At 38.8% G+C, this 230,686-nt stretch carries 211 protein-coding genes, 1 tRNA gene, 1 other RNA gene and 1 other annotated feature (2 of these 214 only partly in view); of the genes, 123 read left to right on the top strand and 90 right to left on the bottom strand.

All coding sequences use genetic code 11. The annotated features are described in order from the left end of the window. From QL995_RS06450 to QL995_RS06440, 3 genes are all read left to right on the top strand, one after another. On the top strand, positions 1–9 hold the 3' end of the coding sequence (locus QL995_RS06450; protein WP_024610943.1) for a hypothetical protein. It extends 522 nt beyond the left edge of the window; the window shows 9 of its 531 coding nt (coding positions 523–531); its start codon lies beyond the left edge, outside the window; its stop codon occupies positions 7–9. Beyond that, positions 9–1,454: an ATP-binding protein gene (locus QL995_RS06445; protein ID WP_197153127.1), complete on the top strand. Its 1,446-nt coding sequence runs from the start codon at positions 9–11 to the stop codon at positions 1,452–1,454. Before QL995_RS06450 ends, QL995_RS06445 begins: the two co-directional genes overlap by 1 nt. A gap of 93 nt (positions 1,455–1,547) precedes the next feature. Then, a complete protein-coding gene (locus QL995_RS06440) occupies positions 1,548–2,222 on the top strand; it encodes a response regulator (RefSeq protein ID WP_101217776.1) in 675 nt (224 codons plus the stop codon). Positions 2,223–2,249: 27 nt separating this feature from the next. Here the strand turns inward: QL995_RS06440 and QL995_RS06435 are convergent, their stop codons facing one another. After that, positions 2,250–3,107 (bottom strand): PA4780 family RIO1-like protein kinase, encoded by an 858-nt coding sequence (locus QL995_RS06435; RefSeq protein WP_007581277.1) that lies wholly within the window; start codon positions 3,105–3,107, stop codon positions 2,250–2,252. Positions 3,108–3,418: 311 nt separating this feature from the next. Between QL995_RS06435 and QL995_RS06430 the strand changes: the two genes are divergently transcribed. Together QL995_RS06430 and QL995_RS06425 are read left to right on the top strand one after the other, a co-directional pair. Continuing rightward, positions 3,419–3,694, top strand: coding sequence for an EF-hand domain-containing protein (locus QL995_RS06430; RefSeq protein WP_007581281.1), 276 nt, complete (start codon positions 3,419–3,421; stop codon positions 3,692–3,694). Between the two features lie 12 nt (positions 3,695–3,706). Next, positions 3,707–4,162 (top strand): hypothetical protein, encoded by a 456-nt coding sequence (locus tag QL995_RS06425; protein ID WP_290293774.1) that lies wholly within the window; start codon positions 3,707–3,709, stop codon positions 4,160–4,162. A gap of 88 nt (positions 4,163–4,250) precedes the next feature. Here QL995_RS06425 and QL995_RS06420 read toward each other — a convergent pair whose 3' ends face one another. The 5 genes from QL995_RS06420 to QL995_RS06400 all read right to left on the bottom strand — a co-directional run bounded on the left by QL995_RS06420 (position 4,251) and on the right by QL995_RS06400 (position 10,657). Beyond that, positions 4,251–5,630, bottom strand: a complete 1,380-nt coding sequence (locus QL995_RS06420) for a VCBS repeat-containing protein (RefSeq protein ID WP_010555359.1) — start codon at positions 5,628–5,630, stop codon at positions 4,251–4,253. A gap of 520 nt (positions 5,631–6,150) precedes the next feature. Continuing rightward, a complete protein-coding gene (locus QL995_RS06415; protein WP_165729026.1) occupies positions 6,151–8,091 on the bottom strand; it encodes an EAL domain-containing protein in 1,941 nt (646 codons plus the stop codon). A 261-nt stretch (positions 8,092–8,352) separates the two neighbouring features. Continuing rightward, positions 8,353–9,198, bottom strand: a complete 846-nt coding sequence (yghU, locus tag QL995_RS06410) for a glutathione-dependent disulfide-bond oxidoreductase (RefSeq protein WP_290293773.1) — start codon at positions 9,196–9,198, stop codon at positions 8,353–8,355. Positions 9,199–9,275: 77 nt separating this feature from the next. Continuing rightward, entirely contained in the window at positions 9,276–9,857 is a 582-nt protein-coding gene (locus QL995_RS06405) for a rhomboid family intramembrane serine protease (RefSeq protein WP_010555361.1), read from the bottom strand. A gap of 116 nt (positions 9,858–9,973) precedes the next feature. After that, positions 9,974–10,657 (bottom strand): type 1 glutamine amidotransferase domain-containing protein, encoded by a 684-nt coding sequence (locus QL995_RS06400; RefSeq protein ID WP_290293770.1) that lies wholly within the window; start codon positions 10,655–10,657, stop codon positions 9,974–9,976. 157 nt (positions 10,658–10,814) lie between these two features. On the opposite strand from QL995_RS06400, the gene QL995_RS06395 reads away from it, so the two are divergent. Then, positions 10,815–11,738, top strand: coding sequence for a LysR family transcriptional regulator (locus QL995_RS06395; RefSeq protein ID WP_101164168.1), 924 nt, complete (start codon positions 10,815–10,817; stop codon positions 11,736–11,738). A 43-nt stretch (positions 11,739–11,781) separates the two neighbouring features. Here the strand turns inward: QL995_RS06395 and QL995_RS06390 are convergent, their stop codons facing one another. The 5 genes from QL995_RS06390 to QL995_RS06370 all read right to left on the bottom strand — a co-directional run bounded on the left by QL995_RS06390 (position 11,782) and on the right by QL995_RS06370 (position 17,683). Beyond that, positions 11,782–12,516 carry a dienelactone hydrolase family protein gene (locus QL995_RS06390; protein ID WP_290293768.1) on the bottom strand — a complete coding sequence of 245 codons (735 nt, stop codon included), beginning with the start codon at positions 12,514–12,516 and terminating at the stop codon, positions 11,782–11,784. A gap of 243 nt (positions 12,517–12,759) precedes the next feature. Further along, on the bottom strand, positions 12,760–14,091 hold the full coding sequence (locus QL995_RS06385; protein ID WP_290293766.1) for a glycerophosphodiester phosphodiesterase family protein: 1,332 nt from the start codon (positions 14,089–14,091) through the stop codon (positions 12,760–12,762). A gap of 69 nt (positions 14,092–14,160) precedes the next feature. Continuing rightward, positions 14,161–15,012 carry a carboxylate/amino acid/amine transporter gene (locus tag QL995_RS06380; RefSeq protein ID WP_024590277.1) on the bottom strand — a complete coding sequence of 284 codons (852 nt, stop codon included), beginning with the start codon at positions 15,010–15,012 and terminating at the stop codon, positions 14,161–14,163. 117 nt (positions 15,013–15,129) lie between these two features. Continuing rightward, positions 15,130–17,265, bottom strand: a complete 2,136-nt coding sequence (locus QL995_RS06375) for a M3 family metallopeptidase (protein ID WP_007581300.1) — start codon at positions 17,263–17,265, stop codon at positions 15,130–15,132. Positions 17,266–17,473: 208 nt separating this feature from the next. Then, positions 17,474–17,683, bottom strand: a complete 210-nt coding sequence (locus QL995_RS06370) for a hypothetical protein (protein ID WP_024590275.1) — start codon at positions 17,681–17,683, stop codon at positions 17,474–17,476. Between the two features lie 201 nt (positions 17,684–17,884). On the opposite strand from QL995_RS06370, the gene QL995_RS06365 reads away from it, so the two are divergent. From QL995_RS06365 to yegD, 6 genes are all read left to right on the top strand, one after another. Continuing rightward, positions 17,885–18,745, top strand: a complete 861-nt coding sequence (locus QL995_RS06365; protein ID WP_007581304.1) for a mechanosensitive ion channel domain-containing protein — start codon at positions 17,885–17,887, stop codon at positions 18,743–18,745. A 420-nt stretch (positions 18,746–19,165) separates the two neighbouring features. Then, a complete protein-coding gene (locus tag QL995_RS06360) occupies positions 19,166–21,430 on the top strand; it encodes a TonB-dependent receptor (RefSeq protein WP_290293762.1) in 2,265 nt (754 codons plus the stop codon). A 105-nt stretch (positions 21,431–21,535) separates the two neighbouring features. Continuing rightward, positions 21,536–21,835: a hypothetical protein gene (locus tag QL995_RS06355; RefSeq protein ID WP_007581307.1), complete on the top strand. Its 300-nt coding sequence runs from the start codon at positions 21,536–21,538 to the stop codon at positions 21,833–21,835. Between the two features lie 75 nt (positions 21,836–21,910). Further along, on the top strand, positions 21,911–22,567 hold the full coding sequence (locus QL995_RS06350; protein ID WP_290293761.1) for an HAD family phosphatase: 657 nt from the start codon (positions 21,911–21,913) through the stop codon (positions 22,565–22,567). A gap of 33 nt (positions 22,568–22,600) precedes the next feature. Next, positions 22,601–23,443 (top strand): DNA ligase, encoded by an 843-nt coding sequence (locus tag QL995_RS06345; protein WP_290293760.1) that lies wholly within the window; start codon positions 22,601–22,603, stop codon positions 23,441–23,443. Between the two features lie 62 nt (positions 23,444–23,505). Continuing rightward, complete coding sequence (yegD, locus tag QL995_RS06340; RefSeq protein WP_165729036.1) at positions 23,506–24,870, top strand: molecular chaperone; 1,365 nt, start codon at positions 23,506–23,508, stop codon at positions 24,868–24,870. A gap of 19 nt (positions 24,871–24,889) precedes the next feature. Here yegD and QL995_RS06335 read toward each other — a convergent pair whose 3' ends face one another. The 3 genes from QL995_RS06335 to QL995_RS06325 form a co-directional block, all read right to left on the bottom strand. Continuing rightward, positions 24,890–25,354 (bottom strand): methylglyoxal synthase, encoded by a 465-nt coding sequence (locus QL995_RS06335; RefSeq protein ID WP_002958191.1) that lies wholly within the window; start codon positions 25,352–25,354, stop codon positions 24,890–24,892. Positions 25,355–25,421: 67 nt separating this feature from the next. Next, positions 25,422–26,066 carry a LysE family translocator gene (locus QL995_RS06330; protein WP_007581318.1) on the bottom strand — a complete coding sequence of 215 codons (645 nt, stop codon included), beginning with the start codon at positions 26,064–26,066 and terminating at the stop codon, positions 25,422–25,424. Then, entirely contained in the window at positions 26,063–27,262 is a 1,200-nt protein-coding gene (locus QL995_RS06325; protein ID WP_007581320.1) for a multidrug effflux MFS transporter, read from the bottom strand. The genes QL995_RS06330 and QL995_RS06325 overlap by 4 nt, the downstream gene beginning before the upstream one ends. 183 nt (positions 27,263–27,445) lie before the next feature. Here QL995_RS06325 and QL995_RS06320 point away from each other — a divergent pair, with 183 nt between their 5' ends. Further along, positions 27,446–27,919, top strand: a complete 474-nt coding sequence (locus QL995_RS06320; protein WP_007581322.1) for a hotdog fold domain-containing protein — start codon at positions 27,446–27,448, stop codon at positions 27,917–27,919. A 21-nt stretch (positions 27,920–27,940) separates the two neighbouring features. Here the strand turns inward: QL995_RS06320 and QL995_RS06315 are convergent, their stop codons facing one another. From QL995_RS06315 to bcsR, 12 genes are all read right to left on the bottom strand, one after another. Continuing rightward, entirely contained in the window at positions 27,941–28,423 is a 483-nt protein-coding gene (locus QL995_RS06315; protein WP_007581324.1) for a polymer-forming cytoskeletal protein, read from the bottom strand. After that, the gene (locus QL995_RS06310) at positions 28,413–29,576 is read right to left on the bottom strand and encodes a peptidoglycan DD-metalloendopeptidase family protein (RefSeq protein WP_290293759.1); all 1,164 of its coding nucleotides are present in this window, start codon (positions 29,574–29,576) and stop codon (positions 28,413–28,415) included. Before QL995_RS06310 ends, QL995_RS06315 begins: the two co-directional genes overlap by 11 nt. A gap of 143 nt (positions 29,577–29,719) precedes the next feature. Continuing rightward, entirely contained in the window at positions 29,720–31,033 is a 1,314-nt protein-coding gene (gene fahA / locus QL995_RS06305; RefSeq protein ID WP_010555130.1) for a fumarylacetoacetase, read from the bottom strand. Positions 31,034–31,169: 136 nt separating this feature from the next. After that, positions 31,170–32,216, bottom strand: coding sequence for a 4-hydroxyphenylpyruvate dioxygenase (gene hppD, locus QL995_RS06300; RefSeq protein ID WP_010555129.1), 1,047 nt, complete (start codon positions 32,214–32,216; stop codon positions 31,170–31,172). Between the two features lie 303 nt (positions 32,217–32,519). Continuing rightward, positions 32,520–35,267, bottom strand: coding sequence for a metallophosphoesterase (locus tag QL995_RS06295; protein ID WP_290293758.1), 2,748 nt, complete (start codon positions 35,265–35,267; stop codon positions 32,520–32,522). A 145-nt stretch (positions 35,268–35,412) separates the two neighbouring features. Then, on the bottom strand, positions 35,413–36,906 hold the full coding sequence (locus QL995_RS06290) for a peptide MFS transporter (RefSeq protein ID WP_290293757.1): 1,494 nt from the start codon (positions 36,904–36,906) through the stop codon (positions 35,413–35,415). Between the two features lie 246 nt (positions 36,907–37,152). Further along, positions 37,153–40,971 carry a cellulose synthase subunit BcsC-related outer membrane protein gene (locus tag QL995_RS06285; protein WP_290293756.1) on the bottom strand — a complete coding sequence of 1,273 codons (3,819 nt, stop codon included), beginning with the start codon at positions 40,969–40,971 and terminating at the stop codon, positions 37,153–37,155. Continuing rightward, the gene (gene bcsZ, locus QL995_RS06280) at positions 40,962–42,092 is read right to left on the bottom strand and encodes a cellulose synthase complex periplasmic endoglucanase BcsZ (RefSeq protein WP_010555125.1); all 1,131 of its coding nucleotides are present in this window, start codon (positions 42,090–42,092) and stop codon (positions 40,962–40,964) included. Before bcsZ ends, QL995_RS06285 begins: the two co-directional genes overlap by 10 nt. Next, positions 42,092–44,338: a cellulose biosynthesis cyclic di-GMP-binding regulatory protein BcsB gene (gene bcsB, locus QL995_RS06275; protein ID WP_197209479.1), complete on the bottom strand. Its 2,247-nt coding sequence runs from the start codon at positions 44,336–44,338 to the stop codon at positions 42,092–42,094. The genes bcsZ and bcsB overlap by 1 nt, the downstream gene beginning before the upstream one ends. Next, positions 44,331–47,000: a UDP-forming cellulose synthase catalytic subunit gene (gene bcsA, locus QL995_RS06270; protein WP_290293755.1), complete on the bottom strand. Its 2,670-nt coding sequence runs from the start codon at positions 46,998–47,000 to the stop codon at positions 44,331–44,333. The genes bcsB and bcsA overlap by 8 nt, the downstream gene beginning before the upstream one ends. Position 47,001: 1 nt before the next feature. Beyond that, positions 47,002–47,718, bottom strand: coding sequence for a cellulose biosynthesis protein BcsQ (gene bcsQ / locus QL995_RS06265; RefSeq protein WP_290293754.1), 717 nt, complete (start codon positions 47,716–47,718; stop codon positions 47,002–47,004). 20 nt (positions 47,719–47,738) lie between these two features. Beyond that, positions 47,739–47,927 carry a BcsR/BcsP family cellulose biosynthesis protein gene (gene bcsR, locus QL995_RS06260; protein WP_007581346.1) on the bottom strand — a complete coding sequence of 63 codons (189 nt, stop codon included), beginning with the start codon at positions 47,925–47,927 and terminating at the stop codon, positions 47,739–47,741. Positions 47,928–48,041: 114 nt separating this feature from the next. On the opposite strand from bcsR, the gene bcsE reads away from it, so the two are divergent. The 3 genes from bcsE to tyrR all read left to right on the top strand — a co-directional run bounded on the left by bcsE (position 48,042) and on the right by tyrR (position 53,164). Next, on the top strand, positions 48,042–49,664 hold the full coding sequence (gene bcsE, locus QL995_RS06255; RefSeq protein WP_024589431.1) for a cellulose biosynthesis protein BcsE: 1,623 nt from the start codon (positions 48,042–48,044) through the stop codon (positions 49,662–49,664). Positions 49,665–49,833: 169 nt separating this feature from the next. Continuing rightward, on the top strand, positions 49,834–51,414 hold the full coding sequence (gene bcsG / locus QL995_RS06250) for a cellulose biosynthesis protein BcsG (protein ID WP_165734740.1): 1,581 nt from the start codon (positions 49,834–49,836) through the stop codon (positions 51,412–51,414). 193 nt (positions 51,415–51,607) lie between these two features. Continuing rightward, entirely contained in the window at positions 51,608–53,164 is a 1,557-nt protein-coding gene (gene tyrR / locus QL995_RS06245; protein WP_007581355.1) for a transcriptional regulator TyrR, read from the top strand. A gap of 28 nt (positions 53,165–53,192) precedes the next feature. On the opposite strand, the gene QL995_RS06240 is transcribed toward tyrR, so the two are convergent. After that, complete coding sequence (locus QL995_RS06240) at positions 53,193–53,687, bottom strand: hypothetical protein (RefSeq protein WP_290293753.1); 495 nt, start codon at positions 53,685–53,687, stop codon at positions 53,193–53,195. Positions 53,688–53,792: 105 nt separating this feature from the next. On the opposite strand from QL995_RS06240, the gene QL995_RS06235 reads away from it, so the two are divergent. Further along, on the top strand, positions 53,793–54,326 hold the full coding sequence (locus tag QL995_RS06235; RefSeq protein WP_002958217.1) for a thioesterase family protein: 534 nt from the start codon (positions 53,793–53,795) through the stop codon (positions 54,324–54,326). 79 nt (positions 54,327–54,405) lie between these two features. Here the strand turns inward: QL995_RS06235 and QL995_RS06230 are convergent, their stop codons facing one another. Further along, positions 54,406–55,059, bottom strand: a complete 654-nt coding sequence (locus QL995_RS06230) for an OmpW family outer membrane protein (protein WP_002958218.1) — start codon at positions 55,057–55,059, stop codon at positions 54,406–54,408. Between the two features lie 263 nt (positions 55,060–55,322). Between QL995_RS06230 and dapE the strand changes: the two genes are divergently transcribed. After that, positions 55,323–56,507 carry a succinyl-diaminopimelate desuccinylase gene (gene dapE / locus QL995_RS06225; RefSeq protein ID WP_290293752.1) on the top strand — a complete coding sequence of 395 codons (1,185 nt, stop codon included), beginning with the start codon at positions 55,323–55,325 and terminating at the stop codon, positions 56,505–56,507. 47 nt (positions 56,508–56,554) lie between these two features. Here dapE and QL995_RS06220 read toward each other — a convergent pair whose 3' ends face one another. Then, complete coding sequence (locus tag QL995_RS06220) at positions 56,555–58,261, bottom strand: lysophospholipid acyltransferase family protein (protein WP_024589427.1); 1,707 nt, start codon at positions 58,259–58,261, stop codon at positions 56,555–56,557. A 129-nt stretch (positions 58,262–58,390) separates the two neighbouring features. On the opposite strand from QL995_RS06220, the gene QL995_RS06215 reads away from it, so the two are divergent. Both QL995_RS06215 and QL995_RS06210 read left to right on the top strand, forming a co-directional pair. Continuing rightward, positions 58,391–59,311, top strand: coding sequence for a glyoxylate/hydroxypyruvate reductase A (locus QL995_RS06215; protein WP_290293751.1), 921 nt, complete (start codon positions 58,391–58,393; stop codon positions 59,309–59,311). Positions 59,312–59,408: 97 nt separating this feature from the next. Continuing rightward, positions 59,409–59,555 carry a hypothetical protein gene (locus tag QL995_RS06210; RefSeq protein WP_007581365.1) on the top strand — a complete coding sequence of 49 codons (147 nt, stop codon included), beginning with the start codon at positions 59,409–59,411 and terminating at the stop codon, positions 59,553–59,555. A gap of 204 nt (positions 59,556–59,759) precedes the next feature. On the opposite strand, the gene QL995_RS06205 is transcribed toward QL995_RS06210, so the two are convergent. After that, positions 59,760–60,005, bottom strand: a complete 246-nt coding sequence (locus tag QL995_RS06205; protein WP_138681448.1) for a hypothetical protein — start codon at positions 60,003–60,005, stop codon at positions 59,760–59,762. Between the two features lie 106 nt (positions 60,006–60,111). After that, positions 60,112–60,555, bottom strand: a complete 444-nt coding sequence (locus QL995_RS06200) for a hypothetical protein (protein ID WP_010555112.1) — start codon at positions 60,553–60,555, stop codon at positions 60,112–60,114. A 113-nt stretch (positions 60,556–60,668) separates the two neighbouring features. Here QL995_RS06200 and QL995_RS06195 point away from each other — a divergent pair, with 113 nt between their 5' ends. Further along, complete coding sequence (locus tag QL995_RS06195) at positions 60,669–61,052, top strand: response regulator (protein WP_008168737.1); 384 nt, start codon at positions 60,669–60,671, stop codon at positions 61,050–61,052. Between the two features lie 75 nt (positions 61,053–61,127). Here the strand turns inward: QL995_RS06195 and rpsT are convergent, their stop codons facing one another. Continuing rightward, on the bottom strand, positions 61,128–61,388 hold the full coding sequence (gene rpsT / locus QL995_RS06190; RefSeq protein WP_002958225.1) for a 30S ribosomal protein S20: 261 nt from the start codon (positions 61,386–61,388) through the stop codon (positions 61,128–61,130). Between the two features lie 253 nt (positions 61,389–61,641). Here rpsT and murJ point away from each other — a divergent pair, with 253 nt between their 5' ends. From murJ to QL995_RS06125, 13 genes are all read left to right on the top strand, one after another. Then, positions 61,642–63,222 (top strand): murein biosynthesis integral membrane protein MurJ, encoded by a 1,581-nt coding sequence (gene murJ, locus QL995_RS06185; protein ID WP_010555111.1) that lies wholly within the window; start codon positions 61,642–61,644, stop codon positions 63,220–63,222. A gap of 84 nt (positions 63,223–63,306) precedes the next feature. Beyond that, positions 63,307–64,257 carry a bifunctional riboflavin kinase/FAD synthetase gene (gene ribF, locus QL995_RS06180; RefSeq protein WP_024607280.1) on the top strand — a complete coding sequence of 317 codons (951 nt, stop codon included), beginning with the start codon at positions 63,307–63,309 and terminating at the stop codon, positions 64,255–64,257. A 5-nt stretch (positions 64,258–64,262) separates the two neighbouring features. Beyond that, complete coding sequence (gene ileS, locus QL995_RS06175) at positions 64,263–67,091, top strand: isoleucine--tRNA ligase (protein ID WP_290293750.1); 2,829 nt, start codon at positions 64,263–64,265, stop codon at positions 67,089–67,091. Between the two features lie 12 nt (positions 67,092–67,103). After that, positions 67,104–67,604 (top strand): signal peptidase II, encoded by a 501-nt coding sequence (gene lspA / locus QL995_RS06170; protein WP_007376920.1) that lies wholly within the window; start codon positions 67,104–67,106, stop codon positions 67,602–67,604. Beyond that, entirely contained in the window at positions 67,601–68,041 is a 441-nt protein-coding gene (gene fkpB, locus QL995_RS06165; RefSeq protein WP_002958231.1) for an FKBP-type peptidyl-prolyl cis-trans isomerase, read from the top strand. Before lspA ends, fkpB begins: the two co-directional genes overlap by 4 nt. Next, a complete protein-coding gene (ispH, locus tag QL995_RS06160) occupies positions 68,041–68,970 on the top strand; it encodes a 4-hydroxy-3-methylbut-2-enyl diphosphate reductase (RefSeq protein WP_007581370.1) in 930 nt (309 codons plus the stop codon). Before fkpB ends, ispH begins: the two co-directional genes overlap by 1 nt. Positions 68,971–69,009: 39 nt before the next feature. Continuing rightward, positions 69,010–70,044: a histidine kinase gene (locus QL995_RS06155; protein ID WP_290293749.1), complete on the top strand. Its 1,035-nt coding sequence runs from the start codon at positions 69,010–69,012 to the stop codon at positions 70,042–70,044. Beyond that, entirely contained in the window at positions 70,041–70,742 is a 702-nt protein-coding gene (locus tag QL995_RS06150; RefSeq protein ID WP_290293748.1) for a LytTR family DNA-binding domain-containing protein, read from the top strand. Before QL995_RS06155 ends, QL995_RS06150 begins: the two co-directional genes overlap by 4 nt. Before the next feature lie 183 nt (positions 70,743–70,925). Next, entirely contained in the window at positions 70,926–71,486 is a 561-nt protein-coding gene (pilV, locus tag QL995_RS06145) for a type IV pilus modification protein PilV (RefSeq protein ID WP_101164149.1), read from the top strand. Position 71,487: 1 nt separating this feature from the next. Next, entirely contained in the window at positions 71,488–72,483 is a 996-nt protein-coding gene (locus tag QL995_RS06140; protein WP_282113984.1) for a PilW family protein, read from the top strand. Next, positions 72,471–72,974 carry a hypothetical protein gene (locus tag QL995_RS06135; RefSeq protein WP_007581376.1) on the top strand — a complete coding sequence of 168 codons (504 nt, stop codon included), beginning with the start codon at positions 72,471–72,473 and terminating at the stop codon, positions 72,972–72,974. The genes QL995_RS06140 and QL995_RS06135 overlap by 13 nt, the downstream gene beginning before the upstream one ends. 1 nt (position 72,975) lies before the next feature. After that, a complete protein-coding gene (locus tag QL995_RS06130; protein ID WP_169059951.1) occupies positions 72,976–76,158 on the top strand; it encodes a PilC/PilY family type IV pilus protein in 3,183 nt (1,060 codons plus the stop codon). Between the two features lie 9 nt (positions 76,159–76,167). Beyond that, positions 76,168–76,584 carry a type IV pilin protein gene (locus tag QL995_RS06125; protein ID WP_024589416.1) on the top strand — a complete coding sequence of 139 codons (417 nt, stop codon included), beginning with the start codon at positions 76,168–76,170 and terminating at the stop codon, positions 76,582–76,584. 6 nt (positions 76,585–76,590) lie between these two features. Here the strand turns inward: QL995_RS06125 and QL995_RS06120 are convergent, their stop codons facing one another. Both QL995_RS06120 and QL995_RS06115 read right to left on the bottom strand, forming a co-directional pair. After that, positions 76,591–77,121 (bottom strand): GspH/FimT family pseudopilin, encoded by a 531-nt coding sequence (locus tag QL995_RS06120; protein WP_033026393.1) that lies wholly within the window; start codon positions 77,119–77,121, stop codon positions 76,591–76,593. A gap of 79 nt (positions 77,122–77,200) precedes the next feature. Next, positions 77,201–77,752: a GspH/FimT family pseudopilin gene (locus QL995_RS06115; RefSeq protein ID WP_007581379.1), complete on the bottom strand. Its 552-nt coding sequence runs from the start codon at positions 77,750–77,752 to the stop codon at positions 77,201–77,203. 160 nt (positions 77,753–77,912) lie between these two features. Between QL995_RS06115 and glnB the strand changes: the two genes are divergently transcribed. After that, complete coding sequence (gene glnB / locus QL995_RS06110) at positions 77,913–78,251, top strand: nitrogen regulatory protein P-II (RefSeq protein ID WP_002962211.1); 339 nt, start codon at positions 77,913–77,915, stop codon at positions 78,249–78,251. Between the two features lie 47 nt (positions 78,252–78,298). Here the strand turns inward: glnB and QL995_RS06105 are convergent, their stop codons facing one another. Further along, on the bottom strand, positions 78,299–79,063 hold the full coding sequence (locus tag QL995_RS06105) for an outer membrane protein assembly factor BamD (protein ID WP_007581382.1): 765 nt from the start codon (positions 79,061–79,063) through the stop codon (positions 78,299–78,301). Positions 79,064–79,204: 141 nt separating this feature from the next. On the opposite strand from QL995_RS06105, the gene rluD reads away from it, so the two are divergent. From rluD to clpB, 3 genes are all read left to right on the top strand, one after another. Then, positions 79,205–80,182 carry a 23S rRNA pseudouridine(1911/1915/1917) synthase RluD gene (gene rluD, locus QL995_RS06100; RefSeq protein WP_007581384.1) on the top strand — a complete coding sequence of 326 codons (978 nt, stop codon included), beginning with the start codon at positions 79,205–79,207 and terminating at the stop codon, positions 80,180–80,182. Continuing rightward, a complete protein-coding gene (pgeF, locus tag QL995_RS06095) occupies positions 80,182–80,913 on the top strand; it encodes a peptidoglycan editing factor PgeF (RefSeq protein WP_165725654.1) in 732 nt (243 codons plus the stop codon). The genes rluD and pgeF overlap by 1 nt, the downstream gene beginning before the upstream one ends. A gap of 96 nt (positions 80,914–81,009) precedes the next feature. Beyond that, a complete protein-coding gene (gene clpB, locus QL995_RS06090) occupies positions 81,010–83,586 on the top strand; it encodes an ATP-dependent chaperone ClpB (RefSeq protein ID WP_290293739.1) in 2,577 nt (858 codons plus the stop codon). A gap of 52 nt (positions 83,587–83,638) precedes the next feature. Here the strand turns inward: clpB and QL995_RS06085 are convergent, their stop codons facing one another. Then, the gene (locus QL995_RS06085; RefSeq protein ID WP_290293738.1) at positions 83,639–85,186 is read right to left on the bottom strand and encodes a PAS domain-containing methyl-accepting chemotaxis protein; all 1,548 of its coding nucleotides are present in this window, start codon (positions 85,184–85,186) and stop codon (positions 83,639–83,641) included. A gap of 587 nt (positions 85,187–85,773) precedes the next feature. Between QL995_RS06085 and gshA the strand changes: the two genes are divergently transcribed. Both gshA and QL995_RS06075 read left to right on the top strand, forming a co-directional pair. Next, positions 85,774–87,351, top strand: coding sequence for a glutamate--cysteine ligase (gene gshA / locus QL995_RS06080; RefSeq protein WP_007581392.1), 1,578 nt, complete (start codon positions 85,774–85,776; stop codon positions 87,349–87,351). Between the two features lie 145 nt (positions 87,352–87,496). Beyond that, positions 87,497–88,108: a transglycosylase SLT domain-containing protein gene (locus QL995_RS06075; protein WP_290293736.1), complete on the top strand. Its 612-nt coding sequence runs from the start codon at positions 87,497–87,499 to the stop codon at positions 88,106–88,108. A gap of 48 nt (positions 88,109–88,156) precedes the next feature. Here the strand turns inward: QL995_RS06075 and QL995_RS06070 are convergent, their stop codons facing one another. Continuing rightward, a complete protein-coding gene (locus QL995_RS06070) occupies positions 88,157–89,425 on the bottom strand; it encodes a CNNM domain-containing protein (protein ID WP_007581396.1) in 1,269 nt (422 codons plus the stop codon). A 61-nt stretch (positions 89,426–89,486) separates the two neighbouring features. Then, positions 89,487–90,293, bottom strand: a complete 807-nt coding sequence (ccsA, locus tag QL995_RS06065) for a cytochrome c biogenesis protein CcsA (RefSeq protein WP_007581398.1) — start codon at positions 90,291–90,293, stop codon at positions 89,487–89,489. 253 nt (positions 90,294–90,546) lie between these two features. On the opposite strand from ccsA, the gene ffh reads away from it, so the two are divergent. The 6 genes from ffh (at position 90,547) to tyrA (ending at position 95,522) form a co-directional block, all read left to right on the top strand. Then, a complete protein-coding gene (ffh, locus tag QL995_RS06060) occupies positions 90,547–91,923 on the top strand; it encodes a signal recognition particle protein (protein WP_290293730.1) in 1,377 nt (458 codons plus the stop codon). A 260-nt stretch (positions 91,924–92,183) separates the two neighbouring features. Next, positions 92,184–92,432 (top strand): 30S ribosomal protein S16, encoded by a 249-nt coding sequence (gene rpsP, locus QL995_RS06055; RefSeq protein WP_002962192.1) that lies wholly within the window; start codon positions 92,184–92,186, stop codon positions 92,430–92,432. Positions 92,433–92,449: 17 nt separating this feature from the next. Next, positions 92,450–92,986 carry a ribosome maturation factor RimM gene (gene rimM / locus QL995_RS06050; protein ID WP_010554631.1) on the top strand — a complete coding sequence of 179 codons (537 nt, stop codon included), beginning with the start codon at positions 92,450–92,452 and terminating at the stop codon, positions 92,984–92,986. Then, the gene (trmD, locus tag QL995_RS06045; RefSeq protein ID WP_007581405.1) at positions 92,986–93,753 is read left to right on the top strand and encodes a tRNA (guanosine(37)-N1)-methyltransferase TrmD; all 768 of its coding nucleotides are present in this window, start codon (positions 92,986–92,988) and stop codon (positions 93,751–93,753) included. Before rimM ends, trmD begins: the two co-directional genes overlap by 1 nt. Positions 93,754–93,786: 33 nt before the next feature. Further along, positions 93,787–94,146, top strand: coding sequence for a 50S ribosomal protein L19 (rplS, locus tag QL995_RS06040; protein ID WP_007581406.1), 360 nt, complete (start codon positions 93,787–93,789; stop codon positions 94,144–94,146). A 242-nt stretch (positions 94,147–94,388) separates the two neighbouring features. Further along, a complete protein-coding gene (gene tyrA, locus QL995_RS06035) occupies positions 94,389–95,522 on the top strand; it encodes a bifunctional chorismate mutase/prephenate dehydrogenase (protein WP_290293722.1) in 1,134 nt (377 codons plus the stop codon). Positions 95,523–95,649: 127 nt separating this feature from the next. Here tyrA and QL995_RS06030 read toward each other — a convergent pair whose 3' ends face one another. Continuing rightward, entirely contained in the window at positions 95,650–96,807 is a 1,158-nt protein-coding gene (locus QL995_RS06030) for a chorismate mutase (protein ID WP_169059947.1), read from the bottom strand. Positions 96,808–96,851: 44 nt separating this feature from the next. Next, positions 96,852–96,969 (bottom strand) — a sequence feature (Phe leader region). A gap of 192 nt (positions 96,970–97,161) precedes the next feature. Here QL995_RS06030 and QL995_RS06025 point away from each other — a divergent pair. After that, entirely contained in the window at positions 97,162–100,176 is a 3,015-nt protein-coding gene (locus QL995_RS06025; protein WP_021032079.1) for an EAL domain-containing protein, read from the top strand. 12 nt (positions 100,177–100,188) lie between these two features. Here QL995_RS06025 and QL995_RS06020 read toward each other — a convergent pair whose 3' ends face one another. After that, complete coding sequence (locus QL995_RS06020) at positions 100,189–100,518, bottom strand: translation initiation factor (protein WP_007581414.1); 330 nt, start codon at positions 100,516–100,518, stop codon at positions 100,189–100,191. Positions 100,519–100,653: 135 nt separating this feature from the next. Between QL995_RS06020 and QL995_RS06015 the strand changes: the two genes are divergently transcribed. From QL995_RS06015 to QL995_RS06000, 4 genes are all read left to right on the top strand, one after another. Next, positions 100,654–100,959, top strand: a complete 306-nt coding sequence (locus tag QL995_RS06015) for an STAS domain-containing protein (protein WP_002962948.1) — start codon at positions 100,654–100,656, stop codon at positions 100,957–100,959. Next, the gene (locus QL995_RS06010) at positions 100,959–102,608 is read left to right on the top strand and encodes a SpoIIE family protein phosphatase (protein ID WP_024593587.1); all 1,650 of its coding nucleotides are present in this window, start codon (positions 100,959–100,961) and stop codon (positions 102,606–102,608) included. The genes QL995_RS06015 and QL995_RS06010 overlap by 1 nt, the downstream gene beginning before the upstream one ends. Positions 102,609–102,664: 56 nt before the next feature. Next, positions 102,665–103,324 (top strand): GAF domain-containing protein, encoded by a 660-nt coding sequence (locus QL995_RS06005; RefSeq protein ID WP_290293714.1) that lies wholly within the window; start codon positions 102,665–102,667, stop codon positions 103,322–103,324. A gap of 80 nt (positions 103,325–103,404) precedes the next feature. Further along, a complete protein-coding gene (locus tag QL995_RS06000; protein WP_010554636.1) occupies positions 103,405–104,595 on the top strand; it encodes an amino acid aminotransferase in 1,191 nt (396 codons plus the stop codon). Between the two features lie 84 nt (positions 104,596–104,679). On the opposite strand, the gene QL995_RS05995 is transcribed toward QL995_RS06000, so the two are convergent. Continuing rightward, complete coding sequence (locus tag QL995_RS05995; RefSeq protein WP_010554637.1) at positions 104,680–105,882, bottom strand: aromatic amino acid transport family protein; 1,203 nt, start codon at positions 105,880–105,882, stop codon at positions 104,680–104,682. 215 nt (positions 105,883–106,097) lie between these two features. Between QL995_RS05995 and QL995_RS05990 the strand changes: the two genes are divergently transcribed. Then, a complete protein-coding gene (locus QL995_RS05990; RefSeq protein WP_121954293.1) occupies positions 106,098–106,991 on the top strand; it encodes a DMT family transporter in 894 nt (297 codons plus the stop codon). Between the two features lie 68 nt (positions 106,992–107,059). Here the strand turns inward: QL995_RS05990 and QL995_RS05985 are convergent, their stop codons facing one another. After that, the gene (locus tag QL995_RS05985; RefSeq protein WP_290293706.1) at positions 107,060–107,938 is read right to left on the bottom strand and encodes an OmpA family protein; all 879 of its coding nucleotides are present in this window, start codon (positions 107,936–107,938) and stop codon (positions 107,060–107,062) included. A gap of 202 nt (positions 107,939–108,140) precedes the next feature. Here QL995_RS05985 and rnt point away from each other — a divergent pair, with 202 nt between their 5' ends. Next, positions 108,141–108,833 carry a ribonuclease T gene (gene rnt / locus QL995_RS05980; protein ID WP_024589404.1) on the top strand — a complete coding sequence of 231 codons (693 nt, stop codon included), beginning with the start codon at positions 108,141–108,143 and terminating at the stop codon, positions 108,831–108,833. On the opposite strand, the gene QL995_RS05975 is transcribed toward rnt, so the two are convergent. Continuing rightward, a complete protein-coding gene (locus tag QL995_RS05975; protein ID WP_290293703.1) occupies positions 108,817–110,442 on the bottom strand; it encodes a FapA family protein in 1,626 nt (541 codons plus the stop codon). The genes rnt and QL995_RS05975 overlap by 17 nt on opposite strands. A 263-nt stretch (positions 110,443–110,705) precedes the next feature. On the opposite strand from QL995_RS05975, the gene ssrA reads away from it, so the two are divergent. The 4 genes from ssrA (at position 110,706) to rdrB (ending at position 117,496) form a co-directional block, all read left to right on the top strand. Next, positions 110,706–111,062, top strand: a transfer-messenger RNA (tmRNA) gene (gene ssrA, locus QL995_RS05970). A gap of 505 nt (positions 111,063–111,567) precedes the next feature. After that, entirely contained in the window at positions 111,568–112,152 is a 585-nt protein-coding gene (locus QL995_RS05965) for a hypothetical protein (RefSeq protein ID WP_290293701.1), read from the top strand. 5 nt (positions 112,153–112,157) lie between these two features. After that, positions 112,158–114,917 (top strand): antiviral RADAR system adenosine triphosphatase RdrA, encoded by a 2,760-nt coding sequence (rdrA, locus tag QL995_RS05960; protein WP_290293700.1) that lies wholly within the window; start codon positions 112,158–112,160, stop codon positions 114,915–114,917. Beyond that, complete coding sequence (gene rdrB / locus QL995_RS05955) at positions 114,917–117,496, top strand: antiviral RADAR system adenosine deaminase RdrB (RefSeq protein ID WP_290293698.1); 2,580 nt, start codon at positions 114,917–114,919, stop codon at positions 117,494–117,496. The genes rdrA and rdrB overlap by 1 nt, the downstream gene beginning before the upstream one ends. A 94-nt stretch (positions 117,497–117,590) precedes the next feature. Here rdrB and QL995_RS05950 read toward each other — a convergent pair whose 3' ends face one another. From QL995_RS05950 to QL995_RS05940, 3 genes are all read right to left on the bottom strand, one after another. Next, on the bottom strand, positions 117,591–118,697 hold the full coding sequence (locus QL995_RS05950) for a hypothetical protein (protein WP_290293696.1): 1,107 nt from the start codon (positions 118,695–118,697) through the stop codon (positions 117,591–117,593). A gap of 156 nt (positions 118,698–118,853) precedes the next feature. Then, entirely contained in the window at positions 118,854–119,150 is a 297-nt protein-coding gene (locus QL995_RS05945; protein WP_290293694.1) for a hypothetical protein, read from the bottom strand. A 35-nt stretch (positions 119,151–119,185) separates the two neighbouring features. Continuing rightward, positions 119,186–120,190 (bottom strand): YHYH protein, encoded by a 1,005-nt coding sequence (locus QL995_RS05940; protein WP_290293693.1) that lies wholly within the window; start codon positions 120,188–120,190, stop codon positions 119,186–119,188. 186 nt (positions 120,191–120,376) lie between these two features. Here QL995_RS05940 and QL995_RS05935 point away from each other — a divergent pair, with 186 nt between their 5' ends. Continuing rightward, positions 120,377–121,135: a sulfite exporter TauE/SafE family protein gene (locus QL995_RS05935; protein ID WP_165741767.1), complete on the top strand. Its 759-nt coding sequence runs from the start codon at positions 120,377–120,379 to the stop codon at positions 121,133–121,135. Positions 121,136–121,314: 179 nt separating this feature from the next. Here QL995_RS05935 and QL995_RS05930 read toward each other — a convergent pair whose 3' ends face one another. The 3 genes from QL995_RS05930 to mnmC form a co-directional block, all read right to left on the bottom strand. Further along, positions 121,315–121,950 carry an NAD(P)-binding oxidoreductase gene (locus QL995_RS05930; protein WP_007581997.1) on the bottom strand — a complete coding sequence of 212 codons (636 nt, stop codon included), beginning with the start codon at positions 121,948–121,950 and terminating at the stop codon, positions 121,315–121,317. Between the two features lie 183 nt (positions 121,951–122,133). Next, on the bottom strand, positions 122,134–122,457 hold the full coding sequence (locus QL995_RS05925) for a hypothetical protein (protein WP_101164071.1): 324 nt from the start codon (positions 122,455–122,457) through the stop codon (positions 122,134–122,136). A gap of 67 nt (positions 122,458–122,524) precedes the next feature. Next, positions 122,525–124,534, bottom strand: a complete 2,010-nt coding sequence (mnmC, locus tag QL995_RS05920; protein WP_290293685.1) for a bifunctional tRNA (5-methylaminomethyl-2-thiouridine)(34)-methyltransferase MnmD/FAD-dependent 5-carboxymethylaminomethyl-2-thiouridine(34) oxidoreductase MnmC — start codon at positions 124,532–124,534, stop codon at positions 122,525–122,527. Between the two features lie 178 nt (positions 124,535–124,712). On the opposite strand from mnmC, the gene fabB reads away from it, so the two are divergent. Next, positions 124,713–125,924 (top strand): beta-ketoacyl-ACP synthase I, encoded by a 1,212-nt coding sequence (gene fabB, locus QL995_RS05915; protein ID WP_007582000.1) that lies wholly within the window; start codon positions 124,713–124,715, stop codon positions 125,922–125,924. Between the two features lie 103 nt (positions 125,925–126,027). Here the strand turns inward: fabB and QL995_RS05910 are convergent, their stop codons facing one another. Further along, positions 126,028–126,393, bottom strand: coding sequence for a hypothetical protein (locus tag QL995_RS05910; protein ID WP_008169794.1), 366 nt, complete (start codon positions 126,391–126,393; stop codon positions 126,028–126,030). A 51-nt stretch (positions 126,394–126,444) separates the two neighbouring features. Between QL995_RS05910 and QL995_RS05905 the strand changes: the two genes are divergently transcribed. Next, positions 126,445–126,987, top strand: a complete 543-nt coding sequence (locus tag QL995_RS05905) for a GNAT family N-acetyltransferase (protein ID WP_101164073.1) — start codon at positions 126,445–126,447, stop codon at positions 126,985–126,987. Between the two features lie 92 nt (positions 126,988–127,079). Further along, positions 127,080–128,753: a gamma-glutamyltransferase gene (gene ggt / locus QL995_RS05900; RefSeq protein WP_290293681.1), complete on the top strand. Its 1,674-nt coding sequence runs from the start codon at positions 127,080–127,082 to the stop codon at positions 128,751–128,753. 48 nt (positions 128,754–128,801) lie between these two features. Here the strand turns inward: ggt and QL995_RS05895 are convergent, their stop codons facing one another. From QL995_RS05895 to QL995_RS05855, 9 genes are all read right to left on the bottom strand, one after another. Then, a complete protein-coding gene (locus QL995_RS05895; RefSeq protein WP_290293678.1) occupies positions 128,802–129,656 on the bottom strand; it encodes a Tim44-like domain-containing protein in 855 nt (284 codons plus the stop codon). A 164-nt stretch (positions 129,657–129,820) separates the two neighbouring features. Further along, the gene (locus tag QL995_RS05890) at positions 129,821–130,573 is read right to left on the bottom strand and encodes a DUF3379 family protein (protein WP_007582005.1); all 753 of its coding nucleotides are present in this window, start codon (positions 130,571–130,573) and stop codon (positions 129,821–129,823) included. Next, positions 130,573–131,130 carry a sigma-70 family RNA polymerase sigma factor gene (locus tag QL995_RS05885; protein WP_032827217.1) on the bottom strand — a complete coding sequence of 186 codons (558 nt, stop codon included), beginning with the start codon at positions 131,128–131,130 and terminating at the stop codon, positions 130,573–130,575. The genes QL995_RS05890 and QL995_RS05885 overlap by 1 nt, the downstream gene beginning before the upstream one ends. Before the next feature lie 61 nt (positions 131,131–131,191). Further along, positions 131,192–132,850, bottom strand: coding sequence for a BatD family protein (locus QL995_RS05880; protein WP_290293676.1), 1,659 nt, complete (start codon positions 132,848–132,850; stop codon positions 131,192–131,194). Further along, positions 132,844–134,772 (bottom strand): VWA domain-containing protein, encoded by a 1,929-nt coding sequence (locus QL995_RS05875; protein ID WP_290293674.1) that lies wholly within the window; start codon positions 134,770–134,772, stop codon positions 132,844–132,846. Before QL995_RS05875 ends, QL995_RS05880 begins: the two co-directional genes overlap by 7 nt. Continuing rightward, complete coding sequence (locus QL995_RS05870; RefSeq protein ID WP_290293672.1) at positions 134,772–135,758, bottom strand: VWA domain-containing protein; 987 nt, start codon at positions 135,756–135,758, stop codon at positions 134,772–134,774. Before QL995_RS05870 ends, QL995_RS05875 begins: the two co-directional genes overlap by 1 nt. Next, a complete protein-coding gene (locus tag QL995_RS05865; protein ID WP_004335624.1) occupies positions 135,751–136,185 on the bottom strand; it encodes a DUF4381 domain-containing protein in 435 nt (144 codons plus the stop codon). Before QL995_RS05865 ends, QL995_RS05870 begins: the two co-directional genes overlap by 8 nt. 2 nt (positions 136,186–136,187) lie before the next feature. Then, on the bottom strand, positions 136,188–137,132 hold the full coding sequence (locus QL995_RS05860) for a DUF58 domain-containing protein (RefSeq protein WP_010554656.1): 945 nt from the start codon (positions 137,130–137,132) through the stop codon (positions 136,188–136,190). Positions 137,133–137,135: 3 nt separating this feature from the next. Further along, positions 137,136–138,092, bottom strand: coding sequence for a MoxR family ATPase (locus QL995_RS05855; protein ID WP_290293667.1), 957 nt, complete (start codon positions 138,090–138,092; stop codon positions 137,136–137,138). Positions 138,093–138,398: 306 nt separating this feature from the next. Here QL995_RS05855 and fadI point away from each other — a divergent pair, with 306 nt between their 5' ends. From fadI to QL995_RS05840, 3 genes are all read left to right on the top strand, one after another. After that, the gene (gene fadI / locus QL995_RS05850) at positions 138,399–139,709 is read left to right on the top strand and encodes an acetyl-CoA C-acyltransferase FadI (RefSeq protein ID WP_165743662.1); all 1,311 of its coding nucleotides are present in this window, start codon (positions 138,399–138,401) and stop codon (positions 139,707–139,709) included. Further along, entirely contained in the window at positions 139,709–141,916 is a 2,208-nt protein-coding gene (gene fadJ, locus QL995_RS05845; protein ID WP_007582011.1) for a fatty acid oxidation complex subunit alpha FadJ, read from the top strand. The genes fadI and fadJ overlap by 1 nt, the downstream gene beginning before the upstream one ends. Before the next feature lie 73 nt (positions 141,917–141,989). After that, positions 141,990–142,499: a GNAT family N-acetyltransferase gene (locus QL995_RS05840; protein WP_024608906.1), complete on the top strand. Its 510-nt coding sequence runs from the start codon at positions 141,990–141,992 to the stop codon at positions 142,497–142,499. 36 nt (positions 142,500–142,535) lie between these two features. Here the strand turns inward: QL995_RS05840 and QL995_RS05835 are convergent, their stop codons facing one another. Continuing rightward, positions 142,536–142,922: an MmcQ/YjbR family DNA-binding protein gene (locus QL995_RS05835; protein ID WP_007580596.1), complete on the bottom strand. Its 387-nt coding sequence runs from the start codon at positions 142,920–142,922 to the stop codon at positions 142,536–142,538. A 194-nt stretch (positions 142,923–143,116) separates the two neighbouring features. Here QL995_RS05835 and yeiP point away from each other — a divergent pair, with 194 nt between their 5' ends. After that, positions 143,117–143,689 carry an elongation factor P-like protein YeiP gene (gene yeiP / locus QL995_RS05830; RefSeq protein WP_007580599.1) on the top strand — a complete coding sequence of 191 codons (573 nt, stop codon included), beginning with the start codon at positions 143,117–143,119 and terminating at the stop codon, positions 143,687–143,689. A 304-nt stretch (positions 143,690–143,993) separates the two neighbouring features. Further along, a complete protein-coding gene (locus QL995_RS05825; protein WP_007580601.1) occupies positions 143,994–144,188 on the top strand; it encodes a hypothetical protein in 195 nt (64 codons plus the stop codon). Here QL995_RS05825 and QL995_RS05820 read toward each other — a convergent pair. Next, the gene (locus QL995_RS05820; protein WP_007580604.1) at positions 144,185–146,437 is read right to left on the bottom strand and encodes an EAL domain-containing protein; all 2,253 of its coding nucleotides are present in this window, start codon (positions 146,435–146,437) and stop codon (positions 144,185–144,187) included. The genes QL995_RS05825 and QL995_RS05820 overlap by 4 nt on opposite strands. Before the next feature lie 54 nt (positions 146,438–146,491). Further along, positions 146,492–149,215, bottom strand: coding sequence for an insulinase family protein (locus QL995_RS05815; protein WP_010554661.1), 2,724 nt, complete (start codon positions 149,213–149,215; stop codon positions 146,492–146,494). Between the two features lie 192 nt (positions 149,216–149,407). Between QL995_RS05815 and sixA the strand changes: the two genes are divergently transcribed. The 3 genes from sixA to QL995_RS05800 are packed head-to-tail and all read left to right on the top strand — an operon-like array spanning position 149,408 to position 151,002. Then, positions 149,408–149,878 carry a phosphohistidine phosphatase SixA gene (gene sixA, locus QL995_RS05810; protein ID WP_024608902.1) on the top strand — a complete coding sequence of 157 codons (471 nt, stop codon included), beginning with the start codon at positions 149,408–149,410 and terminating at the stop codon, positions 149,876–149,878. 24 nt (positions 149,879–149,902) lie between these two features. Then, positions 149,903–150,256 carry a RidA family protein gene (locus QL995_RS05805; RefSeq protein WP_002962161.1) on the top strand — a complete coding sequence of 118 codons (354 nt, stop codon included), beginning with the start codon at positions 149,903–149,905 and terminating at the stop codon, positions 150,254–150,256. A gap of 8 nt (positions 150,257–150,264) precedes the next feature. Continuing rightward, positions 150,265–151,002: an SDR family oxidoreductase gene (locus tag QL995_RS05800; protein WP_290293654.1), complete on the top strand. Its 738-nt coding sequence runs from the start codon at positions 150,265–150,267 to the stop codon at positions 151,000–151,002. Between the two features lies 1 nt (position 151,003). On the opposite strand, the gene QL995_RS05795 is transcribed toward QL995_RS05800, so the two are convergent. Next, complete coding sequence (locus QL995_RS05795) at positions 151,004–151,933, bottom strand: AEC family transporter (protein ID WP_010554665.1); 930 nt, start codon at positions 151,931–151,933, stop codon at positions 151,004–151,006. Between the two features lie 27 nt (positions 151,934–151,960). Then, complete coding sequence (smrB, locus tag QL995_RS05790; protein WP_007377742.1) at positions 151,961–152,518, bottom strand: endonuclease SmrB; 558 nt, start codon at positions 152,516–152,518, stop codon at positions 151,961–151,963. A 152-nt stretch (positions 152,519–152,670) separates the two neighbouring features. On the opposite strand from smrB, the gene prmB reads away from it, so the two are divergent. From prmB to QL995_RS05745, 9 genes are all read left to right on the top strand, one after another. Then, positions 152,671–153,606, top strand: coding sequence for a 50S ribosomal protein L3 N(5)-glutamine methyltransferase (gene prmB, locus QL995_RS05785; RefSeq protein WP_007580615.1), 936 nt, complete (start codon positions 152,671–152,673; stop codon positions 153,604–153,606). Positions 153,607–153,670: 64 nt separating this feature from the next. Continuing rightward, entirely contained in the window at positions 153,671–154,768 is a 1,098-nt protein-coding gene (gene aroC / locus QL995_RS05780; protein WP_008138551.1) for a chorismate synthase, read from the top strand. Between the two features lie 120 nt (positions 154,769–154,888). Next, positions 154,889–155,278, top strand: a complete 390-nt coding sequence (locus QL995_RS05775) for a DUF4112 domain-containing protein (RefSeq protein WP_101216624.1) — start codon at positions 154,889–154,891, stop codon at positions 155,276–155,278. Positions 155,279–155,384: 106 nt separating this feature from the next. Next, the gene (locus QL995_RS05770; protein WP_033012811.1) at positions 155,385–156,032 is read left to right on the top strand and encodes a glutathione S-transferase family protein; all 648 of its coding nucleotides are present in this window, start codon (positions 155,385–155,387) and stop codon (positions 156,030–156,032) included. 61 nt (positions 156,033–156,093) lie between these two features. Continuing rightward, entirely contained in the window at positions 156,094–156,555 is a 462-nt protein-coding gene (locus QL995_RS05765) for a zinc-ribbon domain containing protein (protein WP_290293644.1), read from the top strand. A gap of 117 nt (positions 156,556–156,672) precedes the next feature. Continuing rightward, positions 156,673–157,227: an elongation factor P hydroxylase gene (locus QL995_RS05760; RefSeq protein WP_290293642.1), complete on the top strand. Its 555-nt coding sequence runs from the start codon at positions 156,673–156,675 to the stop codon at positions 157,225–157,227. Beyond that, complete coding sequence (locus QL995_RS05755; protein WP_290293640.1) at positions 157,217–158,380, top strand: ATP-NAD kinase family protein; 1,164 nt, start codon at positions 157,217–157,219, stop codon at positions 158,378–158,380. Before QL995_RS05760 ends, QL995_RS05755 begins: the two co-directional genes overlap by 11 nt. Next, positions 158,377–158,652: a YfcL family protein gene (locus QL995_RS05750; protein WP_002962183.1), complete on the top strand. Its 276-nt coding sequence runs from the start codon at positions 158,377–158,379 to the stop codon at positions 158,650–158,652. The genes QL995_RS05755 and QL995_RS05750 overlap by 4 nt, the downstream gene beginning before the upstream one ends. A gap of 143 nt (positions 158,653–158,795) precedes the next feature. After that, complete coding sequence (locus tag QL995_RS05745; RefSeq protein WP_101216627.1) at positions 158,796–160,349, top strand: AbgT family transporter; 1,554 nt, start codon at positions 158,796–158,798, stop codon at positions 160,347–160,349. Positions 160,350–160,429: 80 nt separating this feature from the next. Here the strand turns inward: QL995_RS05745 and QL995_RS05740 are convergent, their stop codons facing one another. From QL995_RS05740 to QL995_RS05730, 3 genes are all read right to left on the bottom strand, one after another. Further along, entirely contained in the window at positions 160,430–160,744 is a 315-nt protein-coding gene (locus tag QL995_RS05740) for a hypothetical protein (RefSeq protein WP_231614035.1), read from the bottom strand. A 511-nt stretch (positions 160,745–161,255) separates the two neighbouring features. Then, positions 161,256–163,121 (bottom strand): DEAD/DEAH box helicase, encoded by a 1,866-nt coding sequence (locus QL995_RS05735; RefSeq protein WP_007585469.1) that lies wholly within the window; start codon positions 163,119–163,121, stop codon positions 161,256–161,258. A gap of 160 nt (positions 163,122–163,281) precedes the next feature. After that, positions 163,282–163,545 carry a GrxA family glutaredoxin gene (locus QL995_RS05730; protein ID WP_007585470.1) on the bottom strand — a complete coding sequence of 88 codons (264 nt, stop codon included), beginning with the start codon at positions 163,543–163,545 and terminating at the stop codon, positions 163,282–163,284. A gap of 257 nt (positions 163,546–163,802) precedes the next feature. Here QL995_RS05730 and QL995_RS05725 point away from each other — a divergent pair, with 257 nt between their 5' ends. The 9 genes from QL995_RS05725 (at position 163,803) to QL995_RS05685 (ending at position 173,617) form a co-directional block, all read left to right on the top strand. Next, on the top strand, positions 163,803–164,840 hold the full coding sequence (locus QL995_RS05725; protein WP_024593897.1) for a response regulator: 1,038 nt from the start codon (positions 163,803–163,805) through the stop codon (positions 164,838–164,840). Between the two features lie 22 nt (positions 164,841–164,862). Continuing rightward, the gene (locus QL995_RS05720; protein ID WP_165725682.1) at positions 164,863–165,471 is read left to right on the top strand and encodes an isochorismatase family cysteine hydrolase; all 609 of its coding nucleotides are present in this window, start codon (positions 164,863–164,865) and stop codon (positions 165,469–165,471) included. Continuing rightward, entirely contained in the window at positions 165,464–168,274 is a 2,811-nt protein-coding gene (locus tag QL995_RS05715; protein WP_290293630.1) for a PAS domain-containing hybrid sensor histidine kinase/response regulator, read from the top strand. Before QL995_RS05720 ends, QL995_RS05715 begins: the two co-directional genes overlap by 8 nt. A 602-nt stretch (positions 168,275–168,876) precedes the next feature. After that, on the top strand, positions 168,877–169,167 hold the full coding sequence (locus QL995_RS05710) for a hypothetical protein (protein ID WP_007585474.1): 291 nt from the start codon (positions 168,877–168,879) through the stop codon (positions 169,165–169,167). 427 nt (positions 169,168–169,594) lie between these two features. Further along, on the top strand, positions 169,595–170,407 hold the full coding sequence (locus QL995_RS05705) for an EAL domain-containing protein (protein WP_139016253.1): 813 nt from the start codon (positions 169,595–169,597) through the stop codon (positions 170,405–170,407). Between the two features lie 108 nt (positions 170,408–170,515). After that, complete coding sequence (locus QL995_RS05700; protein ID WP_101216632.1) at positions 170,516–170,890, top strand: Hpt domain-containing protein; 375 nt, start codon at positions 170,516–170,518, stop codon at positions 170,888–170,890. A gap of 9 nt (positions 170,891–170,899) precedes the next feature. Beyond that, on the top strand, positions 170,900–172,297 hold the full coding sequence (locus QL995_RS05695) for a sigma-54 dependent transcriptional regulator (protein WP_290293623.1): 1,398 nt from the start codon (positions 170,900–170,902) through the stop codon (positions 172,295–172,297). Positions 172,298–172,410: 113 nt separating this feature from the next. Continuing rightward, entirely contained in the window at positions 172,411–172,941 is a 531-nt protein-coding gene (locus QL995_RS05690) for a peroxiredoxin-like family protein (RefSeq protein ID WP_007585494.1), read from the top strand. A 229-nt stretch (positions 172,942–173,170) separates the two neighbouring features. Beyond that, entirely contained in the window at positions 173,171–173,617 is a 447-nt protein-coding gene (locus tag QL995_RS05685; protein WP_007585496.1) for an Hsp20 family protein, read from the top strand. A gap of 59 nt (positions 173,618–173,676) precedes the next feature. Here the strand turns inward: QL995_RS05685 and QL995_RS05680 are convergent, their stop codons facing one another. Together QL995_RS05680 and QL995_RS05675 are read right to left on the bottom strand one after the other, a co-directional pair. Continuing rightward, entirely contained in the window at positions 173,677–175,233 is a 1,557-nt protein-coding gene (locus QL995_RS05680) for a cryptochrome/photolyase family protein (RefSeq protein ID WP_197188626.1), read from the bottom strand. A 191-nt stretch (positions 175,234–175,424) separates the two neighbouring features. Continuing rightward, on the bottom strand, positions 175,425–175,886 hold the full coding sequence (locus QL995_RS05675) for a globin domain-containing protein (RefSeq protein ID WP_007585499.1): 462 nt from the start codon (positions 175,884–175,886) through the stop codon (positions 175,425–175,427). A 430-nt stretch (positions 175,887–176,316) separates the two neighbouring features. Here QL995_RS05675 and QL995_RS05670 point away from each other — a divergent pair. From QL995_RS05670 to QL995_RS05550, 25 genes are all read left to right on the top strand, one after another. Continuing rightward, positions 176,317–176,393, top strand: a tRNA-Met gene (locus tag QL995_RS05670). A gap of 281 nt (positions 176,394–176,674) precedes the next feature. Beyond that, on the top strand, positions 176,675–177,130 hold the full coding sequence (gene rimP, locus QL995_RS05665; protein WP_002958482.1) for a ribosome maturation factor RimP: 456 nt from the start codon (positions 176,675–176,677) through the stop codon (positions 177,128–177,130). A gap of 39 nt (positions 177,131–177,169) precedes the next feature. Next, on the top strand, positions 177,170–178,669 hold the full coding sequence (nusA, locus tag QL995_RS05660) for a transcription termination factor NusA (protein WP_007585502.1): 1,500 nt from the start codon (positions 177,170–177,172) through the stop codon (positions 178,667–178,669). A gap of 25 nt (positions 178,670–178,694) precedes the next feature. Then, positions 178,695–181,355: a translation initiation factor IF-2 gene (infB, locus tag QL995_RS05655; RefSeq protein ID WP_007585504.1), complete on the top strand. Its 2,661-nt coding sequence runs from the start codon at positions 178,695–178,697 to the stop codon at positions 181,353–181,355. Positions 181,356–181,511: 156 nt separating this feature from the next. Further along, positions 181,512–181,997: a 30S ribosome-binding factor RbfA gene (gene rbfA / locus QL995_RS05650; RefSeq protein ID WP_007585506.1), complete on the top strand. Its 486-nt coding sequence runs from the start codon at positions 181,512–181,514 to the stop codon at positions 181,995–181,997. Continuing rightward, positions 181,981–182,940, top strand: coding sequence for a tRNA pseudouridine(55) synthase TruB (gene truB / locus QL995_RS05645; RefSeq protein ID WP_007585508.1), 960 nt, complete (start codon positions 181,981–181,983; stop codon positions 182,938–182,940). The genes rbfA and truB overlap by 17 nt, the downstream gene beginning before the upstream one ends. Before the next feature lie 153 nt (positions 182,941–183,093). Further along, on the top strand, positions 183,094–183,363 hold the full coding sequence (gene rpsO, locus QL995_RS05640; protein WP_007585509.1) for a 30S ribosomal protein S15: 270 nt from the start codon (positions 183,094–183,096) through the stop codon (positions 183,361–183,363). A 620-nt stretch (positions 183,364–183,983) separates the two neighbouring features. Beyond that, entirely contained in the window at positions 183,984–186,110 is a 2,127-nt protein-coding gene (pnp, locus tag QL995_RS05635; protein ID WP_007585511.1) for a polyribonucleotide nucleotidyltransferase, read from the top strand. 141 nt (positions 186,111–186,251) lie between these two features. Beyond that, a complete protein-coding gene (gene nlpI, locus QL995_RS05630; protein WP_007585513.1) occupies positions 186,252–187,130 on the top strand; it encodes a lipoprotein NlpI in 879 nt (292 codons plus the stop codon). After that, on the top strand, positions 187,117–188,292 hold the full coding sequence (locus tag QL995_RS05625; RefSeq protein ID WP_290293609.1) for a hypothetical protein: 1,176 nt from the start codon (positions 187,117–187,119) through the stop codon (positions 188,290–188,292). The genes nlpI and QL995_RS05625 overlap by 14 nt, the downstream gene beginning before the upstream one ends. 215 nt (positions 188,293–188,507) lie before the next feature. Continuing rightward, a complete protein-coding gene (locus tag QL995_RS05620) occupies positions 188,508–191,300 on the top strand; it encodes a monovalent cation/H+ antiporter subunit A (RefSeq protein ID WP_033027043.1) in 2,793 nt (930 codons plus the stop codon). Next, entirely contained in the window at positions 191,300–191,653 is a 354-nt protein-coding gene (locus QL995_RS05615) for a Na+/H+ antiporter subunit C (protein WP_010554685.1), read from the top strand. Before QL995_RS05620 ends, QL995_RS05615 begins: the two co-directional genes overlap by 1 nt. After that, positions 191,650–193,167, top strand: coding sequence for a monovalent cation/H+ antiporter subunit D (locus tag QL995_RS05610; RefSeq protein WP_007585521.1), 1,518 nt, complete (start codon positions 191,650–191,652; stop codon positions 193,165–193,167). The genes QL995_RS05615 and QL995_RS05610 overlap by 4 nt, the downstream gene beginning before the upstream one ends. Continuing rightward, a complete protein-coding gene (locus tag QL995_RS05605) occupies positions 193,167–193,703 on the top strand; it encodes a Na+/H+ antiporter subunit E (RefSeq protein WP_007585523.1) in 537 nt (178 codons plus the stop codon). The genes QL995_RS05610 and QL995_RS05605 overlap by 1 nt, the downstream gene beginning before the upstream one ends. Further along, positions 193,697–193,966, top strand: a complete 270-nt coding sequence (locus tag QL995_RS05600; RefSeq protein ID WP_007378493.1) for a K+/H+ antiporter subunit F — start codon at positions 193,697–193,699, stop codon at positions 193,964–193,966. The genes QL995_RS05605 and QL995_RS05600 overlap by 7 nt, the downstream gene beginning before the upstream one ends. A 9-nt stretch (positions 193,967–193,975) precedes the next feature. After that, positions 193,976–194,308 carry a Na+/H+ antiporter subunit G gene (locus tag QL995_RS05595; protein ID WP_007585525.1) on the top strand — a complete coding sequence of 111 codons (333 nt, stop codon included), beginning with the start codon at positions 193,976–193,978 and terminating at the stop codon, positions 194,306–194,308. A gap of 130 nt (positions 194,309–194,438) precedes the next feature. After that, positions 194,439–194,936 (top strand): DUF2059 domain-containing protein, encoded by a 498-nt coding sequence (locus QL995_RS05590; RefSeq protein WP_010554687.1) that lies wholly within the window; start codon positions 194,439–194,441, stop codon positions 194,934–194,936. A gap of 510 nt (positions 194,937–195,446) precedes the next feature. Continuing rightward, the gene (locus QL995_RS05585) at positions 195,447–195,890 is read left to right on the top strand and encodes a MerR family transcriptional regulator (protein WP_010554688.1); all 444 of its coding nucleotides are present in this window, start codon (positions 195,447–195,449) and stop codon (positions 195,888–195,890) included. Continuing rightward, complete coding sequence (locus tag QL995_RS05580; RefSeq protein WP_290293599.1) at positions 195,880–198,126, top strand: heavy metal translocating P-type ATPase; 2,247 nt, start codon at positions 195,880–195,882, stop codon at positions 198,124–198,126. The genes QL995_RS05585 and QL995_RS05580 overlap by 11 nt, the downstream gene beginning before the upstream one ends. A 20-nt stretch (positions 198,127–198,146) precedes the next feature. Further along, complete coding sequence (locus QL995_RS05575) at positions 198,147–198,500, top strand: cupredoxin domain-containing protein (protein WP_024593887.1); 354 nt, start codon at positions 198,147–198,149, stop codon at positions 198,498–198,500. 70 nt (positions 198,501–198,570) lie between these two features. After that, complete coding sequence (locus tag QL995_RS05570) at positions 198,571–198,786, top strand: TIGR02450 family Trp-rich protein (RefSeq protein ID WP_007585532.1); 216 nt, start codon at positions 198,571–198,573, stop codon at positions 198,784–198,786. Positions 198,787–199,401: 615 nt separating this feature from the next. After that, complete coding sequence (locus QL995_RS05565; protein WP_290293595.1) at positions 199,402–199,614, top strand: calmodulin; 213 nt, start codon at positions 199,402–199,404, stop codon at positions 199,612–199,614. A gap of 169 nt (positions 199,615–199,783) precedes the next feature. After that, positions 199,784–199,990, top strand: a complete 207-nt coding sequence (locus tag QL995_RS05560; protein ID WP_290293593.1) for a calmodulin — start codon at positions 199,784–199,786, stop codon at positions 199,988–199,990. Positions 199,991–200,086: 96 nt separating this feature from the next. Beyond that, positions 200,087–200,302, top strand: a complete 216-nt coding sequence (locus QL995_RS05555; RefSeq protein ID WP_002958509.1) for an EF-hand domain-containing protein — start codon at positions 200,087–200,089, stop codon at positions 200,300–200,302. A gap of 233 nt (positions 200,303–200,535) precedes the next feature. Next, a complete protein-coding gene (locus QL995_RS05550) occupies positions 200,536–201,483 on the top strand; it encodes an EAL-associated domain-containing protein (RefSeq protein ID WP_165721384.1) in 948 nt (315 codons plus the stop codon). Positions 201,484–201,518: 35 nt separating this feature from the next. On the opposite strand, the gene QL995_RS05545 is transcribed toward QL995_RS05550, so the two are convergent. Beyond that, complete coding sequence (locus QL995_RS05545) at positions 201,519–203,138, bottom strand: M28 family metallopeptidase (protein WP_165721385.1); 1,620 nt, start codon at positions 203,136–203,138, stop codon at positions 201,519–201,521. A gap of 142 nt (positions 203,139–203,280) precedes the next feature. Here QL995_RS05545 and QL995_RS05540 point away from each other — a divergent pair, with 142 nt between their 5' ends. Continuing rightward, positions 203,281–203,430 carry a hypothetical protein gene (locus QL995_RS05540; RefSeq protein ID WP_007585545.1) on the top strand — a complete coding sequence of 50 codons (150 nt, stop codon included), beginning with the start codon at positions 203,281–203,283 and terminating at the stop codon, positions 203,428–203,430. A gap of 105 nt (positions 203,431–203,535) precedes the next feature. Here QL995_RS05540 and QL995_RS05535 read toward each other — a convergent pair whose 3' ends face one another. Beyond that, entirely contained in the window at positions 203,536–203,775 is a 240-nt protein-coding gene (locus QL995_RS05535) for an RNA-binding protein (RefSeq protein WP_007585551.1), read from the bottom strand. A 256-nt stretch (positions 203,776–204,031) separates the two neighbouring features. On the opposite strand from QL995_RS05535, the gene QL995_RS05530 reads away from it, so the two are divergent. Next, positions 204,032–205,318, top strand: coding sequence for a VCBS domain-containing protein (locus QL995_RS05530; protein WP_165721386.1), 1,287 nt, complete (start codon positions 204,032–204,034; stop codon positions 205,316–205,318). 79 nt (positions 205,319–205,397) lie between these two features. Here QL995_RS05530 and lipA read toward each other — a convergent pair whose 3' ends face one another. From lipA to leuS, 13 genes are all read right to left on the bottom strand, one after another. Then, a complete protein-coding gene (gene lipA / locus QL995_RS05525; RefSeq protein ID WP_002958515.1) occupies positions 205,398–206,363 on the bottom strand; it encodes a lipoyl synthase in 966 nt (321 codons plus the stop codon). Further along, the gene (lipB, locus tag QL995_RS05520; RefSeq protein ID WP_010554695.1) at positions 206,360–207,013 is read right to left on the bottom strand and encodes a lipoyl(octanoyl) transferase LipB; all 654 of its coding nucleotides are present in this window, start codon (positions 207,011–207,013) and stop codon (positions 206,360–206,362) included. Before lipB ends, lipA begins: the two co-directional genes overlap by 4 nt. Before the next feature lie 19 nt (positions 207,014–207,032). Further along, complete coding sequence (gene ybeD / locus QL995_RS05515; RefSeq protein WP_002958517.1) at positions 207,033–207,311, bottom strand: DUF493 family protein YbeD; 279 nt, start codon at positions 207,309–207,311, stop codon at positions 207,033–207,035. Positions 207,312–207,486: 175 nt separating this feature from the next. Further along, the gene (locus tag QL995_RS05510; RefSeq protein WP_010554697.1) at positions 207,487–208,650 is read right to left on the bottom strand and encodes a serine hydrolase; all 1,164 of its coding nucleotides are present in this window, start codon (positions 208,648–208,650) and stop codon (positions 207,487–207,489) included. 53 nt (positions 208,651–208,703) lie between these two features. After that, positions 208,704–209,468: a septal ring lytic transglycosylase RlpA family protein gene (locus QL995_RS05505; protein WP_010554698.1), complete on the bottom strand. Its 765-nt coding sequence runs from the start codon at positions 209,466–209,468 to the stop codon at positions 208,704–208,706. Further along, positions 209,468–210,574, bottom strand: a complete 1,107-nt coding sequence (rodA, locus tag QL995_RS05500; protein ID WP_007585558.1) for a rod shape-determining protein RodA — start codon at positions 210,572–210,574, stop codon at positions 209,468–209,470. The genes QL995_RS05505 and rodA overlap by 1 nt, the downstream gene beginning before the upstream one ends. Further along, on the bottom strand, positions 210,571–212,439 hold the full coding sequence (gene mrdA, locus QL995_RS05495) for a penicillin-binding protein 2 (RefSeq protein ID WP_290293582.1): 1,869 nt from the start codon (positions 212,437–212,439) through the stop codon (positions 210,571–210,573). The genes rodA and mrdA overlap by 4 nt, the downstream gene beginning before the upstream one ends. Before the next feature lie 9 nt (positions 212,440–212,448). Next, positions 212,449–212,919: a 23S rRNA (pseudouridine(1915)-N(3))-methyltransferase RlmH gene (gene rlmH, locus QL995_RS05490; RefSeq protein ID WP_007585562.1), complete on the bottom strand. Its 471-nt coding sequence runs from the start codon at positions 212,917–212,919 to the stop codon at positions 212,449–212,451. 37 nt (positions 212,920–212,956) lie between these two features. Further along, entirely contained in the window at positions 212,957–213,274 is a 318-nt protein-coding gene (gene rsfS, locus QL995_RS05485) for a ribosome silencing factor (RefSeq protein ID WP_007585564.1), read from the bottom strand. Positions 213,275–213,329: 55 nt separating this feature from the next. Then, the gene (gene nadD, locus QL995_RS05480) at positions 213,330–213,965 is read right to left on the bottom strand and encodes a nicotinate-nucleotide adenylyltransferase (protein WP_024609291.1); all 636 of its coding nucleotides are present in this window, start codon (positions 213,963–213,965) and stop codon (positions 213,330–213,332) included. Between the two features lie 21 nt (positions 213,966–213,986). Further along, positions 213,987–215,024: a DNA polymerase III subunit delta gene (holA, locus tag QL995_RS05475; RefSeq protein WP_010554702.1), complete on the bottom strand. Its 1,038-nt coding sequence runs from the start codon at positions 215,022–215,024 to the stop codon at positions 213,987–213,989. Further along, a complete protein-coding gene (gene lptE, locus QL995_RS05470; protein WP_010554703.1) occupies positions 215,024–215,515 on the bottom strand; it encodes an LPS assembly lipoprotein LptE in 492 nt (163 codons plus the stop codon). The genes holA and lptE overlap by 1 nt, the downstream gene beginning before the upstream one ends. Before the next feature lies 1 nt (position 215,516). Then, entirely contained in the window at positions 215,517–218,105 is a 2,589-nt protein-coding gene (gene leuS, locus QL995_RS05465) for a leucine--tRNA ligase (protein WP_290293575.1), read from the bottom strand. Between the two features lie 196 nt (positions 218,106–218,301). Here leuS and QL995_RS05460 point away from each other — a divergent pair, with 196 nt between their 5' ends. The 5 genes from QL995_RS05460 (at position 218,302) to QL995_RS05440 (ending at position 222,699) form a co-directional block, all read left to right on the top strand. Continuing rightward, a complete protein-coding gene (locus QL995_RS05460) occupies positions 218,302–218,760 on the top strand; it encodes a zinc ribbon-containing protein (protein WP_007585575.1) in 459 nt (152 codons plus the stop codon). Positions 218,761–218,837: 77 nt separating this feature from the next. After that, a complete protein-coding gene (locus tag QL995_RS05455; protein WP_024591122.1) occupies positions 218,838–221,258 on the top strand; it encodes an AAA family ATPase in 2,421 nt (806 codons plus the stop codon). A gap of 2 nt (positions 221,259–221,260) precedes the next feature. Next, complete coding sequence (locus QL995_RS05450) at positions 221,261–221,737, top strand: FKBP-type peptidyl-prolyl cis-trans isomerase (protein ID WP_290293849.1); 477 nt, start codon at positions 221,261–221,263, stop codon at positions 221,735–221,737. Positions 221,738–221,762: 25 nt separating this feature from the next. Further along, positions 221,763–222,017: a hypothetical protein gene (locus QL995_RS05445; protein ID WP_002958531.1), complete on the top strand. Its 255-nt coding sequence runs from the start codon at positions 221,763–221,765 to the stop codon at positions 222,015–222,017. A 145-nt stretch (positions 222,018–222,162) separates the two neighbouring features. Continuing rightward, positions 222,163–222,699, top strand: coding sequence for a hypothetical protein (locus QL995_RS05440; RefSeq protein ID WP_290293570.1), 537 nt, complete (start codon positions 222,163–222,165; stop codon positions 222,697–222,699). Positions 222,700–222,720: 21 nt separating this feature from the next. Here the strand turns inward: QL995_RS05440 and QL995_RS05435 are convergent, their stop codons facing one another. The 3 genes from QL995_RS05435 to QL995_RS05425 form a co-directional block, all read right to left on the bottom strand. Beyond that, a complete protein-coding gene (locus tag QL995_RS05435; RefSeq protein ID WP_290293568.1) occupies positions 222,721–223,245 on the bottom strand; it encodes a CIA30 family protein in 525 nt (174 codons plus the stop codon). 82 nt (positions 223,246–223,327) lie between these two features. Further along, complete coding sequence (locus QL995_RS05430; RefSeq protein ID WP_290293567.1) at positions 223,328–223,945, bottom strand: hypothetical protein; 618 nt, start codon at positions 223,943–223,945, stop codon at positions 223,328–223,330. Positions 223,946–223,959: 14 nt separating this feature from the next. Further along, complete coding sequence (locus tag QL995_RS05425) at positions 223,960–224,094, bottom strand: hypothetical protein (RefSeq protein ID WP_290293565.1); 135 nt, start codon at positions 224,092–224,094, stop codon at positions 223,960–223,962. 180 nt (positions 224,095–224,274) lie between these two features. Between QL995_RS05425 and QL995_RS05420 the strand changes: the two genes are divergently transcribed. The 4 genes from QL995_RS05420 (at position 224,275) to QL995_RS05405 (ending at position 228,171) form a co-directional block, all read left to right on the top strand. Beyond that, entirely contained in the window at positions 224,275–225,360 is a 1,086-nt protein-coding gene (locus QL995_RS05420) for an alkene reductase (RefSeq protein ID WP_290293563.1), read from the top strand. 152 nt (positions 225,361–225,512) lie between these two features. Next, a complete protein-coding gene (locus QL995_RS05415; protein ID WP_290293562.1) occupies positions 225,513–226,523 on the top strand; it encodes an RDD family protein in 1,011 nt (336 codons plus the stop codon). 29 nt (positions 226,524–226,552) lie between these two features. Continuing rightward, on the top strand, positions 226,553–227,401 hold the full coding sequence (locus tag QL995_RS05410; RefSeq protein ID WP_290293560.1) for an alpha/beta hydrolase-fold protein: 849 nt from the start codon (positions 226,553–226,555) through the stop codon (positions 227,399–227,401). A 74-nt stretch (positions 227,402–227,475) separates the two neighbouring features. Continuing rightward, complete coding sequence (locus tag QL995_RS05405; protein ID WP_101216146.1) at positions 227,476–228,171, top strand: hypothetical protein; 696 nt, start codon at positions 227,476–227,478, stop codon at positions 228,169–228,171. Between the two features lie 65 nt (positions 228,172–228,236). On the opposite strand, the gene lnt is transcribed toward QL995_RS05405, so the two are convergent. The 3 genes in view from lnt to ybeY are tightly spaced (at most 22 nt apart) and all read right to left on the bottom strand, a layout consistent with a single transcriptional unit that may run on beyond the window. Continuing rightward, positions 228,237–229,787: an apolipoprotein N-acyltransferase gene (lnt, locus tag QL995_RS05400; protein ID WP_290293555.1), complete on the bottom strand. Its 1,551-nt coding sequence runs from the start codon at positions 229,785–229,787 to the stop codon at positions 228,237–228,239. Beyond that, complete coding sequence (corC, locus tag QL995_RS05395; RefSeq protein WP_007585597.1) at positions 229,768–230,652, bottom strand: CNNM family magnesium/cobalt transport protein CorC; 885 nt, start codon at positions 230,650–230,652, stop codon at positions 229,768–229,770. Before corC ends, lnt begins: the two co-directional genes overlap by 20 nt. Positions 230,653–230,674: 22 nt before the next feature. Beyond that, positions 230,675–230,686: the 3' end of an rRNA maturation RNase YbeY gene (ybeY, locus tag QL995_RS05390; RefSeq protein ID WP_002958542.1), read on the bottom strand. 447 nt of this gene lie beyond the right edge of the window; 12 of the gene's 459 nt are visible here — the last part of the coding sequence; its start codon lies beyond the right edge, outside the window; it ends in the stop codon at positions 230,675–230,677.

Genomic DNA, 230,686 nt, shown 5'->3' with positions numbered 1-230,686 from the left:
ACGCATTAATGAAAATTCATAATAAACTTTTTTTAATACTATTTAGTTTTACCTTTAGTGTTATTGCAGGGCTAGTAGTACTTATACAATGGAGTATAGGGCAAGGCGTAATTGATTTTGTTAATGCAAAAGAAGTAAAAGCGCTTGAACCACTTGTTGTGCAACTTGCAAAGCAATACGAAAAAACCCCCTCATGGGAACGTGTTGTTGGCAATGGCGAAAATTTTAGAAAACTTATTGAATCGCAGCTAGAAAATAGCCAGTTTTTACCTAGGCCACCAGAAGGTCCAGGCCCCAGAGGGGGAATGATGCGACGGCCGCCACCCGATCATATTCGTTTAGGGGGAGAGCGCCGCCTACCACCTGAAAATATTGCTCACTACGCTTTGCTTGACGAAAATAAGCAGCGAGTAGTGGGTAGATACCTCAGCGATTTAAAATATATAACAACCCCAATTACAGTGGGCGATAAAACAGTGGGTTACTTAGCTGTATCTAAAAGAGATAGCTTGGTTGATGGTTATGAGCTTGATTTTTTACAGCAGCAAACTAACTACTTATGGTTTATTGCTTTAGCCGCTGTATTGCTTACATTGCTAGTTACCTTTTTATTGTCTCGTCACTTAGTTAGCCCAGTAAAGCAAATTGCTAATGGTATGCATCGCTTAACGCAAGGTAATTACGAGACCAAACTTACGCTTGAGCGAAAAGACGAATTAGGCCAATTAAGCGAAGATTTTAATATCCTTGCATTTACACTCGCTAAAGACGAGCAAGTGCGCAAACGCTGGCTTGCCAATATTTCTCACGAGCTTAGAACGCCAATGAGTATTTTGCTCGGTGAACTTGAAGCTATGCTACTTGGAATACGTGAGCCTAATGCAAAAAATATTAACTCGGCTAACGACGAGGCATTGCATTTAAAACGCTTAATAGATGATTTGCATATGCTCAATAGCGCAGAGTTAGGGGGTATGCATTACACTATGCAACCTACTGATATGGCTTTATTATTAAATACTATTGAGCAAAAATATCAGGTTATACTTGAGCAACATAATATAAAAATTTACTTACTCAATAGCGCTAAACACATAACTGTACAAGCAGATAAAACACGCCTTTTGCAGCTGCTCGATAATATTTTAATGAACGCCGTGCACTATGCACAATGCACCACTATTTCATTAACGGCTAATAATATAAGCATTAAAGGGCAAACCTACTTAGAGCTTATAATTGAAGATAATGGCGTAGGTGTAGAGCAGTCGCATTTATCGCATTTGTTTGAGTATTTATATCGAGTAGATAGTTCGCGTAATCGCCAAGAGGGCGGTTCGGGCTTGGGCTTATCTATTTGCCAACATATAGTTAAAGGCCATAATGGTGAAATAGCTGCTGAAAAAGCCACTCTAGGCGGTCTTGCTATTATTATTAGGCTACCAACTATTTAGCTTTAGTTGATTCAGATAAATAATACGTAACTTGAACTTTGTTTGATATGGTATTTTTATCCTAATTTTGGATTACTAATAACAGAGAACTCTATGAGCGAACAAATACTGATTGTGGAAGATGAAGTAAAGCTAGCTAACTTAATGAGTGACTTTTTAAGTAGCCATCATTTTGTTACTCATCAAATACATCACGGAAATGAAGTATTACCTTGGCTTGAAATTAACAGGCCGAGTGTAATTTTGCTCGACATAATGCTACCAGGTCAAAGTGGTATAGAACTATGTAAAGCAATCAGGCGCTTTTCAAATGTGCCTATTATTATGGTATCGGCAAAAGTAGAAGAAATAGATAGGCTGCTTGGACTTGAGTTAGGTGCAGATGATTATATTTGTAAGCCGTTTAGTTATGCTGAGCTGGTGGCGCGAGTTAAAGCTATATTAAGGCGATTAAGTAACGCAAGTGATGTTACAGAGTCAACAATGAAGCTCGACGAGAGCACCTACAGCGTAAAATACAAATCAAGCAGCATAGAGCTAACGAACTTTGAATTTCAGCTATTTAAACCTTTGTTTAACAACCCAAATCGTATTTATTCGCGCGATAGTTTAATGGACACCATGTACGCCGATCAGCGTATTGTGAGCCATCGTACTATTGATAGCCATATTAAAAAGTTGCGTAAAAAACTAGATGAAGTGACACAAACTGAAAGTGTTATTCAGTCTGTTTATGGGGTTGGCTACCGATTTGTGCACCCGCAGTAAGAGGTATTAGTGAGCTATGACGATGAGTTACTCATCATCGTCAGCATTTTTAATTCGCTCTAAACGGTCAAACTCTTCGTATTCGGCAGCTTGAATTTCATCAAGAATAGAATCTACATCGGCAAGTTCGTCGCTGTCTTCAAATTCACCTGTAAGCGTTGAATTAGGCGTTAAATTGGCCTCTTCAAATAATGCCCACATTTCTTTAGCGTATTTAGTTTTTAGTATGCTTGGCGCAAATTCACCATAGTAGCGGCGTATGTTATTTACATCGCGTGCAAACATAGCTTGTGCACTGTTATTTGCTGAAGCGTTAACTGCTTGCGGTAAATCTATAATTACAGGGCCGTTATTATCTACAAGTACATTAAATTCAGATAAATCGCCGTGTATTATACCTGCGCAAAGCATAAGCTTAATGTAATGCATCATGAGTTTATGCTGCTCAATCGCTTGCTCTTCACTAAAAACGACATGTCCAAGTTGAGGGGCTACGTTACCATTCTCGTCCGACACAAGCTCCATAAGCAGCACGCCATCAATACAAAAGTAAGTATCAGGAACACGTACACCCACGCCAGCTAAACGAGATAACGCATCAACTTCGGCATTTTGCCAAATCTCTTCTTCTAATTGACGGCCATAGCTAGAACGTTTACCCATAGCACGCGCTTGGCGTCCACCACGTACTTTTCGGCCTTCTTGGTATTGTGCCGCTTTTTTAAAGCTACGTTTAACCGCGTCTTTATACACTTTCGCACAGCGAATGTGCTCACCACAGCGGACAATAAATACATCGGCTTCTTTACCGCTCATTAGTCGGCTTATAACTTCGTCAATAAGGCCATCATCAACAAGGGGTTGTAGGCGTTTAGGTATTTTCACAGATTGCCTGCTAAGTAGGGTTGGTTATTAATCATTATTTATGAAAGTGCTCTGTATTTGTTTGTTTAATTGGCTCAAGCAGTATATCAGCTTTGAGAATTAAGGGCAGTAACACTACTGCCTGAGAGTAATTAATCGTATTATTTTATTAGCTTATATATTGATTGCAAAGCAATCAACCAGAACTTTTTAAATAAGCATTTAGATTACTATTTTTTATTAAAATAATTTATTACTTCCTCATTATTTGCACATTGTTTGCGTTTTTAAAGCGTAAGCTTAGTTTAATTCTTAAATACGAGGTTATTACTATGAAGCATTTTTCAACTCTTGCCACTGTGGCAATATTATCTATTGCTTTTTCAGCTAATGTAGCTGCTCGAGGCGGTGACAATCCTCCTGAAAAACCTGACTTTTCAACTATTGATACTGATGGTGATGGCGTAATTAGCTTTGAAGAGTTTAGTGCTAAAAAACCGCCACACGGCGATGCACAAACAATTTTTGATTCTATAGATGCCGATGGTAATGGCGAAATTAGTGAACAAGAACTTAGCGATCATAAACCACCTCGTCGTGAACGCTGAAAGGATACTAAAATGATTAATAGTATTAACAGTAGTTCTGCGAATTTTATGCCGCAACAAAGTAGTCAGGCTGCAAAACTAACAACAGAGCAAAGCGATTTTGTTAAAGAAACGCTTGCAGAGTTTGACGCTGAAAACTTAACCGAAGAAAACGCGCAAAGTATTCAAGCGGCATTTAAAGAACAAGGTATTGAACCAACAAAAGAGCTTGCTGATTTAATGAGCGAACTTGAGTTTGATGCTAAAAGCATTGGTGATGCAGGACGAGTGGAAGGTCAAAGACCGCCACCGCCGCTACAGAACTCATTAGAATCAGTAGATACAGACGAAGTAGTCAGCTACTTAGATGAGCTATTAACTGAGTATTCAAGCCAGTTGTCTGATGAAGATAAAGAATCAATCCTTGCATCAGTGCAAGAGAAGTTTGGTTTAAGTGAAGGCGATTCACTGCTAAATGTAACTGCTTAGGTGTTATAACTTAGAGTAAAGCTGACTGTTACTCGAAAGTCTTAAGTCCAAAGCCCAACGGTTAACTCTGTTGGGCTTTTTTATTGGCTTAATTTAAGCGTGTTTCTATTTTGCTGGTGCCATCTTCTTCGGTAAATTTAAATACAAAATCTTTTTTACCGTCTTGGTTTATGTCTACCAGAAGAATATCTTTATTATTTTTAGGCAGCGTTAGTTTTAATTTTTTACGTTTATCATTTAGCAGTGAGTCTTGCTCTCCGTAATAAATATACAGCGTTTTTTTACTGTATTTGTATACTGCGTCAATATAGCTGTCGCCGTTAATATCACCTAAATAGAGGGCTGGCTCGGAATCATCGCCGTTCATTCCTACTTCCATTTCTAAATCAAGTTCTATACTCGATTTATTGGCAAATGAGCCGTCGGGTTGCTGCTTATAAATGTTCATTTCTACATCTACATCAGTACTGCCACCGCCCAATGCCATAGACGCAATAGTACCTAAGCCAATATCTAAATCCATTTTTTGTAAATCAATTAAGCCATCATTATTAAAATCAGTTTTGAGCAATAACTCACTAGGGCCTTGTGTTTCAAATAAGGTAATGGGCGTATTACTAAAGCCTTTAGCACTTCCTAGGTACAAAGTATGTGCTATTTTTATATCTAACGAATCCATACCTTGCGTTGGCTTAAACTGTCTAGTTGTAAAATCTAGAAATCCGTCGTTATTAATATCAATAATTTGCTTTATTTTGCGAGTTTCGCCATTGCTTAGCTCGCCTAATTCGATGTTAAAATCAATTGAGGTGAGCTTTTGCTCAAAGCCTTCTGAATTAGCAAGTAGTACATCTGCTCCAAAGTCATTTGAAAAAACCAAGTCGCTTAACCCGTCGTGGTTAAAATCAATAACAACGGGTTTATTGTTAATATTAACTTCTAGAGAAAGCCCTTTTCCTGAAAAGCTGCCTTCATACATAGGTGTTTGTTTAAATTTGTTAGGCTTAAAGCTGCCATCTTTATTTTGAATGTATAAAGTACTGCTTGCTAACCCAGGGATGAAAATATCGCTTAGACCGTCGTTGTTGGCATCGAAGACAAAGTCTACTTTTTCAAATTTATCTATTTTTAATTGATTTAGAACCGACTCATAATTAAACAATAGTGTTGGTTTACCAGCATGGGCTTTGTATACGCCATCACTTGTTAGTACGAGTGCTTGTTTATCGGTAATGTTAGCAAGTGTAGCCACATCAAACCCGATGGCATTTTTTGGTAAGGCAAGTTCACTACTTAGTGATGTGAGTAAATTGATGGCTTCTAATTGTTTTGATTCTTTATTATATGCAAATAAAATCTCTGAATCGGTTGATACTAATTCATCCGTTGTTTTTATTGCCATTGTTTGAGCTATAGCGCTAATGGGGGTAAGTAAAGTGATGAGTGAATAGCAAAGTGGTTTTATCATGCAAATCCCTTTTTTATATTTAGTTGTATCGTTACATTTTTATTATTCACTTATATAAGCAACATCAGCGCACAACTTAACGTAGGGTCCAGCGCTGGCGGTTTGCTAATTAGCGTAAATTTAAACGTAATACACTTATGTAAGTTGGTTTATATTTAGCCTACGCTAATAACTATGTACTGGGTGTAAGTAATTGTAAGATTATGTTTTAAGGAGGGCTTGTTGACCTTTCAGGATTGAAATTTTTTCAACCCAAGGAAGATTTAATCGCGGCGCGAGGTTTGTAACCTAATAACAAAGAGTCAATCTCCCCTAGGCAGAACCCTTCGGGCAGCGCATTTTTGGCATTTATGCTACGTTATCAACTATGTATGGTTAATAACCACACTACATAGGCTATGCATTGCCTAAATACCAAACAGTCTGCTGCAAATTTAACCTCGAAAGATAAACAAGCCCTAATAAAAAAGGTAGTGCAAAACTCATATGGCAGTTAAGCGCTTTTAGCGGGTTTTAGTTATCAACGGCACAGCTTATTTTGCTCATTTAAATAAGCATCTACAAAATCTACTTCCATCGGTTTTGAAAAGTAATAACCTTGCAGGTGAGATACACCAATATTAGTAAGCGTGTTTGCTTGTTCAATAGTTTCAACGCCTTCGGCAACAACAGTAAAATCTAAAGATGAGGCCATTTGTACAATTGCATGAATAATACTTAACCCTCTTTTATCCATGTTTTGAATAAAACTTCTGTCTATTTTTACTATATCTACACCAATATCAAGCATGCTTGATAGTGATGAGTAGCCAGTTCCAAAATCATCAATTGAAATACAAAAGCCTTGTTTTTGTAGTGCTTTAACGGCTGTCAAAAATGTGAGTTTATCTTCGGCAAATACTGATTCGGTAATTTCTATATGCAGATCTTTAGGCTCTACTTGGTGATTGTTTACTATTTTTAATACCTTAGTTACAAAATTTGGATCTTGTAATTGTATTACCGATACGTTCACGCTTACTGCAATTTTTGTCGGTAAATGGTTGAATTTATTTGCTTGTATACATGCTTGTTCTATGACCCAGAGGCCCATTTGGGTTATTAAACCGTATTGCTCGGCAATAGTTATAAACTCATCAGGGAAAATATTTTCACCGTCTAGTTGCCAGCGTAATAATGATTCGAAAGAGGTTACTTTTGATGTTTTGCTATCTACAATTGGCTGAAATACTAGTCTTAAACTGTTTTCTTCTATGGCACTGGCTAGGCGTTGACTCAACAGGTACTCTCTTTCTTGTTTTAATTTGAGTGAATCGTTATAAATATTGATATTACCTTTAGCCATGCGTTTTTGGTGATACATTGCAATATCCGCAGAGCGAATTAAGGTATTTAAATCACTCCCGTGCTCAGGGTACATGGCCATTCCAATAGTTGCTGATACCCATTTTTGATATTTATATGTTTCATGCTCGGCGCTAATGCTTTGAAGCACTTTATTAGCAAACTCGATAAGCTCAGTTTGGCTTTGATACGTTGCTAAAATTAAAAACTCATCTCCGCCCCAACGACATTTATAGAGTTGTTGGTTGCATACATTACTAATTCTCAGTGCTATTTCTTTTAATACTTTATCGCCCACTTTGTGACCCAACGAATCGTTGATTTGCTTAAAACCATCTAAATCTACAAATAATAAAGCAAAGGGTTCTTTAGGGTTATCTGCTAGTTGTTTGTTTGCATTTTTTAAAAATGCGGTGCGGTTTAATAGATTTGTGAGTGGATCGGTATTCGATAAGCGGTAAATTTCTTCAGTGCGTTGCTCGACCTTGTTTTCCATTTCATTAAGCAGCTCTCTGTTTTGGTTTTTGAGCTTGATTGCGCTGTGTGTAAATGTGGCTGATTTGTACGAAGAGGCAATCATGATTGTGGCAAAAGTTAAACCTAATAACCCCAATACGTGTTGGTAGTGATCGTTTGAAAGCGCTAGCAAAAAAGAGTAGGGCGCCAATAAAGTAAAACTATATAGAACAGCGGTAAAACGACTTCCAGACAGCAAATTTGCAGAGCCACCGGCAAGCGCCGATAAAATAGCGATGGTCGTAGTAACTTCCACCGTAGATGAAGTGCTATGAAACCAAAGAGCATAACCACACCAAGACACGGCTGTTGATATACAGCCAATAGCAAAGCGATTTAGATAAGAATGTGTGTTGTAAGGTTGGCGAGAATTTTGAGCTTTCAAAAAAAGCCCTACATCAATAATACGTAAAGTAAGCACGCACATCATTATGCCTAACCAGACTACTTTATCGTGGTTAGTTTTCTCATTAGTTATATCAAAAGCAAATACTAAAGCAACGCTGACTAGTACAGAGACTGCAATTCCGGAAATAGCATTCGAGTATAAAATTTTGAGCGCTTCTTTTCGCTCATTATTACTTAAATTGTTATATGGCACTAATTAAAACCTTTTTCAAAAACAACCCCTAGGAAATTAAGTAAACCATTTAGCAAATTACACTAATGCAATACTGGTAATACAAAGAGCTTAATAAGCCTTTACGCAGCTAAATAAAACTTTAATGTAAAGTAAATATAGTTTACGGGAGGGATAAAAAAAGTTTAAAAAGTAAAAAGGCCCAAAATAAATATTTATTTTGAGCCTTAAAATTATCAAGCAGGTTAAAGTGTTAACGACTTTACTTGCTGTTCTATAGATTTAACCTTCGAAATCACTATCGTTATGGCGCTCTGCCATTTGCTCTACTTCAGGACCCCATGTGCGATTTACGCGACGACCGCGCTTTACTGCGGGGCGCTCTGATATTTGCGTAGCCCAGCGTACAAGATGGGTGTATGAGGCAACATCTAAAAACTCTGCTGCATCATATAAAGCTCCAAGCACTAACGATCCGTACCACGGCCAAATTGCAATATCGGCAATTGAGTATTCATCACCTGCCATGTATTCATTTTCGCTTAAATGTCGATTTAACACGTCAAGTTGGCGTTTAGTTTCCATGGTAAAACGGTCAATAGGGTATTGCATTTTACTTGGTGCGTAGCTATAAAAATGACCAAATCCGCCACCTAAGTAAGGCGCTGAGCCCATTTGCCAAAATAGCCAGTTACGACACTCAGTTTTAGCTTTTAAATCCTTAGGGATGAGTACATCAAATTTTTCAGCTAAATACTGTAAAATAGAACCAGATTCAAAGATGCGAGTAGGCGGCGTGGTTGAATGATCCATTAGCGCTGGGATTTTTGAGTTTGGATTAATATCAACAAAGTCAGATCCAAACTGATCGCCATCACCTATGTTTATTAAATATGCGTCATAGTCTGCATCGGTGCAACCAAGCTGTAAAAGCTCTTCAAACATGATTGTAGCTTTTTGGCCATTAGGTGTCGCAAGAGAATAAAGCTGAAATGCGTGCTCACCAATAGGTAGAGTTTTGTCATGAGTCGCGCCTGCGATTGGGCGGTTAATGCTGGCAAACTTACCGCCACTTTCACTTTCCCACGTCCATACTTTTGGTGGCGTGTATTCGTTTTTATCACTCATAAATAACCTCTGTTAGATGAAATACATATATGGTAAATGTGGCCATAAAAAATTAATTAAAGGCCCTAATACTTAATTTACCGACCTTTTAATTTATCGGCTTTTGCTAATCTATAACCTAAAAACAACCCGCTTAGCGCTCCAAATAAATGGCTTTCAAACGATACATGATAGCGCTGAGGTAAAACACCCCATATAAAACCGCTATAAAGTATAGCCACTACAACTGCAATTATAATTGATTTTAATGAGCGTCTTACTAAGCCGTAGCATAGAATAAAGCCCCATAAACCATATATAACACCGCTTAAACCAACATGTATGTTACTGCGCCCAAATGCCCAAACTAACAGTCCACCGACTAGAGCGGTAAAAATAAATACGTTATAAAAACGTTTTACGCTGTACTGGCAAATTAGCCAGCTTAATACTACAAATGGGATCATATTACTGGCAAAGTGCCACCAGCTACCATGTAAAAAAGGTGCGCATAGTATGCCAATTAATCCTTGGATACTGCGTGGATATATGCCTAAACCATTAAGATTTATGCCAGGTAGACTATTGATCACCTGTAGTACGAAGCAAATAACAACAATACTAAAAATTGCGAAGCGGGTACTCGTTAGTAATGACAGTGTGGTTGGCTTGGTTGCCATATAATCGCCCTAATTGACTTTAAGAGTTGCCAGTATAGGAATTGTATTTGCTAATGAAAAGCAATTAAAAAAGCACAGCATAAAATGCTGTGCTTATTTTTAATTTTTACTCACTATTAACCTAGTTTAGTTAATAGTTTTTTTGCAGCTAGTTCAGAGCTTGCTGGGTTTTGACCGGTAATTACTAAACCATCTACTAGCGCTAATACGCCCCAGTCGTCAGTTTTTTGATAATCGCCGCCTTTTTTAATTAGCTCGTCTTCAACTAAAAATGGCACGATATCGGTAAGTTGTACTGCAGCTTCTTCAGAGTTAGTAAAACCAGTTACTTTTTTACCCGCTACTAATGCATTGCCATCAGCATCTTTAACATTTAAAAATGCAGCACTTGCATGGCATACCGCAGCAACAGGCTTTTGCTCTTTAATAAAGCTTTCGATAAGCGAAATTGAATCAGTGTTGTCAACTAGGTCCCATAATGGACCGTGACCGCCTGGGTAAAATACAGCGTCAAAATCGCTAGATTTTACTTCACTCAACACTTTAGTGTTTGCCATAAGTGTTTGTGCTGCGCTATCGGCGTCGTAACGTTTAGTTGCATCTGTTTGAAAATCAGAAAGTGTACTTGTCGGATCAATTGGTGGTTGACCGCCAGCTGGAGACGCTAATGTTACTTCAACGCCTGCATCAACAAATGCATAGTAAGGGGCTGCAAATTCTTCTACCCAAAAACCTGTTTTTTCGCCAGTGTTACCAAGTTCTGCGTGAGATGTAAGAACCATAAGTATTTTTTTAGACATTGAATATATTCCTTCTGATGATTTGAATTAGTTTATCTTGCTTACCAATTACTATATGCACTAAAAGAGCTTTAAACAACGATGATAAATTTAACTTTATTGGTTTAATAATTGATACAATAGAGGGGTTGAATTTAAAACACGCTACGGAGCACATATGAAGGTGTCGTTTGAGCAGTTAAAGAGCATGGTCGTATTTGCGCAAATTGTAGAGCAGGGCAGCTTAACCGCTGCGGCTAAACAGTTAGGTCTTACGCGAGCAGTAGCAAGTTATCATTTAAAAAAGTTAGAAACCCAACTTGAAGTCACTTTATTAAATCGCTCAACTCGTACCATGGCGCTGACTGAGGCGGGCATTGCTTATTATGAGCGTTGTAGAATAATTACCGAACAAGCTAATGCAGCTAACCAGCAAATAGAAAATATAAAGAGTGAGCCACAAGGTTTACTTAAAATTAGCTGCCCTGTTAATGTGGGAATGCAGCTAATTGTGCCCGCAATAAATACGTTTAAGCGCCAATACCCTAAAATTAAAATAGACTTACAGCTTACTGACGATGTGGTTGATATTATTAAAAATGGGTTCGATTTTGCAATTAGGGGTGTGGCACTGAGTGACTCCAACTTGCAAGCAACCAAGCTGACTACAATGAGCACTTGTATTTGTGGCGCGCCGGATTACTTTACACATTTTGGTAAACCTAAAACACCTTTAGAATTGGCAGATCATCAATGGGTGGTTTATCAGCTAGGAAGTAAAACTTTAACACTTTCAAAAGATGGCAAAAAACACGACATTACAATGCAAGGCGCCTTAAGTACTAATAACGCAGCTGCACGTACTGCCTTTGTAGAAGCGGGGCATGGCATTGGGCGTATTCCGCTTTACGATGCGTGGCCTAAAGTACAAGCTGGGCTACTTGAAATAATATTAGATGATTATAAAAGCAAAGATATTGAACTGTACGGGGTATTTCCGCCAGGAGCTGCGGGATCTAAAAAACTACGATTATTTATTGATTACTTAAAAGCGTATTTTGTAAAACAGCATACCGCCTTAGGTATGCTGAAAAGTGTTTAATTATTTTCGCTTTTTAAATATTTATAAAGCATTTATAAAACACTTATAAAGTACGGCTAAATAATGCAACCGCTTGTTGATACATATTAATTGCAAGGGCTGCATCGTATCGCTCACCTTCATCACGCATAAAGGCATGTTGGGCATTAACTTCTTGCCATTGGTAATTAATGCCTGTGTTTACGCATTGCTGGTATATTTTAGTGCGGCCTTCTTGTGGCACATGCGGGTCTTGTTTACCCCATATAAAGTGAATTTCGCCTTGTATATCAGCCATGCATTCAAATGAGTTATTACCTGATTTTGCCGGTAATGTATTGCTGTGAATATCAGTTGCGTATAAGCAAAAAGCCGCTTTAATTTCAGGGTTAAGCGCCGCTCTATAAGCTAAATGCCCGCCAATACATACGCCCATAGCGCCTACTGTACCTGTGCAGTAATGTTGCTGCTTTATAAAGTCGATCATGGCTTGCGTGTCGCTATCATGATGCTCAAGTGGCTTTGCCCACTTATCAGCATTGCCTTTGTCTTTACCTGTATCATCATAAGCAAGCACAGTGCCCATAGGATTTAACTCGTGAAACACTTCCGGTACTAATACCACAAAGCCATGGCTTGCTAAAATAGCTGCGCTGCGTGCAATAGGTGCAGTTTGCTGAAATATTTCAGAATAAAAAATAATAGCAGGGAATTGCCCTTGCGCCTGAGGGCGATATACTGTTGTTCGCATTAAACCTGTAGGTGTTGGCAAGTCTGCATTATGTTGTTGAATTATCATAAAAGCGCTCAGTTAAATAAAATTATATATAATGATATGGTAACTGAGCGCGATAAAATAAACGACTTTTGTTGTCGAGTATTTATACCAACCTGCATAAATCTTTAATCAATTTAACGAATTAAATTTCACTATAACGTCGTTAAAAATTTTTTATTTAGAACAACTAGATAAAAAATTTTTGCCTAGTTCTAGCGTAATTTTCTTAACGTTAAATAGACCCCATATATAAGCAGATTGGTATTAAATACTTGCAGACATTTTATTACAACTAGCGTAATAACTTACGGTAGCCGGCCAATCTGAAAATATAGCCATTACACCCACGTCTTTTGCGAGTACATCAACGACCGTCATCATATCGCCATCGTTATCTATAACATCAGCAATTGATTGATAGTAATAACCACCACCTTCATTAAGCGGACCTGAGCGCTCAAGGCTCCATGCAATAAGCTCTAAACCTGCTGCTTTTGCGTCAATTGCGTATTGTGATGGCACGATATTATTTTCGTTATCTATTGTTAGCATCATCCAAATTGGAGGGGCTAAAATTTTAACGCCGTCAGCCACAAGTTCATCCATACCAGGTTGCCATGTTTGTGGGTTACTTGGATCAAATCCGGCTTCACTGTCGCGACCATCTAGGTATACGCTGTTATCTGCAAAGTCAGGGTTAGTGTTAATCCAGTATTTTACGTCTTCAAGGTTAAACGATTGCGGATAAACTTTTGAGGCTGGCACATTCATTTGTGTGTACTCGTCTAGCATTTTTTGCGCATATTGCTCTTGCGTCATTCCATCAAATGGCATACTTACTTGTGGCGATTTAAGTTCAGGAGTCATTTTTACACCCAGCTCATTAAACAGTGTAATGCTTTGTTTATGGGTCATCAATGTGCCGTTGGTGGCATATAAATCAGTGCGCCAACTTGGTGTACCATCCATGTAATCGGCAACGGTAGTTGCATTAGTGTTTGCACCATCCATTTTACCTTCAAGGGTTAAAAATTCCGCTAAGCTTATATCGCTGGTACAACATTTTGCAGAAGCAGCAACACCATTAGCAGGGTCTGCTGGTGTAAATGGCACACTGCATTTAGCTGCAAGCTCAGGAATGGCTAAAATATTAGTTGTGGTGTGTAAGTCGCATTGAGAATGGCGACATACTAGTTCTTTATCGTTTGTAAATGTAACATCGCATTCAACAATGCCTGCGCCCATTCTGGCTGCAGCAATATAGGCTTCTTTAGTATGCTCAGGGTATTGCATTGATGCACCGCGATGACCAATAGAAAAGTCGGTGCGGTAAAAAGGACCTTCACTGCATGACTCTAATTGTGTTTTTAAAGCGCTGTCGCTCATATCATTGACTAAATAATATGGACGAGTGCCTAGTTGAATATCTGGCGCATCACCGTTTGGTACTTCTACAATAACAGGCGTAGGTATTTCAACAATCTCAACTTCGGTGTTGGTAACAACCACTTCTTTTTCTATTATTTCTACATCGTCGTCGCAGCCTGCAAGTGTGGCTAACAATATACAGCCTGTAAGTAAGGTAATACGTTTCATTGTTTATCCTTAAAAAGTAAAATTTGTACTACCTTAATGATTATTAATGACAATTTAGCTACAAGCTTATTAATTTACTTTTTTATTAAGCATTTGATTCACTAATAATGCACCTAACATTATAGCTGCACCAATACTTAACCTAACTATGTCAGCGTCTCTGTTCCAAATAAGCACGTTAACAATAATCCCTGCTGGGATAAGTAAGTTATTCATGACTGCCAGAGCTCCAACGTTGACGAGTGTTGCGCCTTTATTCCACATAAAGTAACCAAGGCCTGATGCAACAATCCCTAAATAAATCAGTATGCTCCACTGAGTAGAAGTGGTTGGTAATTTGTTTGAATTACCAAATAATGCATAACAAATTGTGGCAATAATAAGTGCGCCTATAAAAAACCATCCAAATACGGTTTTATCATCAAGCTGATTGTTCATCATTAAGCGTTTGTAGGCTACTTGGCCTACAGCAAAACTTATGTTCGCACCTTGAACTAATAATAAGCCAATTATGAAATTGCTATTTAGGTTTTCGTAACGAATGGTAATTGCACCAATTACAGCAATAAGTGCGATTATAAAAAAGCGTGGGTTAAAATGTTTGTTCAATGCATCATTTAGCAAGGTAATGTACAAAGGAGTCATTACTGTAAATAGCAGTACTTCGGGGACGCTTAAAAATAAAAAGGAATGGTAGTAAAAGCTATACATAACACCAAGTTGTATAGCGCCAATCAGCATGAGCTTTAAGGCTAAAGGTTTAGGTGTTTGTTTAAACTTTAAAAATGGTAAAAATACGAGGGTTGCTAGTGCTATGCGAATTAACACACTAAACCATGCATCCACCTGACCTGCTAAATACACGCCAATTAAACTAAATGAAAATGCCCAAAGTAAAGTTACTGCAAATAAGTACCGCATAGCTGTCGTCTTTAAATAATTAATTGCAGCAGTTTATCTGTTATAAATTGATGTATAAACAATAAAAGCCCGCAAGCGGGCTTTTATAAAGCAACAATTAATAAACTAAGTTATTAACTATTCAACTAAACCACGGCGCTTAAGTAGTGCGTCGGTAGTTGGTTTTTGACCTCTAAACTCAATGTAGCTTTGCATTAAGTCGCGGCTGTTACCTTTTGATAGGATTTCTTTACGGAACTTGTCACCATTTTTACGTGTTAAGCCGCCGTTGTTTTCCATATGTGCAAAGGCGTCTGCTGCAAACACTTCAGTCCATAGGTACGCGTAGTAACCCGCTGAATAACCACCTGCAAATGTGTGGCTAAAGAAGTTTGATTTGTAACGCGGTGGAACAGGGTAGTAAGCAATACCGTGTTTTTCTAGTGCGTCTTGCTCAAACTTTTGAACGTCAGCTACTTTTTTATCAGAACCAAATGAATGCCATTCCATATCAAGTAGTGCAGCGGCTAAATATTCAGTAGTGCCGTAACCTTGGTTGAATTTTTGCGATTCAAGTACTTTATCAAGTAAAGCTTGTGGAATTGGCTCACCTGTCTTGTAATGCTTAGCATAGTTTGCAAGTACTGTTGGTTCAATCATCCAATCTTCATTTGCTTGCGACGGAAACTCAACAAAGTCACGCGCCGTTGCAGTGCCTGCTAGGCTTGGGTATTTAACATCTGAGAATAAACCGTGAGCAGCATGACCAAATTCATGGAACATAGTAGACACTTCGTCAAACGTCATTAGCGTAGGCTCGCCTGCAGCAGGTTTTGGAATGTTCTGCGCATTGTAAATAACAGGTTTGGTGCCTTTTAAGCCGCTTTCGCTAACGTATGCACTCATCCATGCGCCGCCACGTTTACCTTCACGTGCATATGGGTCTAAGTAAAATAAACCAATAGCGCTGCCATCAGCATTAAATACTTCGTATACGGTTACATCTTCATGATAAACAGGAAGATCTTTACGTTCTTTAAACGTAATACCGTACAGTTTGTTCATTGCAAAGAATAAGCCATCGTGAATAACCGATTGCATTTCAAAGTATGGTTTAACAAGTGCTGGGTCTAAGTTGTACTTTTCTGCACGTACTTTTTCAGCATAAAAAGTCCAATCCCATGGTTTAAGCTCAAAGCTTTCGCCTGAATCGTTAATCACTTTTTGAATAGCGGCTGCTTCAATCTTTGCTTTTTCAACTGCTTTTGGTGCTAGGTCATCAAGGATGCCGTAAACGTTTTCAGTTGTTTGCGCCATACGCGACGTCATTACATAAGAAGCCCAATCTTTGTAGCCTAAAAGCTCTGCTTTTTGAGCGCGTAGGTTGGTTTCTTTAATAATGATAGGGCCGTTAGTTTTTGCTGCACGGTTTGCAGAAGCTTTAAAAATTCGCTCACGTAGGTCGCGGTTTTCAAGGCTGCTTAAAATTGGTTGTTGCGTTGTATTTACCAAAGTGATCATGTAGCCGTCTTTGCCCGCTTTTTTAGCTGAAGCTGCAAGGCCTGCAATTTCGCCTTCAGAAAGACCTGCTAATTCACTTTTATCTGTAACTACAATAACGTCTTCTTTAAACGATTTTAAAATGTTTTGTGAAAACGCAGTAGATAGCTGAGCTAGCTCTGAGTTAATTTCACGCATTTTAGCTTTTTCAGCGTCATTTAATTTAGCACCTGCTTTTACAAACTGCTTGTAGTAAAAATCAACTAGGCGTTTATCTTCTGCGTTTAATTTATCTTGATTGTCGTAAATTGTTTGTACGCGCTTAAATAATTCACCGTTTAAGTAAATATCATCTGAGTGAGCAGATAATACAGGCGCCATTTTTTCATCAATACGCTGGTATTCAGCATCTGAAATTAAACCAGATAAGTTATAAAAAGCAGCCGATACGCGATTTAATAGCTCCCCTGACAATTCCATTTTAACTAATGTGTTTTCAAATGTTGCTGGAGCAGGGTTGTTAGCAATGGCTTGTACTTGTGCCGTGTGCTGTGCGATACCTGCATCGAATGCAGCTTCGTAGTCTTTTGTACCAAATTTATCAAACTCTGGTGCCATATATTGCAATGGGCTTGGCTTAAATAAAACATTGTTTGCGTTCATGTCTTGCACTTGTGCTGCGCCTTCTTTTGCCATGTTTTGTGTATCGTTAGATGAACAGGCCGATAATATTAAGGCACTAGCAATAGTAGTGGCGATCAGGGTTTTACGCATAATAACTCCATAGAAAGATTAGCCGGAATAGGCTTTGCGAGTCGAAAAACCTAGTTAACTTATCAAATTTTGGCGTTTATACAATAAAGTTTATCGGTATTAAGGGGGATTTGAACGCAAATTAGCTAATATTTAGCTTTAAGGGAGGTAAAAGTAGCTCTAAAAGTAAACACCTGAGCTACTTAATAAGTCGTTGAGTCATAATTGCTTAGTTATATCCAAGTACAAATTTTCTCTCAGAGCCAAAGTTGCTAGGTTGTTGTTGGCCAAACTCTTTGTTGATAGATGCCAGTGTTTGCTCTTGTTCTGCAAGAAGGCACAAAATTTTATTTCGGTAATCTAGGCTGCTTTCAAATAAATGTAAGTCTACCTGCGGCTGCAAAGTAGCGAGTCTTTGATTTAAAGTAAGTTGTGTCATATGTGATCTCCAGTGCTTGTACACTATTTATATAGCACTCGGTGCAATAAAGAGTTAATAAATTGTTCATAAAAAGTATATTGAACTTATTAACTTGGCGTTTTAGTTATATTATGACTGCTAAACTTACCCAACACTGAACCGCTTTCACTTTATAGCGATTTAAATTTAAAGCGCTCCTTTGCTTGTTTTGGAAAATAAATGACCTTAGAACACATAAACCAAATTCTTGCCTTTGTTGTATTTAGTTACAGCGATGTACACATTACCGTAGCAAAAATTATTAAAGTGCCTTTAATACTTTTCGCTATTTGGTTTATTGTGACGCGTATTGGCAAGCTAATAACAAAAACATTATTGGCAAAAAAGTTAAGCCAAGATGCCGTGCATTTATTTACACGTATCTACTTTATTTTAAGTATCGCTATTTTAATTTTTACATCTTTAGAAGTATTAAGCATACCGCTTACTGCGTTTGCTTTTGTTTCAGGTGCAATAGCCATTGGTGTTGGTTTTGGCGCGCAAAATATTATCAATAACTTTATTAGTGGCTGGATACTAATGTGGGAACGCCCAATACGTATTGGTGACTTTTTAGAGGTAGGCAATGCAAAAGGCGTGGTTGAAACAATTAATACTCGCTCAACGCGTATTCGCCGAAATGACGGCGTACATATGCTTATTCCTAATTCTCAATTGCTCGAAAATACAGTAACAAACTGGACGCTAATAGATGGCAATGCACGCTCATCGGTCAGTGTAGGCGTTGCGTATGGATCAGACGTGATACTGGTTAAAAAGCTTATTCAGCAAGTGCTTGATGATCATGAAGCAATATTGGCTAATCCAAAGTCATCGGTGTTATTTGATGACTTTGCAGATAGCTCGCTCGTATTTAACGCTATTTTTTGGGTGTGCGCCGAGTCTGAAACCATGCTTAGAAAAGTACGCAGTGATATTCGTTTTAGTATTTACGCTGTATTTGAAAAGCATGATGTAGTGATTGCTTTTCCGCAGCGTGATATTCATATCGACGGTGAAATTGCATTTAAGCGCTCATAGTTCAAATATAGTAAATATTAAAAGTCGCTCTTGGGCGGCTTTTAATAAAAACACAGGTGTTTCTATTTTAGGTTAACATGTAAAACAATCCCTTCTTCCTACTCCATTTTATTAAATCCAATAAAGGACATATGTCCTTAATATTAGAGTTTTGCATCTAAATAGTGATAAAAACACGTGATTTTGTAGTTAAATGTTGCAAAAAAGTTTCTAATTATGTCTATATTTATGCAGTAAAATTGTCACACAATGGTATAATCTTAATCGTTCGTTCAGCCTTATAACATCGTTTTTGTACTCTCGGTAATAAGGTCCGCGCGCATGACGCAAGTCGCGAAAAATTGAACGAGCCCGCAATGAATACATTGCGCAACACAAAAAACCGTTGAACAAGAGTGCACAAAAAAGGTTAAACCCAACATGAAAGCAATGAAAAGATCTACGTTAGCTACCCTAATCAATGCAACGTTGTTCTCTGCAGTAGCAGGTACTTCATTTTCTTCTTTAGCTGCTGAAGAAAAAACAGCTAAAAAAAGTAATCAACTAGAAGTTATTCAAGTAACAGCTCGTAAACGTGTAGAAAACGCTCAAGAAGTACCAGTAGCAGTATCTGCTCTACAAGGTGATAACCTTGATGCGTATAGCTCAGCTGGTATGGATATTCGTTTTTTAAATGCGAAAATTCCAAGTTTATCTATTGAATCTTCATTTGGTCGTTCATTCCCACGCTTTTACGTTCGTGGTTTAGGTAATACCGATTTCGATTTGAATGCATCACAACCAGTATCACTTGTTGTTGATGAAGTCGTTCAAGAAAATGCAATTTTAAAAGGCTTCCCAGTATTTGATGTTGAACGCGTAGAAGTGTTACGTGGACCACAGGGAACTTTATTTGGACGTAACACGCCGGCTGGCCTTGTTAAGTTTGATACTGTTAAACCAAGCCAAGAATTTGATGGTTATGGCTCTGTTTCATACGGTAGCCGTGGCGCTGTAGACACAAGTGGTGCTGTAGGTGGTGCTTTAACTGACCGTTTATCTGCCCGTGTTTCATTATTATGGCAAGACAAAGACGATTACATTGATAACCAAGCTCCAGGCTTTGAAGCTAAAGACGAGCAAGGTGGTTACACTGAAAAAGCGGCACGCGTTCAGTTTTTATATGAAGGCGATGATTTTACTGCTTTATTAAACTATCACACACGTGACTTAGATGGCTCACCAATTGCATTTCGTGCAAATGTAATTAAAGCGGGTACTAATGAGCTAGTAGATAACTACGAAAGTGATGTTGTTTATCAAGATGCGGCATCTCGCTCTACTCAACAAGTAGAATCGGAAGGTGCAAGCTTAAAGCTTGAGTGGGAACTTAAAAACCACACAATTACTTCAATTTCTGCATGGGAAAGTGCTGAAATATATTCGCGCGCTGATATTGACGGCGGTTACGGTTGTGGTTTTTGTGGACAAGATAATGGTCCAGGTTTTGTCCCATTTGAGGCTGAAAGTGCCGATGGTATTCCAGATCACGACCAGTTAACGCAAGAACTACGTTTATCTAGTAACTTTGATGGTGACTTAAATTATCAAGTAGGTGTATTTTACTTTGATGAAGAGCTGACAATTGAAAACTTTAATTACAACACCGCTGATAATGGTGTACTAAACGGTTATGTTGAGCAGCAACAAGATACAACAGCATGGGCAGTATTTGGCTCTGTAGATTATGTCGTATCTGATGATTTAAAAGTAACAGCGGGACTTCGTTATTCAGATGATGACAAAGATTTTGTAGCTGATCGTACACTTAGCCCAATTGGCGCTGGTTCAAAAACTATTCCTGAAAACGTAAGCGATAGTCATGTAAGTTGGGATTTCTCTGCAAACTACAAAGTAAACGATGATGTTAACTGGTACGGACGTGTAGCAAACACATTCCGTGCACCAAGCTTACAAGGGCGTATTTTGTTCAGTGAAGAAGTAACAACAGCTGAATCAGAAACAGTAACATCGTACGAAACGGGTATTAAATCAGACGTGTTAGACGGACAAGGTCGCGTTAATGCAACTGTGTTCTACTACACAATGAGCGATCAACAATTGACTGCTGTAGGTGGTGACACTAATTCTAGTAGCTTAATCAATGCAGACAAAACAACGGGCTACGGCTTCGAGCTAGACACACAGTGGGTACTAAGTGATGAGTTTAATGCAACATTTAACTTAAGCTACAATAAAACCGAAATAAAAGATGACAGTATATCAATACCAGTACCTGACCGTGACACATTAAACGTGACTGATCCAATTAATAATTCAGGCTTTGCTGTACTTGACGGTAATAGCTTACCGCATGCTCCTGAGTGGATCTCTAACTTTACGCTTCGCTACACTAAAGAACTTGCCGATGGTAACTTCTTCGCAAGCGGTGATATTTCTTATCGCAGTAAAATCAATATGTTCCTTTACGAATCAGTAGAGTTTGAAGGTAAAGAGCTTATTGAAACAGGTCTTCGTACAGGTTACACATGGTCTGAAGGCGATTACGAATACGAAGTTGCTGCGTTTGTTCGTAACTTATTTGACGAGCAACAAGTTATTGGCGCTGTAGACTTCAATAACAATACAGGTATTGTTAACGAAGAGCGTTATGTTGGTGCTGAATTTAAAGTTAACTTCTTCTAAAGATAACCTTAAATTATATTAATTTTTAAAAGCCTGCCTTGTGCAGGCTTTTATGTTTTTATAAAGCTGGTAAAGTAGCGTTAATTAATTTAAAGAGATAAAAAGATGGCTGGATTTTGGAATTACCGTGTAATTTTTTGTGAAGCAACGAAAGACGAAGCAGCGCAATATCAAATACACGAAGTAGAATATAACCTGAACGGTAAAGTGACTAACTGGTCAGAAACAGGCGCAGCCCCTTTTGGTACAACACTTGATGAGTTGAAAGATGACTCAGATCGTTTAAAAACAGCATTTGAAAAGCCTGTACTTAAAGTTATGCGTAAAACGCGTGGCTACGAGCTTGTTGATGTTGATACGGGTGAAGAAGCAACGGGTGAGCCACCAGCTGGCTTAACGCAATAACAACAATTTAATAAAAGGTGCTTAAGGCGCCTTTTTTATTGTCAAAATTTGGCTTAGGTTAAATAAGGAGTGAGGATGGCATTACAGGCAGTATTATTTGATATGGATGGCACATTAGTTGATTCAGAAAGCATGCACTTTGTATGTTGGAGTAAACTACTTAAGCCTTACGGTGTTAGTTATTTAGAAAATGATTTTTGTCAGCGCTTTTCAGGACGACCCACTTTAGAAGCTGCAATCGAGATTAAGCAAGAGCATAACTTATCAGTAAGCGCACAGTTTTTAGCGGATGAAAAATACCGTTTATTTGGCGAATATGTAATAACACATTTACCACCACTGATGCCGTTTACTGAGCAAACGTTGAAAGCTGTAAAAGCGAGTGACTTAAAAATGGCGCTAGTAACGGGCAGTGCTAAAAGTGAAGCTATGCCAATACTTAAAGGTTTAGGATTTTATGAGCTGTTTGACACGGTGGTAACAAAAGACGATGTAACTAATCCTAAACCTGCTGGAGACCCATATTTACTGGCACTTAAGCAGATAAATATACAGGCAGGCAATGCAATTGCTGTTGAGGATACATTTACCGGTGTTACGGCGGCCAACAACGCTTTGTTACGTGTTGTAGCCATTGCCAATAGCCATACTAAAGATCACGATTTTAGCCAAGCTACCTATAAAATGAGTAACTTAGATGAGTTTTGGCAATGGGTGCAATCTCAACTATAGTTTAAGCCAACTTTTACTTGCTTGGATGCGCCAATGTTTACTATTAAACACCTGCTTTTAATTGTTGTTGTACTTTTTACGCAATGTATAAGTGCAGCACAACCCTCTGTTTTACTGGCTAAAGTATATAACGAAACTAAACATTACGATGTAAGTAAGTATTTAGTCAGTGAAAAATATGATGGCGTAAGAGCTATATGGACCGGCACGCAGTTTGTTACTCGCAAGGGCAATATTATTAATGCGCCGAGTTGGTTTACAGCACCATTGCCAAATGTATGGCTTGATGGTGAGCTGTGGACTAAACGTGAGCACTTTTCTGCGCTTAGTGGCATAGTCAGAACTAAAAAACCTAATAATCATGATTGGCAAACTATTACTTATAAAGTATTTGATATGCCAAATGAAAATCTGCCTTTTAGCACTCGCTATAAAAACTATAATGAGCTTATTACTAGCCTAAACTCGCCGCACATTAGTGCTGTAGGTCAATATAGCTTTACAAATAATGAGCAGCTTACAGAGTATTTTGACGATATAACTAAGCAGGGCGGCGAGGGCGTAATGCTTCATTTGGCCAGCGCGAAGCACAGCAATGGAAGAAGTAATGCATTACTAAAATTAAAACCTTATTTAGATGCAGAAGCGGTTGTAATTGCCCACTTACCAGGCAAAGGTAAATATCAAGGAATGTTAGGGGCATTAAGGGTAAAAACAGCGCAGGGGCAGGTATTTTCTATTGGTACTGGGTTTAATGATGCACAGCGCTCCATTCCACCGGAGATTGGTAGTACTGTAACGTATCGATTTCATGGCTTAACAAAAAATGGGTTACCGCGTTTTGCTAGTTTTTTACGGGTCAGAGATAGTTTATAACATTTATAAATTTTACAAAGTGTGCTAAATTGCGCGGCCTTTTTGGTAATGTGTGGTGAAGTATGTTTGTAGGTTTTGATTACGGTAGTTCTAATTGTGCTATGGGTGTAATGAGCGAGGGTAATGTTCAATTAGTACCGCTAGAGCAAGGAAAACATTACTTACCGTCTACACTTTACACTCATCACAGTGCGTTGGTTGTTGATTTTGTTGCTAAGCATTTACATGGCACAGCCCATGAGCATGACTTTTTAACGCAGCGCCAAGCATTATTAAATACCTTACCTCGTATTAAGTCAGACCTTGATTTACAACCTTCAGATGAAACCCTATTTATTGGTCGTGAAGCGATTAGCGAGTACGTGCAGTTTCCTGAAGAAGGCTATTTTGTTAAGTCTCCTAAATCATTTTTTGGTGCAACAGGTTTAAAGCAAGGTCAAATTAACTTTTTTGAAGATATCGCAACCGCGATGATCTTAAAAATTAAGCAACGCGCTGAGCTCTCTTTAGGTAAAACACTTACACAAACAGTGATTGGTCGCCCAGTAAACTTTCAAGCTGTGGGTGGCGAGCAATCAAATCAACAAGCGGTCGGTATTTTAGAGCGTGCTGCTAAACGTGCTGGTTTTAAAGACGTAGAGTTTTTATATGAGCCACTTGCTGCGGGTATCGATTACGAGAGTGACTTAACTCAGGATCAAAAAGTACTCGTTATTGATATTGGTGGTGGTACAAGTGACTGCTCATTTGTACAAATGGGCCCGAGTTTTAGAGGAAATAGCCAGCGCGATGGCGATTTTTTATCTCACAGTGGTAAACGTGTTGGCGGAAACGATTTAGATATTGCTTTGAGCTTTCATGGTTTAATGCCGTTATTGGGTTTAGGCAGTACGTTTAAATCAGGTCTACCTTTGCCTAATCAAGCGTTTTGGCAAGCGTGTAAAATTAACGATGTAAACTTACAAAGCCAATTTTATAGTGAAAGCCATACCCGAGAGCTAAATGCACAATTACGTGATGTAAGTGCACCTGATCTTTATAAGCGTTTAATACATTTACAGCAAAACAAGCAAGGTCATCAGTTAGTACAACAAGGTGAAGCGGCTAAAATAGCACTTTCGTCAGCTAGTGCGTTTGATTGTGATTTAAGCTTTTTAGATAGTGGGCTGAATAAAAATGTATCGGTAAGCGATTTAGCTGTTGCCGTTGAGAGTAGTATTAGCCAAATAGTGACTTTAGCAAAACAAGCAATCAGCGACGCTGCGACCACGCCAGACATTATTTACTTAACAGGCGGTAGTGCACAGTCACCATTGATTAAAGCGGCTTTAAGTGAGCACTTAGGTAATATAAAAATGGTTAACGGGGACCACTTTGGTAGTGTAACTGCTGGCCTGACTAAATGGGCCAGCATGCTTTATAAATAACCTAGATTACAATTGAGGTTTAAAGATCTATTTGTCGGGTTGCGAGATATTTTTCGTAATCTGGCAATGTACGTTCAAGCTCTACATCCATAAGTGGTGAGCTTAATAACATATCTGCACTCACCTCATTACACGCCACCGGAATATTCCAAACAGCGGCTAAACGCAGCAGTGCTTTAACATCAGGGTCATGAGGCTGTGATGCTAATGGGTCCCAAAAAAATATCAAAACATGTATCTCATGTTCAGCTATTTTAGCGCCAAGTTGTTGATCGCCGCCCATAGGGCCACTTAATAGCTGAACTACATCAAGTCCCGTGGTTTTTTGAATTAAATGCCCTGTAGTACCTGTGCCATATAAAGTGTGCTTACTTAGTATTTCTTTGTGCTTTTCACACCATAATTTTAATGCTGCTTTTTTACCGTCGTGGGCAACTAAAGCAATATTTTTTTGTGCGGGAAGAGATTGTGTTTTTTGTTCCATGCTGATTCTTTTTTATTAGTTAGCTTAAACTCTGGGTAATAAATCTCTTAACCAAAGTGCAGGTTAGTTAAAATAATAGATTGATAGCAAGGGCTATAAATACAATGCCAGTGATCCTATCAATCCAAAGTTGGCTATTTGGGTTACGTCTAAAAAACTGTGCAATTTTGTCTCCAAAATAAATATACGTGCAGTCAATCGGAAAAGCAAAAATAGGGTAAAGCAAGCCAAAAAAAGCGAGTTGAAAAGTAGCAGATGAAAGCGTTGGATCTACAAATTGCGGAATAAATGCAATAAAAAACAGCGCCACTTTAGGGTTTAGCACTTCAGTCATCATGGCTTGAAACATGACATTACTTTTTTTACTGGTACTTATATGCGGTTTATCGGTTTGCTTGTCATCGGATATAGGCTCTGGCTGCTTTAGCGTGCCTTTAATCATCATAAATCCCAAATAACATAAATATGCTGCGCCTACATATTGCACTGCGGCATAGGCACTAGGGGAAGCTTTCAGTACTGCGCTTAGGCCTACAACAGCAAATAGAGTATGAATAACCCCACCTAATGCAAAACCAAAAGCACTTTGCATACCGGCGCTTCGACCATTAGCAAATGTTTGTGCCATCAAAAATGCATTTGATGGCCCAGGTGCTACAGCCATTAAAAAGCTGGCTAATAAAAACGAGACTAAAAAATCAGGATTGATCATTGAGCGCTTTTAGTTGGGTGTAAAGTATGTGCTTTTTTGCTCATTAAAATAAGCCAAAGCGGAACTAGCAATAATAAGTGAAAAGCAATTAACCACGGTGTACTTAACCCTAAATATTGGGTTAAAACAACGAGTATACTCGCGCCACTCATTTGCATAGCACCAAGTAATGCCGAGGCTGTGCCTGCTTGTTTAGGAAAGCTCGACAGAGCCATACCTGCAGCTGAGCCCAAACTTAGAGCAAAGCCTAATGCTGCAATTAAAATAGGTAACATAAGCGCAAATGCCGTCTCTATACCGCTAAGGGCTAGCATTAAAACGCCTGAAAAAACCAGTACACTCACACCGACACGCAAAGCACGTTGGCTATTTCGTTTAATGTACGTTGGTAAAATAAAACTAGCGACAATACTTATTACGGCGTTTAACGTAAACCAAAAAGTAAAGTCGGCTACAGTGCCGCCTAAATGCGTAATAAGCCAGCCTGGAGCTAGCGTCACATAAACTAATATGGCCGACATTGAGACCATGCAAATTAGGCTATTAAACAAAAATACCGGTGTTTTTATAATAGGTGTAAAGCGACGTAAATCTAAAATATGCCCCTGATAATGGCTATCAGCAGGACGAGTTTCTCTAAAAAAGAATAGCGTAACAACAAGGCCTACAATGGCAAACGCGGTTAAAAACATAAAGTTCATACGCCAGCCAAATTGTACGGTAAGCCAAGCCCCTAAAATAGGTGCCATTGCCGGAATAAAGCACACAATCCCGTTAAGGTAAGTGATCATTTGTCCACTTCGTTCACTACCATATTTGTCACGCACTATCGCAAATGCGACAACAAATGTGGCACAGGCTCCAAAACCTTGAAGAGCACGTGCAATCATCAATACTTCAAAAGAAGGCGAGTAATAGGCAAGTAATGCTGAGCCTGCATATAAACTTATACCCACTATAGCCACTGGCTTTCGGCCAAACCTATCGGCCAAAGGCCCCGCAATTAATTGGCCTAAACCTACTGTTAGCATAAAAATAGCAACGGTTTGCTGAACTTGTTGTTCTGTAACTGCAAATTGTTCTGCAATAGTAGGAAAAGCGGGTAAGTAAATATCGATTGCCATAGGGCAAAATATAACGAGTAACGCTAGGATAAGTAACAAAGTCATATTAGGTTTAGCGGGCTGTGTTTGCATTGAGTCTCCTTTTGCCGAGTATTTTAGGTGGGCACTCGTAAAAAAGAAAGGGCTTATGACCCCTGTATAGGTTGTCATTTTTATTTTTTGATTGGATTAAGCTAAAAAGGCAGCGTAAATGCACTTTTTAAAACTGGTCTGATGTGTTAATTTGAAAAAAGTAACTGTTGATGGAAAATAATAATGAGTAATAAATCTGCACTTGTACAAACATGGCATAAATTTAAGCGCCTACCTTTTGGGAATTGGCTTTTTACTAAAGCTGTTTGCTTTAAAGCGCCATATTTTGGTTCAATGAAACCTTACGTGCTCGACCTTCGAGAAGGGCATTGTAGTGCGTTGGTTAAAAATCGTCGCAGCGTTCATAATCATATTGGAACTATTCATGCTATTGCGCAGTGTAACTTAGCTGAATTGTGTGCAGGTGTAATGGTTGATGCAACAGTGCCAGTTAAAACGCATCGTTGGATCCCAAAAGGGATGACAGTTAGGTATTTGGCTAAAGTAGATACAGATGTAAGAGCAGTCGCTGAAATTGATTTACCGCATAAATGGATTGATAAAGAAGACTTAGTGGTACCGGTTAAACTGTATAATACCCGCAATGAGCTTGTTTTCACTGCAGATATTACTATGTATATTACTGAAAAAAGGTAGCTTACGTTAAGCTGATTCTACTTAGTTTTTATCAGCGGCTTGTTTATTTACAAACGATAAGTCGCTGCCATCTTCCTTCAACAATGCTTTAACTTCTTTTGCGGGTTTAAGCTCTTTCGAAATAAGTTCAGGCTCTTCTTTTTCAAAGCGTTGCTTTAAACTGCCTTCAATTACTGCACCTGCATCAATACTCAATGTATCGTGAAACACATCGCCATGAACATGAGCACCACTTTGTACCTTTACTTCACTAGCATTAATTGAGCCAATAACTTTGCCTTTAACAATAACGCTTTTAGCTTCAACAATACCTTCAACAACACCCGTTGAGCCAATAACTAAATGCTCCACTTTTATATCGCCATCAATACGGCCATCAAGCTGTACTTCACCTTGGCTAACTAAAGTGCCTGTAAGGCGTACGTCTTCAGAAATAATAGACGGTGTGTGATTTACTCTTTTTAAATTAGAGCTAACTGTTTTTTGTTTTTTTCTACCAAACACGAGAAAGCGCCTTTGTTATTTTTAGAGGATTGACTTGTTTACCGTTAAGTAATACTTCGTAGTGTAAATGAGTACCTGTACTTCTGCCTGTGCTGCCCATTAAACCAATTACGTCATGTTTAGTGATTAACTGACCTTTTTTTACTTTAATTTTATTTAAGTGTCCAAATCGAGTCACTAAGCCATTTTTATGTTCAAGCTCAATAAAGTTACCATAACCACCATTGCGACCGGCACGAAGCACTACAGCGTCTGCTGGGGCAAATATCTCGGTTTTATGCCAACCGGCTAAATCAATTCCTTTATGAAAGGCATGATTACTATTCATTGGATCTTTTCTAAGACCAAAACTACTCGAAATATAATATTTAGCTTTAGCTAAGGGGAGGGTGTTTGGTAGTTCAGTTAAAAAGTTTTCTAAATTATTTAATGCTAATAACTTATCAACGATGGCTAAAAAGTGGCTTGGAATTTTTGTTTCGTTAAATGTATCAAGTGGGCCACCTTGTGCGGTTGTTTGGGCACTTAATATTAAGTGTTGCTCAAGCGCTGACTCAATTCCTGCGCCTTTGACCATAGCTAAAATGGCTTGATGACGTTCACTAATTTGGTTATCTAAATAGGTAAAGCTTTGCTCATAATGATTATTTAAGTTGGCCACTCTTGTTGCGAATGGAATTGGAGCTATTAACTGTGCTTGTTTACCTTTTTGATTTTCATCGACTAATGGCTCATGAAATTCATTGCCATTTTCATTAATAGGTACATCAAGTTCTGTATCAAGCTTAATAACATCTTTGCTAATTGAAGCGGGAAGGGACTCTATCATGCTTTGCAGTAGCGCCTGTTTTTGCTCAAGTATTGCAAGTTGCTCTAACTGCGTTGCTTGCAGGGCTTGTTGCTCACTGACTTTTTGTTGCCACAGCGTTTGCTCGGTTATTTGATTTTGTTTTATGTCAGATATTTTATTTGTTTGTGTATAAACACGAAAGCTCGAAATACTCAGCCAAATAAAAGTGGCTAAAATAAGCGATGCTACAAGAAGTTGAAACCAAGAGGCTAAAACAACATGCTTAACTTCGCCATTTTGGCGAATAAGTAGCTGACGAGCTGGGAAAAATTTATGATAAAAAGACTTTATAAATACTGACATGGCATATAAACACTGGCTATTAACCGAATTAAGATAGCAATTTGAGTTAAAAAAGCTAGAAAAAAATTGTAACTGTTCAAAAATTAATAAAAAAGGGCTGCTTTTAGTAAGCAGCCCTTTTAATAATTTTTTTAATACTCGTATTACTTTGTAGGCAGTACTGTGCTCTCTACAGAGCCAAAACCTATGCGTGCATAGCCTTCTTTTTCACACCAACCGCGCATAATAACGTTATCGCCATCTTCTAAAAAGCTACGTTGTTCGCCATTGCTTAGCGTAATTTTTTCTTTACCGCCACGAGATAGTTCAAGTAAAGAACCCGCTTCTTCGTGCGTTGGACCAGACTGAGTGCCCGAACCTAACATGTCACCTGGCATAAAGTTACAGCCATTTACTGTGTGGTGAGTAACCATTTGTGCCACAGTCCAGTAAGAGTGCTTAAAGCTAGATGTTGATACACGCGTTGGGTTATGGCCTTCGCTACGCATTTTTTGCGTTTGAATTTTAACATCCATTTGAATATCAAAAGCACCTTGGTCGCGATTCGCTTTTGACTCTAAATAGTCCATAGGCTGTGGATCGTTTTCATCACGCGTCCAGCTTGTTCTATAAGGCGCTAGCGCTTCGGTTGTAACAATCCAAGGCGATACAGTTGAGGCAAAGTTTTTAGCTAAAAATGGACCAAGCGGTTGGTATTCCCACGCTTGCAAGTCACGTGCTGACCAATCGTTAAATACACAAAAGCCAAATACGTGGTTTTCAGCATTTTCGATAGCGATTGCATCGCCCAGTGCATTGCCTTTACCTAAGTAAATACCCAGCTCTAGTTCGTAATCAAGGCGTTTACAAGGACCGAATGATGGCACTTCTGCATCAGGCGCTTTAGTTTGACCTTTAGGGCGATGAAATGTTTGACCTGATACGTCAATAGATGAAGAACGACCATGGTAACCAATAGGTACCCATTTATAGTTAGGTAGTAATGGGTTATCAGGGCGAAACAAACTACCCACAGCAGTAGCATGATAAATAGAAGTGTAAAAGTCGGTGTAATCGCCGATACGACAAGGCAAAGAAAACTCTATATCAGATTGTGCTACAAGCGTATCGCTAAGTGCTTGTTGGTGCTCAGAGCCTGCCCGTAGTGCTTTTGAAAGGGCTAAACGAAGTGCTGACCAATACTGCCCCCCTAAACCCATAAATGTATTTAGAGTTGCTTCACTTGCTGCATCAGCGGCTGTTTTAGCGTCACCTGTTAAAACATTTAATTTACTCAGTTTTGCTAAATCAATTACTTGGTCACCAATTGCAACACCACCACGAAAGGCCTCATCAGACCCTTTACGGCGAAACTCTGCAAACGGTAAGTTTTGAATAGGGAAGTCGCAATTATCAACATTAGCTGACTCTACCCAGCTGGTTAAATTAATATCGTGGGTTTCGTTAATTAGGCTCATTACATTTCCTTTGGATTTTACTGTATGGCGACAAGGTATAGTTTATTTAATCATACTTGTACTTGGCGCCATACTTTTTAAATATTAAAACGACAAAAAGCAGCGAAGTTCGCTGCTTTTAATTTACTCAAATATTTTATAAAACGCCGCGACGCTCTTGGTCGCGTTCGATTGATTCAAATAATGCTTGGAAGTTACCTTCACCAAAGCCACCATCATCAACGCGTTGGATCATTTCTATAAAGATTGGACCAAATAAGTTTTTAGAGAAAATTTGTAATAAATAACAATTTTCACTTTGGCTATCTACGAGTATCTGGTGCTTACGAATTTTTTCTTTATCTTCAGCAACCCAAGGTACTCGGTCAAAAATAGTATCGTAGTACTCTGGGATAATATCCAACGTTGCAATTGTTGATTTATCAAGCTTATCAAGAGAACTTACTAGGTCATCTGTTAAAAACGCTAAATGTTGAACGCCTGGGCCGTTGTACTCACCAAGGTATTCATCAATTTGGTTGTTATCGTTACCTTTACCTTCGTTTATTGGAATAGAGAAGGTGCCACAAGGTGATTTTAGTGCATACGAAATAAGCGCTGTTTTTTGACCTTTAATGTCAAAGTAGCGTACTTCAGTAAAACCAAATACGTCTTTATAAAAGTTAGCCCATTTTTCCATGGTGCCTTTATAAACGTTATTGGTTAAATGATCGATTCGGATAAAGCCTTTATCTTCTACAACATTTTGCGTTTCTAAATCTTCAAAATCACTTTCGTAAATAGTGCCTTTGTCGCCAAAATTCTCAATAAAGTAAATTAGGCTGTCGCCAATGCCATAAATTGCAGGGTAAGGCATGTTTTTATGTGTTGAATCAGTGGCTGGTTTTGCACCACGCTCTACTGCAGTTTCAAATGCTTTTTGTGCATTCTCAACACGCCAACCCATTGAACAAATAGCAGGACCATGGCTTTTAGCAAATTCTGCAGAAAAACCTTCACGCTCGTTATTCAGTAAAAAATGAATATCGTTTTGGTTGTAATAAACAATGTCTTTACCTTTGAATTTTTTAAGCTTAGAGAAGCCAAAATCAGTAAATACTTTATCCATATAATCAGCATCAGGTGTTGCGTACTCGGTAAATTCAATACCGACTAAACCTAAATAGTTATTTACTTCACTCATTATTATTACTCCCGCAATTAAGCACTGCGATTATGTGTTGTTGTCATATTGCCGTAGATAATCAACCAGATTTTTGATTTGGGGAAGAGGGGGGCACTATTTAGTATGTAGTGCATGTGTAAATTTTATAGGACGGTTATTATAAAGTTACGTGTTTGTAATACAGTTAAATAAAATGAAGTTATATGGCATAGGGTTGAATAGTGGTTTTTATTCTTAATATGTTGTTTTTAAATAACAAAAAGGAGGGTTCACCTGCGTGAAGCCTCCTTTTAGAATGAACAAGCAAAAGCTTAGTTGTATTTAATTATTTACACTTTTAGAGTTGCTACCAAAGAACTTGTTACGTTGTTCAATCCATTGGTTTGTTTTTATCGCTGGCGCAGCTTGATAGTGACGTTCAATCGTTTGATTTAACACTCGCGTCGGTTGCTCAAAGGACAACTTTTGTTGTGCGCCGCCCATACTTTTAATTTCACCGCGAGTCATAGCACGACCAGCATAGAGTAATGCATTTAAGTAACCAGGTCGGGTTTCGTAGTTGTTATCTGTAAATAACAGGATTGTTTTATCAAGTGCCCATCGACGGTTTATCTCACCTTCTTCTTTAACACCTTCGAGTTCACCATCTACGTATATTTCAAATACGCCATTTGTTGGTGCGGCATAAAATACAAAGGCAATACGATGCCAGTTACCTGGTTTAGTATCGCCAAAGTATCCACTATTGCTGGTTGCTTCACCGTACCCACCGTCTGGGCTTGCAAATATATCTGCGTCATCTGTATCGTAGTTTTCGGTATCTGCTTGGATTATTGCGCGGTAAATGTCGTTTGTTTCCAATGGCCAGTTTATATCCATAACTATTGTGTAGTCAGACACTAACCCGTCATCTTTAAAATCACCATTTGCAGCTGTGTTTAACGTAATTAATAGGCCTTCTGTTGGAGAGTGACGAGTAAAAGCCATTACACCAGAAGGACCATCAGTTAAATCGGCAATATTAAGATCAGTGGTTGTCTCATAGCGTGTATCTTCTGGGCCCCAACCGTCATTTTCTGGGTCAAAGTAGCTTAAAACAGATGGGCCTGAGTCTGGAGTTAGTGGGTTTGTTGGATCGTCAAAGTTCCAAGTTGTTATATTTGCAACATCTTGGCAAGCATTAAGCTGTGTGTCTGTATCAAGGTGAAGACATTGAGTTGTTCTAAAGCGCGCGTATTGATCAAGTAGCCACCATGCTTCGGCAATTGGCTTTACATCATTAAAAGTAACACTGCTAAAAAATAAATCTGGATTAAGTGCCGGACCTTTAAATAAAGCGACATTATAATTTGTCGTTACTTGAATATCTTCTGGCTTTAACACAAACCAATCGGGTTGGCTGGCAATCATTGTATTTAAATCAGTGCCTGTAACGGTTACTTGATACAGTGAATTAAAGCCAGGTGTGTTTGAAGGCTGTCTTTCAACATAAAATGCTTTGTGAAAATCTTCTTGTGTAACAGTGCCTGGCGTCCATCTTTTTTGTACAAGTTCAGGGTTAAGCAGCGCTGCGTTGATTGAGCTTGAATGTTTAGTTGCAAGTGCTGCTATTTCTGCAACTTCAAAACTACTTGGGTAGTTTTCTGAAATGGCAATTTCTGTATCAGCATCGGGTGCATATCGGCCCATTACTTCATCGATAGCTAGCTTGGTTTCTTCGTCAGGTTCTATAGATGTTCGCGTATCTACATGTTGATAATCGTAACGACTTAGTGCTTTATCTGCAGTATTAAATACTAAATTTAAATCGGTGACTCCGCGAGCATAAAATTCTGGTTGAATGACTAAAGCATTATTTTCAAGCTCTATAAAGTCTTCACCACCATGAGTATGCCCACCAAGCACTAAATCTATACCGGGCACATTGGTTGCTATCTCAACGTCAGTTCCTTTACCTAAGTGGCTTAGCATTATCATGTAATCAACATCACCGCTGTATTGGCTTACAATACTTTGTGCGATTTGTTGCCATTTCCAACTCATTTTAAATTGTTTTATAAAGTCAGGAATAGGGTCATCTTCAATTGGCTCGTCAAGTTCATCCCATGGTACTGACGTCATCCCAAACACACCCAATGTTATGCAGCCAACCTGTACTTTAGCAAAGTCCACACCGCCAAAACTCTTATTTTGTTCTCCCTCAAATCGGGTATTACTGGCGAGTACAATGGCATTATCGTCTTGTGAAAACTCAAGCAGCTTTTCAGGACCCCATGCATAGTCATGATTCCCTAAAACACGTAAATCAAAAGCCATTAGCTTTACGGTTTCATCAGATGCTAAGCCTTGTGATATTTGCTCTGCAACGGTCCCTTTTTCGTAATCATCGCCACCATCGGTAAATAATGTATGGGGTGATTCGCTTAGCGCTTTTTTATAATAAGCTTTAATGCGGCTAAAATATTGTTCCTGATACCCAAAGCGAGAATGCATGTCGGCAACGTGCACAAACCTTACAGATTGCTCTGTTGCATTTGCATCACAGGTTGGGCCAATATCAGAAAACGCGACAGTACGTTGCATTTCTATTGCATAGCTACCTAGTTGGTCTACTTGTGCGCTAACAAAGCCTTGCGATACCGTTGAATTAGTAATACTTGACCAAGAATCGCCGCTCAAACGCGCAATAGTTAATTGGCCGCCTAATACATAGTCGTCAGGTATTTTTATAGTGATTGTCATTGAGCTAGAAAGTTGGAGTGTATTCGGGGTAAGCGTATGTATATCTGAAATGATATTTTTAGCTTGATTATTCTCATCAAGGACTAATTTTTCGTAGGTTATTTCAGTATCGTTAGCCACTATTTCCCCAGGGGCATTGATAGTAAAGTTACCTTCATCTAATGACGTTTGTAAGCCATTAGCATTGGTAATAATTAAGCCACTAGGCTCAGGTTCTACAGGATCATTTGGATTTACTGTAACTTGATCTTCGGCTCCACCACAGGCAGATAAAAAAATAAGGAGAAATGCTATTAGAGTGGCACGTAATAATGTTAATGAATGCATATACTGCTGTCCCTGGGTCTATTGAATAATCAATCAGGACATAATATCAGTTAACGGGGGCAGGGCAAAGTTGAATAAAAAAATTCCCCCATAGAGGCTATGGAGGAATGTTTAGGTTATGTTGTTATATTAAAATAAACAACAATTAAGAGACTTTCTCTTCTAACCCTTGTTTTTCCCATACTTTAGCTTTAAAGGTCATTAGTACTAAGACAGCACCAACACCAATGCTAAATAATGCAATTTGTAAGTATAAGTTAGGAATTTCAGAAACATTATTCGGATCGAAATTACCAGCAAGTAAACCCGCAATAATATTACCAATCGAGTAAGTTAATACAAATACACCCATCATTTGACCTGTGTAACGTCTAGGCGATAACTTACTTACAGCACTTAACGCTACAGGGCTTAAACAAAGCTCACCCACTGTATGTAAAAAGTACGTAGTAACAAGCCAGTAAGGCGCTACTTTTAAACCTTCAGCTGCGTAATGAGCCGCCATAAACATAACTAAAAAGCCAGATGCCATGATAATTAAGCCAATTGCACATTTAACGCTGTAGCTAGGTGACACTAAGCTTTTAGATAAGTTAATCCAAAGTGCTGCAAAAAATGGCGATAAAGCAATAATAAACAGTGAGTTTAATGATTGAAACCACGTTGTAGGGATTTCAAACGTACCAATAAATCGGTCGGTGTAATCACGGGCAAATAGGTTTAATGAAGAACCAGCTTGTTCAAAGCCAGACCAAAAACATGCAGAAGCAATACAGACTAAAAATAGTGCCCACATTCTTTGTTTTTCGGCATCGGTTAATTTACCTGTAAAGTAAATAACACCAAAATAAACAAAAAAGATAATAGTAAATACAATCGCTGTGTAACCTGCAACCACTGTTGGATTGATTACAATTACGCCGGTCATTGCAGCCGTAGTAACTGCAGCAGCTGCAATTACAAATGCAGCAATACCAATCCATGCACGTGAAGTACCTTTAGGACCAAGTGGATTAGCAGGTAAAGCGCTGTGCTCTGGTAAGTTATTAAGTGTGAGTTTGTACTGAACTAAACCAATGGCCATACCGACAGCTGCCGCACCAAATGCCCAGTGCCAGCCTACGTTCTCCATAAAGTAACCACATACGTAGTAACCGATTAAAGAACCCATGTTAATACCCATGTAATAAAGAGCGTAACCGCCATCACGACGCTCATCTGTATCACTGTATAGTTGGCCGACCATTGCGCTGATATTTGGTTTTAGCAAACCAGTACCTGTCGCTACAAATATTAAGCCAATGAAGAAAGAATAATCATGTGGAATAGCCAAAATAATATGACCAATCATAATGATTATACCGCCATACCATACTGCTTTTTGACCACCAAACAATCTATCTGCTAGCCAGCCACCTGGTAAACCTAAAAAGTATACCGCACCTGTGTATAAACCATAAATTGCAGCAGCTGAGGCAACAGTAAAGGCTAAACCTTCTTCTTGTAAGCTTGCTGTCATGAATAATACGAGCATAGCTCGCATACCGTAATAACTCATTCGTTCCCACATTTCAGTGAAGAACAATGTTGAAAGTCCTTTAGGGTGGCCACACCAACCACTATCTGGAGCTGAACTCATATTTACTTCCTAACTTTAAGAATTGTTGTAATGGCCTTATAATTTTTTGCTTTAGCTATTTTAGAATTTGTAACCACTAAAATGCTCGACCATCAGTATATTATTTGTAGCTAAGATAATGATTTGCTATATGGCAGTAACACCACAAGGTAAGAGACACACCCTTATCCTAGTTACAATTGCGCTCAAGTATACATATACCTTAGTGCTAGGGGAAGTGTTCGCGGTGTATCACCTTATGCCAAGTTAAAACTCAGCATAAGGAACAATAGGGGTGCCTGGAAACTCAAGTGTTCCGTACACAGGATTAAAGTAGTAACGTATATAAAGCTGACCAAAATTTGGTTCGTAAAAGTCAGAACGATCGATGGCTAAGTAGCCACCAAAGAACCAATTCGGCGTTATTCTATACTCAAAACTACCTTCAAGATTATATGAAACACCAGAACTTGTTTCACCTTCAAATACAGGATCAACACCTGTTATTGACTCTCTATCATATGCAGCTATTTGCAAATCGCCATCATTAGGGAAGAAATCAATAGATTGAGTTTTTGTTTGCGAGTACGAAACACCGGTTTTTAATCGATAAACAAAATCATCGCCCCAACGCGCGTCATAAGTGAGTGGCACAGATAAACCTACATAGTTTTGTGGGCTGTAATAACCACCATGACCCCATGTTTCTTCACTTAAATTATACTTGTATGCCCAATGTAATAAGCTAGCGCCTGCGGTGAATTCACGCTCTTGATTGCTAATTACACGGTAATAAGTACCGCCCATCATACGATAGCGTTGGTTGTCTTTTACATTTTGGCCTTTATATAGGGTAAAGTCGGCGCTTGACCAAAAACCCCATTTTCCGCCTAAGTCGTGTGATACATTAGCCGTTAGGCCTGTAGAGCGTACACCACCCCAAACTTCACCTGTTTTTACATCTTTAAGACCTGCATAAGAAAGTACCGAGCTTGTAACTGGGCGTTTTTCAAGTTCTAGGCTGTATCCAAAATCACCAAAACTGTCTGCGTAATTTACACCCCATACAATATCTTCAATTAAAAAGCCAAGTGGAGTTGTACCTACATCAACACGCCAGTTTTCATTTTGCCAACCAATACCTACATCTACACCACTTTCCTCAGGTGTTACTTCATTGATTGAACAGGTAAAAATACACAGTGCACCTTGTCCATAGCGGCTGCCAGCAAATTGCTCATCAAAGCGCGTTGTTTGTGCGCTAATAGTAGTCGGGTCTACTTTAATAAACCCTTGGCCTTGCCAAAGCGGAAAGTAAGCTTCAATCGGGACTAAGCCCGCACCAAGTGTTGCTTCGCTTTCGGTGCTTGTTTGCCCACTAAAGTTAACACCAATAGCAATGTATGCTTGGTTTTTGTTTTGCTCGTTTATTAGCTCTCTTTTAGCACCGTTTACATACCATTCATCGTTTTTATCTATTTTTGAAAGCGCTCCGTAAAGCTCTTTTTCATTTAATGTACGATTAGGAAATAGGGTTTGCGCGTACCAAGATTGTGCTTGTTCGGTTTCGTTGAATTTGCTGGCTACTTGAGCGCCTAAATAACGTAGTTCTTGATCGTTGGGTGACTTTTCAACAAGTTGCTTAGCTAAGTAAAGTGCATCCCCTGAGTAATTAAACTCATTGAGAGATGACATGATTTGGCGTTGCAAATAACCTTCTTGCGATGTGGTTTGCGTAATCGCTTTTTGCGTAACTTCTTTTGCTTGAAAGTCGTCCCCAAGTTCTATGTATGCATTAGCAATAGCGAGTAGTGCTTGAGGTTCAATGGTTTGTTTATTTTGTACTTTTTGCTGGTACAAAATAACGGCCGCTTCGCGTTGTTCAAGTGCTAAATTTGCATTAATAAGGGCAGTAGTTGTTGCTGGAGTATTTTTATATTTTTGATCCAGCTGGTTAAGCTTAGCGATTAAATCACTACCATTGTAATACTGAGTAATATAGCTATTTTGTAGCTGTACATATTGAGTTGTTTCGTTTTCAGTTGCGCTCTCTGGTAATACGTACTTTTCAAACCATTGCTTCGTTTTATTTTCATCACCTTGCTCTAAAAGCCACTCACCATAAAGTGTATGCCAATAAGCAGAAAGAGAAGGCTCAGCTTCCAGTGCTTTGTTTATAAGTTTTATAGCGTGTTTTTTTTCATTAATTCGATACCAGCTTCGCGATAACTCTGCCTGCATAGCGGGTGTTAAATTTTGTGCCTCTAGGTTGCTTAAATGATAGATTGCAGTGGCTTTATCTTTAGCATCAAGGTGGCGCTCACTTTGTGTCAAAGACTCATTAAGTTGCAGCTGCTGTTCAAGCGCAATAATGTCTTTATCTCTGGATTTAAATGGAATGTACTGCAATGTTTTAATAGCACCTTGATAGTCATCAAGAGAGCGTAAAAAAAGCGCGTGGCTGTAACGAATCTGAGGGTTTAACGGAAATTGCCACAGCACATTATTAAATAAAGCGCGGGCCTCTTCTGTCAGCCCCTTTTGTTGGTATATAAAGGCTAAATCGTAGTATAACCAAGGCTGTTCTGGCGCTATTTCAATAGCGTCTTTTAGTACTTTTTCGGCTTGCTCTAAATCTCCCGACTGTGCAAACGTATTTGCCTTTGCGCGGTACTGACTACTTAATGATACAGAATAAGATTCTTTAATTAGTTTCTTTTGATTAAACGATAAACTGTTGTAAAAAGAGGTTAGGGCTTTTTCATTCTGCTCTAATTCAGCTATTTCAAGTAGACCTATTAAAGCGCTGCTATTAAGTGGATCACTTCTTAAAACAATTTGATATGTAAGTGCAGCCTGTGAATATTGCCCTTGAGCAAATTGTAATAAACCTTTGTTATATATTACTGTATTAGTTTCTTGTTCTAAGGTGGCTGCTAAATCAAGCTTAAGCTTAGCCGTTTTAAATTCTTTATTATTAATGGCATTTTTAGCTTCGCGTATATAAAGCCAAAGCTTAGCTGTTTTTGCTAATTCTTGTAGTGTTTCACGTTCAGCGAACTCAGTTGTGTACTTTTGTGCACGAGTAAAATATTGATACGACTTTTGGTTTTCACCAAGGCGTAAATAGAGTGTGCCAAGGCTTCGCATTATAGCGCCGTCTTGCGGTCGGCCTCTTAAAGCTTTTAAAAGTAAAGGCTCTGCGGCAGCAAGTTTATTTTTCTCAAGTAATCTATCGCCCCTAACCCAAAGCTGATAGGCGGGGTCGGCAAGAAGTGTTTGACGTTTTTTATAATCTTTTAGAAAATCTTGGTATTGTAATTCACCTTTACTACTAAAAGGATAAAGAGTGAAATAGCGCTGATACTGCTTAACTGTATCATCCGTTAAGGGCATTTCTAGCAAAGCACTAAGCCAAATATATTCTACTTCATTAATAAAAGTAGGGCCTGCGCCATATTTACTTAAAATATCAATCGCTTTTTTATCTGTAAGATTACGCCTAAGTAGGTGACGGGCATAAGCAATTTCTATCTGCGCAATACTTGGGTAGCTTTGAGCTAATTTATTATAGCCTTTTTTAACACTTTCCCATTGGGAGCTATCTTGTCCATACCAGCTTAAATGCTCAAGCTCGTAATCTAATGTAGGGTAGACGTTTTTAAAAATATTATTATAGATTTCGCGAGCTTGTTCATAACGACCCGCGCGAGCCAATAATTTAGCTTGCTGAATTGAAGATTTGTCTTTTCCTTCAGTACGAGAAAGGACTTTTAGCTTTTCAACGCACGGAGCTTGTTTGGTAAGCCCATTATCTATTTTACTTAGTAATTGGTTGGCTTTCGCTGATTCGCCATTGGCAAAATCATAACGCGCTACCGCGCACTGTGTTTCTATGCGGGCAGGGGCAATAGCGACTAGCTTTCGTAAGCTATCTTCAACTAGTTTTTTATTTTGCTGTGCTTCACCAATACCTATTTGGCTTAATAACCAATCAACAGATTGCGTATCAATATCGTTGACTGTGTTAGCGCTTAATCCAGAGCTAAGCGCTAATGTGCAAGCGAGGGCAAACCTTAACGGCATTCAGTGCTCCATACCGGTTGTAGCGTCCCATCTGCTGTAATTGAAAAACGCTTATTTAAAGCACTTGTACCAAATAAGTTAAGTACGCTGTCGTAATAACGAGTCTGGGTAAATGATTTATCAATCATTAGTTTTTGCTGGATCGCCATTACTGTAGAATTATCGTTATTAGTCGCTAGTAAAGGTAATAGAGCTGAGTTAAAGCCTAGAGGGCCTCTTTTTTCAGATTTTCCTGATTTAGCAAAAGTATTTAAAGGCACGTAACCACGTTTATTAATTGTTTCTATAAAAGGGTTAAATTGCGCTAATAGCTCTTTTTTATAAGGTGCGTTGTCTGCCATCATACTTGCCCATAAATACACTCTAATAGCGTTGTAACTGCCCAAGTCGCTCGTTTTTTTATCGTAATAAAAGCCGTTATTTGCATCAAACATTACCCAGTCAGGGCTAACACCTTGCTTTGCTGTATCTAAAATCAACTTTGCTGAGCCTTCGTGCAGTTGATGCCAAGGCGAGTGTGGATAAAGCTTTTTAAACTGCTGATAAATAAATAACGGTGAGTAGCTTGGGTTTAACTTAAAACGCTCATTATCAAATTCAAAACCAGTAGGGGCGGGTAGTAATGATAAACCTAGGCCCGAAATATAGGCGGTTTCTTCACGCATTATTCGTTGTGCAAGTACGGCTGCTAATATGCTGTAGCGGCGGTCATCCCAAAGAATAGCAGCTTGCGATAAACTGTATGCTATCCATAAGTCAGAATCAGACGCTGGATTTGAATCTAAAATTCCGCCAACATTTTGATTGTTAACACCCCATTGCCATGCCGGTAAACGAGTGCTTAAATCACCTTCTGATAAATGTTCTTGCGTCCAATCCAGGACTAGGTCAAACATTGCTTTGTCATTTGCTACGACAGCAAAAAATAAGGCATAAGATTGGCCTTCAGAGGTTGTGACTTTTTGCTCACTCCCCAAATCAATAACGCGACCATCTTGGCTTATAAAGTTACTTTTAAACGTTTGCCATGCATCCCATGGTTGGCATTGCTCTATTTGTGCATTGGCATTAAAGGTAAATAATGCAATCACGGTAAAAAATACATTAATGAGTGACTTCATTACTTATCTCCTTCAGCTAAGCGCTTGTATGTTAATGCTTGTAGTAATCGCCATATAATAAATGAGATCAGCAGTAGTGTTAAAATAGACAATAGTGCCAGTACAAATGGGTGATCCGATAAATGGAACCAAATTAGGGTATGCACAGGAATGTGACCAACAAAATATTGTTCATCAGTTTTAATTGTCTTAATGCCTTGAGAATTTATGACCGCAGCACTGCCTTTAATTTGCGCAAGAGCTTCTGAACTCATTAACGCATCATCAAGTAGAGTAAAGGCTTTTTGTGATGTTGCACTAAGCGATACAATTGAACGCTCTGAATCAAACGGTGATTGAAAGCCAGTAATAACGGCCATATCACCACTACTTTTTATACTTACTTGGACTTTATCTGTTGTTTGCTCATCGTAAGCACCATTGTATATAGCTTGTTTAATAGCGCGCTGATTATTATCAAGCAAGATATTAGTTTGCGCATCTTCATCTAAGTTGTTAGCAATGCTATTAGGTTTGGCGATTACTAAGATGTCTTTATCATCTAAGTTGGCATCTTCATTTAAATGAGCAACACTTATTCTATGAGCGGGGTAGCCTGTAATAGCACCAAAGTGGCCTGTTAAATTAAACAATACAGATAGTGCTTTAGGTGATGGAACTTCATCTATCAATACTAAAGTTTGTTGTAAGTCTGCGTATTTTGTAAATGGGAATCCGCTGTTTGCAAATACATTTAAATCAGGTAAAGCCATGTAATGATCAAACCCACTTACATCAATGTTAGAGTTTCCATCAATTACCCCGTACTCGCCACCAGGTGGAGCAACGGCACATTCGCCTTTTTTAAGTACTGCAAATCTAAAGTCAAAATTTAACTCATTTCGGCTGGCAAGATTAATACCGTCTAATGAAAAGTCTTCAGCGCTTTGCGTTGTATCTGTATTAGCAATTAAAGGCAGCAACGTTTTAGCGGTAGTTAACGATGAGTCTTTTTTATCAAGTAAAAAACCACTTATAAATTCTTGGTTTATTAACATGTTTAAACGTGAATTTAATGTTTCGCTCTCTGGCGTATTACGGTATTGCAAAGTAATAGGAATACCTTTTTCACGCCAAGTAAATAAATCAGGTGCAAAACGAACATTTAATTTTATAGGGCCGTTGTTAAGACCCTCAGCTTGTAACTGAGTTGGGTAGTCAATAAGCTCGTCAAAGTGCACGGGACGATCGTTTCTTAGCCATCTCGGCGCATCATAAGCTTTACGCAGTGGGAGTTTGTTAATTGCCTCGATGCTTGCACTTCGGCCAGTCATAATTTTATGACCAAATACAAGACCAGTGACCGCTGTTTTTAAGTCTTTTTCATCACGCCCCAAAATTAACAGCATTTTATTGTATCTGTGAATAGGGCTTGAAATTAGCTCGACAGTTGGCTTTTCAACATCTGGATAATCTTTTAAAAAATCAGGTTTTGAGTCATTAGTAATAAACACCACGCTATGCTGCTCTGGTGCTTTATTTAAAACTACTGGAAAGTTAGCGCCACGCCAGTCAGCTTGTGCGCCAAACCAACTAGATAAAGTGGCTGCAGCTTCTATTGCTTGTGTATTAGGTGTGCTTGCAAATACAAAAGGTAAGTTTAATTTGTTGTAATCTTTAGCATCAAAAAATGGTTCTGGTAAATATTCAAGGCGGCTATCAATTGCTAACTGTTTTTGATCAAGCGTGATGTGGCTTGATTTGTTTATTTCAGTCCAAATTGAGCGGCTAAAGTAATCTTGGCATCGTAAATCGTAGTAGCCAACTAGTTCAAAGCGAATTTGGTTGTAGTCTTGAATGTATTTAGCATTTAGGTCTAGGCTATGACTTACCGTATTTTTTACAATACTTAATTGCTCATTAATAGGTAAAACAGTAACTAAGTTATCGTTAAAATAAACTTTTAAATGCGATACATTAGCCAGCAATGAAGGTGAGTTGGTGTACGAAAAGTTAAGCTTTAGATTAGTGCTTAATTTATCAATTCTATTTGTGAAATCGACTCGAGAATTATTATTCACGCCGTCGAGTTTATAGTCGTTGAACCCTAACTTTTCAAAGCTAAGACGTAAACTAGAAACCTGAGCGCTCTCAGGGTAGCCATTTACAAACATAGTTTTGTCGTGCATAGGCTCGATAGCGAGCACTTGATATGCGCTACTAATAAGTAACAATGTTAGAAATGTATTAAGTAACTTTTTAATCATAATTATTATGCACTATCGGTTTTTTTGGAGTAAATGAATTTATGTAAATGACAGTATTAGTCATAAACTTAATTATAGGTTGTAACGCTCTTGGGGCATGAAACAATAAATTACTAAAGCCCCGTAAACTGGTTTTTTGCACTTCTTTGAAGCTATACGATGGACGGTCATGTCTAAAGTTATTTTGCCAATCTAGCCAAGCATCTGCTCTGGAGAAAGTACATTGTATAAAAGCTCTTTGCTTTTCGAGAGATAAATCTTTAAGTGTAAGGCCAATTTGTTTTTTACGGGTATTACATACATACGTTGTAAACGAAAATTGCTTGTTACCGCGACTCATTAATAATTCAATTTTATCGTTAACGCGGCATAAATGTGCGTGTTCAGTCTCTATACCTACACCGTTATCTGAATAATCCGTTATTTTTACTTTTAAAGTATGACCATTTGCTAAACGAACGCCGGCAGGAAAGTTTGCCTTTATACGATGCGAGTGCCTCACTTGGCGAGCCTCAGCAGCAACCGCAACCGCAGCACCCAAAATAATAATATTATAAAAAGCCCAACCCATACTTATTATAAGTACGCCAATCTGGCTTGAATCACCTAAAAACAGACGTAATACACCCACTATTATTCCAAGTAAGTTAATAAGCAAAAGAATTAAATACGGTTTAGAAATCCCCCAGTCGTAATGCTCTTCATCATTTAAACCGCCTTTTTCGGTTACGTTAAATTTACCTTTATTAGGATTAAATAAAGCAACGGTAGTTGGTTTTAATATGTACCAAGCAAGTACTGACTCATACACTTCACCCCAGAAGGAGTAACGGTATTTACCTTGAATGCGTGAGTTAGTTGCTTTTATTTGAATTAGTGTCGGCACCACATAGATAAAAATAGCAATAAAAGGAGCATAAATTATGTAGGCATTAAAATATATTAGCGCCAAAGGAGCTGTTAAAAATACAATACGAGGAATACCCGATAGGAAATGCAGCATTGCGTTTATATAGCATAATCGTTGAGGGATGCTTAAACCTTTACCCATCAATGGGTTATCAAGCCTAAATATTTGTGCCATACCACGCGCCCAGCGAATACGTTGGCCTATATGCGCTGACAAGCTGTCGGTAGCAAGGCCTGCGGCTTGTGGAATGTTTATATATGCAGTTTTATAACCTGCGCGCTGCATACGAAGGGCCGTGTGAGCATCCTCAGTTACTGTTTCAAATGCAAAACCACCAATGTTATCAAGCGCTTCTCGTTTTAATACGGCACAAGAACCACAAAAGAAGGTTGCATCCCACATGTCGTTACCATCTTGAATCAATCCATAAAACAACATGTTTTCGTTAGGGATTTGACTGTGGTTATTAAGATTTCGCTCAAATGGGTCTGCTGAGAAAAAGTGGTGCGGCGTTTGAACCAAACACACCTTACTGTCTTTTAAAAATTGGCCCATTGTCATTTGTAAGAACGAGCGAGCAGGAACGTGGTCACAATCAAAAATTGCGATATATTCGCCATCGGTATAACGCATAGCGCTATTCATATTACCGGCTTTAGCATGATTGTTATCCGAACGCGCTAAATAACCCACTCCAATCTCGGCTGCAAAATCCTTAAACTCTGAGCGCTTACCATCATCTAATATATAGACATTTAGCTTGTCTGCAGGCCAATCGATACTTAAAGCAGCGAGAGTAGTAGGTCTTACAACGCTTAACGGCTCGTTATAAGTTGGAATATATACATCAACAGTTGGCCATAGGTCAGTGTCTTTAGGTAAAGGCACTGGTTTTCGCTCAAGCGGATTAACTGTTTGAAAAAAACCTAAAATCAGTACAAGCCATGCATACGTTTCAGCAAGTAGTAAGCCGCCACCTAGTGCAAGTGCAAGTGGATCATCCCAGTTTAAAGTCTCAGTGTAACGCCACCATAAGTAACGAGAAGAGGTAGTTACTGACAAGGTGATCATGACAATGGTTGCCATTTGGCCTTTTACTCGTTTAAGTGCATACGCAACTAATAAAATAAAGCTTATAAATACGGCTTGAGCTTCCAAGCTAAAAGGAATTGTAATGAATATTGCTAATAAAAATAAAATAAACGCGAGGATGACGTATTTAACTAATTTATTTTGCCATACACGTGCATCAGCCATGGCTTTAAATGCACTTTTTTTAGGGCCTTTTTTGTTTTTTGATAGTAGGCGTTTTAATAATTTACCTAACTTTAAATCAAACCAACGTAATTGCCTTAAAAGGTAGCTAACGCCATCATAGAAATAATTAACTGCATCTTCTTTTACTGAACTAGATTTAAGCTGGTTTTTGAAAAACACTAAAAAAACACTTTGAATAATAAAGCGTAATATATTTGAGTAAATATAGGTTCGGTAAGGCAACCTTAAATGAGGGTAGTAGTCATAAAGGGTAAACTCAAAGCTGATTTTATGCTGTTTAGTGTTTATAAATAGCGAGCTTAAAAGCGTAATAAAAGGCATTAAGAAAGCTTCAATTACATTTACTTTATGTTGATTAAAGTAGCTATGAAACTTGAATAAAATGTACCGAACTAACTTATCAGTAAATAAAATGCTCAGCAGCAAGTATAAAGTGCTGTGAATAGGGCGCTGATAAAATAGTGTAATGCTCATTTTATAAGGCCGCTTTACTAACTAGCCAACCAGCTAGTGTTTCAAAGTCATCGTTTGCGACACTATACGGCGCGCAATTAAGTGCTACATTTCTGTATGCGGTTGACTCTTTAATAACTTCGTCACTATTAATAAAAAAGGGAGCCATAAGGGGAAGTGTCGATTGCCATAGGGAAAATAAGTCAAATTCTAGCGTTGATGCAGAGTTATAGCGGTTAACTAAAAAGTAATGTTTCCAATTGGTATCTGAATTTTTAAGTCTTTGCAGGCGCCTATAAATTAAGCTGTGACAAATAGCGTCGCAATTAACAAGTTCAATTACAATATCGTCTTTCTCTAATGGGTAGTGAGAAATGTTAATATGTGAAGGGCAGTCAAAAAGTATCCAGGCTTCGTTGTTATAATTTAGGTTTTTGCATTTATTGACCATTTTAGTGATGTTATAGGTGCTAGTGTCGTCGTTATCACCAAATGGTAAAAATATAATGCCATCGTTATCTTGGTGAAAATGCGTAAGTGCATCTTCAAAGCGCACTTCATTACTCCAGCCTTTGGTGTATTTCCACGGTAAACCAAAATGTAAACCTAAGTCACTTTTTGCATCTAAATCGATAGCAACAACGTCAACGTCAGACTTTTTTAGCACGCATGCAAGATTGGCAACTACAGAAGTACTGCCTAAACCGCCTTTGATACCTTTAATGAAAACTCTTTGCAACGGGGTTACCTATCCTTAGTTTAACTAGTGTATGTGTTTAGTTCGTTGTTTATCTCTTTAAGCAATGCATATTTATTAATTGTATTATTATTTTGCTGCTTGTTTACTATTTCTATGTAGTCATCACTCTTTCCACCAAAACGCAGTGTAAGGTTTTCTATATCACTCGATGTTAACGTTTGTGAGTTTTTAGATGTTAAGTTGTTCATCTTTACCTTTACAGTTACTTTAATTATTTTGATTAAAAGTGGACAATATTTGGCTATTATATATAGAATAACGGTTAAAACTAGTAAAAAAGTATTTTTTATAGGGCATTTTAAGTGCATAACTTTAACATAACGGGATTAGAGCCTGCTGCAAAAGAGTTAAAATCGGCTTCAAGTTATGCTGTTTTAGCCCCTTTAGACAATTTTGCAATCGAATTAGCGTTACATTCAATTAACCAAAGTTTGGCTAATGATATATATATAGTTTCTCAAGAGGCTGAATCATTTTTTGATTCTTCTTTTTCTGCATCGTTAAATTATGCTTATGAACATAATCGAGTACATCCTTTTTCGTTGGCCCCAGAAACACAACACTATTCAATTGAGCGAATCAATTCAGGTATTATAAAAGAGATAAGTGCTTATAAACGTCTAAACGAAGCGCTCATTTTTGTTCATTTTAATACAACTCAGTTAAACAGTGCTGGCGAAAAAAGCTTAAAACTGATGATGAATGAGTACAACGATTTTGTTCGTCGTACCGGAGCTACATTACTATTTTTAATATCTGGGCCTGATATTGCTAACTACCGTTTTTTAGTTAGACGATTAAATAATGTATTTGATGGGCTGGTTTTTGTTGATAATGATTCTGCAATGCGAGTTCTTGAATATGATTATTGGCGCCATAGCACAGGTGTTATTGCTGGTGAACATTACCCGTTATTATTAAGTAATAATCAGTTTGTTGTTCAAAAGGGAATAATAAGCGAGAGCAAAGCACCTAAAAGTTCAGACTTTTCCGATGAAGACGATGTTTGGCTTGTGCAAAGTGCGGTGCCCGAAGGTACTAAATTACCAATGCACTATAAAAGTGTAAAAGATAATAATGACTTATTTAATAAAGGACCAAAGGTAGAAGCAGCGACCTTAATTTTTGCAGTAACGCGCTACACTGATTTAGCGTTATTAGGTAAGCAGTGTTTTGAACTTAGAAAAAACTGTGGGCGCTGGTTAAAGCTTGTTATTCAAAATGTTGATGGTGTTATTCGCCATCAAGATGAATGTTTATTTTTAACATTGGGTGTAAACCTTATTCTATATAGTTTTTCAGAGCCTTCTCGGCTGCTCTCACAAATTCAATCTATTCAAGGTTTTCAGTTTTCTAGGCCTTTACCTCCCTCAGTTGAGGATGTATTGAAATACACCGAAAACACTTTTTCGAAAGGATATTTACCTTTTATTGAGTTTACAAAACAAGTAGAAATTCATAGTGACTCAGCCGTTAATTTAGGTGTGAGTGGTGTGCTAGTAAAGCTTGAATTACTGCCACGAATCGACCCAATACACCCTTTGCATTTATTTCATATTAAACGCGAAGGTGATGTATTTAGTATTGCAGATAATACAGTTTATTTATATTTGCATGCTTGTAGAGAGAATGACGTTGATAATGCGATTAAGCATTTGTTTAAATTAAAAACAAGCGATTTTTTTGTACAGCAAAATGTAATTTCTGATCACTTTTACATTCAACAAGAATGTAAACAATTAAGGCGTTTTTATAAAGGTAAGAGTGTTGTAGATTTCTCGCAAAAACTTGCCGAGAATGATAGCTATAAATTTGCACCTGATATAGCAAACAGCGTTACTGAAAATATTAACACACCTGAATTTTCTAGCAAAAGCCGCCCAGATGCTAAGCCTTTTATAATGAAATTAAGAGATAACTTATGAGTATGAATCAGCTTTTAATTACCGTGTTTCTTGCAATGGTGCTTGGCGCGGTGCTTTGTATGCTAGGCAAATACATTTTATCTCAAATAACAAAATATTATTATAAGCTTACTTTTAAACATGAAGTACTAGAGCCTTATACACCAAATACAGTAAAAAAGGATAAGAAGTGAAATTATCAGGTTTAGGGGTTTGGAACCTTTATTTTTTAGTTAAGTTTGCTCTGTTTTATTATGGTGCAATTGATTTTAACGTATTAACTAATGCGGCTTTTGCTGCGTTGCTTGCGATTAAATTTAAACAGCCATTAATAGAGAAGGCAAAACATATAGTAGGTGCTGTGTTTGCTGTGGTATTACTTTACCAAGACTCATGGTTGCCACCAATAAACAGGTTGACTAAACAAGCGGGTAACGTTCAAGATTTTAGTTTTGGTTATTTTATTGAGTTATTAACCCGTGTTATTAACATTGATATGTTATTGGCTTTGTTCGTAATTAGTGTGTGTTTTTGGTATACATCGCAATGGATACGCTTTACAACAGTCACTATCGTTGGGCTGTTAGTTGTAGGATGGCAAGGGGGTAACTCTCAATCACAATTCGTTAATAATGTGGCTAACCCTGAGCCGATTACACAGAGTCAAAGTAATCCTCAAACACAAGTGATCACTCAGGCAGCACAATCTCCTGATCAAAAATTAGCTGATTTTTATCAACAACAAAGCTTATTAATGAGTCACTTTCCAAGCCAGGTAAATGGTGAACTGTTTGATGTAATTATTTTGAACATATGCTCAATGGCTGTTGCTGATTTAAATGCTATTGGTGTAAGTGTTACTGATATGTATAAAGACTTTGATGTGGTGTTTTCAGACTTTAACTCGGCTACATCATACAGCGGACCAGCTGCGGTAAGGCTACTGCGCGCTAGTTGTGGCCAAACTAGTCAAACGGCATTATTTAAAGAGGCACCTGAACAATGTCACTTGTTTAAAAACCTAGAAAAACTAGGTTATCAAAATAATGTTGTGATGAATCACGACGGACATTTTGATGAGTTTAAAGGTTTAATAAATAAGTACGGTGGCCTAGATAGCACGCCATTTAATATCGATTCAATGCCAGTGGCGCTTCGAGGTTTTGATAATAGCCCTATTTACTCAGATGAAGCTGTGCTGGATGGTTGGTTAGAGCAAGCTGATGATTGTAAGCCGTGTGCGATGTACTACAACACCACAAGTTTACATGACGGTAATCAGCTAGAGAATCAACCAAGGGTGAATAGTAAAGAGACATACCCAATCAGACATAAAAACTTGTTTGCTGATATTAACCAATTTGTAAAAAAATTAGAAAAGCGTGGTCGCAACGTTATGTTAATGATAGTGCCTGAACACGGCGCTAACTTAAAAGGTGATAAAGTACAATTTGCAGGATTACGCGAAATCCCTAGTCCTGCAATTGTGTCTGTACCTGTAGCGATTAAATTTATAGGCCCAGACGTACAAAACTACTCGCAAATTGTGGTTGATGATTCAACAAGTTACTTTGCGCTTTCAGAGCTGGTAAGTAAGACGCTGCAAACTGATGTGTTTGGTGGGAATAATAGTGTTGCTAATTTACTTGAAAACCTACCTAAAGCACCTAAAGTTGCTGAAAATGAAGGCACAATAATGATGTATGTTAACCAACGACCATTCATACAATTAGATGGTGGTGATTGGTCAGCTTACCCACAAGGTAAGTAGTCTCATAATAAGATTTAATAAACAGCACTGGTATAGTTAAATATAAATATCAGTGCTGTTTTTCTTCGTTTAATTACATCCCACCCTTTGGCTCTAAAAGCTGTTTTGTCCAAAAATGTTTACAATAAACTACCTTCTCAAAGCGACTTAGCGTATTATTCGGCTAATATAGTTTTTCCTTCTTTGAGGATGTATGCGTCTAGATATTCACTGTGCTGATCGAATTGGTATTGCTCAAGAAATCCTTAATATATTAGTTAACTACAGCGTTGATTTGAAAGGAATTGAAGTCGATTCTATAAATTGTCGTATGTACGTTAGTTTTCCCGAAATTGAATTTGAACAATTCCAAAAAATTATGCCATCGATACGTTTAATCGACGGTGTACATGATGTGCGTACCACTGCATTTTTACCATCTGAGCGTGAACACAACGAATTAAATACTTTACTACGTGCATTGCCTGATGGGGTTATCTCTATTGATGCCAAAGGTTGGGTACGTTTATGTAACGATGCAGCATGTAAAGACTTACAGCTAATTGAAAAAGACGTGATTGGTGCAAATATTAATAACCTGCTTAAAGGCTTTAACTTTACACGCTGGTTAGAAGGTAAAGAAGTACTCGGACAAACCACACGCGTTGAAGTTGCTGGTGAGGATTTTATTGCAGACATTTTGCCAATTGCAGTGCCTCAAGGTAGTGAAGGTGATGTACTTGCTGGTGCGGTTATTAACATTAAATCGCAAAGTCGGTTAGGGCAGCAAGTCAGTGCATTTAGACGTTACGGGCAAGAAAGCTTTGCTACTATCCATAACTTTAGTACGGCAATGCGCCGAGTTGTGCGCGAAGCACGCAAAATGGCGCAACTAGAAGCCCCTATTTTGATTACTGGTGAAACAGGAACAGGTAAAGAGTTATTAGCTAGAGCGTGCCATTATGCATCTAATCGTTCTGTTAAACCTTTTATTGCACTGTCGTGTGCTTCACTTCCTGATGATGTTGCTGAGTCTGAGTTATTTGGTTATGCCGGGTACGAAGAAAATGCAGCACCCAAGCGCGGTGTATTAGAGCAAGCCGATGGTGGAACTGTATTTTTAGATGAAGTTGGCGAAATGTCGACTCAACTACAAACTAAGTTACTGCGTTTTTTACAAGATGGTACGTTTAGAAAAGTAGGCGATGAGAACGAAGTTAAAGTAAATGTACGTATTGTTGCCGCTACTCAAAAAGACTTACCTGCAATGGTACAAGAAGGGGTTTTTAGAGAAGACTTATATTACCGTATAAACGTGCTTACTTTAGAAATAGCACCACTAAGAGATAGAAAAGCAGATGTAGGACCACTTGCAGAGCATTTTATTCAAAAATATGCGCAACAAAATGGTCATGCAATTCCTGTTTTATCACAAGAGTGTTTGAGCTTTTTACAAGAGTATCCGTGGCCAGGAAATGTTCGTCAGCTGGAAAATGCAATTTACCGTGCAGTGTCGTTACTAGATGATAGCGAGCTTCGCGTAGAGCATTTACAGTTACCAACTTTTACCCATGATTTAGGGTATTTAGAGTCTGATTTTGAAGGCTCACTAGATCAAGCTGTTAAACGTTTTGAAGCGACTTTACTACGCAAACTCTACCCAGCTTATCCAAGCTCACGTCAGTTAGCTAAGCGATTGGGTCTAAGTCACACCGCGGTAGCTAATAAATTACGTGATTACGGGATTAACCGAAAAACAGTAAAAGTGTAATTGACATAAAGAAATTAAAATATGGGGACTAATTTTTAGTGCCCATATTTTTTGTTACCCCATCAACTGCAATCGTCTCAATACCTTCTTCGTTAAAGTTCATTACGATACTGGCGTTATTACGAGTGAAAAAATAGCTACGGTCATTAAGTTCAATAACATAATCGCCTTTTACGGGGTCGCTAAATTGCTGCTTTTTTAGAGTGACTGTATGTTCGCCAATTAGCCATTCAAACTCTTCAATAAACCCATTATTAAATTCTTGAATCCATACTTGGCTGTCATCTTTTGAAAGCGTTATAGCTACCGAGTAAGAGCTAGGGATCTGCTCCATATTGTAACTTTTAGAGCCAATAGTGAATTTTTCTGCTTTTTGCTGCCATTCAAAACCAAATTTAAATTCTTTAACTACACCAGTAGGGTAAGTAACAGAGCCTTTACCCGGTAATGAAAAATCGGCAAAAGCATTATAACTAGGCACTAATAGAGTTAGCACAGTAATAATTTTTAGTTTTGACTTCATGAGTTATCTTTTTATTGTAATAGTGATTTAAGATTAAAGTAGAATATTCGTCTTCGCAAGGGGCTATGCTACACTCGAATAAATTTAACTGGTAAGACCTTTTTTGTGAACTTATATATTCGACTTTTATTATTGTTTTTTAAAATTAAACGTAACAAGCAATATCAAAATTTACTTGATACGGTAGATATTGATTACAAAGCTCTACCTACTGATTGTGACATTAATTTACATTTAACAAACTCACGCTACCTCGCGATGATGGATTTATCTCGAACTTGGATGACTGAGCGCGTTGGCTTGCTTAAACAAATAATGAAGCGTCGCTGGTTTCCGATTGTTAACGCAACTGCTATTACTTATATTCGTGATATTAAGCCTATGCAGCGGTATACAATAAGTACTAAGTTAGTTGGATGGGATCATAAATACTTTTATATTGAGCAAAAGTTTCACTCAGAACGAGGCTTACATGCTATTGCTTATGTACGCGGTGTATTTAAAAGTAAAAAAGGTATTATAAGTATTGAAGAAATGCTTGAAGTGGCTGGTTTTGATGGCCAAACACCTATATTGCCAAGTGAAGTTATGCACTGGAAAGAAATGCTAGAGCAGAAAAAGTTAAGTAACCTGCCCTAATCTCTACAAATGAAGAAAGGCCTTTCGGCCTTTTAACACACATTGTAATTGGGTAACTACGTACTACTTTATATATGCTTTAAAAGCTGTATCTAACACCGAACATAGCAACAACGGGGTCAAGCTCAACAGTTGATGTAAGTGCTTTTGCACCATTAGCATAAACAGTGGCATCGGTATCAATATCCATAATTGATACCATGGCGTGTAAACCCCAGTTTGCATCAATTTTATAGTTAGCACCTACCTGAGCCATAAAGCCAAACGAATCATCTAATTTTACTTCTACATCGTCTGTTCCTAGCGTCGCTTTAAGTGCTTGAGAAGGTTGCTCATCAAAAAATGCAGTGTAGTTTATGCCTACACCTATAAAAGGTCTTAGCGCATAACTTGTGTCTAAAAAGTGGTATTGCGCAACTAATGACGGTGGAAGTTGTTTTATATCTGCAATTTTGTTGCCTGCTAAGCCGCCTGCGCCATTTACATCGTGTGAAAACGGTGTTGCTGCTATCAGCTCTAACACCCATTGATCGTTAAATGCATAATCTACGGTGATACCTAGTTGAGTATCTGAATCACCTTTAAGACCTAGCGTAGGTGCTTCATTAATCGCTGAGCTACTATTATCAGGGTTTACGTTAATAGCGCCAACATTTACGCTAAAGTTAGCGTGTGCAGCTGGAGAGAGTGCTAATAAAGAGGTTAATAATGCGATGCTAATTTGAGTTTTCATGTTGTTCTCCAAGAACTACTGTTTGATTGGCGCTATTATTACCGAGCAATAAAAATGAAAACCTGTTCTAGATCAAAGTTTAAAAAACATTTTAACCTTGTGGAATGCTTTATTGATTTAGATTAAATTTAGCGTCGTTCTGCTTTTGAAAAGATTGACATATTTATTTCATTAACAGTCATATGAATGTATTAAGGCTGACATCGCTTAGTCATAAACTCACGTTTTAATAAAGGCACATTAAATAATAAAGTGTGTTTAACATGTTTTTAGAAGCATTCGAAAAAAAATCAAAAACAACGGATATTCAAAAAGAAGTTGTAGAGCACTTACAAACACTAATTCGCTTTGAATCAGTAACCCCTAACCAAGCGGGTGCAATTGATTGGCTTGCAGTTAAATTGGTGGATTTAGGTTTAAGTTGCGAGCAATTTACTATAAATGGTGTAACCAATTTAATTGCCTGCATAAAATTCAAAGAAGGCCCATGTGTTGCTTTCTCAGGGCACATTGATGTAGTACCAGCAACAAGTAGCGGTTGGTTAAGTCCTCCTTTTGAAGGGCGAGTGCGAAATGATGCAATATACGGTAGAGGGGCGGCCGATATGAAAGGGGGTGTTGCCGCCATGCTTAGCGCCACAAAAAAGTTAATTAATAGTAAATCCGCTAAAATAGGGACTCTTTACTGGCTTATCACGTCAGATGAAGAGGGAGAGGCTGAATTTGGTTCTCAAGAAATAGTTAATAAGCTTGCCAAGCAAGGTGTTGTATTAGATGGCTGTATTGTAGGGGAGCCATCAAGTGTGGCACAAGTTGGCGATACGGTTAAGAATGGCCGTCGTGGTGCGCTTTCAGCTCGGATTTTAGTTACTGGTAAGGCAGGTCATGTAGCTTATCCTCAAAACACACTCAATGCTGCTCATATTGCTGCAAAAATAGTAAATAGCTTGAGTGATCAGATCTGGTTACTCGATGTGGCTAGCTCAAAAACCACACTGCAAGTGACTGGAATTAACATAAATAATGTGGTCGATAATTTAGTGCCAAGTCATTGTGAGATTACATTTAATGTACGTTATAGCCACGGTTACAGTAGTGCAGCAGTTAAAACGCAATTAATGAATACCCTAAACAAGTTTGCTGAGCATTTTACAATTGAGTGGGAACGCCCATGCGAGCCTTATTATACAAGCCATAATACGGGTTGGAGTTTACTTACTCATATTGAGCAGGCTATTTACAAAAACACTTCAAGTTACCCATTACTAAGTACAAATGGAGGGACATCAGATGGACGATTTTTTGCCAGCCCCCATACTCAAGTTATTGAATGTGGTGTGCGAAACAATACGATTCATCAAGCTAATGAACACGTATCTATTAGTGATTTACTTAAAATTGAAGCTATTTATACAACTTTACTAGAGCAGATATTTATAAATAATTAAATATAAATCGAGTACTTTATAAATATAAAGCACTCTCTTATTATTGGTTATTCTAAATAACGTTTGGCTTTGTTTTCTTTTACATTTTCAAGATCGACCAATACCAATCCATCAATACAATTATTAAAATCGGGATCAATACTAAAGCTTAAAAATTGCACGCCACCTGGTTTACAAAGTTCAGTGTATTGTTTAAATAAAGTAGGGACTTGAGCTCCCATATTAGCTAACACATGCTTTAACTCTACAAAATCTTCTTTTACGTCATTGCCGCAAAAAAGAGTATTGCACTGGGTTAGCTGTTGCTCAGTTAATTTAAATTCATTATTAGGCGTAGCTAATTCAATACCACTTTTATAGTAATGCTGATAGTAATAAACGAGCATGGCTTTTGCTTGCTCGGGTAGAGCATTTGATACACTTACAGCACCAAACAAGTATCTGTACTGTGGATAGCTTTTTATAAAAGCGCCAATGCCATACCATAAATAGTCGAGGCTCTTACGTCCCCAATATTTAGGCTGTACAAAGCTTCTACCAAGCTCAATTCCTTGTTTTAGATAGGGCGTCATAGCGTCGGTATAAGAAAATAAGCTATCAGTATACAAACCTTCGCGGCCATGTTTTTGTATTATCTGTTGTGCACAGGCTAATCGATAAGCACCTACCAGCTCTAGCTGCATTGGGTCCCACAGTACAAGATGTTGGTAATCCATATCGTATTTATCTATATCACGACGCTTACCACTACCTTCACCGACTGCTCTAAATGCTATTTCTCTCAGGCGCCCTAACTCTCTAAAAATAGGTGAGCTACCTGCATATTGGTATAGATGAATATGCATACCGTCTTGCGTTTTACCAAGTAGTTGGCATTGCTCAATTGCTTTTTTTAGCTCTTTTCTGCACTCGGGAACAGCGATAGGTGTTTGTGTTTTTAGCGGCAGTGCTTTTTTTGTTGTAAGCCTATAAAGCTGTTTACGGATGAGGTTTACAACTTCTTTATCTTTAAGATTTTCTATTAAGTAAGATTCAGGAGGGATAGAGGCGCCAATCTCAAACTCTAAAGATTTTTGGCGCTGCTTAAACATTTCGGCCACTAATAGTAAACTTGCCAAAGGTTTATAAATCATTGATGTGCCATAAAAAAGTGGACTGTTTTTGGCTTTAATATAAATAGGTAAAATAGGGCAGTTAGCTTTTTTTGCCATACGTAAAAAGCCACTATTCCATTTGCAGTCTTTAATACCTGTTGGCCCTAATCGCGATACTTCTCCTGCCGGAAATATAAGTAATGCGCCTTCATCCTTTAAATGGTTTTGTATATTACTAAGCTCTTGTTTCTTACTCATACCTGATAAGTTATCTACGGGGAGTAAAAGTGAGTGCATTGGAGTAACCGACATCAACATGCGGTTTGCCACTACTTTTAAATCCTGTCTTACAGTTGAAAGTACTTTAATCAGTGCTAAAGCATCTAATGAACCAATAGGGTGGTTAGCAACGATAACAAGTTTACCCTCATTAGGAATATGTTCTATCTGCTTAGGTTTATAGCGCGTATCAAAATTGAGTTCATCGAGCACTTGTTCAACAAATTCTAATCCTTGTAGGTGAGGGTAGGCATCACCAAAAGCAACAAACTCTTGTTCATGTAATAAGTAGCCTAGGCCTTTTTTTACTAAACCTTTTACTTTTGGAGAGTTCTCTAGTTGTGGTAAGTTTGCAGCAATTACTTTATCAACACTTATCATATTAACCTCATATTCCGTTTGGCCTATTCGCCATACATGTAAGATTAAAAAAAGGGTGTGACAGTTACTTTGCAGTAGTGTGACTTTTTAAAGTGCTAACTTATAAACTGTGTATTGTTAGGAGAATTTATGTCGGTATTGGTTGCTATAACTGGGCGTGACAACACAAAACTAATAACGAAGTTACAAGAGCGATTACCAAATACGCGGATAGAGCAATGGCCTGATTGCAAAAACGCACATGATGTGGATTTTGTACTTGCGTGGAAAGCGCCAGAATCTATGTGGCCACAGCTACCTAACTTAAAGGCTGTGTCGTCATTTGGTGCTGGCGTAGACAGTATCGATTTAACATTACTCGACGAAAGTGTTGAAGTAGTTCGCATTGTTGACATGCAACTAGCTGAAGATATGGCGGAATATGTACTGACACATGTGTTAGCTCAAAAGTTACGTTTAAAAGAATATTACATTAAACAAACACAGCAAACATGGAAGCCAAAGCGGGCGCATAGTAATAAACATGTCGGCATACTTGGGTTTGGTGAATTAGGTAAAGCATGTGCGCAAAAGCTTATAAATAATGGCTTTAAGGTAAGTGCCTGGGCGCAAAGTAATAAAAGCGCGGCTAATGTCGAAATTTTTTATGGCGAGGAAGGCCTCAATAGTATGCTTTCTGATGTTGACTACCTTGTATGTCTATTACCCCTTACGCAAGCAACGACAGGCATTATTAATCACTCAATGCTCGCAAAGCTACCTAAACATGCTGTTGTTATTAATGTGGCACGCGGTGCTCATGTTGTTGAGCAAGACTTACTAAGTGCATTAAATAACGATAGCTTACGCGCAGCTACACTCGACGTATTTGATCAAGAACCTTTAGCGTCGAATCACCCTTACTGGGGAAACCCCAAAATAACGCTTACACCACATTGCGCGGCGATTTCTGATTTAAATAGTGTTATAGAGCAAATAGCCGATAATATTGAATGCTTGAATAAGGGGTTAGTACTTAATAATCCAATAGATAGAACTAAAGGTTATTAGCTGATAGCTAATTAGTTTAAAAAACAGCTTGTTAACATTTGTAATTTTCATTAGTGTAAAAGGTATTCTCACTAATAAAAAATACAAAGAGGGTGTTATGAAATCGAGTCAAAGTGGCGTTAAATTAAGCCTAGTTATTGTTTCAATTATTATACTTGGTGTTTCAGCTTGGTTTAATCAGGCTAATGCAGAGGATACTCCTTCTAAAATACAAACCCAAAGCGAGTTAACAATAGCGGACTAACCTACTTACTATGTATTTCTCTGTTTTCGTGTTTCTTCTCGTGACTCTTTTTAGCAGTACACAAGCATTATTTTCACAGTAGTGCTTGTGTGCCCCTAAAGCTCTAATTTTCATCTTGATTGAAAGTGCTTTTTAATATTTTTAAATTCTTAACAAAAAAAAGCCCAGCAATGCTGGGCTATTAAATATTCTAGGGAAAAGTTGTTAATTTTGGGTTACATTAAACTGCCCAAATGTATAAACTTTAAACAAGTAAAAAGTATTGATCAACACTAAACTCATATTTGAAATAACACTCGACGACATAAGATCTAAGCTAAATGATAAGAATAATAAACCACACGCACTAATGGCGGCAACGCGCAGCAGTGTTATCTGGTTAATAAAGAATGCACCTAAACCTAGTGCAAGTAGTGTAGTATTTAAAAGCCAATCTAGCTCGTTTAGCATGGTCGTTTCAATAGTTCAGTTGTTGAAAAAAGGAGCGCCATTATGTTGATCTTTTGCGCACCTTTCAACCAAGTAATTTTAAATTTTCAGATTAGTTTTTTTAATGCTAAAAGTGGCTACCGATTGCTGAAAATAAACCATTATCAGCAATTACTTGATACTTTTGGCAGCTCTGCGGTTTTTGTAAGTCACTGCATAAATAAAGGGACTCACGGCTAGAATCATAGGTGGGGTGTAAGTTTGAATCAATTAAAGTAGCCCCCTTGCCAAAGAATCCGGGCCAGTAAACACTCTCACTTACCATCCCTAATTTTTTATAGGTGAGTAAGGTAGGCTTTGGAAAAGCTAAAATAATTACAGCAACGACAGCGAGTGATATAAACAGTCCTTTTTTTTGCGTTGTTTTTTGGCTTATATCATTCTTTGCACTGGAATTTAACTCGCCAGGTGAAGGGCGCTGAGTAGAACGCTGAGGTTTTCTTTTTTGCGCTGTTTTTTTTCTTGCCGGTGCTTTACCTAGCAACGATTGTTTATTTGGGGTTTTAGACATAAAGCAAATCTGGCCTTTTTTCCGTAGGTCTCTATAATTAAATGAGTAAATTTATATACTAAGCTAATTATTATGATAACTTAAAGTTAGCTTATAGCCTACGAGGAATAAAGATGAATACGCAGCTATCAATTTTAATTGTAGATGACGTTAGCACAGTGCGTAGTTTTTTGAGCCAAACGCTCATGCACTTAGGGATAGATAACGTAAAGGAAGCATCTACTGCCTCACAATGTATTAGTGAGTGCCAAGCTGCAAATTATAATATCATTTTTTTAGACATTGAATTACCAGACGGTGATGGTAAAGATTTGATTGCACAAATCAATGAATTAAGCCCAGAGACAAATGTGGTTATGGTATCTGCACATTCAGGTATTGAGAATGTTAAGGATGCAATTGATAAAGGCGCTAAAGGGTTTGTAGTAAAGCCATTTACACCTAAAAAAATAGCGGCAATGCTTAAGAAGTTTTATCCAGAGTTAGAAAATGTCTAATAAAGTAAGTACATTTAAAATTTAAACAAAAAAAAACCGGCAAAAGCCGGTTTTTTATATTCTATCAAAAACAAATTATAGAGCTTTAATCTTAGCTGCTATACGGCTCTTATGACGAGCTGCTTTGTTTTTGTGAATTAGACCCTTAGTTGCGTAACGGTCTAGGATAGGTGTAGCAACAGAAAAAGCTTGCTGTGCAGCTTCTTTATCGCCCGCTTCAATAGCAACAATTACTTTTTTGAAGTAAGTGCGCATCATTGAACGACGGCTTGCGTTGTGCTGACGGTTTTTTTCGCTTGTGATAGCGCGTTTTTTTGCAGACTTGATGTTAGCCAAGGTTTGCTCCTAACAATCTTAAAATAAAGCTTAAATTAAAGGCCGTGGAATATGCCTGTTTCTATCATGAATGTCAATTTAAATTTAACAATCCAAGAAAAACTGCACCATATAACGAGCATCAATTTGCCGCTTTAGCAGTTAATACCGACATTGTAACAAAGCACAGACCCCCAGCCTAGTGCTTTAAAGCGATTTATAAAAAAGACTGTGGCATAATCGCCTATCTTGAGGATTTTTGAGTAGGTTTAAGGTGTCAAAAGGTTTATTTCGCTCCGGTATGATTGTTAGTTGTATGACTATGATATCGCGTATTTTAGGGCTCGTTCGAGATGCAGTCGTTGCCAATTTATTAGGCGCAAGTGCGGCGGCTGATGTTTTTTTATTTGCTAACCGTATTCCTAATTTTTTACGTCGTTTATTTGCAGAAGGTGCCTTCGCACAAGCATTTGTACCCGTGCTGAGTGAAATTAAAGAACAGCAAGGCGACGACAAGGTCAGACTTTTTGTTGCACAAGCAGCAGGCACATTAGGAACCATTTTACTGATTGTCACTATTATAGGTGTTGTTGCTTCACCCGTTATTGCAGCATTGTTTGGCACCGGTTGGTTTATAGATTGGTGGCAGGGCGGACCCAATGCCGAAAAGTTTGAACTTGCAAGTTCATTACTTAAATTTACATTCCCTTATTTGTTTTTTGTAAGCTTAGTTGCGCTTAGTGGTGCGGTAATGAACGTATATAACCGTTTTGCTGTTGCTGCATTTACACCTGTTTTACTCAATGTTTCTATTATTACGTGTGCAATTTTTTTACATGATAAATTTAGTGTTGGGGCTTATTCACTCGCAATTGGCGTATTTATTGGTGGCGTTGTGCAGTTATTGTTTCAACTTCCATTTTTATACCGTGCAAAAATGTTGGCGCGTCCACGCTGGGCATGGCAAGACGAAAACGTAAAAAAAGTACGTAAACTTATGCTTCCTGCTTTGTTTGGTGTATCTATTAGCCAAATTAATCTGTTGCTAGATACCATGATTGCATCATTACTGATGACAGGCTCGATTGCATGGCTTTATTATTCAGACCGTTTAATTGAATTTCCGCTGGGCTTATTTGGTATTGGTATTGCGACAGTTATTTTACCGGCGCTCTCTAGGTTACATAGCAGTAAAAAAAGTAGTGACTTTCAGCATACTCTCGACTGGGGGGTGCGTTTTGTTATATTTTTAGGCCTACCAGCAATGATAGGTCTAATGATCATCAGCCCGCTTATTATCACCGTATTGTTCGACCACGGTGCGTTTAAAGAAGATAGTGTTGATCATGTTAAAGCAGTAAGTTTAGGCGTAGTCGCATATTCAGTAGGGCTTGTAAGCTTTATGCTGATTAAAGTACTTGCTCCTGGCTTTTATGCTCGTCAAGACACAAAAACGCCGGTGCGTATTGGTATTATTACCTTAGTGTTGAATATGGTATTTAATATTATGCTGGCTCCTTTTATTGGTTATTTAGGATTAGCACTCGCTACTTCGCTATCGGCTAGTTGTAATGCGTTTTTACTATACAGACAGCTTAAAAAAGAAAATGTGTATCAGTTTTCATCAATGAGTATGCGCTTTACACTTAAATGTGTTGTTGCAAGTATGGTTATGGGAGCTGTTACATGGTTTGTGAGCAGTTACTATTACTGGGCTACATGGGCTTTTACACAGCAGGTAGTCTTATTAATAGCACTCGTGGCTTTGGCCGGTATTAGTTACTTTGCAATGCTATTTTTGATGGGCGTTAGACTAAATACGATAAAAAGTGTAGCAATTACTGAATCAAACTAAAAAAAAGATTATAATCGGCAACTCTGCGGCTTTAATTAATTTTTAGTCGTAATTAATAGCTCGCTAAACAAGGCATTAGGTGGCATGGAGTTAATTAGAGGTATACACAATATTCGCCCACACCACTTTGGTTGTGTGTTAACTATTGGTAATTTTGACGGTGTTCATTTAGGCCACGCAGAAGTACTAAAAGGCTTACTTACTGATGCTAAAGCGCATAGTTTGTCTAGCACTGTAATGCTATTTGAACCCCAGCCACAAGAATTTTTTGCTAAAAACAATGCCCCAGCACGGCTAACGCGCTTACGAGATAAGCTACGTTTGCTTAGTGATTTAGGTATTGAGCGAGTTATTTGCATTAGCTTTAATCAGCAATTTGCAAACATGCATGCTGAGCAATTTGTTAATGATATTTTGATTAAAAAGTTAGGTGTTAAAGCTCTCACTGTTGGCGATGATTTTAAGTTTGGAAAGCAGCGCCAAGGTAACTTTGACTTACTTGCTAGCATGGGCAAGCAAGCGGGCATGGACGTAAAAAGCACCGCGAGTTTTCGTCAATTAAATGCTAGAGTAAGCAGCACTTTAATACGAGATGCTTTGGCATCTGGTGACTTAGCAAGTGCTAAAACAATGCTTGGTCACGATTATGCTATTTCTGGGCGTGTTATACACGGCTGGAAAAGAGGACGTGAACTCGGTTTTAGAACGGCAAATATTGCCCTAAAACGCCAAGTGTGTCCTGTCAACGGGGTGTTTGCAGTGCAAGCAACGATTGCAGGAAAACAGATTTTTGGAGTTGCAAATGTAGGCAATAAGCCGACATTTAATGGAACTCGTGCATTATTAGAAGTTCATCTTTTTGATTTTGCACAGGATATTTACGGACAATTTATGCATGTGGAGTTAATAAAAAAACTTCGCAACGAAAAAAAATTCGAGACATTAACACAATTAACGGCGCAAATAGCAACTGATGTTGCTGCCGCTAAGCAGTGTTTTGGTTTAAATCAGGTAGCCGATAGAGACGGAATGTAGGATAAATGAGCGACTATAAACATACTTTGAACTTACCGGAAACACCGTTTCCAATGCGTGGCAATTTGGCACAACGTGAACCAAAAATGCTTAAAGCATGGTATGAAGACGACCTGTACGGTCAAATTCGCAGCGCTAAGAAAGGTAAAAAGACCTTTATTTTGCATGACGGCCCTCCGTATGCAAATGGCGACATCCATTTAGGCCACTCAGTTAATAAAATATTAAAAGACATTATTGTTAAGTCTAAAACATTATCTGACTTTGATTCACCATTAGTCCCAGGTTGGGATTGTCATGGTTTACCAATCGAGTTAATGGTTGAGAAAAAAGTAGGCAAGCCGGGCGTAAAAGTAACCGCGAGCGAGTTTCGTGAAAAATGCCGTGCATACGCTAAAAAACAAGTTGAAGGTCAAAAAGTTGATTTTAAGCGTTTAGGCGTATTTGCAGATTGGGATAAGCCTTACTTAACAATGAACTTTGACTTTGAAGCGAACGCAATTCGTGTACTTGGTCGTATTATTGAAAAAGGTCATTTGCATAAAGGTGCTAAGCCTGTGCATTGGTGTACAGATTGTGGTTCTGCATTAGCAGAGGCTGAAGTTGAGTACCAAGACAAGCAATCACCAGCGATTGATGTACGTTTTACATTTGTTGATCAAGATGCTGTTGTAAGTGCATTTGATTTGGTTGATGGTCATAAAGGTGAAGGCAGTGTTGGTACTGTTATTTGGACAACAACACCGTGGACGCTTCCAGCAAACCGCGCAGTAGCTGTGCATGCCGATTTAGAATATGCATTGGTGCAGGTTGAAGATGAAGGCGTACAACAACGTCTAATTTTAGGCTCTGAGCTTGTTAAAGATGCAATGGACCGCTTTGGTTTTAATCACTTCCACGTATTAGGTTATGTAAAAGGTGCTGTACTTGAAAACTTACAAGTAGCCCATCCTTTTTATGATTTTAATGTACCCGTGATTGTTGCAGAACACGTAACGACTGACTCAGGTACCGGTGTTGTACATACAGCACCAGGGCATGGTCAAGAAGATTTCGTGGCTGGTTTAAATTACAACCTTGAAGTAGCTAACCCTGTTGGCGCTAATGGCGTTTATTTACCAGATACTGAACTTTTTGCAGGTCAGCATGTATTTAAAGCAAATGCGAGCGTAATTGAAGTATTAAAAGAGCACGGTGCATTAATGCATCATCATGCTATAACTCATAGTTACCCACATTGTTGGCGCCATAAAACACCGATTATTTTCCGTGCTACACCACAATGGTTTGTAAGTATGGATCAGGCTAACTTGCGTGAAGATTCTTTAAAAGAAATTAAAAACACGCAGTGGTTGCCAGAGTGGGGCGAAAGCCGTATTTCGAACATGGTTGAAAGCCGCCCAGATTGGTGTATATCTCGCCAACGTACTTGGGGTGTGCCAATTGCATTGTTTGCTGATAAAGATACCGGTGCACTTCATCCAAATACTCAAGAACTCATTGAGCAAGCTGCACAGCTAGTTGAAAAATCTGGTATTCAGGCATGGTACGATTTAGAACCAGCTACATTACTTGGTGAAGAAGATGCCAAGCAATACATGAAAGTGCAAGATACGCTAGATGTATGGTTTGACTCAGGTGTTTCACACGCATGTGTTGTAGACGCACGTGAAGACTTGGTTGGTCCAGCTGATTTATACCTTGAAGGTTCTGATCAACACCGTGGTTGGTTTATGTCATCAATGATGACATCAGTGGCTATTAATGGTCATGCGCCATACCGCCAAGTATTGACTCATGGTTTTACTGTTGATGAAAACGGCCGCAAGATGTCTAAGTCACTAGGTAATGTTATTTCACCACAAAATGTGATGAATAAACTAGGTGCCGACATTCTACGTTTATGGGTTGCCTCTACCGATTACACGGCAGAAATGACTGTGTCGGATGAAATATTTAAACGCTCTGCCGATCGCTACCGCCGTATTCGTAACACTAGCCGTTACTTGCTTGCTAATCTAAATGGCTTTGATCCAAAAACAGATCAAGTTGCTGTTGATGATATGGTTGAGCTTGATAAGTGGATTGTTGGTCGTGCTGCTCAGTTGCAAGACGAAATTTTAGCCGCATACGATAGCTACCAAATGCTATTAGTAACGCAAAAGCTAATGAACTTCTGTACGGGTGAGCTTGGTTCGTTCTATTTAGACGTCATTAAAGATCGTCAGTACACAGCTAAGAGTGACAGCCATGCACGTCGTTCTTGTCAAACAGCGCTTTATCATATTGCAGAAGCAATGACGCGTTGGATGGCACCTATTATGAGCTTTACCGCACAAGAAATTTGGGAAGCTTTACCGGGTGAGCGTAGTGACTACGTATTTACATCTGTTTGGTATGATGGCTTACAAGCGCCAACAAATAGCCAATTTAGTAACGATGATTGGTTAGAAATTCTAACAGTACGCGACGAAGTAAACCGTTTATTAGAAGCTGCACGTAAAGAAGAAGTCATTGGTGCAACGCTTCAAGCAACGGTTAATTTATTCACGGGTAAAGAGCTTGCCGCTAAATTAAATGCGCTTGGTGATGAACTTCGTTTTGTATTATTAACATCGGCCGTAAATGTTTCTGAAGTTGATAGCCAGCCAGCTGATACACAAGCTACCGAAATTGAAGGTTTATTCATTAGTGTTGCTGCAACAGATGCTGCTAAGTGTGAGCGTTGTTGGCATTACAGTGAAGATGTAGGTGTTAACCCTGCTCATCCTGAAATTTGTGGTCGTTGTGTAAGTAATGTTGACGGCGAAGGCGAAAAGCGTCAATTCGCTTAGGAGTTATTCTTAGTGAGCAAACTAGCCCAAAAAAGTGGTTTAGTGTGGCTTTGGTTGAGTCTATTACTATTAGTAATAGACTTTGCCAGTAAAACACTTGTTGTAGGTACTATGGCTTATCAAGAGTCGATAAACTTACTCCCTGTTTTTAGTATTACTTATGTGCATAACTATGGTGCTGCTTATAGCTTCTTAAGTGAAGCGGGTGGTTGGCAGCGTTGGTTTTTAAGTGCGATTGCCATTGCTATTAGTGCTTTGCTTGTGTGGTGGCTAAAACGCTTACCTGCAACAAACAAAGTACTATGCGGTGCTTATGCACTGGTACTTGCAGGCGCTATTGGTAATTTATACGATCGTATTGCGTATGGTTATGTAATCGACTTTATTCACGTATTTTATAAAGACTCACATTTTCCTGTATTTAATATTGCTGATTGCGCTATTTGTATTGGCGCAGCATTATTGTTATTTGATGCCTTTACCGGCGAGAGTCCGAAGGAGCATAAAGCATGAGCCAAGCTGTAATTGGTGAAAACTCGCAAGTTATTTTCCATTTTTCTATTAAATTAGAAGATGGCTCTGCCGCCGATTCTACCAAGGTGCACAACAAACCTGCTAAATTAACAATGGGCGATGGCAGTTTAACGGCAAACTTCGAAAAGTGTTTATTAGGTTTAACTGCAGGCGAAAGTAAAACGTTTGAATTAGAACCTGAAGATGCGTTTGGTCAGCCAAATCCAGATAATATTTACTACGTTGACCGTAGTAAATTTGGCCCAGAAACACCAGCTAAGGTAGGTGCAATTATTGCGTTTACTCAACCAGACGGTACTGAGCTTCCTGGATTAGTTCGCGAAGTGCAAGGTGAGTCGGTAACGATTGATTTTAATCACCCTTTATCTGGCCAACGTTTAACGTTTGAAGTTGATATTATTGAGGTGGAAGGTTAATGGAAATATTACTAGCTAATCCACGCGGCTTTTGCGCTGGTGTTGACCGTGCTATTAGTATTGTTGAGCGCGCCCTAGATATTTTTGAAAAGCCAATTTATGTGCGCCACGAAGTAGTACATAACCGCTATGTGGTTGATGGATTAAAAAGTCGTGGTGCGGTATTTGTTGAAGAGCTTGATCAAGTACCTGACGACAGCATTGTTATTTTTAGTGCACATGGTGTTTCGCAAGCTGTTCGCTCAGAGGCTAAACGTCGTGATTTAAAAGTATTTGATGCAACGTGTCCGCTTGTAACTAAAGTACATATGGAAGTTACACGTGCGAGTCGTAAAGGTATTGAGTGTATTTTAATTGGACACCATGGCCACCCTGAAGTAGAGGGAACAATGGGACAATATGATAACTCAGCCGGTGGCATTTATCTTGTTGAAACCGTTGATGATGTTGTTGCGCTTAATGTAAAAAATGCTGAAAATCTTTTTTATTGCAGCCAAACAACACTCTCAGTTGATGACACAGCAGATGTTATTGATGCACTACGCAATAAGTTTCCATCAATTGACGGACCTCGTAAAGATGACATTTGTTATGCAACGCAAAATCGTCAAGACGCTGTTCGTGACTTAGCTGATAAAGTTGATGTGCTATTAGTTGTTGGCGCTAAAAATAGCTCTAACTCTAATCGCTTACGTGAACTTGCAGATAAAATGGGCACAGTTGCTTATTTAATTGATGACGCAACTGATGTACAAGAGCAGTGGGTTTCAGGCTCTAAATCAGTTGGCGTAACTGCGGGTGCATCTGCGCCAGAAGTACTTGTACAACAAGTAATAAGCCGATTAAAAGAGCTAGGTGGCACACAGGTTGTTGAGAACCCAGGTGAAGTAGAAAATATAGTATTTGCTGTTCCTGTAGAGCTACGTTAATTTAAATATATTAAACATTTAGATTAAAGGAGAGTCGTTATGAGCAAGTCACTTCAAAATGATGGTTTGCTTTTTTCGGCTCTTTTTAATGAGCGAGGCGTATTAGCCACGCTTATTGTTTCTCAAGTTATTGCTATTGTTTTAGCTTTTGCACCTAATGTAGAAGGAGATATTTGGCTACGACTTGGGATCATTAGTTTGTTTATGCATTTAATTGTTTTAGTCGGTACCTCTTCTTTATACTTCTGTAGATTTTTCTTACAAAAACGTACTCAAACTTTTCAATTAAGTCTATTTTTTGCCTTTTTTTTATTATCTACCTGTATTTTTAGTATTTTATTTTCTCATTTTGCTTTTGATATAGATGATACAAATAACCTAATTTATTTCACACTTCGCAATTGTATTATAGTGGCTTTACTGGCTGCTTTATTCGTCCAGTTTTTATTAATTCATTTTGAAAAAGAGCAGCAAACTAAAGCACTTTCTCGTGCAGAGCTTGATGCCCTACAAGCTAGAATACGTCCTCATTTTTTATATAATAGTTTAAACACTGCTGCAGAGCTTACTCATCATGATGCCGATGCGGCAGAACAGGCTATTTTAGCATTAGCCGCCTTATCGCAGGCTGCAATGCACTCAGGGAAGAATGTATCTCTTGACGATGAAATAACGTTGAGTAAGCAATATATCGCACTTGAAACGTGGCGTTTTGGTAATCGCTTAAGAGTTGATTGGCAAATACCTAATGAACTACCCGCATTGAGCATTCCTTGCTTAACCCTGCAGCCATTAATTGAAAATGCGGTATGCCACGGCGTTGAAACAAGTGAGCATGGTGCAGAAATAAAAGTAGAGCTACATATCACTACCGGCTATATAACCATGATTGTTTCTAATCCTATAACAATTTCTAATGCTCAAACTAGGCCTAATAACGGAATGGCGCTTGAAAATATTCGCCAGCGATTAAATATTTATTATAAAAATAAAGCGCAGCTAACAATTACTAATAAAAATGATGTGTTTAGGGTCAAGGTCGTTATCCCTAAGCTAATTGAGGGCAGTGTATGAATGTACTCATTGTTGATGATGAACCTCTTGCGAGATCTCGCTTAATCCGTTTGTTAGCACACGATAAAAGTATAGTTGTACAAGGTGAGGCAAGTAATGGTAATGAAGCCCTAGTACTTGCTAAAAAGCAAACGCCAGATTTGATTTTTTTAGATGTTGATATGCCCGGTATGAATGGTTTACAAGTTGCTAATGAGCTCAATAGTTTAACTCTACCTCCTGCTATTGTTTTTATAACTGCTCACCCTGAGCATGCCTTCGATGCTTTACAATTAAGCGCTGCAGGCTATTTAGTTAAACCTATTTCAGAGCAATCATTGCAAAAGGTGCTTAAGCAAGTTGGGCGTTTAAATAAAGTACATATTCAAAAACAACAAAATGTAAAAATCTCTTATCAGCTAGCGGGTACTCTACGTAGTGTTGATATAAATGATGTTTTGTACTTTAGTGCCGAAGAAAAGTATACCAAAATGATATTCTCAGGTGGAGAGGCTTTACTGGAGCAAAGCCTAAAGCAATTAGAGCTGCAATATCCCGCATATGTTTTACGAATTCACCGCAATACTTTAGTGAATAAACAAAAAGTAATAGCCTTGCATTCAAAAGGGAATGGCAATCATATGATTGAGCTACAAGGGTGCAGTGAGTTATTGCCAGTGAGCCGCCGCGAGCTTAAATTAGTTAAAAATACGCTTTAGACTTATTTCGCAATTAAGTTGCCTCTGACTTAAATGCATTTACGCTTAATTACTACTGTTTTGTTGAATGAGCCGATTTAATTAACCGTTTATCAACAAATATAACCGCTTGTCTTAGTCCTCATTGATTCCTCAAATAAATAGCATAAACTTATAATCAGATAATTTTTATTTGGTTCTACTATGCAGTCATCTCAAACAAAAGTGCAAAGAGGCTTCACTCTAATTGAAGTGTTAATTGCATTTATTATTCTTAGTTTTGGCCTTTTAGGCGCAGTTGCCCTGCAAGCAAAAGCAAAGCAAGCAAGCTTTGATTCTATGCAGCGTGCTGCTGCAGTTGCACTTGGTAATGATATTGTGCAGCGTATCCGTGCTAACGATACCCCTCAAATAGCGGGACTGTACACACAAACATTTGATAGTGAAACTGCAACGACAACCTCGCAGGCGTGCTTCACAAATACTTGTAGCGCAGCGCAAGTTGCGGCCTTAGATCTTGAGCAGTGGAAAAGAGCTATAAGAGCTCGAGAAAACACGGGGTCTTTAGATGGTGCTACCGTATGTATTGCACCTACAGTAGTTGCTGGCTCGGGTGGTAAGGCATTTAATTTAGAAGTAATTGTTTCGTGGCAAGGTCGACAAGAGTTTAATGCAAATGATGCTACTGGCGCAATAAAGTGTGGAACGGCTGACAAAAAGCGCCGCTTAGTTGTATTAACTAGTTACATTTACCTTAGGAGCTAACATGAAGCAAAAAGGTTTTACACTTGTAGAAATGATGATTTCATTATTTATTGGTGGATTAATACTAGGTGGCGTTATGTTCACCTATATAGGTATGAAAGTAACCACTAAAGATACGATGACTATTGGTGAACTTCAAGAATCAGGGCGCCTTGCAATTAACATAATGCAACGTGATATTGAACAAATTGGCTTTTGGGGAACTTATTATGACGATTCGTTCACTGCAGTAAATACAGATACACTAGCAAACCCTGGAACAGACTGCTTTGAAGGGTTAAATAATGGGAGTTTTCCTGATTTTGCTACAGCTAGTAATTTTAGAACTATTTACGCAAAGGTTGCTGGAGAATCAAAAGAGCTTAACTGCCTAAATAATCCAATTAAAAGCACTGACATTATTCAATTAAAATTTTTACAAGGCAAGAGCTTAACAGTTAACGTAGCAACTAATGAGACTCAGGCTGATGAAAACTACTTTGTAGCTGAGCAAGAGAAAGCTCAATTTTTCCGTGGAACGGTTAACGCTGCTACTCTTAATGTTAATGCAACTGTTTGGCCTTATAGCCATCATGTTTATTATTTATCAGAACAAACTTATAAAGTTAATAATAAGAATTTAACTGTACCTGCATTAATGAGAAAGCGCCTGGTTGGTGGAAGCATCAACACAGAAACTATTATGGAAGGTGTTGAGAACATGCGGTTTGTTTTTGGTCTTGATACTAACAGTGACAATCGTGTAGATACCTACCGAAGTATTCAAGATATGAAGCATACAGATTGGGAAAATCGTAAAGGTATTTTAACTGTTCAGGTATTTCTATTAATACGCGCATTGCAGCCAGACCCAGGAGTTAAAATTAAAAACCAAACTTATACATTAGGTGAGGATGAAGATAAGCGTGTATTAACATTTACCGATAATTTCAGACGTACTGTGTTTACTACTACTATTCGATTAAATAATGTTGGATCAAATTTATGGCGTATTTAAAACAATCACGAAAAAAACAGCAAGGTGTAGTTCTAATTACAGCTTTAATAATGGTTATTGCAGTGACCGGTATTGCTGTAACACTTATGAGCAGTAGTAGTATTGATATTAAAATTACCAATGCAGCACAAGAGCGCGAAGTGGCCGAAAATGAACTCATTGGTGAAGTGCAGCGCATGATCTCTGATGAGGCAAATCAAGGCGCTAATAATCAGTTCTTCCTGACTCCCGATGAAGTAACTGCAATCGCGGATGGTGATGACAAAGGTATGGTGATTGCAAATCATGCAGATATGCAAAGCAAAATGACTAACCTGAACAAGGGGGCGTTAGATTTAGAATGTCCTCGACGCTTCAATTTTACAGCAGGTATATCGTGCAATATGTTACAGGTTGCCACAACAATAGAATATGGATCTAAAAGTAAACATGAACTAACTATTGTTACAGGTATAGCACAAGAAATGGCCAGCGTAAGCAAGGGGATTTAAGATGAAATTTAAATTAAACAAAGTGTTAGCCTCTTTGCTTGGCTTAACAATAAGTATGTCGGTATTCGCTGAGGATATTGAGCTTTATGTAAATCATGATGTAGAGACAGACGAAAATCCAAGAGTGTTAATGATATTTGATACCTCTGGCAGTATGGCCTGGGATGTTGTAGATGGAGGCCAGTGTTATCGTCGATATCAAAATGGACAGTTTTATACATCAGATTGTTTTAAAAGTCAGACTTACTTTAGTTACACACAGCAATGTTACAAGTCTGTAAACGGATATGCACAAGCTGTTTGTGAAGATAGCCGCTTATTAGTAGCTAAAAACGCTGTTAGCCAACTTATTACCGATAATGATGATATTGATTTTGGTTTAATGAGATTTAGAGAAAGTTCAGGTGGCTATGTACTAGCAAGGCTTGGTGCTAACAAAAACACTTTACTTAATGAAGTTGACGATTTGCCTGCAAGTGGTGCAACTCCTTTAACTGAAACATTATGGGAGGCGTATAGGTATATTACTGGGCAAAGCCTTTATTATGGGTATGGTATTAACAGCAGAGATAAAGCAGCCGATGCTAATGGAACTTATAAGTCACCATTTAAAAAGGAATCAGGAGATCCTCTCAGGTGCGATAACTCAATTAATATTATTTTGATGACTGATGGAGACCCTACTAACGATGATGGTCGTGATGATCAGATTAAAAGTGTACATAATAATTTATTTAATGATTCAATCCCTTTTGTGAGCGGTGATTATTCTAATAGCTATTTAGTTGCTCTATCAAAAATAATACATGGAACAAATAATACAAAAGTAGATTTATACTCTGATACAAGTGATGTGCTAGATACTGGTAGAGTTTTTACCATTGGCTTTGGCACAGGAATGAGCGAGGGCGGTATCGACTTACTAGAGAAAGCTGCATCAGTTGGTGGAGGCCAGTACTTAGAGGCGCGAACTTCAGAAGCTTTATCTGAAGCATTAAAAAATACTATTTCAAGAATTAGAGAAGTAAATGATAGTTTTTCATCGCCTTCCGTTGCGAGTAATAATGTAGATCAAACTCGTAGCCGGGATGCTGTTTATTTTGCCATGTTTTACCCTGAAACCGGTGCCCGTTGGCGTGGAAACTTAAAAAAACTGAAAGTATCAGGGAATCAAATTGTTGATTCAAAAGGATTGTCGGCACTTGATGAGAATGGCTTAATTGACGAAAATGCAGAAACATTTTGGTTGCCAAGTGGGGAGCCAGCAGATGGTAACTTAGTTGCACAAGGTGGTGTGAACCTTCATTTAACGACATTAGATTCAGATAGCCGTAATTTATACACTGACAATCAGGGAGCTATAGTAAATTTTAATACCTCAGTTGTGAGTGATATTCTCAATTTAGTCGATAACAATCCGCTAAGCTTATCGAGTAATGATATCAAATGGGCAATGGGTATAGACGTTGATGATGAAGATGGCGATGGGTCTAGCGTTGACCAGCGCAAAGATATTTTTGGTGACCCTCTGCATTCTAAACCTGTTGCAATCGATTATGGTAATGATGATATTCGAGTTTTGATAGGAACTAATGCTGGCTTTTTACATATGTTTAAGGATTCAGATGATAGTGTAAGTGAAAGTTGGGCATTTATACCATCTGCTTTATACAACATTATTGAACCTCTACGTGAAAATCAAGCCGATACGAAAGTATATGGTATGGATGGTCCTATTAGTATTTATTTTGATAATAAAAACTTAAATAGTGATGGTTTAAATGACGGTATTATTGATGCGAGTGGCGACGATAAAGTGTGGGCTTTTGCGGGGATGCGTCGCGGTGGTAAAAATTATTACGGACTTGATATAACAAACCCAAACATACCAAAAAAATTATGGGACGCACCAATTGAAGGCGGAAAAGGTGATTTTAAAGAGCTTGCGCAAACATGGTCAAAGCCACAAATAGCCTATATTAAAGCATTTGGTGATAAGCCTTTATTAATTTTTGGTGCTGGATACGATACAAATAAAGATGCAGCTATTCGTAGTGAGGATGATATAGGGCGAGGTATCTATATTGTTGAAGCTGAAACCGGTAAAAGGGTGTGGGCATTAACACCGGATATTAATGGCTTTAAAGGTAAGCATAGTATTGCTGCAGATATAACCACGCTTGACTCAGATTATGATGGATATATAGACCGAATTTATGCGGCAGATACCGGTGGAGATATTTGGCGTATAGATATGCCTGGTAGTAATACTAGCGAGTTTAGCCACTTTAAATTAGCTGAGCTTGGTAGTAATAAAGCAACTGAGGACCGACGCTTTTTCTATAAACCACTCGTAGCACGCACAATTTATAGTAAAGTAAGCGAGTCAACAGTTAATGGTAGCACCGTTATAACACGCTTAGATACACCGTATGATGCCATAGTTATCGGCAGTGGTAATCGCTCAAAACCAACCGGCACCAATGAAAAAGATCAATTGTTTATGATCAGAGATGAAAATACGGTTACTAAATCGTATAAAACGAATGCACCAGATACTATTGTGCCTGCTGATTTGATGCAAATGAATTCAGACCCATTTGGCAATGCTCTAGATGACGTTGATGATTTTGTTGACTTAGAAGTGGACTTGGCTAAATTTAATGGCTGGAGATATGAGTTAGGAACGGGTGAAAAGTCGCTAGCTGCTGCCACAGTTGTTGGAGGTGTTGCCTATTTTACAAGCTTCACACCTGCATCAGATACATCGACTGAAAATCAATGTTCGCTAAGTGGTGGTGGTGGTTCTTTATACGCTTTTCACTTACATTACGGTACTAAAGTGTATGACGACCTTAAATTTACAACCAGCTATGATGTACCAGATACACCTCAGTTATACTTTGGTGAAAGCCCTTCATGTGTAGATGGTAATGGCGATGGTAAATGTGATGACGACCCAACAGTTGACGTAATACAAGAAAGTCAGTTTTATTTAATTGGGCCTGGTATTAAAGGTGAAAATGCGGAAAATCCAATGAAACCTGTAGAAATAAAAGGTCCTGGTTTAACTGTTGTTGATGGTAAAGTTGTGTTGGTTAATGACAATGCAGTAGGGTTTGGCTTTAAAACCCAACAAACATATATCTATAAACGTGAAGAAAATGACGAAGTTAATAATTAAGGAAATTAGATGAAAAAACAACACGGGTTTACCTTAATTGAGCTGATGATAGCCGTTGCTATCGTCGGCATACTCGCTTCAATTGCGCTGCCTAACTATACTGAATATGTAAAGCGTGCTTCGCGCGCTGAAGCTGCTGCAGCATTGTTAGATGCTGCAAACAAGGAGGAGCAGTATTTTGTGGATAATAGGGAATATACAGAGACATTTACTGATTTAGGATTGCAAAGTAAAACCGAAAATGGCCATTTTGAGCTATCCATAAAGGTAGTCGATAGCAATACCTTCACTATTACAGCTAAGCCTATAGCCGGTGCTGTAAAGGGGGATAACGATTGTAAAGAGCTTACAATTACTGACACAGGCCTTAAAGGTGCAAAAGGAAGTAAAGGTAACTCTGATATTGATTATTGTTGGGGTCGATAGCCTAGATTACTTCTTCTGACACTTATCAGTTGATTTGATGCGAATTCTACCCGTTTGACTTACAGATAAAGCCAATCCTTCGAGATTGGCTTTATTGCTATTGGGGCAATATATAAAAGTCCCATTTTGAAAACCATTTAAAGAACCATCTGGACGAAATGTAATGGCGTTGCGCGGATACTCTAAAGTATCAGCATCATGGACATCCTCGAAAGTGCTTAAGAGTAACTCATCATCATCTAGAGTCGTTGATTTATCTTTATCGATAAATAGTGACATTTGACCATCCCACTCGTCCTTTGTACATTGACTGCCTTTTAGTGCGCAAAGCGTGACGTAAGTACCATTTTCAATTGCGTAAAGGCGGCCATAATTTATATTTCGATGTAGTAGATTCACATGGTTATCTAATCGGTTTTTAGCCAAGAAGTCTGGATAAAACCACATCGATAATTGACTGATTACACTGACAACAGCCATTGAAACCATTAATTCAAGAAGTGTCACTCCCTTGTTTTTTGATATTGATAATCTCATCCTTGAAGACCTGAGTTAATAAATGATTAACTCAGTCTAGTAAATGATACAAATATGACAAGATGAATTTGTATGTTTTTTAACCGCAAGTCTGAGCTGTATCACCGGTATAAAAAGAAGTACCAGATTGAGATACTGTTAAAGCTTTATTATTTTCACTGCCATTATTAGGACAAAATACAAAATCACCGGGGTTCGTTGTTATTCGACCACTGGTATTAAACCGTAATCTCCTATCATTACCAGTATATTTTATTTTGTCATTAAGGCTTATTTTTTCCATAACTCGTAGTAAAGAGTCTGTAGAGCTGTTGTATTGACCGCTATTATCACCATCAATGAATACAATGATAATTTTATTTCTGTCCCATCGATTACGACATTGCATTGTGTCATTTTGATTTTTTACTTCACCGTGCTGCGCGGCACATATAACGACTATTTCATCTGTACTTGCTGCTTGAGAGCGTGCATAGCTAATATTTCTTTTTAACTCCAACAAAAAATTCTCAGCTCTATTTTCTTCTAGCATATCGCTGCTATTCCAAATCGCAATTGATGCAATGATCCCAACGATAGCAACGGTTACCATGAGTTCTAAAAGAGTGAATCCGTTTTGTTTGTTTTTCATATTAATCTCATTTACTGCTAGTCATTTAAGTATAGCTATTTTTATACAATAAATTATACCATGATCGGTTGTTTTATCACCGTAATTCAATCGCTTTGTTTGCTATGAACATCATGATTGTCTAAAATCGAGGCAACTGGAGCTTTCAAAAGTAATTAATATGAAAAAAATAGAAGCAATTATCAAACCTTTTAAGTTAGACGATGTGCGTGAAGCGTTGTCGGATGTAGGTATTACAGGTATGACGGTAAGCGAAGTTAAAGGCTTTGGACGTCAAAAAGGTCACACTGAGTTATATCGTGGCGCAGAGTATATGGTTGATTTTTTACCTAAAGTAAAACTTGATATTGTATTGACTGATGAAGATGTAGACCGTGCAATTGAAGTTATTGTAAAAACGGCACAAACAGGAAAAATCGGTGACGGTAAAATATTTGTCACTGATGTTGAGCGTGTAATACGTATTCGTACTGCTGAGGAAGATGAAGAAGCGATTTAAGATTTTCTTCTACGCAGTAAAAAGGCGCTTACTAAGCGCCTTTTTGTTTATTTAGTTCTTTTATTTAGTCTTCGTGTTTGCTTTGCGTGCTCACTAAGCTCAGTTAAACCTAATTGGTCGTAACTTTTTTCCATCATTTCAAGCGCGGGATCCAAATAACTGCTTTGTGAGTAGTGTTCAACAACAAACTTACCTCTATTAGCAGCAGCTAAATAAGCTTCACGCTCATAATAGTAAGTGGCTACTTTTAATTCATAACGTGCCATACGATTTAAAAGCCATACTAAACGACGCTTAGCTTCAGGCGCGTAATCACTTTTCGGAAAGCGTTTTACTAGTGTCGATAAATCGGTAAATGCAACACGTGTACGGTTAGCATCTCTATCAGCTCTATCTACACCAAAGTACTCTTGGAACGCATTTTTATCTGCTTTAATGTTTACTAAACCACGCATGTAATACATGTAATCTAGGTCTTTATGGTTTGGATTTAAGCGGATAAAGCGGTCAATGGTTGCAAGTGCTTGTTCAGTATTACCTGATTGGTAATGTGCATACACTAAGTCCATTTGTACTTGTTTAGAGAATGGGCCAAACGGGTAGCGAGAATCTATTGCACTCAAAAGTTCAATTGCGCGAGCATATAAACCAGAATCTAGTGTTTCTTTTGCGTCTTCATATAAAGCGTGTGCAGACTTATTCGGTACACGTTGAATGTCTTCTTGGTCTGGAGCAGACGAACAAGCGCCTAAACTAAGTACAGAAACTGAAAAAACAATGGCAAATGCACGTTTCCCTATTTTATTTATCATTTTATTTGTTACCTTCGATGTCTTCGGCTAGGCCAAGTCGGTAAAACCGAGTAAACTATGCGTATTATATTATGCTTTTATTAAAAGCGATTCTAACCCAGTCGAGCAAAGCTTGCACTGGTAAATTGGGTAAAGTTACTAATGTCAGAGCAAATTTCTCTTCAAGCCGACGTTCCAACCGAATTAGGTGGTAAACGTCTAGACCAAGTATTAGCACAATTGTTCCCTGATTATTCACGTTCTCGTATAAAAACGTGGATATTGGATGATAAAATCACCGTAGACGGTGAAATTTTCAACACTCCACGCGAAAAGCTACTAGGTGGTGAAGTTGTAAGTGTTGAAACAACAATTGAAGCACCACGCGAATACGAAGCACAAGATATCAAATTAAACATTGTTTATGAAGACGATGATATTTTGGTAATTAATAAACCAATGGGCCTAGTGGTTCACCCTGGTGCGGGTAATCCTAATGGAACAGTGCTAAACGCATTACTACATTACTACCCTGAAATAATTAACGTACCACGCGCGGGTATTGTGCATCGTTTAGATAAAGACACGACCGGTTTAATGGTTGTAGCTAAAACGATTCCAGCACAAACGCATTTAGTGACAGCGCTGCAAAAGCGTGAAAACTTTACGCGTGAATATGAAGCACTGTGTAATGGTACTATGACCGCAGGTGGTATGGTTGAAAAAGCAATTGGCCGCCATCCGACTCAGCGTACGCATATGGCAGTACATGAACTGGGTAAACCGGCAATTACACATTACCGTGTTGCTGAAAAATTCCGTGCTCATACTCGTTTACGCCTGCGCTTAGAAACAGGTCGTACGCATCAAATTCGCGTGCACATGGCACATTTAAATCACCCGCTAATTGGCGATCAATCTTATGGCGGCCGTCCGCGTCCACCTAAAGGTGCAACACCTGAGTTATTTGAGTTACTTCGTAGCTTTAGACGCCAAGCACTACATGCTGTAAAATTGAGTATTGCGCATCCAATCACGGGTGAAATGATGACATGGCAAGCACCTATCCCAGACGATATGGTTGCTATGACACTCGCATTACGTGAAGATACCAAAGCTAATCCTGATATCGATAGATAATGCACTTATTGTCAGCGACATGGCAAAACCTTCATAAAGTAGGAACGTTAAGTACTACTTGTGGAGGTGGTGTTTCAAAAATCCCATTTAAAAGTTTTAATTTGGGATTCCATGTTGGTGATAATCAAAATCATGTATCAAAAAACCGCTCATTATTAACAAACCTCCTACCTAAACCTGCCGTGTGGCTAAATCAAATTCATAGCTCTAATGTTGTTATTGTTGATGAACATTTTGATTTTGATGAGTTACACGATGCTGATGCGCTTTATACTCAGTTATTAAATCAGCCTTTGGCTATCATGACCGCCGATTGTTTACCTATTTTATTAGTCAGTGATGATGAAAAGGAAGTTGCAGCTATACATGGCGGCTGGCGAGGGCTTGAGCAGGGAATTATTAAAAATACATTAGAGTGCTTTAGTACAAAGTGTGAAAATATAAATGCGTGGCTAGGGCCTGCAATTGGGCCAACTCGATTTGAGGTTGGGGCTGAAGTGTTTGAGTTATTTCAAAAAAGGTCCCCTTTATTTATTCAAGCATTTACACTACAAACTAATGGTAAATATCTTGCTGATATCTATGGTATTGCGCGTACTTTACTTACCCAGCAAGGCGTTAAAAATATTACGGGTGGCGACTACTGCACAGTCTCTCAAAGTGACTTGTTTTTTTCTTATCGACGAGATGGACAAACTGGACGTATGGCTAGTTTGATCTGGCGCAAGTAATTCACATCTTTAATCATTATATTTCCCCCTACACCTTGAACAAACACCTAAACATACCCATTAATTAAGCAATTAGATTATTTAATAGGTAACACCATGCGTTTAGATAGATTTACAAGTAAATTTCAATCTGCGCTTTCTGATGCGCAATCGCTAGCCCTTGGTCGCGATCATCAATTTATTGAACCCGTACATTTAATGTATTCATTGCTAAAGCAAAGTGGCTCTAGTGTACGTGCATTATTTGCACAAACGGGTGTCAGCGCTGACGAACTCAACACCAAGCTTTCACAAGAAATAGAAAAATTATTTAAAGTAGAAGGTGTAGGTGGCGACGTCCAGCTATCAAACAATATGGCATCACTTATTAATCTATGTGATAAGTACGCGCAAAAACGCAAAGACAAATATATTTCAAGTGAATTATTTGTACTGGCGGCATGCGATGATAAAGGTCCACTTGGCGATATATTTAGGTCGTTAAATATTACCTCGACTAAAATTGAAACTGCAATTAAAGCGATTCGCGGCGGTCAAAAAGTTGATGACCCAAATGCCGAAGAAACACGTCAAGCGCTTGAAAAATTCACGATTGATCTAACTGAGCGAGCAGAGCAAGGTAAGCTTGACCCCGTTATTGGTCGCGATGACGAAATTCGCCGCACGATTCAGGTACTACAACGCCGCACTAAAAATAACCCTGTATTAATCGGTGAACCAGGTGTTGGTAAAACAGCAATTGCCGAGGGGTTAGCACAGCGTATTATTAATGGTGAAGTACCTGAAGGATTAAAAAATAAACGCGTACTATCACTTGATTTAGGGGCGTTAGTTGCGGGTGCTAAATACCGTGGCGAATTTGAAGAACGTTTAAAATCAGTATTAAACGAATTGGCTAAAGAAGAAGGCCAAGTCATTTTATTTATTGATGAAATACATACTATTGTAGGTGCAGGAAAAAGTGACGGTGCCATGGATGCAGGCAATATGTTAAAGCCAGCATTAGCACGCGGTGAATTACACTGCGTTGGCGCAACCACGCTTGATGAATACCGTAAGTACATAGAAAAAGATGCAGCCCTTGAGCGTCGATTCCAAAAGGTACTTATTGAAGAGCCATCTGTTGAGGATACTATTGCAATATTGCGTGGCTTAAAAGAGCGATATGAGCTACATCATTCAGTAGAAATTACTGATCCCGCGATTGTTGCTGCAGCGCAATTATCTCATCGTTACATTAGCGATCGTCAGTTACCCGATAAAGCGATTGATTTAATAGATGAAGCGGGTTCTTCAATTCGATTACAAATTGATTCAAAACCAGAATCGTTAGATAAGCTTGAACGCCGCATTATCCAACTAAAGTTAGAAGATAATGCGCTAGCGAAAGAAAAAGACGAAGCCAGTCAAAAACGTCGAGCTGAAATGCAAGAATTGATCACGGACCTTGACGGCCAATACCGCGAGCTAGACGAGATATGGAATGCTGAAAAAGCATCACTTCAAGGCACGCAAGTAATTAAAGCCGAGCTTGAACAAGCAAGATTAGATTTAGATGTAGCGCGAAGAGCAAGTGATTTACAGCGTATGTCAGAGCTGCAATATGGGCGAATTCCAGAGCTTGAACGAAAACTTGATTTAGCCTCACAAGCCGAAATGCAAGAAATGACCCTGCTTAAAAACCAAGTAGGTGAGGATGAAATTGCTGAAATACTGTCTCGCTGGACCGGTATCCCTGTTGCAAGAATGCTACAAGGTGAGCGTGAAAAGCTACTGCAAATGGAAGATAAGTTACACAGTAAAGTAATAGGGCAAGATGAAGCGGTTGTTGCTGTTTCCAACGCAATACGACGCTCACGTGCCGGCCTTGCTGATCCTAATCGTCCTATTGGTTCTTTCTTGTTTTTAGGCCCAACAGGTGTGGGTAAAACAGAGCTGACAAAAGCATTGGCTGGTTTTATGTTTGATACCGAAGATGCCATGGTGCGTATCGACATGTCTGAATTTATGGAAAAACATTCAGTTGCACGTTTAGTGGGGGCACCTCCAGGTTACGTAGGTTACGAAGAGGGCGGTTATTTAACCGAGGCAGTACGTCGTAAACCTTACTCTGTTATATTGCTTGATGAAGTAGAGAAAGCACATCCGGATGTGTTTAATATTTTACTGCAAGTATTAGATGACGGCCGATTAACTGACGGACAAGGTAGAACTGTTGATTTTAAAAATACTGTTATTATCATGACCTCAAATTTAGGCTCAGATATTATCCAAGAGCAAGCGAGTAATAATGATTATACGACCCTTAAAGCTAAAGTAATGGAAGTATTAATTAATGAGTTTAGGCCTGAATTTATTAACCGTATAGACGAGACTGTCGTGTTCCACCCGTTAGCAAACGAGCATATAAAAGAAATAGCTGATATTCAGTTAATGAAATTACGTGAGCGTTTAACAGAGATGGGGTATCTGCTTGAAATAAGCGATGCTGCTCTTGAGCGAATTGCAGCAAGTGGGTTTGATCCTGTCTACGGTGCGCGTCCGCTCAAGCGTGCTATTCAACAAACGATTGAAAACCCGCTGGCACAAAAGTTACTTAATGGAGACTACTTACCAGGTTGCGTGATCGTTATTGATGCAAATGACGACTCTCTGGTATTTTCCAAACGCTAATTGTAAATAATTAAACTCAAAAGCCGCTAAAATAGCGGCTTTTTTATGTTTGTTAAACTTTAAAAGTTAGTAATAAATCGTTCACCCTACGTGAACCTTCAACAAGTTCAGCTGCTCCTTTTGCCACATTAAAGCTTAAGCTTAAGTTGTTATCTCCAAAGTCTTTAATTTGCGAAACATTATTACTAATATCATTACTAACCATTTGTTGCTCTTCTGCAGCAGATGATATTTGTATTGCTAAATGAGATATTTCACTGATTTGGATAAAAATCCCCTCTAATTCAACTTGAGTTTTATCGGTTGTCAGCACACAATTATCGGCTTGTGCTTTAGTGCTTTGCATTACTTTGGACCAGCTAAATAAAGTGTCTTGTATTTCTTTAATAGAACTATGGATTTGTGTCGTAGCATTTTGAGTGCGTGACGAAAGAGTCCTTACCTCGTCGGCGACTACAGCAAAGCCTCGACCATGTTCTCCTGCTCTAGCTGCTTCAATCGCTGCATTAAGAGCAAGTAAGTTAGTTTGATCGGCAATTCCCTCTATTTCACTCATTACCTTACCAATCTTATCTGCTTCAGAGGCTAAGCTGGTGGCTGTGGTTGCAGCCTTTTCTACTTGAAAAGCTAAATCAGATACCATTTTACTATTATCTGCAATATGGTCTTTTATCTCAGAGCAACTTTGATGAGTGTTATTCACTTTATCAGCTGTTTGAGCCGTGTTTACTGATATTTCACCAATGGTAGAGCTCATTTGAGTCATCGCTGATGCAATTTGTTCTAAACGCTCACCTTGCGAAGAAATGCCTTTTTCAGTAAGTGCTGATTGTTTATCTAGATCAGTCGCAATACCATTAAAGCTTAATGTAGAGTCTTTCATACGGCCAAGAACCGTGCGCAATTTTGCGCTTAGCATTTGCTCTCTATAATCACTTACGCTATGCGGTGTATGGCCGCTGTAAATATAGCGAGAGATTGAATCGGCTTTTGCTTTTTGTTCGCGTAATATTTTAGGGGTAACAATCAGTTCGTCATAATTTAGCGCAATAACTAAGGCGCACATCAATAGGCTAATTACAGCTAAAGAGATTGATCCCGTAACAGCAATAAAAATCAGCCAAAGTAATAGGCATATAAAAGTAATGCCTTGTCTTATTGTGGTGTGTTCTCGTAGTTTAAATGATGACTTATTGGCATTTATTTTGTTGTAAAGAGCGTGTGCACGTTGCTTAAGTTGAGAGCTTGCTTTAGTTCTTACTGATTGATAACCAACAAGTCGGCTATGCTCAAAAATAGGGGTTACAAAGGCATCTACCCAATAATAACGGCCATCTTTACAACGGTTTTTAACCATACCGCGCCACGAGTGTTCTTGTTTTAATGTTGCCCACATTTCTTTAAAGGCCGCTTTTGGCATATCAGGGTGACGAACAATATTATGATGCTGACCGATAAGCTCTTGTGCGCTATAACCTGCTACAGAGCAAAACTCTTGATTGACGTATGTTATTACACCCTTGAGGTCGGTAGTAGAAACAAGCTCTTGTGACTCATCAAAGTATACTTCTTCATTTTTTAAGCTTTTATCATTGTGCATTATGTTTATTATCATCCTTTATTGTTGCTGTCATTATATTGGTTACACACTACAAAGCAAAAAATAGCGTCTTTCCTTTTATGCTCATAAGGCAAATAATTGTTTTTATTGATCTAGATCAAATTTAAATATCGAGTAGCTAAATTGAACACATTTTAAATAAGTTCCGGTCTATTATTTTAGGCTTATATTTTGCGTATTTAATTTATACTTAAATACGCATTTAAAGCATTTGTATAATGCCCAGAGCAATGGCAATATTACGACTTAATATAATGATGTTGGTCATATTGAGCGCATGTATAGAGTGGGTAAATAATTATTAACTTAGAAAAATTATATTGTTCTAGCAATTTATACCAGTTGCATTAAATAAGTGATCAATTATAGCGCTAAGAAAATAGCACAATAACAAGGCGAAAATTATGACATGTAGTTGTTCTATATGAATAATTTTTAACGCAGTGAGTGCGCTATTTAATGCGATAGAATGATCATATTTTCAATAAAATTGGTATTAATCTTGAGTCTAAGTAATTAGCCCCCATAACCTTATGATTAAGCCACGTGGCCCGAGGAAAGATTTTTTGACAACACATGATTTAGCTAACGCACTTGAAGCGTTATCAGTAAATGAGCACCAACATGCAGTTAAAGGCATTAAACGTGGCATCGAGCGAGAGTCGCTAAGAATACAAGATAATGGTGCAATATCACCTCAAGGTCACCCCAAAGGTGTGGGCAGTGCGTTAACTAACGGCCATATCACAACTGATTTTTCTGAGTCTTTACTTGAATTTATTACTCCAGTTAGTGAATCGTCAACGCAAACGCTTAAGCAATTAAAAGACCTTCAAAAGTTCACTCTAGAAAAAATGGGCGATGAACTACTTTGGCCCATTAGCATGCCGTGTTTTATTGAGCACCAAGACGATATAGTGCTAGCTCAGTTTGGTAGTTCAAATACTGGTCAAATGAAAACACTATACCGTGAAGGATTAAAAAATCGCTACGGTAGTATGATGCAAGCAATTGCAGGTGTTCACTTTAATATTTCATTCCCAGATACGCTTTGGCAGTCACTTCATTCTTTACAAAAAAGCAATGCAAGCCTTCAAGATTTTATTTCAGAAGGCTACTTATCCCTTATTCGTAACTTTAAACGCGAACTATGGCTAATAAGTTACATGTTTGGCGCATCGCCAGCATTGTGTAACTCATTTTTGCAAGGTCGAAAAACTGACTTACCATTTAAAAAACTAGGTAAAGGCACGCTTTACTTAGAAGTTGGTACAGCACTGCGTTTAGGTAATTTAGGTTATACAAATAGCGCTCAGTCGTCACTACGCGTAATGTATAACTCGTTAGATGAATATGTAGCGGGCCTTAAAAAAGCAATCAACACACCATCAGAAATTTATGGTGATCTTGATGACTACAAGAGTAAAAACCCTAAGCAGTTAAATAAAAATATTCTGCAGATTGAAAACGAATTTTACTCGCCAATTCGTCCTAAGCGCAATGCGAAAAGTGGCGAAACGCCAACGGATGCATTGCTTCGAGCAGGCATTGAATACGTAGAAATTCGCGCATTAGACGTTAACCCGTTTAGCGAAGTTGGTATTGATATTGAGCAAATTCACTTTTTAGATGTGTTTTTAACGTATTGTTTATTAAAAGATTCAGCTCCAATGGATTGGAAAGAACAAGCACGTAGTACTGAAAATCTCGACACAGTAGTAAACCAAGGTCGAGAAGAAGGGCTAATGCTTAACTTTAATAACACACAGCGTAGCCTTCAGTCGTGGGGCGATGAAATATTTACCCAGCTTACAGATGTCGCTAAATGGATGGATAATGCTTATGGTGTTAACTATTACTCAGATACTATAAAGCGCATGGCAACGTGGATACATAATCCAGAGCTTACTTACTCTGGACGTTACGTGTCACAATTAAAAGAGTCTGGTTTAGACAACGGTCACTTTGCACTAGCATTGGCTAGTAAATATAAGCAAAGTCACGCAGATACTGACTACAGCGAGTTTTTAAAGCCTTGGCTGGAACAACAAGTTGTAGAGTCTAACGAAGCACAAGCTGCAATTGAGCAAGCAGATACCCAGTCATTTACCGCGTTTTTAGATGCGTATTTTGACGGTAAATAACCTTGGTATTTAGCAAAATTTAAGCAAAAAAAACGCAGCCTAAGTTGGCTGCGTAAATATATTCAGGGATGAATTAATGCTGTACTGCTGCATTCATTGAGTCAGACCCACACTTTATAAAAAAGTTCTGTGAGATCTTAGAAAAATGAAAAAAAATGCAATTATCCTATCTCTCGCCATTACTTTAGCCGGTTGTGTTACAGCACCTCCAAAGCAACCTAACGATTTATGTAAAATCTTTGAAGAAAAGCCAGATTGGTATTTCGACGCAAAAGATGCACAAGAAAAATGGGGTTCTCCCAAGCATGTACTCATGAGTATGATGTACCAAGAAAGCTCATTTAAGCATGATGCCGCTCCGCCTATGGAGTACTTCTTATGGATAATTCCTACTGGTCGCGCAAGTGATGCCTATGGTTACTCGCAAGCTAAAACACCAACATGGTCTGATTATATTCGTGAAACAGGCAATAACGGTGCTGATAGAGACGACTTTGACGATGCAATCGACTTTATGGCGTGGTTTGTTTATAAAACGCATAAAGTAAATAAAATATCTAAATGGGATGCTTACGCACAATACCTTAATTATCATGAAGGTTGGGGTGGGTATAAGCGTGGCACGTACAAAAAGAAAAAGTGGCTAATGGGTGTTGCGAACAAAGTTAAGCACAGAGCAAGCCGTTATGGTGCGCAATTAAAACACTGCGAAGAAGAGCTTGATAAAGGTTGGTTTGAACGTCTTATATTTGGCTAGATAGTTATTAATGGATATAAAAAAGGAGCCAATTGGCTCCTTTTTTATTTAGCGAGAACGCTTATTCGGCAGTATCTTCACTTGTTTTATCATATTTTCTTTAACTTCGAGTACTTCAATAGGATATCCCGCGATACGCAAACTAATATTTGCATCAGGAATATTCTCCAAGTATTCAACAATTAAACCACTCAAAGTTTTAGGTCCATCGAGCGGGAAATCCCAACCCATTTCTTTATTTAAATCGCGTACGTTAGCGCCGCCATCCACAATACATGAGCCATCAGTTTGTGTTTCTACTTCTTCGCTCGGCGTACGAGTTTGCGTAGTTGTGAAATCGCCAACAACTTCTTCTAAAATATCTTCTAGGGTCACTAGGCCTTGGATGTCGCCATACTCATCTACCACTAAGCCTATGCGTTCTTTAGATTGCTGAAACTTTAATAGCTGAGTATTTAGTGAGGTTCCTTCAGGGATAAAGTAAATTTCACGTACAGCTCGTAGCAAAGATGGTTTATCAAATTGCTCTTTTGTAAGTAGACGAAGCGCATCACGTGAGTGAATAAAACCTACTGCATCATCTATATTATCGCGATACAACAACACACGAGTATGTTGTGCATGGGTAAGTTGGCGACTAATTAGCTTCCAATCGTCATTAATATCAATGGCCACAATTTCGTTTCGTGGGATCATAATATCTTCAACGGTTACTTGTTCTAAATCTAAAATTGAAGTCAGCATACTTTGATGACGAGCAGGAATAAGTGCGCCTGACTCATTGAGTACTGTTTTTAATTCTTCTTTACTCATGCTGTGTTCGTCGATTTGTGCGGCACTAATACCAAATAATCGCAATATTCCGTTGGTCATCCAGTTAATAACAACCACAAAAGGGAACATTATTTTAAGTAGCCCTTTTAAAATAATAGAGCTTGGAAAGGCAACTTTTTCAGGATAAAGAGCAGCAAGGGTTTTAGGGGTTACTTCAGCAAATATAAGCACGACTAAAGTTAACACGCCCGTTGCTATAGCAATACCTAGGTCACCGTAAAGGCGAATACCTATAATGGTTGCAACTTGGGCTGCTGCTATATTAACAAGATTATTACCGATTAAAATTAAACCGATGAGCCTATCTGGACGGCTAAGTAATTTACTGACTCGTTTAGCTGCACGATGATCCTCTTTAGCGAGGTGTCGCAGGCGTATACGATTGATTGACATAATTCCGGTTTCTGAACCAGAAAAATAAGCAGAAAAAAGCACCAAAAAACCTAAAATGATAAATAGGGTACTTGTCGATATGTCGTCCAACGATGGATCCTTTTCTTATAAATCAATGCGTATTAAGCTAGAGTGAGCAAGCAGAGTCAAGTTAAAACTTATTTAGTATCACTTCTTGTATGAAACGGCTGCCAAAATAAGCGAGTGTGAGGACAAATGCAGCGACCATGATTGTAATAACCACCGGTTTACCGCGCCAACCCTTTTTCATATGCCCGATAGCTACAACGGCAAAAATAGCCCACGCAACTAACGATAATATTGTTTTATGAATGAACTCTTTAGCGAACATTCCATCAAGAAATACAAACCCTGAAAGTAATGCAAATGTGAGTAATATAGTGCCTAAATTAAGAAGTTGGTAAAGCTGGCGCTCCACAACCATTAAAGGCGGAAGATGGCTATGCACAATAGCTAAATCTTTACGTTTTAAACGTTTATCAATAAAGTAAAACTGTACACCATATAAAGTGGCGATAATTAAAATACAGTAGGCTAACAAAGATAAAGAGATGTGCGTTACTAAACCCACCTCAATATTAATACTTTGCAATAAAATATGATGAGGTATAAATAAACTGGCAATGGTTAGTAAGGCACCAAAACCATAAACAACGGGCAACAATAAAGTTGCAGGGAATTTTAGCGAGACAGTCGTCACCGAGACCACAATCACCCAGCACGTCAAAAGAGCGACGTTTACGATACTTAAATCTTGACCGTCGGCTCTAAAAACAGAGTTAACTAACAGCAGCATGTGCGCCACTATAGCAACCGTGCTTAAAATAACGGTTACTTTTTGGCTTGGGCCTTGTTGATGAAACAGGCGTGAAAGCACGTGAGACGTTGCTAACACATAAAATAAACTGGCAATAATAGTTAAACTAATAATCAGCATTGTGCTTGGGCCACTTAATTTGAGACAAAATAATCCTTGTTGTTATATAGCCATTGTATTTTATAGCAAAGCAAATGCATAGACCTTAAAAAAAGAAACTCATCAAGGTGCACTTGAACACTATATTGTAAGACGCCATATACGGTATACTACTTTTAATTGAAACTTAATAAGTCAATCTAGGTTAATTGAAAAATCAAATTAATCGTAAAATTTAAATGGATTGATATAAACGTCTTATCGGAACCGTTACATGTTTGAGAACCTCCAAGAACGATTAGGTAAAACCTTAAAAAATATCAGTGGCCGTGGCCGTCTGACGGAAGACAACATAAAAGACACACTTCGCGAAGTGCGTATGGCATTTTTAGAAGCCGATGTGGCATTGCCTGTTGTTCGCGACTTTGTAAAACAAGTTAAAGAACGTGCAGTTGGGGTTGAAGTTACAAAAAGCTTAAGCCCAGGCCAAGTATTTATAAAAATAGTGCGTGAAGAACTAGAAAAAGCAATGGGCGAGGCTAATGAAGAGCTAAGTCTAAATGCGCAACCGCCAGCCGTTGTAATGGTAGCGGGTCTACAAGGTGCGGGTAAAACCACCAGTGTAGCTAAGCTTGCTAAGTTTTTAAAAGAGCGAAAAAAGAAATCAGTACTTGTAGTAAGTGCCGATGTTTATCGCCCTGCGGCGATTAAACAGCTAGAAACGCTTGCAGCAGAAGTTGATGTTGATTTCTTCCCAAGTGATATTTCGCAAAAGCCTGTTGATATTGCAACCGCTGCAATTTCTCATGCTAAAAAGAAATTTATAGATGTAGTACTTGTTGATACTGCAGGTCGTCTACATGTTGATAGCAACATGATGGATGAAATTAAAGATCTTCATAAAGCAATCAATCCAATTGAAACCTTGTTCGTTGTTGATGCAATGACAGGTCAAGATGCGGCGAATACAGCTAAAGCATTCGACGAAGCATTACCACTTACCGGTGTTATATTAACAAAAACCGATGGTGATGCGCGTGGTGGTGCTGCTTTATCCATTCGTCACATCACTGGCAAGCCTATTAAGTTTATGGGTGTGGGTGAGCGCACTGACGCACTTGAACCTTTCCACCCAGACCGTATAGCGTCGCGTATTTTAGGTATGGGTGACGTACTTTCATTAATCGAAGAAGTCGAGATGAAAGTAGATAAAGAGCAAGCTGCTAGAGTTGCTGAAAAAGTATTTAAAGGCGCAGGTTTTACTCTTGATGATTTTGCTGACCAATTAAAGCAAATGAAAAGCATGGGTGGCATGATGTCAATGCTTGATAAGCTCCCTGGTATGTCTAACTTACCAGATGCTGTTAAAGGTCAAATGGGTGATAAAACATTTATCCAAATGGAAGCTATTATTAGCTCTATGACTAAAAAAGAGCGTGCGCGCCCAGAAATCATTAAAGGTTCGCGTAAAAAACGCATAGCAGCTGGCTCTGGTACACAAGTACAAGAGATTAATAAGTTGCTTAAGCAGTTTACGCAAATGCAAAAAATGATGAAAAAAATGAAAGGTAAAGGCGGCATGACTAAAATGATGCGCGGTATGAAAGGCATGTTACCACCTGGAATGATGGGCGGCGGTCCTAAATTTTAAAAAGTACCATTAAGTTACTTTTTAAAATAATAGCGAATCATATTTAAAGGAGCAAATAGCTCCTTTTTTGTTGAATAAATTATGCATGTAATACACCTTTAACTCTTATTTGTCGTTGAGATCACGGTTTAACCTACTAAACTGCCTTTTTGGTTCACTTCTTACTTGCGTTATTGCCAAAAACTCGTACAATTCCCCAGCTCCCCATTCTGGGGAGTAAATCTTATTAATGAAAACAGTCAATCTTTATAGAGGACGGTATGGTAACTATTCGTTTGCAACGTGGTGGCGCTAAAAAACGCCCTTTCTATCAAATTGTGGTTGCGGATAGCCGTTTCTCGCGTGACGGTCGCTTCATCGAGAAAGTAGGCTTTTTTAACCCAATTGCTTCAGGTCAAGAAGAAAAAATTCGTTTAGATTTACCACGTGTTGAACACTGGGTAGGTCAGGGCGCATCTCTTTCAGATCGCGTAGCTAAGTTAGTAAAAGACGCTCGTAAAGCGGCTTAATAGGCGTAAGTGTAACCATGAGTCAAGAGAACACCTCATCAATAATTGTCGTAGGAAAGCTCGGTGCCCCATATGGTATAAAGGGCTGGCTTAAGGTACATTCATTTACTGATGATCCCGTAGGGATCTTCGATTTCAGCCCGTGGTTGATAGGGCAGCAAGGTAAATGGCAGTCCTTAGAAGTGGTCGACTGGCGTCGCCACAACAAAGGCTTTATCGCTAAATTTGCGCAGGTAAACGACCGAGACGAAGCAATGGCTTATACCCATGCTGAAATCTCAATGGATGCAGCGCATTTACCAGAACTCCCGCAAGGTGAGTTCTATTGGCGAGATCTCATTGGCATGTCTGTTGTAACCGATAAAGGTTATAGCTTAGGCATTGTTGATGACCTGATGGAGACAGGATCAAATGACGTACTGGTTGTTAAAGCAAACAGTAAAGACGCATTTGGTCAAGCTGAGCGTTTGATTCCTTTTTTAACTGATTCAGTTATTAAAGAAGTTAAATACGACGCAAGAGAAATTACCGTAGACTGGGATCCTGGTTTTTAATGACGCAAACTAGTTCATTATGGGTAGGGGTGATAAGCCTTTTTCCAGACATGTTTGACGCTATTACAGACCAAGGTGTTACCGGTCGCGCAGTAAAAAATGGCTTAATTGATTTTAACTGCTGGAATCCGCGAGACTACGCTTTAGATAAGCATAGAACCGTAGATGACCGTCCTTACGGGGGCGGACCTGGTATGTTAATGATGGTTGAGCCATTAAAAAAAGCGATTGCCGAAGCTAAAAAAGCAGCTGGTGATGGTGCTAAAGTAATTTATATGTCCCCGCAAGGGCGCAAACTTGATCAGCAAGGTGCTAGCGAACTCGCTAACTCTAAAAAACTGATTTTGATTGCCGGTCGCTATGAAGGTATAGATGAGAGAATAATAGAATCATATGTTGACGAAGAATGGTCAATTGGTGATTTTATTTTGAGTGGTGGTGAACTACCTGCCATGACATTAATTGACGCAGTAGCGCGATTAGTGCCAGGTGTGTTAGGTCATAACCAGTCAGCGGAACAAGATTCGTTTTCGGATGGCTTGTTAGATTGTCCACACTATACACGACCAGAAACATTGGACGACAAACAGGTTCCTGCTGTATTACTCAGTGGTAACCACCAAGAGATAGCAAAATGGCGGCTTATGCAGTCATTAGGCAGAACTTGGTTACGACGTCCTGACTTGTTGCATAACCTAGCTCTGACTGAGGAGCAAGCGGTATTACTCGCGAAATTTCAGCAAGAGTACCAAAAAGCTTGTGGCTAGAAGACAGTTACACCTAGGAAAGTGAGAAACATAATGGCAAAAGTAAACCAAAATATTATTAAAGCGCTTGAAGATGAGCAGCTTAAAACAGACGTACCTGCATTTGGCCCTGGTGATACAGTGGTTGTACAGGTAAAAGTAAAAGAAGGTGCTAAAGAGCGTCTACAGGCCTTTGAAGGTGTTGTAATCGCTAAGCGTAATCGTGGTCTTCACTCTGCATTCACAGTTCGTAAAATCTCGAACGGTGAAGGCGTTGAGCGTGTATTCCAAACGCACAGCCCTCTTATTGATAGCGTAACAGTTAAGCGTCGCGGTGCAGTTCGCCGTGCTAAGCTTTACTATCTACGTGAGCGTTCTGGTAAATCTGCACGTATTAGAGAAAAACTTAACTAATACGCGCTGTTTATCAACGCAAAAAAACGGGTTGCATCCTTCGGGTTGCAACCCGTTTTGGTTTTAGAATATTATTTTCTCAATTCTCAATTCTCAATTCTCAATTCTCAATTCCTCATTAGTAAAATTTCCTCTTTAGCCTTTTCTCAGTTAGCTGATCCTGTTAGTATTTATCGTATTGATTAGTTTACTTTTATGTAAATTTATATTTACGTTATTTGGTTTTTTAAGGTGGGACGAACGTGGCTGACATAAGTGATTTAGCACAGCTAAGAGAAGGTATAGATGAATGCGATGCACAACTTGTTGCCTTACTCGCTAAACGTAATGGTATTACGCAAAGAATTGGTGAGATAAAACAACAAACAGGCGCGCCTTTACATGCACCTTCCCGTGAAGCAGAGCTATTAGCGGCAAGACGACAAGAAGCAATAAATCAAAATGTAAGCCCAGATCTCGTTGAAGATATACTAAGACGTATGATGCGAGAAGCCTATCAAAACCAACAAGCAAAACTTGCATGCGCAGCGCCAGAGCTTTCGCCAATTGTGATTGTGGGTGGTCAAGGTGCCATGGGCCAGTTATTTGCACAGCAGTTTATTCGCTCAGGTTACGAAGTTAAAATCTTAGATAAAGATCAGCAAAACGATGCTAAAAGTATTTTAAAAGGTGCCAAGCTGGTAATGATTAGCGTACCTATTAATGCATTGGACGCTGTCGTTGCTAAGTTACCTAAACTAGATGAAGACTGTTTACTAGTTGATATTACATCGGTAAAGCAATCGCCTATTAAAGCACTAAAAGCTGCGCACAGTGGCCCTGTGGTTGGTTTACATCCTATGTTTGGGCCTGATATATCACACTGGGTAAAACAAACAGTTGTTGTATGTGAAGGGCGAGAACACCAAGCGGCAAAAGGTTTGTTACAGCAGTTACAAGTATGGGGTTGTCAGCTTGTTGAGCTTGATGCTAAAAAGCATGATGAAGCAATGCAAATTATTCAGGTAATGCGCCATTTAACGACATTTGTGTACGGACAATTTTTAGCAAAACAAAGTCATACACTAGAAGAATTACGTAGCTGCTCGTCACCTATATATCAATTAGAACTGATGATGGTAGGGCGTTTATTTGCGCAGTCGCCTGAGCTTTACTCAGATATTATGCTAGCACAATTCGATGATGTAGAAACCTTACTTGCACAGTACCAAGATACCTTTGCAAGTACTTTAGCAAAATTAAAAGCGGGAGATAAAGCAGCGCTTATTGATTCTTTTGCTGAGGCTAAAGTTTACTTTTCTGACTCGACAGAACACTTTTTAACGCAAAGCAGAAGCTTATTAAATAAAGCGAATGATTCAAAAGTTTTAGATTAATATTTGTTATACCGTTTGCTTAAGTATGGGGATTTAATTCGTTAAATTGCTAAAATATTTATGCAGACTGGTACTAGTTAACGAAAAAGGGCCGATATCGGCCCTTTTTGATTTGTAAAATTGCTTATTAAGTATTAACGCTTACTGCCTGTAGTGACTCGCTTTGGTAGCATCCTAAAATACGTACATATTGGGTGTGCTCTTTAAGTTCTTCTAGCGCTTCTTTTACTTGGCTTTCAGCTAAGTTTGCTTCTAGGTCAACATAAAAAACTTCTTCCCACGGATTGCCCGGAGTAGGGCGAGATTCAAGTTTTACTAAATTAATCTTATGCTGCTTAAAAATCATTAACGCATCGGCTAGTGAGCCCGCTTGTTGTTTTGTCGACATGATCAAACTAGTTTTAGTTGGAATTTGGTTAGACACTTGTAGAGGCTTACGTGCAACAATAATAAAGCGGCTATGGTTTTCGCTTTGATTAGCTAGGTTTGATTTAATAACCTCAAGCCCTACGTTTTTCCCCGCTTGTGCAGAGCCAATTGCAGCACTGTATGGTGTGTTCAGAGCTGATTGTAGGGCGCTTGATGTTGAGTCACATGTTTCGTGTTGTAAATCACCTAAGCCCTGTAAAAAGCGGCTGCACTGCGCAAATGGTTGTGGGTGTGCAAATATTTTTGTTAGTTGACTAAGTTCAGTATCAGGGTTGGCGAGTAAGCAATGCTCTACACTGTGAGTTACTTCTCCAACAATAGACACTTGCGCGTGCTGTAATAAGTCAAACACCTCGTTAATACTGCCAGAGCTTGTGTTTTCAATGGGTAATAAACCAAAATCAGCTTGGCCGTTTTCTACTTTACCTGTTATTTCGTCAAACGATGTACAGCCAATTTCAACTAATTTACCCGGGCGGCGGCTAAAATATTTATGGCATGCTAGTTGGCTATAAGAACCCTGACCACCTAAGTAAGTTACACGGTGTGTTTCACTAAGGGCATCTGGATTCAGATTTTTTTGTAGCATTGCTTGTTGGTGTAAAACAGAGTCTTCCAAAATAGTTTGAAAAACATTATTCACGTAGTAAGCATCTAAACCTAGTGATTTACCATAACCAATCAGTTTCTCTAAAAGTGCGAGTTCACGTGCTTCATCGCGAATTGGCTTGTTGTTAGCAATTTTATACTCAACCACACCGTGGCTAATACGACGACGTTTAGCTAATAACACGAGTAAATCGGAGTCTATTTCATTTATATCGTGTCTTAGCGCATTTAATACATCATTTGTCATTTTGGTATCCTCATTCCAAAAGTAGGCTGTTATTACACAGCAAAAACAAAAAAGCCTCCCGGTTGGGAGGCTTTACTATTCGATTGATTTTATCTCACAAACAGGGAAGCCTCTTCTATATAAAGAAGCTAAAAAACGAAAAAAAAGTGCGAGAGATAAATATGTTCATGCAGTTAATGTATGGAGAGTTGCTAACAATGTCAATAAAGATCTAAATAAGCTTAGAGTACTATTTATTTCCCTATATTAGTTTTTATAGAAAGTTTACAAATAATTTATAAATATGAATGCGGATCTGGTATATTTCGTTAACTGGTTCAAATAATAACAATTATTAATAATTAAGGTTGACCCGTGGTTTACAGACGCCCTCCATCGCGTTTTGGATTGAATTCTTTAAGTGTAAAACTATCGCTACTCATATCCGCTATTTGCTTAATAGCTGGGGTATGTGCGGCTGCCTTAATGCTTAAATCTGAAGAGAAACAACTCGTTTTTGAAGAACACGAAGTTTTAAAAAGCTCGACAGATTTATTAGTGAAGCAATTTAATGAGCGCATTAAAACAAAAGTAAATATTGCTCAGCAAGCTAATAACGTAGTAACACAACAACTTTTTCAACCTAATTCACCAATTAATTTAAGCAATAAATCACAGTTACAATTTAATAGTGACGGTACGATTCGAAGTGCCTCGGCTGATGGTTTATCAGCAGCATTTTTACCACAGCAAAATTACTCTCCTTTTTATAAACGCCTATTTAATGATTCTGAGATGCTGTGGCGTATAATTTCTCCTACACTGGTACACGACTTTTTTAACTTTTATCTAATAACAGATGATGATTTTATTCGTGTTTCTCCTCCTAATTGGGCATTAAACGCACCTGCCGACTTTAGAGCAACGAATGGCTCAACTTATAAATCGATTAAAAGTACGCTTGAAACAGTAAGAGAGCCTGCATGGTCAAAAGTCTATTACGATACAGTATGGCGCAAATGGGTTATTAGCTTACTAGTGCCAGTTTATGTCGATAATGAGTTTTTAGGTGTGACGGGGAGCGATATTTCCCTCAACAAACTTATTTCGTTTTTACCTGTCGGTGATAAAGAAAAACACCTACTTGTGTTTGATAGTAAAGGGCAATTGTTAGCACACCCAGATTTAAATCCGACCTTACTAGCCGACTATGGTAGTGATAATAAAGCACTCGCTACTAACGAATTTGTAAACCCAGCGCTGCAGTCGATTATTGACGATGTAATTGCGGTGAAATTACCTGAATACGCAAATTCATTTGAAAAAAATGACGAAGCTCATATTATCAATATTCGTAAGATTGATGACTTAGATTGGTACATAGGGGTATATAAAAAGCGTTCATCGACGTTATCTGCATTACAAGATTTAAAACTGAAGTTTTTTGGTCTCTTTATTTTATACGCAATATTAGTTGCCTTATTGCTGCATCAAGCGCTTTATCAACTAGTCCTTCGCCGTTTACATACTTTGGTTTATGCAGTTACAAGTTTTGGCAAAGGTCAATTAACTACAGAATTTCCACCAGAAAACAAAGATGAAATTGGCACGCTTAATGGCTCATTTAGAGACATGACGGTAGAAATTCGCAAACTTATTGATGGCTTAAACCAGAGAATTACAGAAAAAGAAATTGCTGAAAAAGCAGCTAACCGTTTATCTAAAGCGGTAGCATTCTCGGGCACTGGCGTTGTGATCACCGATGAGAATTTTGTAATTGAATACGTAAATCCAAAAATGCTCGAAATGACAGGCTACCCAGAAAGTCATTTTAATAGAGCACCATTACTTAATATTATTGCCTCAGAAATGTCTATTTTAGTTGAAGATATAGACATAGATTTACGCAGCCGTAATTACTGGCGCGGTGATACATTAATTCAAGGCTTGAATAAAGAGCCAATTTGGGTGTCTTTAAGTGTTTCGCCAATTCGTGAAGAGGGCGGTGAAATAACCAGCTATGTAGCATCTGCACAAGACATTTCGTTTGTAAAAGAAAGCCAGCGTAAAATGGAGCAGCTTGCTTACTTTGACACCCTTACGGGCCTTGCCAACAGAACGTTTTTTAGGATGCAATTGCGTAAATCAATGGCATTAGCAGAACGTGGGCACTATGCATTTGCATTGTTTTACTTTGATTTAGACGAATTTAAACGTATTAACGATACATTAGGTCACGATGCTGGCGATCAATTATTAATTGAAGTGGCAAACAGACTTAAAAAACGTTTACGAGCCGAGGACACCATAGCGCGCTTAGGTGGTGATGAATTTGCAGTATTACTCAGTGGTATAGAAAGCCAAGCTCACGCGACTGATGTTGCCAATACAATTCAAAAAACACTGAATGTGCCTATAAAACTAGGTAGTAATGAAGTTATTGTGAGCGCGAGTATTGGTATTACAATGGCTCCGTACGATAGCCTAGAAGAGGATCAGTTATTAAAACATGCTGACTTAGCAATGTATGAGGCAAAAGCAAAAGGGCGTAATACATTCCATTTTTATAGCCAAGAATTGAACGCAGCTGCTAATGAGCGTTTATTTATTGAAAATGAGCTACGTATAGGACTAAAAGAAAAACAGTTTGTAGTTTACTACCAACCTCAAGTTGATAGTCGTACTCATCAGGTCATTGGCTATGAAGCGTTATTAAGATGGTTCCACCCAACTGAAGGCGCAATCCCTCCAGATAAATTTATTCCTATTGCAGAAGCGACAGGCCTTATAGTTGAATTAGGAGAATGGGTGCTTCAAGAGTCTTGTGATTTTGCCGTAAGATTAACAAAGCAAGGCTTAGAAAATAATATATCGATAAACTTATCGGCTCGCCAGTTCAAAGACTCAAGCTTAGTCTCAACACTGAGTAAAATGATAATTAGGACGGGTGTTTCGGCTAAGCGCCTTCACTTAGAGCTGACTGAAAGTATGCTAATGGGAAATGTAGAAGCTGCAATTACACAACTCCACGAGCTTAAAGCCTTAGGTATATCTATTTCTATTGATGATTTTGGTACTGGCTATTCGTCACTCAGTTACTTAAAACGATTCCCGGTTGATATATTGAAAATTGACCGTTCATTTGTAAAAGATATCCCTGAGGATACAAATGATATGGAAATCACTGCCGCTATTATTGCCATGGCGCAAAAGTTAAAGCTAGACGTGGTCGCAGAAGGGGTTGAGACAATAGAGCAGATGCAGTTTTTACAAAATAATAATTGTTTCATTGTACAAGGCTATTATTTTAGTAAACCAATTGCTGAGCACGAACTACCAAAATTGTATGAAAGGTTAAATGAACTCTCAAATAGCGAAGTAAGTAGCTAATAAAATTGCGGGTTAACCACCCGCAATTTTAACTTTAAATTTTAACGCTTCTAAAATGGCTTTTAGTTTATCGCGGTCATCACCTTGCACTTCAATAATGCCTTCTTTTACTGCGCCGCCTTGGCCCATTTTGCTTTTTATAGTTTTAGCTAACTTTTTTAAATCATGATCTTTTGGATCAATGCCTACAACTAACATTACGCCTTTGCCTTTACGTCCTTTTGTTTGACGCTCAATGCGAATAAAACCATCTTTAAAAAGCTTAGCTTCTAACTCTTTTTCTGGTTTTGGCTGGTCAATGCGACCCGTACTTGTTGAATATACTAAGTGACTATCACTCATACCTTACCTTTATGGATAAAAATTAATTAAATATTGGCGTAAATGATAGCAAATTTGAAGTTGTGTGTTTTTCTTTTTGCTAAATACTTTTAACAGGTTATATTTAGTTCAAAGGAAATATTATTGGAGTTTAATATGAGTTTAACTAAGAATGAATCAGTCGATGGCACTACATTAACAATACAAATCAAAGGTAAATTTGACTTTAATTTAGTGCAATCTTTTCGCCAAGCTTATGCTCAAATGAGCGAAAAAACAGTAAAGGTTATTATCGATTTAAGAGAGACTGACTACATGGATAGCTCAGCACTTGGCATGTTACTTAACATGAAAAAAACAATTGATAGCCAAGTGAAAACTATTGAAATAAGCAATTGCCAACCTCAGCTTAGAAAAATTCTACAAATTTCACGTTTTGATAAAAAGTTTGATATTAGCTAATGATACATGTGTTAATTGTGGATGATCAGGCGCTCAATCGCATTTTACTAAGTAAAATGCTTGAGCAAGAGGGCTATAAAATATCAGTGGCTTATAACGGGCTAGATGCGCTTAATGTACTTAAAAGAGAGCAGATAGACGTTGTTTTACTTGATGTTTTAATGCCTGTAATGGATGGTTTTGAAGCTGCTGAAAAAATAAAGCAGCAGTATAGTGAAGTTTACTTACCGATTATTTTTATAACCTCCTTAGAAGATCAAGCAAGTTTTGAGCGCTGCCTCGAAGTGGGTGGCGATGACTTTATTCATAAACCATTTGAAAAAGTTATTCTGCATGCAAAAATTAAAGCACATATTCGCACCAGAGAGCTGAGTAAAAAAGCAAACCAACAAAAGAAACTACTTGAATATCATCATAATCAAATTGAACGTGAACACGAAATAATTGAGCATATTTTTAATAACTCATTAGAAAACCAAGGTAAGTTTAAAGAGTATTTAGATTTTAATTTATCACCGGCCTCTATGTTTAACGGCGATATGTTTTTAGTAGCGCAAAGCCCAATCGGTAATTTGTATTGCATGTTGGGCGATTTTACGGGGCACGGCCTAGCTGCGGCTATTGGTGCATTACCAACTTCTCGTGTGTTTTATACTATGGTACAAAAAGGCATGGCGGTTAACGATATTGCCAGCGAGCTAAATACACTACTGTACAACCTCCTACCAGGGCATATGTTTTGTGCTGCAACCATTATAGAGCTTAGTGCATCAGGTAAAAGTGTTTCTGCATGGATGGGCGGCCTTCCAGATGCGTACCTAATAGATAAAGACGGTAATGTAAAACAAACATTAGAATCGCAGCATATGGCGCTGGGGATTTTAGATGAACAAGAATTTGAATATGAAGTTATCCATTTTGAAACAAATAGTAATACACGCCTAGTATTAGCAACCGACGGTATTATAGAAACAGCAAACAAAGAGGATATATTTTTTGGGGAAGAGCGTTTTTTACAAACCTTAAAAAGTAAATCGATGATTAGTAGTGAAGACATAGTTGCTAATGTTACTAAGTTTGCAGATGGTACTAAGCAGCAAGACGATTTAAGCATTGTTTTACTAAACTGCCTGCCTTTAATTCCCGTGGAACAAGAGCGAGAAGCATTTTCTACTTTGGCTTTTAATTTGTCTTTGAGCTTAAACTCAGAGCAAATAAAAAAAACAGACCCCGTTTACGACGTCGTTAATATTTTAAGCAGTGTTGAGGGTCTAAATACTCATCGTTCTAATATATTTTTACTGTTGTCTGAGGCTTATAACAATGCGCTTGATCATGGTGTATTAGGACTTAACTCAGAAATTAAAAAACAAGAGGACGGCTTTTTTCGATATTACGAGTTGAGAGAGGCAGCCCTTGCTAAACTTACAGATGCCATGATTATTATTGATATGCGCTATTGCCCCGACACGCTCAGTTTATACTTTATTATTTGTGATTCAGGTCGAGGGTTTAGTAGTAAGCACGATGAGTTGGCAAAGGCTAATAACGAATTTGGCAGAGGGGTGTCTTTATTAGAAGAAATAGCCGAAAAAGTCACTTATAACGCCAGTGGTAACCAAGTTGAAATGTGCTACAAGTTGAGCTAGCTCTGTAAAAATATCCATGCTATTATTCTCGAAACTTTAGATGTATGGATGGCCAAATGATTTTTTCTTACTTAAAACAAGCACAACTTAGTGCTAATCCAGCTTTGATTTCAACAGAGCTTGAAAAGCTTGATCTACATTTAGCAAACACTGCTTTGCCTGATGTGTGTTGGGAGTATCAAATACCTGAGCTTGGCGAGGGCGGTGCATGTAGTTTATTTGGTTACTTACAAGATGAGCCATTCAAATTAACTGACTATATTAAAAATGATGAGCAAACACAGTTTAAGCTGGCTACTTTACAAAGTATTGTAAGCTACATTGAGCAGCAAACGGGCGTTGATTGGTATGGTATTTATCAATCAACTAATACCCCTGAAGGTAATCAACTATTAAAATTGGCTTATCATGGAGCGCCTAGTCGTCCGTTGTTTCCTTTAACGCAAGCATTTGCGGCTGGCAGTAACAACGTACAGGTTGCGCTATCTCACAAGGGCCGCATTATTAATAACGTTGAGGCGTATTTATCACAAGGTGGTGAATACTACACATGCGATCCTAAAGTTAAATCAGAAACCTGCCTACCTTTATTTAATGCACAAAATGAATGCGTTGGTATTGTAGATGCAGAAGCCTTTAAAAATGATTTTTTTGATGAAAAGACACTTGCCGTTTTAATTGCATGTTGTATTAAAATTCCTCACTTTCTAGTGTAAATAACGCTAGTCAATATGATGTGCTTTTATGTTAAGCTTAACTTAACAGCTAACCCCTAAATAACGATAAGAGATAGCCAATGTTCTCAGTATTAAAACCATTACCAACAGATCCTATTCTTGGCCTTATGGCGGCCTATAAACAAGATACAAACCCTAATAAAATTGATTTAGGTGTAGGTGTCTACAAAGATGAGCAAGGCAATACACCGGTTCTTAAAGCGGTTAAAAAAGCTGAAGCGTTTCGTCTTGAAAACGAAATGAGCAAATCTTACATTGGGTTAGCGGGTAATTTAGATTACTGCCAAAAAATGGAGCAGTTACTATTAGGTGAGCATCAAGTATTACTAGCTAACCGCGTACGTACTGCGCAAGCTCCTGGTGGTACGGGTGCACTTCGTGTTGCAGCTGAATTTATTAAGCGTTGTAATACAGACGCGACTGTTTGGGTAACTAACCCAACATGGGCTAACCATATTAGCTTGTTTGAAGCTGCAGGCTTAACAGTAAAAGAATACCCATATTACGATTACGAAAATAAAGATTTATTGTTTGATGAAATGATCAACACACTTAAACAAGTGCCTAAAGGTGATGTGGTTTTACTGCATGCATGTTGTCATAACCCAAGCGGTATGGATTTAAACGAAACACAGTGGAACACGGTTGCCGAACTGGCAAAAGAAGTTGGCTTTACACCACTTGTTGATATTGCATACCAAGGCTTTGGTGCTTCACTTGAAGAAGATGCACGTGGCTTACGTATTTTAGCCGATGCAGTAGAAGAGCTAATTATTTGTTCTTCATGTTCTAAAAACTTTGGCTTATACCGCGAGCGTATTGGTGCATGTTCACTAATTGCAAAAGACAGCGCAACAGCAGATATTTCAAACTCTGTAATGCTAAGCGTTGTACGTAGTATTTACTCAATGCCGCCAGCGCATGGTGCTGACATTGTTAATACTATTTTAAGCAGTACAGAGCTTACACAATTGTGGCACTCTGAGCTTGATGAAATGCGTAGTCGTATAAATGGCTTACGTAGCTTAATTAAAGAAAGCTTAGCAACTAAAGATATTGCTCAAGACTTCTCATTTATTGAACGCCAAAACGGTATGTTTTCTTTCTTAGGTATTAATAAAGAGCAAATTGCTCGCCTACAAAAAGAATACGGCATTTACATAGTTGGCTCTAGCCGCGTAAATGTTGCAGGTGTTAGTCATTCAAATATTGAATACTTTTCAAATGCTGTAGCTGACGTTTGTAAATAAACGCAGTTAATATAAAAAACCGCACATCATTACTAATGATGTGCGGTTTTTTATTATCTAAATTTAAACAATTAGCAGCAACCTTTAACCGATAGCAGGAATAAGCCCCGCCATTTGCATAAACTGCGCAGCAATAATAGTTATGCCACATATAGCTGCTATACCAAGCCCAACATTCCCACTTTTAACTTGGTAGCCTGTTTTATTTGATGTTGTACGCTGTTTATAAACCATTGCTACAGGCAAAAATATTGCCAGTACAACAAGTGCTATTGCTGCGTACCCTAAGGCCATAATAAAGCCTTGAGGATAAAACAATGCAAAGCCAAGTGGCGGAATAAACGTAATTAAAGCCGTTTTAATTCGGTCTGTTTTATTGTCACCCTTTTTAAATGCATCAGCAAAAAAATCAAATAACCCTAAACTCACCCCTAAAAATGATGTCGCAAGTGCTAAATCAGCAAATAACTTAACGGCCGTTGCCACACTTGGGTTATGCGCAATACTAGCCACGCTAGATACAAACCCATTAAGACCTTGGCTGTTGAGTAAATCAGCTTGGCTCATAATACCTTGGCTAAGTAGTTGCCAAAAAATATAAATGACTAAAGGTAGGGCGGCTCCAGCAATCATCACTTTGCGCAGTACTTTTATTTCAACACCAACATATTTAACAATAGAGGGGATAGATCCATGAAAGCCAAACGAAGTAAATATAACCGGTATAGCTGAAAGGATTAACCCTTGCTCCACAGGCATCTCTAATAAATGCTTACCTTGCACATAAGGGGTAAGCATGTAAAACAAGCTAGCTAATACAATAATTTTTATTGTAAATAACACTCTGTTTAGTTTATCTACCTTGCTAGTGCCTAGCGTTACCACACTTGCAATAATAACAGCGAGGATTACAGAGCCAAACTGTGGGGCTATATTTACATCAAAGCCTATATTTATACGCGCTTGGAGTTGTGCACCACCACCTGCAATATAAGCAGCGCATAAAGCGTAAAATAAAAAAACCATCGAAAAATTCGCAATGTATTGTCCGCGTTTTCCAAGCCATAATTTAGCCAATGTATTTAATGTAGCATCGCGTGGTGCATATTGGTGTAGCTCTAACATGAGTAGTGCGGTGTAGGTCATTAGTAACCAGCTAGCAATTATTAATGCAAGTGCAGTACTAAACCCAAGCCCGGCAGATGCAATTGGCAATGCCAACATACCCGCACCAATGGTGGTGCCTGCAACAATTAACATGCTTCCAGTTGTTTTATTTTTAAGCACTTAATTACCTTAATTATTATTAATATTGATGCACCATATAACTAGTTGCTCAAATCTCAAATAGTTTTGTAATAAAAGAGCAGTATTAAAATGTAACTTACAATTTACAACTGTATTTATTAAGGACTTTAGTGTTTAAAAAGTACTAAAACACGGTAGTGAGCGTATAATTTATTCTTTGTTTTATTCATTCATATAAAGCGTAGGGATGGCACGTGCCAGTTAAAGTATCGTATTTTTTAATGGTTCTTATATGGTCCACTACACCACTGGGTATAGTGTGGAGTAGTGAAACTGTATCGCCAACACTTGCAGTGTTAATGCGAATGCTGGTGGGGCTATTGTTAGGCGGCTTAATTGTTGCCATTACAAATATTAGAGTGCCTTGGAGCAAAAATGCATGCTTACTTTATTTTTATTCGAGTATAGGTATTTTTGGCGGTATGTTGTTGAGCTATATGGCAGCTAAAACAGTCCCTTCTGGTATTATTTCGCTTATGTTTGGCCTTGCACCTATTTTGTCGGGGTTGCTTGCTCAGCAATTATTAAATGAACCTAAATTTAGCCCGATTAAATTAGTTGCGTTAGCGTGCGCCTTAATTGGCTTATATTTTGTTAGTTATAACCAAGTACAAAACTCGCAAACTCAAGGGCTCGGGTTGCTTTATGTGTTTATGGCTGTCTGCTTTTTTAGTTTAAGTGGTGTGATGATCAAGCGTGTACAGATTGCGATTCATCCTATGGCGACAACATTTGGTGCCTTAGTTTTTGTAACCCCACTCTTTTTTATTGCTTGGTGGTTATTAGATGGTGAGTTGCATATACAAAACTGGAGTGCAAAATCATTGTGGGCTATTGGTTATCTAGGAATATTTGGATCTTTAGTAGGGGCTTTGGCGTATTTTCATGTGCTGCAAAACCTAAATGCAAGCACGGTATCACTTACTACACTTATAACTCCTAGCTTTGCGTTAGGTTTGGGAGCTTGGCTAAATAATGAGTCATTAAGCCAAGAACTAATAATTGGTGCGGTTATTATTTTAATTAGTCTAGGTTTTTTCCAATTTGGTGATAAGTTTTTAAGGCGAAAGAAAGTAAACACAAATTAGCTTTACTACATTTTTTCAATTTAGTGATAAGTTTTAAAGCGAAAGAAAGTAAGCGCAAATTAGCTTTACTACATTTTTTCTATTTGAATAATTAAACGACGGTTTTTGTCTCGGCTTAAAATGTTATCGTTATTATCAACAAAGCGTTTTTCGCCCAAACCGGTTGTTTGTACTTTGGCTTCATCAACACCCGAGCTCACCATATAATCTTTTATAGTTTTGGCGCGCTTGCGCGATAAATCTAAGTTATTCCAGCGTCCGCCATAACTATCGGTGTATGAGTCAATACTAATGGACTCTATGCTTGCATCATTTTTTAAATACTCAGCAATCTTATCAAGACGTTGTTGCGAAGATTTAGTTAATTTACTGCTGTTAGATTGATAGTTCATTACAGTAAACGAAATATCTTCAAAGCTGTAAGGGAGTAGCTCATCACGGCATTGTAAAAAAGCCCAGTAAGCTTGTTTAAAGTTTACGCTCGATATACCAACGGCAATTTTATCGGCACTGTTTTGCCAGTCTTGATAATAAAAAGTAGGATAGTAGCCTTTTTCAAGCTCGGTAAGCATTTCCCATGCGGTTTTATTGCCTAGCTCGCCATCAAACTTTTTAAGTAATTTCATATTTGCAATATCGCGAGCGGGCAATCCTGCACGCCATGTAGGTGGCACTGCTTTTAAACCTGCAATTGCATAGTTATCTGGGCGTACAACCATATCTAAATTAAATGTTAAGTTTTTATTTTTACTTGCTGAAGCTTTAAATATAGCTTCACCGTAATAAGGAACCTCATGATTTAATTGGCATTGTAAGCGCGTTGTTTTAACTACTTCCCAGTTGGAGTTGTCTTGGGTTGCTGTGTATTGGCGCATAGCAGCTTGCGAGTGAGTACTGCAAAGCACTGCACTTATACTAAGGCTAATAAATAACAACTTATACTTCATGGTGCTCTCCAGTTATCCGGGAATGCCAATAATTTGGCAAATTAACGACTGCAATGATTAGTTTGTTCTCTATATAACTAACTTATAAGTTAAAGCAAGTTATGTGCCTACAATTTTAAAGCAATAAATACTTAAATCCCCTAGCCTAGGGGGCATCAATTTTGACATAATAGTCAGCTTACACGTATAAACAAAGAAGACTATGGCAAATACTGAGCAAACACCTTTCGCAAAACGCTTTCGTGGATTTTTTCCAGTTGTTATTGATGTTGAAACTGCAGGTTTTAACAAAGAAACAGATGCCTTGTTAGAAATAGCAGCCTCTGTTTTAAAAATGGATGACGAAGGACTGCTCAGCATAGATCATACTGTTCATTTTCATGTTCAGCCATTCGAAGGCGCTAATATAGAACAAGCAGCTATCGACTTTAATGGAATAGACCCGTTTTCACCATTACGTGGCGCAGTACCTGAAGATGAAGTAATTAAAGAAATATGTAAAGTAGTACGCAAAGCGCAAAAGGCTGCTGGGTGCCAACGCTCAGTTATTGTGGCTCATAATGCCGCATTCGATCATGGCTTTTTAAATGCAGCAATAGAGCGTAATAACATTAAGCGTACGCCATTTCATCCCTTCGTAAGCTTTGATACAACATCTTTAGCGGGTTTAGCGTTAGGGCAAACTGTATTAGCAAAAGCATGTAGAGCGGCTGGTATCGAGTTTGATAACAGCCAAGCGCACTCAGCACTTTACGACACAGAACGTACAGCTGAGCTTTATTGTTTGATAGTAAACCGCTGGCAGCAATTAGGTGGTTGGCCATTAGCGCCAACCGACGACGCTGATGCTGAAGTTGAAACTGAAAATGACGAAGAAACTAAAACGTCTGAGTAATTTTACCCTCAGTTAGCTTAACTAGGTGGGGCGGATAAATACGCGAAAATTGTTTAGAATCTTTCGCTATTTTAAGCTCCACACCAGGGTGCATTAATTCATTTACTTTTAAACGGCTACTGGCAAGTAATTGCACTATTTTTTGCTTAATAAGTAGTTTTTGACGATGAATATGCGCAGAGCGTATTTTTATATGCTTTTCATTTTCAGTTATTTTATTCATGAATTGCTGGCGCTGAGCAGCCCCCGCAATTTTACTCGCTTTTTCGCGAGCCTGTTGTAAAGCGGTTACTTTAGTCGCAAGTACTTTTTCAAAATCGGTGATTTGTATTTGCTTTTGGCGAAGCTCAAACCAGAGTTGTGCTAAAAATACGCGTGTTTTAGTACCGGCTGGCGCGCCTAGTTCACCCGTTTCAATGCGCATAGCATCTAAAATATTACCGCCAATAATTTTACCTCGCGGGTCATTTGCTTTGCCTACACGTATTAATCGCCTAGCACTTAAATCACAATGCAGAGCTTGGCGTTCAATAAATAAATCTTGTTCGGATTTAATATTGCAGTACTGGGCATAACCAATAGAAATAGTTCGCTGAGCGGTTATAGAGCACGTAAATGCTTCCTCGCCTTCACGTTTTCGGCCAATTGCGCCAAGCATTATGGTTACCGCACTTTTACTTTCAACAGTTCCTGATTCCACAAAACCAAGTACCGTAATATCACCATTGGCTTTTACACGCATGCCGTCTTTAATATCACCAGTAATAATTACGCTACCATCAAAATCAACATGGCCTGTACTTACATCTACGTTATCAAAGCATAAAACGTCATCTACACGCATACCACGGGGTAGGTCAACGGGCACACCTTTGCAGTCGGCAATAAGCATATTAGGATTATTAGGATCTACTTTTGTACCTTCGAAAGGCTGGAGTTGGTGATCTTTACCTGGTTTTGCACTAATTGAATCGCCAAATACCGTATAGCCTTCTTCTCCAGGTGTAGCTGCAATGCGCTGCATTAAGGGAGTGCCAGGTTTTACGGTGATAATAGCGCCAAGGTTTTTCATATCAACCTTACCGCCTTCTTTAGCTTGTGGGCTAAGTACTCGGTCTTGAGCTGTTGAGCATAAACGTACAAATTTGGCATCGCTGCCTTCTTTTGGATTGCGCCCATGTGCAATTATGGCACTGTAAGAGCTTCCTGCTGGTTGCTCAAACTGCTGGCCTAAAAAGGTATCAAGCGCACGAGGACTTATTCCTTTTTTAACACCTGCATCAGCAAGTGCTTTTTGCGCGCCTTCCATAGACAAAAGTGCGCCACCTTTAGCGGTAGTTAATGTTGCTTCTGCGACCATGTTTTTTTCATCAATATTAATGATAAGCGACGCATCTACAGCTTTAGCAACGACAAGCGATACTTCCTGATAATTTTTAGTGGGCGCAAAAAGCTTTCCAATATTGGCAATGACAGCTTCGTACTCACTAAACTCAGATTGCTCTAGCATTTGCGTTAACTGAGTACTTGTAACAGGAAAACCACTATCAATAGGGTGACTTTCTAAAGAGACAAACCCTGTACTTTTATCAAATGAAAAAACCGACATTTATTAATTCCCTACTCTATGCCTGTTATTATTTTTATTTTTTACAACTTAAGGTTTAGAAATAGCAAAAACCTTAACTCCTCATTTGAACACAGGTTAAACACATTGTTAAGCAAATGTTTATATAGGCTTGCATAAACTAAATTTTGGTTACTTAACACGCGATTGGCACATACAATTAAAATAAAGCGTTACTAGGCCTTGAGTATCAGTACTTTACTCAGTTATACTGTTTGTACGCTCTGAATTGAGTTACTAATTCAGGGGCTGATTAGGATTCGACGGAATTCAAGAAGCCCAAGGTGCATGTCGAGGTGCGGTTTGCCTCGTTAAACAGCCGCAACCTAAAGTAATCGCAAACGACGATAACTACTCTCTAGCAGCTTAGGCTGGCTAGCGCTCCTTCCATGTATTCTTGTGGACTGGATTTTGGAGTGTCACCCTAACACCTGATCGCGACGGAAACCCTGGCCGGGGTTGAAGCGCTAAAACTAAGCGGCCTCGCCTTTATTTACCGTGTTTGTCCGGGACTTAAAGGTTAATTAAATGACAATACTAAACATGTAGTACCGACGGTCGAGGCTTTTCGGACGGGGGTTCAAATCCCCCCAGCTCCACCAATAAAGGTTTTTGAACTCGTTATTCGAAAACCATAAGAAACCCGCAAATTTGTTAATCCAAATTTGCGGGTTTTTTTATGCTCATAATTTTATTAAAGCATTTGATTTGTAGTATCAGAAGTTAATAATACGATATTGCATGACGGCTTAAAATTAACAGCTTTAGATAGTTAATTTATTAGATAGTAACCAAAAATATCTATATCACACAGTTGTAATTGGCAGGTTAATTAAACTTTTTAATATTAAGAAAGTGCATTATTCAATATAAATCGTGCTAATCACCTCAAAGCCTTTTTGCCTTAACAGCTAAATTTATATAATATCATTTGTTAAATAACGGATTAGCTGAGTCTTACAAAAAATGGAATTATATGTCACTCCCTAACAGACCAAAATCCCTCCATAATTTAGACTTAAGAATCAAGCACGTATTTAAAGTAAAAGCATTCAATTGCGATTACTGCTTCAAAGGTTAAATCCACTTATTTTTAGGATGAAATGTATGGCGTTAACAGATGCTGTTATTAACAAAAATGATAAACGACACAATAACGGCCCTGTAGTTGATGATGTTGCTATAGATGAAATTGACTTTTATATCACTGAATACACTAAAAGGGTGACTAATTTTGCAGCTAAGAAAAAGATCAATGAAAGGTTTACGTTTGTATCGCTTGTAATTGTCTTGCTATCAGCTGGTTTAATCTACTCACCATTCTTATTTGGTGTTGATGTTTTAGAGTATGGCTACTCAAGGTTGATTGTCAGTTTGTTTCTCAGTATTGCAGGTATGATTTTATTTGTTAGCTACTTGGTTAATAGGCTTAAAGGCTATACTAGAGCATGGAGCAGAAACCGCCTAATGAAAGAGCAACTTGAAATCTTAGCACGAGAATATCGTTTGGGTATTCGAGATAAAAACGTATCTACAGATCGCCATTATATAAACATCGAGCAAGAAAATATCTTATCTAAGTTATTCGAACTTGAATCAAAAAATAGAACCGAAACTCACGCAGATATAGTTGGTGATTACATAGCAGCACATGAAGGTGTGTTCAGCTGGGTTAAAGGATTAAGGAAATAATAAAAATGACAATAAGATACATACTAGATTTAACTAAAGAAGAATATCGCGATGACTTTGTTGCACTTGATGAGCCAACTGAAAGTAACGATAAAGAGTTCTGGCAATATGAAGCTCGCGATAAGCTAGTGGAGAAGCTGAGTTTCTTTTTAAATGACGCTAAAAAATATAAGCAAGCGAGAAGTAAAAATAAATCTAAAACTTGGTTATCACATAATGCGATATTGGTAACTGGTCAGCGCGGGACGGGTAAAACGGTATTTCTTCGAAACTGTAAAGCAATGTGGGATGTGTATTGTAAACAAGCACTAAAAAGTCAGTCAGAAATTTATTTTCTTGAATCGATTGACCCTACAATGCTCAGCGATCAAGATAATTTTGCGAACGTAATTATCGCGCAAATATATAGTGAAGTAGAGACAAAGCTTAACTCTGGAAATAATTGTAATGCAAATGAAGGCTTGAAAAGTGACTTTTATAAAAAGCTAAAAAAACTTGCTGATGCTTTAGGGAAGAAGGAAGAATTTGAAGGTTGTAGTGGTATTGATAAAGTTTTGCAGTATAAATCGGGTATTAATGTCGAAAGGTATTTTCACGATTTTGTTGAAAGTGCGATTCAAATTTTAGATGCAGAGGCTTTTGCCCTACCTATTGACGATGTTGATATGGCTTTAGATAGGGCATATGAAGTAGTTGATGAAGTTCGAAGGCTGTTAGGTTGTCCATATATCATACCGATAGTTAGTGGCGACTATAGCTTATACGAGCAGATGGTAAACATTCACTTCGATGAAAAGGCTTACCTCGCTAAGACTAAAAATCAAGAGCAGCATTTAAAAGGTGTAAGCCTATCAAATGATCTAACAAATGCTTATTTGACGAAGGTATTTCCCAATCAGATGAGAATAACTTTACTTCCAGTAGAGTACATTGCTCCAATGATTACTATTAAAACCTCAGAGGATGAAGGCTTATTTACTTATAGGGAATATGTGGCCTCTTTACAATCTCAGTTTTATCCTCTTTGCTCAAATGAAAATATTTTAAATAGCTGGCCAAAGCCTGAATCAGCAAGAGAGCTTATTCAATTTTGTCGGATGATACTCCCTCATGACTTGAATTTAGCTAAAGAAAATAAAAATGTTTGTTATAAGCTTTGGAAAAACTTTATTAATTGGGCTGAACAAAAACAAAATGGCCAAGCCTATGTAAATGTTGATTCGTATCTTACAGCCAGAAATCGGGATATTGAGGATTTATTTGATATATCTACTTTGTTAAGCTTCAATCCAAAATCACAAATAAAAAAAGCTCATTTAAATTGGGCGAATAAGTCATTTCTAAGTTCACAACTTCACTCATTAGGTATAGAAAATAAAAGTAAGTTGATAGAAATCACTGAGCGCGTAACAGCCTCCTCTCGCCCATGGAAAAAAAGACAGGATGGAATGTCATGGTATTTAGACAATATATCGCTAATGGCTTTTGGATTCAAAGACAGTGACAGAACTTTAGCAAGTTTACCTCCTTTAGAGTTTTTTCACTTTGATAGTATGGTGACTATTGCAGAAACTAAAAAGGCTTATGAATCAATTGAATTACTTGAATCTGAAGAACTTAAAGATGAAAAGTTATCAGTTGCGCCTTGTCATTTAAATGGCTTACTACTAGAGATTTATACGTACGGAGATCTTTACTCTACTATGGGTAATAGTTACCAGTATGTATTTATGAGTCGGGCGTTTGAGCTTTTACTATACTCTTTTTCCATTAAGGGTGATGAAGATCCAACCGAAAGCCTAATTGGAATTTTAGCTAGAAGACCTTTCTATTGTATTTTCAACATAGCTCCTACTAAAGCGATAACTAGTGGAGAGGATGAGAATATTGATGATTTTGAGAAACCAATATCTGATAGTAGAGTGAGTTATGCTTTGGTATTGAGTACGCAAATTAGAAATTGGAGAAAGCAACATAGTGGTTTGTTTGAAAAGATGCAGAGTGAAGACTTTGTTACTATCTTCTCTTTCATTTTTAATAAAGCATTTACAGCATTTCATTCATTTAAGCTTGAGAACTATATAGGCTCTAATACTGTTGATAATGAATACTTGACTGACCATATCAGGCGTTTTGAGTTAATTGTTATAAATGCTGCTTATACAGCAATGGTACCAGGCGAGGCTATAGAGGCTAACGTTGCGATAACAAAAAACCAAGAAAATATCCGAAGTGAAAATTTATTTAGAAGATCGGATAGAACACTGAAAAGAAATATATCTCGTTTTAAAGCAAGTTATAAAGAAGAACAAGTCCAAAATCAGTTTATTAGAGCTTTAGAGTCACATCCACTTTTTGAAATAATTAAATCGAAGGTAAATGGAGGTAATGTTGTTAAGCCGAGAATAAAATTGGGGAAAACTTCACCGGAGAGAAGGTCGAATATTGATAAAAAAAACATTTTCATTTCTAGAGATGTAATTAATTCCAGTAAAGTTACTCGTATTAGTGTTAGGCTGCCTGAGCACTTGACTAGGAAGGCTAAAGACTATCTAGAAATGAATTCTGAATATTACGATACAGTCAAGGCGACAAAGAAAGAATTAGTACCTGCGATAGAGAACGACTTAATTGCATATGATTATTTTGAAAGCGATTTCAATGATAAATCGATTAATTTTGATGACTTAAATATCATCTCAGGAAACAAGGCACATAACTTTATAAAAGTGCTTTACGATATTAACAAAAATGGTAAATCTTGATGCTTCTGTCCAATGATTTATTACTTGCTGATGTCGCTTTTCTTTCATCGGATAAAGCCATTAAAGAGCTAAGCAAAGATGATGTGTTGGGTAAAGATTTTTTAAAGCGTTTAGCTAGTTACATACAAGATTACCAGCCTTATTTACATCGAAATTTACGTGATGAGGATGTAATTAATCAGTTACATGCCTATGAATATGATAAGCCGGATATAACTGTTAATGGCGTACTTTCTCGCTTAGCCCATACGTTTTTAGAGTGGCAAGGAAACCACTTTGAAGTTAAACCAAGCAAATTAGAGCAGTGGCTAGAGCTTTTATCGCTTATAGATGGCACTTGGATTATCGCGCAAGCGTATAAGGATATTGCTAGGGAGTATGATTTTAGCGCCAGTGACATCATAAATGCTGTTATAACAGAGCAGTGCCCTCATGCACTGGCAAGTGAGAGGGCGGGTAAATTATTTGCAGATAATCATGTGCACCTAGGCGGACATGGTCATACAGGACCTTCGCTATTAAGTTTTGCGCTATATGGCGAGACCTTACAGAATAAGAGCTGGCCTAAGCGCCCAGAATATACACTATTCGAAAGTGGCCAATATAAAAAAGCAAATTTACGGATTTGGAGTTTTCAGCTTGCGGGTAAGCTGGTGGAATGCGCGTTTACTCAAACTGAAAATACAACTACACTCGATTTGGACAATCCAAAATTTGAACAAGATGATTGCTTGGCGTTGTATTACTTAAGTACACAATCAGCATCGACTCTTGCTCAAAAAGCATTTTTACAGGCGCACTGCAAACCAGTTCGTTCAGATGTACGCTGGTTATTATTTTGTATTGGCGTGGTAAGTACAGAACTTAAAGACCCAACTACAGCGGCGCAATTTATTCGAGTATCAAATATACTGCGTAATTATATGATTGTATGGGGTACAGGACTAAGCCAGTTTGTAGAATCATTTGGTTTTAGTGCCCGCAAAAAACGATATCATACTTATCAAAATAATAGCCGACTAGATGGTTTAATTGCTGATATTGATTACCGAACATTACGTGAGTTTAGAGTCTCTCCAAATGTAGTTGTTAATGGCAAAGGTAAAATTGGAGTTAAAGATTTACAGCAAGGTTTAGAAGCTGCTTTAAAACACTCTCTTGCTGAAAATATCCATTTTGTTATTCATTTTTCTCGTAGTTTAAAAGGCGATTTAGCAAAGAGAGAAGATCATTACCAAGTTAATATTCGAAATACTCTTAAACAACAAGTGACTGCATTGCAGAAATTTAAGGGTTCGGTAACGTTTTCTGATACTGAAATTAAAGCGTTTGATCTTAACTTATCCGTTAAACAAAATGTTGACTTGCGCAAGGCTATTCGTGGCTATGACCTAGCAGGGAACGAAAATGAATTACCAATTGAAGTATTTGCCCCTGCGCTTCGTGTACTTAGAAGCGCAAAACATCCTACCACTAGCATATTCAGCAAACGTTTAATAAGACCGTTTTTAACTGTGCATTCAGGCGAAGATTATAGTCATTTACTATCAGGCTTAAGAGCCATAGATGAAGCAGTGTATTTCTGTGATTTTAAAAGCGGTGATAGGTTAGGGCATGCGCTAGCGCTTGGGGTTATGCCGCGAGTTTGGGCTCAAAGGCAACAAACAGCCTATGTAAGTTTAGGCGACCATATTGATAATTTAGTTTGGTGTTATCAAAAGGCACTTGAAGTGATTCAAGTAGCCCCACGTTTTACTGGGGTGCTTCAGCTAATAAAAGAGAAAATTAACTACTGGTCTTTGCAACTGTATGCAGATGATCAAAGAAGCTCTGAAAGTCCACAATATACCGTAAGAGATTTGCATGAAGCTTGGAAGTTACGACGCAATTGCCCAGAAACATTGAATTTAGAAACGTGTGAACATGCATTACCAAATGTTGACCTTTTAAATCCTTTATATCGAGATTGGATCATTGATTTTGATAGACAAGTTGGAGGCTCAATTACTAGTAAAGCATTTAAATTATGGCAAAAGTATGTTTTAGGCCATATCAGAGATGACGCATACTTTGCTGCACGTAAAAAGCCCATCATTGTCCATTGTCAGCCTAAGCAGGGAGAGGATCCATTTTATGTTAAGGGCCGCATGCAATTTGATTCTGTCTCTACTGCCGAACTTGATCTTTATGAAGCTATTCAAGATTTACAGATGGAAAAATATGCAACTAAAGGCATAGTTATTGAAGCTTGCCCTACCTCTAATATTTATATTGGCCGATTTGAGCACTATCACGAGCATCCTATTTTCAGGTGGGATCCACCAGAACAAGACTGGCTTATGCAAGGTGAGCAGTACAATCGCTTTGGCTTGAGAAAAGGGTCAATTACTGTGTGTATTAATACGGATGATGCAGCCCTAATGCCAACCACAATACAAAATGAGCACAGAGTTCTGCAAAAAGCGGCTGTTGAGCATTTTAACGTGGGCGTTAATAAAGCGGAAGATTGGATAGAACGCGTTCGAAGGAAAGGTGTAGAGATTTTTAAGGCTAATCACTTAGATTGGGTGAATAAATAGTTATTAATTAAAAGGACTTTCGAAAACCATAAGAAACCCGCAAATTTGTTAATCCAAATTTGCGGGTTTTTTTATGGAATTTATAAAATAGAGTTTAAGTATTTCTAATTGCGCGTAGCTTCATTTTTATTGCAATCACAAGCAGGCTAAATAACGACAGCATACTTATTAACAACGTTAGATTAAGTATTGGGTTACTTGGCTCATCGGTACTGACCGGAGAGCTGTTTGTAGTTTGCGAGTTTTGATGTTGCCTAATATAGCTTTGGCTGATCCAATCTACCGCGTTTATCCATTGTACTTTGGCGGGATCAGTATTGTTTAGCATCCCTATTACATGCTTATCGTTATCTAAGCCTTTTGAAAGTTGTACCAGTTGCTGCCAAAATTCATTTTTAGGGCCTAGGTCGTCTATTTCTTGCAGGTGCTGTTGTAATTTACCGCCCCCCATTGTTTTTATATCAGCTTGTCCTGTACTTTGCGCGTAGCTATTTATTAGCGATGAAAAGCGACTAAAGTACTCATTACTTTTTTGTAGGGTAGGGTTAGCTGCTTGGTCGTTTGTTACTTTTTGTGTTGGTTGATTTAAGCTATTTTGATCAATCAAATATTGTTTATAGTTTTGGTAACTCAAGCTGTTTGTAGTTGTGTTATTTGTAGTTCCATTATTTAGAGTGCCAAAGTTGTTTTTAAGTGCATTAACACTGATCACTACGCCTATTATGGTAATAATACAAAGTGCGCAATAGCAAAAGTACAATCCGCTTTTTAAAGAGTTACGCAGTAATTTATATTTATTATAACTTTGCTTAATAGCTGCAGCTGTATTTGGGGCTTCGTTTGTATCTAGGCGTTCGTTTTGTATTGAAATACTTTTGCCGTCAGTACTTTCACTAATGTGCTTATCTGTATTTTTGTTGTGCTCAGTGAGTGCTATTTGATTATTTTGAGATTGAGAGGTTACAGCAGAGAGGTGCGGTTCTACTTTAGTAATTAATCCTAGCTTTTTAAGTGAGGATTCTGTTTTAACAGCATCAATACTCGATAAGTCTTTTTTTAAAGCGTAAGCTTTTCCATCAAATAACTGAATAACAATATTATGAGGAATATTAAGAAGTTGGCTGAGTTGTTCTTGGGCAGAGGTAAGGTCAGTATTTTGATATAACTGACCATTAAAAACAATTTTAAATGTAGCGCTCACGTTAGTACCTTGCTTGTGTAATTCCATTTTTGGAATTTTATTTTTATTATTTGATACACCAAGCTAACTTAACAGATAAAGGGTATGCTTTCTAATGATTTGCGATTAAAAAAGCCTTAACAAACAGCGTTAAGGCTTTGGCGTGTAGCTGTTACTTTATCGTTTAGCGAGTGATTTTATAGATTGCTTTTGATCGCTTGCTGGTTGGGTTGCTTTGTCTATTAATGTTTCAAGTGGTTTATTTCGAACGCACATAAGTACTTTGTTCATTGCTTGGCATGTGCCTGTCGCTTTTTTATCATGGCTTGTGTAGCTGCAATCTTCATTAATGGCTTTTGCTTCACATGCTTCCCAAGGCGCGTTTGAACCGTGGCCTGCATGACTTAGCGCTGAGCATGAGGCAGCAAGTAAAAAGCCAGTGGTTAGTGCTTTTATTACGTTAAATATTTTCATTAGTATCTCAGTTAATTATTTGGCCAGAATGCGAGTTATCTTGCGGTAGCACCTTTAAAACAACCAATAAACATGTTTTCAGATACATCGGCTGCATGGTAGTGGTATCCGCGTGTATCGTCGGTGTGGCCTCTACATTCGTCTAAATCAGTGGGTTCTAATCCATCTTCGTTAAGCATGCCAAATATACCAAATCCATCGAGTGCATAACCCATCATGGCGGCATGACCGTCTGATTGAATTTGTGTTTGGCTACAACCTGCTTCACCGTGGTAGTGATAACCTGCTACTAAGTTAATATGGCCAGCGCAATCATCAAAGGCTGCAATAGTGTATGCGCCTAAAATAGCCTCAACAGGCGCGGGTGCAGCAAGTACAACACCATTGAGAGCAACACCTACATTAGCGTTACCAATACTGCTATTTTGAGTGGTTGCAACAGGCGTTATTGGAATTAAAAATGATTCTGATATACCGCCATCAACATAATCAATAGAGCATTCTACGCAGTGGTTTTGGTATTGTTCTTCTACGTTTGGACGTGCAGCGCCATCACACGATTCTTGTGTGTCGGTTACATTTACAAGGCCTGTACCTTCGTCGTATAGCTGCCATTGACTATCGTTATATAATGTTGGTAGATTTAAAATAAAGTCTCCGGTTATATCGTAAACCTCACCGGTACCATCAAACCAAATACCGGCTTCGTCAGCTGTTGAGGTGATATTTTGAGGGCAAAATACACCAATCTCGTAATTTGAAGGCGCACCGGCAATATCAATTTTGTAGCATGAGGCTTCATCGCCATTACTTAGCGTACATGTTTGAGTGGTAATTGATGAAATGAGCGCATCGCTTTCAAAGTTAAAAGGGTCGACTTCTACAACAAAATCGGTTGAAGTATCTGTTGTAGTTCCCTCATCGGTGGTTGTTTCAGTTACGACGGTACTTTCAGCATCGCTACCGTTACAGGCAGCTAAACCCAGTGCGAGTATACACACTGCAAGCGGTGTCAAAATTGGTGTGTTAAATCTTCTCATCAAAAATATCCGGTAATGAAGTTGAATGTATAATATTTGTTAAATGTGCAAACAAAGTGCAAAAACAACGCAACATAGTACATAGCACGAGATAGAAGCTGATAAAGTTGCTATAAATGTGTTTAGTACCTTTTTTACTATTTAAATACTGCGACTTAAAAGTACTTAAATAGGCAGTGGAGTTTTATGGATTTTTTATTTCCCGACAGCATGTCTTTATTTTTGTTTTTATTGTTAATGATCACCGCTGGCTTTACTTCTTTTATATCTGCTGCATTTGGTGCTGGTGGCGGATTAATGCTGCTTGTTGTTATGGCGTCGTTTATGCCAATGGCAGTTGTTGTGCCTGTGCATGGTTTAGTACAGCTTGGCTCTAATGCAAATAGGTTTTTACTCAGCTTTAAGCATATTGATAAAAGCATGTTTGTATATTTTGCGTTAGGCGGCTTAGTAGGGGCGGGGTTATCAAGTTTTGTTATTGATGATATATCGTTTGATGCTATGAAGTTAGTGGTCGCTATTTTTGTTATTTATTTACTGTGGGGTAAAACGCCACCTATAAAATTAACCTCTAAGGTGTGGCGTATGGTCGCCGGTGGAATAACTACTTTTATTTCTATGTTTGTGGGGGCAAGTGGCCCATTAGTTGGTAGCTGTTTATATATTAATAATTACGAAAAGTTAAAATTTACGGCAACGTTTTCGAGCATTATGAGTGTGCAGCATTTATTAAAAGCGATAATTTATGGCGCTGTTGGCTTTAGTTTTTGGCAATGGATACCGCTTGTAATTGCCATGGTAATAAGTGGCGCTGTAGGAACTTGGTTCGGAATTAAATTACTTAAAAGGATGTCTGGGGATAAATTTAAGCATATTTTTAGGATAGTTTTAACGTTATTAACGCTACAACTTGGTTGGCAAGGTATAAAAATATTACTCCACTAATTTGCTTAGTGGAGTAAATTTAATTTTATTAAACATAAATTATTTAAGAGGATTAAATAATTCATTGCGCCAAAAAGTTACTGATATAGAGCGACTACACTGTAATTTTTTGCCTTATCGATGAATTACATATTCTTTGTAATAATTGTTCATACGTTTAATTAAATTGGTATTAAAGCTTATTTAACAGCGGCTTTAATTGGCTTGTCGCCATCAAACAACTTAAAAATGCGGTTACTAATAAATGAGTTGGTCGCAATATGTAATAATGCATTGGCTACGTTTTCGCGGCTAATTTTAGCTTCTGAACGATCACTTGGTTGCTGCGTAGTTACTTGCATTGAAGCACTATCGTCAGTCAATGTACCAGGGCGAACAATGGTATAATTTAAACCACTGTTTATTAGGTGCTCGTCAGCCATATGCTTAGCAACTAAGTAAGGTTTTAAATCACCTTGAATCGAATCTGGATCGTCAGCACCAATTGAACTGACCATAATAAAGTGATTAACGCCGTGCTCTTTAGCGAATGTAGCTGCTTTTGTTGCAGCCCATAAATCAATGAGTACAGTTTTATCATCGCCTGTACTTCCACCAGAACCAGCAGCAAAAATCACTTGGTCACAGCCTTTCATTGCATCACCAAAATCGCCTTCAAGATCTTGCTCAACAATAGTTAAAAAAGAGCTGTTTAAATCGCTTAACTTATTTTTGTCACGCACTAATGCCACAACATTTTGCTCATTTTCTAAAAGTAGCTCAGTTGTCATTTTACCTATTTGTCCGCTTGCGCCAATAATTAGGGTCTTACTCATAATTAACTCCTTCCAATAAATAGTAAAAGTAATGTGCTTACAAACAGACCTTGGGGTAGGGGATTATTTTTAAAGGGTAAAAAAGAGTTTAAATGAGCTAATTTCAAAAAATACTTTAATTAAAGTGCGATGCTTAACTGAGTATTAAAATTAGCTGCTTTTGGTGTGTTTTTTTAGACCTTTTTATTCAACCATTATACTCACTTCGGTCACATAACTACGGCGGTATAGACTAATACGGACTTTACGTTCTTGATAATTATAAAACAAAGTGCGATATGTACTATTGCCATTTGTTTTTAAAGGTTCACCTAATTTTTGCTGATAAAAGCGAGTGATATCAGAAATTGAATCGGTTAAATAACCAGTACGTACCATTGGGTATTCGCTTGCTACATCCATCGTTGTAACAAATTCTTCAGGAAGTGGGATTTCAGTGACGTTTTGGCTAAGTGCATTAAACGATAGAGTGCATAGCAATATTATTAAAAATGCTAAAGTTTTCATTAGAGTCCTTTGAGTAATAAATTCCTTTTATTGGTACTTATTTTACCTCAATAAGCACCAATGTCATTTAAATTTTATTACGAATTAAGTCTCGCACTATAAACCGGGCGGGGTGAATAGCTTGGCTTACACGTTCGCTTAATGGGCGGGGTTCGTTATTTAAACAACTTACAAGGTGGTCTGCACTTAGCGGTGCGCTGCATAAAGCGCGTGCGCCAAAACCGGTGAAAATATGTAGGCCTTGTTGTGGTTTATTAAGTTGCTCATATTGGTAGCGTTTACCTAAACGTAGATTAGCAAAAGCCATTATATAATCACTTTGCTCGCACCATTGCCCAGCCATCGGCAGATGATCTATAAATGTGCAGCGAACAGCCGCTTTTGCCGAGGTTATATTGCCAAGGGTGGAGGCAAATTCACTTTGCTTATAAAAGCTAAGTAGTTGCTCTTGGTTTAATTGGTTGTCGAGCGCTGTAACTTGGCGGCTTTTAGTGTTTTTTTCAAACGTGGCACCCATACAGTGATGATCTAAATAAGCCGGGGTAAAATACCCTTTATGGCATAGCACTGTTTTAAGTTTGCGTGATTGCTCACTTGCCTCAATATGTGAAACCTGACCGCGCACGCCTACTATAGGTAGCGCTTTTGTTTGCTCAAATGCATCGCTGTGCTCACCTGCACAAATAATTACATCGCTAAACGGGCCTAGCTGCTCATCATTCGTTAATAAAAACCAACCGCTATCAGTTTTTTTAAGCTGCTTTATATTGCAGTTAAATAGGCTTTTAAATGGGCTTATGCTATTTGCAGCGCTTAGCATAGCGTTTACTAATTCCGGCGGGTTAACCCAGCCGCCTTGTTCAAAATACACACCTGAATAACCTGTCGTTACGCCGGCTATTTCATCGCCTTGCTCTGCGGTTACGTTACGCATTAGCTGGGTTGGCCACAGTTGCTTTTGTGCTAAGTTTTCGTGCTTATCAGCGAGAGGTTTTTTCACTGCGTGTTGTAATACGCCGCACCAATCGTAATCAAAATTAAAACCACTGCTAAGTAAGTTGTTATATAGGCGTTTGGCGTATAAAAAGCTATGTGCAAACAATTCGCTGTGCGGCGAGTTTTTAGCTTGTAGGTGAGGGTAAATAGCGCCTTGCACATTGTGCGATGCCCCCATTGCAGGCTTTTCATCTTGGCAGAATAATTGGCTGGTTATGCCTCGTTTAGCCAAGCTGTATAAAATACAGCTACTGGCAATACCACCGCCAATGACCGCTACATTTTTTAAAGTACTGCTATCTTGATTAAAATAAGCGGGGGTTGATTGAGCGTTATTAACATGTTTAAGTTGGCCAGTAAGTATATCTTCTTTTTGATTAAAATTTTTGGCTTTTTTAGTACTAAAGCCAGCCTCTATTAATCCTCGTTGAACAAAGTCAGCGGCAGTAAAAGTTGATAAGGTTGCATTAGCTCTTGTTATATCAGCCATGGAGTTAAATAAACTTTGCTGCCACATATCAGGATTTTTACTTGGCTCAAGCCCATTTAAATACCAAGCATCAACAATTCCTGTTTGCGGATAGCTCATTGCTTGTATTGATTCAAGCGCATCACCAAAGTATAAATCGAGAACAACACTACCATTATTAAATTCGAGCCGGTGGCATCCTTCTAAATTAATTGGGTAGTTTACTGTTAATTGCTCACTAAAATAACTTAAGGTAGGCCAAGCGGTTAATGCTTGTTTTAAGTCTGTTAATGTTAAGGGATACTTTTCAAACGAAATATAGTGTAGGCGTTTTACGCTTTTTTCACATTCATTTTGAACTTGCATCCGCTCAAGGTGGTCTTTAAAGCGTTGCCACGTATTTAAAAAGTTTAAACCGGTGCCAAAACCGGTTTCGGCAATAACAAAATGTGATTGGTCATGATTTTGTAATCGTACATCTATATTATTTTGCTCATAGTACACATAATGCGATTGAGCTAAGCCATCGTCATTAGAAAAATAAATATCACCGGAGTCATTAGTCAAAGGTGTACCTAAATTATTAATGTGACTATGTGCGTTCTTAATCATAATTTTTTAAATTTATAGATATATTTTTAATTATTTTACGGGTTTTCTTTGTAATAGTCTGGCGTTATTTATAAGCTAGCAGTTCAGAGTACAAGTGTACGCTAGAAAGCTGACCACTTAGGTGATTAAATTCGCGTAAAATAGAATGCAATTAAGTATTAAGCTAAGGGAATTACCCATGAGAAGAGCTGTAATTACAGGTATCGGTGTTGTATCAAGCATTGGTAACAACAAAGAAGAAGTATTAGAATCGTTAAAAACGGGCAAAAGCGGTATCGCTTTTAACCAAGAATTTGCCGATTACAAGTTACGTAGTAACGTATCGGGTAAAATTGATATTGACGTTAAAGCACATGTTGACCGCAAAGCAATGCGCTTTATGGGTGATGCTGCTGCATATTCTTATATTTCGATGACTCAAGCAATTGAAGACTCAGGTTTGTCTGACGACCAAGTATCAAATGAGCGCACGGGTATTATTGTTGGCTCTGGCGGTGGTTCGTCTAAATGGCAGGTAGAAGCTGCTGATATTTTACGTGAAAAAGGCGTAAAACGTGTAGGGCCTTATATGGTTCCACGTACTATGGCGAGCACTACATCTGCTTGTTTAGCAACACCCTTTAAAATTAAAGGTGTTAACTACTCAATTAGCTCTGCATGTGCAACATCTGCGCATTGTATTGGTAATGCAGTAGAACAAATTCAATTAGGTAAGCAAGATGTTGTATTTGCTGGTGGCGGTGAAGAACTACACTGGACATTGGCAATGGAATTTGACGCTATGGGCGCACTTTCTACTAAGTACAACGAAACACCAGAAAAAGCGTCTCGTACATACGATGCAAATCGCGATGGTTTTGTTATATCTGGCGGCGGCGGTATTGTTGTAGTTGAAGAACTTGAACATGCACTTGCACGTGGCGCGCACATTTACGCTGAAATTGTTGGTTACGGTGCAACATCAGATGGCTACGACATGGTTGCTCCATCTGGCGAAGGTGCAGCACGTTGTATGCGCCAAGCTATGCAAGATGTAGACAGCATTGATTACTTAAACACGCATGGTACATCTACACCTGTAGGCGACGTTAAAGAGCTTGGTGCGATTCAAGAAGTGTTTGGTGGTAAGTCACCAATGATCAGCGCAACTAAAGCAATGACGGGTCATGCCCTCGGTGCTGCAGGTGTTCACGAAGCTATCTTCTCATTATTGATGCTAGAGCACAGCTTTGTAGCGCCTTCAATTAATATTGATGAGCTAGATGAGCAAGCGGCAGGTTTAGATATTATTACTGAACGTCGTGACGTTGAGTTAAATACTGTAATGTCTAATAGCTTTGGCTTTGGTGGCACAAACGCGACTTTAGTTATGAGTAAGTACAAAGGTTAATTTGAGCTTATAAGCCCTAAATATGTAAACACATATCTGGGCTAAACTGCTTAAAACAAAAAAGGAAAGCCGAGGCTTTCCTTTTTTATTATCGAAAGTTAAATTAACCTTCGTTATGTTCTTTACGCGCTTGCTCAATTTCGTCAGCAATTTCTTGCGCTTTCTGCTTAGTTTTTTCAGTTAACTCGCCAGCAGCTTCTTTGCTTTTAATCCATGCATCAACCGCAATCTCTTTGCCGTCGTCGTACATGTCTAAGCCCATTGTTTTACTTTGCTCTAATAGCTCGTTTAAAGACTCATCATTTTTAAGATCGTTAGTTGTCTCTTTAACGTCGTTCCATGCATCACCAAGCTTTTCTTGCATTTGTGCGCTTTTATCTTTTGCATCTTCTTTTACTTCGTTGGCATCTTCACAACCAGTTAATGTAATTAAAGTGCCTAATAAAGCTAAACCTGCTAATTTATTCATGTGCTATCTCCTTTAGAGACTGATAATTAATTCGAGGCAGACTATACAACAATGAAAATGAACGCCCCCGTAACAAAACGATTAAATTTTAAATTAATGAATGAGCACGATTGGCCTCAATTATTTGAACTCGACCAAGACCCCGCCGTAATGCAGTATTTAACGCGAGGTGTACCTACCTCTTTAGAGCAAATAAAAAATGAGGGAGTGCCTCGTATGCTCGCATATAGAAATGAGCTAAAAGGCTGGGGGCTGTGGAGTATCACTCTAAAGCAAACCAATACATTTATTGGCTGGGTATTAATAAGACCTATGGATTTCTTTAGTGATGCACCAAATTACAGCGATATTGAAATAGGTTGGCGCTTTAAACAAGCGAGTTGGGGGCATGGTTATGCAACCGAGGCGGCTTTAGCATTATGTGATGAACTCATTAAGCAAGATGACGTTAAGGCGATAAGCGCAACTGCACTAAAAGATAATACGGCCTCTATAACAATAATGAAAAAGTTAGGCCTGCAATTTATAAAAAATTATACACATACAGATGAGCAAGGCGACTTACCCGCGGTACTTTATTCAAAAAACGTTTGAAGATGATTAAATATCAACAGTATAAAGATTGACCTGTCCTTAAATGACGTGCATTAATATGGGCAACAAAAATAATAAATTAAGGATGTTGTATGGGATTGTTTTTTTCACCACGTAAATTAATCGTCAAAAGTGTACTGGTTTTACAGTTCACTACTTTTAGTGTTTTGGCGCAGCCTTTAGCGCAAAGCGCGGTCGCAATGCCTGACTCGTTCAGTGCCGATGCTGCTAAAAGTATATTAGAGCAAGGCGGTAATGCTGTTGATGCGGCTATTACGGCACAATTTGTACTTGCAGTGACGCTTCCTGAAGCCGGAAATATTGGCGGCGGGGGATTTATGCTTATTCAAAAAGATGGCAAAGGCGATTTTATAGATTATCGCGAAACAGCGCCAACAGCGGCTCATCGTGATATGTATTTAGATAAGCAAGGTAATGTTATTGCAAACAAATCAATATATGGCATTCACGCAAGCGGTGTACCTGGCAGTGTAGCGGGTATGTGGCTTGCCCATCAAAAGCATGGCACTTTAAAGTGGGAAACACTAGTACAGCCTGCTGTAACGTTGGCTGAGCAAGGGTTTGTTGTTCCGCCTAAGTTAGCAAAAGGTGTGAGCAATTATATAGCCCACCTAAAAGAGCAAAAAATAAATGTAAACTTTGAAAAATATTTTGCTGATGTAAAAGCCAATAAAGTCTTTAAGCAACCCGAGCTAGCGGCAACGCTAAAGCGTATTCGTGATAACGGTCAAGATGGATTTTATAAAGGCGAGACTGCAAATATTATTGCTAAATTTATGCACCAGCATGGTGGTATTATTAATCAAGATGATTTAAAAAATTATACCGCTAAATCACGTACACCCATTAAAGCGAGTTGGAATGGTTATGAAGTACTTACTTCGCCACCGCCGAGTTCAGGTGGTATTGCTATTTTACAGTGGCTCAAAATGTATGAGTTACAAAAACCAGATACAGGCTTAGCGCATAACTCTACTCAGTATGTGCATTTACTTTCTGAAATAGGTAAACGTGTATTTGCAGATAGAGCAGAATATTTAGGCGACCCTGACTTTTTTGATGTACCAGTCAACGCGTTAACTAATATTAACTACCTCAAAGAGCGCAGTAATGGCATTTTGTTAACCGCTATCTCGACTACCGAAAATATTAAACCGGGCCTTAAAGAAAGTGAGCAAACTACGCACTTTTCAATCGTTGATAAAATGGGTAACGCTGTCGCAAATACCACCACAATAAACTTAGGGTTTGGTAGCGGTGTCGTTGTTGAAGGTGCGGGATTTATTTTAAATGATGAAATGGACGACTTTAGCGCCAAACCAGGCGTTATGAATGTGTTTGGTGCAATAGGCGGTAAAGCGAACGAAATACAGCCACACAAGCGTATGTTGAGTTCTATGACACCTACAATATTACTTAAAGACAACACCGTTAAAATGGTGACAGGTTCGCCTGGTGGCACAACCATTATTAGCTCTGTGTACGAATCTATCTTAAATGCGATAGAGTTTGATATGAGTGCAGAGCAGGTTGTAAATAGCCCTCGTTTTCATCATCAATTGTGGCCTAAAAATATAATTAGAACGCACATAGGTTTAACCGATAGCGTAAAAGCAGAGCTTACAAAAATGGGTTACACCATAGACGAGAGACACTTTGGTGACTTACACGTTATTATTAATAAAGAGGGTCAATTAGATGCCGCTTCTGAAGCATCAGGGCGCGGTAAATCAATTGTTTTTTAAATAAAAAAACACCGCGATAAAAAGCGCGGTGTTTAAAATAATAAAAACTTATTGAGTATCAATTAAATCTTCAACACCCACTATTAGCCATGGAGCATCGTCTGAAATTAGGCGCTCTAAGTGCCAAATTTCTAAAATAGGCTGTTCTTTTTTATCGCCTAAATCACGGTACTTACCTTTAAAGCGAACACTAACCTGCCACGATTGCGCATTTGTATCTGCACGCACAAGTTCGGCATCAATAAACATTACTTCAGTGTCTACACTCTGTATAGCTTCACGCTCAGCTTTAAATTCGGCAACAAGTGCAGGGCTTAAGTATTCAGCCATTGTGGTGTAATCGGCATTATTCCATGCAGTTTGTAGCGTATGGTAATGACTACGGGCACCTTGCAAAAAGCCATTAACGTCAAAGTTAGGTGGTAAATTAAAAGGGACACTTTCACCTTGTGGGGCGCTGTTAGCAAAGCCTGTACTCATTGGCTGCTCGATTGGTGCTTGTTTAAAAGCATTTTGCTGAGCACTTGTACTTGCACTGGCAAGTTGTGGGACACGATTAGCACGTAAAAAGCCCGTTACTAGCTTAAATAAAATAAAGAGTCCGCCAGCTAATAAAATCATTTCTAATAGCTGAAAACCTTCAAAATCGTCGCCTAACATTGCTGCAATTAAGCCACCAGCTAAAAGACCACCCAAAACGCCAGCCATAATGCCTTTTTTATTTGATGTGGCTTTAGGTGCTGCTGTTGGGGTTGTTGTATCTGCTTTTTGTTTTTGTGCTGTTTGTTGTGTTGCAGGAGTTTGTCCACGTTTGCTACTGCCAAACTTTTTACGTGCGTGTGCATCAAAACTGGCAGTACATAATAATGCCAATAGTGAAAAAATAACGATGATGTTCTTCATGAAATTCCCTAATTAAAATCGAGCCGCGATTATAATTTACTTTCTTAAGGAGTTTAATTAATTACTTTAAAAATCAGAGGTTTTGGGTATAAAAGAAAAGGTTTGTTGGTGGGTACATAATCAAAAAACCGCTTAGTAGGGACTAAGCGGTAAATTTGTTTATTTTAAAGCCAACGAATAGCGCCAGTAACGCGTTCGTTATAAGTATTTAGAGGTGCTCCAACACTTGCCACTAAAATAGTATCTGCTTGTGAGCCTCGGTTAATATGACCTTCAAAGCGCTCGTCTTTGAAATTATCATCGCCAAAACCAAATGATTTATTTTCAGAAGGCACTATAAATACCGTCATAGGACCAAAGTCAGACTCAAATATCAAATGTAGCCCTTTTTCGCCTTTAAAATCACAAAACATAGCGTAAGTTACATCACCAGGAAGCTCATCAAGATGACCACCTAATACTGCAAGCTTGTCGTTAACGCTTTGTAGGCTAATGGGCTCTTTTTTATCAAGCGCACTAATTTCGTAGTACACATGGGCAAGCGCATGCTCACCCGCTTCGTGTGCAATATTTTGCTCTGTACTAAAAAAGAAGGCACTAATAGCCACTACAAAAGATGCAGCTAATGCAAGATGCACGCGGTCAAGCTTAAAACGCGAGCGGGCATCAACTACATTTTTTCCTGTTGCTTGCTCTTCTTGTAGTGCTTTTTCTTTTAACGATGTGTTTAAAAGAATGCGGTCTGCAAGGTTTTCAGGCACAGGTATATCTAAAGAGTCTTGAATAAATTTATCAAAATCTTTCATATCGTTAATAAAACTTTGTCGCTCTGGGTTATTGTTAGCAAACTCCATGAGCTCCTTGTCAATGTCGTTTGGCTGCGCAATAGTGCGGCGACGAAACTCAAGTTCATCCATTATTTTGATGCCCCTTTAAGTTGTTCATCATCACGGCTTAAAGCCTCTTTAAGTTGATTTCGGGCACGGTATAAACGAGTCATTACCGTGTTTTTATTTAAATTAAGTATGCCTGCGATCTCTTCGCCAGAGCAGCCCATTACAACTTGTAGTAATAATGGCTCTCGGTATTCATCAGATAGCAGGGCAATCTGGCGTTGGATAACCGTTTGCTCCATTTCATCATCTAATGAGTGGCTGGTTTCATCAACAAGCGTATCGTTTTCTACGTCGCTGTAATCAAACTGTTTACGTTCAAATCGGCGCGCATTTTCTCTTCGTAATATAGTAAGCAGCCAAGGTTTAGCTGCCTTTTGATCAAGTAAAGAGTCGAGAGAACGCCACGCGCGTAAAAACGTTTCTTGTACTAAATCATCTGCTATGTGCGGATCACGGCATAACCAATAAGCAAAGCGATAAAGCTCTTTATTGTAAACGTGGACCAAGGCTTCATAACGCTTTTGTTTCTCTGCCATATCGATTAAGACCTGATTGTTTGATTTTTTCTTTCCAAGCATAAGCACTTTTTTAATTAAAAATTATTATTTATTGCAAAAAAAGACCTGAGTATCGTAGTTATTAATCATAAAGGTCTTTTAATACAGCTTGTTGCGACTTTGATGCTTGAGTTTGATAGTTCTCAAGAATTTTAATAATAGCATTAAGATCCGTGTTTGCGCCTTTATTACTATAAAGTTGTGCCTGCAATTGGCTAATGAGGCCATTAAGCTCGCTGCTCTTTACGCGGACGCAAAGCTCATCAATAGCGCCAACATTTTTGTGAGTCACCTTTACAGAAAAACTATTTAATGCGGTGTAAAAAGCTTTCACATCGTGTGTTTTAGCGAGCGTTTTAAGCTCATTTAAGCTCGGCTGAGAAATATCACGGTTGTTTGGTTGTAATTTCTCAGTCGTATTTTTAGTAGAACGGGTCATTAAGTAAAAAATTACAGTACCAATCCATAAAATATACCCTAAAGCGGCAACAACTATTAACCAAAGAGGAGTATCACTTTTAGTTTCAATACGTTGTGTGCCTGTCGCTTCATTCGAAATATTTTCAATAGCAGGTAAATTGTTTGGGTTTGATTGTGGGTTTGCCACGGCGGTATTAGGTGCGGTACTACTTGGCGTTACCGTTATAGTGCGCTTTGGTAATGTAGCTACGCTAATACGGTTCATTTTAGTATTAAACCAAGGCAGCTGTATTTCAGGTAAAGTGTAAGTACCTGGTTTTTGCGGCAGTAATGCATATGATGCCGTTTGCTGCGATACAACGCGTCCGTCACGTACTGCATTGTTATTTTCTTTTTTATCAGGGTAGCTGCGTATGCCATCAATGGTAGGCATAGAGATTTCAGGTAATTGCTCTTTTGTAACTCCAAGCGCAGTAAGTGTAATAGTACGTGTTATAGGCGTACCTACTTCTACGGTGTTGTCGTTAGGTTGCCATTCTTCATCAAGACTAACCAGCTCGCTTGGTAACCATGCACCTTTATAATCACTCGGAATTGGTTTAATTTCTATTTGCTGATCGTCGCCAAGAGCTGATACTTCTAATTGACGATAATTTTGTTGTACTCGCCCTTGAAAAGCGGGGCCTGCAATAGTGTACGCACCACTCTTTTGTGGCTGAATCAAATACTCGCGAGTAATAACAAGGTAGCGTTTACCATCAACAAGCTCATAGCTTTCAGTTTGCTTACCCAATTGGGTTAGCTGAGCATCTTCCATACTTGGTGTGCTTAAGCTGCCATCAAGCAGTTCTTTGGCAAGGTAAAGCTTAATAGTGTAAACACCGGCTTCTTGGACAAACAATGAATTACTCGAGAGCGACGTTTTTAAAAATATTTCGTTATTTTTATCTGCATCAACTGAGCGTTTTGCCACTTTTAATTTAATAGGCTGTGAGGTTAACCCTGCAACGCTAAATGCCGGAATAGTGTAATCACCCTCTGCACGGGTCATTAATTTAACTGACCACGTGGTTTGTTTATTAATGCTGCCATTAATAATGTTGGTACGAGAACTTAAGCTTGTTGGGCCTACCACAAAGTCTTTTAACAGCGATGAGGTGTCTGGTTGCTCGCCCTTAACTGTATCGTCTACGGATATATTAAGCATAAAAAATTCACCCGCTAAAACAGGGTTTTTATCTACGCTGGCTTCTAATTTGGTGGCAGCCCACGAAGGCATCGCACTTAATAGCAATAAACAGCAAAATAATCGCATTACCATGATTTTTCGACTCCTGTAGGGCGACGTTTATATTGTCTTTTTTGGGCTTCTAATTGCATTTTATTCCGTAATAAAATAGCCGGATCGTCCGGGACTTTTCTAAGTAGTTGATTAAGCTGTTGTGCTTTTTCTTTTTCTTCATTAGTGAGCTCACTTGCTTGAGCTTGCATAGCTTGTTGCTGAGCATTTTGTTTTTGCTCATCAGTAGCAGGTTGCTCACTCATTGTTTGTGGCTTACTTTGTTGCTGCTCGTCTTGAGGCTGGTCAGCGTCTTTATTTTGCCCTTGCTCACTTTGTGGCTGAGCTTGCATATCAGGTTCATTTTGCTTGTCTGATTGCTCGCCAGGCTCACCTTGTTGATCTTTTGATTGTTCAGACTCTTTATCAGATTTTTCATCGCTTGAGCTTTGACTTTCGTTTTCGCCTTTTTCAGAATCGCTTTTATCACCATTTTGTTGCTTATCCTGTTTTGACTCATCAGAATTTTGCCCTTGGTTTTGATCATCTTTTTTCTGGCTATCATCTTGGTCTTGAGAGTCATCGCCGTCACTTGGCTGATCTTGCTGGTTTTGTTGCTCTTGTTGATTGAGTAATTGTTCAACTAAAGCTTGGTTGTCAGCTGCTTGTGTAAAGTCGTCTTGTAAGGTTTGGGCTTGTTTGTAGGCTTCAATGGCGTCCTCAAGCTTGCCAGCTTTGGCGAGGGCATTACCGTAGTTGTATAAACCGGTAGCCGACTTATCATTACTAAACTCATTAAGTGCAGCATCAAAATTACCTTGCTGGTAAAGCGCCGCGCCTTTTAACTCACTCGATTGCGCCTGTGTTGCTGCATCGTATTCTTTATTTTTGTAAGCCTCTAATGCACGTTGATCTGCATTTTGCAAAAGAGTAGGAAGCTCTACGGCATACGCATTTTGCTGCGGTAAAAAGCTAAAGGCTAAAAAAGCCCCCAGCAAGGCAGCGCGTCTAAATAAATACAAGCCAAATGGCAGTAATAACAAGAGTCCGTATATACCTGCATCTATTCGCCAAAGTGCGTGGCTTTGTTTTTCGTCTTTCAATAATTCACTCTGTGCATTTGGGGCAAACGTATTTATGTCGTTATTACTAGGCTGGTAACTAGCAAATTTACCACCACTGCTCGATGCTAAATTTTTAAGCTGACTGGCATTGAGAGTAGGTACTACAATTTGGCCGTATCTGTCTTTCAAAAAACCACCTTCAGGTAACTTAATTGGAGCGCCTTGAGCGGTACCCACGCCATATATATTTAATCTATATTGGGTGTTACTGGTAAAGCTACTCACGTCGCTTTGTTCTTGCTGGTCAATACCGTCGGTCACTAAAATAATGTCGCCATCAATATAACCCGCTTGCGTTAATAGCTCTTTGGCCATATCAAGACCGGCTAAAACGTTTGAGCCTTTGTCTGGCATTATTTCAGGGCTTAAGCTTGGAATTAAATTACTAAGTGTTGTGGCGTCGTTTGTTAGTGGCGATATTATATAGGCCGTGCCTGCGTAAGCTACAAGCGCGGTATCACCTTCTTTAAATAGCTCAATCATATCAAGCGCTTTAAAGCGTGATTGCATTAAACGATTTGGTAAAATATCGGTGCTGTACATTGAGTACGACATATCCATAACAATTACACGGGCACTTTTACTTTGAAATACAGGAACTTGTTTTTTCTCAAAGCTAGGCCCAGCACTAAATAAAATGCCAAGGCTGCAAAACAAAGCAACTAACCAAAGTGGCTGGCTGGCTTTAGTGTTTGCTTCGCTCATTATAAATTGTGCTAAATGCGGTGCAATTAGCTGCTCACTGGTGGTTTTTTTATGCTTAATTAAGGCGACAAAAAATAATGCCACAGCAGGTATGAGTAACCATAAAAGAGCGGGGCGAATAAATTCAAAATCCATTAGTTTGGCTCCTTTAATGCACGCAGTGTACTCAGCATTACTTTTAAGCTAATAAGTAAAATAGCGATAAGTAACGGGTAGTAAAATAATGAGCTTTGTGGGCGAAATGTTTGTTCATCAGCGCTAATAGGTTCAAGTTTATCAAGCTCTGCATAAATTTGTTGAAGGCCTGCTACATCTTTGGCCCTAAAGTATAATCCGCCAGTTTGCTCGGCAATCTTTTTAAGTAAGCTTTCATCTAAACTACTGCCACTAGAGCCACCCATATTAAAGAGGCTAAAGCCGCGCGGATTATCTGAGCCAACGCCAATGGTGTACACTTTAATACCTTCCTCGCGGGCTAGCAGTAGTGCATCTTCTGGGTTTAAATTGCCCGCGGTATTTTGTCCGTCGGTTAATAGCACCACAATACGGTTACTCTCATCTTTATTGGCAAAGCGTTTTACCGAAAGACCCAATGCATCACCAATGGCTGTTGCGCGTCCTACTAAACCAATTTGCGCTTCACTGAGCATTTTACTTACTGTTTTAACGTCGCGCGTGAGCGGGGTTTGTAAAAACGCGGTGTCGCCAAATAATATCAGCCCAAGCCTGTCGCCTTGACGCTGCTCTATAAAATCACTGAGTACGGCTTTTACCATGGTAAGGCGGTCAACATATTGGCCATTGTAAGCCATGTCTTGTTCGGTCATTGAGCCTGATAAGTCAACTGCTAACATTATATCGCCCCCTTCATTTGGTAATGAGATTGGCTCATCTAACCATGTTGGATTGGCAGCGGCAGTAACAAGTAATAACCAAATTACCCACTCGAAAGGATTTAAACGTCGTGCGTGTGGCTCAATGCTTTGACTGGTTAAATTGTGCTTTGCAAAACTGGGTATACGTAAACGCGTACTGGCATTACTTGCTGCGGGTTTTAATAGTAAAAGTAATAAAGGTAAGGGTATTAATAAAAATAACCATGGCCAGCTAAATTCAAACATTTACTGACTCCTTTATTTTAAATTGCTTAATACCTTGGCGAAATTTTTCGCACAGTGTTGTATCTTTTTGGCTGGGGTTATACAAGCTTAGTATTTCTTGTTCTGTAAAGCTCAAACCGGTGAGTGTATTAAGTGTTGTGCACCATTTAGAGGTAGATTGCGCAGCAAGGCGCTTGTCGTAATATTCAATCACTAAACGTTTTAAAATAATATGCAGTTGCTGAGGATTTTGCTCACTTTGGCTCAATTGTATTGCGTAGCGTTTAGGCTTTTTAAATTTATGTTTTTTGTAAAATATATAAATAGCTGCGCACAGTGCTAAAAACAGCAGTGCAATAATAACCCACCAAGCAGGGGCGAGTGGCCACCAATTAACTTGGCTTGGCGCTATTATATCGTGCAGGCCATCGAGTGGATTGGTTTGCATGGTTATTTTCTCACTAATTGCAGCTCAAGCGGTGTTGCTGCATTGAATGATATTAAATTAAGACCCGATTTAGTTAAGCGATTAAAGCGCGTACTAAATGCTTGCTCAGCATTTTTAGCAAAGCGTTCTCTAAAGCTGTTATCCATTAATGGTAGGGCAAAGTCTTGACCATTTGCATTAACAGTAACGGCTTGCTTAAACGCAGGTAACTGATGCTCAAATGGATCGCTTATATGGCAACCAATCAGCTCGCAGTGGCGGCTTAATATTTCGAGTTGCTTAAAGCTGGCATCATCCAGAGCATTAAAATCAGACACCAAATACACTAAGCTGCCTGGTTTTGCTAAATGATTAAGGCGCTTTAGGTTATCGCTAAAGTTGTTAGGGGCTGTTTTATCAATATTGTTGAGCGCTTGCTGGTGGTTGTCGCATAAATTATGACAAAGCTTAAGGACTGCTTTTTCACGGGCGCTGGGCTTTAGCTCCAAATGCGAGTGCTGATTAAACACAATACCGCCAATTCTATCGCCGCGCTGACACGCCGACCATGCAACAAGAGCGCTTATATGCGCAGCTTGCACCGACTTTAATAGTAACTTTGAACCAAACAGCATTGAGTTAGAAAAATCAGTAAATACAAACACAGGGCGCTCTTTTTCTTCTTGAAAGAGCTTTGTGTGAGTCTCGCCGGTACGCGCAGTAACTCGCCAATCAATAGAGCGAATATCGTCACCTTGCTGATAATGTCGCACTTCGGCAAATTCCATTCCTCGGCCTTTGTGCGGTGCAAGGTATTGCCCTGTTAAGGTATTTTTTATTTTTACCTTAGGGGCAAGTTCAAGCAATTGCGCTTTGGCTTTGTAATACATCAGCTCTTTGAGTGCTAAATTAACACCGTGGCTATGGCTCTGTTTGAGCCATGCTTGGGATTCTAATTGTTTTTGCATAACTTATGGTACGGCTACAAGTTCAACTATACGGCTTATTACTTGATCTTTAGTAATGCCATCGGCTTGGGCTTCGTAACTTAAAATAATGCGATGACGCAGTACGTTATGCACAACAGCTTGAATGTCATCAGGTGCTACAAAGTCACGGCCTTGAAGCCATGCATGAGCACGAGCACATTTATCAAGTGCTATTGTTGCACGCGGACTTGCACCAAATTCAACCCAGCTACCTAGTTGCGCATCTAATTTAGCGCCTTCACGGGTGGCAATAATAAGTTGTACTAAATATTGCTCAAGCGGCTCTGCTAAATAAAGGCCTAATATTTCTTTACGAGCTGCAAATAAATCGCTTTGACTAATTTTTTGCATTACTGGTTGTTGCTCGTTAAGCGCTTCGCCGCGTGTTAAACGTAGTATATCAAGCTCATGCTCTGCGCCAGGGTAACCAATACTTAGGTGCAGTAAAAAACGATCCAGCTGGGCTTCTGGTAACGGATAAGTCCCTTCTTGCTCTAGCGGGTTTTGTGTTGCCATAACTAAAAATAGTTCGCTAAGCGGATAAGTGTTTTTACCCACGGTCACTTGGCGCTCTGCCATGGCTTCTAATAGTGCTGATTGTACTTTGGCTGGTGCACGGTTAATTTCGTCAGCTAAAATTAGGTTGTGAAAAAGAGGGCCTTTTTCAAATACAAACTCGCTAGTTTGTTGGCGGTAAATATCGGTACCTGTTACATCAGCCGGTAATAAGTCTGGCGTAAATTGTACGCGCTGAAACGATCCTTCAATACCTTTAGCAAGTGCATTAACTGCACGTGTTTTTGCAAGCCCAGGAGGGCCTTCTACTAATAAGTGACCATCAGCTAAAATAGCAATAAGTAGCGCTTGTGTAAGCTCTGGCTGGCCAATGATTTGTGTATCTAAGTACGTTTTTAATTGTGAAAATGCGTTAGCTGCCATAATAAGTGGACTGTCCTCGTCAGCTGGGTTTGTACCTAATAGTGTTAGGTGATAAATACTGACCTATTTATAAGGTTTATAATTGGGTAACTCAAGAGTTAGACTGTATTTTTTAAAATAGTTCGTTATTTTTTAACGATTTTTAGCGTACCACAAAACTTTGTAAATGCGTCTAAAAAAGCCTATTGTGATAGTCGTAATTAAACACTATTTATATAAATTTGTGTTTATCTATTGGCTTTAGTACACGGGTTGTTTAGAATCGAGGAAAACAAACAGGTCAGACCTGTCAGCGGGAGAGCATAAATGTCTGAGCAAAACATACTAAAAACACCAAAGGGCGACCGTATTGCCATAGTTAGCGGCTTACGTACACCTTTTGCAAAGCAAGCAACAGCGTTTCACCATGTACCTGCACTTGATATGGGTAAATTGGTGGTTAACGAAATGCTTGAACGATTAAATTTCAACAAGTCAGAAATTGATCAACTTGTATTTGGTCAAGTAGTACAAATGCCAGAAGCGCCAAATATTGCACGTGAAATTGTATTGGGCACAGGTATGCCGGTATCGGTTGATGCATATTCTGTATCGCGCGCATGTGCTACCAGCTTTCAGGCTATTGCTAATGTAGCTGAGTCTATTATGGCGGGATCTGTAAGTGTAGGTATTGCAGGCGGCGCAGATTCGTCATCAGTACTGCCAATTGGTGTTAGTAAAAAGCTAGCAGGCAGCTTAGTTGATTTAAATAAAGCGCGTTCGCTTGGTCAACGCTTAAAAATATTTTCAAAACTGCGCTTAAAAGATTTATTACCAGTGCCTCCTGCAGTTGCAGAGTACTCAACAGGCCTTTCAATGGGGCAAACTGCTGAGCAAATGGCTAAAACACATAATATTAGCCGTGAAGATCAAGATGCGTTAGCGCATCGTTCTCACTCACTTGCAACGCAAGCATGGGCTGATGGAAAGTTAAAAGATGAAGTAATGACGGCGCATTTACCGCCATATAAAAGCTTTATTTCAGAAGATAACAACATTCGTAAAAACTCAACGGTTGAAGGCTACGCCAAGCTTAAACCTGTTTTTGACCGTCAGCACGGTACTGTTACCGCGGCAAATGCAACACCATTAACTGATGGTGCAGCGGCCGTACTTATGATGAGCGAAAGCAAAGCAAAAGCACTGGGCTACGAAATACTAGGTTACGTACGTAGCTTTGCATTTTCGGCAATTGGCGTAGAAAAAGACATGTTAATGGGCCCAGCTCATTCAACGCCTATTGCACTAGATAGAGCGGGTATTACGCTTGCTGATTTAGATTTAATTGAAATGCACGAAGCGTTTGCATCGCAAACACTTGCCAATATGAAAATGTTTGCTTCAGACAAATTTGCACAAGAGCATTTAGGTCGCAGCAAAGCAATTGGCGAAATTAACATGGATAAGTTTAACGTTAACGGCGGCTCTTTAGCATATGGTCACCCATTTGCAGCGACAGGTGCACGCTTAATTACGCAAAGCTTACACGAGCTTAAACGTCGTGGTGGCGGTTTAGCATTAACAACAGCGTGTGCTGCTGGTGGTTTAGGTGCAGCCTTTGTATTGGAGAGCGCGTAATGACAGATTCAGTATTTAATTTAGCGGTAGATGAAAATAAAATCGCCGTGGTAACGATTGATGTGCCGGGTGAGAAAATGAATACCCTGCGCAGCAGTTTTGCCGATGATTTAAAAGCGTTACTAGAAGACGCTAAGTCGCAAAATGTAAAAGGCATGGTATTTATAAGCGGAAAAAGCGATAACTTTATTGCTGGCGCCGATGTAAAAATGCTCGATAGCGTTCAAAAGCGTGAAGATGCTTTAGCTATTAGCGAGCTATGTCATCAAGCGTTTTTTGATATGACAAAATTGCCATACACAACAGTAAGTGCGATTCATGGCGCTGCATTAGGTGGTGGTTTAGAGTTTGCTTTAGCATGTGATTACCGTGTTGGTACCGACAGTGATTTAACAAAAATTGGCTTACCAGAAGTGCAACTTGGTTTACTTCCTGGTGGCGGCGGCACCCAACGCTTAACTAAAATTGTTGGTATTCAAAAAGCACTAGAGTGGATGCTAACAGGTAAACAGATTCGCCCTACGCAAGCTAAAAAAGCAGGTGTGCTTGATGACTGTGTACCGCACAGTGTGCTGCTAAAAGTTGCAAAAGAATTTGCGACTAAGAAAAAGCCACAAGCAAAAGAGCCAAAGCTCGACAATATTAGTAAATTACTAGAGTCAAACCCGTTTGGTCGTAACTTTATCTTTAAAAAAGCAAAAGAAAACGTACTTAAAAAAACGGGCGGGCACTACCCAGCACCACTAGCTATTATTAAAGCAGTGCGAGCTAGTGTAGAGCTTGATGAGCTAAAAGCGTATAAAACAGAAGCTGAAAGCTTTGCAACACTTGTAATGAGTGACGAATCGAAAGCGCTTCGCGGTATTTTCTTTGCAACCACTGAAATGAAAAAAGAGTGGCGCAATGATGACGCACCCGCAATAAGCAAAACTGCTGTTTTAGGTGGTGGACTAATGGGCGCAGGCATTGCGCACGTAAGTGCTGTTAAAGCTAAAGTACCGGTACGTATTAAAGATGTAGCAGAGCAGGGCATTAGTAATGCAATGAGCTACACCTATAAAATTTTAGATAAGCGTCTTAAGCGTCGTATTATGTCTAAAGCTGATGTGCAGTTAACGATGAACCGTATTACAGGTACAACTGACTACAGTGGCTTTAAACACATTGATTTAGTAATAGAAGCGGTGTTTGAAGACCTTGCACTTAAGCAAGGTATGGTTGCAGACGTAGAGCAGCAATGCCAAGCAAATACAATTTTTGCAAGTAACACGTCATCATTACCAATATCGCAAATTGCAGCGCAGGCAGCACGTCCTGAAAATGTAATTGGCTTGCATTACTTTTCACCAGTGGAAAAAATGCCATTAGTGGAAATTATTCCACACGAAGGTACATCTCAAGAGACCATTGCCCGCGTTGTTAACTTTGCACGTAAGCAAGGCAAAACGCCAATTGTTGTAAAAGACATGGCCGGTTTTTACGTCAACCGTATTTTAGCGCCTTACTTAAACGAAGCTGCTAATTTGATGCTTGCAGGCGAGCCAATTGAAAAGATTGATGCAGCGCTTGTTGAGTTTGGTTTTCCGGTAGGCCCGCTGGCTCTACTTGATGAAGTAGGTATTGATATTGGCTCTAAAATTGCCCCAATTCTTGAAAAAGAATTAGGCGAGCGTTTTAAAGGCCCTGATGCATTTATGCGTATGATTGATTCAAAACGCCTTGGCCGTAAGTCTGGTCGTGGTTTTTATGAATACGATAAAAAAGGCAAAAAGGTTGATGAGTCAGTTTACGAACTATTGGGTGTTACCCCGGCTCCACGTTTAAACAAGAGCGAAATTGCTAAGCGTTGTGTATCGCAAATGCTTAACGAAGCAGTACGCTGTTTAGATGATGGCATTATTGCCAGCCCACGTGATGGCGACATCGGTGCAATATTTGGTATTGGTTTTCCACCATTTTTAGGTGGCCCGTTTAGCTATATGGATAAATTAGGCGCGAGTAAAATAAGCTCTGATATGTCTACATTAGCTAACAGCGATGCTAACTTTGCACCATGTGAATCACTGGTAACAATGGCAAGCTCTGGTGCTACTTTTTATAACGCAACACATGTTGAGGTTGTAGCTCCTGAAGTACAAAGCACTGAGTCACAAGAGCAAAGTGTAACTGAGCCTGAAGTTATTAAAGAGATTGAAACGAAAGAATAAAGTTTCTGCTATCTAAAAAAACCGCATTTAAATGCGGTTTTTTTATAGTTTTTATAAATAAATGAGGAGCTTAATGACATTATTTACACAAAGATTGAGCATGTACCAAATGGAAGAATCTGATTGGCCTCTTTTTCTAGCGCTTCATCGCGATCCTCAAGTCCTTAAGTATTGTTTTGATATGCCAATGGAGTCACTGGTAAGAAACCGCTTTGAGATACGCTTGCCTAAGTGGAATGCTAAATCACGTCATCCCCTGTGTTTACTCATTATTAATAATCAAACAAAACAACCTGTGGGTGTTACAGGTTTTGCCTATGACGGAGAAACCGCAGAGCTTGGTTATTTATTACTGCCAGAGTATTTTAATAAAGGCTACGCGACAGAATCCCTAAGAGCTGTGATTGACTGGGCTTGGAAAGAATGTGGTATTAGGCAGTTTAAAGCAGTCGTAACGCGTGGCAATATTGGTTCTGAAAAGGTGCTTGGTAAGTGCGGTTTAACCCATACCGATACACTTTTTAAAGTGCATACAATAGGCGAAAAGTTATATGACGATTTAATTTATACGCTTAAGGTGTAGGATTTTAATGGGCTAGTAGCCTAGCCCAAAAAGTGTTTACAAGTGAAGTGAAATAGCTTTTCGGTCTTTTTCTGGCATGTTTTCTACGACTAAATTAAATGAGTTATCAATCATTCTCTCAATTTCACCTTGTGGAATTGTGCCGTCTAAAATTACTGTGTTCCATAAGCGTTTATTCATATGGTAACCAGGGATCACTGCCGGGAAAATATCACGCAATGATATTGCTTCATCAGGATCGCACTTTAAGTTAAGCCACCAAATAACCTCACCATCATCATTAGTTTGACCGTCATTGCCAATAGCAAGAGTCGCAAACATTTTATGATTCACTTTATATACATCAACCTCTTGCGCAAATGGTTTTGTAACCTGAACAAGTGGTTTTTTAACTAAATACTCATGTACTTTTTTCTGGTCCATGATCCATTCCTTGAAGTCATACTCGGTAAAGCTACCATAGCAGTTTTTTTCACATTTGATTATATGTATTTTAGTATAAATTAAAATTTTACAAGCTAATACAACATGTAGCGTAAAACCAACGTAATTTTAGTTGAACAAAATCCAGTTCGTGGTATGTTTCTGGCAATCAAAAAAATAATAGGAATTCACACATGCCAAAGGCGAGTGATGTTAAAAAAGGTACTGCTATTGACTTCAATGGCCGCGTTTTAGTTGTAAAAGATATTGTGCGCTCTGTGCCGCAAGGTCGTGCTGGTGGTAGTTTATACCGTATGCGTTTATACGATGTGGTAACCGGTGGTAAAGTTGACGAAACATTCAAAGACAGTGACATGCTAACGCTGGCTGATTTAACACGCCGTGAAGTAATGCTATCGTACATTGATGGTGACGAGTATGTGTTCATGGATAATGAAGATTACACGCCTTATAACTTAAGCAAAGATGCTATTAGCGAAGAAATTTTATTTGTTAATGAAGAAACACAAGGCGTACACGTAATTGTTATTGATGGCGCGCCAGTAGGGCTTGATTTACCGTCAAGTGTTGAACTTGTTGTTGAAGAAACAGACCCATCTATCAAAGGTGCATCTGCGAGTGCTCGTTCAAAACCTGCACGTATGTCTACTGGCTTAAATATTTCTGTGCCAGAGCATATTTCAACAGGTGACCGTATCCGTATTAATACTGTTGAACACAAATTTATGGGTCGTGCTGAAAAGTAACTTGCAATACCAACCTGCATAAATCTTTGATCAATTTAACGAATTAAATTGCACTATAACGTCGTTAAAAGTTTTTTATTTAGAACAACTAGATATAAAAACTTTTGCCTAGTTCTAGCGTAATTTTCTTAACGTTAAATAGACCCCATATATAAGCAGATTGGTATAAATTATAATTTTAAAAGCCGAATCTGTGTTTAACAGCTTCGGCTTTTTTGTGCGTGCGGGGGATTTGTTGCTTTAAATTTAATCACGTTAGCGTTAGAATAAGCGCCGTATTTTTGAGCAACTTTAAAGGGTAATTTTGTTTATAGTTTTACTAAGCAGTGCATTTATAGCTTTAATGTATTTAGAAGCCATTAAAAAAGGTATGCCAATTAAGCGATGGCTTATTTTAGGCGGTTTACTTGGGCCTGTGGCCTGGTGCTTGTTTAATCTACATTATCGTCGTGCTTTAGTAAGAAATGTAGGTATAAATGCATGTATATGGCGCCCTTAATTTATTGACGCCACATTTTTATTTTTTCTAATTAAGCTTGGAGCTGCTTTAGTTTGTTGCTGCTTTAAAAATTCAGTAAATTCACTTTTTGATAGTGGCTTAGAATAGTAATAACCTTGTACTGTTTCGCAATTAAGCTTTTTAAGTATATCAATTTGATGAGCTTGTTCTACACCTTCAGCAACTACATGCAAATCAAGGTTATGCGCAATAGTGACTATTGAGTCGACCATATTACGCCCACGTTCGTTGGTCATGTCATCTATAAATGCTTTATCTACTTTAAGTGTATTAAGCGGAAATTGCTTTAAATACGCTAATGATGAATAACCAGTACCAAAATCATCCATTGCTAAATGAATACCTCGGGCACTTAACGAACGCATAATTGCAATGGCTTCTTTAGGGTCGTCCATTACAGTACCTTCTGTTATTTCAAGCTCTAAAAAGTAAGAAGGTAATTCGTTTTTTTGCAAAATAACGTCAATACGAGAAGTTAAATCGGGGAGGCTAAATTGCTTTGCTGATAAGTTGACAGCTACTCGGCCGCTAAATAAACCGCTATCTAGCCATTCTTTTACGTCTCTGCAGGCTTTGTTTAATACAACTTCGCCAATTTCAATTATTTGGCCCGTTTCCTCGGCTATGGGTATAAAAACGCCTGGGCTAATAATGCCCTTTTTGGGTGTAATAAAGCGCACTAATGCTTCCATTCCGGTTAGCTTGCCTGTGCGAATATTCATTTTTGGTTGGTAGTACACTTCAAAATGATCTTCTTTTAAACCAAAGCGCATAAGGTTTTCTATTTGCAGTCGTTTAACGGCTTGACGGTTCATCGTGTCGTTAAAAAATAGGTAGCTATTACCTTTCTTTTTAGCATGATACATCGCGGTATCTGCATTTTTTAGGAGCAGTTCAGGGGTATTACCGTCTTCTGGAAATAATACAATGCCTACACTTGAGGTGATTGCCAGTTCGTGGCCAGCCATTTTAAATGGTGTAGCAATGGCTGCTAAAAACTGTTTTGCCATACGTGTAATTACATGTATGTCGTTAGTGTCAGACATTACAAGAGCAAACTCATCGCCGCCTAAACGATAAAATACATCATTTTCGCGGGTTAGTTTATTTAAGCGCATTGCTAGTTTAGCTAATAAGCTGTCACCTAGTTGATGCCCTAACGAGTCATTTATTTTTTTAAAGTTATCTAAATCGAATACAAGCAAGGCGTGATGCGAGTTGAGCTTTACTAGCTTTTGCAAATCAGTAAAAAATAAATTTCGGTTAGGCAGACTAGTTGTGCGATCTCGATTCGATAAGTTATGTAACTGCGATTCAGCTTTTTTACGCTCTGTTAAATCTGAATAAACAACGACATAATTAGTTATTTGATTTTGATCGTTTTTAATTTCATCTATCGATATTTCTATAGGCAATAAAACACGCTCACTATTACGAAGCTTCACTTCTTGTTGGATATGTTCGCGCTCTTTTACTATTTCAATAATTCTGTTTGTGTAGCTTGGCTCATACCCAGATAGGTTGAAATCTTTTCCTAAGTATTGCTCGCGTACGCCACCAAACAAGGTTAAAAAACTCGGGTTTATATCAACCAGTTTAAAGTTTTTATCGTAAATTGCTAAGGCGTCAGTGAGTGATTCAACACATTTAGCAAAAAGGTTTAAGCGCTCTTCCGTTGATTTTAACTGTGATATATCGCGAACGGTACCTGTCATTCTAAGGGGTGATAAGTTGGCGTCTTTTTCAATTATTTTTCCGCGATCGAGTACCCAATGCCAACGACCAAATGTATCTTTGATTCGGTAGGTGGCTTCAAAAAAAGCAGACTGCTCTGCAAAGTGTACTTTTAACAAGTGCTCAACGTTATTAATATCGTGAGGGTGAATAAGGCCTTTGTTTGGCGGAAACCCCATTAAGGTAGTCGAATCCATTAAGTACTTATCGTTAATACGAATAACTTCGCCTGTTTTTATGTTCCAGTCCCAAAGTGTATCGCCGCTACCTTCTACAGTACTTTTAAGGCGTTTTTCCGAAAGACGGAGTTGACGGCGTGAGCGTCTAAGTTTATGGATTACAAATAACAGGTAGGGCAAAGCAAGCGCTATAATGGCGCTTGCTAGTATAAGTATATTGTCGGAGTTGTAATTAAATGATGACTCAAAGGCAAAAAGCTCAAATGAGTAAGCAAGTACTACAAGCATGCTTAGTTTTATTATTATTTTTATCATTTTTTTATTACTTCTAATTTACAAATGATAATTTAAAACAAGCTAAACCTAGTGTCAAAGAGATTGAGAGTAAACGGGCATATTTTGAGATTTATTGACTTTTGCCGAGCTTAAAAGCTCATATCTTGGTCTATTATCATCAAATAGGCTTAGTGCATAAACTTTTAGTTCTTTTAGGGTTAGCGCATTTAAGGCATCTAAAAGTCGTTGTTGCATATGAAATTCATGATCTCTATTACCTATAGCAAGCCATAACCGTTGTGAGCGTAGGCGCAGGTTTTTATCTTTTTCTGCAATATGAGTACTAAGGCCGTGTTTTTGCTGTTGCCAATCGTTTTCATCAAGTGCATCAATGTTATCAAGGTAGTTTTTAATAAAACGGTTATGTCGATGCAATAAAGTTTTTGCATCAAACTTAGGTGACTGCACATAAAATGCTATACCAGCACGCGTGTTAAATGGTGCATAACCTGCGCCTACTAAATAACCAAGTTGCTGTGTAGTTCGTAATTCATTAAAGTAATCTTGATTAATTAAATGATTTAACGCCATCATTTTTACTTTTTCGGCCACGCAATCCGTTTGCGCTTGATAGTAAATAACCATTGCATGGTCGTTACAAGGAAGCTCTAACTCGTAGCGAGTTACTTTTTTAATTTCAAAAAGAGGGCGTCTTAAATCTTCAATTATGGTTGCGTTTTTTAAGTGATTTGCGACCTTTTTTTGAAAGGCTATTGCATCACTTTGCTGCCAGTTACCATGTAAAAATGATTCAACATGTAGTGCTTTAAAAAAGTCTGTTCTGAACTCATTAAATTGCTGAAAACAGGTGTTTTTTAATGCCGATGCAAGCTCCCCAGGTTGTGGGTTCCAAGGCATTATTTTTGCGCCTAAAATGCTAAATAACTCACTGACTGGTTTGTTTTGGTTGCTATTGCGCCAATGCCTTACAAGCTGTTTTTTATATTCAGCAAAGCGTTTTGCACAGATCTCTACATTAAATAAAGCATCTATTAATTGATCAACAAGCTCTAACTGGCTAGATGAAAGCCCCGCGGTATGTAGAGTTAATCCACCTTGATGCGAGGTTAAGTGGTAGCTAAGTCCCGCAAGTTCTGCTGGATAAAATTGCTCGCCCACACTATCCATAAATAAATCTGTAAATAAGCGGGTGAGTGCCATATGTTTTACATCTTTTACGGCAAAATCAGAATCCATGGCCAAATAAAAATGGCCTTTAGCAACACGAAATGTGTTGTCTTGTTTAAACCAAAAGTCAAAACCGGGTTCTTTTACTAATAACTCGGGTTTTGTTTGTGGTTTTACGACATCAAATAACACCACTTCTTTTGTTAAATAAGGATTAGCTGTAGGTAGCAGCATTTCGCTCAACGGCTTATTTATCTCGCTAAGGGCATCAAGCCAACTAGGTGAAATATGTTCTACTTTATATGGTGTGTTGTACCATGCCGTTTTATGTTCAGGCTCTACATCTGGATGTATAAGTACGATGCGCATATTATGTGGCGTTAACCACTGCATGGCCATTTCGTGGGTCGCTTTTTTAAAGCCTTCCATTAAATAGTCGCCTTGCACGTAGTTTGCTTCATCGTAATGCTGCATATTAATGCTTAAATTACTGACCCAATCAATCAGGCGTGACTTTTCTTGGTTATCGAATGCTATTTGTAATAGATTTTTTTTATCTTGGTATAAGCGTGGCAATTTTTCGGTGTTATCGTTAATTAAGCAAATGTATTCAAACACCATTTCAATAATGTCTTCGAAGTATTCAATACCTTCATCGGTAAGCGCTAAGCTAATATTAAAATCTTTAAAGTTGCTGCCATTAATACCACCGCCAGCAGAAAGTGCATTGATCCAGCCTTGTTCTTTTAAAATAGAATAAAGAGAACCCGCGCCTTCATAGCCAAGTAAGTGGGCAATAAAACTTACTGTTTTATGGCGATAAAAGTCGTCAATATTAGGCATAGCAAAACTTATAATAAGTTTTTGCATATGCTTATGTGGCTCAATATGGAGTATTTTTCCTATGTCTTGTTTGCGATAGAGTGGCTCACTGATCTCTGGCTTTTTAAGGTTTTTGTTGCCGTTAATTGCGCCAAAGTAAGTTTGAGTCCAGCTTTGTAGTGTGTCTAGTGTTTCGTTTGCGCAAATAACTAAAGTCATCCACTGAGCTTGGTACTGGCTATTAAAAAAGTCACGAAGCTCATCACTAATACAGCGCTCTCTGTCAGCTAAGGTTTGTAGGTTTCCTACAGAAAACTTAGCAAATGGATGAGCTGGATTTACCGTTTCTTTATGGGCTTGATAAATACGGCGACCGTCGTCTTTTATTTTTAGTTTAAACTCGGCTTCAATTGCGTTACGTTCTTTTTCTGTTTCGGCTGAATTTAAAAGAGGCGCAATAAAAAAGCGGCTAAATTGGGTAAGTGCTTGTTCAAATTCTTGATTGTTAATATCAAAAAAGTAACAGGTATGCTCAGTGCCGGTCCACGCATTGGTGTTGCCGCCAGCTTGCGAAACAAAATTATTAAAACTGCCTGAATCTGGGTATTGGTCAGTGCCTAAAAAAAGCATGTGCTCTAAAAAGTGTGCTAGGCCTTGCCTATCAAGAGGGTCGTCAAAATGTCCGGCGTTAACTGCCATTGATGCTGCCGCTTTTGTAGAATCTTTATCTTGCACTAATAGTACTTTTAGACCATTGTCCAGTGTAAAGGCGCGGTATGCTCTGTTATCATTGCGGCTGATATTCAAATGATGCTCCTGAAACTAAACGTTTACTTGTTAACAACAGATGATGGCTTCAGGAAAGCGAAGTACAGCTTAAAGATTTACCTGAATCTCATGAAAGAACTATTTTAGAAATAAATAGATTTATATTGTTAATATAGCTGACAAACGGGCAAACTGGCTACTGTTTTATATTCTTTAATCGGTTGATTTTTTATGAAAACAATCCTAATAATGCGCCACGGCGAAGCAACACCCATGCAGGCTGATGATGCAGGTAGAAATTTAACCCAAGCAGGGCATGATGAAGCTGAAAAAATGGGCCTTTGGCTCAGTAAAGCACATTACCCTGATGCACTGTTAGTTAGTCCTTACATTCGAGCACAGCAAACAGCTGCGGGTGTGGCTAAAAATAACGTATTTAAATTTAGCGAAACCACGTCTGATATAATTCCCGAAGGCAAACCTCAAATTGCTGCTGACTACATCGAAACACTTATTGCTACTCACCCCCAATGCAATACATGGCTTGTTGTATCACATATGCCTATTGTAAGTTATTTAGTGGACCAATTAAGCCCTGGCAATATGCCCATTTTTAATACGGGTGCTGTTGCTGTTATTAGTTACGATGAGCAAACCCAGCGTAGTAGTTATTTAAGTATAAATGCCCCAGAAAACGTTTAAATATAAATAATTGAGTAAAGTAAAATGACAATAGAACGCTTACAAACAGGTGCGCGCATGAGCCGCATTGTAAAACACAACGGCACTGTGTATTTATGTGGGCAGGTATGCGCCGACGCGCAAAAAGGTATTAAAGAGCAAACTCAAACTATGCTTGATAAAGTAGAGGCGTTACTTGATGAAGCAGGGAGTTCAAAAGAGCATATGCTTAGCGCGACTATTTATGTAAAGAGCATGGAATACTTTGCTGATATGAATGCAGTATGGGATGCATGGGTACCCGAGGGTTATGCACCTGCACGTGCCTGCGTAGAAGCTAAAATGGCACGTGATGCACTGCTTGTTGAGATTTCAGTAGTCGCAGCTTTAAAAGAATAATAGCTTTAATGACTCGCTCCCCCGTTGTACTTATCACAGGCTCTAGTCGAGGTATTGGCGCAGCTACTGCACTATATTTTGCAAAGCATGGTTATGATGTTTGCATTAATTATAAAGCTGATTTAGCTAGTGCGAAGCTAGTAGCCGATCAAGTAAGAAGCTCTGGCGTTAGGGCTCAAATTATAAAAGCAGATGTGTCGAAAGAGGCAGATGTTTTGGCGTTATTTGACTTTATTGATAAAGAGTTAGGTCAACTTGATGTACTAATAAATAACGCCGGCATTTTAAAACCACAAATGCCTTTGTTAGAAATGAGTGCTGAGCGCATAAACGAAGTTTTGACTACAAATATTACCAGTGCTTTTTTATGTAGCCGTGAGGCAATAAAGCGAATGGGAAATGGCGGTAGTATTGTTAATGTATCATCGGGGGCCGCTAAAACGGGCTCTCCTAATGAGTACATTGATTATGCAGCATCTAAAGGTGCAATGGACACATTTACTATTGGCTTGGCAAAAGAGGTGGCAGGTAAAGGCATTCGAGTTAACTCGGTTAGACCTGGGCTTATTTACACTGATATGCATAGCGATGGTGGCGAAAAAAATCGAGTCGATCGTCTTAAAAGTAAACTACCCCTTGGCAGAGGCGGTACACCCGAAGAGGTTGCTGCAGCAATTTACTTTTTAGCTTCAGAGCACGCTTCTTTTACAACGGGTAGCTTTGTTGATGTAGCCGGCGGTTTGTAAGCTAAAGTAGTAAAGCTAGCCAAAACGTAAAGCTAATAACACTTAAGATAGTAGAAAGTACGACAGCCCCAGCAAGAGTAGCTTCATGCTGCTTTATTTGAGTCGCAATAAGATAAGCATTTACGCCAACAGGGGACGCACTTAAAAGTACCAATACATTAAGTATTTGCGTGTCTAGCTTAAATACATAGGTGCCTACCAATAAAACTAGCGCAGGCAATAAAAATATTTTTAAAATTGATGCTATTAACGCCGGTTGCCAATTTGCAGCTATTTTATAAAAAGCTAAATTAGCACCAAGTACAAATAGCGCACAGGCAATTGCTGGTTTAGCTAATAGCTCCAAACTATTTGCTAAGTCGGTAAACAGTGTAACTCCTAATATGTTTAATATAAGCCCGCACCCAATACTTAGTACTATTGGGTTTAACACCATACTTTTTCCAAAGTGCGACCACGAAAATTTATCGCTACTGCCCTTAGCCCCTATTAAAAAAGTAAGTGCAAATAACAATGTGCTATGAAAAGTAATGATCATAAACGCAATGGCTATCATCTCTTTGCCAAGCGATGCAATAACAATAGGAATACCCACTAACACCATATTTGAATAGCTAGAAGCGAGTCCAAAGACGCCGTGTTGTTGGTAATTTTTTAAATACTTTTTATTTAAATAAAAGCGATCAATTAAAATACCCACCCCAAACACGCTCAGAACGGGTATGTAAAAACTCAAAAATGCAAAAAGGCTAATGCTTTGCTGTAAGTTAATTTGCGACATATTTAACAATAAAAAAGCAGGCAAACTAATATAAAAAGTAAATTTACTTAAGCCTGCAATATGCTGCTTTTCGAAAAATTTTAATCGGCAACAGCTATAACCAAACGCAACAATAAAAATGAGTGGAAAAATAATCGAAAAAATATGCACGAAGTTACATCCTAGTAATAGCTAAAGTTAGCGTCTAAATTCATCACTTTGCGGTAAATTAATTAGTATGAGTACAGCGCCTCTACCACCATATTCGAGAGGGGCTTGGTGCATCGCTATTACGTCTGGGTGCTGTACTAAGTACTGAGGCACTTTGTGCTTTAGTACGCCGCCGCCAATACCGTGCACTACACATGCACAATAGTAATGCTGCTTTTTACATTCGTGAATGAGTCCAGCGAGTTCATCTTTAGCAAGTTCTTTATTTAAGCCATGTAAATCTAGCGTCAAATCGGGTGCAAAGTCACCACGGCGAAGCTGTTTAGCTAGGAAGGTATCTTGGCCTGGTTTTACATATTTAACCGTGCCGTGGGTGTCTATATCGGGAATATAAACGTCTGAGAAGAAAAATTCAGATTGAGCCTGCTTTTTTTGCTGGGCAAATTGCTTAGCTTGTGACACCTTAGGCTTTGTATCAAAACGATGAGTATCTTGTTTAAATACTTTGGCGCCTGTGATCGTTTGACGAAATAAGCTTATGTCGTCATTGCTTAGGGACGAATGTGATGGAGTGTCTTTTTTCATAACTATTACCTAAACAAAAAAACGTAAAAACGCAGCGCAAAAGGCGGTACAATACTTAAATGAGGGGCAATTGTAATTTGCCCAGCGCAGATAGGCAATGCAATCGTCTTAAAGACTCAAAACAGTCAGTAAGCTAATACAGGTAAAAATATATGAGCGATTTACAAATAGAAGAAGCAACACTCGAAGAAGCCGTTGCAGAACTGTCAACTTTACATGACTGGTTACGTTGGACTACAAGCCAATTTGCAAGTAGTAGTATATTTTTTGGACACGGTACAGATAACGCATGGGATGAAGCTGTAAGCTTATTACTGCCTGCGCTTAGCTTGCCTGTTGATGCGCCAAAAGAATTAATGCACGCGCGTTTAACAAGCACAGAAAAAAACCGACTTGCGGGTCTTATTGCAGAACGTATTAACGACTGCACACCAGTACCTTACTTAACAAACATTGCATGGTTTGCGGGTATGCCATTTTATGTGGATGAACGTGTACTTATACCTCGCTCACCGTTTGCTGAGCTTATCAGCAACCGCTTTACACCCTGGCTTGAAGAGCCACAATCGGTTAACCGCATATTAGATTTATGTACGGGGTCGGGTTGTATCGCAATTGCACTTGCTCAAGCTTTTGAGGAAGCACAAGTTGATGCGGTAGATATATCGTATGAAGCGCTTGAAGTGACAGATATTAACATTAACGATTACATGTTAAGTGATCGTGTGTTACCCATTCAGTCTGATGTATTTAGTGGTGTACCAGGTCAAAAATACGACCTAATAGTTGCAAACCCACCGTATGTTGATGCAGAAGATATGGCTGACCTACCACGTGAATTTCATCATGAACCAGAGCTTGGGCTTGCATCAGGCCACGATGGTTTAGATGTAACCCGTACTATTTTAAGTGAAGCGAGTGAACACCTAACTGATAACGGTTTGTTATTTGTAGAAGTTGGTAACTCTATGGTACATATGGATGCACTGTATCCGGGCGCGCCGTTTGAATGGATTGAATTTGAACAAGGCGGCTTAGGTGTATTTGTAATTAGCAAAAAGCAGCTAGATGAGTATTTTGCAAAATAAGTAAAAAATGAATAGCCAAGCCGTGTGCTTGGCTATTGGTAGTCATTAGGAATGAGGAAAGTTAATGGCAGGTAATAGCATTGGACAGTTATTTAAAGTGTCCACCTTTGGTGAGAGCCACGGCGTTGCATTAGGCGGCGTTGTTGATGGTACTCCCGCAGGTCTTGAAATCACAGAGGCCGACTTACAAATTGATTTAGATCGCCGAAAACCAGGCCAAAGCCGTTATACAACGCAGCGCCGCGAAAGCGATCAAATAAAAATATTAGCAGGCGTTTTTGAAGGTAAAACCACAGGTACCAGCATTGGTTTATTAATTGAAAACACCGATCAACGCTCGCAAGATTACGGCAAAATTAAAGATGTATTTCGCCCAGGTCATGGCGATTACACGTATTGGCATAAGTACGGCTTGCGCGACTATCGCGGTGGCGGTCGTTCATCTGCACGTGAAACCGCAATACGCGTAGCGGCAGGCGCTATCGCTAAAAAATACTTAAAGCAATTTCATGGTATTGAAGTTAAAGCATGCTTAAGCCAGCTAGGTCCTATTAAGGCGGAAACGTTTGATTGGGACGAAGTTGAAAATAACTTATTCTTCTTCCCTGATGCAAGTAAGCTTGAAGCGCTTGACGAATATATGCGTGACCTTAAAAAGCAAGGTGACTCAGTTGGCGCTAAAGTAAAAGTAGTGGCAAGCAACGTACCAGTAGGTCTTGGTGAGCCAGTATTTGACCGCCTTGACGCTGAACTTGCACACTCATTAATGAGTATTAATGCAGTTAAAGGCGTGGAAATTGGTGATGGCTTTGATGTAGTTGAGCAAAAAGGCTCTGAGCATCGCGACGAGCTAACCCCTGAAGGTTTTACATCAAACCATGCAGGTGGCGTACTTGCGGGTATTTCGACAGGGCAAGATATTATTGCTTCTATTGCGCTAAAACCAACGTCGAGCATTACCATCCCAGGTAACAGCATTAATACAAGCAACGAAGCGGTAGAGATGATCACCAAAGGTCGTCACGATCCGTGTGTGGGTATTCGTGCAATCCCGATTGCGGAGGCAATGATGGCTATTACCTTAATGGACCACTTACTGCGTCAACGCGGACAAAATCCGCATGTAAATCACGAACACGGGCCAATTAATGGCTCTGTGTAAGTATTTATAATTATAAAAAAACGCGGATTACCGCGTTTTTTTATGTCTGTAATTTAGTTTAAAGCCTTTCAGGAGTTGTTCAAGTAGGCCCTATATACTGCAAGAAGGAGGGTAGTAATCATGAACGATAATATTAATGAACACTCACAAATAAAAGCCCAAGCTGCAATAGCCCGCTTAGAGCGATTCAGTAAGTTAACGGATAGCAGCATTGGCATTCCTTTTACTAAATTTAATATAGGTTTGGAGGCTGTGATTGGTTTAATTCCCGTTATAGGTGATGCCGCAGGGCTAATTTTATCAAGTTATGTGCTGATAGAAGCCCAGCGTTTAGGTGTGAGTAAACGTATAAAAACTAAGATGATTATCAATATGCTCATAGATTTTGTGGGCGGTTTAGTACCATTTTTTGGTGATATTTTTGATGCCTTTTTTAAAGCTAACACGCGTAATACACAACTATTAAAAAAGCATTTAAACAAGCATTTAAACAAGCAGTTAAGTGAGTAATTAATAGCTTTAAGTAACAGTTAGCAAAGAGACTTTAAACAAAATGTTGTTGGTTGTTAAATCACCTAGTAAGGTAGGAGCGTCTATTCACTTTGGTATCTACAATATGCAATTATTTATCGGTAATAAAAACTACTCCAGCTGGTCATTACGCGCATGGTATTTAATGAGTAAATTTGATGTTGAGTTTAGTGAAACCCAGCTGGTACTCGACACCCCTGATTTTTACAATGAACTAAAAAAGACCTTTGCTGTGCAAAAAGTTCCAGCGTTAATTGATGGCGATTTACAGGTATGGGATTCACTAGCAATTTGTGAATATATTAACGATGCTTACTTATCGGGCGCTGCATGGCCAAAATATATTACCCAAAGAGCTAAAGCGCGTGCGCTAAGCGCTGAAATGCATTCAGGCTTTATGGCGCTGCGCAGCGAAATGCCAATGAATATAAGAGCTACCCGTAAAGTAGACCTATCGAGCGAAGCATTAAAAGACATAGCCCGTATAGACGAGATATTTGCACAGCAACAAGATGTGTTTCCAAATGAGTGGTTTTTTGGTGATTTTAGTATTGCTGATGCTATGTACGTACCTATTGTATTGCGTTTAAAAACGTATCAAATTATGTTATCGCCAGAGGCGCAACAATATTGTGACTTTGTTATGCGCTGCCCAGTATTGCAAGCATGGATCACTCAGGCATTAACCGAGACTGATATTGTAGAGTGTGATGAAGCAGGAACGCCTGTATAATTATTGTTTTTCATATGGCATGTTCTATGCCTTAAAATCATAAGTTTAAACTAGGCAGCTCATGTATCTAAATCACCCAAGGTATGGCAATACACCAATAACTACCAATACCCCAGTGACAATAGAGGCGATAGAGAATGCGCACTGGCGTTACTCGAGCCTTAAATACTTCCCTAATACGGTAATATTGGCTGATATAAAAAAGCAAAACTATGCCATTTATCCTCGGGCACTTTATGTTGATATTGAAGAGAAGTGCGGGACTTGCTCTAAGGCATTTATTTTTTTTGCTCAAGAGCAGCAATATTGGTTTGAAACATTAAGATTTTGGGTCGATTCACACTGTACTCATTGCTTTGAATGCCGTAGGCATGCGCGATATATACGAACTCTACGTAAACGGTACGATATGTTAACTAGCTTAGCCAATAAAACCTCAGGTGAAAAAACGCAGCGTAAAGAACTTGCCAATACTCTTTACTGTTTAGGTATTATTAAAAATATCAATAAAGTGAAAGATTAGTCCGCTTATATTTTACTATCACGCCTTATTTTTACTTTAGTTGTAAAAGCCCGTACAATTCGTCTCGTTTTTACTGCGCAAAATAGCGCTGCAACCGAGAAAAATTAGCCTAATTTTATGCATCAAATAGCTGATCTAATTTCAATTTTTGAACGCACTTTTTATCAAAGTCATAATACATGTCTGATAAAAGGCGATTTTGAACCTGTGTATTTACCAGCAACAGAGCACGTGCCATATCACCAAGTTGTATTTGCGCATGGTTTTTATGCTAGTGCATTACATGAGGTTGCACACTGGTTGGTTGCAGGCGATGAACGTCGTTTATTAGAAGATTACGGCTATTGGTATTGTCCTGATGGGCGCGACAAACAAAAACAAGCTGAGTTTGAAAACGTAGAAGTAAAGCCTCAAGCTATAGAGTGGTTATTAAGCACCGCAGCAGGGTTTAATTTTAATGTGTCGGTGGATAACTTAAACGGCGAGCAAACATGTCGGTTTGATTTTCAGCAGCGAGTACATGCACGCGTATTATCGTTAATCGAAAATGGCTTTAACTCTCGTACAGAGTCACTTTTAAAAGTACTGTGTGATTTTTATAATACACAGTGGCCATTAACAGCGCAGCAATTTAATTGGCAACACCCAAAGGAGCTTTGTAATGGCGTTTAAATTAGGTTTAATTGTAAACCCAGTAGCAGGTTTAGGCGGCACAGTTGGCTTAAAAGGTAGTGATGGCGCACACACAGCCGCTAAAGCAATCGAATTAGGTGCAGAACCAAAAGCAAATAGCCGTACAAAAGCAGCGCTTGAAGTGCTATTGCCTTATAAAGAGCGCTTAACCATTTACACCGTTAACGGTGACATGGGTGAGCAAACAGCAAAAGCCTTGGGCTTTAATGTAGAGGTTGTATACAACTCTGAAGTAATAACAACTCCAGATGACACAGAACAAGCAGCAAAAGTACTTAAAGACTTTGGTGTTGATTTAGTTTTATTTGCTGGAGGCGATGGTACAGCGCGTAATATTTGCCATGCAATCGAAGATACCATTCCCGTACTTGGTATTCCTGCAGGCTGTAAAATTCATTCTGGTGTATACGCCATTACACCCAAAGCAGCAGGGCGCGTAGTCGAAATGCTGGTTAAAGGTGAGTTAGTTACCTTAGCTGATGCAGATGTAATGGATATAGATGAAGATGCCTTTAGACAAGGCACAGTAAAAGCAAAGCGCTACGGCGAAATGCAAACACCTAGCGAAGTACGCTATATGCAAGCGGTTAAAAATGGCGGCAAAGAAACCGACGAACTCGTACTTGCCGACATTGCTGCGCATGTTGTATCGCAAATGGATGAAGACACATTTTATATTATGGGTAGCGGCTCAACCGTTGAGGCCATAATGGAAGAAATGGGACTTGAGAATACGTTGCTTGGCGTTGATTTAATAAAAGATCAAACCTTAGTTGCTCAAGATTTAACGGCGAAGCAATTACTTGAGCTTACACATGATCAAAGTACTAAGTTAGTCATTACGCTCATTGGCGGGCAAGGGCATATATTTGGCCGTGGTAACCAGCAATTGAGCCCTGCGCTTATACGCGCAATTGGCAAAGAAAATATTATTGTAGTAGCAACTAAAACAAAACTACAAGCGCTTAATGGTCGCCCCCTTATTTGTGATACAGGCGATGGCGAATTAGATGATGAATTAACGGGTTATATTAAAGTAACCACCGGATTTAACGACCATATTATGTATGCAGTAGGGCACCAAAACCTTGAAAATACAGGTGCTTTACAAAACCAGGAGATTAATAAATGAGTTTAGTGAACTATATCGATGCAGCCCAGCAGTACTTCGATGATTTAGTAATAAAAGCAACTGACGATGAGTTATTTGCAGGCGGCTATTTACGAGGTCATTTTGATCTTGCAGTTGGTTATGCCGAAGTAGAAAAGCTGACAATCAGTATAGATGAGCTAAACGAAACTGTAGAGCAGAGCTTAGTTAAAGCGTATCGTAATGGTGAGCTTAACGAAGAAGATAAGACATTAGTTGCACGCTTGTGGGAAGAAGTTAAAGCCCTCGCTTAAAAGTAAGTGATACAAAAAACACGATTTGTTTATCACTATCGTGTTTTTTTGTGTCCAAAACTTTTAAAGCTAATTTTTATGTTAATTTACTGTTTTGTTTTTATGCGATATTGTTACTAAAAATAAATTTAGGAACAATAAGAATGAATAATAATCAAGACGCTTTACCTTCAGGGGTTGTTGCGCGTTTTTTAAATTTTGTTGAACGGGTTGGCAATAAGCTTCCAGATCCAGCCGTAATATTTCTGTTCGCAATGTTATTAATTTGGTTTTTGTCGTGGTGGTTTTCAGGCGTGAGTTTTGATGCAATAGACCCACGAACTGGCGAAGCGATTATTATTAATAATATGCTGGCAAGTGATTCGCTCGCTACCTTTTTATCCTCTATGGTAAAAACCTTTACCGGCTTCGCTCCCTTAGGTGTCGTTTTAGTAGCTATGTTAGGTGTCGGTGTTGCAGAGCATTCGGGCTTCATTAATACCGGTCTTAAGTTAATGCTTAAAGTGACTCCTAAAAAGCTATTAACGCCTTCAATCATTTTAGTAGCCATTGTGAGCCATACCGCTACTGACGCAGGTTATGTATTAGTTATTCCACTTGCCGGTGTTATATTTTATGCTGCAGGACGCCATCCGCTTGCGGGTATTGCAGCTGCATTTGCAGGAGTCAGTGGTGGTTTTGGGGCTAACTTTATTCCATCAGGGATTGATCCATTGCTACAAAGCTTTACCCAAAGTGCGGCGCAAATAATTAATCCTGCAATAACAATTAACCCGTTAAATAACTGGGCATTTGCTTCAGCATCTAGCTTATTTATTGTGGCATTAGGCTGGTACATTACCGATAAAATTATTGAACCACGTTTACAAAAAACAGCAGTTGATGGTGCTAAAGAGGATTTACCTGTATTTGAAGATGCACGTAGTGATGAAAAACGTGCCTTTTATATAGCTAGTACCGTGATGATTGCAGGACTTGCGTTATTAGCATTTGTCTCTGCTCCAGACGATTCTGCAATGCGCAGTAGTGACGGATCCCTTACTAATTTTAGCTCTCCTTTAATGCAATCAATTGTACCACTAATATTTTTACTTTTTTGGCTACCTGGCACAGTATATGGTTTTACGGTAGGTACCTTTAAAACTTCAAAAGATATGATTGATGCTATGAGTAAAGCGATGAGCGGCATGGCATATTATATCGTTATGGCGTTTTTTTGTTCGCTATTTATTGCTGCATTTAGTAAATCAAATTTAGGTGCATTACTCGCAATCGAAGGTGCGCAGTTATTAAAGGCAATGGAATTGCCAAGTGCAGTAACGGTTGTGGGCATTATCTTTTTAACTGGCTTTGTTAACTTGTTTGTAGGTTCAAGTTCAGCAAAATGGGCGTTACTTGGCCCTATTTTTGTACCGATGTTAATGCAACTTGGCATTTCGCCAGACTTAACTCAAGCCGCTTATCGTGTAGGTGACTCAAGTTCTAATATTATTACACCGTTAATGCCTTATTTCCCATTAGTGGTGGTGTACTGTCAAAAGTATGTGAAAGGCACAGGTATAGGTACTTTAATTGCTATTATGCTACCGTACTCAATCGCCTTTATGATTGGCTGGAGTATCTTTTTATTAGGTTACTGGGCACTTGGTATTCCACTAGGGCTTGATGCTAGCTACGTTTACCCAGCTTTGCCTTAACCTAAACCTTGATTTATGAACCTCACTCACTTGAGTGAGGTTTTTAAATAAAAGTCCTGTAATGTAAAAGTAAGTCTAAGTTACTTTTCTAAATCTCTCACTATATAGCCAAATAAGTTGGCCTCACCAACAATATACACATAATCGTTTTTGTTGTTCATTATTGTAGACTTAGCGTCGTACCACCTAAAATCATGAATTTTATTCGTTTTAGGGTCTTTGAAGTATAAATGAGTACAACTATCTTCATACTCGGTGCCACACTTTTGTACATCGGTCAGTATATATTCCTTATACCAATAGCCGCCTTGCGTGTAGTAAGCCCATAATTTAATGGGATCAGAGATAAAAATATAGAGTATTCCATAGATTAATAAAGGGGATAATGGGTACATGAAAATGGATGCCAATTTCATTTTTGTATCTGAAAAATTGTATTTAAGTGATTCTCTATATTTACTGCAGCGTTTGTATTTATTGAATATAAGTATATTTAAATAGATAAATAGTGCGCAACAGATAATAGGGAGGGCTATAAAGAAAACAACGTCGTATAGCTCATTTGAGATGAATGGTGGATCTGTAAAGTCCATTAAAGTATGAATAGTGATGCATAATAAAATGGAGAGTATTATTGCTACAAAGAGCAAGTTGTCGTAAATCTTTTTCAATTTTTAATTCGTCTGTGAATTATAGCCTTTGTTTAGTTTACAGAGTTTTGTTGTTTTAAAAATCAAAGAAAACATATTTATGGGTACAAGCAACCTGAACTCTGGCTAATAAAACTATTTCAAGTCGCTATTGAACTGACTCGAAAGTTTACTTTGTATTCACTGTGGCAGCAGCTTAAAAACAAAAAAACCTTGTCACTTTCGTGGCAAGGTTTTTTTATTAAAGAGTCGTTGCTTATTTAGCTGTGAAGCTTACTGGGCGACGTTCTTTACGAGGGCCAGTACGCTTATCACCGCGTTGGCTATCGTCTTTATCTTTACTAAAGGTGCGCTTTTTGTCACCAGCTGGACGCTCAGAGCGTTCTGCACGTGGCTCAGCAGGGCCTTGATCTTGTGTAATTGTTAAGCCCATAGGACGTTTACAAATAAACACTTTTTGGAAATGATCAAGTACATCTTTAGGCATGTTTTGCGGTAATTGAACCGTACTGTGATTGTCGTGTAAACGAATATCACCAATAAACTTGCTTGAGATGTCAGCTTCGTTAGCGATAGCGCCAACAATGTTCTTAACCTGAACACCGTGTTCACGACCTACTTCGATACGGTAAGTATCCATAGGACCTGCGTCACGGCTGTTACGTTCGCGAGGTTTACGCTCAGCGCGTTCACCACCACGTTCGCCGCCACGTTCGTTACGACGTCCACGGTCACCACCGCGATCATTGCGGTCGTTACTACGTGGATTGCGATCGTTACGCTCGTTACGTTCACGAGGTTGAATCTTAACTTCTTCAACTTTAATTGGAGACTGTTGCTGTGCTAAACACAGTAACGCACCCGCTAAGCTTTCAAGAGGAAGTTCAAGTTTTTCAGCCATGTTAGTAGCTATCTCGTTAAAGAATGTAATATCTTTGTTTTCAAGCGCAATAGTTAATTTTGCTTGTAACGCTTCAATACGTTTTTCTTCAACGATTTTTGCAGTTGGTAATTCAACTTGTGCAATTTCAGACTTCGTATGACGAATGATATTTTTAAGTAAATAACGTTCGTTATGTTTTACGAATAAAATTGCTTTACCAGTACGACCAGCACGACCTGTACGGCCGATACGGTGAACGTAGGCTTCAGAATCTTGTGGGATATCGTAGTTGATAACTAAGCTTAAGCGGTCAACATCTAGACCACGAGCAGCAACGTCTGTTGCAATAACAACATTTAGCATGCCGCTTTTTAAGCGTTCTACAGTGCGTTCACGTGCTTGCTGGTTCATATCACCATTAAGTGGAGCAGCAGAGAAACCTTCGCGCTCTAATAACTCAGCAAGTTGTACTGTATCGTTACGTGTACGTACGAAAACAATAGCACCTTCATACTGTTCAGCTTCTAAGAAGCGAACAATAGCTTTATTTTTATGTACGCTTGCATTCCAAAACACTTGCTCAACAGATGATACTGTAGAGTTACGCGCAGAAATATGAACCTGTTCAGGGTTGTTCATATACTTGCTGCTGATGTTTTGAATTTGCTTAGGCATAGTCGCAGAGAAAAGACATGTTTGCTTTTCGCGCGGTGTTTTTTCCATGATGCTTTCTACATCATCGATAAAGCCCATACGTAACATTTCATCGGCTTCATCAAGTACAAGTGCTTGTAGAGCATCAAACTTGATAGTGCCACGGTTAATGTGATCGATTAAACGACCTGGAGTTGCAACAATAACCTGAGCGCCACGACGAAGTGCGCTTAATTGGATACTGTAGCTTTGGCCACCATATAGTGCCAATACTTCAATACCACGAACATGTTTAGCATATTGTTCGAATGCCTCAGCAACTTGGATCGCAAGCTCACGTGTTGGTGTGAGTACAAGGATCTGTGGCTGTTTCACAGACGGGTCAATATTATTTAGTAATGGCAGTGCAAATGCTGCGGTTTTACCTGTACCCGTTTGAGCTAGTCCCAGTACGTCCTTTCTTTCTAGCAATAACGGTATACATTGAGCTTGGATTTCAGATGGTGTCTTGTAACCCAACTCTTCAACTGCCTTCAAAATTGCAGGAGAAAGATTTAGAGATTCAAACGTGACTGGTTCTGACATTAATACGCCTCAACGAATTTAAAGAGGCGCGCATTATATAGGATTCGCGAGGCAAATGCTTGTATAAATTGAAACTAATTTGTATGTGTTTGATGTTGGTCGAAATTTAACCAGCTCAATGTAGGGTTTATTAAACTGGTTAACATATTTAATACAAAGCTTATTTATACAAGCCTAGGTTTTCTTTTGCGTAAGCTTCAAATTCTGTAAATCCACCAATGTGATTTTGGTCTACAAAAATTTGTGGAACAGTAGGGCAAGGCTTACCCGCTGACTTTTCAAGGTCGGCTTTACTAATGCCTTCTTTAATTATGTCGATGTAACGAAATTTAAAGTCATCACGTTCATTTGATAATTGCTCAGCAACATCTTTCGCACGAACACAAAATGGACAGCCTTCACGGCCAAAAATTACGGTTAACATAGCTTTCTCCTCAATTTGGTTAATATCAGTTTAAATGAATGGAAAATTATTTAAAGAGAAAAAAATCGATTGCACCATTCTAATAAATGCATAAATCATATTATGCATAGCAATATGATTTGCAAAATGCGAATGAAAAACCAGAGCCCAGTTTGTCTAATACTTAAGTCTATGAATGCAAGTGTGTTTACAAGAATTAATTTATGGCACATAACTTGATGATGTAGAGCTATACATTGGGTTAACGAGAATACTTTATGAATATTAATAGTCACGTTTTAGAAATTATCCAAGGGGTAATAGGTAAATATTGTGAAACCCAAAGTCAAAAATTCTCTATTACCTTAATCAACAAGTTGCAATGTAACTACGTCTGTTTGCAAATTCCGCCAGAGCAAATGATTGCACAATGCGAGGCGTTTCTTACTCCGGCGCTAGCAGCAGTAAAACAGTGCTTTTTATTGACGCTCGAAGCAAATATTCAGGGAGTTAGTATTCACTATCAGATTGATGATTCTGAACAAGTAAACACGTTGGATTTTCACGGGCTCTTAGCAACTAAAGAGTCTGTTAGTTTAGCGCTTGATGTTAGACAAAATGTAGACGTTTTAACTGATTGCGAAGCGTTACTCAAAAGCTGCTTAAAAATGTCAGCTAATACTCACGATCGTTTTGGTTTAAATTTTAAATTATTTAATAGCACGCTTAGAGAGTCTGCACAGCTAGAGGATTTACGCCATCTTAGTGGTAACGCATTAATTGATAAATTAAATAGTGACAGCTTAAATACACACATAAAGTTGTGCTCTATTAACGACATTTACGAGCTGAGCCAAGCTCATAAACTATCTAAAAAAATATTAGGCTGGCCATTTTTTGATACCGACTTAATTACTATTTTAACAACATTTCACACACAAACACGTTTATCGGTATTAGTAGCAGACGACAGCTTACCGAGCCAAATTGCTACAAAAGTAATGCTTGAAATGCTGGGCTGCTTAGTAACGTGTGCAGAAAATGGTGCCAGTGCATTAACACTTGCTCAAAATGAACCATTTGACTTGCTACTTTTAGATGAGCGTATGCCAGGAATGTTTGGTAGCGATGTGGCGCAGCAATTAGTTAGGCAAAATACACCTAATAACAATACTCCTAAAGTTATTTTAACGGGGTTAACAGGCGATGAGCAAATAGCTGAGTTGTTTGATAAAGGAATTACTCACTATTTACAGAAGCCAGTGACAAAAGCGGTACTTGAGAAATTTATTAAACCTTGGCAGTTAGCCTCTTAAATTGATTAATAAGGAGAGAGTTATGGATGATTTCTCTAAGACAGCACCTATTTTAATTGGTTTTCAAAACAATTACTTTTTGCCAAAAGGCATTTTGTATGACGGGGTTGAAGAGTCATCAAGAATTACTGGCGTGGGGAAAAATACACTCTATTTATTGACCTTCTGCGCAGAGCAATTTGCTTTAGTTATTAATACACCCATTCACTTTACGCAAAACTATAGCGAGCTTAAAAATCCGATTGGTATATTAAAAGTCATTGCGGTGGGGGCATTTAAAGCGGGTTCGTACGGTGTTCAAACCATTAAGCAGATAGACCTTTTTAGTAATATTATAGAGGTGGTATTTGGGAAAAGAAGTTTAAATGCTTTTACACATATAGGTTTAGCCGAAAACATCAAAAAACATGGGACCACTAATATAATTTTAGCGGGTACTGTGTCTTCTATCTGTATTGATTCAACTGTGCGCACTGCTGTTGCACTTGGTTCTAATGCCACTATTTTAAGTGACTGCACACCGAGACGCACTCCTTTTGAACAAGCATTCTACCGTGAAAAGGTTTCCCTTCTTTATGTACGAGTTTGTCAGAGTAATACTTTTATAAAGTATTGGAGAGATCATGAATAATAATGATGAGCTACAAGTTCAAATCCAATATGCACTAGTTGAAAAACTTTCCAATAGTAATCGACGTCAAGCAAAGCTATTAGCTATTTTAGATGAGTGTATTTTTGAGTGTGATAAACATTTGAATTTTACTTATATTAATGAAGCTTGGGAAAAGAAGTTAGGTTACTCAATCGATTCATTAATTGGCTCCAATATTACTAAGTTAATGAATTGCGATGATATTATGCATTTTGTCGCATACAGCTGTTGTTTGCTAGAAGGAAAGCAGGCACCCAGTGTAGAAATACAAATTAAAAGCAATATCGGGCTCATGAACTGGTTTGAGTTAAGGTTAGTTTATGATGAAAAAAGCGGCTTTATAGGCTCGTTCTATGACATTCAACGTCATAAAGATTCTCAATTTTTGCTAACGCAACAGCAAAAATATGTTAAACGCTTATCGCTTGTTGCGAGCCATACAAATAACTTAGTGATTATTACAGATAAGTTTGGTGTGATTGAGTGGGTTAACAATAGTTTTGAAGTGCTTACAGGCTACACCTGTGATGAGGTTATAGGCACTAGCCCAGGTCAATTGCTACAAGGGCCAAAAACATGTGAAAAAAGTCGTAAGGTTATGTCTCACGCTGTAAAAAATGGGCTTCCTTTTCAAGTTGAAACCATAAATTACGATAAAAATGGTAACGTTTATTGGGTTGCTATTGATGCAAATCCAGTGCGAGATGATGAAGGTAAAGTAAAGCATTTTATCGCTATAGAAACTAATATTACGCAGCGAGTTAAAGCTGAACAAGCAATGGCAGAGATAGAATATAACTACCACTCTGTCGTAGATAATATTCCTGATATTGTTCTACGCCTTGATACATTTGGCAATTTATTATTTATAAATCAAGCATGGCAACGCGTCTTACACAGCAATGTAGATGAGAGCCTTGGCTTACCTATAATTAAGTTTATAGCAAAAGAAGATGTAGAAAAAATTTGTAGCACTTTGCTTGATTATAAACAAGGTAAGCGTGATATACGTCGCTTTGACATACGTTTGATTAATGCACAAGGCATAAATAATTGGGTTGAAATGACACTTACTCCCATTGTGGGTGGCTACGAAAGCGATTTGTTATCTATTGCCGCAACACTTGTTGATATACAAGAACGTATTGAAAGCGAGCAAATATTGCTTGAAGCTAAACATCAGGCAGAAACATTAGCTGAGTCTAAAAGCCGATTTATGGCAAATATTAGCCATGAAATTCGCACGCCATTAAATGCCGTTATTGGCTCTGCAGATATTTTGCATCATACCGGTTTAACTTCTGAGCAAATGCGTTACACACAAATGATTAAAACAAGCTCTGATGCATTACTGAGTGTATTGGACGATGTATTAACGTATTCGCGTTTTGAAGCACAAGCTATAACACTCGATAATCAGCCATTTAGTATTGATACGTGTATTGAAGAAGCAATAGATATTATTACCCAAAGTGCTTTGCAAAAAGGGCTTGAGGTTGTTTTTGATTTTTATCCTGATGTCCCCGCTCAAGTAATTGGTGATCATGCACGTATAAGGCAAATAGCCATTAATTTATTAGCCAATGCGATTAAGTTTACTCAGCAAGGCGTAATAACGGTGACCGTTAGATGTACTTACATTGGAGCCAATAATTTAAATCTTCATTTATCAGTAAAAGACACTGGAATGGGAATCGCAAAAAATAAAATAGAAAGTATGTTTATGCCTTTTATTCAATCAGATAATTCAATTACCCGAAAACATGGTGGTAGTGGCTTAGGCCTTGCGATATGTAAGCAAATTTGTGATGTAGTAGGGGGAGATATTTCGGTTAACTCTGAGCTCAATAAAGGGAGTGAGTTTATCGTTAATTACCCGTTAAAAATAGACACAACCGACTCAATATTGAGAGAAGGGTTTGCAGCACGAAGTAAAAAGCCAAGAGTATGGATTGTAGGACATAACCAAATTTTAAAAACCGCGTTGGAGCACACACTCACTCGGTTTTCTATCGCTTTTGAGCACTATGAAATATGCCCAGATATCCCTGAGTATGATAGTTTTCCTGATGCAATTGTATTAACTGATCCTCTAATGCTAGCCCAAACACGCGAGTGTATAAATACATACAACTCCCTTAATTCACCATGTTTACTTATCTTAGACTTACTAGGTGAAAGCTTATTACCGCAAAATCTTAACGATAGAGAGCTTAGGTTAAATGGCCCTTTTAAAGTATCGCATGTACCGCGAGCAATTAGTTTATTGGAAGAGCAGTTATTTCATTTAGATATTATATTTACTAATCGTGAACAAAAAGAAGCCTTAGAAAGCTCTTCAGGGTTAACTCAGTTGAATGGGACCAATGTATTGGTTGCTGAAGATAATACTAATAATCAAATAGTAATAAGACAGTTTTTAGAGCAAAAAGGTTGTCGGGTATATATTGCTAGCGATGGGCAAGAGGCAATAACCAAGGCTAAAAACAATAAAATTGATATTATTTTTATGGATATCCAAATGCCAATACTAGATGGGATCTCTGCAACCAAAGCAATCAGAAAGTTAGGTATAGCCACTCCTATAATAGCGCTCACAGCAAATGCAATTCATGGTGATAAAGAGCGATTTATTGAAGCGGGGATGAATGATTATTTAGCTAAACCAATTGTAAGTGAAACACTTTATTTATTGCTTGATAAATATGCACCAAAGCAGGCTATTGAATCTAAGCATTTAAAGCTTACTCGTTTAGTGCAAGTGTGGGAAAAGCTAAGCTGAGCAATGAAGGTCAGGGTCTGTTGAACTTTCAGGGTTAAATTTGCAGCAGTCTGTTTGGTATTTAGGCCAGGCAGAGCCTATGCAGTGTGGTTATTCCCCATAAATGGGCGATAACGTAGCATTAATGCCAAACAGGCGCTGCCCAAAGGGTTCTTCCTAGGGGCTATTTACTCTTTGTTGCTCGGTTTTTACTTAGCCCGCTAGGTTACAAACCTCGCGCCGCGATTAAACCGCCTCTAGTTTGAACAAATTTTAATCCGCAAAGATCAACAGACCCTAATATAAAAAGTGGGTTTGTGTTGCATAAAACTTGATAAACGAAGAAATTAACCTAGTATTTTAGGAGTAAGTTAAATTTATTTTTTAGTATTTAATGAGTGTTTTTATTATAGTTTTTCAATTTGATTCGCAAATTGCAATTCAAAATAAAAATACAACGTTACGAATTATTTTTGGATTCTAAATTACATTTTTAATTTTTTTAATGCTTTGATTTTGTTGTTTATTTTATCTTTCGTTTGTTTTTGTTTAGTTGGCACGGCTTTCGCAACATATTAAATATCAAATCAAGACAATTTAGTTAAATTTTTAAGAGGTGCAATATGCAAACAAATACAAAAGCCAAACAACAACCTAAAAGTAATAATTGGGTACTTACACCTGAAATCATGGTTTTGTCTATTTTGCTTGTAGCTACCTTAGTAATAGGTATTACAGTTCTGCGCGGTAGCGATTCTGTAGAGCCGTTAACGGACATACAGCCGATTACTTTTACACAAGCTGATGTTGAAAATGCACAGTCGATGAGTAATACGTTTGACTCGCAAAATACTAACTATGCACAACATGTAACAGCCCCTAAAAACGAAAATAACGACACTCTTTCAAACTAGAGACTTTTGCGCAGGTAACTATTTATTGTTGCCTGCGTTTTTTTTATGTTTCCTATCACCGTTTTAACTTTTTCTCCCTAGCTTTAAAATTACGTGTACGCTTTTTAATTCAAGCTGTGCGTAACTAAATTAGTTTTATCCAGCCTTTCTTTATACTCATCTTCAATTACTAACCCTTACTTTTAGCCAACAATTACTAACTGGTTTCTCTGTGCTGTTTGGGCTTGAGTAAGCTCTTATTTATTAATTTAGGTGCATTGCAAATTGAATTGCAAAATGCAAATAAAATAGAAAAATTTAAATACTCAAATAACTAAACTTAACCTTTTGAATTTGCTGTTTTTATTTTTGTTTTATTCACTTTCTAAATGGTCTGTAACTTGCTCTTGATTACATAAGTCACTAAGAGTGAAAATCGGAGCAAAACATGAATGCATTTAAGTACCTAGAAGCAGAAAGCCCAGTCAATCTCGCAAGATGGCATGAGTTAGAGAGAATCATGTCGGATGCAATGCAAAATAATTATTTTAAAATGGTTTATCAACCGCTTGTATCATTAGGAACGGGAAAGTTGGTCGGCTTTGAATCGCTAGTAAGGTGCCAATCACCCCGCTTTGGTATTGTAGGCCCTGATGAGTTTATCCCTCATGTAGAGCAATCGGGAATGATTTTAGAATTAGGTGACTGGATTTTTGAGCAATGTTTGTCTGATTTAAAACAGATGCGACATTTTGGTATGACAGATATTGCTGTTTCTTTAAATATTTCACCGGTACAAATTTTAGATGGTGATGTGTTTTCAAAAGTAATGGCTTTGCTAGAAAAGCACCAAATACCACCACAAGCCATTAAAGTTGAATTAACGGAAACAGCGCTAATTCATAGTCCTGATAAAATAGCTAAGGCGTTTGAAAACTTCCATAAAGAAGGCGTAAAGGTGTGGATTGATGATTTTGGCACTGGGTACGCGTCTTTAGGTCTACTTCGTCAATTTGATATCGATGGTTTAAAAATTGATCGCAGTTTTGTAAGTGGTATTGCAACTAATAACGAAGACTTTACGTTATGTAGCGCAATTATTGCGATGGCTCAACGATTGGGCTTACAAACTGTAGCAGAAGGCATTGAAGAGAATGAGCAATTACAAATATTAGAACAACTTGGTTGTGATATTGCTCAGGGGTACTTGCTCGATAAGCCGCAAACATTAACAAAAAGTATTGATACCTGGGCTCTGTAATTGTTTATATTCATTTTGATTTGCAAAATGCAAAAAACAAATTACTCTTAAACTACAATTCTTACATTTTATTAGTGTACGAAGCTTTAACTTACACAAAGGTTATCTATGCCTATATCAGAGCAGTTTATCGATAAAAGTATTACGGAGCTAAATGTTTTAATTCAACTTGAAAAGGATGTTGGAATAAGCGTTTTAGCTCGATTAGTAAACTTATTTATCGATGAATTAGTTACTATGGCTAACCAATTAGATACGGCAATTAATAATGCAGATATTATAAAAATTAGAGAAATAATGCATGTTTTGAAAAACTCGGCTGCCTTATATGGAGCCGCTCCTTTAGCTGCATTGGCAACACAGTTACACGATTCACCACCACCAACCACAGAAGAAAATTTGCACGCAGCGCTTGTTATTAAGCATAACTTGGATAAAACCAGAGATGCATATCAAATAATGAGTAAGAGTATAGCTATCTAGGAGAAAGCCGTGTCAGATATAATGGGTAAAGGCCTTGTTTATATTGTTGAAGATAGCATCGCAAGTGGTGCTTTGTACGCCAGTCAGCTAGAGCAAGTAGGTTTTGAATGTAAGCATTTCGCAGATGGATATTCTGCTTTGGTCGGTATTAAAGAAAAAATGCCTGCGGTGATAGTACAAGATGTATGCTTGCCTGATATAAGTGGGCTTGAAGTTTTACAATTTGTAAATAAACAAAAAAATCCTGCTAATGTAGTCATGATCACCTCAAATAGTTCTATTGATATTGCAGTGGAAGCTATGCGTTTAGGTGGCTTCGATTTTTTAGAAAAACCCTTCACAAGTCAGCGACTTATTAGCTCAGTAGAAAGTGCGTTAACACCCAAAGAGCAAGCTAAAGTACAACCTTTGGTTCAAAGCAGTGATAAAAGCCAAGATTTTGTTGGTGAATCTCTCGCAATGAAAACCGTTTTTAGATTGCTAGATAGCGCAGCTAGAAGCAAAGCATGCGTATTTATTACAGGTGAAAGTGGAACCGGTAAAGAAGTATGCGCACAAACCCTTCATGATTCGAGCCCTCGCAGCCAAGGCCCTTTTATTGCTATAAACTGTGCTGCGATCCCTGCTGAGTTATTTGAATCAGAATTTTTTGGGCATGTTAAAGGGGCATTTAGTGGCGCTTTAAGCGATCGTAAAGGCGCAGTTGAAGTGGCCAACGGCGGTACGTTATTTCTAGATGAACTATGTGAAATGGAGCTTAACTTACAAGCTAAGTTATTGCGCTTTTTACAAACTGGCATATTTAGCAAGGTTGGTAGCAGCGAAGTATTACACAGCGATGTCCGCTTGGTATGTGCAACCAACAGAAATCCAATAATAGAGGTAGCAGAGGGGCGCTTTAGAGAAGATTTATATTATCGTTTAAATGTTATCCCCGTAAAGCTCCCGCCTTTAAGGGAGCGCGGAAACGATATTTTGCTGCTCGCTGAGTATATTTTAAAACAAAAAAGCGATAGCAACCCTAAACATTTTATTGGCTTTTCTGATGAAGTTAAGGCGCTTTTTTGTAATTACGATTGGCCAGGAAATATACGCGAACTGCAAAATGTAATTGAAAATACAGTCGTTATTAATGATGGCGATGTAATAGAAAGAGATATGCTACCAAATTCATTTGGTCTAGGCGCTGTAAAACACTCAGGCTCAACTAAGTCAATTCACAATACAAACGATCAGAGTGTTCAATTATCTCCTATGTCGGTTCACGATATAGAACCATTATGGCAAGTTGAAAAAAGGGCTATTGAAAACGCAATCAAAAGCTGCGAAGACAACATTCCTCTTGCTGCTGCTTATTTAGGGGTAAGTGCATCTACCATTTATAGAAAAATAAAGGGATGGTCTTAAAGCTTTAATAGATTTTTAATTGCAATTTTAGGTTGAATTAATAAAAGTTACCCTAAACTCTATGTGTAAGAGCAAAATTAATTTTTAATCTGAAATAGTAAAAGGAGATCGCAATGAGTAACACTAGTTTAAAACCTGCGGATATTATGCCATCACTAGTAGTGAGTGATGTTGATGAGAAAAAGGTAGATTTAGTTGACAGAATAAGTGACTCTCCGTGGAAAATGATTGTTGTTTATCGAGGCCAGCACTGCCCTAAATGTACTGCGCAACTCAACGAGCTTGCTAAAGTTCATAAAGACTTTAAAGAGGCTGGAGTTGAAGTGGTTGCAGTAAGTGGTGATAGCCATGAGCAGCTTAATAAACATCTTGAAAAAATAGATATTAACTTCCCAATTTACTATGGTTTAACAATCGAACAAATGACTGATTTAGGGCTACATATTAGCGAGCCTCGCAGTGGTGCAGAAACTGATCATCCATTTGCTGAACCAGGAATTTATGTGCTTAATGAAAAAAATCAGCTTCAAATGGTCGATATATCAAACAGCCCGTTTGTTCGTCCTGATTTAGAGCAACTGCTAGGTGGGATTAAGTTTTCAAGAGAAAACGACTATCCAATCCGGGGCACATTTATTAAATAGTATTCATTTTACATGGTTTCAAAAAAGGCACTCTTCAGTGCCTTTTTTATTTATTTTTAATAAATTTACTTGAAAACAATTTTACCGTCCATATATAGTTAAGTAGGACGCCTGATGGGTCCTAAATTAAACTTAAACAATTGAAATTTATATTATTAATTAAACTTTGCTTGAGCTTGTTCAATAGAAAAGCACATGCAAAATATCGCTTAAATATGAGGATATTATTATGCGTACAGTAGACTTATCACCACTTTATCGTTCATTTATCGGCTTCGAACATTTAGCATCACTTATGGATGCGGCAGCTAATACAGACAAGCAGCCGAGTTTTCCTCCTTACAATATAGAAGCACTCGATAAAGACAAATACAGAATCACTATGGCCGTTGCTGGTTTTAGTGATAGTGAATTAACCATTGAGTCAGAAAACAACACATTAAAAGTTGCAGGTATTAAAGCTAATAAAGATGAAAATAATGAACGTAAGTTTATTCATCAAGGTATAGCAGAGCGTAACTTTGAACGTAAATTTCAGCTTGGAGACCATGTAAAAGTACTTGGTGCCGATTTAGCTAACGGCTTATTAAGCATAGAGTTACAGCGTGAAATTCCTGAAGCACTTAAACCACGTAAAATAGAAATTGGTAATAGCAATCTAATAGAAGGTAAATAGTCTTCTAAAGTACATATTCCCCTGATTATTTAGCCGCCTCATTTGAGGCGGTTTTTTACTTAAAGCGCTTCTAAATTATTAAGGTAGTAGGTTGCTTGTTGCAGCGTTTGTTCTTGAAGTGTTTCATCTTGTTTATCCCAGTTTTTATATACCATACCAATACGTGGGTTTTTCTCTAGCCTGTCTCTGTGTCTATTCATGAAATGCCAATACAAGCTATTTAGCGGGCAGGCTTTATCTCCTACTTTTTGTTTAACATCGTACTGACAGCTTTTGCAATAATCGCTCATTTTATTAATGTAGTTACCGCTTGCAGCATAAGGCTTTGTTGCAATTATTCCATCATCGGCAAACTGACTCATGCCTCGGGTGTTGGGCATTTCTACCCATTCTATGGCATCTATATAAACGCCTAAGTACCAGTTGTCTACGTCATCAGGGTTTATTCCTGTGAGCATGCAAAAGTTCCCAATAACCATTAGGCGCTGAATATGATGAGCATAAGCGGTTTCAAGGCTTTGCTTGAGTGAGTGGCTTAGACAATTCATTTTTGTAGAGCTGTTCCAAAAATAAGATGGCAGTTTATTTTTGGCTTGTAATTGATTTTTAACTGCGTAGTCGGGCATGTTAACCCAATAAATGGCACGTACATACTCTCTCCAGCCTAATATTTGCCTGGTAAAGCCCTCTACTTGCGAGAGGGATATTTCATTGGGTCTTTGTTCGTATTCGCTTATTACACGTTTGATTACATATAACGGGTGGAGTATTTTTGCGTTTAGGGCAAACGATAAACGGCTATGGTACAGGCTGGTATTATTTTTACTTTGATCTGTCATCGCATCTTGAAAGTGACCAAAGCGACTAAGTAAGTGCTCACAAAAGTATTCAAGAGATTCAATCGCTTGTTTACGCGTTGTTGGCCACTCCAGTGAATGTTCATTTATTTCACCCAAATAAGCGACGTTGTGTTTATTTAAACGAGAAATAATACTGCTAACATCAGTATTGAATAACTTAGGCTCTGGGATGTCGGCTAAGTCTTTTTTGGAAAATTTATTACGATTATTACTATCAAAATTCCATTTGCCACCAGTTGGCTTTGCATCATCAATTAATATATTAAATTGCTTACGCATAGCACGATAAAAGTGCTCCATTGTTACATGCTTGTTTTTTGTAAAGCGTGTTTTTATATCGGTGAACGGTAATAAAAAGTGTTCAGTATCTGTAGCAATTACATTTAATGAGCTATCACTTTTAAACTTAGCTAATTGAGATTTTAGCCTAAACTCGTCAGGGTATTGATATTCAATAGAGTCGCATTGGTATTTATCGGCAACTCGCTTGAGTAATTCAATCAAGTCCTTGTCGTCATCGGTATCATCAAGTGTTAAATGCAAAACATTAAAACCTGCCGTGTTTAATGCAGTTGCAAAGTTTTCCATAGCATTAAAAAAAGCACACAGTTTTTGAATGTGATGTTTAACGTAGTCAGTTTCTTGTTTTAGTTCTGCGATGAGGTAAAGCGTGTCGTCGTCTTTTTGCTTGTACCATGAATGAGATGGGTTTAGCTGATCGCCTAGTATTAGTCTGAGTGTTTTGTGATGGGTCATAGTAAAGCCAAATTTTTTTATACGGACGTATTTAATTAAAGGATCGTTTTACTATTTAACTACGAGTGAATAGAGCAAAAAGGCTTAACCGATTATCAAGGCAATAAAGGCGTGTTGGATCATGGTGTGCAAATGAGTTTAATTAATGGGGAGGTTGAGTAAGTTAAATTGCCACCCCTAAAATTTTATATTTAAATTTTATTACTTTGCTTTTGCTGCATTTTTTGTTGTAACGAAACCACATTAGATACATTAAATAGAATATTGCTGGCAAAGTTTTCAAAATATTTAAGGGCTTTTTTCCAAGCGAGCTGGCTCTCAGGAGTAAAGTGTTTACCAAGGTGCTCTTTAAGGGTTTCGTAAAACGCATCAGATAATAGTGCAATGTCACTTTGCGAAACACTGCTTTTTTTTAGGTACATTAAATGATGTGCTAAAAAAGGAGCTACCGATGCTGGCTTATCTAAATGTTTAACAATTCGTTCTAACACACAAAAAAGGGTAAAACTCTTTTCGTTAAATTGTAAGGCTGTTGGGTAATTCATTTCAATGCTAGATTCAGCCAATTTACTGTGAAATCGAGCCGTGAATGCATGAAAATTTGGCTTAATAATTGTTAAGTTATTTAACAATGCTGATTGTTGTTGGTTCATTTTTATCTCGCTGCAGTGAGTAATAACTATTATTATTAAGTGGCATAAAATTGATTATAGCGGGCAGATAAAATTCTGCACGTTTTTTTAGTGTTAAAGTATGGGTTTTAGTTATATCAATTTATTTTCTGGTAAATTGTAAGCATCTAAAAGGTACTAAGGTAGCTCAAATTTAGTTTGTTTGATTTTCACTCAAAAATAATAAGCTGTAATATTTAATAATTTAGAGACAGCATTTTATAAAATTGATTGATTACTTATGTTACTTATATATACATTAAATTAGCATCTTGACGAATTGGAAATTTTATAAACTAATTGCGTATTATAGTTGCTAATCATCCCGTACATCCTTATAATAGCGGCCATTGTTTAGCATGTTGTAAAACAGCTAACAGCGATATTAAATTTAAAGTTTGATATCTATTGGCGCGGGATGGAGCAGTCTGGTAGCTCGTCGGGCTCATAACCCGAAGGTCGTCGGTTCAAATCCGGCTCCCGCAACCAATTCTACTAGTAGGTATTACCTTACTAATTTATATCGCGCATTCTAAGTAATGCGCGTTTTGCGTTTTAGACTATGTAGTTTAATTAGGTCAGTTTACTGACTCGCAACCAAGCTTGGCCCTAGGCCACACAGTTTTATGCTTTATTGGTGTGACGCCCCGCTTGGTTCGGGGCGTTGTTGTATCTGCACCTTGCGATTTGTGGCAATTGTCATCAAATTAAAACTTAAACTCAGTATTTTAGGGCTATAAGCCCTTTTTTTGTTTGTATGGAGGATTTTCGTGACAAAACTTGAACAAGATTTAGTAACCATGTTAACGCCTGCGGTAGAAATGTTAGGCTTTGAATTGCATGGTCTTGAATTTGTGCAAGCGGGTCGCCATTCTACCTTAAGAGTATATATTGCTCATGAGGATGGGATCTCAGTTGATAACTGTGCGGATGCAAGTCGCCAAATTAGTGCGATTTTAGACGTCGAAGACCCAATTACAAATGAATATGATTTGGAAGTATCGTCTCCTGGTGTTGATCGTCTATTATTCAAACAAGATCACTACGAGCAGGCGCAAGGAGAGGAAGTACGCGTGCGTACTAAACTTCCACAGGATGGTCGTCGTAATTTTAAAGGCGACTTAGTAGCAGTTAGCAGCGATATGATCACACTATCTAGCGATGGTGCAGAGCATCTGATCATGCTTAGTAACATCGAACGTGCGAATTTAATCGCGAAGTTTTAAATTCGAGTGCGAAGGAATAGGGCAAGCGAGGCATTACCCATGGCAAAAGAGATATTATTGGTTGCTGAAGCCGTTTCCAATGAGAAAGCGGTTCCAAAAGAAAAGATTTTTGAAGCTCTAGAGTTCGCTTTAGCGACAGCTACAAAGAAAAAACACGATGGCGAAATTGAAGTACGCGTAGCAATTGACCGTAAAACCGGTGATTACGATACGTTCCGTCGTTGGCAGATTGCCGCTGTATTAGAAGATGGTTCTTTAGAGAACCCATACAGCGAAATCACTCTAGAAGCAGCACAGGTTGAAGAACCTGATTTGCAAATGGGTGATTATGTTGAAGAGCAAATCGACTCAATCAAATTTGACCGTATTACAACACAAATGGCTAAGCAAGTTATCGTACAAAAAGTACGTGAAGCTGAGCGCGCTTTAGTTGTTGAAGCATACAAAGATCAAGAAGGCGAGCTGGTAACGGGTGTTGTTAAAAAAGCAACTCGCGATGCAATCGTACTTGATTTAGGTAACAACGCAGAAGCGGTAATTTACCGTGATGACATGTTACCACGTGAAAACTTCCGCCCGGGTGACCGTATCCGTGGTCTTTTATATGAAGTTAAGCCTGAAGCACGCGGTGCACAATTATTTGTAACGCGCTCTAAACCTGAAATGCTAATGGAATTATTCCGCATTGAGGTGCCAGAAATTGGCGAAGAGATGATTGAATTACGTGCAGCAGCACGTGATCCAGGTTCACGCGCTAAAATTGCCGTTAAATCTAACGACAAACGCATTGACCCAATTGGTGCATGTGTTGGTATGCGTGGCGCACGAGTTCAGGCTGTATCGTCAGAACTTGGCGGTGAGCGTGTTGATATCGTACTTTACGATGACAACCCGGCACAATTTGTTATCAATGCAATGGCGCCAGCAGAGGTTGCTTCAATCGTAATGGATGAAGACACTCACTCAATGGATATCGCTGTAGAAGCAGATAACCTAGCGCAAGCAATTGGTCGTAATGGTCAAAACGTTCGTTTAGCAAGTCAGTTAACTGGCTGGGAACTAAACGTAATGACTGTTGAAGACATGCGTACTAAAAATGAAGCTGAATCTGATAAGTTACTTAACTTATTCACTGAAAATTTAGAAATTGATGATGAGTTTGCATCATTACTTATCAACGAAGGTTTCTCGACACTTGAAGAAGTGGCGTATGTACCAGCGTCTGAATTTTTAGAAATTGATGGTCTTGATGAAGAGACTGTAGATTTACTGCGCTCACGCGCAAAAGATGCATTGACAACTAAAGCACTTAAAACGGAAGAAAGCTTAGATGGCGCAGAGCCAGCTGAAGACTTACTTGCGCTTGAAGGCTTAGAGCGTCACTTAGCATTTGTTATGGCAAGCAAGGGTGTTGTTACACTTGAAGACTTGGCAGAGCAAGGTATTGACGAATTAGTTGATATCACAGAACTTTCATCTGAAAAAGCGGGTGAACTGATTATGGCTGCACGAAACATTTGTTGGTTTGCAGACGAGTAATTTATTAACGGAGGTATTACACACTATGGCAGAAGTAAATGTTGAAAAACTAGCCGGCGATATAGGTACGACTGTTGATAAATTGCTACAGCAGTTTTCACAAGCAGGTATCACTAAGCAAGCAACTGATAACGTAACAGAAGCTGAAAAAGCAACGTTACTTGATCATTTAAGCAAGCATCATGGCGGTACAGGTTCAGATGGCCCAGCGCGTATGACTTTACAACGTAAGAGCAAAAGCACTTTAAGTGTTACGGGCTCTACTGGTAAAGCAAAAGATGTTCAAGTTGAAGTTCGCAAAACACGTACTTACGTGAAGAAAAGCGCAATGGAACAAGAACAAGAGCAAGCTCGCTTAGCTGCTGAAGAAAAAGTGCGTCTTGAAGAGCAGCAAAAAGCTGACCAAGAAGCCGCAGAATTAAAAGCGAAACAAGAGGCAGAACGCAAAGCGAAAGAAGAAGCCGACCGTAAAGCCAAAGAAGAAGCTAAACGCAAAGCTGATGCAGAGCGTAAAGCGAAACAAAAGCAGATGACCCCAGAGCAAAGTGCTAAGTCTGAGAAAGATCGCATAGAAGCTGAGCGTCTGCAAAAAGAAGCAGAAGAGGCCGCATTGAAGAAAGCTGAAGAAGAAGCGAAACGTCAAGCAGAAGAAGCAAGAAAGCTAGCTGAAGAAAACTCGGCACGCTGGAAGAAAGAAGAAGAAGAACGTAAGAAACGCGAAGAAACAGCGGATCACCATCTTACGACTTCTACTTATGCACGTGAAGCAGAAGATGTTGCCGATGCTCGTGATGAGCAAGGTACACGCCGTGCTAAGAAAAAGAAAAAAGCGCCAGCAAAAGATAAATTTGCAGCGTCAAGAGGCCGTAACAAGTCTAAGTTAAAAGCACCTGCATCATTACAACATGGTTTCCAAAAACCAACTGTTGATGTTAAAAACGAAGTGCGTATTAGCGAAACAATTACAGTAGCTGAGCTTGCATCACGCATGGCCGTTAAAGGCGCTGAAGTTGTTAAAACAATGATGAAAATGGGTGACATGGTTACTATTAACCAAGTGATTGACCAAGAAGCTGCACAATTAGTTGCAGAAGAAATGGGTCACAAGGTTATCATTGTTAAAGAAAACGAATTAGAGCAAACAGTACTTAATGACCGCCACGAAGATGGTAAGTCAGAGCCACGTGCTCCAGTAGTAACTGTAATGGGTCACGTTGACCATGGTAAAACATCAACTCTTGATTACATTCGTTCTGCGAAGGTTGCTTCTGGCGAAGCCGGTGGTATTACACAGCATATTGGTGCATACCATGTTGATGTAAACGGTCACATGATCACCTTCTTAGATACACCAGGACATGCTGCATTTACTTCAATGCGTGCTCGTGGTGCTAAAGCGACTGATATCGTAATCCTAGTAGTTGCAGCAGATGATGGCGTTATGCCACAAACTAAAGAAGCGGTACAGCATGCTCGTGCAGCTGGCGTTCCTTTAATCATCGCAGTAAACAAAATGGATAAAGAAGGCGCAGATCCAGATCGTGTTAAAAACGAACTTGCTGTACTAGACGTTATTCCAGAAGAATGGGGCGGCGATACGCAGTACGTTCATATCTCAGCTAAAACTGGCTTAGGTATTGACGACCTTCTTGAAGCAGTATTGAACCAATCTGAACTTTTAGAGCTTTCTGCACCTACTGAAGGTATGGCGGCTGGTGTTGTTATTGAATCTCGTCTTGATAAAGGCCGTGGTCCAGTAGCATCAGTACTTGTTCAATCTGGTACGCTTAACCAAGGTGACATTGTATTATGTGGTCTTGAGTATGGCCGTGTTCGTGCAATGCGCGATGAAAACGGTAAAGACATTAAGTCAGCTGGTCCATCTATCCCAGTTGAGATTTTAGGTCTTTCTGGTATTCCTGCTGCAGGCGACGAAGCGACTGTAGTTAAAGATGAGCGTAAAGCGCGTGAAGTTGCTTTATACCGTCAAGGTAAGTTCCGCGATGTTAAACTAGCACGTCAGCAAAAAGCTAAGCTTGAAAACATGTTTACTAACATGACTGAAGGCGATGTTTCTGAAGTTAACGTGGTACTTAAAGCAGACGTTCAAGGTTCTATCGAAGCAATCTCTGATTCACTAACTAAACTTTCTACTGATGAAGTGAAAGTGAAGATTGTTGGTTCAGGTGTTGGTGGTATTACCGAAACTGATGCAACACTAGCTGCAGCGTCTAACGCAATTGTAGTTGGCTTTAACGTTCGTGCTGATGCTTCAGCTCGTAAAGTTATCGAGACTGAAAACTTAGACCTACGTTACTACAGCGTAATCTACAGCTTGATTGACGAAGTTAAACAAGCAATGTCAGGTATGCTAGCGCCAGAGTTTAAACAAGAAATCATTGGTCTTGCTCAAGTTCGTGACGTATTCAAGTCTCCAAAAATTGGCGCAATCGCTGGTTGTATGGTTACTGAAGGTGTTATTAAACGTAGCGCTCCAATCCGTGTACTACGTGAAAACGTTGTTATCTATGAAGGTGAACTTGAGTCACTTCGTCGCTTTAAAGACGATGTTGCTGATGTTCGTAACGGCATGGAATGTGGTATCGGCGTTAAGAACTACAATGACGTACGTGTTGGTGACCAAATCGAAGTATTCGAAACAGTTGAAGTACAACGTACTCTATAATTGTTACTAGGGAGTATTGAACGCTCAGGTTAACGCCGGACGTTCTACACACCCTACGCTAAGATTTTAAATGGGGGCTTAGCCCCCATTTGCATATCCATTATTTAGTTAACTTATTATTTAATTTCAATAAGTTATTATTTTAGGACAAGTATAATGAGAGAATTTTCTCGCACTGATCGTGTTGCACAGCAAATCCAAAAAGAGATTGCTGTAATTTTACAACGCGAAATTAAAGATCCACGCTTAGGTATGGTGACAGTGTCAGCGGTAGAAGTATCGCGCGATTTATCTTATGCCAAAATTTTCATTACTGTGTTTAACACACAAGATGAAGACGCAGCAAAGCAAAGCGCAAAAGTACTTAATGAAGCAACGGGCTATATTCGCTCGTTACTTGGTAAGCGTATCCGTGCACGTATAATGCCTGAGTTAAAGTTTGTAGTTGATAACTCATTAATGGAAGGTATGCGTATTTCTAATTTAGTGGATTCTATTATTCGCGAAGATAACGCAAAGCATGTAGATGAAGACGTAGAAAGTGTTGATGCTGCTGATGTTTCAGATAGCGAAGAAGGTACTGATCACGTAGACGATACAGATAGCGAAGAAGGCACTGATACAGATGGCAAAGCGCAGTAAAGGCCGTGCAGTTGACGGTATTTTGTTGTTAAACAAACCTGAAGGCATTTCATCAAATAAAGCATTACAGCAAGCAAAAAGTGTTTATTTTGCGCAAAAAGCTGGGCACACAGGTGCTTTAGATCCACTTGCCACAGGTATGCTGCCAATTTGTTTTGGTGAAGCGACTAAGTTTACGCAGTTTTTACTCGATACAGATAAAACCTATATCGTTCGTGCACAACTGGGTGAGCGTACAACAACATCAGATTCTGATGGCGAAATTGTTAGCACTAAAGATGTGAACGTTACGCGTGAACAGCTAACAAAAGAAATAGCTGCTTTTGTTGGTGAGTCTGAACAATATCCGTCAATGTACTCAGCTCTTAAGTACCAAGGTAGACCGTTATATAAGTACGCGCGCGAAGGTATTGAAGTTCCTCGTAAATGCAGAAAAATAAACGTGTTTAGCTTATCGTTTGACGAATTTGATGAACAAAGCAACGTATTACAAATGACGGCCCATGTATCTAAAGGGACCTACATTCGTACAATCGTTGATGATTTAGGCGAAAACCTAGGCTGTGGCGCACACGTTATTATGCTCCACAGAACCGCTGTTGGTCAGTATCCGGCAGATAAAATGGTCTCGCTTGATGAGATTGAAGCGTTGCTTGCTAAAGCGAAAGAAGAAGAGCTTGCGCCTTCAACTTATTTAGACTCGCTATTGCTACCAATTGATACTGCTTTAACTGATTTACCCGTTGTTGAAATTACAAAAGAACAAGGGGGAATTTTTAGTCACGGGCAAGCTGTAGAATTATCAATCGCTTTACCTGATGGTGCAATTAAAGTTGTTGCGGATAATATATTTATTGGTACTGGTGAGCGTAACTCAAACGGTCATTTAAAGGTTAAACGTGGTCTTGCTAGTCAGCAAGACGATTACGTAAAGCCTGAATAAGCAACTAATGTGCCTAACGGTGGCTTATTAGTTGTAGTTGGGGATAATTAGCTTGTAGTTATTCCTACAGTTGGTAGAATACGCCCGCTTAATCGTTTTGGCTGAATTAGTGATCGGCTAAGACACCTTTTAAATTTAATTTTTGGAGTTACTATGTCACTAAGCAATCAAGAAAAAATCGATATCATTGCTAAATTTGCACGTGCAGAAGGCGATACAGGTTCATCAGAAGTACAAGTAGCATTACTTACTTTTGACATCAACAAGCTTCAAGGTCACTTTGCTGATCACAAGCATGACTTCCACTCACGTCGTGGTCTGCTTCGTAAAGTAAGCACTCGCCGTAAACTACTTGATTACCTTAAAGGTAAAGACATCACTAGTTATACTGCGTTAATCAAAGAACTTGGCCTACGTCGCTAAGAACTAGATTATAGAAAAAGGAGCTTTTTAGCTCCTTTTTTTGTGCCTGAAATTTGTGTTTCCAAATTAAGAAAATTCTTAAACCTATTGAATTATAATATAAAACCCCCATTTCATAGCCTACCAATAGCTGTTGTATTTACCCGCTAATTAGCCCAGTTTAAATCTAGTAGCTAGTGTGTGTTGACCTTTCGTGATTAATTTTGCAGCTGTATGTTTGGTCTTTAGGCAAGGCAGCGCCTATGTAGTGTGGTTATTCCCCATAAATAGGCGATAACGCAGCATAAATGCCAAACATGCGCTGCCCTGCGGGTTCATCCTAGGGGCGATTAACTCTTTGTTGCTCGATTTTTACTTAGCCCACTAGGTTACAAATCTCGCGCCGTGATTAAATCGACCCTAGATTGAACAAATTTCAATCCACAAAGATCAACACACCCTAGACTCGCATTTTGAAGCAGCTTTGGTATATACTATGCGCGTAGGTAAAAAGGTTTATCTACGCTTATTCACATCATTGCCAATTGTAGTACTTAATTGATTTCCAACTGAATACAATTATGTACTGTAATTGGTACTTTGATGACAACTTATTAGAATACATTTAAGGAATATTTTAAGTGCAAGCAATTATTAAAGAATTCAAACTAGGTCAACATACAGTGACTCTAGAAACTGGTGCAATCGCTCGTCAAGCAGACGGCGCTGTACTTGCAAGCATTGGCGACACTTCAGTTTTAGTAACTGTTGTTGGTAAGCGTGAAGCACAACCTGGCCAAGACTTTTTCCCACTAACAGTTAACTACCAAGAGCGTATGTACGCTGCTGGTCGTATCCCAGGTGGTTTCTTAAAGCGTGAAGGTCGTCCTAACGATGGCGAAACACTTATTGCACGTCTTATTGACCGTCCAATTCGTCCACTTTTCCCAAGCGGTTTTGTAAACGAAGTACAAGTTATTGCTACTGTTGTTTCTGTTAACCCTGAAATCCAACCTGATATGGTTGCGATGATTGGTACTTCAGCAGCACTTGCTATCTCTGGTATCCCGTTCAGTGGTCCAATTGGTGCATCTCGCGTTGGTTACATCAACGGCGAATATGTACTTAACCCTACATTAAAAGAGCTTGAAGAAAGCCAACTTGATTTAGTGGTAGCCGGTACTGATAAAGCGGTACTTATGGTTGAATCAGAAGCTAACGTACTTGCAGAAGACGTAATGCTTGGCGCTGTTGTATATGGTCATGAGCAATCTCAAGCGATCATCACTGCAATCGAAGAATTTAAAGCAGAAGCAGGCAAGCCTACTTGGGATTGGACTGCACCAGCTAAGAACGTTGCACTAGAAGATAAAGTTGCAGCAATTGCTGCTGATAAAGTAGGCGCAGCTTACTTAATCACTGATAAAGTAGCGCGTAAAGAAGCACTTGGCGTAGCTAAAGATGAAGTTGTTGCAGTGTTAACAGCTGAACTTGCTGAAGGCGAGTCTTTAGATAAGCAAGAAATTGGTAAAATCTTCGGTTCACTTGAGAAGAAAATCGTTCGTGGCCGTATCGCTTCTGGCGAAAAACGTATCGATGGTCGTGAACCAGATATGATTCGTGCACTAGATGTAATGACTGGCGTATTACCGCGTACTCACGGTTCTGCTATCTTTACTCGTGGCGAAACTCAAGCGTTAGTAACAGCTACACTTGGTACAGAACGTGATTCACAGTTAATCGACGATTTAACTGGTACTCATAAAAACCACTTTATGCTTAACTACAACTTCCCTCCATTCTGTGTAGGTGAAACTGGTTTTGTTGGTTCTCCTAAGCGTCGTGAAATCGGCCATGGTAACCTTGCTAAACGTGGTATTGCAGCTGTAATGCCAACATTGACTGAATTCCCATATTCAATCCGTGTAGTATCTGAAATCACTGAATCAAACGGTTCATCTTCAATGGCTTCTGTATGTGGTACTTCACTTGCACTTATGAATGCCGGTGTACCAATTAAAGCTTCTGTTGCCGGTATTGCGATGGGTCTAGTTAAAGAAGACGATAAATTCGTTGTTCTTTCTGACATCTTAGGTGATGAAGATCACTTAGGTGACATGGACTTTAAAGTTGCTGGTACAGCTGCAGGTATCACTGCACTTCAAATGGATATCAAAATCGAAGGTATCACTCAAGAAATCATGCAAATTGCGCTTAAACAAGCAAAAGCTGCACGTTTACATATCTTAGAAGTGATGGACGAAGCAATTTCAGCTCCTTCTGAAGAGCTATCAATGTTTGCTCCTCGCATATACACAATGAAAATCCCACAGAAGAAAATCGCTGAAGTTATCGGTAAAGGTGGCGCAACTATTCGTCAGCTTACTGAAGAAACTGGTACAACGATTGAAATCGGTGACGACGGTACAATTAAAATTGCCGCTACTGATGGCGAAAGTGCAGCTAATGCAATTAGCCGTATTGAGCAATTAACAGCTGAACTTGAAGTAGGTACTATCTACGAAGGTAAAGTTGTACGTATTGTTGATTTCGGTGCGTTTGTAAACATTCTTCCTGGTAAAGATGGTCTAGTACATATTTCTCAAATTAGTACTGAGCGCGTTAATAACGTGGCTGATCACCTTTCTGAAGGTCAAGAAGTTAAAGTTAAAGTACTAGAAGTAGATCGCCAAGGCCGTGTACGTCTAAGTATTAAAGAAGCAATGGAATCAGCAGCACCTGCAGCTGACGCGCCAACTGACGCGTAATTGTTAACTTATTAATCTAGTTATATTAGCTAGATGATAAAAAAGGGGCTGTTTAGCCCCTTTTTTTATGCTTTAATGAAACCTTATTGGACAAGGTCTGTCTTATATTAATCGCGATATATCTTGGTATTAAGGATTTTAATGATACTCAAACATTTAGCTTTGGCATCTTTTGCTATTTTGTCTTTAAGCGCTTGCCAAACTACAACAGATTCAGAACCAACCCCGATTGTTAATGTGCCATTTACTGCACCTTTAGCCTCTGACTTTAGAAGTGAAATTGCTATTGCACGCTACTCAGAGTTATTGAATAGGGCTGACTTAAGCGAAGAGCAACAAGCTAAGCTTTATTACGACCGTGGTGTACTTTTCGATAGTCTAGGTATGACCACTCTTTCGCGTATTGATTTTAACCGCGCAGTAAAACTTAAGCCTGATTTAGCTGAAGTATATAATTTTTTAGGTATTCAACATACGCTTATGCAGCAGTACGAAAAAGCCTATGAGTTTTTTGATTCAGCTCTAGAACTTGATGAAGAGCATGAATACGCCTATTTAAATCGAGGAATTGCACTGTATTACGGCGATAGAGCTGGCCTTGCTAAAAATGACTTTAACGAGTTTTTAGCTCGTTCTCCTAACGATCCGTACCGTGTTTTATGGGTTTATTTAGCCCAGGCACAAGAGGATAAAGTAATCGCACTTGACGCACTTAAACAAAATGCGACTGCGCTTGATGAATCGCAATGGGCGTATCAGTTAATTTCTCTTTATACGGGCGATATGAGTGAACATGCATTTTTATCAGGCATTAGTGATGGTGTAAGAACTGAGCAAGAATATGCGCAGCGTTTATGTGAAGCTTATTTTTACCTAGCTAAAATGCATCAAGCAGCGGGTGAGCTTTATTTAGCATCAGACTATTTTAGGCTTGCGCTAGCAACCAATGTACATGAGTTTATTGAGTACAAATATGCGCGTTTAGAACTTGAGTTGATGGAAGGTGTTGACGCAAGTTAAGCGTTTTAAATTAATAGGTGTATTACTATGTTGTTTGTTAATTACAGGCTCGAGTAATCACCTTGGCGCTATTGGCTTTTGGCATGTTTTAAATACAAAAGCCAATGTTCTACAAAGTTATTGGAATTCACCAGCTTATTTTTCTGATCACCTAGAGCAGTTACCAAAGACCTCTTTAGCTATACTTGCTCGCAGTAAAATTTCCTCAGCACAATATATGTATTCTCTTAAGCTTATTAAAAGCAGTCAGAGTGATACTGCAAAACAATTTTGGCTCTTTGCTATAAATGACTTAACAATCCCAGAGCGTAAAATATTAGCAACAAAGTTACTTGAGCAATCACGTTGGAGCGATTTAGAGTTACTCGCTAGTAAAAACAAATTACCAGCAGGAGATGTACTAAATCATCTAAAACTTCAGTTAAAAATACCACAGAGTAAAATATCTACCGCGTTTATCCACGATCTCGGTTTTTCATCTTTAAGAAATATAAGCAAACCTAATAAGCAATGTATGTTTAACGTGCTGACTATGAGCAATCATCGCAGTGGCTTATATAAACTTACAGAGTTTATTAATGCTTATAATAAACAACCAGAGCCCCGTGAAAATATTTTTTGCTTTTCAAAACCCGTTTACGTTGCGGGTATGCTTGAGTGTAAAAGTAGTACTAGTCAAATAGCAAAGTGTGACTGGCAATCATCTAAACTTAATAGCCAGCTTCCTAACAATTTTGATTTTATAGTGATGATGCCTAAAGATGGAACGGCTAATGTCACGAAGGGAACAATGCTAATAAACTCAAAAGCAAAATACAGTATATTTTTGCATGAGCTGATGCATTTTAACGGTTTTGAAGATGAATACGCTTTGCCTAAAACTAAGCAAGCATGGTTGTGTGCAAAAACGGGTTTTGTTGCACCTAATTTATTTATTTCTCATGGTGAGTCGCCGCCAACAGGTTGGCATAAAGCAAAGAGTTGCCAGGTAGGGGGTATTGCTTATAAACCTAGTGAAAATTGGTCTATTATGCAATATCAGCAGTTAGGGCTCTCAGCGCAGTATAGACAACTTTGGTTGAAACATTTAGATATGACCAATGGTAACTTTCATCGTCACCCTGGCGTGCTTACATTTGCAAATAAGGCCATATTAAATTAACAATTATCAGTATTAATTAATTGTTTTTTTAGGCTTAATAAATTGTTAGTTCTTGTTTAAAAAACACCCATACAGAACCGCTTTTTATAGACAAAATCAGTGTTTTTCAGTATAACTATAGTCATTAATGTCGTTTAAAAACAGGCAGTAAAAGCATCACTTAGTATTAAAAAGAGATGCCCTGATAAACTTATGATAATAAAAGGCTCTACATTATGACTTTGCTCTGGATACCCTTGTTATCCTTAATTGGCAGTGTTATTTCTGCATGCACAGGTAAGTTATCCCGCAATTTAAGCACTAGTTTAACGGCTCTTGCGCCTTTGACGGCTTTGGGGATTACTCTATACCATGCACCTGCCGTTTTAGCGGGCGAAACCATTCGTTATTCTTTAGCTTGGATCCCGTCAATAGGACTCGATTTGTCTCTGCGGTTAGACGGCCTCAGTTTATTGTTTATGTTTATGATTTTAGGCATAGGCTTGCTCGTTATCCTCTACACCCGTTACTACCTAAGCGCTAATGACTCAATGGCTAAGCTATATAGTTACTTAATGCTATTTATGACTGCAATGCTTGGTATTGTTATGTCTAACAACGTCATTCAACTGTGGTTGTTTTGGGAATTAACGAGCATCAGCTCATTTTTATTAATTAGTTTTTGGTGGCATAAATCAGAAGCGCGAAAAGGCGCACGTATGGCGCTTGCTGTAACAGGCGCGGGCGGCTTAGCGTTACTTGCTGGATTGATGCTATTAGGTGATATTGTTGGTAGTTACGACCTAGATGTTATTCTAGCGAGTAAAGCAATAATTCAATCTCATGATTTATACGAAGTAGCATTGGTATTGGTGCTACTGGGTGCGTTTACTAAATCGGCACAATTTCCATTTCACTTTTGGCTTCCTCATGCAATGGCAGCGCCTACGCCAGTAAGCGCGTATTTACATTCTGCGACGATGGTAAAAGCCGGTATATTTTTGTTAGCACGTTTTCATCCTGCTTTGGCAGGCACCGATACTTGGTTCTTGCTCGTTGGGTTAACGGGTTTAGCTACGCTGTTGTTTGGCGCTTATATAGCACTATTCAAACACGACTTAAAAGGCTTGTTAGCCTATTCAACAATAAGCCATTTGGGTTTAATAACGCTATTACTCGGACTTGATACTGAGCTTGCGACTGTTGCTGCTATTTTTCACATAATTAACCATGCAACGTTTAAAGCGTCGTTATTTATGGCCGTTGGTATTATTGATCACGAAACGGGCACGCGCGATATGCGTAAATTAAATGGTATGTGGCGATACTTACCATACACTGCAACGCTTGCGATGGTCGCGGCGGCTGCAATGGCAGGAGTTCCTTTACTAAATGGCTTCTTGTCTAAAGAAATGTTTTTTGCAGAAACGCTACACCAGCAAGTGCTTGGTTCTATGTCGTGGTTAATTCCAGTACTGGCAACTGTTGCAGGTGCATTAGCTGTTGCGTACTCAGCACGCTTTATTCATGACGTGTTTTTTAATGGTGAACCAATTGATTTACCTCGTACGCCGCATGAGCCACCGCGCTATATGCGTGTACCAATAGAAATACTCGTTGTGATTTGTTTGTTAGTGGGTATGTTCCCGCACTTTACAATTGATGGCATTTTATCTGCGGCGTCTTTAGCTGTACTTGGAAAAGAAATGCCGGTGTACGAATTGGCTATCTGGCATGGGTTTAACTTGCCTCTACTAATGAGTGCGATGGCGATTGCTGGCGGCTTATTTATTTATATTAATCGTAAATATCTATTTCAATTTCAAGCATCGTTACCACCTCTAAACGCTAAAAAAACGTTTGAACGTGTGATATTAAGCGTTATTGCTTGGTGTCAGTCAAAGGTAAGCAGTACAGAAAATGGATCACTACAGCGCTACCTTGTAATTATGCTAGCAGTAGTATTACTGTGTGCGGGTTGGCCATTATTTGAAATGCAACAACTTGCCGGTAGCATGCCACTTACGCCTGTTGATGTGCACAATGCAATTGGTGCAGGCTTATTGATTATTGGTGCTCTTGCTACCGTTATTTGGCATCGCTCTCGAATGGTATCGCTATTAATGCTCTCAATTGTAGGATTAATGGTGTCGGTTGTATTTACACGCTTTTCTGCTCCAGATTTAGCGCTTACGCAGCTAACTGTTGAGGTTGTTACTATTATTTTACTTATGCTGGCATTGTTTTTCTTGCCTCAGCATACGCCAAAAGAATCAAGTTCATTACGCGTACTTCGAGACTTAGCAATAGCCTCTACGTTAGGTGTAGTGATAGCGAGTATTTGTTATGCATTACTTACACGTCCATTAGATTCAATCTCAGACTTCTTTATTGCTAACGCTAAAATTGGTGGCGGTGGTACTAACGTAGTTAACGTTATTCTAGTCGACTTTAGGGGCTTTGATACGCTTGGTGAAATTACCGTATTAGGCATTGCCGCATTAGGTATATTTAAAGTACTTTCTCGAATCCCATTATTTATGCCAGCGAGCGACAGCGAAGGGCGCCCATGGGCACGAGAGCGCCATCCAATATTACTGGCGAGTATTTCACAAAGTTTATTACCGCTTGCGTTATTGGTTTCTGCATATATTTTCTTACGCGGGCATAACTTACCTGGTGGTGGCTTTATTGCTGGGTTAGTAACATCAATCGCGTTTATTTTGCAATACATGGCGCATGGTACAGCATGGATAAACGAACGCTTTGATGTTAATTATCGCAAAATTATAGCTTCAGGCATTGGTATTTCTTTGTTTACAGGTGTGGGTAGTTGGTTCTTCGATAAGCCATTTTTAACAACTTGGTTTGACTACTTTGATATTCCGTTTGTCGGTAAAACAGAGCTTGCCAGCGCGATTGCATTTGACCTAGGTGTTTACTTAACTGTTGTAGGCGCTACGTTAATGATTTTAGCAAGCTTAGGTAATATGACAGCAGATACCCAGAAAAAAGAGGTAAATATTTAATGGAATTATTGTACGCATCTTGCGTTGGAGTATTGGTCAGTTGCGGTGTGTTTTTACTGCTAAGAGCTCGTACGTTCCCTGTAGTACTTGGGCTTACTATGATTTCATACGCTGTTAACTTATTTTTGTTTTCAGCAGGTCGCCTTACTATTAATAAAGCGGTAGTACTTGGTACTGGCACAGAATACGCCGATCCTCTACCTCAAGCATTAGTACTAACTGCAATAGTGATTGGTTTTGCGATGACCGCATTTGTGGTTATTTTGGCAATACGTGGGCGCGCCGATTTAGGTAGTGACCATGTTGATGGTTATGTGCCTAACACCTCTGCAGATAATAAGGAGCAAAAATGATCCAACATTTAGCTTCGCTACCTATTTTATTACCTATGTTGACGGCAGTTATTTTATTGCTGCCGCCATGTGGTAAAAGCGTCAAAATTCGCCGCTTAGTTTCAATTGTAATGGCAATAGCTACTTTTGCCATTAGTGTGCTTTTACTTGTACATATTAATAATACAGGTATTAATGTTTACGCTATTGGTAGTTGGTCTGCACCATTTGGGATAGTCTTAGTCGCTGACATGCTATCTACCTTATTGGTTACGTTAACTTCACTTTTAGGTTTGGGCGCTATTTTATATGGTAGTGCTGGCGATGATGAAAAGGGCAGCTTTTATCATCCACTTGTCCACTTTTTAATATTGGGTGTAAATGGCGCGTTTTTAACTGGCGATTTATTTAACCTATTTGTTTTTTTTGAAGTGTTACTGATTGCATCATATGCACTGTTAATGCACGCAGGTGATAAACAAAACACTCGTGCGGCACTGCAATATGTAATATTAAATTTAGTTGGCTCAAGCGTGTTTTTAATCGGTTTGGGTATTTTGTACGGTGTACTTGGTACGCTTAATATTGCAGATATGGCGCAAAAAGTATCACAGCTTTCGGGCGATGATGTATACCTAGCAAAAGCAGGTGGTTTATTACTACTCATTGTATTTGCTTTAAAGGCCGCACTATTACCTCTGCATTTATGGCTTCCAAATACGTATTCAAGCGCTAAACCTGTAGTTGCAGCATTGTTTGCGATTATGACCAAAGTAGGCGTTTACGCCATGCTTCGTGTTTACACGGTGATATTTGGCGAACAAGCAGGAGCGCTTGAACATATGGCGCAGCCTTGGCTTTGGGGCTTAGCAATTGCCACCATTATAGTGGGTGCCATTGGCGTTATGGCAGCGCAAGACTTACGTAAACTCACCTCTAACTTAGTATTAGTATCGGTAGGTACGTTGGTTGCGCTAATTGCATTGCAAAATGTAAATGCCACTGCTGCACTTTTATATTATTTAGTGCATTCAACAGTTGTTAGTGCCGCACTGTTTTTACTAGCAGACCTTGTTTCTACGCAGCGCGGTAAAGTTGGTGATAGGCTAGTAGCGGGTCGCTCTGTTAAACAACCATTTTTATTAGGTGTGTGCTTTATTGTTGCGGCTTTAACTGTAGTTGGTATGCCGCCACTATCAGGCTTTGTAGGTAAAATTTGGATACTTAAAGCCACATTAAATAGTGAGCAAGCTTTACTATTTTGGCCTGTATATTTAGTAACAAGCTTCGCGTTGTTGGTAGCGCTTTCGCGTGCTGGCACGACCTTGTTTTGGGAGCATAAAAGTAAAAATAGCGAAAATGCAGATTGTGCAAATGCACACCCGTTGCAGGTAATTGTAATTATAGGTTTACTTGCGTGTTCGCCATTGCTCGTTATTTTTGGCGGACCAATAAGTGAATACATGCTAGGTGCTGCTACTCAGTTACATGATATAAGCGGCGGTATTAATGCTGTACTTAAAGGAGGCATGTGATGAGATTACAAGCCCGTTTTCGTTGGTTACCAACGCCATTTCGTAGCTTATTTTTGTTTATGGTTTGGCTATTGTTAAATAATAGCGTGTCGGTAGGGCACTTAGTATTAGCGACTATTTTTGCAATACTTATCCCGATATTAAGTTTTTCGCTTCGCGAGCCTCAGCCACTAATTTTAAAGCCGGGCTTGGCTCTTAAGCAGTTGCTTATTGTGCTGTACGATATTGTCGTAGCAAATTTACAAGTGGCTTTACTTATACTTGGGCCATCTAAAAATTTGCGTCCGGCATTTATAAAAGTACCGATAGATTTAACTCATGATATGCCAATTACCATATTGGCCAGTAGTGTATCGCTTACACCCGGTACAGTGAGTGCAGAGGTTTACCCAATTGCTGAATCGTTACCTGAGGGTGAAGAGCCAACACAACGCTACTTATTAATACATGTGCTTGACCTTAAAGATGAAGAAGCACTTATCAAACAAATAAAACAACGCTACGAAGCTCCACTAAAGGAGATATTTCAATGTTAGACACCGTATTACTCATTGTTTTTTCGATGATTGGCTTATCATTATTGCTTAATTTATGGCGATTGATCATTGGTCCATCAGTGCCTGATCGTGTTTTAGCGCTCGATACAATGTACATTAACGTCATTGCACTGATTATTTTATATAGCATTAGTATGGATACAGGGCTTTATTTTGAAGCTGCACTGCTTATTGCCATGCTAGGTTTCATAAGTACAGTTGCAGTGTGTAAGTATTTACTACGTGGCGATATAATTGAATAAGGTGAAAACATGATCAGCGAATGGGTTGTATCAATATTATTGTTATTTGGTGGTACGTTTATTTTAATTGGCTCAATAGGCTTAGTTAAACTACCTGACTTTTTTATGCGTTTGCATGGGCCAACTAAAGCAACAACGTTGGGCATGGCAAGTATGCTAATTGCAGCTATGGTTTATTTTGCAAATTCAGGACATGGCCTAAGTGTTAAAGAAATACTCATTACTATATTTTTACTAATTACGGCACCGATTAGTGGTTACATGCTAATAAAGTCAGCTATTCATCATAAGCTAAAAGCCAAAGAAGGCACTAAAGGCCTAGATAATGTAGAAGACGATTAACATAAAAATATATTTATAAAAGGCCGAATAAATTCATTTTATTCGGCCTTTTTAGTGACTGCTTGTACCCTTTACAAGACTAATTAATAATGTAACTATAAAACGATTATTTATATGAAAGGATATTATTATGGGTAAGGTACTACTTTTATCATTACTGATTTTTTCTAGTAGTTTGTATGCTGAACAAAATACTAAGCAGCAAAAAATAGATGAACTTATTAGTGTAATGAATTTAGATTCAATGGTTGACTCTATGTACGGCCAGGTTGAAGGTATGATGAAAGGCATGTCAGACCAAATGGGCGTTAAGCCTTCTGAACAGGCAATTTTTGATAAATACTACAGCGACATGACGACGGTATTAAAAACCGAAATGAGCTGGGCCAAAATGCAGCCGATGATGATTAGCGTGTACGACAAACATTTTAGTGAGCAAGAAATTGCCGATATGTTAGCGTTTTATAAAACAGATACAGGGCAAAAAATACTTGAAAAAATGCCTGTTGTAATGCAAGAGTCTATGCAAATGTCACAAAGCTTAATGAAAGATGCTATGCCTAAAATACAAACTTTAGCGCAGCAACTAAGCGACGAATTAGAGCAAAGCCGTAGCGAATCAAACTAGGGCAGCGCATGTTTGGTATTTATGCTGCGTTATCGCCTATTTATGGGGAATAACCACACTACATAGGCTCTGTCTTGCCTAAAGACCAAACAGTCTGCTGTAAATTAAACCACCAATGATCAACACGCCCTTAGATTAATACGCGCCTTACTTAGGCGCTTCTCTCCTGAATTACATCCCCTCCAGATAATACACGCCCGATATCAGCTTAAGTTAATTATGTTTGTGTCACTATACCAATGAGCAACAATACTTAATCAATTTGAGGGATTAAATTCGGCGTTAACTGCGTTAAACATTTTTGATATACGACTGAATGGATGCAGAGGCAATTAGTGATAAGAACTAAATAACGAAACCTTTGCCTTGTTATCAACACGATTTTCTTGTCTTAAATAGGTTACTTAATTAAGCGAATTGGTATTATTTTATTAGTTTTAAAATAGTCATTGACCTATGTGTTGCACCTAGGTTTATTATGAAGCTACTGAAACACGACGGAGCTAAATTATGTATGTTAAACAACTCGCCAAGTTAATGGGCGTGACTGCCGATACTGTTCGTCATTACACACGTGTTGGGTTACTTAACCCAATACGCAGTGAAGAAAATGGCTATCAAGAGTATACAAAGCAAGACCAGCAGCGTTTAAAGTTTATTATTAGCTCTCGTCAACTTGGTTTTTCACTCAAAGATATTCAACACATTATAGGCGAGTCAGAGCAGGGGAATTGTCCTTGTCCGTTAACGCGTAAACTCATTACTAAACGCCTAGAAGAAACCGAAGCACTATTTCAAGAAACATTAAAATTACGAAACAGAATGCATGCAGCTCTGGCGCAATGGGATACATCAGCCGATGGTGCAAATGCCAGTGACGTGTGTAGTTTAATAGAATCATTTGTTGATCCAATAAACGATTCTGCAAATAAGGAGCAGCGTAATGACGACTAATACAAAAGACACCGCGCAAAACTTTATTATTGAGGGTGCTAATTGCGGCAGTTGTGTGGCTAAAATTGAAAAAGCCCTTAATAGCGTGCAAGGCGCGCAAAACGTGGAAATGAACTTTGCACAGCGTACAGTACGTGTAGAAGGTAAAGCTTGCGAAAGCACGCTTATTAAAGCAGTCGAAAACATTGGTTATTCAGCTAAGCCAATGAGTAACGAGTCTGATCAAGATGCACTTGATGAAAAAGCAAAGTCGGATGAGGCACATTATAAAAAGCTAATGCGTAATATGATATTAGCGTTAGGGGTCGGTGCGCCGTTAATGATATACGGGCTTATTTTTGACATGAGTGTGACCACCGACACACAACGAATAGCATGGTTTTTAGTGGGTATAGTCACGCTTGTGGTTATGGCTATATCAGGTAAACAATTTTACAACGGTGCATGGCAGGCATTCAAAAACCATGCTGCCAATATGGATACATTAATAGCGCTTGGTACAGGTACTGCGTGGTTGTATTCAATGTTTGTGGTAATAGCACCAAACTTATTACCGGAAGTTGCAAGACACGTATATTTTGAAGCATCATCGATGATCATCGGTTTAATTAGTTTAGGGCTCGCTTTTGAAGTAAAAGCACGTGGGCGCACCTCACAAGCAATTAAACGCTTAATTGGCCTGCAACCAAAAACTGCACGCGTAATTCGCGATGGGCAAGAGCAAGACATCGACATTAGTGATGTTGTAAAAAATAATGAAGTACGCGTACGCCCGGGTGAAAAAATCCCTGTGGATGGCGATGTTATTGAAGGCAGCAGTACGGTTGATGAGTCAATGCTTACTGGTGAGCCAATGGCCGTCCGCAAAAAAACGGGCGACAAAGTCGTTGCCGGAAGTATTAATAAAAGTGGCACTTTATTATTTAAAGCCACGCACATTGGTAGCGAAACCACACTTGCCAATATTATCAATATGGTAAAGCGTGCACAAAACTCTAAGCCATCAATAGGGCGCTTAGCTGATGTTATATCAGGAATATTTGTACCAACAGTCATGATTATTGCAGTACTTGCGGGCCTTGCATGGTTAAACTTTGGACCTGAGCCATCAATTGCTTATGCCGTTGTTGCAATAACCACTGTACTTATTATTGCTTGTCCTTGTGCGCTAGGACTCGCAACCCCTATGTCGGTTATGGTGGGTATTGGTAAAGCTGCAGAGTCAGGAATATTAATTCGAAATGGTGAGTCGCTGCAAACAACATCTAAAATCACCACCATGATTTTAGATAAAACAGGCACTATTACTCAAGGCACACCGCAAGTTACCGATGTAGTTACGTTTAACAACAGTGATGAAAATACAGTAATGCAACGTGTTGCAAGCCTTGAAAGTAGCTCAGAGCATCCATTGGCAGAAGCAATTACGGCACACGCTAAAAAGCAGGGGTTAACTTTAAGTAAAGTAGCTGACTTTAACGCAATTACAGGTAAAGGTGTCTCTGGCAGTGTTGACGGGCAAACATTGTTGTTTGGTAATAAAGCGCTAATGGATAAATACGATGTAGCCGTTGATGATGCAACCGAGCAAGCTCAAACACTTGCCAGTGATGCTAAAACGCCCATGTATTTTGCAAGTAATAATAAGCTCCAAGCTATTATTGCAGTAGCAGATCCTATTAAAGAGGATTCAGTTGAAGCTATTAAACGCCTGCAAGATAAAGGTATCCACCTAGTTATGCTAACAGGTGACAACAAAGCCACTGCACAAGCCGTTGCTAAGCAAGTTGGTATTGATGACTTTATTGCAGAAGTCATGCCTGATGACAAAGTAAACGAAGTAACAAAGCGCCAAGCAAACGGTGAAATAGTGGGTATGACAGGTGACGGTATTAACGATGCCCCCGCACTTGCGCAAGCCGATGTAGGGTTTGCAATTGGCACAGGTACCGATGTTGCAATAGAAAGTGCAGACATTACCTTAATGCGTGGTTCGTTACATGGCCTTGCTGATGCAATTGCAGTGAGTAGTGCAACTATTTTAAATATTAAACAGAACCTATTTGGTGCCTTTATTTATAACGTGGCGGGTATTCCGATTGCAGCCGGCGTGTTGTATCCATTTTTTGGAATACTACTTAATCCTGTTGTTGCAGGTGCAGCTATGGCACTTTCATCGCTTACAGTGGTAAGTAACGCTAATCGCTTACGTTTTTTCAAACCAAATAAATCGTAATTTAAGCTAAGGAGTACATTATGTTGATGATTAATATAGGTGGTGCACTGTTAATAGCCGCAATTATTTATTGGTTTTGGCTATACAAACCAGAGCAAACACAAAGTGATGACAACAAAGTAACGATAGTCGTTGATAACGGTGTTTATAAGCCAGGACACATTAAAGTGGCAGCCAACAAAGAGGTTGTACTTACCTTTGATAGAAAAGATGGCGCGCCGTGCGCCGAAACAGTGGTATTTCCACAGCTTGATATAAGTAAAACGCTGGCAATGGGTGATGGCAATACAGTTAAACTACCTGCGCTTGAAGCCGGTGAGTATGACTTTCATTGCCAAATGCAAATGTACAAAGGCAAGCTAGTTGCGCAGTAGTCTGAACTAAGTAGGTGTTGGGGTCGTATAGTTGCCTTATATAAGTTATGAGTAGGAGTGGTTACATTAAATGAATAAATTAAACCCTAAAAAATTATTGAATAGTAAATGGACCGCAACACCTTCTATAAATAAAGAAAAACACTTCATTATTGTTGAGGTGGAATTTGATGAAGATGGCAACGTAATTGAATGTATTACCGAGGCTGTTATGTCAAAAAATCAATATCCAATTAGTTGGCGAGATTTAAAAGATAACCAAAAGTGGCTACAAGGGTGGAAGTAGTTTAAATCTACATAATTTACCTCACTCCAATAGCGGCACATTTGCAGATAGCTGGCACACGATGTAGGTTTGCTTAACTCAAGCGAACCTATATTTTACGGCGCATTAAGTTATGAACTCAATGCTATAACTTAGCTCATATATCACATTCTTTCTGAGTAATTCGCCATTTGGCAACAAAACAGTTAATTTCAAAATATCCTTCCAAAATTTTTATAATAAATCTCAAAAAAAATGTAACTTACTGATTATGAATAAATTAATTATTTAATAGTCGCGAATAAATCCTATGTTACTTCCATGTTCATATTCAGTTTATTTTGAAGACTAACCCAAACGCCCCCCTTATTGGCTTTTTAACAAAAGTGTGTCTTTTTAATTAAGCTTAACTAATTGATTTATATCGATTTATTGTTTTTAGTTAAATGACTGTTGCTAAATAGCAACAATAACACCTCCCCAAATTAAGCTTCTCTCGTTTTATATCGTTTAACTCATTGTTTTTAAATAACAAATAAAAAGTGGCACCGAAGTTGTAATACCTAGAGTGTATTAAGCAAAACGTGATGAAAGCCAAAGGCCTTAATCGCAACAACCCAATGAAGGAATACTATTATGAAAACATTTCAATCAACACTAGTACTAATGGCGCTAGCTTCTTCATCAGCGGCTTTTGCAGCAACAGATTTTGATACGCTAGACGTAGATAGTAATGGCGCAATCAGCCAAGCCGAAGCATCAGTAGATGCTGAGCTTTTAAGCAAATTTGAAGAACTCGATACAAACCAAGATGGTGAGCTATCTAAAGATGAGTTTTCTAAGGCCTAAAATTAAAGCCTTAAGCAGTTAATGCTCTGTAATGTTATCTAAATTCTGAGTTGCCAAAGACAACCTAAGTAGGCAAGGGAGCCTACTAAAAAGAATAACCAGGAAGTGACTAGAGAGCACTATAGAGCAAATTTATTTAGGACACCGCATACTTTTGAAGGATTAAATTATGAAAAAGCTACAATCAACATTTGTACTTATGGCTATTGTTTCTTCGTCAGTAGTATTTGCAAACACAGACTTTGAAACACTCGATGCATACGACAACGCTTCAATTAGTCAAGTTGAAGAATCGGTGCAAGTGATAGAGCAATTTGACGAGCTAAATGTTCAAAGTAGCGGTGGTCCGACAGAAAATGATTTTTTTGAATATTAATTTATAAACACTTTACTCCTAAAGGATCTTTGAAAAGGACTTCTTACCTCTAATCAGGTCACCCCCTAATCAGGCTCAAAGCCTAAGGAAACGATTATGAAAACATTACACAAAACTCTAGCACTTGTAGCTCTTGCTTCTTCTTCAGCGGCGTTTGCTGCGGTAGATTTTGATTCTTTTGATACTGATGGCGACGGCGTAATTAGTAAAACAGAAGCCCAAGTAAACTCGCAACTAGTACAGCTTTTTGATCAATTAGATGCAGATGGAAATGGCGAATTATCTAAAGAAGAGTTTTCGAAGGTTCAGTAACAGGCTCTATATTTAAGTTAGTCGTAAAGCCTTACCAGTCATACTCACAAAGCAGCTAAGTAATTAATACTTAGCTGCTTTTTTGTGCATTTAACTTAATATATTACTGTTTAGTCACCAAAATAGTGCAAAACTCGAGTTTTAATTTAATTAAGTTACTGATTATTAAGTTGTTTTATTATTGGTTTTAAACTTGCAAATCTATTTATAACTTAGGTTAATGAGTATTTAAAATGGCGCGAATGAGTTATATCAGTAGTGTTGAGCGCTACCACGAATATGAGCATGTAATACACAGCTTACTTAAATCTATTTTGATGAGTATTGAGGATGGGTTAACTAAGGAGCGTGATACCCGCTACCTGATTAAGCAGTACCCATTTTTAGAATTACAATATTGTTTAAATGCAGAAGGTTTGCAGCAGGGTAATAATGTCTGCTTTAAACGGGCATATAGAAAAAAACTAGGTGAAAGTGGTAATCAACAAGATTTAAGCGAGCGCCCCTATTTTTTGAACGCTAAAACAAGTGATAGGGTGTGCTTTACTGATCCCTACATTTCTATAGCGACTAACCATTTATGTATATCGGCGATTAAAGAACTAAAAAAACCAATTAATAATCAACATTACTTGGTCGTTGATGTGAGCTTAACGCAGCTTATTGAGTTTGTAATGGGTGATACTGCGCGCGCTAATATGTCGCCTTACTTTAAAGCGGGTTACGGTATTATTGTTGCGTGCTTATTTTGCTTAGTATTATTTTTACTGAATATCGTTTTTAATGATATATACGCGCTATTAACCCATGTAGATACCTCATCAGACCCACTTGAACCCTTTAGTATCATTATTTACATCACCCTAGCATTAGCAGTATTCGATTTAGGTAAAACAATACTCGAAGAAGAAATCCTTATGCATAAGGATATTTTTAGGCACTCATCTACGCGGCGCACTATTACACGGTTTATATCTACCGTGTTAATTGCTATATCAATTGAGGCGTTGTTAACTATGTTTAAAGCGGCGTTGGGGCAATCGGAGTATTTAATGCCTGCAATAGCGATGATGCTTGCAGTAGTGGGGCTTTTAATTGCACTAGCTATTTATGTTTATTTAGGAGCAAAGGCCGAAACGCTATTAATGCGGGCTCGTTTAAAACAAAAATCCTCCAAGTAGGAGGATTTTTATATTACATAACTATTAATAGTTATTTATTGTTTATCTTGCGCGCGTTTGGCTTTAAAGTCAGACTCGCTCGTCCACTTTGGCCAATCGCCATTGTTTGCAAGTTGAGTGGCTATATCAACAATAAGATCTATATCTTGCTTAACACCACCTAACGACCAATCAGCAGAGTAGTCGTCTGCTTCTTTATGGTACTTATGCGCAATGTACTCAGGATCGGTATCGCCCAGGCTCATAAATAATAAACTAGGCACGCCTTGCTTAGAAAGTGAGAAATGATCAGATCTAAAAAATAAGCCATTTTGCGGACGAGGATCCATTTTAACAACACGGCCTTGTGATTTTGCAGCCTTTGCTAAATAGTTTTCCATTGTCGATAAATCTTTACCGTATTGTAAAATGTAGTCAGTGCCATCAAGCACGTTCATGCCATCAATATTTAATAGACCGACCATTTTTTTTGTAGGTACAACCGCACCCGATGCAAATTCTTCAGAGCCAATTAACCCCGTTTCTTCTGCTGTAAAGTTAGCAAAAATAATTGAGCGTTTAAATGGTTTTTGCTTGTTCATTTTGCTCATGATGCGTGCTATTTCAAGCGTGGCTGCAGTGCCTGAAGCGTTATCTACTGCGCCGTTATAAATCTTAGGGCCAGTATCCGTTTGTTTAGTACCAAAGTGGTCCCAGTGAGCGCTAATAACAACGTATTCGTCAGGTGATTCGCTACCTGTAATTTGTGCAACTACGTTATGCGATTTTGCATGAGATACTTCGTTTTTAAAGGCTAGGTTTGCTTTTAAGTTAAGTGGCGTCGCTTTAAAGTCATTATTTAATGCTGCTTGTTTTAAATCTTGATAGTTAAGCTTTGCGGCGTTAAACATTTTCTCAGTCGCATCAAGTGTTAGCCAGCCCATAACCGGTAATTTAGACGCGTTTAAATTGTTATCCATTAACGTGTATTTAGTGCCGGTGTTTGAACTTTCAACTACGCCCCAAGGGTATGCCGCAGGTGCTGTTTCATGAACAATAAATACAGCCTTTGCACCTTGGCGAGCGGCTTCTTCATATTTATAAGTCCAGCGACCGTAGTAGGTCATTGCATTGCCAGTAAAAAGGGCATCGTTTTGAGTAGCAAAGCCTGGATCGTTAACTAGCACAACCACTGTTTTACCAGTTACATCAATATTTTTATAGTCATTCCAGCTATATTCTGGCGCATTAATACCGTAGCCCGCAAATACAACGTCAGAGCTTCTTACATCAATTAATGGCTGAAGTTGCTCGGTACGTGCGGTAAAGTCTTTGCCTGATTCAAAGCTCAAATCACCTACCTTTAACTGCATGTCCTGATTAGCTGTCACCATTGCCATTTTTACAGGCTGTAAGTATTTACCTTTATAAGCACCGGTTAAACCCAGCGCTTTATATTGCTCGCTTAAGTAGCCTACTGTTTTCACTTCGCCATGAGTAAGTGGGCCTCGGCCTTGAAAGTCATCAGAGGCTAGCGTTTTAATATGCTGTTTAATATTGCTAAGGCTTACACCGGCTGTATTTTCTAATGGGGTTTGTTGGCTTGCAGGCTCTGAGCAGCCAAAGAGTGCAACTAGCAGGCTTAGGCTAGCGCTTTTTAAAAGAGTAGATGCCATAGTCTTCATATTGTTATTTAATTAGGCTTTCAATATAAAGGAAGCACCGCAGCGATGTCGAATTTTTATAGAGAACTTTTCATTCAATTGCAGATTGATTTTATAATGTGTATAAATAACGAACAACCTAAAGGAGCACATAATGAGCCAATGTAAAAAAAGTGGGTATTTATTTATAGCTAGTGGCATTGCATTTTTTGCTGCTGCAATATTAGCTGAGCAGGAGACATTTTTTGTGCTGTCTGCTTCTTTTATAATATTGGGCACTATAAGTATAAAAAAAGCGGCTTAATAACCGCTTAGTTTTTTAGCTAAATATAAAGCTTAAATACAATACTTGGCACTAAAAGCAAAAAACCAGCATTAGCTGGTTTTTTAGTATAAGTTGCAGTTAGCTTTATGCGTCTGCAAGCTTTACGCGGATCTTACTTTTATCAACAGTAGATTGGTTAAGTGCTTTAATGGCGCTCTTACTTTCTATGTCGTTTGGCATTTCTAAAAAGGCAAAGCCTTTAGATTGGCCAGTTTCTTTATCAAGTACCAAGTTGCAGGTAGTCACTTTACCGTGCTCTGCAAATAAAGTACGAAGCTCATGCTCAGTGGTAGCACGAGACAAGTTACGAACTAATAGTTTCATAATGAACCTAAATAATTATGTCAGTACTAATTATCTCAAGTAACTCAGCTTTAACCTAATTTTATTTTAAAACATATATAAATAAACGTTCTATAGGAATAATTGTTTGTATCACACTGAAAAAACATAGCTTTTATAATTTTAAATGGATTGCCATCAAATTGGTCATGTTAATTGGTAATTGAGTTGTGGTTATTTGCATAGTTAATTGGTAAGTTTATGTTTTATTAACTTACTATTAACTAAAAAGCTAACAATGCCTAAATATAATCTTAAACTGTGTAATGTAATTACACCCGCACTTCTATCTTGTTTAGTTGTTGGTTGTGGCAGCTCTGGCTCTGATTCTACGGTGCAAAATAATGAAGCGATTACTTTACAAACACCTGCAATAATTGGTGGTAATAGCCGAGGCGAAGTTATTAGTGATAGTAATGATGCAATAACAGGCTCATTAACCATTACGGATCAACAATCCGGTGAGGCTGCTTTTATAGCACAAGAAAATAGCGCTACAAGCTATGGTTTTATTAGCTTAAATGCTGGTGGAGATTGGTCATACACACTTGATGATTTAAATGCTTCAATAACATCTTTAAGGGAAGATGAAACACTGCAAGACACAATAACAGTAAACTCTTTAGATGGTACTGGCGCACAAATTATCATAACAATTGTTGGTGCACCAATAACTCAAGCTGATGGCTTTGAGAGCATCTCGCACGTTTTATTGCAATCAGATGGCGTAGATTCGGGACTTGACGCGTACACACTTATTGAAAATGCATTCGGCGAAGGGTCAATTGAATCTCCAGACTTATACGCTGGCAATCATGAAAGTGTTGTCCATATTATCGAAGATACCGATACGATAATTGGTAACCATTTTGTATTTTTAGCCCACCGAGATGATGACCAAGATAAAGACAAAGGTGCAAGTGACAGACAACGCAACGAAATAAAAACCTACGATAAATCACCACAAGAAACACTGGCGTTTGAGGGTGAGACATTTCAATACAGCTGGAAATTTAAAGTAAGTAGCGAGCTTGAGCTTACGAGTAAGTTTAGCCATTTTTTTCAAATAAAAGCCCGTAACGAAAGTAACGACAACACCAATGGTAATGACGATCAGCCTATTATTACGCTCTCGGGTGCGCAAAAAAACAGTACAGGCAATCAACTACAGGTTCGATATAGCGCAGGCTTTGACGAAAACGGTAACAGCACGGGTCTTGATAAAAACTTAATTGAAACCGACTGGTCTTTAATTACAGATGAATGGGTCGAGGTATTCGTACAAGCTACATTTAGTGAAAGTGGTAAGCTTGATATGACATTAACGCGCTTAAGCGACAACGCAGAGATATTTAATATAAGCGAGCAAAACATAGATATGTGGCGCGGCTTTAATGATGATGATTTTTCTCGTCCTAAGTGGGGAATATACCGCTCAATTGTTGAAACCGACAGCCTTCGAGTTGATGAAGAACGTGTTAGGTTTGCTGATTTTTCTATCACAAGAGGTAAGTTAGCGCAGTAAGCTATTTTACCAATTAGCATGAAAAAGCCGTTAATAATTATGCATTATTAACGGCTTTTTTATTCTTTGATAAAAGTGGTTATTTTACTTCTTTGCCCGCTGCTTGTTGATCAGCATGGTAGCTTGAGCGTACAAACGGACCTGAAGCCGCGTGAGTAAAGCCAATTTCGTCTGCATACGCTTTTAAGCCGTCAAACTCTACTGGTGGCACGTAGCGTTTAACCGGTAAGTGATGCTTAGAAGGTTGTAGATATTGGCCTACAGTTAGCATGTCAACGTTGTGTGCACGTAAATCGCGAAGTACTTCTTCAATTTCGCTAATTTCTTCACCTAAACCTACCATTAAGCCTGATTTAGTTTTAACTTCTGGGTGAGCTTCTTTAAAGCGACGAAGTAATTCTAATGACCATTTGTAGTCAGCACCTGGGCGAGCTAGTTTGTATAAACGTGGCGCAGTTTCAAGATTGTGGTTAAACACATCTGGTGGCGTCTCGATTAATATCTCTAATGCGCGGTCCATACGACCACGAAAATCAGGTACTAAAATTTCGATAGTGATAGTTGGATTATGTTTACGAATCTCGCGAATACAATCGGCAAAATGCTGTGCACCACCATCACGTAAATCATCACGATCAACTGAAGTGATTACAACGTAGCTTAGCTTCATATCTTTAATAGTAAGTGCTAGCTTTTCAGGTTCAGTGGCATCAGGTTTTAATGGGCGACCATGGGCAACATCACAAAATGGGCAACGACGAGTACAAATAGCACCTAAAATCATAAAGGTAGCTGTACCGTGGTTAAAACATTCAGATAGGTTAGGGCACGAAGCCTCTTCACATACCGAGTGTAAGCCATGCTTACGTAGCGCTTTTTTAATGCCGTCAATGCGATCGGTTGATTTAGGTAAGCGAATTTTTAACCATTCTGGCTTACGCAACATTTCAGTTTTTTCTGTAGGTAAAACTTTTACTGGGATCAACGCCATTTTTTCTGCGTCGCGTAGTTTTACACCTGGTTCCATTTTGACTGGTTTATTCATTCGTTTTCAAACCCTTCAGTATGCTTAACCTGTGTTGCATTAAGCTTCTTGATCATGTGTTTCACCAATCCTTCACCTGCACTTTCTAGGTTTTGAGGACCATCTAATTCTTTAGTTTGCACCATATTCATGCCCGCATAACCACATGGGTTAATGCGTAAAAATGGACTTAGGTCCATGTTAACATTTAATGCTAAGCCATGAAACGAGCAACCACGACGAACCCTTAACCCAAGGGATGCAATTTTGCTGTCGTTAACGTAAACACCGGGTGCATCAGCTTTAGCATAAGCTTCAATACCATACTCGGCGAGTGATTCAATAATGCACTCTTCAAGCCATGTAACCAGTTCACGTACACCAATCTTTAAACGACGTAGATTAAATAATACATACATCATTTGCTGGCCAGGGCCGTGATAAGTTACTTGTCCACCACGGTCAACTTTAATCACCTCAATGTCGCCAGGAGCCAGTAAGTGTTCGTCCTTACCAGCCTGACCTTGGGTGAATACACTCTCGTGCTCTACAAGCCAAATTTCATCTGGCGTATTTTCATCACGGGTGTCGGTAAAGTCCTGCATTTTTTGCCAAATTGGCATATAACGCTGACGACCCAGTTGGCGTACGATCAAAGTGTTTTCGTTCACAACAAATCCCAACTATGGCTTAAAGCATGTGGCGTACGTCATCAATATTGCTGATCACGTTGTAAATTTCTTCAATGTGTTTGCCACTAGTAACCGTTGCTACAAGGCTTACTGACTCGTAATTACCTTTGCTGCTTGGTTTTACTTTAGGGGCGTAATCGCCAGGTGCTATTGGTTGTAACTTAGCTAAAATTTGATCAGTTAAGTTTACATTAGCTAAACCCATTATTCTGAATGTAAATGGGCAAGGGTACTCTAGGTACTCATCAAATTTAGTATCTTTAACAGGTTGAACCACGACGGTGACTCCTCATACAAAAGTGTGGACTCTATGCAAGCTCGAAGCTTAATACAGATAGGCAATTAGCAGTCTTGCTTATATGGGGCGCATTCTAACATTTTTCAAGCAAAAAAAAACGCCTCACAGTGGAGACGTTTAAATTAGTTACCCTAGTTAATAGGGGAGCTATAAATTACTGCATGATCTGTAAACGTAAGTAATCATAAATTTTGCTAAAGAAGCTGCCTTCTTCCACTTCTTCAAGTGTTACTAGTGGGTATTGAGCAATATCTTCGCCCTCTAGTTGTAAGAATAACGTGCCTACTTTAGTACCTTTAGCAAGTGGTGCTTCAAGTGTGTTATCTAGCTCAAAGTTAGCTTTAAGGTTTTTATGCTGACCACGTGGGATAGTAATCGGTGTATCTTCTAAAATACCTAAAGATACATTTTCTTTGTTACCCATCCAAATGCGTTGTTCTGCAAAGCTATCGCCTGCTTTGTACGGAGTAATTGTTTCATAAAAACGAAAACCATAGTTAAGTAGTTTTTTACTTTCTACTTTACGAGCTCGTTCGCTGGTAGTACCCATAACAACAGCAATTAAACGCATATCGTTTTTAGTTGCTGAGGTAACTAGGCTGTAGCCAGCTTCTGATGTATGACCAGTTTTAATACCGTCAACATCTAAGCTTTCGTCCCACAATAATGAGTTACGGTTATATTGCTTAATGCCGTTATAAGTAAACGATTTTTGCTTATAAAGTGCATATTCATCTGGCACATCACGAATAAGTGCAGCACCAAGTGTCGCCATATCGCGAGGCGTTGTGAAGTGCTCGTCAGTATCAAGGCCGTGGCTGTTGATAAAGTGGCTGTTGCTCATACCTAATTTAGCAGCGTGGGCATTCATTAAATCAGCAAATGCGCTTTCGCTTCCAGCAATATGCTCAGCCATTGCAACACATGCATCATTACCTGATTGGATAATAATACCGTGGTTAAGCTGATCAACGCTAATTTGCTTACCTACTTCAATAAACATCTTTGAAGATTCTGGAAAGTTTTTAGCCCATGCTTTTTCGCTTACCGTTACCATATCGGTAGTGGCAATATTACCTGCTTTAATTTCAGTACCAATTACATAACTGGTCATCATTTTAGTTAAACTTGCAGGTGCTAGCTGTGTATCGGCTTCACCTTCAGCAATAACTTTACCTGTTGTAAAGTCGACTAAAAAATAACCTTTTGCATTAACTTGAGGTGGTGCCGGAATAATTTGGGCGCTGGCTGAAAATACGGCGGCTGTACAAACTAGGCCGCATACACCTTTGAGGATTTTATGTTTAATAGATTTCATCATACTCATTAATGGTTAAAGTTAAAGATTCGCGTTACGCCATTCTAAAGGTCTTACTGAGTGTAAAGCAAGAACGCGTTTTGAAATTGATTTTGTTTTAATTTTTTTAATACTTCGTCTGCATGAGGGGTGTCTTTTATTGGCCCTAAATGCAGTCTGTAAATGTCGTCTTTTTGAACGATATTTGTTGGTAATTTGTATTGCTCTCGCAATGTGCTGGCAAGCGCTTCAATATTAGCAAGTGTACTACCTGCAGCTACCTGAATATAGGTTTGACGCGCAGTTGCGCCCGCAAGCGTAACGGCTTCTAGCTTAACCTTTGCTGTACCATGGGTGTAATAGCCAAGCTTGTAAGCGGCTGCGTACGAAAGGTCAATTATTCTATCGTCATGAAACGGGCCACGGTCGTTCACGCGTACGATTACCGACTTACCATTTGCTGTATTGGTTACTTTAACAAAGCTAGGTAGTGGCAGCGTCTTATGCGCTGCGGTCATGGCAAACATATCATACGTTTCACCATTTGAAGTGTGATAACCATGAAATTTACGACCATACCAAGAGGCAATGCCTTCTTCACTAAAGCCTGTTTCATCAAGCATGGGTGAATAACTTTTACCAAGCACTGTATATGGGCGACTAGCGCTGGCGCTTTTAGTTACTTCGGTAACTATAGCGTCTTGCATCTCAAGTGTAGTCGGGGCTCTAAGTGGTGCTGCATCATGGCGCATGCTATAACGGCTACTTGAGCCGCTACTACATGCACTTAAAAGCAAAATTAATAACGTGGTAAATATAAGCTGGTTAGTGTGTCGCATTATTTTAAAAGCATCCTTTTATCTGTTGCGATTGACATAATAATGCCAAATCCTGCCATTAACGTCACCATCGATGTACCACCATAACTAATCAGTGGTAAAGGTACGCCTACAACAGGTAATAAACCCGATACCATGCCTATGTTTACAAATACGTACACAAAAAAGGTGAGGGTGAGTGCGCCTGCGAGCAATTTACCAAATGCATCTTGTGCATTAACAGCAATGTATAAACCACGGCCAATAATAAATAAATAGAGACTAAGTAAAACACATACGCCAAATAAACCAAATTCTTCGCTTAAAACCGAAAATATAAAGTCGGTGTGGCGCTCTGGCAAAAATTCTAATTGCGATTGCGTACCAAGCAGCCAGCCTTTACCTTCTATACCGCCTGAGCCAATAGCAATTTTAGATTGAATAATATGATAACCCGAACCGAGCGGATCGCTCTCAGGGTCTAAAAAGGTGAGTACACGCTGCTTTTGATAATCGTGCATACCGTAGTGCCAAAATGGCCATGCGGCAAGCGCTACAATAGAGCTTAAAAAGCCGATTAAACGCCAACTTAATCCAGACAAAAACAAAACAAATATACCTGAACTTGCAATAAGTATAGCGGTACCTAAATCGGGTTGTTCTTTAATTAATAATGTAGGGAGCATTACAATCATAAAGCCAATAATTAAGTGCATTGGCCGAGGAGGTAAGTGGTTACGCCCTATATACCAAGCTACCATCATCGGGACTGCCAACTTCATTAATTCTGCAGGTTGAAACCGTGTCACCCCTAAATCGAGCCATCGCTGTGCGCCTTTTGAGCTTACGCCAAATAAAAGTACACCCACTAGCATTAATAAACCAACGCAATAAAGTGGGATCACTAAACGCTTTAATGTGGCAGGCGAAAATTGGGCCAAAACAACCATAGCAACAACCGCACCGCCCATACGAGTCATGTGCCTAATCATCATTGAAGAGTCTTGGCCGCTTGCGCTGTAAACAACCATTATGCTACCAGCCATCATTATGAGTAATGCAATAAGCAGTGGTAGGTCTAGATGCATACGCATCCAAATAGAGCGTTTATCGTGCAAAGCGGTCATGGTGTATCGTTCCTTGCAAGATTAACTGGATTGGCTGCAAAGTAGTAATCCATAAGTTGGCGAGCAATTTGAATACCACCGTGGTTGTTTTCTAATACAACAGAAACCACAATTTTAGGATCGTTGTAAGGTGCAAACCCTACGTAAATTGTGTTGTCACGCTGGCGCTCTTTAAGCGATTCTGCATCGTAGCGTTCGCCTTGGGCAATACTAACTACCTGTGCAGTACCCGTTTTACCCGCCGAGTCGTAGTTAGTGCCTTTAAATGCTTTGTGCGCTGTGCCTGATATTTTTTGAACTGTATTATGCATTGCATCTAACGATACCTGCCAATGGCGTGGATCTTTTAAAATAACAGGGGGTTTTTCTTCGTTGTTAATTTGCGTTATGTCGCTATCTTTTTTTATTACTTGCACCAAATGAGGTGGATGATTAATACCACGATTAACTAATATGTTAGTCGCATTTGCAATTTGAATTGGTGTAGCAGTCCAGTAACCTTGACCAATACCTACTGAAATAGTATCACCACGCCACCAAGACTCTTTAAAGCGTCCTTCTTTCCATTCTTTTGAAGGTAGAATAGCAGTAGTTTCTTCATGAATATCAATACCTGACAAATCGCCGTAGCCAAAACGGGCCATAAAATCACTGATTTTAGTGATGCCTAATCGATAAGCCGCATCGTAAAAATAGGTATCGCACGACTCTTCAATCGCCTTGTATACATCCACATGACCATGGCCCCAACGTTTCCAATCTCGCCATTTGTGTTCAACATTTGGAATTTGAAAAAAACCAGGATCCCACATTGATGTTGATTCATTTACTATATTTTCTTCAAGCGCTAATACAGCCATTAAGGGCTTTACCGTAGAGGCAGGCGCATAACGACCTTGCGTAGTACGGTTTATTAACGGACGGTCTTGGTTAAGTAACGCTTTATAATTTTTGCTGCTAATGCCGTGTACAAATAAATTTGGGTCATAACTTGGGTTTGAATAAAGTGCCAGCACGCCACCATCTTTTGCATCCATAACTACAACAGCACCACGCATATCTTTAAGCCCATGCTGTGCAATTTGTTGCAAGCCAATGTCTAAGGTAAGCACTAAATCGCTACCAGGTTGTGGCTGGGTCATGCTTAGAGTGCGAATTACACGGCCACGGTTATTAACTTCTACCCGTTGTGAGCCCACTTTACCGTGCAATGTTTCTTCATAGTATTTTTCTAATCCGAGCTTGCCAATATCATATGTAGCACGGTAATTGGTTGCACGATCTTCTTGTTCTAATTGGTTTAGCTCTTTTCTATTAAGCTTGGCAACATATCCAAGCGCATGTGTTAGCGTGTCGCCAAATGGGTAGTAGCGAGCCAGACGTGCCTCAATACTAAAACCAGGAAATTTATGTTGATTAACCGAAAATTTCGCCACTTCTGTTTCGTCTAAGCGGGCTTTTAATACTTGTGATTTAAAACGACGGGTGTGTTTTATATCTTTTAAAAAGTCTTGTTTTTCTTGCTCTGTAATCGCAATTATTTTACTTATTTGATCAAGCGATTCGTCAAGGTCATCTACCTCTTCGGGGATGACTTCAAGGTTGTAAACAGGTTTGTTTTCAGCAAGTAGCACACCGTTACGGTCGTAAATTAAACCACGGTTGGGTGCAATAGGAATAACTTTAATGCGGTTATCGTTGGAGCGGGTTTGGTAGTCTTGGTGATCTTCTACCTGAATAGTATAAAGATTAGAAAGTAATACAGCGACTAATCCTAATACAAAAACAAAACCCACGAATGCTCGCCTAGCAAATAAGTTTGCTTCTGCGGAGTGGTCACGAATAGTGGGTCTATGTTTTAGCATGGCAAGGGGTTACTCGCGATGATAAGGATGGTTGTTATTTAAGCTCCAGCCTCGGTAAAGGCTCTCTGCAACAATTATACGCACCAAAGGGTGCGGCAATGTTAAATTAGATAACGACCATTTTTGCTCAGAAGCTGCAATGCACTCTGGAGCAAGTCCTTCAGGTCCGCCAATAAGTAAACTTACATCGCGGCCATCGAGTTGCCATTTTTCCATATTTTTAGCAAGTTGGTGAGTATCCAGCGCTTTCCCTGTTACCTCTAACGTTACAATACGATTGCCTTTTGGAATAGCCGCTAATGTTTTTTCACCTTCAATGTGTAAAATACGTTTTATATCTGCATTTTTACCACGTTTTCCGGCTTGAATTTCAATTAACTCTAGGGCCATATCTTTAGGGAAACGTCGCTGATATTCTGCAAATCCCGTTTCTACCCATGCTGGCATTTTAGTACCAACAGCAATCATTTGTATTTTCACGTATTACTTCCAAGCATTGTCTAAAATGAGTGAGCGTTTAGCCCCACAGTTTTTCTAGATCGTAATAGCTACGTGCTTCGTTTTGCATCACGTGTACAACCACATCACCTAAATCAACCAGTGCCCATTCGCCGTCGCCTTCACCTTCATAACCTAATGGCTCTGAATCTGCATGACGCGCTTCTTTTGCTAAGTGATCGGCAATTGACTGTACGTGGCGTTTAGAAGTACCAGAACAAATTACCATGTAATCTGTGATATCTGATGTTCCAGTAACGTCAATATGAACGATGTCACGCGCTTTCATATCGTCAATTTTGTCCATAGCAAAGGCGAGTAGTTGTTTTGAATCCAAGGTTTTGTCTCAATTTAAAAATTTAATGGCGCGCATTTTAACACGCTAGGAGTTTTTAAGCATCAATTTGATAGAGCTGATGCACTTCTATGTAATGACTCACTGCATCGGGCAATAGTTCATTCTTTTTATTACTTTTTTTCAGTTGTTCGCGAATGGTGCTTGAGGCCGCATCGAGCATTTCGCCCGGTAAAAAATAAAGTTTACCTGCAAGTGAGTGTTTAAGTGCCGCTACTTCGCCGGCATTTGCGCGTTGCATATAGCTTTTGAGCTCACCTGTTACAGTGCAATGTTGAGCAGGGCGCTGGTACACCACAATATGGCAAAGCTGCGTTATTGCCTTCCACTCAAACCATTTATCTAGGTTGTTAAATGAGTCCATACCAATTAAAAATAAAATAGGTGTAGTGGGGTGTTCTTTACGAAGTTCTTGTAAGCTCAGCAACGAATACGATGGACCGGTTCGATTAAGTTCTCTTAAATCGAGTTCAAAATGAGGATAAGGAGCAATAGCTGCGTTGAGCATATTAATTCGGTGCTGCGTACTAATACCCGGAGCTGCTTTATGTGCAGGTAATGCACAGGGCATAAAATAAAGCGTATCCAAATTAAACGCATTTACGCATTGCTGCGCCATATTTAGATGGCCTAAATGGACTGGGTCGAAAGTGCCACCAAAAATTGCGATCATTTAACACCCATTAGCTATTTATTAATTAACCGCGTGGCACGGCATAGGAATGTTGAGCGGCTGGCAAAATTTAATACAAATATGAGCAAGCGCTTGGTAAGGTGCAATTAAATTACCTTGCTTGTAACTGGCATCAAACAACGCAACATCACTGTTTATTTGTTCTAGTGTATGCATGTTTAAACGGTTAATAGCATTTTGAACTGGACCTTGTTGGTTTTTCCAAATTGCTTTTTGTTTAAATAAATTAGCGATAGGTTCGCCATTTAATAAACCAAGTTGCACACTTATAAGTGTATTAAGCTCTTTGGTTATAGCCCACAAAATACTCACCACTTCGGTGTTATCGCTGGCAAGTTTGTTTAATACTTTTATAGCTTGTTTGGCGTGGCCATTTAATAGCGCATCGCTTAAATCAAAAATATCAAATTTGGCTTGGTTTAATAGGCCTTGCATTACTAATTGCTGAGTAATTAATGCATTGCCGTGCAGCAGCGAGAGCTTTTCAAGCTCCTGAAAACAGGCTAACAAGTTGCCTTCGGTGGCATTTATTAAGCTTACTTTGGCGTCGCTTTGCATATTAAGTGATAAACGTTGGCATTGCTCATCAAGCCATCGTTTTACATGAGAGCCCGTAAGCGGGTAGCAAGGTACAAATACACCTTGCTTATCAAGGGCTTTAAACCATGCTCCACGTTGTACTTCTTGGCTGGCTTTAGCGCCTTTAACAATTAAAATAGTATCGGGATTAACCAGTTCAACTACTTTTTTAAAGGTGTTGCTGCCAATAACGCCTGGCTTTTGTTGGTTTAAATCAAGCTCAATAATAGTGCGGGCGCTAAACAGCGACATACTTTGGTACTGGGCTATAATTTCTTGCCAATCGAATCCTTGCATTAAAGTAAACTTAATTACTTCATCAAAACCTTGTTGCTTAGCACTGTCGCGAATTTGTTGTACGCACTGCGCTTCTTGAAAAGGCTCTTCTCCAAATACTAAATAAAAGGGCTTTAGCCCTTTATTTAATTCACTCGGTAGTTGATTAGCGTAGCAGCGCATTATAGTTGCGACAGCTCTCTAACAATACGACGACTGGCTTGCTCACGAATTTCGCTAATAAGTAGCTCAAGCTCTTTTGCTTTTGCTAATGCATGATCCGGATCGTCTTGGTAATTACGGTAAAGCTCAAAACGTTTTTCTATCGCTTTTTCACCTGGGCGTTTAACTACATACGATACGCCATAAGCGAGCTCATATTCAGCAACTTGGCCGTTTTGGAACAGCGAGAGTGTTTGGCGTTCAATGCTTTCTTTGCGTAAGTACAATTGGGCTTTATCTTTAGCTGACGATACTAACTCTACGTTACTCGCTTTAAGCTCTTTTTTAAGCTCAGTGAATAAAGTCGATTTTTCGTCATCGCCTACAAGTGTTAGCTGTTTTAAGTTATCAGGCAGGCTAGAGGCTTTTTTTAAATGAAAGCCACAGCTTGATAACAAAAAACAGACTAGCACTAAGGCTAGTCCATTTTTAATGGCGTTAAATGCAGCCATATTAGTTAGCTACCACGTTAAGTAGTTTGCCTGGTACGTAAATGATTTTACGAATGGTTGAGCCATCAGTAAATTTAGTTACGTTAGATTCTGCAAACGCAAGGGCTTCTACTTGCTCTTGAGTTGCACCAGCTGCCACTGTTAACTTAGCGCGAAGCTTGCCGTTTACTTGTACGATGATTAGTTTTTCATCTTCAACAAGTGCAGACTCGTCAACTTTTGGCCATGCAGCATCTAAAATCTCGCCTTTTTTACCAAGCTCTTTCCAAAGCTCATGCGATAAATGCGGAGTAATAGGTGCAAGCATAATAACTAATGCTTCAAGTGCTTCGTTAGCAATCGCTACATCTTGTTTGTCGCTCAGTGGTGCTTTTAATAACTTATTAGAAAGCTCCATAATGGCTGCAATAGCGGTGTTAAAGGTTTGACGACGTTCAACATCATCAGTCACTTTAGCAATTGCTTTGTGTAAGTCGCGACGTAGTACTTTTTGCGGGTTAGTTAGCGCTGATTTATCAAGTGCTTGGTAACCTACTGTTTTAACGTCTACCGCGTATTTCCATACACGTTTTAAGAAACGATGTGCGCCTTCAACGCCTGAGTCTGACCATTCAAGCGTTTGCTCTGGTGGTGCTGTAAACATCATGAATAAACGCACTGTATCTGCACCATACTGCGCAATTACATGTTGTGGGTCTATACCATTGTTTTTAGACTTAGACATTTTACTCATGCCTGATGAGAATACCGGCTCACCGTCTTCCTTGTGCCATGCTTTAGTAACGCGGCCTTTTTCGTCGGTTTCGGTATTAACATCAGTTGGCGAAATCCAAATATCGCCGCCTTTTTCATCTTTACGATAAAATGTTTCAGCAAGTACCATACCTTGACAAAGTAAGCGGTCAAACGGCTCGTCTGAATTAACTAAACCAAAGTCACGTAATAATTTATGGAAAAAGCGTGAGTACAATAAATGTAAAATTGCATGCTCAATACCACCAATGTATTGGTTTACTGGTAACCAGTAGTTAGCAGCAGCTGGATCTAGCATGCCTTCGTCGTAGCGTGGGCTACAGTAGCGTGCGTAGTACCAAGACGATTCCATAAAGGTGTCAAACGTATCAGTTTCGTGAAACGCCGGTGCGCCATTTACTGTTGTTTTAGCCCACTCTGGGTCTGCTTTAAGTGGTGAAGTTACACCGTTCATTACCACATCTTCTGGTAAGCGAACTGGTAGCATATCTTCTGTTGCGGCAAGTTCTTTACCATCTTCATCGCTAAGCATTGGAATTGGAGAACCCCAATAGCGCTGACGGCTCACACCCCAGTCACGCAGGCGGAAGTTTACTTTACGCTCACCAACACCGAGTGCTTCTAATTTATCGGCAATCGCTTTAAAACCAGCTTCAAAATCAAGGCCGTTAAATTCACCCGAATTTACAAGCACGCCTTTGTCAGTGAATGCTTCTTTATCTAGGTTTACTTCAAGGTCTGACCCCTCAGCAGGTGCAATTACTTGTTTTATGTCAAGACCGTAAGCCGTTGCAAATTCAAAATCGCGTTGGTCATGTGCAGGTACTGCCATCACAGCGCCTGAGCCGTAATGCATTAATACAAAGTTAGCTACCCAAATTGGTACTTGCTCGCCCGTTAATGGGTGAGTTGCGTAAAAGCCTGTTGCTATGCCTTTTTTCTCCATTGTTGCCATATCTGCTTCGGCTACTTTGGTGTTTTTGCATTCGTCAACAAACATCGCAATTGCGTCGCTATTTTTAGCGGCTTCTTGTGCAATAGGGTGACCACCGGCAACAGCAACATACGTAACACCCATAAAGGTATCTGGGCGTGTTGTGTATACGCTAAATGTTTCGTCGTTATCGGTGCGTTTAAATTCAATATCACACCCTTCAGAGCGGCCAATCCAGTTGCGCTGCATTGTTTTAACTTGCTCTGGCCAATCTTCTAACTTGTCTAAATCGTCAAGTAGCTCTTGTGCGTAGTCGGTAATTTTAATAAACCACTGTGGAATTTCTTTTTGCTCAACCACAGCGCCTGAACGCCATCCACGACCGTCAATAACTTGCTCGTTAGCGAGTACAGTTTGATCTACTGGATCCCAGTTAACTGTCGACATTTTTTTATACACTAGGCCTTTTTCGTAAAGCTTAGTGAAAAACCACTGCTCCCATTTGTAGTATTCTGGATGACATGTCGCAATTTCGCGATCCCAGTCATAACCAAAACCTAATTGCTTAAGTTGGGTACGCATGTAATCAATATTTTCGTATGTCCACTTAGCTGGTGCTGTTTTGTTTTTAATAGCAGCGTTTTCTGCAGGTAAACCAAACGCATCCCAACCCATAGGTTGCATTACGTTTTTGCCTTGCAGGCGCTGGAAACGAGAAACAACATCACCAATGGTGTAGTTACGCACATGACCCATATGCAGTCGACCACTCGGATAAGGGAACATAGAAAGGCAGTAATACTTTTCTTTGCTCTCATCTTCAGTGACTTTAAATACCTGGTTTTCTTCCCAGTAGCTTTGTACTTTTGACTCTATATCTTGCGGGTTATATTGCTCTTGCATCTATGGTTCCAGACTTCTTGCAAACTAATAAAAAATTGCCGTTAGGATACCCCAAATAAAACACTATTCACAGCGTCAAAAACATGCTTTTATTAAATTGTAACTTTCAGTGCAGGTTAACCTGCCTTTTTATAGTGTGGTTAGCTAAAGACATAAGTTACAGACTGATTTAACAGCAATTTTGAAGGAGTAAAAAATGACTGATTACAAAACATGGCTTAGCAGTTTTACCCATTGGATAAAAGATGTGAAAGAGCATGGTTTAAAAGATGTGGTTTCTGGGTTTGTTGAATCTGAGCAGGCGCTTAAAGATTTAAGTCAAGAAAGATATGAGCTCTACAAAAGTTATTTAAAGAATGATATTGAACATATAGTAGAGAACGAATCACACTATAATTCGCTTGCATGGCAAGAGCTTAAAGAGTCTCTTTGGTTTGAACTTTCGCACATAGAAGATAAAACTCAACTTGAGTGGCAATCTCTTAGCCAAGATTTTAAGCACAATGGTGTGTATCACGCAGGCGAATGGATAGCCATGGGCACATTAGTATGTAAGAATTGCACCCATAGTTACGATGTTTATCACGCTACACAAATTACACCGTGTATTGAATGTGATGGAATCTATTTTAGTCGTAAGGCACTGCACCCTTAAATATAAGTATTAAGTGGCTGCGGGCCACTTAATACGCCCAAAGGCCAGCGAATATGCTGGTAAAAAAAGAAGTTAGAATGACGAAAAAATTGCTGCCACTATCTGTTTCAAAGCTCGCACCGAGTATTTCTACTAATCACGTAAACACGTGTATGAACAATCCATACCCAGAGCAACTTACGTTTATAGGCCAACAACGCGCCCAAAGTGCTTTAGATTTTTCATTGGGGATGGAACTGCCGGGTTACAACGTTTATGTAATGGGCGAGGCCGCTCACGGGCGCTTTACGCTTGTTAAAGATAAACTTAAACAACACGCAAAAGACCGCTCAACGCCAAACGAATGGTTATACGTAAACAATTACGATGACCACAGAGAACCTATTGCGCTGTTTATGCAACCAGGTCAAAGCAAGCAACTTAGTGACGATATAGATTCATTTTTAGATGAAGTACTCGACACCTTTCCTGCGGCATTTGATAACCCAGCGTATCAGCGTAAGAAAAAATCAATCGATCGTGAATTTAACGATGCCTACGACAGTGCTATTACCGCAGTAGAAATTGCGGCGTTTGAGCAAAGCGTTGCATTAGTTGAAGAAAAAAATTCAGTAGGGTTTGCACCACTTGTAGATGGTAAACAATTAAGCGACAGCGAATTTGGCGAACTTGAAGAAACGTTACGTGAAGAGTTTTTTGAAAAAATTGAAAAGCTAGAAGATGCATTAATAGAAGCGTTAATAGAGCTGCCACGTTGGAAACGTGAATCAAAAGAAAAACAACGCAATCTTAAAAAATCGACTGCAGAGCAAGCCACTAAACCACTTTTAAAAGACTTAGAACATAAATACGCAACTCATATTGGCGTACTGCGTTATTTAAAAGATATACGCGTTGAAATTATAGACGCGGTACTTGAATGGCTAGATGACGAAGATGAAAGTGAAGAAAGCAAAGAAGACTTTGATCGCAAAGGCATGCTTACCGACTTTTTTGCACCTAACATTTTAGTTGAGTTTAAAGAGGACGACGCAGCACCGGTTGTGTACGAGCCTAATCCAACGTTTGGCAATATATTTGGCAAAATTGAGTACTCAACATCGCAAGGCTCTTTAATTACCTGTTATCGCTCAATTCAGGCTGGTGCATTGCATCGTGCTAATGGCGGCTATTTAATTATGGACGCTGAAAAAATCATGGCAAATCCACAAGTATGGGATGGTTTAAAACTCGCGTTAAAAACACATCAAATTAAAAACGACTTACCGTATCAAGACAGCACAGTAGGGACGAGCTTTACACTTCGCCCGCAGCTTATACCGCTTGATGTTAAAATTATTTTATTAGGTTCGCGCGAGTTGTACTACACCATAGGTGAGTACGATGAAGAATTTGCAGAGCTATTTAGAGTATTAGCTGACTTTGATTACTACTTGCCAAGTAGCGATAAATTGCAATACCAGTTTATTACTAAAGTAACCGAGTATTGCGAGCAAACATTAAAGTGCACTGCAACGCAGGCTGCTATGGTGCGTTTACTTAAATTTAGTTACCGCCAAGCTGAGCATCAAAATAAATTATCAGCGCGTTTTGCTGATGTACTTGAACTTATTGCAGAGGCCAGTTACTACGCAAAGCAAGACAAATTAGCCGTTATTGACGCGCACCATATTGACGAAGCCATTGAAGGCAAGCAATACCGTACCGGCCAAATTAGCGAAAATATGCTCAGTGATATAAAAGAAGGTCACACACTTATTGCAACCGACGGCCAAGCCATTGGTAAAGTAAATGGCTTAACCGTATTACACATTGGCGATACCTCATTTGGTACCCCTGCGCGTATTACGGCAACTGTTTATGCTGGCGCCGATGGCGTAATAGATGTTGAACGCGAAGCTGAGCTTGGTAAAGCAATTCACTCAAAAGGTGTTATGTTGCTTACCGGTTATTTAGGTAATAAATATGCGCAGCACTTTAGCTTAACGCTTAGCGCTAATATTGCCATTGAGCAAAGCTATGGTTACATAGATGGCGATAGCGCATCTTTAGCAGAGTTGTGTGCGCTTATTTCGTCTATTACAAGCCTACCTATTAGCCAATCAATTGCGCTTACAGGCTCTATAAACCAACATGGTGATGTACAAGCCATTGGTGGCGTAAACGAAAAAATAGAAGGCTTTTTTAAACTGTGTAAAATGCGTGGTTTAACAGGTTCGCAAGGCGTTATCATTCCTAAATCAAACCAAGTTAACTTAGTGCTTGATGACGAAATACTTAATGCGGTTGAAGCGGGTAAATTCAATATTTACGCAGTCGAAACCGTAGACCAAGCGCTTAACTTGTTAATGGATATAGAAGCTGGCGATATTATTGATGACCAGTATCCAGAAAACTCAGTAAACGGTATTGCACTTGCTCGCCTCAAAGAGATTGCCGACATAGTAAACGGCGATGATGACGAAAAAGACGAAGAGCTAGATAACGAAAAAGGTTAATGATGATTAATATAATTTTGGCGGTAGTTATCGCCATTTTTTGTTTTTTAATATTTCAAAATAGTAAAAAAGCAAAACAACAAGCAGGCATAAATGCACAAATAGGTGCAGATTATTTAGCCGCTAACGCAAAGGTAGAAGGTGTAGTAGAAACAGCTTCTGGCTTGCAGTATAAAGTAATCCATAAAAGCGAAAACGAAAACACACCAACCCCAAAAAGTATGGTTAACGTGCATTACCACGGCACACTAATCGACGGCACTGTGTTTGACAGTTCAGTAGAGCGTAAAACTCCTATTAGCTTTGGTTTGCACCAAGTTATTAAAGGTTGGACTGAGGGCTTACAACTTATGAGCCCTGGCGATAAATACACGCTATATGTACCGCACCAATTAGCGTACGGCGAAAAACGGGTAGGGAGTATTCCTCCTGCCTCAGTACTTATTTTTGAAGTAGAGTTACTGGCAATTGAGTCTTAGTGATTAAATAACAAGGAAGTAAATTATGAATAAAGACGAATTACTTAAAATAGCCAAAGGTGATATTAACTTTACCTTTCAATCTATTATTTATGCATTAGCGCTGTGCTTACTCGTTGCAGCTGTTTTTTTACTAGAGATGAGCGTTAACCTACAAATGGGTTTAATAGTGTGTATTATTGGTGTGTTTGGAATGACTATTTATAATAATTTAAATACTCGCCTAAATGCGGCGCTTGCACTTATTGCGCTCTCACAAGATAACCAAAGCACTAAGTAAGCAACGAGTTAGTTTAATAAATGGTATAAGCCCTACTTTAATAAAGTGGGGCTTTTTGCTTTTAGCTAACATTAAAATTTACTCAAGAATTTTAATACGAGGTCGATACCTATAATAGTTACAAAGCTATTTTAGGGATAAAATAATGAAGATTTCACCGACTCCCATTCCATACCAAGTACACAGCTCAAATGCTCAAACTTTAGCGCAATCAGATAAACTACCTGTTGAAAAAGCGAGTGAAGAAAAGAGCGAGGAAGAAAATGAGGAAGAGCCAAAATATGTGTTATCAAAGTTTCTAGATACCAAAGCGCAAGAATATAGTGAAGATAACGCTACGTTTGGCAATCAATATAAAAACCTAGAAAAAGTATACAAGCACTTCGCTGGGCGAGTTATTGCGCTGCAAGAACAAATTAACAAACTTAAACAAAGCCCCGTACAACGTAGTTTAACTATAAACACTTCTGCAAGTGAGCTAAATAAAAGTGATGCGAGTTTAACTCTAGATGCAGAGCACTTAGGCTCTAAAAAATATAAAAATACGCAACAGCAAGAACAAATAGATATGTTAGAGCTGCAATTAGGGGAGTTAAAGTCAGAGCAAGCAGCAATAAAACAACAAATGGTTGAGCTGGTTATTAGTGAAATGAAGAGACGGGGCGACGACTATACTATTTAGCGCCACCAACATGCTGGTGGGTTAGCTTTTAAACTCAATTTTACCCACTTCAAGTTTAAACCTACCTTCTTGCTTACCTGCAATCATAAAGCCTAGCTGTTTTATATCATCAAAATCAATAATCGGTTGTTGCTCAAGCACGCGGCCGCGATACGTTAAAGTAAAATCACTCGGAGCAAAGTTTATATCTACCCATTCATTTTTTACTGTTTTAAATGAGTGGGTGTACGCTGCGCCATCAAGGTAATTGGTAGTTCTGAGCCTAAGCTGATAGGTTTGTCCATCGCCTTTAACGCGCAGTGCTATAGCTTTAGTATTTTGGCTTTGTGTATTTAGCGCTGTACGTATTGATGCAAAACCGCCGTTATTATCAAGCGAAACATTGCCTGTAAAAAGCAAACTTTCTTGAGTTTGTGTTACTTCGCTATTAGATACACCGCCCATTACTGAGTCGTTAACAACGTACCAGCGCTGATTTGCATTCGCTTGTGCACTTACAACTAATAAATTAAATACAAAAAGTGATGATAGTTGCTTTGTTGTCATACGTGTTTCCTAATTGGCATTAAGTAAGTGGAGTACTTATAACTAATACGCTTTAATAATGTATTTGTTCACTAATTTAAAACTAATTATTTTTACGAGCCCACTTATCCATTATTTTATTAAATAATATTTCATCATCAGTTTGCTCGCCAGGGCAGGTCTGCGCGCTTCCTTGAGGCATGCCATTACTACCAAATACGGTTGAAGTATCAATTAAATAGCATTTACCGTTAAATTTTTCTAATCGTCGTGTGCCTATTGTATTTTGGCTAATAACTTCCGATTTTTGTGATTTAACCGGTGATTTAATTGTGGGCGTGGCAGCTATTGCATCATCAGTACTATCTGAGTTATCGGCTTCGCCAAACGTGACCATTTTTTTATGCGTTAAGTTATTTATAGGTGCGCCATAAATAGGCGCATACGGGTTAAGTTTTTTAAACGTTTGCGTGTTGGTATTAATGGTGTGGGCAGGGGGTTGAGGTTTATTTGTAATAGTGAGCTTTGTTACTGTTGTTGTTTTTGGTTTTTCGTCACGTTGTTTGGGTGCTTTAGTAACTTGTGTTTGAGTTGTAGGTGTTTTATTAGTGCTTATAGCTTCAGGTACTTTTTTTACCTCTAACTTTGCAGGCTCAGCAATCGGTGCGTTAGTGGTGGTGTTAACGGTGCTTAACTTAGGTTGCGTTGATAAGTTAACCATTACATAAGCGTTTATTACGGTGTTTTTTTTGTTTGAGGTACTTCAACTTTTATTTTTTGCGAAAGTAATTTATGTGAAAGTAATAAGTACAGCAACACGCCATGTATACATAACGAGATAACCCACGGCCACGCATTCCCTTTATTCACATCAAACCCTCAACTTAATAGTGCTGTTAAGAGTCAATAAAATACATTTAGTTCACCTAAAGTTAATGTGTTTTACTTTGTAGCTTTATTGCAGATACAACAAAACTATTTTGCAGTTTTTGTGGTTTTTGCATGTGCTTGGTTACGTTATTATGAGCGTAATCAAACTTAGGAGGCATTATGACATTACTTTTTGAACCAATAGAACTTGCAGGTAAAACATTAAAAAACCGTATTGTTATGCCCCCAATGACTCGCTCGCGTTCAACACAGCCTGGCGATATAGCTAACGACTTAATGGCAACATATTACGCACAGCGCGCAAGTGCCGGGCTAATTGTAAGCGAAGGCACACAAATTAGTGAACTTGGCAAAGGCTACGCTTGGACTCCGGGTATTTATTCAAATGAGCAAGTTGTAGGTTGGAGTAAAGTAACCAACGCAGTGCATAGCGCTGGTGGCGTTATGTTTGCTCAGCTTTGGCATGTTGGCCGCGTAACTCATAGTGACAACACCGGTGGTGTGCAGCCTATTTCAGCCTCGGCCATTGCTGCAAAAGACGTAAAAGTATTTGTAGATACAAACGGCGCACCAGGGTTTGTAGACACCCAACTCCCACGCGAAATGAGCAAACAAGATATTACGCAGGTCATAGGCGAATTTCGCCAAGCTGCTAAAAATGCAGTTAATGCAGGGTTTGATGGCATAGAGCTTCATGCTGCAAATGGTTACCTTATTAACCAATTTTTAGACTCAGAATCAAATGCTCGCACCGATGAATATGGTGGCAGCGTGCAAAACCGAATACGTTTTTTAATTGAAGTGGTAAATGCTGTTAGCGACGAAATTGGTAGCAGCAAAGTAGGCGTAAGACTAGCCCCGTTAACAACTCTTAATGGCACAGTAGACGAAAACCCTGAGGAAACTTATTTAGCGGTTTCTGAGGCATTAAATAAAGCCGGTGTAGGTTACATGCATATAGCCGAAGCCGATTGGGATGACGCACCTTTAATGAGTGTTGAGTTTAAATACGCTATTCGCAAAGCCTACAGCGGTGTATTAATTTACGCAGGCAAGTACACCAAAGAGCGCGCAGACAACGCACTTAGCGAAGGCTGGGCCGACATGATTGGCTTTGGTCGCCCGTTTGTATCAAACCCAGACTTACCAGCACGCTTAAAGCAAGGCAAGCCTCTTAACAGCCACAACCCCGACACTTTGTTTGGTGGTGCAGAGCAAGGCTATACCGATTATCCAACGGTATAATTGCTAGTAAGTAATAAACATTGAGTAAAAACATGGAGGGCTGCATTTTATGCAGCCCTTTTTTGTGCACTGATTCTATTAGCTTTATCTTGAGCAAAAAATAAAAAACGCGTAAGTTAACCGGGTTACCTATTTTAATAACAAGAAAATAAATGAAAGCCAAAGAGATAGAACAATTAGAATTATCAAATTCTGAAACCCGAGAAGTTGTTACCCCCTACGCCTTTAAAATTGACAGTGCTTTACTGGGCTTGCCTTTAGCTACGCCAATTCGGCGTGCACTAGCGATTATTATTGATGTAGCACTGATATTTTTAGCAGCCAAACTCAGCGCGGCTTTAATAGCATTTGTTGCTGCAATGGCCTTTTATAAAGGTACGGCACAGCAATACCTTCCAAAAATGTCGAATGTGTGGCGAAGAATTTTAAAAATAACGGCAGCAAGTATTTTATTTGTAAGCGCACTTACTGTGCTTTCAATTGGCATAGATTACCTAGAAGACGATAACGCTGATCAAGCTTTAGCTGTTCAGGGCGTAAAAATACAAGATGAAATTCAGCTTACCGCCACAGAAAAACAACAGGTAAATACTTATTTAGCGCAAACAGCTGATGAAAGCTGTGAGCAACCTTGCCAACAAAACGCGCTTGATAATTTAATAGGGCAAGTACCTAAATTAGCAGAAATGGACGACCTACAAAACCCACAACTTGCTACCGTACTTTTACAGCTACTGGTGCTCAGTGAAAATAACGAAATAAAGCCTGCGCAGTTAATAGAAGAAAAACCTGCACAAACAACCACAAATAGTATTTTGCAGTGGAGCAAAGGCATTATTCAAGACTTAGGCTTAGGGTTTGGCTGGGCTGCTGTTTACTTTACGTTGTTCTCGCTGCTTTGGCGCGGCCAAACACCGGGTAAAAAAGCATGTAATATTCGTGTGGTAGCACTAAGCGGCGAGCCATTAGGGTTATTAGATTGTTTTGGTCGCTACGGCGGCTACGGCGCAGGCTTTGCAACGGGCTTATTGGGCTTTTTACAGATATATTGGGATCCAAACAGACAAGCCATTCAAGATAAAATATCAGCCACTGTGGTTATTAAAGGCAACTTGAATCAAGTTGTAAATGTTGAAACGGTAGAAGAGACTGTAAAAAGTTAAGTTTGCTCTTATTAATTACAAGGATGGTTATGAAAGCTTTATTAATGGCGTTTAGTTATCTGTATTTTATTACAGCTTCGTATGCATCAGAAAATATTGTGTTAGCAAAAAAACATCAGCTTAAGTCTATTATTTTAGGTGAGCAGCGCAGTTATAGTGTTTATTTACCACCAAGCTACAAGCAAAACCTCGAACGAGTATATCCTGTTATTTACTTGCTTGATGGCGACCCAACCCATTTAAAAGCCTTAGCGGGGCTCGTTGAAGCACTCAGTACTGAGCGGCTAGAAAAACAAATTCAACAAGCAATTATTGTCGCTGTTCCTAACAGTAAAAATGCGATAAGAGAGCGCGACTTTACCCCTACCAATGTCGATTGGACTTTTAACGGCAAGCTACTCGAAAAATTTGAAAACATTGGCAATGCCGCAAACTACACCGCTTTTTTTGAAAAAGAACTTATTCCCTTCATTAATAAAAATTACCGTACATCAAATAAGCGGGTATTAATTGGGGAATCTTTCGGCGGCTTGTTCGCAAGTTATGTTTTACTTACAAATCACTCTTTATTTACTGATTACTTAATTATTGATGCAACCTACCTTTGGGATAATAATTATCTCAATCGTTATTTTGACGAGCAACAGCTTATAAATAAGCAGCTTAAAGGCAATGTATATTTTACTTTTGCTAATAATGCAGCTTTTGGTGAAATTGGAGAGGCTAATTATAAATGGGGCTTAGAGCTTGCTAAAAAACTAAAAGCGCACCCGAGTAACAGTTTATATATAAATCAACGTTACTTTGAAGAAGAAACTCATGGCACGGTGGCAGCGCTTAGTTGGTATTATGGGTTGAGAAAATTATTACAGCTATGAAGTGTTAATAATCTTTAATTTATTTAAACTAAAGCCACCCTTATTATTAAACAAAAAAGATGGAGCGTAGTTAAGTGATTGAACCAGTGAAAGAGCTAAACAAAGCAATTAATGCAGATTTAAATTTAGCTCCGCCTATCGATCCTGCTTTAGCAAGTTGTAAAAAAACGCTAATAATTATTTCATCAGTGCTATTAGCGCTTACTTTCTCAGGCGCGAAGGTTACAGAGGCAAATACTTTTATTTTTAAAATTACATTTACTAACCCTACAGGTATTAATACTCTTTTACTGTTATCGATTGGATATTTATTACTCCGATATAATTCTATATCTCACTTCTATACAGATAATTATAAAAAACAATTCGCTACCAGAGTTTTGGATAATAAGTTTTTTAGACGGTATGACAGTCACAATGATGTAGTTGATGGATTTATCCCTGATTTGCTTAAACCCAAAATATATATTAATGATGATAAATACAAACACAGCAATCATAGCTATTTAGACTATGACCTTAAAGTAAGGTTATTTTTTAATGCTTATATCGACCTTACTGAATATGACGAGCAGAGCAACCCATATCTATATAGGTTTTATTTAATAGGCTCGAAAGATAAATTTCAGTATTTATTTGCACTCGGTATTATGTTTTCTCATTGGTTTCTGGAACAATTTCGTCAACGGGACTTTTTAGAGTTATATAGCCCAATGTTTATCGGATTCATAGCAGTATACAGTAGTGTATGGGTGAGGTTAGTATCATAAATTTTGAGCTTTGACTTCTAGTTTAATACTGAGAGCTGAACTTCAACAGCTATCAGTATTAACTTTTACTTTCTAAACCTAACCCCAAATCCGGCAAGCCCCATCAACAACACAAATCCCCACACAAATATGTTGCCGTATTGGCTGTACACGCTGTCGCCTTTTATAAGCTTAATGTTGGCTTTCAATATGGTAGCTTCAAACTGAGGCATGGTTTGTTGTGTGTGGCTTATAGGGTCGTATACAGCGCTTACCCCATTGTTAGTAACACGCACTAGAGGGCGTTGTAGTTCGAGCGACCGCATACGGGCTATTTGCATATGTTGCAAAGGCCCAATGGAGTCGCCAAACCAGGCATCGTTACTTACCGTAAAGAGTAGGTCGGAATCGCTTTTGTAATTACCGCGTACTAAATCTGCAAAAACAATTTCGTAGCAAATAGCAGGGAGTAAGTTATAGCCATTGGCCCGTAAGTTGTTTTGCACTTTGTCGCCACGGGTAAACGATGACATAGGTAAATCGAATAATGGGGCAATAGGGCGCAAAAAGTCTTGAAACGGCACAAATTCGCCAATAGGTAATAGCTGGTGTTTTTGATAACGGTTTTTATCAAGGTAATGGTAATGCCCGTGCTCGTCGCCGCGCTCTTTATTACCGACCACAATAAGTGTGTTAAATATGTTTTTGGTGTCTCGCTGGTAGTCAACAATACCGGTAACAAGGGCGGTTTTATTAAACGAGGCGGCACTGTCTAAATTGGCTAGGTATGAATCAGCAAGCATTTCTATTTCAGGCACTGCGGCTTCTGGCCATACTATTAAGTCGGCATCCCAATGTGGGCGTGTCAGGTCTTGGTATTTGCTCATTGTGGTCCAAAACTCACTTGGCTCAAAGCGCAGGTGTTGCTGTATGTTCCCTTGTACGAGCAAAACTGACATGTTTTTATCTGTGTAATGAATACTGCCTGTGGTGTTTGCGCCTGTAAAAATAAGCGCAACAGCTGTAGCAGTAACCGCCGGGGTTTTAAAATCTTTTTGGGTAAGTCTATACAGTGCAAAGCCAATAGCGACACAGGTAAGTGTTAAGCCAAACTCGCCAATATAAGGGGCAAGCAACCTTAAAGGTCCGTCGGTTTGTGTGTAGCCAAAACTTAACCACGGGAAACCGGTAAGTACGGTGCCACGTAAATACTCACTAATTGCAAAGCAGGCAATAAGTAATGCGCCAAAGCTTTTAGGGCCACTGGCAAAGCGTGTAGTTGCCCAAAAGGCAAGTGCGGGAAATAACGCTAAGTAGGCGCACAAAAAAGCCATTAACGAGAGCGACGCTATAAGCGGCATACCGCCAAAGGTGGCAATAGAAACATGTACCCAGCTTATACCAGCACCAAACCAGCCTAGGCCAAATATAAAGCCATATTTAGCAGCGGTTTTTGCATGTGCTTTACCGGTATTATTGGGGTTAACGCAAAAAATTATGGTACCAAGGCTAATAAATACGATGGGCCAAATTTCAAAGGGGGCATAGCCAAAAGTTAAAACAAGGCCCGCAACGAGTGCGAGCCATGCTTTTTTATCTTTTGCTAATAGGGTAAGTCTAGTTAGCAGTTTCTTCACTGTCGTTATCATCAGCCTTAGGAACGGTGACTTGCAGTTGCAAAATACGACGATTGTCGGCGTTGGTTACTTTAAATTGGTAACCTTCTATGTCAATCGTTTCACCACGGCTTGGCATATGGCCAAATGCGTGCAGTACAGTTCCGCCAATAGTATCGGCTTCATCTGTGCTGTAGCCTGTTTTAAAATGCTCGTTAAAGTCATCTACAGGTGTGAGTGCTTGCACTACGTGAACATGTTTAGCAAGTCGACGAATATCTTGATGTTCTTCTTCTTCGTCGTGCTCATCTTCTATTTCGCCAACAATTATTTCAAGAATATCTTCAATCGTTACCAAGCCCGATACGCCGCCGTATTCGTCAATAACAACAGCCATATGGTAGCGTTGCTGACGGAATTCGTTTAGCAATGTATCAACACGTTTGCTCTCAGGTACTACCATTGCTGGACGTAAATAATCGCGTATTGATGGTAAATGCTCGTCTTTATTTAAGATCAGTGGCAATAAATCTTTAGCGAGTAAAAAACCTTCTACATGGTCTTTGTCTTCAATCACCACAGGAAAACGTGAGTGAGTTGAGTCAACCATCATTGGAATTAGCTCTTCAAGCGGGCTGTCGATCTCAAGAGTGATCATTTGTGAGCGCGGAACCATTATGTCTCGCACTTTAAGCTCAGACACGCCAAGCACACCTTCTATCATCTCTTTTGTTTCAGGATCGATTACGTCTCGTTCTTGCGCATCGGCAATAACTTCGACCAGCTCTTCTCTATTCTGGGGTTCCCCTTGCAACATTTGGGCTATTCTGCCCAACCACGTTTTGCCAGAAGAACCCTGGCTAGATTGCGAGTTACCGTCGCTCATTGCGTCTAATTGCTCCGTTAATTTAAATATCGTC

Origin of the sequence: Pseudoalteromonas sp. APC 3358, from assembly GCF_030408075.1 — a bacterium.
Classification (GTDB): domain Bacteria; phylum Pseudomonadota; class Gammaproteobacteria; order Enterobacterales; family Alteromonadaceae; genus Pseudoalteromonas; species Pseudoalteromonas arctica.
This window is presented reverse-complemented; position numbering and strand designations above follow the sequence as displayed.

What these genes read in the sequence shown, in the direction of transcription:
- QL995_RS05870 (WP_290293672.1), bottom strand. Translation starts at nt 135,758, where the DNA reads ATGTTTGAATTTAGCTGGCCATGGTTATTTTTATTAATACCCTTACCT.
- QL995_RS05455 (WP_024591122.1), top strand. Translation starts at nt 218,838, where the DNA reads ATGACGAAAAAATTGCTGCCACTATCTGTTTCAAAGCTCGCACCGAGT.
- QL995_RS05805 (WP_002962161.1), top strand. Translation starts at nt 149,903, where the DNA reads ATGACAATAGAACGCTTACAAACAGGTGCGCGCATGAGCCGCATTGTA.
- tyrR (WP_007581355.1), top strand. Translation starts at nt 51,608, where the DNA reads ATGCGTCTAGATATTCACTGTGCTGATCGAATTGGTATTGCTCAAGAA.
- QL995_RS05710 (WP_007585474.1), top strand. Translation starts at nt 168,877, where the DNA reads ATGCAAACAAATACAAAAGCCAAACAACAACCTAAAAGTAATAATTGG.
- QL995_RS05895 (WP_290293678.1), bottom strand. Translation starts at nt 129,656, where the DNA reads ATGAAGAACATCATCGTTATTTTTTCACTATTGGCATTATTATGTACT.
- QL995_RS05755 (WP_290293640.1), top strand. Translation starts at nt 157,217, where the DNA reads ATGGCGTTTAAATTAGGTTTAATTGTAAACCCAGTAGCAGGTTTAGGC.
- rplS (WP_007581406.1), top strand. Translation starts at nt 93,787, where the DNA reads ATGGCAAAAGTAAACCAAAATATTATTAAAGCGCTTGAAGATGAGCAG.
- QL995_RS05415 (WP_290293562.1), top strand. Translation starts at nt 225,513, where the DNA reads ATGAAAGCCAAAGAGATAGAACAATTAGAATTATCAAATTCTGAAACC.
- QL995_RS05720 (WP_165725682.1), top strand. Translation starts at nt 164,863, where the DNA reads ATGGATGATTTCTCTAAGACAGCACCTATTTTAATTGGTTTTCAAAAC.
- QL995_RS06330 (WP_007581318.1), bottom strand. Translation starts at nt 26,066, where the DNA reads ATGATCAATCCTGATTTTTTAGTCTCGTTTTTATTAGCCAGCTTTTTA.
- QL995_RS05840 (WP_024608906.1), top strand. Translation starts at nt 141,990, where the DNA reads ATGACATTATTTACACAAAGATTGAGCATGTACCAAATGGAAGAATCT.
- fadI (WP_165743662.1), top strand. Translation starts at nt 138,399, where the DNA reads ATGTCTGAGCAAAACATACTAAAAACACCAAAGGGCGACCGTATTGCC.
- QL995_RS05410 (WP_290293560.1), top strand. Translation starts at nt 226,553, where the DNA reads ATGAAAGCTTTATTAATGGCGTTTAGTTATCTGTATTTTATTACAGCT.
- ileS (WP_290293750.1), top strand. Translation starts at nt 64,263, where the DNA reads ATGAGCGACTATAAACATACTTTGAACTTACCGGAAACACCGTTTCCA.
- QL995_RS05540 (WP_007585545.1), top strand. Translation starts at nt 203,281, where the DNA reads ATGAGCCAATGTAAAAAAAGTGGGTATTTATTTATAGCTAGTGGCATT.
- aroC (WP_008138551.1), top strand. Translation starts at nt 153,671, where the DNA reads ATGGCAGGTAATAGCATTGGACAGTTATTTAAAGTGTCCACCTTTGGT.
- leuS (WP_290293575.1), bottom strand. Translation starts at nt 218,105, where the DNA reads ATGCAAGAGCAATATAACCCGCAAGATATAGAGTCAAAAGTACAAAGC.
- QL995_RS05940 (WP_290293693.1), bottom strand. Translation starts at nt 120,190, where the DNA reads ATGAGAAGATTTAACACACCAATTTTGACACCGCTTGCAGTGTGTATA.
- QL995_RS06375 (WP_007581300.1), bottom strand. Translation starts at nt 17,265, where the DNA reads ATGCGTAAAACCCTGATCGCCACTACTATTGCTAGTGCCTTAATATTA.
- QL995_RS06200 (WP_010555112.1), bottom strand. Translation starts at nt 60,555, where the DNA reads ATGTCTAAAACCCCAAATAAACAATCGTTGCTAGGTAAAGCACCGGCA.
- fahA (WP_010555130.1), bottom strand. Translation starts at nt 31,033, where the DNA reads ATGAGCCTAATTAACGAAACCCACGATATTAATTTAACCAGCTGGGTA.
- trmD (WP_007581405.1), top strand. Translation starts at nt 92,986, where the DNA reads ATGACGCAAACTAGTTCATTATGGGTAGGGGTGATAAGCCTTTTTCCA.
- QL995_RS05875 (WP_290293674.1), bottom strand. Translation starts at nt 134,772, where the DNA reads ATGGATTTTGAATTTATTCGCCCCGCTCTTTTATGGTTACTCATACCT.
- QL995_RS05910 (WP_008169794.1), bottom strand. Translation starts at nt 126,393, where the DNA reads ATGAATAAATTAGCAGGTTTAGCTTTATTAGGCACTTTAATTACATTA.
- QL995_RS05890 (WP_007582005.1), bottom strand. Translation starts at nt 130,573, where the DNA reads ATGGATGAACTTGAGTTTCGTCGCCGCACTATTGCGCAGCCAAACGAC.
- yegD (WP_165729036.1), top strand. Translation starts at nt 23,506, where the DNA reads ATGTTTGTAGGTTTTGATTACGGTAGTTCTAATTGTGCTATGGGTGTA.
- QL995_RS06140 (WP_282113984.1), top strand. Translation starts at nt 71,488, where the DNA reads ATGAAGCAAAAAGGTTTTACACTTGTAGAAATGATGATTTCATTATTT.
- rdrB (WP_290293698.1), top strand. Translation starts at nt 114,917, where the DNA reads ATGCTTCTGTCCAATGATTTATTACTTGCTGATGTCGCTTTTCTTTCA.
- QL995_RS05530 (WP_165721386.1), top strand. Translation starts at nt 204,032, where the DNA reads ATGCCTAAATATAATCTTAAACTGTGTAATGTAATTACACCCGCACTT.
- bcsZ (WP_010555125.1), bottom strand. Translation starts at nt 42,092, where the DNA reads ATGAAGTCACTCATTAATGTATTTTTTACCGTGATTGCATTATTTACC.
- QL995_RS06430 (WP_007581281.1), top strand. Translation starts at nt 3,419, where the DNA reads ATGAAGCATTTTTCAACTCTTGCCACTGTGGCAATATTATCTATTGCT.
- fkpB (WP_002958231.1), top strand. Translation starts at nt 67,601, where the DNA reads ATGAGCCAAGCTGTAATTGGTGAAAACTCGCAAGTTATTTTCCATTTT.
- rluD (WP_007581384.1), top strand. Translation starts at nt 79,205, where the DNA reads ATGTCAGAGCAAATTTCTCTTCAAGCCGACGTTCCAACCGAATTAGGT.
- QL995_RS06395 (WP_101164168.1), top strand. Translation starts at nt 10,815, where the DNA reads ATGAAGGTGTCGTTTGAGCAGTTAAAGAGCATGGTCGTATTTGCGCAA.
- QL995_RS05550 (WP_165721384.1), top strand. Translation starts at nt 200,536, where the DNA reads ATGGCGCGAATGAGTTATATCAGTAGTGTTGAGCGCTACCACGAATAT.
- QL995_RS05555 (WP_002958509.1), top strand. Translation starts at nt 200,087, where the DNA reads ATGAAAACATTACACAAAACTCTAGCACTTGTAGCTCTTGCTTCTTCT.
- QL995_RS05600 (WP_007378493.1), top strand. Translation starts at nt 193,697, where the DNA reads ATGTTAGACACCGTATTACTCATTGTTTTTTCGATGATTGGCTTATCA.
- QL995_RS05620 (WP_033027043.1), top strand. Translation starts at nt 188,508, where the DNA reads ATGACTTTGCTCTGGATACCCTTGTTATCCTTAATTGGCAGTGTTATT.
- QL995_RS05740 (WP_231614035.1), bottom strand. Translation starts at nt 160,744, where the DNA reads ATGTACCCATTATCCCCTTTATTAATCTATGGAATACTCTATATTTTT.
- nlpI (WP_007585513.1), top strand. Translation starts at nt 186,252, where the DNA reads ATGATACTCAAACATTTAGCTTTGGCATCTTTTGCTATTTTGTCTTTA.
- bcsB (WP_197209479.1), bottom strand. Translation starts at nt 44,338, where the DNA reads ATGATTAAAAAGTTACTTAATACATTTCTAACATTGTTACTTATTAGT.
- QL995_RS05775 (WP_101216624.1), top strand. Translation starts at nt 154,889, where the DNA reads ATGAACGATAATATTAATGAACACTCACAAATAAAAGCCCAAGCTGCA.
- QL995_RS06380 (WP_024590277.1), bottom strand. Translation starts at nt 15,012, where the DNA reads ATGCGGTACTTATTTGCAGTAACTTTACTTTGGGCATTTTCATTTAGT.
- QL995_RS05935 (WP_165741767.1), top strand. Translation starts at nt 120,377, where the DNA reads ATGGATTTTTTATTTCCCGACAGCATGTCTTTATTTTTGTTTTTATTG.
- rpsO (WP_007585509.1), top strand. Translation starts at nt 183,094, where the DNA reads ATGTCACTAAGCAATCAAGAAAAAATCGATATCATTGCTAAATTTGCA.
- QL995_RS05705 (WP_139016253.1), top strand. Translation starts at nt 169,595, where the DNA reads ATGAATGCATTTAAGTACCTAGAAGCAGAAAGCCCAGTCAATCTCGCA.
- fadJ (WP_007582011.1), top strand. Translation starts at nt 139,709, where the DNA reads ATGACAGATTCAGTATTTAATTTAGCGGTAGATGAAAATAAAATCGCC.
- QL995_RS05450 (WP_290293849.1), top strand. Translation starts at nt 221,261, where the DNA reads ATGATTAATATAATTTTGGCGGTAGTTATCGCCATTTTTTGTTTTTTA.
- truB (WP_007585508.1), top strand. Translation starts at nt 181,981, where the DNA reads ATGGCAAAGCGCAGTAAAGGCCGTGCAGTTGACGGTATTTTGTTGTTA.
- QL995_RS06365 (WP_007581304.1), top strand. Translation starts at nt 17,885, where the DNA reads ATGACCTTAGAACACATAAACCAAATTCTTGCCTTTGTTGTATTTAGT.
- bcsA (WP_290293755.1), bottom strand. Translation starts at nt 47,000, where the DNA reads ATGAGCATTACACTATTTTATCAGCGCCCTATTCACAGCACTTTATAC.
- QL995_RS06335 (WP_002958191.1), bottom strand. Translation starts at nt 25,354, where the DNA reads ATGGAACAAAAAACACAATCTCTTCCCGCACAAAAAAATATTGCTTTA.
- QL995_RS05580 (WP_290293599.1), top strand. Translation starts at nt 195,880, where the DNA reads ATGACGACTAATACAAAAGACACCGCGCAAAACTTTATTATTGAGGGT.
- QL995_RS06210 (WP_007581365.1), top strand. Translation starts at nt 59,409, where the DNA reads ATGAAATCGAGTCAAAGTGGCGTTAAATTAAGCCTAGTTATTGTTTCA.
- QL995_RS05565 (WP_290293595.1), top strand. Translation starts at nt 199,402, where the DNA reads ATGAAAACATTTCAATCAACACTAGTACTAATGGCGCTAGCTTCTTCA.
- QL995_RS05595 (WP_007585525.1), top strand. Translation starts at nt 193,976, where the DNA reads ATGATCAGCGAATGGGTTGTATCAATATTATTGTTATTTGGTGGTACG.
- QL995_RS06320 (WP_007581322.1), top strand. Translation starts at nt 27,446, where the DNA reads ATGAGTAATAAATCTGCACTTGTACAAACATGGCATAAATTTAAGCGC.
- ribF (WP_024607280.1), top strand. Translation starts at nt 63,307, where the DNA reads ATGGAGTTAATTAGAGGTATACACAATATTCGCCCACACCACTTTGGT.
- QL995_RS05505 (WP_010554698.1), bottom strand. Translation starts at nt 209,468, where the DNA reads ATGCGACACACTAACCAGCTTATATTTACCACGTTATTAATTTTGCTT.
- QL995_RS06290 (WP_290293757.1), bottom strand. Translation starts at nt 36,906, where the DNA reads ATGAGTTCAGCTCCAGATAGTGGTTGGTGTGGCCACCCTAAAGGACTT.
- QL995_RS06310 (WP_290293759.1), bottom strand. Translation starts at nt 29,576, where the DNA reads ATGTCAGTATTTATAAAGTCTTTTTATCATAAATTTTTCCCAGCTCGT.
- prmB (WP_007580615.1), top strand. Translation starts at nt 152,671, where the DNA reads ATGAGCGATTTACAAATAGAAGAAGCAACACTCGAAGAAGCCGTTGCA.
- QL995_RS06385 (WP_290293766.1), bottom strand. Translation starts at nt 14,091, where the DNA reads ATGAAACGTATTACCTTACTTACAGGCTGTATATTGTTAGCCACACTT.
- QL995_RS06440 (WP_101217776.1), top strand. Translation starts at nt 1,548, where the DNA reads ATGAGCGAACAAATACTGATTGTGGAAGATGAAGTAAAGCTAGCTAAC.
- QL995_RS05905 (WP_101164073.1), top strand. Translation starts at nt 126,445, where the DNA reads ATGAAAATGAACGCCCCCGTAACAAAACGATTAAATTTTAAATTAATG.
- glnB (WP_002962211.1), top strand. Translation starts at nt 77,913, where the DNA reads ATGAAAAAAATAGAAGCAATTATCAAACCTTTTAAGTTAGACGATGTG.
- pgeF (WP_165725654.1), top strand. Translation starts at nt 80,182, where the DNA reads ATGCACTTATTGTCAGCGACATGGCAAAACCTTCATAAAGTAGGAACG.
- QL995_RS06345 (WP_290293760.1), top strand. Translation starts at nt 22,601, where the DNA reads ATGTTTACTATTAAACACCTGCTTTTAATTGTTGTTGTACTTTTTACG.
- QL995_RS05590 (WP_010554687.1), top strand. Translation starts at nt 194,439, where the DNA reads ATGGGTAAGGTACTACTTTTATCATTACTGATTTTTTCTAGTAGTTTG.
- QL995_RS05460 (WP_007585575.1), top strand. Translation starts at nt 218,302, where the DNA reads ATGACTGATTACAAAACATGGCTTAGCAGTTTTACCCATTGGATAAAA.
- QL995_RS06150 (WP_290293748.1), top strand. Translation starts at nt 70,041, where the DNA reads ATGAATGTACTCATTGTTGATGATGAACCTCTTGCGAGATCTCGCTTA.
- QL995_RS05575 (WP_024593887.1), top strand. Translation starts at nt 198,147, where the DNA reads ATGTTGATGATTAATATAGGTGGTGCACTGTTAATAGCCGCAATTATT.
- QL995_RS05680 (WP_197188626.1), bottom strand. Translation starts at nt 175,233, where the DNA reads ATGACCCATCACAAAACACTCAGACTAATACTAGGCGATCAGCTAAAC.
- QL995_RS06230 (WP_002958218.1), bottom strand. Translation starts at nt 55,059, where the DNA reads ATGAAAACTCAAATTAGCATCGCATTATTAACCTCTTTATTAGCACTC.
- QL995_RS06240 (WP_290293753.1), bottom strand. Translation starts at nt 53,687, where the DNA reads ATGAAGTCAAAACTAAAAATTATTACTGTGCTAACTCTATTAGTGCCT.
- nusA (WP_007585502.1), top strand. Translation starts at nt 177,170, where the DNA reads ATGGCAAAAGAGATATTATTGGTTGCTGAAGCCGTTTCCAATGAGAAA.
- ffh (WP_290293730.1), top strand. Translation starts at nt 90,547, where the DNA reads ATGTTTGAGAACCTCCAAGAACGATTAGGTAAAACCTTAAAAAATATC.
- QL995_RS06295 (WP_290293758.1), bottom strand. Translation starts at nt 35,267, where the DNA reads ATGCATTCATTAACATTATTACGTGCCACTCTAATAGCATTTCTCCTT.
- QL995_RS06015 (WP_002962948.1), top strand. Translation starts at nt 100,654, where the DNA reads ATGAGTTTAACTAAGAATGAATCAGTCGATGGCACTACATTAACAATA.
- QL995_RS05605 (WP_007585523.1), top strand. Translation starts at nt 193,167, where the DNA reads ATGAGATTACAAGCCCGTTTTCGTTGGTTACCAACGCCATTTCGTAGC.
- QL995_RS05865 (WP_004335624.1), bottom strand. Translation starts at nt 136,185, where the DNA reads ATGCAAACCAATCCACTCGATGGCCTGCACGATATAATAGCGCCAAGC.
- lipA (WP_002958515.1), bottom strand. Translation starts at nt 206,363, where the DNA reads ATGAATAAACCAGTCAAAATGGAACCAGGTGTAAAACTACGCGACGCA.
- QL995_RS06390 (WP_290293768.1), bottom strand. Translation starts at nt 12,516, where the DNA reads ATGATAATTCAACAACATAATGCAGACTTGCCAACACCTACAGGTTTA.
- yeiP (WP_007580599.1), top strand. Translation starts at nt 143,117, where the DNA reads ATGCCAAAGGCGAGTGATGTTAAAAAAGGTACTGCTATTGACTTCAAT.
- nadD (WP_024609291.1), bottom strand. Translation starts at nt 213,965, where the DNA reads ATGATCGCAATTTTTGGTGGCACTTTCGACCCAGTCCATTTAGGCCAT.
- sixA (WP_024608902.1), top strand. Translation starts at nt 149,408, where the DNA reads ATGAAAACAATCCTAATAATGCGCCACGGCGAAGCAACACCCATGCAG.
- QL995_RS05675 (WP_007585499.1), bottom strand. Translation starts at nt 175,886, where the DNA reads ATGAACCAACAACAATCAGCATTGTTAAATAACTTAACAATTATTAAG.
- QL995_RS05925 (WP_101164071.1), bottom strand. Translation starts at nt 122,457, where the DNA reads ATGAAAACTTTAGCATTTTTAATAATATTGCTATGCACTCTATCGTTT.
- QL995_RS05700 (WP_101216632.1), top strand. Translation starts at nt 170,516, where the DNA reads ATGCCTATATCAGAGCAGTTTATCGATAAAAGTATTACGGAGCTAAAT.
- mrdA (WP_290293582.1), bottom strand. Translation starts at nt 212,439, where the DNA reads ATGCTAAAACATAGACCCACTATTCGTGACCACTCCGCAGAAGCAAAC.
- QL995_RS05430 (WP_290293567.1), bottom strand. Translation starts at nt 223,945, where the DNA reads ATGGTTAACTTATCAACGCAACCTAAGTTAAGCACCGTTAACACCACC.
- QL995_RS06285 (WP_290293756.1), bottom strand. Translation starts at nt 40,971, where the DNA reads ATGCCGTTAAGGTTTGCCCTCGCTTGCACATTAGCGCTTAGCTCTGGA.
- QL995_RS05735 (WP_007585469.1), bottom strand. Translation starts at nt 163,121, where the DNA reads ATGTCAGAACCAGTCACGTTTGAATCTCTAAATCTTTCTCCTGCAATT.
- QL995_RS05615 (WP_010554685.1), top strand. Translation starts at nt 191,300, where the DNA reads ATGGAATTATTGTACGCATCTTGCGTTGGAGTATTGGTCAGTTGCGGT.
- rdrA (WP_290293700.1), top strand. Translation starts at nt 112,158, where the DNA reads ATGACAATAAGATACATACTAGATTTAACTAAAGAAGAATATCGCGAT.
- QL995_RS06445 (WP_197153127.1), top strand. Translation starts at nt 9, where the DNA reads ATGAAAATTCATAATAAACTTTTTTTAATACTATTTAGTTTTACCTTT.
- QL995_RS05585 (WP_010554688.1), top strand. Translation starts at nt 195,447, where the DNA reads ATGTATGTTAAACAACTCGCCAAGTTAATGGGCGTGACTGCCGATACT.
- QL995_RS05770 (WP_033012811.1), top strand. Translation starts at nt 155,385, where the DNA reads ATGCAATTATTTATCGGTAATAAAAACTACTCCAGCTGGTCATTACGC.
- QL995_RS06030 (WP_169059947.1), bottom strand. Translation starts at nt 96,807, where the DNA reads ATGACAAATGATGTATTAAATGCGCTAAGACACGATATAAATGAAATA.
- rodA (WP_007585558.1), bottom strand. Translation starts at nt 210,574, where the DNA reads ATGACCGCTTTGCACGATAAACGCTCTATTTGGATGCGTATGCATCTA.
- QL995_RS05545 (WP_165721385.1), bottom strand. Translation starts at nt 203,138, where the DNA reads ATGGCATCTACTCTTTTAAAAAGCGCTAGCCTAAGCCTGCTAGTTGCA.
- QL995_RS05745 (WP_101216627.1), top strand. Translation starts at nt 158,796, where the DNA reads ATGAATAATAATCAAGACGCTTTACCTTCAGGGGTTGTTGCGCGTTTT.
- QL995_RS06360 (WP_290293762.1), top strand. Translation starts at nt 19,166, where the DNA reads ATGAAAGCAATGAAAAGATCTACGTTAGCTACCCTAATCAATGCAACG.
- QL995_RS06135 (WP_007581376.1), top strand. Translation starts at nt 72,471, where the DNA reads ATGGCGTATTTAAAACAATCACGAAAAAAACAGCAAGGTGTAGTTCTA.
- QL995_RS05975 (WP_290293703.1), bottom strand. Translation starts at nt 110,442, where the DNA reads ATGTCGGTTTTTTCATTTGATAAAAGTACAGGGTTTGTCTCTTTAGAA.
- pilV (WP_101164149.1), top strand. Translation starts at nt 70,926, where the DNA reads ATGCAGTCATCTCAAACAAAAGTGCAAAGAGGCTTCACTCTAATTGAA.
- QL995_RS06155 (WP_290293749.1), top strand. Translation starts at nt 69,010, where the DNA reads ATGAGCAAGTCACTTCAAAATGATGGTTTGCTTTTTTCGGCTCTTTTT.
- QL995_RS06010 (WP_024593587.1), top strand. Translation starts at nt 100,959, where the DNA reads ATGATACATGTGTTAATTGTGGATGATCAGGCGCTCAATCGCATTTTA.
- QL995_RS05685 (WP_007585496.1), top strand. Translation starts at nt 173,171, where the DNA reads ATGCGTACAGTAGACTTATCACCACTTTATCGTTCATTTATCGGCTTC.
- QL995_RS05985 (WP_290293706.1), bottom strand. Translation starts at nt 107,938, where the DNA reads ATGAAGTATAAGTTGTTATTTATTAGCCTTAGTATAAGTGCAGTGCTT.
- QL995_RS05435 (WP_290293568.1), bottom strand. Translation starts at nt 223,245, where the DNA reads ATGACAACAAAGCAACTATCATCACTTTTTGTATTTAATTTATTAGTT.
- yghU (WP_290293773.1), bottom strand. Translation starts at nt 9,198, where the DNA reads ATGAGTGATAAAAACGAATACACGCCACCAAAAGTATGGACGTGGGAA.
- QL995_RS05765 (WP_290293644.1), top strand. Translation starts at nt 156,094, where the DNA reads ATGTATCTAAATCACCCAAGGTATGGCAATACACCAATAACTACCAAT.
- QL995_RS06325 (WP_007581320.1), bottom strand. Translation starts at nt 27,262, where the DNA reads ATGCAAACACAGCCCGCTAAACCTAATATGACTTTGTTACTTATCCTA.
- QL995_RS05445 (WP_002958531.1), top strand. Translation starts at nt 221,763, where the DNA reads ATGAATAAAGACGAATTACTTAAAATAGCCAAAGGTGATATTAACTTT.
- QL995_RS05930 (WP_007581997.1), bottom strand. Translation starts at nt 121,950, where the DNA reads ATGAGTAAGACCCTAATTATTGGCGCAAGCGGACAAATAGGTAAAATG.
- rpsP (WP_002962192.1), top strand. Translation starts at nt 92,184, where the DNA reads ATGGTAACTATTCGTTTGCAACGTGGTGGCGCTAAAAAACGCCCTTTC.
- rbfA (WP_007585506.1), top strand. Translation starts at nt 181,512, where the DNA reads ATGAGAGAATTTTCTCGCACTGATCGTGTTGCACAGCAAATCCAAAAA.
- QL995_RS05715 (WP_290293630.1), top strand. Translation starts at nt 165,464, where the DNA reads ATGAATAATAATGATGAGCTACAAGTTCAAATCCAATATGCACTAGTT.
- QL995_RS05885 (WP_032827217.1), bottom strand. Translation starts at nt 131,130, where the DNA reads ATGCTTGGAAAGAAAAAATCAAACAATCAGGTCTTAATCGATATGGCA.
- QL995_RS05440 (WP_290293570.1), top strand. Translation starts at nt 222,163, where the DNA reads ATGAAGATTTCACCGACTCCCATTCCATACCAAGTACACAGCTCAAAT.
- smrB (WP_007377742.1), bottom strand. Translation starts at nt 152,518, where the DNA reads ATGAAAAAAGACACTCCATCACATTCGTCCCTAAGCAATGACGACATA.
- ispH (WP_007581370.1), top strand. Translation starts at nt 68,041, where the DNA reads ATGGAAATATTACTAGCTAATCCACGCGGCTTTTGCGCTGGTGTTGAC.
- QL995_RS05420 (WP_290293563.1), top strand. Translation starts at nt 224,275, where the DNA reads ATGACATTACTTTTTGAACCAATAGAACTTGCAGGTAAAACATTAAAA.
- holA (WP_010554702.1), bottom strand. Translation starts at nt 215,024, where the DNA reads ATGCGCTGCTACGCTAATCAACTACCGAGTGAATTAAATAAAGGGCTA.
- QL995_RS05945 (WP_290293694.1), bottom strand. Translation starts at nt 119,150, where the DNA reads ATGAAAATATTTAACGTAATAAAAGCACTAACCACTGGCTTTTTACTT.
- rimM (WP_010554631.1), top strand. Translation starts at nt 92,450, where the DNA reads ATGAGTCAAGAGAACACCTCATCAATAATTGTCGTAGGAAAGCTCGGT.
- QL995_RS06105 (WP_007581382.1), bottom strand. Translation starts at nt 79,063, where the DNA reads ATGATAAATAAAATAGGGAAACGTGCATTTGCCATTGTTTTTTCAGTT.
- QL995_RS06115 (WP_007581379.1), bottom strand. Translation starts at nt 77,752, where the DNA reads ATGAAAAACAAACAAAACGGATTCACTCTTTTAGAACTCATGGTAACC.
- QL995_RS05570 (WP_007585532.1), top strand. Translation starts at nt 198,571, where the DNA reads ATGAATAAATTAAACCCTAAAAAATTATTGAATAGTAAATGGACCGCA.
- QL995_RS05860 (WP_010554656.1), bottom strand. Translation starts at nt 137,132, where the DNA reads ATGCAAAAACAATTAGAATCCCAAGCATGGCTCAAACAGAGCCATAGC.
- QL995_RS05835 (WP_007580596.1), bottom strand. Translation starts at nt 142,922, where the DNA reads ATGGACCAGAAAAAAGTACATGAGTATTTAGTTAAAAAACCACTTGTT.
- QL995_RS05820 (WP_007580604.1), bottom strand. Translation starts at nt 146,437, where the DNA reads ATGATAAAAATAATAATAAAACTAAGCATGCTTGTAGTACTTGCTTAC.
- QL995_RS06120 (WP_033026393.1), bottom strand. Translation starts at nt 77,121, where the DNA reads ATGAGATTATCAATATCAAAAAACAAGGGAGTGACACTTCTTGAATTA.
- QL995_RS06005 (WP_290293714.1), top strand. Translation starts at nt 102,665, where the DNA reads ATGATTTTTTCTTACTTAAAACAAGCACAACTTAGTGCTAATCCAGCT.
- ggt (WP_290293681.1), top strand. Translation starts at nt 127,080, where the DNA reads ATGGGATTGTTTTTTTCACCACGTAAATTAATCGTCAAAAGTGTACTG.
- QL995_RS06370 (WP_024590275.1), bottom strand. Translation starts at nt 17,683, where the DNA reads ATGACACAACTTACTTTAAATCAAAGACTCGCTACTTTGCAGCCGCAG.
- infB (WP_007585504.1), top strand. Translation starts at nt 178,695, where the DNA reads ATGGCAGAAGTAAATGTTGAAAAACTAGCCGGCGATATAGGTACGACT.
- QL995_RS06195 (WP_008168737.1), top strand. Translation starts at nt 60,669, where the DNA reads ATGAATACGCAGCTATCAATTTTAATTGTAGATGACGTTAGCACAGTG.
- mnmC (WP_290293685.1), bottom strand. Translation starts at nt 124,534, where the DNA reads ATGATTAAGAACGCACATAGTCACATTAATAATTTAGGTACACCTTTG.
- QL995_RS05510 (WP_010554697.1), bottom strand. Translation starts at nt 208,650, where the DNA reads ATGAAATCTATTAAACATAAAATCCTCAAAGGTGTATGCGGCCTAGTT.
- QL995_RS05610 (WP_007585521.1), top strand. Translation starts at nt 191,650, where the DNA reads ATGATCCAACATTTAGCTTCGCTACCTATTTTATTACCTATGTTGACG.
- QL995_RS06215 (WP_290293751.1), top strand. Translation starts at nt 58,391, where the DNA reads ATGTCGGTATTGGTTGCTATAACTGGGCGTGACAACACAAAACTAATA.
- QL995_RS06205 (WP_138681448.1), bottom strand. Translation starts at nt 60,005, where the DNA reads ATGCTAAACGAGCTAGATTGGCTTTTAAATACTACACTACTTGCACTA.
- QL995_RS05965 (WP_290293701.1), top strand. Translation starts at nt 111,568, where the DNA reads ATGGCGTTAACAGATGCTGTTATTAACAAAAATGATAAACGACACAAT.
- lptE (WP_010554703.1), bottom strand. Translation starts at nt 215,515, where the DNA reads ATGGCTGCATTTAACGCCATTAAAAATGGACTAGCCTTAGTGCTAGTC.
- hppD (WP_010555129.1), bottom strand. Translation starts at nt 32,216, where the DNA reads ATGAGTGAAGTAAATAACTATTTAGGTTTAGTCGGTATTGAATTTACC.
- fabB (WP_007582000.1), top strand. Translation starts at nt 124,713, where the DNA reads ATGAGAAGAGCTGTAATTACAGGTATCGGTGTTGTATCAAGCATTGGT.
- QL995_RS05725 (WP_024593897.1), top strand. Translation starts at nt 163,803, where the DNA reads ATGAATATTAATAGTCACGTTTTAGAAATTATCCAAGGGGTAATAGGT.
- QL995_RS06425 (WP_290293774.1), top strand. Translation starts at nt 3,707, where the DNA reads ATGATTAATAGTATTAACAGTAGTTCTGCGAATTTTATGCCGCAACAA.
- QL995_RS06020 (WP_007581414.1), bottom strand. Translation starts at nt 100,518, where the DNA reads ATGAGTGATAGTCACTTAGTATATTCAACAAGTACGGGTCGCATTGAC.
- clpB (WP_290293739.1), top strand. Translation starts at nt 81,010, where the DNA reads ATGCGTTTAGATAGATTTACAAGTAAATTTCAATCTGCGCTTTCTGAT.
- QL995_RS05535 (WP_007585551.1), bottom strand. Translation starts at nt 203,775, where the DNA reads ATGAAACTATTAGTTCGTAACTTGTCTCGTGCTACCACTGAGCATGAG.
- QL995_RS05690 (WP_007585494.1), top strand. Translation starts at nt 172,411, where the DNA reads ATGAGTAACACTAGTTTAAAACCTGCGGATATTATGCCATCACTAGTA.
- QL995_RS05855 (WP_290293667.1), bottom strand. Translation starts at nt 138,092, where the DNA reads ATGGCAGCTAACGCATTTTCACAATTAAAAACGTACTTAGATACACAA.
- QL995_RS06085 (WP_290293738.1), bottom strand. Translation starts at nt 85,186, where the DNA reads ATGCACAATGATAAAAGCTTAAAAAATGAAGAAGTATACTTTGATGAG.
- QL995_RS05560 (WP_290293593.1), top strand. Translation starts at nt 199,784, where the DNA reads ATGAAAAAGCTACAATCAACATTTGTACTTATGGCTATTGTTTCTTCG.
- ccsA (WP_007581398.1), bottom strand. Translation starts at nt 90,293, where the DNA reads ATGCTGATTATTAGTTTAACTATTATTGCCAGTTTATTTTATGTGTTA.
- QL995_RS06355 (WP_007581307.1), top strand. Translation starts at nt 21,536, where the DNA reads ATGGCTGGATTTTGGAATTACCGTGTAATTTTTTGTGAAGCAACGAAA.
- bcsR (WP_007581346.1), bottom strand. Translation starts at nt 47,927, where the DNA reads ATGAACAACTTAACATCTAAAAACTCACAAACGTTAACATCGAGTGAT.
- QL995_RS06075 (WP_290293736.1), top strand. Translation starts at nt 87,497, where the DNA reads ATGAAAAAAAATGCAATTATCCTATCTCTCGCCATTACTTTAGCCGGT.
- QL995_RS06000 (WP_010554636.1), top strand. Translation starts at nt 103,405, where the DNA reads ATGTTCTCAGTATTAAAACCATTACCAACAGATCCTATTCTTGGCCTT.
- QL995_RS06130 (WP_169059951.1), top strand. Translation starts at nt 72,976, where the DNA reads ATGAAATTTAAATTAAACAAAGTGTTAGCCTCTTTGCTTGGCTTAACA.
- dapE (WP_290293752.1), top strand. Translation starts at nt 55,323, where the DNA reads ATGTTTTTAGAAGCATTCGAAAAAAAATCAAAAACAACGGATATTCAA.
- QL995_RS05800 (WP_290293654.1), top strand. Translation starts at nt 150,265, where the DNA reads ATGACTCGCTCCCCCGTTGTACTTATCACAGGCTCTAGTCGAGGTATT.
- QL995_RS05880 (WP_290293676.1), bottom strand. Translation starts at nt 132,850, where the DNA reads ATGGTAATGCGATTATTTTGCTGTTTATTGCTATTAAGTGCGATGCCT.
- QL995_RS06405 (WP_010555361.1), bottom strand. Translation starts at nt 9,857, where the DNA reads ATGGCAACCAAGCCAACCACACTGTCATTACTAACGAGTACCCGCTTC.
- QL995_RS06220 (WP_024589427.1), bottom strand. Translation starts at nt 58,261, where the DNA reads ATGATAAGTGTTGATAAAGTAATTGCTGCAAACTTACCACAACTAGAG.
- rnt (WP_024589404.1), top strand. Translation starts at nt 108,141, where the DNA reads ATGGCAAATACTGAGCAAACACCTTTCGCAAAACGCTTTCGTGGATTT.
- QL995_RS06125 (WP_024589416.1), top strand. Translation starts at nt 76,168, where the DNA reads ATGAAAAAACAACACGGGTTTACCTTAATTGAGCTGATGATAGCCGTT.
- QL995_RS05730 (WP_007585470.1), bottom strand. Translation starts at nt 163,545, where the DNA reads ATGTTAACCGTAATTTTTGGCCGTGAAGGCTGTCCATTTTGTGTTCGT.
- QL995_RS06420 (WP_010555359.1), bottom strand. Translation starts at nt 5,630, where the DNA reads ATGATAAAACCACTTTGCTATTCACTCATCACTTTACTTACCCCCATT.
- QL995_RS06400 (WP_290293770.1), bottom strand. Translation starts at nt 10,657, where the DNA reads ATGTCTAAAAAAATACTTATGGTTCTTACATCTCACGCAGAACTTGGT.
- QL995_RS06350 (WP_290293761.1), top strand. Translation starts at nt 21,911, where the DNA reads ATGGCATTACAGGCAGTATTATTTGATATGGATGGCACATTAGTTGAT.
- QL995_RS05760 (WP_290293642.1), top strand. Translation starts at nt 156,673, where the DNA reads ATGCATCAAATAGCTGATCTAATTTCAATTTTTGAACGCACTTTTTAT.
- corC (WP_007585597.1), bottom strand. Translation starts at nt 230,652, where the DNA reads ATGAGCGACGGTAACTCGCAATCTAGCCAGGGTTCTTCTGGCAAAACG.
- QL995_RS05750 (WP_002962183.1), top strand. Translation starts at nt 158,377, where the DNA reads ATGAGTTTAGTGAACTATATCGATGCAGCCCAGCAGTACTTCGATGAT.